The sequence below is a fragment of the Streptomyces griseobrunneus genome (genome assembly GCF_046713465.1).
Lineage (GTDB): Bacteria > Actinomycetota > Actinomycetes > Streptomycetales > Streptomycetaceae > Streptomyces > Streptomyces microflavus.
The window spans coordinates 227,566-453,107 of record NZ_CP177080.1; the positions used below are offsets into that span (position 1 = coordinate 227,566).

A 225,542-nucleotide genomic window follows, 5' to 3' on the forward strand; every position below is an offset into this window, starting at 1 on the left:
CTGTCGAGTACTCCGTCACCTCACTGCCCTTCGCGGGCTGGCTACGATCCGTTCCGAACGCCTGCTATGCGACCGGCTACTCCGGCGACGGGGTGGGGCCCTCGCGCCTGATGGCCCGGGTCCTCGCCTCGTTCGCCCTCGGCGTCACGGACGAGTGGAGCCGCTCGGCCCTGGCCCGCACCCCGGGCGGCTGGATACCACCGGACCCGCTGCGGTCCGCCGGAGCGGGCATCCTGCTGCCCGCGCTCCGCGCCGTCGAGGACCATGAGGACCGGGGCGGGCGGACTCCCACCCTGCTCAAACGGCTCGTCTCGACCGACCCCTCCGCCTTCCGCACCACTCGTGGCGCAAGGCACTGACCCGGGCCGCCGATCAGAGTGCACATGACGGCCCGTCGTCACCATCGTGCCTGCCGTGTGGTTCCCTTCCTCGCTTTGGCCCGGGGTTTGTCGCGTTCAGCGCCTTGACTTGGCCCAACCCGATGGGGTCGCCAAGCGGTCATTTCAGTCCTGTCCCCGCCTGGCGCTCCTCCGACCGCGACAGCTGGAACCGGTAGCGCAGGCCCTCGCCGACCGAGCGGAAGAGGTGGGCCGACCGAGGGTGGAGTGGGTTGGGCAGAAGGTGGATCTTCCGCAGGTCGGCGTCGAGGGCGTGGGAGACGTACAGCACGTGGTAGGTCTCACGCTTCTTCAGGGAGCGCGCCCGGGCGATCTCAGTGGGCGAGAGGACGAACTCCCCCTCGCCTCCGGCCGAGGACTTCACTTCGAAGAGCAGGCTCGACCGTTTCTTCTCGACCACGAGGTCGTAGCCGAGCGTGTCGTCGCCCAGGCCGTCGCCCAAGACCTTGTTGCGGTAGCCCGACACCCAGGCACTGTCGTCTACGGCGTCATACCGATTCATGAGCCAGGCGAGGGCGGCGACCTCCCCCGCGAGTCCGACCGCGAGAGCCTGTGTGTCGGAGAGCTTGCCCCGTCGACCGGCGGAGAATCCGGGGCGTCCGGCACCGGGGGTCCGCTGTGTCTGCCGGCCCAGTTCGACGAGCGGGGCGTCGCCGGTGGAGCCGAGGAACTCGGGGGTGAGGCCGCCCCTTACGGCCGCCACGATCTCGTGGTAGTTGTCCTCCTCCGCCGACATCCTCCTCCGGTCCACCACGATGTGCCTCCGCTCCTCCTGCCGCAGCCGCTGTTCCCTTTTCTCCTGCCGTTCGGCGTCGTCCAGCTGACCGGTTGTCAGGCCGAGCTCCCCCGGGGTCAAGGTGAGCGGGACTGCGGCCGGCCAGCGGTCTCCGGCACGGAGCCAGCGCAGCGTCGTGGCGTCGTCGAGCGGGAGGAAGTCGAGCAGCCCGGTGGCAGTCGCCTCGGCCGCGAGGCTCTCTGGATCCCCCGGGAGGCCGGAGGCGGGTTCGTGGCGCGCGGCCTCCCACGCGCGGATCAGGGTCCGTGCCCCCTTCAGCCCATCCAGGAGGATGGGCCGGTTGGTGAGCCGGAGTTCATCCACGGGCGCCAGCCCCGCGTCCGTGCCGAGCGGCGAGGCTCCCAGTCCCGCGAGCCAGCGGTCGACGTGCGCGCGCATGAGGTCGGTCTCCAGATGGAGGTGCTCGTCCGCCCAAGCGGCGTCCGGCACGAGTCCAGCCAGGTTCCGGTTCTCGGCGTACGAGGTCAGGGGGGCACCGGTCCGGAACGCCTCCAGGAAGCCAGCTCGCAGTGCGTCCAGGATGCTCTGCCGCCGGCTGGCGACGAAGTGGCGGAACTCCTGCTCGATGCCCTCCGCGTTGCGCAGCGGCCGGTAGGGCGGTCCGAGGGCGGAGATCGCGGCGTTGAGCTCGGGAAGCGACAGGGCCATGGCCCTGCGGGCGGCGTCCAGGTCCGGCCGACGGGCCGCGTCCCGGAGCGCCCGGTGGTTCTCCAGCGACAGCCGGGCGGCGAGCCCGCGGTCCAGTTCGGTCTCCGAGGCGGGGGCGCCGTCGTCGGACAGGAGGGCTTGGGCCGCTTCGAGGTCAAGGGTCGCGAGCAGCGGCACCAAGACGTCCAGCAGGGCGTCCAGGGGCTGTCGCAGGGTCGCGGCGATCTCGCGCACTCGGCCCCGGTCCTCGCCCAGGATGTCGGCGATCGCGTCGGCGTCCGGGGTCTGGCCCGGTCCCCAGCCGGCCGCGACCAGGTCGAGGAGGGCCATGCGGAGGGTGTCGGCGAGTTCGGGGTGGTGGAGGAGTTCCATGATCCCTGCGGCGGACCGATGCAGGAGGTCCTCCTCGCTCTGGCCGGCGTCCTCCAGGAGCAGCGTCGGAGACTCCGGGTGCGGGACGACCAGCCACCGTCTGCCGCCGTTACCGGGCCGCTCGGCGATGTCGTCCACGGCGGAAGTCAGTACGCCCGCGTGGACGACGCGGATGCGCTTGGCGATCGTGCAAGCGCGCCGCACGGCCTCCGGGGTGGGACGGCGGAAGCGGCTGGCGCGCAGGTCGATCACAGCCGCGACGAGGGTCAGGAGCCAGTCCTGCTCGGACGTGATCAGGGGGTCGCCAGCGGTGCCGGCGTGGAACGCCCGCCCGTTCGCCTGGACTTCGACCCGTGCCCGGGAGATCCTCCGGACGCGGGAGCCGAAGCGCCGCTCGAGCAGCGCCGCCACTGCGTCTCCGTGCGCGTTGCGCATGCGGAGCAGGGAGGCACCGCGCTGTTCGAGGAGCTGGACGAGCTGGCGTGCGTCGGCGTCCTCCACGTATAGGTGGTCCATGGCAGTCGGGGAGTCCGTGTCGTCGGCGAGCGCGACCGGTTCGAGTCGGCCGCCCCGGCTGACGACCACGGTCGCCCCCAAGCCCTGGGGGTAGGGGTCCTGGCGCGCTTGGGCGCACTCCGCCCAGGCGTCCTCGTACGCCCTGCGGAAGGCTGCCGTCATCGTCTCGGGGACGGCGCCGTCGCAGAACAACTCCGTCAGCTCGCGGACGCGACGCGCGGCGGTGGCCGGGGAGTCCCACCGTTCCAGTCCCCAGCTGCTCGTACGGCGCACCGCCCCGTCGTTCGCCTGAAACACACGGCGCAGCGGAGAGGGCACCAGGGGAACGAACGAGGGGGCGGGCTCATCCCCGTGCGTCCATGCAGCCGCGGGCCGGACGAAGCGCCAGTCGGCTCGCTCGCGCGGGGACGCGAGTGGCATCCACTCGGCCTCGGCGAGGAAGGCGGTCACCGGCGTGGGCAGGGTGAAGGAGTCCCACCGGTCGTTGTAGCGTCGCACGGTGATGTGGAGGGCGTCGGTGGGCCACTCGGCACAACCGGCGGCCACGAGCCGGGCGTACACCCGCTTCGCGCCGTCGGGCAGATGGTTGTGGTCGTCCTGACCGGGCAGCCGGTACAGGGGTGTCCCGCCGACGTACTCGGTGTACGGCCGCAGGTCCGTGGGGAGGTCCCTCCCCACATGGCGCAGCCAGACCTCCGCGGTGGCCGGTGTCAGGGACGTCGTCGGAGGCGCGCCGTCCGCGAAGTACCGGCCGTCCGCCCTCGGGGCGGAGCGGGGCACCGGTTCGGGGCAGAGCCCGTCACCGACCCCCAGACGCCCGAGAAAGTCCCGCCAGTCGTCCCTGCTGCCACCGCGGAAGGCGGCGTGCTCCGGGGGCGCGGTCAAGCGGCCCCGGAGCTCCGCGATCTCCTCCGAGACGTCCTGCGCACGGTCGATCAGCTCTGTGAGCAGCTTCGCCCTCTCTCCACCCCAGTCGGCGCAGAACAGGGCCTTCTTTGCGGGTGTCCACACACCGTCGGCGCCGGGGACGAGCAACCCCATGGCCTGGATGTCGCGCCACGGCGCGGTCTCGCTCGCTGAGAGCCGGAAGGCCCACGCAAGGACTTCCGCCGCGAGCTCCGGGGTGGGCCTGTCCTGCAGCGAGCGAGCGACCAGTGTCAGCAGTTCGTCGGCGCGGTACTCGTTGACCAGGCCGCCGTCCTCCAGCATCCGGCGGCCCGGCTGCTTGCTCGTGACGCTACCGAGGCGGTTCTTCCACGGGATGTTCCGCGACACGAAGAAGACCCGGTGACGCAGCGACCGCGGGAGGCGGGGGCCCTGCCCCGTGCGTGCGGAGCCCGGCTGGTCCTCGCCGTCCGTCTTGGGCGAGAAGAAGGCCGTGGCGCGCCTGGTCCTGCCGTCGGCTGTGTTGCACCGGCGGAGCTTTCCGTCGTCGTCCATGAGGATGCTACGGCCCTGGAGGGAGCTGGGCCGCTCGACGCAGCCAGCGAGCTCGTCGTAGAAGCGGGCCCAGACTTCCGGCCGGAAGGGCGCCCCGGCGAGGCTGCGTGCCAGACTCTCGGCCCAGGTCGCCAGGAGTTCGTCCGGCGGTCGCGCCGAGCGGCCGATGAGCGTGGCCACGGCCTTCTCCAGCCGGACCGCACGGTGCCCGGTGACGGACGGGTGCACGAGTACGGCGTCCGCCTCCCTGGTCAGCCGGCCGGTCGTGAAGAGGGTCCGGTCCTTGTCGTCCCACAGGCAGGTCTCCGCGAGGGAGGCCCACGGCCGCCGGGCGCCAGGGACCAGGGGGACGACCGGGGCCGTGCCGACCTCGTGTCCGAGCCTCGCGAAGGCCCGGGTCAGCCGGTCGGACATGGACGCGTCCCAACTCAGCAGGTCTGCGCAGAGGGTCGGGGAGAGCTCGACGGTACCGGCGGAGCAGGCAAGGAGCGTCTCGGCACCGAGGACGGCCAGCTCGTCTAGGAGGAATTCGTTGAGCGGGACCGTCTTCTCGAGGTCGACGCGGGCGAGCTTGGCGAAGAAGGGCGCGTTCACATGGGCTGGCAGGGGGGCGACTGCCTGCTCGCCCATCGGCAGGTGGGTGTAGAGGCGTCCTTCGGCCGGTCCGTCCCCGACGGGAATCGCGAGGGTGACTCGGGCGTCTCCCTGCCAGTCACGCCATCCCTCACTGATGTGGTCGCCGAGCACACTGCGCTCGATCGCGTCGCCGAACTCGTCCGCCGCCACCTGCCGGTCGAGGAGGACAAACGCATCTCCGTCGCCGACGGTCACCGTGCTGACCGTGAACCGGTCGAGGACGGCGTCCACCCGCTCGGTCCGGACCAGGATGCGCCGAGCGACCTCGCCGTCCTGCCTCTCCTCGATGGTGAGCGACCCGATGCGGCGCAGGAAGAGCAACACCGGCGGGCCGGCGGTCAGCGCGGTTAGCTGCTCGGCCGCCTCGGCCCGGGCCTCCTCGCTCTTGAGTGGCAGGCGCAGCACGGTCACATATCCGTCGGCCGCGAAGCCGTTCACGGCGTCGGGGACGCCGTCGAGGGGCACGGGCAGACAGAGGTGGAAGACGTCGGCGGCCACCTCCGCCGCGAGGGTCTCGTCGCCGCCCAGGAGGTCCTTGAGCGAGATCTCGTCGGCGAAGGTGAACCGATAGCCGTCGAAGACCTGGCTTCCCTCCTCGGCAACCGAGTAGACCTGGGGTGCTCCGGTCAGCTGGAGAACGCTCTTGAAGCCGATCCCCTTGTTGCCGATGCCCTCCTCCGGTCGCTTGTCCGACTGTGCGATGTCGGTCATCGCGTCGAAGTTGCTGCGGCTGACGGGCCGCCCGGTGTTCGCCACGTACACCGCGCCGTGCGGGCCCTCGTCGTGGTCAAGCCTGATCAGGACCCTGCCACCGGGGTCGTCGGCGTCATGCGCGTCGTGGGCGTTCTGAAGGAGCTCCACCAGGGCGCGGTGCTCGTAGTCGCGGACGGCCTGTTCAATGAGGTTCTTGAGGCTCCGGAACAGGTTCCAGCGGTCCTTGGACTCCTGATACGAAGCAATGCGGTCGAGCGTCTTCGCACGCATTTCGGCGCTGCGGTCCGGCAAAGTTGTGTCCCCCTTCAGACGCATTCGAGCGCACTGAACAGTACGGCGGTAGCGACGGCGGGGGCCACATGATGCCGGGTGCGAAGCCAGGGCGCCTGCAAGATGTCCTCGGTACGGGCTGCGGCGCGGCCCGCGGGAAGCACTGTGCTGCCATCCGTCTGGTCACTGGGAGTATGTGTGGGTGATTGCTGATGTGTTGGGGCACTGGGTGCCGGATCGTCCCGAGGATGTGGCCAACGGTCTTCGCCAAGGCAGACTCCTGCGCCTGCTCCTGGCCACCCACCAGGAAGCCGACCTCCGCATCGTCGCCCCCTCCCCCGCCGTCACACGGCTGATCAGCATCGTCGGCGCCCACCAGGTCCTGCACATCCACCCCACCCTGGAAGCCGCCCGCAACGCTGAGCCCGCCCAACAGACACCCCAGCGCGCCGCTCGGACAGCACGGCCACACCCCCGTGCCCGCGGTAGCCGGTACGAAGGTGGAGCCATGGCTGGCCGACGCGCTGGTGCCGTTGGCAGAGCACACGCAAGGCCGGAAGCACGCGAGTGTGGGGGAAGTGGTTCGGGGTACCCACCTGCCGGTATCAGCCGTCAGGGCTGAGGAGCCGTTGTTCTATCGGTCTTGAGTGCGGTGTGATCGAAAACGACTGCCGGATGGGATGAATTCTCTCTTGTCCGTGCATGAGGACAGGGCCTCTCGTGCAGTTCGGGTTGCTGAGACACCGAGCACGACGAACCGCTCCCGGAGCAACTCCGCGTCGCGCAGCTCGGCAAGAACCGGGTCGGTTTCCTGACGCGGCACCTCAACGCGCCTCCGGCACCCCGCTCCCGCTCCTCCAGCAAACCGACCGTCCCCATATCGAGGTTGGGCTTGATCCGCTTTGACGGACATTCGAGATCTGGGGTTCTGCCCCGGGAGGATGTCCATCATGGAGAGCATGGGGAAGAAGAAGCCTCGCCGCCCTCGTCGTTCGTTCACGCCGGAGTTCAAGGCCGAGATCGTCGGTCTGTGCCGACGAGGTGACCGCTCGGTCGGGCAGGTCGCCAGAGACTTCGAACTGACCGAGACGGCGGTGCGGGACTGGGTGAAGCAGGCCGAGGTCGACGCGGGCGAGCGCAACGGGCTGACCAGCAGCGAGCGCGAGGAACTGGCCGCGTTGAGGCGGGAGAACCGCCGGCTGCGTGAGGATGTCGACGTCCTCAAGCGGGCCACAGCTTTCTTCGCGAAGGAGACCCGGTGACGGTGCACCCGTTCATCGAGGCGGAGAAGCGCGCAGGTCACAGCGTCAAACGGGCGTGTGAGCTGATGAAGGTCTCCCGGACCGCCTTCTATGCCCGTCGCTCCGGCCTGCCCGGACCCCGCGCGTTGCGGGATGCCGAGCTGACCGAGCAGATTCTCGAGGCCCATGCGAAGTCCCGCGGAACCTACGGGTCCCCGCGCGTGCATGCCGTGCTCAAGCGCGAGGGTGCCGGGTGTGGCCGTCGTCGTGTCGCACGACTGATGCGGGCCGCCGGGCTGCAGGGCCGGCACTGCAGACGACGGCACGTGACCACGATCCCCGATCCCAGGGCTGCCTTCCGTCCCGACCTCATCGTCCGGGACTTCCAGCCCGACCGCGCCGGGCTCGATGCCCGCTGGTGCGGCGACATCACGTACGTCCCGACGGAGGAGGGCTGGCTCTATCTGGCCACGGTCATCGACATCGCCTCCCGGCGCGTAGTCGGCTGGGCAACCGCAGATCACCTGCGTACCGAACCGGTGGCCGAGTCGCTGACAGCCGCCTGCCGGCAGCGTCGCCCCACCCACCCCGTGATCTTCCATTCGGACAGAGGCTGCCAACTTGCACTCAACCGGTCGTCGCAACACCAGCTTCCTGGAGGGATAGTAGGTGCTCGTTGAGGGCTTCGGCGGGGGTCTTCCAGGCGAGGGTCTTTCGGGGGCGGTTGTTGAGGGTGAAGGCGACGGCCTGCAGCTCGTCGATGCCCCAGCGCGACAGGTCCGTGCCCTTCGGAAAATACTGCCGCAGCAGACCGTTCGTGTTCTCGTTGGTGCCGCGCTGCCAGGGACTGTGAGGGTCGGCGAAGTAGACCTGGAGTCCGGCATCGACGCGGAACTGGGCGTGCTGGGCCAGTTCCGTGCCCCGGTCCCACGTCAGTGACCTGCGCAGTTGCTCGGGCAAGGTCGTGATGGTGGCGGTGATCGCGTCTTTCACGGCCTCGGCGCCGCGGCCGGCCAGCGCGGGCCCGTTCGTGGTACGTGGCTCGGTGCCGAAGCCCCCCATCCGGGGCAGGTGCAGCAGCATGGTGACCGCGTACTGCGCTCGACCAGCGTGCCGATCGCGGACCGGCCGGTGCCGATGATGAGGTCACCTTCCCAGTGGCCTGGAACGGCACGGTCCTCGGCCTCGGCCAGCCGCTCGCTGATCAGCACGTCAGCGGTCACGTGGCCGCGGACGCTCTGCCTGGTGCGCTCCCGCGGGACACGCAGTGACCGTCCGGTGCGCAGGCAGGCGACCAGCTCACGCTTGAGGGCTCCGCGTCCCTGGACGTAAAGGGCCTGGTAGATCGCTTCCGGGGAGATGCGCATGGACTCATCTTCCGGGAAGTCCACCGTGAGCCGCTGTGATATCTGTTCCGGACTCCAGGAGGTCGCCCAGCGGCGGTCCTGACGGCGGGGTTTGTTCCTTCCCTGCCAGGGCGGCACCTGGGGACCCTCGACGACCCGGCCGTCCAGGGCGTGGACGACGTTCCCGGCCAGCCGGTCCTGCACGTACTCGCGCAGTCGCTCGTCGGCCACCAGCTTCGCCGGCTTCGGCCGCTGAGCCCGCCGCTCGGCATGCCATTGCGCCAGCGAGGCCCGGTACTCCAAGTGGTAACTCCGCGTGGAGGCGTTGCGCCGCAGCTCCCGCGAGATCGTGGACGGCGAACGCCCCAGACACCGCGCGATCGCACGGACCCCGAAGTCTCGCGCACGCAGCAGAGCGATTTCCTCCCGCTCGGCGAACGAGAGGTAACGGCCGGAGACAGTCGGGGCGAGGCACGGATTCACCCCGCCAGCATGACGAAACCACCGCGACCCCACCGCAGGCGAGACCTCGATGACGGCTGCGGCGTCCACCGAACTCAGTCCCCGCGCGATCGCCTTCCAGAACCTGGCCCGGTCCTCACGCCAGGCAACGCCCGGCCGCCCTGGCGAGGCCATCTGGCCGCGATACTCCCGCACCGCCCGCTGCCGATTCCCCACACCCATCACAAACCCCCAGTTCACGAAGGTGTTGCGACGACCGATTGAATCCGCCCAATACACCAGCCAGCAATTCGCTTCCCTGGCAACCCAGTTCGGGGTCAGACTCTCGGTCGGCCGCACCGGCCAGTGCTGGGACAACGCGCTCGCCGAGTCGTTCTTCTCGACCATCAAACGCGAACTGCTCGGCACCTCCGCCTGGCCCAGCCGGGCCGCCGCCCGAACCGCGATCTTCGATTTCATCGAGGGCTGGTACAACTTGCACCGACTGCACAGCAGCCTCGGCTACCTCAGCCCCGCCGAGTACGAGACCGCACTCACAGCCTGACCACCACACCAATGGTGTCCGTCAAAGCGGAACAAGCTCACCCCGTGAACGCCCCCCGCTCCGACGCCGTACGTGAACTGGTTGATGTACGGCGGTCGCAGACCGCGGTTGCGGCCGGAGCACGTCCCCGGGCCTGCTTGGATGATCATCAGGGGCTGCTTGCGTACATCAGCCCGGACGAAGAACCGCCTCGACCACCGCCGCGCTGACCGATTCCTTCCGGCGCTTCTTCGCAGTCACCCTCGCCTCCGTCCTCATGTGGGTGTGATGTTTGACGTCGGTCCCTAACCGACCAGGCGACGACGCCAGTCCAGAGGGGTGACGGTGATGGCCCGGCCGGGGGCACGGTCCCACTCGGCGTGGAGGCCGACTGCTTCGAGGGCAGCCACGACCTCGTGGCCGATGGCTGTAGTGGTCTCGGACGAGCCGTCGAAGCTGCCGTAGAGGAGCATCAGTCCGTGGCCGGCTGCGGCGGAATCCGTGCATTGGGTGTGGAAATAGACGAAGCCGCGGGCGTCGGGTTCGCCTTCACCGCCGATCTCGGACTGGCCGCAGCTACGGCAGCAGGTGAAGTTCTCGCGGGTGGTGATACCGGCCTCCTGCAGGACGGTGAACGCGCGAGTGAGCCGCTCAGGGTCGGTCTCGCCCTGCCATGCGGCTTGCTCCGCGACCCGTTCCAGCCGCATCCGGTTGGCCAGAACCTCCGCCTGCTCGCGCGAGACGGGCCGGCGATCCTTGGTGACCAGGTACTCCTCAGCAAGCTCGGCCAGTGCGGCGCGGGAGGCGTAGCCGCCGATCAGCACCTCGCGGACGCGCTTCTCCAACTCCTCGCGCTCGTTTTCGTCGAGGTCGAGCGGCGGCACCTCACGTGCGGGGCCCATGTCCAGCGGCGTCCAAGCCAGACCACTGTCCCAACCGGCATTGTGGCGGGCCCAGCCGGCAATTGCATCAATCACGGCCTCGGGCCCGTCGGCCATCGCTTGGAAGTGCCGGTCAGCGGCACCGTCGCGGTACTCCAGCATGTAGTCACCGCCTGCCTTGTGCCAGACCTGAGCGAAGACATCAGGCAGGTCGGGTATCCGCTGGACCACCAGGAACCGGTCACCGTGACCACCGATTCGCCGGACCAACCCAGCCAGCTCCTCGGCCGACACACGGACGTACCGCTCCCATTTCTCCGTCTTCACCACGATCTCAAGCATGCGCAGACTCTGACACACCCCTCCGACTGCAGACCTCCCGGCACCCGAACCGCCTTGATCCTGGGTGGTCTCCTCCTACACCGAAGGGCTCGACCCGCTCGACCTTGCCGCCCGCGCCGAAGTCGCCCTCCAGCTCGTCGACGGCGAAACCGGCCTGGCCACCGTGGACCTTGTCGAGCCACCTCGTTAGCACTGGGGTCTGTCCCCGCCCAGAGCTCAGGCACCCGAGCCCCTCTCGTCATCCGGTTGACTGGTCCCTGCAGACGACCACGCCGACGTGTTCCTGACAAAGCGGTCTCTGTTCGCGCATCCAATAAGCGACCCTCCGGGCCAGTACGACTGGGAGTCACTCGGCCTGAGCTTCGCCGACCTCATGGAGATAGGCCAGTCCCTGCGCGTGGGGGCAGTTGGCCGCGTCATCGCCGCGCACCTCCCGCCGTTCCTCCTCAGCGGAGTGGTCGAGCTACCTCTCCCCCTGTGCTGCGGTCCGGCAGTCCGCTCCGCAGCCGAGTTCACCGGGTCGTTGAGGCACGTCCGCGAGGCGGGTTATGCGGTCGACCGTGATGGGATCGTGGGATGGGGCGTGATGGCGGCGCCTGTCTGTGGGGCGGCACGGTCTACGGGGCTGTCTGCGTCCTGAAGCCGCCCTCGCTCATGCCCGAGGACTCTGCGCTGCCGGTCAACGCGACCCTCGCGGCCGCCGAGCGGCTCTCTGGGCAGCCTTCGGCCTCGGCGGCGACGACACGACCATCGGCATCGCCGTCGGGTGGGTCGGAGGTGTAGCGCCAGGTGTTCACCGGCAGGTTGACGACGGAGCGCAGCACGAGATCTCGTTGGAGACAGACCTGGCCACCTGTAAGGGTCGGCCCAGCCGTCGCCGACCCGGTCGCACTCGGCGAGGGTGCCGTCGAGAAGGACGGGGTCGGGTTCGTGCTCGCGCAGCGTCTTCAGCAAGCCCGGTGCACGTTCGGCAAGGAGGTCGACGACCGCGCTGGTGTAGGCGTGGGCGGTGGACTCGCTGATCCCGAACCCGGCGGCGATCTTCGCGAGAGTGGTGTGCTCGCGCAGGTACACCAGTGCCACCATCGCGCGCTGGGACGGACGGAGCTTGAAGCGCCGGTCGCCCTCACAGGTGATGATCAGCATGGTGACCCACTCCCCGAGTGCAGGCGGCAGGTCGAGTGCGGCAGGATGGATGGCCAACGAGGCCCCCGAGCAATGTGATGGAGACGTCAGACATCTCGCTCAACAGCCCGGGGGCCTCGCTCGTTGCGTTTCCGGCTCATCACCCAATCGGTGGCCAACTCGAAGAAGTTCAGTCCCTGCGCTGGGAACGCCGCACCGAATTCCACGACGCTTCGTCTTCCTCGCCTGCGGCCTGATCTGCTTCAGACGCCTCAAGAAGACATGATCATGATCATTTTACGAGCTCTTTGGGCCCATACTCACAAGGCCTGTGAGTATGGGCCTTCGCATACCGATGCGCTTATCTACAGGTGCGGGGCTTTTCTGCTTTCGTGCGGGTGCACTCAGAGGCCGAACTGGCTTGCTATGAGGTTCCGTTGTATGTCAGATGTTCCTGAGTACAGCACGGATGCGGCTGAGTTTCTCAGCTGCCGTTCGGATTCGGCTCCCGTGAGGTAGCCTCGACCTCCCTGAATTCTCAGAGCGTCGAGAGAGAACTTCACATAGGCCTCGGATACGAACAACTTCGCGCTGGCCGATGCGAGCGCGATACTCTTTCCTTCATCTTTGAGTTTTCCGACCCTGTGGATGAGTTCACGAGCGGCGTCCAGCGTCACTTTCATATCTGCGATGCGGTGGGAGACTGCCTGGTTTTTTCCGATCGCCCGCCCGAACTGCTTTCTGGTCCGGGCGTGGTTGATGGACTGTTCCAACTGGCGCTGCATGGCTCCCAGTGTGGTGGCTAGGATGCAGCCGCGTTCGTATTCCATCGCACCGTCGAAGACGCTCACGCCACGTCCCGGCTTGCCGAGAACGGCTTCTGCGGGAACGCGACAGTCCGTCAGCGTGATGCGACCCATGAGGGCGGTACGCATTCCCATTTTCTCCACGGGGGCACTCTTGTTCAGTCCAGGGGTTCGGGCGTCTACCAGAAAGGCGGTCACCCCGAGTGCTCCGAGTGCGGGGTCCACGGTCGCGTAGATGACGAACAGGTCCGCAATCGGGGCGTTGGTGATATAGCTCTTCGTGCCGTTCAGGACGTAGCTGTCGCCGTCCTTCTCCGCCCGGGCGCGCATGGCGTAGACGTCCGACCCTGCTTCATCCTCGGTGGATGCGTTCGCTCCGATGGATGACCCCTGCATCAGAGCCGGGAGGTACCGAGCTCGCTGGGCCGGTGTCCCGTGGATGGAAAGAGGCAGGACCACTGTCCACAGGTGGGCGTTGAGGGCGAAGAGGAGCCCCTGGTCGTCCGTCCCGTGCCCCAGCCCTTCCATGACGGTGAGGAGATCGGACAGAGGCTTGCCCGCGCCACCGTGCTCCTGCGGGACGGGCATCTTCAGGAGCCCGAACTCCGCGCACTGCTTCCAGCCGGCGCGGTCGAACTCTCCGCTCACGTCGCGTTCCGCCGTGTCGGCCCGCAGGACTTCACGGGCGAATCGGTCCGCGTCCTGATAGAGAGCGGAGTGGTGATCGTCCCAGCCATTCCACGTGTTCTGCCCCGCGTTCACTGAATCGTTCCCTTTCGCTTGTGGGCGAGGTCTGGTCGACGGGGTGCTTTCGCGGTCATCCGCGGGTTGTCTCGGCAATGCCGCTGCGGCGGCCCAGTTCCTGGTAGTCGGTTTTGCCGGTTGATGTGCGAGGGAGTTCGTCCAGGAACCGGAAATCGTCGGGCACCATGTAGCGGGCCAGCCGGCTGTGGCAGTACTGGCGCAGTTCCACGCTGGTTGGTGCAGCGGCAGGGGCCACGATGAACGCGGTGATGGTGACATCCCCGGGCACGCCGGTGCTGACGACTGCCGCGTCCTTGACTGCGTGGTTGTGGCGGAGGCTGTGCTCGATCTCGTCCAGCTCGATGCGGTGGCCGTGACGTTTGACCATGCGGTCCGCGCGACCGAGGAATTCGTAGCCCTCTGGCGTGGTGCGTACGATGTCGCCTGTGTTGTACCAGCGGCGTCCGTTGAACTGGAATGTGCGCTCCGCCGTGCGGTCGGGCATGTTCCAGTAGGACGGGTAGACCGAGGGTCCGGCCACGCTGAGGAATCCTGGCTGTCCGGTAGGCAGCGGCCTGTGTTGGTCGTCCACGACGATGACGTCGCAGTGGGAGCAGGCATGCCCGATCGTCAGGGGGGCTGTGCGGGAGGCCGGGATCTCTCGGGGAACCGGATGGTAGGTGCATACGTTGGTCTCGGTCGGGCCGTAGAGGTTGTAGTAGCGAGGTGCGGGCCACAGCTGCATGAGGCGCCGCAGCTTGTCGATCGGGAAGACCTCTCCCGCGAACAGGACAAGCCTGAGTCTGTTCTTCGGGAATCTTTCCGGTCTGGGTGACTCAGCGATCATCCCGAGGATCGCGGGAGCCGAATACCAGACGGTGATGTCGGACTTGGCGATGAACTCGGGGAGATGCCGAGGGCTGGCGGCCAGGTCCGTGTCAATCAGGTGGAGACACGCGGCGTGCTTGACGGTCACGAAGAGGTCGAAGACCGACAGGTCGAAGTGGAAGGGTGCGTGACTGGCGACCTCGTCGTCCTCGGTGATCCCGAACGTTTCTGAGGCCCATTCGGCGAAGGAGACGGCGTTCCGGTGCGTGATCATCACGCCTTTGGGGGTCCCGGTCGACCCCGATGTGTAGAGCAGCATCGCCAACCGGTCGGGGTCGTTCTGGGCGCGCGGATAGCTGGGGTCCCCCGAAAGGTCTTTATCCAGCCAGGAGCCGTCGTCGGTGATCAGTGTGCGTGCCGCGAGAGTGGGTGCAGTTTTCCCTAGCCGTCCCGCAGATCCTCCGTCGGCCAGGATGATGCGTGACTGGCAGTTCTCGAAGATGGTCGCGGCTCGCTGGGAGGAACCGTAGGCGTCGACTGGAACGTAGGCCGCTCCGAGCCGCAGCACACCGAAGATCAGGGCCAGGGACTGGACGCCCTTGGGCATGAGGAGCCCGACTCTGTCTCCACGACCGACGCCGCGCTGGTGCAGCAGGGCCGCCACCCGGTCGGCCTGCGTGGAGAGCTCACGGTACGTCTGTGCCTGCCCGTCCGGTCCGACGACAGCGCGGCTGAGCGGTGAACGCACCGCGGCGGTGTCAAGGTATGCCGCGAGGTCGGCGTACTCCACGTTTCTCACGGCGTCACTGCCCATGAATGTGCTCCTGCCGGTCCTTCACGTACTGCGTCAGGTGGGACACGGTCGTGAAGTGCAGCCGAGGGTCCTGAAGCGCCACGTCGATGCCGAACTCGTCCTCCACGAACGACACCAGCTGCATGGTCGTGAGCGAGGTCAGCACCCCGGACTCGCGCAGGTCCAGGTCGTCGGGCAGGTCGTCCTCGCTGCCGCCCTTCAGGATCTCCTTGATGATGAACGAGCGGATCTGGTCGCGTACCTCAGGCATGGTTTCCTCCGTCGGAGTTCAGAGTGGTCCTCGCCCCGGCGTGCGCCGGGCCGAGAAGTACCGAAGGCCAGCGGACGACAGCGGCACCCGCCTCCGCCTGGCCTCCGAAGGTGTAGAGCAGCACCCGGTCACCCGGCTTGATACGGCCTTCGACGGCAGCAAGGTGGGTGTTCACCGGCATGAGGGCGGGCCCGATATTGGCCACGCTGGGGAAGGTGTTCACCACCCGGTCCGGATCCAGGCCCAGGGTGTCCGCGCTGAAACGCGCGTGCCAGGCAGTAGGAGTGTTCGGTACCACCACATCGATTTCATCGATCTTCAGTTGTGCCGCTTCGAGCGCGCCCTCGACGGTGCCCACCAGATAGGGCTTCGCGGTGGCCCGCAGAACATGCGTGATGGTCGGATCGACCCTTAGCCGGATGCGGCGGCCCCCCGCGGTGGTTCCTTCGGGCTCCTCGACGGTGTCCAGCAGCCAGGTTCCGCATGTCTCGCCTGTCTGCAGCGTCTTGGAACCCAGCAGCCCGTACCCCTCCTCAACCGGGCCGACCAAGAAGGCCGCTGCGGCGTCTCCGCAGAGTCGCGCCGTGACATCGTCCGCATCGATCGCGCGCGAGAGCATGGAGACCACCACCACCAGGACCCGTTCCTTGAGCCCGGACTGCACCAGCGAACTGGCTGTCAGCAGGGCCGACATGGAACCGGAGCAGGTTGCCTCCAGACTGAACGCGCCGCCGCCTGTGCCCAGAGCCTGGGCAAGGTAGCCGGCGTCACCCGCCCCTACCCGGTCAGGGAACATGGAGACCGAGATCAGGCCGTCCACTTCTCTAGCCGCGATTCCCGTGGTCTCCAGGACGCTGCGGGCAGCTTTGATGCCCAGCGAAACAGAGCCCTCGCCAGCATCTGCTATTCGGCGCTCGATACTACCGAAGAACGGATCGTCAATGTACGGCTGCATCGCAGCGTCGAACAAATTCCGAGGCTTCGGACCGGACGGCTGCACCGGCGGCGCACTTTCCCTGTCAGTGGAATTTGTGCTCCACCATCCATTGGTTCGCACGGTGTCCGGCAGGTGAACGGATAGGGCCTGTATCCCAACAGAACGCATAACCACCCTCCTAGGCGCTTGATGCCCTCACGCTAACAGCCTCATCGATTCGGCCGGAGTGATAGGCGGGGAATTTTTTAGCCAACCGTATTGCCCTGCGCAGAAGCACATGCGTCACGCGAGTTGACAGGCGCCCCTCGCGGAACCATCGTTAAAATCTCGTGAAATGGCCGCCGAGTGCGGTATGGCTGAAATTCCGCTCAGGCCACCTATTGATCAGAAACGGTTTGGGTTCTGGGTCGTTGGACGGGTGTGAGCGATCTGGTGGGGGACGCGCGGCATCTGTCGCCGTCGGCGCAGGAAGCCCTGCGGCTGCGGGCGGTGGCCGCGCTGGTAGCGGGACGGGACCGCGAGGACGTGGCGGCGGTGTTCGGGGTGTCGCTGAAGGCGGTCGACACGTGGTGGGCGAAGTGGCAGGCCGGCGGGCGGGAGGCGCTGGTCATGCGTCCGCGTGGCAAGCCGGTCGGGGTGCACCAGGTGCTCGGGGAGGCCGAGCAGGCCGCGGTGCGGCAGGCGGTACTCGATCACCGGCCCTGTGACGTGGGGCTTTCCGGTCAGCTGTGGACGCGGCGGTTGGTGGGCGAGCTGATCGCGAAGCTGTACCGGGTGCGGCTGACCGAGGTGGGGGTGGGCAAGTACCTGAAGCGTTGGGGGCTGTCCTTCCAGCGTCCGGACAAGCGGGCCGTCGAGCAGGACCCGGATGCTGTCCGGCGCTGGCATCAGGAGACCTGGCCGGAGATCCGGGCGAAGGTGAAGGCCGACGGTGGGGAGATCCTCTTCGCCGATCAGGTCGGCATCCGCTCGGACCAGGTCACCGGCCGTACCTGGGGTGAGAAGGGTAAGACACCTGTGGTGCGGCGGAGCGGGAACCGGTTCTCGGTGAACGCGATGTCGGCGATCAGCACGAAGGGCCGGATGCACTTCATGGTCTTCGCCGAGAGCTTCACCGCCGAGGTGATGTGCCGCTTCCTGGACCGGCTCGCCGGCCACTTCGACCACAAGGTCCACCTCGTGGTCGACGGGCACCCCGCCCACCGCTCCAAGAAGGTCCGCGACTGGCTCGCCGCCCACTCCGACGACATCGAACTGCACTTCCTGCCCCCGTACTCGCCCGAGCTGAACCCCGACGAGCTGGTCAACGCGGACCTCAAGCACAGCCTGCCCAAGCAGCACCGAGCTCGCGATCAGGCCGAACTCGCCGCCGAGACCCGCCGCTTCTTCCGCAGACGCCAGCGTCAGCCGCACATGGTCCGCGGCTACTTCGGCGGCCCGCACGTCCGCTACGTCCTGGACGAGAACCCCATGAGTTTCTGATCAATACGGAAGTAGCACCTTTGTCGAAAAACCATGCGTGCTGTGACTTGATAATGGATTTCTCGGTGCAGTATCGGCCAAGGGCACCTTCTGGCAAGCACTTCGCCGACGCAGAGAGGAGGTGGCCAGGAAGCGGGCCCTCGGTACATCGCCGACGCGGGGAGGGTTGGCCGTCGGGTGCTCTGGGCGCCCTCCGCCCGGCACAAACCCTGCCTCGACAGACCTGTTTCGCCGTCGGTCATCTATTCCGGCTGCGGAAGTCGCCCGCCGTACCCACGCCTCGCTCTTCGCGCTCTGAGGGTGTGTCCAGTAGACGGCTGATCCAGTTCTTGTAAGGGGTCAGTGGGCGGCCGGGGTGAGCCGGCCTTCGAAGGCGATCTGGAAGGCATTCAACGGTGCCTTCCAGCGCATGGTCCACCGCTTGCGGCCCTTGCTGGTCGGGTCCAGGCTCATCAGCGCCATGTAGACGCACTTGAGGGCCGCGGCCTCGTTGGGGAAGTGCCCGCGGGCCCGGACGGCCTTGCGGATGCGGGCGTTGACGGACTCGATCGCGTTCGTCGAGCAGATGACCTTGCGGATCTCGACGTCGAAGGAGAGGAAGGGAACGAACTCGGCCCAGGCGTTCTCCCAGAGCCGGATGACCGCCGGGTACTTCTTGCCCCAGGCTTCCTGGAACTCGCTGAACCGCTCGGTCGCGGCGGCCTCGTTCGGTGCCGTGTAGACGGGCTTGAGCACCTTGGCGATCTTGTCCCAGTCCTGGCGGGCCGCGTGCCGGAAGCTGTTCCTCAGCAGGTGAACGACACAGGTCTGGACAATCGTTCGAGGCCAGACCGTCTCCACGGCTTCGGGCAGGCCCTTCAGCCCATCGCAGACCAGCATCAGGACATCGTCGACGCCCCGGTTCTTGAGATCCGTGAACACGCTCAGCCAGTACTTCGCGCCCTCGCCGCCGTCACCGGCCCAGATCCCCAGGATGTCGCGATGACCCTCGGCGGTCACGGCCATGACGACGTAGATCGGACGGTTTGCCACCTGTCCGTCCCTGATCTTCACGTTGATCGCGTCCACGAACAGCACCGGATAGACGCGGTCCAGCGGGCGGTTGGACCATTCCGCCATCCCGTCCATCACCTTGTCGGTGATCGTGGAGATGGTCACCTTGGACACGCTCGCGCCGTAGACCTCGGCCAGGTGGGCGGAGATCTCGCCGTGGGTCAACCCCTTCGCCGACAGCGACAGCACCATTTCGTCCACGCCGGACAGGCGCCGCTGCCGCTTCTTGACGATGGCCGGCTCGAACGTGCCCGCCACGTCGCGGGGGACCTTGACCTCGACTGGGCCGACATCGGTCAGCACCGTCTTCGCCCGTTTCCCGTTGCGGGAGTTGCCACTGCCCCGGCCATCGGCGTCATGCTTCTCGTATCCGAGGTGATCGGTGATCTCGCCCTCCAGGGCGGACTCCAGCACCCGCTTTGGTCAGCTGCTGCAGCAGCCCGCCCTCCCCAGCCAGCTGCAGACCCTCCGACCGGGCCCGGTCCACGAGCATCGCGACCAACTGCTCGTCACTCGCCGCCACGGCCCCCGCCGTCGGCTCGCTGCCCGGTATCTGTTCGATGGTGGTGTCGCTCATCTGGCGTCTCCTTGATCATCGGATCCGCCGATCATTGAACACTCCCCCAACTCACGCACGCGTGTTAGGGCTACCTTGTCGTCGGTGAGTTGCCTGCGCGTCACGATCGTCTTCCTACCGGATCCGCCCCCAGGCGGATCCGGATCGGCAAGCTGTCAGGACGGTACGGCGGGGCAGCTGGTGCCCCGGGGCGGGACTGCAAGGTCGATGAGGTAGTTGTCCACGGCGTCCTCCATACACAGGCCGCTGGTGACGCTGCCGTGGCCGTGACCCTCGTAGGTGAGGAGCACGCCGCTGCGGCCGAGCTGCCGGGCCACCGAGACCGCCCACGGGTAGCCGGTGGCGGGGTCGTGCAGCGCGTTGGAGACCAGGATCGGCGGGGCGCCGTGTGCGTCCAGGCGGTGCTGCGGGTTGGCGGTCGGCGCGCCCAGACACGCCGCTGCCATGTGGAGCGGCAGCAGGTAAGGCAGGTCAGGCGCGGTCATGTTCATCATGGTGACGAGCGAGGCGTACTCCTGGTAGTCGCGCACCGGCAGGTGCCAGTCCGAGCAGAAGACCGGGGTGGCCGAAGGCAGCGGCGCTATCGAGGTGGGCGACGCGGGCAGCGGCTTGCTCGCGTCCATCCCCACGATCGCCGTGGCCAGGCCCGCGTAGTCGGCCTGGTAGAACTTCCGGAACGCGATCTTGTTGACCAGGTCCGAAGAAGACAGCGAGGTGCCCGGCTTCGCCGGGTCCTCCAGCTCGCCGCGCCCGGCGCGGGCCAACAGGCCCTGCCAGACGGCGCGGACGTCGCGGGCGTGCAGCGCGCAGTCCGCAGCACCGTCGCACCACTTCACGAACTCCTGGAATGAATCCTCTGCGGTGGCCGCCTCGGACCGCAGGAAGTCACGGGTGGTCGGGACGCTGTGGTCCATGACGCTCTCCAGCACCATCGCGCGCACGCGGCGCGGGTACGTCTCGGCGTACTGTGCCCCGAGCAGCGTGCCGTACGAGCTGCCGTGGAAGGTCAGTTTCCGCTCGCCGAGGGTGGCCCGGAGGGCGTCCAGGTCCCGGACCGTCTGGGCGGTGTCAAGGTGGTCGAACACTGGGCCGGTACGGGCCCGGCAGTCGGCACGGAGCCGCCTGTTATACGCCATGGTGGCGTCGAAGTCCGCCTGGCTCTTCAGCTCCGGTGACGGCCGCTTGGCAAGCAGGTCGCCGGAGCAGGTCACCGGGTTGCTGCCGCCCACGCCGCGCGGGTCGAAGCTGACGATGTCGAAGCTGCGGCGGACCTCGGGGCTGAACCGGCTGATACGGCGCACCACCATCTCCACACCCGAGTCGCCCGGCCCGCCGGGGCCGAACACCATCGAACCGACACGTGCGCCGGGGTCGGTGGCCTTGCGGCGGGCCACGGCCAGGTCGAGTCTCGGCCCGTCCGGGTGGGCCCAGTCGATCGGCACCGAAAGAGTGGCGCACTCGGCTCCCAACTTCGCCGGGTCGTCACACGGTGCCCATCGCAGGGCCCCGGTGGCAGACGGCGACGCGTGGACCGCGGGAGCGGCGGCGAGGCCGGTGATGAGGGCCATGGCGGCTCCCACCACCATGGCCGTGCCCCGCGCGGCGATGCGCCGCAGTGTGGATCTGCCCCTTAACGGCATGGATCCTCCTCATGAAGAGAGCGGTTGTGTCAGACGTGCGGGCCCGGCCGGGGCACCGTCGTCACGTTAGGTGCACTGCCGCCCATGTGGTGCCCCTGTCAGGGGCTTTTCCGGGACGGGTCGGGGACCACTCAGGGGCGATCGGGGCGCAGGGCGAAAACCGGTCAGGGTCGGGTCAGGGGAAGGGATCCGACGCTCTTTCAATCGATCTGTCGGCCACAACGCCGACCTCTGCAAGGAGGGAAACACCGTCGAACCGCTGACCAACAAGCTCAAGGCCGCGGCATCGCCACCCGAAACGACAACACCCCGGACAGCTACTTCGCCGACCTAGTGTGATGCGCCAGAAATCCTGATGGTCATTTCTGCTCTGTTTGCTGGTTGGTGGTTCCGACCTTGGTGAGGTAGTCGGCGAGGGAGTTGAGGATCTCGTCGGCGGTCTTGGTCCAGGTGAAGGGCCGTGGATTCTCGTTCCAGGTGTCGATCCACGCGGCGATGTCGTCCTCCAGGGCCTTCACGGACCGGTGGACACCGCGGCGGATGAGTTTGTCGGTCAGCAGGCCGAACCACCGCTCGACCTGGTTCATCCAGGAGGAACCGGTCGGCGTGAAGTGGACGTGGAAACGCGGGTGCTTGCCGAGCCACGTCTTGATTTCAGCGGTGTTGTGGGTGGCGTAGTTGTCACACACCAGGTGCACCTCGAGCTCGGCGGGCACCGCCTTGTCGATCCGGATCAGAAACTTCTTGAACTCGATCGCCCGGTGGCGGCGGTGCAGCGCCGATATGACAGTGCCGTCAGCGATGTTGAAGGCGGCGAACAGGCTGGTGATGCCGTGCCGGTAGTAGTCGTGGGTCCGGCGTTCGGGCATGCCCGGCATCATCGGCAAGACCGGCTGGGAGCGGTCCAGAGCCTGGATCTGGGACTTTTCGTCCACGCAGAGCACTACCGCCCTCTCGGGCGGGTGATGGTACAGGCCGACGACGTCGACGACCTTGGCGACGAACTGCGGATCGGTGGACAGTTTGAACGAATCCTGCAGGTGGGGCTTGAGGTCGAACTTCTTCCAGATCCGGCCGATGGTCGACTTCGACAGGCCGGTGCGCTGGGCCATCGAGGCTCGTGACCAGTGCGTGTCCCTGCCCGCGGTCGACTCCAGGGTTGCCACGATGACCTCCTCGACCTGGTCGAGGAGGATCGAGGGCGGCCGGCCCGAGCGGGGCTCGTCATGCAAGCCATCGAGGCGTTTGGCAATGAACCGGGCCCGCCACCGGTCCACGGTCGACTGGTCGATGCCGAGGTCGGCCGCGGCCTGCTGATTCGTCCCACCCTCCGCGCAGCGCAGCACGATCTTTGCCCGCAACGCGAGGAACTGGGCGGTCTTCGCCCGCCGCGCCCACTGCGTCAGCTGCCTCCGCTCAGCCTCGTCCAAGACCAGGTCGGCCTTCGGCCGCCCGATCCAGCCGGCGTCCTCAAACCCGGCGATCCGCTCTGCGGCGAAAGCCCGACGCCACTTGCCAACCGTCTTGGCCTGGACGCCGATGATCCGTGCGACACCCGCGTTTGACATGCCATCAGCGCACGCCAGGATGATGCGGGCCCTCTCGGCGGAGCGCCGGTGCGGCACACCCGCCCGGCGCACCAACTCGGCGTGCTCGGCCTCGGACAGCGTGATCTCCACAGCGGAGGGACCCGAATGCGACATGACAACAGGGTAATAAATAATCATCAGGATTTCTGGCGCATCACACTAGCTGATCAGGACCGGTCCGTACCTCCCCCGGGCCCCAGATCACCGATGTCGTGCACAGCGACAGCACGTCCTGGCAGCCGCGGCGTGGCCTGGGTACGTGGGTGGGTTTGACCGCGCAGAGCGCTGAGCCGATGGGGCTCGCACGTGAAGCCGCCCACCAGAACCCCGCCCCGGGCACAGGCCGACCACCATCACAGCCCTGCTGTGACTCGACGTACCGGGCAGGAAGGCTGCGAAAGATGAGCGCTGAAGGCGATCGGACCTCACGCGGCAGCCCCCAGCGTGGAACGCTGGTTTTCTGGCGTTCACCAAGCCCTGTTTCGAGCTGGCCTCCTCGACAAGGGTCGCTGCCGTGGACGGCTTTGGTGCCACCGCCTGCTGCTCATGCAGGGAGCCATCGGGTGCCAGGTCACCGCGCCAACGGCGTCTACCGCTATGAGCCGGGTTACGCCGAGACGGCCACGACCGGGCTGTAGAAGACGGAGCGCCCCTGCTTGGAGCGCTCCAGCAGTCCTTGCGCGACTCCTTGTTCCAGGGTGTTGCGTACGACGGTTACCTGTACCGCGCGCTCAGGATGTGCCTCGGTCAGCGCCGCGGACACCTCCGCAGCCGACCTGGGCTCACTCTGCCCAGTCAGGTGTGCCGTGGCCAGCTCGAGCCAGGTCGGCTCACCGGGCTTCTTGGGTGACGCCGCCTTCTTCGAAGTCTTGCGCCCGGTGGTAGTACCCGTCTTGCCCGCTGCCGCCCTGCCGTTGGACCGGCGGGCTGCAGGAACCGCGGCTGTCTTGCCGCCCTTGCCCTTCTTGGCCGTCTGCTTGGGCGTGGTGCCGAGCACCTCCTGCATCTTGGTCAGAACCTGCTCGCTCTCCTCCAGGCGGACAAGTTCCTCCTGCAGCCGTGCAAGTTCGGCGCGCACGCGCTCCTGCTCGCTCCGGTTCGCCGACAGGTCGTCCGTGACCCGCTGGGCATAGTCTGCCGTGACGCTCGGGGTGGGAGGGTTTTTGGACATGTGGTCCTCGGCTTTCGGCGCGATGGGGGGTGGGTGTAGCGATGATGGTACCCACACCGATCAGGCCAACCCCCCAACGAACACAAAGAAACCGCAGCCACCTGACGTGCACCGCTCTCGAACACACAAGCCTGCTTGCGTCCCTTCACCCAGCCCTCACCTGCCCAGGGAGGCCGAAAATCGCCACCGCTCCATGAGCGTACGAGCGCCACGGTTCCTGGTCGCGGGAGGGGACTTGGACGGGAAGTGAGTGTTGACGGGGGCACGCGTCAGGCCGCCACCGCGATCCGCCAAGGAACCGGAGTCCACGCTTCCTGGGCCGTGACGTCCGCAGTTCTGGAAGGCTGTGGACTGCCGGTGGCGACCTGCCGGGCGGGGTGGAGTCGGTTCCGCCTTCCTGGGCCTGACCACCAGCGGGTGCAGGACGTCTGCGGAGGGGTCTCGGCTTCAGCGGCCCGCTGGTCCCCTGCCCACGCAATGCCAAGCCGGTATCCGGCTCGGTAATCGGGGGGCGTGCCCCCAACGGCCGATCGACGCATCACTCAGTGAGACACTCAGCGGGAACTCGCACCCCGTTTGGCGGGCGCGGGCGGCATGGCGGGCGGAGCGTGGAGGCAGCGGTGGACCGGTAGCGGGTCGGCGTTAGACGCCACCTTGGCCAAGGCCAGCAGAAAGGAGAGGTCTTGGGGACTCACCTCGGGGCTCCGGGACCGAGTGCTGCCAGTTACTCTTTTCGATCATGCGAGCCCTCTTCCCAGGATCCTTCGACCCGGTCACTCAAGGGCACCAGGACATACTCCGGCGCGCTGCCCTTCTGTTCGACGAGGTCGTCGTGTGCGTGATGTTCAACGCGAACAAGACCGGCCGCTTCCCCGTCACGGAACGGCTGGACCAGCTCCGTGCGGCAGCAACAGAGTTGAGCAACGTCACGGTCGACTCCGACACCGGCGGCCTGCTGGTCGACTACTGCAGCCGAGCCGGAATCGACGTCGTCATCCGCGGAGTCCGCGGTGTTCCGGACCTGGAGTACGAAATGCCGATGGCCCGCATGAACCACGAACTGGCTGGAGTCGAAACGGTCTTCATCGCTGCCGACCCTGCCCTGGCTCACATCTCCTCCACCCTCGTCACCGCGATGAGTTGACAGGACCGGCCGGCGGACCGATCGGCTCCCCGCGTCCGGACCGGGGATGTCAGACCCGTGTGCCACGCTCGGCGCATGGGATTCTTCGACAATCTTGTGATGCCCGAGGAACCGGCCGCGGAGCGGACTGCGTTGATCCGGCTGGGGCCGCCCGCGGAGGACGAAGGACGGTACGCACCGCCCCTCGACCGCTTCGCGCCGGCGCTGCTGCCCGGGACCGGGGTAGTGGGCGTAGGCCCAGAGGTCCGGGTTCTGCTCACAGGGTGGTCGGTGTGGCCCCGGTCGGTGACGATGCACCTGGCGGTGTTCCGCAAAACCCGCTGGCAGAGCGGGGATACGAACCGGCAGTCCGGGCTGCGGGTAGGCCTGCGGCTCTCCGACGGCCGCCGGATCACGACGCTGGACATCCCGGAGACCCGCTATGTCCCGGTGACCAGAGGGTCGGGGCCGGAGACGATGGCGATGGCCCGGCAGGCGGTCGGGCTCATACCGCTGGATCCGGGAGCGCGCCCGTCCCACCGGTCCCTGTTCAGGACCGCCGTGGACCTGTACGCGGCGGAGCTGCCGCCTTCCGGGGAAACGCAGCTGGTCGTCGAGTGGCCGGACGAGGGCATGGGCGAGACCCGTACCCCCATCGACGCGGCGGCGATCCGAGCCGCGGCGGAGCAGGCGTTCGAGGTCTGGCCGGGGCTCGAACCGCCGGATCCGGCGGGACAGCCGAGTGGCACCTTCACGGTTCTGGAGATGTCCGGTACCCCCTCCTTTCTGGCACCGCCGTTGAGCACGCGTCAGCTGGAGGAGCGGCGGCGCGAGGAGGAGGCCCGCAGGCGTTACCTGCCTCGGGCCGACTGGACGGTCATGGGGTACCGGGACTGGGGCGACGCGGCCCTGATCAGGGCTCGGCTGGAGGCAGGCGCACCGCCGGATGCCCGTGTCCAGGGGGGCGCCCGCCCGCTGCACCTGGCGGCGAGTCAGGGGCAGGCGGAGGCGGTGGCGGCTCTCCTGGCGCACGGTGCCGAGGTCGACGCGCGCGACGAGGAGGGACGTACACCGCTCTGGTACGCCGCGTGCGGCGTGGACGAGGGCATGGTCCGCGCGCTGATCGAGGCGGGGGCCGATGTGTGGACGCCGCAGGAGGAGCCCTGGTCGCCGGGGCGGCTCCTGCTGACCACACCGCTGGCCCCGCTGGTGACGGAGCTGCCGGGTGCGGTGTCGCTGCCGGCCGAGGAGGCGGCCGCCCTGCGGGCGGCGGACGCGCTCATCGCGGCTTTCAGCGAGCAGGGCCTGTGTACCGAGGGGCTCGGCATCGCCTTCGTGGCGGGAGTGGGTGAGGAAGACGTGGTCCGGCGGCTCGGCGGCGACCCCGCCCTGTGCCCGGCCGTGGACGAGGAGAACATGCCGTTCGATCCCATGGACTACGACGCGTCGCTGCGCTACGTCGGCGTGACAGGCGTGGATGGCTCCCCGGGCGGCTGTGTGATCGTCCAAGACGAGTACATGCCGAGCGACGACGCCCTGCTGCGGGCGGTCTCGGCGGGCACCTCCGCCTACGGGGTGTATTTCAATCCCAAGGGAGGAACGTTCGGCGCCCTGGCGCGAGACGGGGGCATCGTCGCCGGCGAGGAGATCGGCCTCTCACCGCAGGCGTCGGATCCTGCGGCCTACTGGACCTTCCGTTTCTGGCAGCGCGGGTCAGCGTTCGCGTATGGCGCCGACGTTCTCGCCTACGCCTGTGCCGCGGCCGGAATGACGGTCGGCGACGGCCGGGCGGCGATGGGCCGCGGCGCGGCTCGCCGCTGGGTCCCGCTGCCGCCGGCGCTTCAGTGGTGAGCGCTGCGGCTCTTCTCCCGCCCGCGGCGTCGGTTCCCGGTCCAGCAGCAGCGGAACGGCCAGGACCGGGAGCAGCCAGACGAATACGATGAGGCGATGGCCGAGGAGCTGGTCCAGGTTCGGGTGGCCCGCCTGGTTGAGGATTCCTGCGGACGCCGCCGCCAGGGCGACCGGTAGGACCGCCGAGCGCCGCCTCAGCAGCGCCCAGGCCGAGAGCGCGAGCAGGACGGGGAGCACGGGATAGGTGGCCTGGCGGTGGAGCCACGCCGTCCAGAAGACCCTTTCCTGGACGAGGAACTCCGGCCAGGGGTTGGGCAGATCGGGACGCCGGTAGTGGTCGGTCAGCAGATCCTGGGCGTTGTCCCGACCCGTGGGCCAGGACAGCAGGTGCGCGCCCGCGTAGACGGCCACGGCCAGGGCCCCGCACAAGCCCAAAACCTCGTGACCGCCATCCCGGCCACCGGCCACATTTACCAAGTCCTGGACCGCGCGCTGATCGCTATCGGCCAGAATCCGGCCGACCCAATCCCCGGCGGGCATAGGAGGGGCCCGGGGTGAGCGGCTGGCGTGTGGCGTCGACGACGGAACGCCCGCCCCTGACGATCTGCCGACCGGCCGCTGCTGTTCTTCGCCTCGCACGCGGGGGTGTTGTAGGCCCGTCACGTGGTAGGCATCAGCAATGATTGGTCGCCTCCCGCTCGACGAGCAGCTTGCCGCCCTGGAGTCTGCGCTGGCCCGCAACGAAGTGCTGGTGGAGGTGCTGAACCGAACGGCGGGGTTGGGGCTGCCCAACTGGTATGTGACGGCGGGTTGCCTGTTCCAGACCGTCTGGAACGTGGTCACGGACCGGCATCCCACCAGCGGGATCAAGGACTACGACGTCTTCTACTTCGACGACCGTGACCTGTCGTGGGAGGCGGAGGACACGGTGATCAAGGCCGCGCGCGAAGCGTTCGCCGAGCTGTCGGCGGAGGTCGAGGTCCGCAACGAGGCTCGTGTCCACCTCTGGTACGAGCAGAAGTTCGGCGTCGCGTGCGCTCCTCATGCCTCCACGGAGGCAGCCATCGACAGCTTCGCGGCGACCACGTGCTGCCTGGGTGTGCGCCTGGAGCCAGGCGGGCGGTGGCGCGTCTATGCGCCGCACGGCCTCTCCGACGTGTTCAACCTCGTCGTCCGTCCCAACCCGGTACTCGCCCCTCGCGAGGTCTATGAGACCAAGGCGGTCCGCTGGCTGCAGCAGTGGCCTGAGCTGACCGTTCTCGACTGGCCGTCGCAGCCTGCCGACCTTGCGCCTTCCTCATCCTGAGGCACGGAACCGACGCAGCCAGATGGCACTGCACGCGAGTTCGGAGTATCGCTGTCACCGGCCATGCCGTGTCGGAGTCGAGCACAAAAGGCGAATCAACTCATCCTGAAGCGACCGATAAGGCTCTTAGGAACTCACCATGAGGGCCGGAACCTATGGTGAGTGGCGGCGCCTTCCGCGTACATCTGTGGAGCGCAGGAACTGGCAATCGACGCCGTGGGCGGTCAGAACGCGAGGGACCAGGGTAGGCGGAGGCCCGGCCGTCGGCGTCCGGCCCGGGTAGGGGGAGGTAGGGGGTGTCCTCCACCGCGCCGTTGTGGAGGCACCACGGCGGTGGAGGCGAAGTTCCGGGGTGCGGCTGCGGTGTCCAGCAGCGACGGTGGATGAAGGCTGTGTCCCTGCTTCCTCTGGGAGAGTCATGATCGTCAAGATGCTGCACGAGAAGGGTCTGAAGGCCGAGCACGCCTACACCGCGACGTTCGCCTCGATCGGCCTGTCCGTCGTCTCCTGGTGCGGATCGATGAAGGCCGAGTCCGCCGGCACCGCGTCGGCGACAGATGGAGCCTTCTCGTCATCCGTGACGCGATGGACGGTGCAGCCTCGTTCACCGAGTTCCAGCGGCGGACCGGCATCGCGCGCAACATCCTCACCGACCGCCTCCGCAAGCTCCTCGCCCACGGGCCCCTCGCCCAACGCACCACCCCATCGGGCCGCCGCCAGGAGTACGTCCTCACCGACGCCGGCCGCGCCCTGTTCCCCGTCATCCTCACGCTGCGTCAGTGGGGCGAGCGGCACGCCTTCGCGCCGGGCGAGGCGCACTCCGTCCTGGTCGACCGGCACGGCGATCCCGTGCCGGACTTCACTCCGGTCGGCACGGACGGCGCCCCTCTGAGCACCGACACCACCCACGTACAGAAGACCCGACAGACATGAACGAGCTCGTGGCACGGTAAGAGGATCAAGGGCGCGGGCGGGTGACTGAGGGCCAGTCACCCGCGAGGCAGGGGGAGCCTACGGTCGGGAGCCCAGCCGACCCCTTGCCGGAAAGCCACACGGCTCCGTCCGCAGTCGGCGCACTCCGGCGTATCGAGTCCACGACGACTTCCAGGAGAGCATCCCGCTCGTCGGCGTCCACACGGGCCATCATGCCGAGTGCGGCGCCGAGCCGGACGCCGGCGGCAGCGTCGTCGAGGCGGGTCCGCAGCCATGCCATGACAGCTGATCTGATCGGTTCGCCCCTGCGGTGGCCGGCCCCGAGGTCGGCCACAGCCTCGACGGCATCGATCTTCAACGACTCTTCGGTCACCTGACCGAAGAACTGCTGGAGGGCGGGCGAAGGGACTGCGGCGTTCGCTCGTTCGTCCCGGTCGAGCGCATCGTGCGCTAGCACGGATCGGCACCCCTGGGCGCGGGCGGGCGACGTCCCGCGCATCACGTGACCCACCACCATCCACCCCCGTGCGCACACGCGTGCGAACCGGTCAACAAGTGCTGCTCCACTTCGGATTGCTGTTGTCATGCCCCTTGCAAGAAGGGGAGTGCCACGCTCCAATGGACGCGACTCAATGGAAAGGAAACTTTCCTAATAGAGCTGACCTCCCGGCTGAGCTGTGTCCGTACGCCCCTCCACGACGCCCCTGTGCGTTCGGCGTCCGGCATGTCGCAAGAGATCGGAGAACCACGTGCGCATGCGCATGCCCCACCGAATTTCCCGGCGCGTTTCCCGTTTGGAACGACCGTCCCGCCCCGCGCACCGTCGGCGTCGCACCGGCGTGCGGGTCGCCCTGGCCATGGCGCTGGCCGCGATCCCTGCCGTGGTCGCCCTCAACACCGGGCAGGCGGCCGCGGCATCCGGCCTCGACGATCCGGCGAAGAAGGAAATCGCCATGCAGATCGTCTCGACGGCCGAGAACTCCTCGCTCCAGTGGCGCGAGCAGTTCGACTACATCGAGGACATCGGCGACGGGCGCGGCTACACGGCCGGCATCATCGGCTTCTGCTCCGGTACGCACGACATGCTCGAACTCGTCGAGTACTACACGGGTAAGGTGCCGGGCAATCCGCTGGCCAAGTACCTCCCCGCGCTCCGCGCGGTCGACGGGAGCGACTCCCACGAGGGCCTGGACCCCGGCTTCACGACCGCGTGGGAGCAGGCCGCGGCCACCCCCGAGTTCCGGGCGGCCCAGGAACACGAGCGCGACCGTGTCTACTTCGGCCCCTCCGTATCCCGGGCGAAGAGCGACGGACTGCGGGTGCTCGGCCAGTTCGCCTACTACGACGCCATCGTCATGCACGGACAGTCGGGCTTCGACAGCATCCGCGCCGAGGCCCGGAACGACGCCCGTACGCCGGCCGAGGGCGGCGACGAAACCCAGTACCTCGACGCCTTCCTCGACGCCCGTGTCATGGAGATGAAGAAGGAGGCGGCGCACGAGGACACCAGCCGTGTCGACACCGCCCAGCGCGTGTTCCTGAGGAACGGCAACCTCGACCTCGACACCCCGCTGGCCTGGGCCGTCTACGGCGACAACTTCCGTATCGACACCGACACCGACACCGAGCCCGGCCCCGGACCGACGGACCCGCCTGGCACCGAGGCGCTGATATCACGTGGCAAGCCGGCCACCGCCTCGTCGTCCGAGACCTCCTCCTTCACCCCCGGCAAGGCCGTCGACGGCGTCGCGACCACCCGCTGGGCAAGTGCCGAAGGATCGGACCCGCAGTGGCTCCGCATCGACCTCGGCGCAGGGGCGACCGTCTCCCGCGTCGAGCTGACATGGGAGGCCGCGTACGCGAAGCAGTACCGGCTGGAGATCTCGGCCAACGGCACCGACTGGACCCGCCTCGCCGCAGAGACAGCGGGCAACGGCGGGACCGACACCTGGACCGGTCTGACCGGAAAGGGCCGCTACCTGCGCGTGTACGGCACCGCACGCGGCACCACGTGGGGCTACTCCCTGTGGGAGGCCGACGTGTACGGCACCGCCGGGGGTACCACGCCCACCGACCCGCCCCCGAAGGGCGCGTTCACCGTGGTCGGCGCCGGCGACATCGCCGACCAGTGCAATAAGAGCGATCCGGGATGCCAGCACTTCAAGACCGCCGCACGCGCCATGGCGATCGACCCGGCCTTCTACATCACCATGGGCGACAACCAGTACGACGACGCCCACATCGAGGACTTCCGCAACTACTACGACAAGTCCTGGGGCCAGTTCAAGGACAAGACCCACCCCGTGCCCGGCAACCATGAGGCGTACGACGACTGGGACAACCAGGACGAGGTCGCCTACCGACAGTACTTCGGTGACCGCGCCACTCCCCAGGGCAAGATGTGGTACAGCTACGACTACGGCAACTGGCACTTCGTCGCCCTCAATTCCAACCGGTTCGACGAGCGCGAACAGCTCGACTGGCTGAAGGCCGACCTCGCCAAGAACAGCAAGAAGTGCGTCGCCGCGTACTTCCACCACCCGCTGTTCAGCTCCGGAAGCCACGGCAACGACCCCGTGAGCAAGCCGATCTGGTCCATGCTGCAGGCAGCCGGCACCGAGCTGGTGCTGAGCGGCCACGACCACCACTACGAGCGTTTCGCCCCCCAGAGCCCGGACGGCCAGGCAAACCCGAACGGCATCGTCGAGATCCTCGGCGGTATGGGAGGCAAGGACCTGTACGGCCAGGGTGACACCGTGCAGAAGAACAGCCAGAAGCGCATCTGGGACAAGTTCGGCGTGATGCAGCTCGACTTCACCGACACGACCTTCACCTCGAAGTTCGTCGGTACCGACGGAACGGTCCTGGACACCGGCCCGACGTACAGCTGCCACTGATCTCCGCGCCTGTCACCGACCCCCACACCCTTCGTCGTGGTCCGGCCGCCGTGCTCCGGCGGTCGGCCACGCCCGACCGGCGAACCCGCCCGGAGCACCGGTTGTGCTACCGGAGCTCCGGGCTCCGCGTACCGCGTACCAGGAGCGTCTGTATGTACCTTGCCGTCGGCAGAACCCGTCCACCGGACGGCGCCGCCCCCGACCGGACCCCCTCAGCCGTATGGCCCGCCGGCCGAAGGCGCCTCACCGGCACCGTCGTCGCGCTCGGCGCGGTCAGCCTCGTCACCGACATCTCGTCCGAGATGGTCACCGCCGTACTGCCCCTCTACCTCGTCCTGGGCCTGGGACTGAGCCCACTCCAGTTCGGCTTTCTCGACGGCCTCTACAATGGTGTCACCGCCTTCGTCAGACTCGCCGGCGGGCACGCCGCCGACCGCTGGCAGCGGCACAAGCTCGTCGCCGGAAGCGGATACGCGCTGTCCACCGTCTGCAAACTCGGCCTGCTCCTCGCGGGCAGTTCCACCCCCGCCCTCTCCGCCGCGCTCGCTGCCGACCGGGTCGGCAAAGGCGCGCGGACAGCGCCGCGCGACGCCCTGATCTCGCTGAGCTGCGACGAGCGGGACCTCGGCCGTGCCTTCGGCGTGCACCGGGCCATGGACACCACGGGCGCCATGCTCGGACCGCTCGTCGCCTTCGCCGTCCTGTGGGCGGCCGTCGACGCCTACGACGCGGTCTTCGTCGTCAGCTTCTGCTTCGGCCTGCTGGGGGTACTGATCCTCTTCGCGTTCGTCCCCGGCCGCGAGGCCGGGTCGGCACGCCCGCCGGGCAGGGCCGCGGCCACACTGCGGGAAACCCTGCGGCTCTTCCATGTCCCCGCCTTCCGCCGGATCCTCCTCGCGGCTACGGCGCTCGGCCTCGTCGGCGTGGGCGACGGGTTCCTCTACCTGGTCCTGCAGAAGCGGCTCGCCCTCGATGTGGAGTACTTCCCGCTGCTGCCGCTCGGCAGCGCGGCGATCTACCTCCTGCTCGCTGTTCCACTCGGCCGGGCCGCCGACCGGATCGGCCGCCGCATCCCGTACCTTCTCGGGCATGTCGCCCTGCTCGGGGTGTACGTCGCACTCTTCTCACCGGTGGCTGGCTGGCCCCTCACGATTCTGGTGCTCGTCCTGCACGGCACGTTCTACGCGGCGACCGACGGGGTCCTCATGGCGCTCGGCGGCCCGGTCGTGCCGGCGGACCGGCGCGCGGGCGGGATGGCACTGCTGCAGACCGGCCAGAGTCTGGGTCACCTGTTCGCGTCCGTCGGGTTCGGAGCCGTCTGGACGCTGTGGGGCATGGACAGCGCCCTCGTCCTGGCCGCCGCCGCACTCGCAGCCGTACTCATCCTCTCCTGCGTACTCCTGCCGGCCGCACCCACGCCCGCCGCCCCCGCACCCGTCACCGCCCCGGAGCCCTCATGACCCTGCCTCCTATCTCCCTGCGCGCGCGGATCATCGCGCTCACGGCGGCCACCGCCGTACTGGCGACCGTCGCCGTCGGCTACACGGTCACGGCAACCGACGGCGACGGCCGGTGGCCGGAGTCCGTCGCCGCTCCGGGCCTCACACTCGACCATGCGCCCGGTCTTTACCACGCGGCACGGAAGGGCAACGTGCGTTCGGCGCCGTACAGCTCCTCCGGCACGGGAGTGGCCGATGGAGCGCGGAGCAGGAACACCGGGCTTTCGTGCGACCGCTTCTACGCGAGCGGACGGTCGGCCGTCTGTATCGCGAGCCACCCCGGCATCTCGCAGAAGACGAAGGTGAGCGTTCTCGACCGAAAGCTGAACACCCGTAAGACCGTCGTGGTCGGCGGCATCCCCAATCGGGCGCGGGTCTCCCCTTCGGGCCGGATGGTCGCCTGGACGCTGTTCGTCAGCGGCGACTCGTACGCCTCGTCCTCCTTTTCGACGAGAAGCGGCATCCTCGACACCCGGACCGGCTATCTGGTCAAGAACGTGGAGACGCTCCAGCTCTATCTGGAGGGGCGGCGACACCACGCGCCGGACGTGAACTACTGGGGCATCACCTTCGCGGGCGACGACAACCGCTTCTACGCGACGGTGGCCACCGAGGGGAAGACGTACCTCGTCGAGGGCGACATCAAGACGTGGAAGGCCCGCACACTCCGCCGCAACGCCGAATGCCCGTCCCTCTCGCCCGACGGCACCCGGATCGCCTTCAAGAAGCGGGTCCGCGAGGGCGCTCAGAACCCGTGGCGACTGCACGTACTGGACCTGAAGACGATGCGTGAGACTCCCGTCGCCGAGACCCGCAGTGTCGACGACCAGGCGGCGTGGCTGGACGACTCGACCCTCGCGTACGCCCTTCCGGGCCCGGCGAAGGGCACCTCGGACATCTGGACCGTCCCCGTCGACGGCTCGGCCACCGGGCCGAGCCTCCTCCTGAGCGACGCGTCGTCACCGTCCATGGTCGTGGCGGGCAGCTGATCAGCGACAGGCCACGCCACCCGGCCGGCAGCCGAGCGCGAACCGCAACGACCACCCCTCCTGCTGCCCCGCGCCCGCCCAGGGCAGGTGCGGGTAAGCAGGCGTCCGTCGGGCCGCCCGGGCCGGGGGGGCGCCGCGCGTCGGTGCGGTCAGTCCCGGAGCGGCAGCAGCCGAGGCACGGCTCGGATGTAGACAACCATGCCGATGACCTCGACCAGGGTCTGGGGGACCACGACCACGGCGGCGACGGCCAGCGCGTCCGGCAGCGCCAGGGCGAGGGGCAGGACGACCAGGGAGTTGCGGGTCGCGCCCGTGAACACGATCGCCCGACCGGCGAGGGCGTCCAGGCGGAACATGCGGGCTACGCCGAGCCCGGCGAACGCCATCACGATAAGGAAGAACACGTAGAACGGCACGACACGGCCCAGGTCCCCCAGGCTGCCGACGTCGCCGAGCTTCGGTACCTGGGAGGCGACCACGGTGAGCAGGACGGCAGCCATCAGCGGCACCATGGTCGTGCCCATCGCGTCGGCGGCCTTCTGTCCGGCCGGGCGACGTGCGGCCCATGCCTGGGTGAGCCAGGCCAGCGTGAGCGGGATGACGATCAGCACGACGAACGCCTCGACGAACGGTCCGGCCTCCACCACGTCGGCCAGGCCCGGTCCCATGAACAGGAACAGATAGACCGGCAGCAGCACCATCTGGGCGAGGAGCAGCAACGGGGTGGCGGCGAGCAGGCGTTCGCTGCTGCCGCCCGCGAGCCCGCTGAAGACGATCACGTAATCGATGCACGGGGCCAGGAGGACCAGCAGCACGCCGAGGCGGACCGCCCGGTCGTCCGGGAGGAAGGTGAACATCGTGGCGACCACCAGCGGCACCACGACGAAGTTCGCCACCAGCGTCGCGGCCAGGAAGCGGCCCGCCCGCACCGAGCGGAACAACTCCGCCGCCGGCACCTGGAGGAAGGTCACGTACAGGAGGGCGGACAGCACCGGTTTGATCGCGTGTTCCAGGGCCGGATGACAGCGGCCAGTAGATACTCCCCGTAGGCGGCCATTTATCGGCCCACTGATGGCCACGATCTTCCCCATGTATGGCCAGATACCTCCCAGGACCTGGACGGATAACCGGTCGGCGAGGCTGGCTGGTGTGAAGAACAGCAGGGAGATCATGGAAATCCTTGAGGCATACGACCTCACGGGGAGTTACCGCGCTGCGGCAGAGCTGGCCGGGTGTGACCACCACACGGTGGCCCGGTATGTGCAGATGCGTGAAGCCGGCGAGCGACCGGTCGCGAGGCAGCACCGGGCTCGGCCGATCGACGAGTACCTCGCGAAGATCGAGGAACTGGTGACGAACTCCCGCGGCAAGATACGCGCCGACATCGTGCACCGGCGGATCACCGCGATGGGCTTCACCGGCGGAGAACGAACCACCCGCCGCCCCGGTCTCCGATGTCAAGGCCGCTGTTCGGGCTGGCCAGCGCCGGGTCTATCGGCCGTGGATCGCCGAGCCAGGATTGTGGATGCAGTGATTCCTAATGCGGTCGGACCTTGACCCCGGGCAGGCTGGTGTGCTGGCGTGCGGCAGCGTCCAGAGCTGTCTCGGCGAGCCGGTCGGCTCGCAGGACCTTGCGGTTGCGCAGCCAGGTCTCGAGCCGTTTCTTACTCACCCGGCGCAGGGCGGCCGGGGTCTGGTAGCCGGTCAGCAGCACGAGCGGACCAGTGTTGGTGAGGTCCAGGGCCCGCTCCAGACCGGGGAAGATGCCGCTCGGTTGGGCGCGGAGACGGTTTGTGGTGCGAGTGCGATCGGCGACCAGGTCCGCGCGACGCCCTGTGAGGATCTTGAGGTCCGTGACGGTTTCGTCGCCGACACGTAAGGGGTGCAGGTCGCGGCGGATGCGGACCTGGTCGGCGATGACGGCGGCGTCCCTGGCGTCGGTCTTGCCCTCGCCGCGATAGCTCTCGGAGGCGCGGTGGATCGCCCGGCCGGAGATGTAGTGCACCGGCTGGGCGTGGTTGACGAGGACGGCGATGGCCAGCGCGGCGCCGCCGTCGGCCAGGTCGATCCCCCAGGCCACCGTCTCGCCCAGGGCCTGGACGTCGGTGAGGAGCTCGAGGAGATCGGGCTCGTCGTTGGCGACGCGCCGGGACAGCAGCCGGCGGCCGTCCTCGTTGATCGCGACGCAGTGATGATGGGTTTTCCCTGCGTCGATGCCGGCCCAGATCATGGTCATGTGATGCCTCCGTGCGGTGTGGTGCCGGTGCCTGCCACGGACGACCTCGCTGTCGATTCCCTACTCAGCGATCATTCGCAATTCCTAATTGGCAGCCGAGTCGTCGTGGGGCACCGGGCGGCCAATCACTGAGAGCCACAAGCGGCAGAGCCTTTTGAACCACACCCGGCACCCCTGGGCGGGTCAACCATACGAAGGGCTCACCACATCCCGCAGGAAAGCGTAGGGAGCCTTTTCCGACCTCATGTTGAGGCGTGGTGGAGGACGAGGACTGCCTTCACGATGTCGGTGATCCGGTTGGTGCTGCAGCGGAGCTTCTGCAGGAGGCGCCAACCTTTCAGCACGGCCATGGCCTGCTCGCCGACGCAGCGGATCTTGGCGTGGCTGCTGTTGTGCCGTCGCTTCCAGCGCTTGAGCCGGCGGCCCCGGAAGGGGACTCGAATGTGCCGGCCGGCGCGTTGGCAGGCCTTGTCCGCCCAGCACTTCAGTCCCGCGGCCGCGAGCGCGTCGACGATGGCATGGCTTCGGGCCGCGGTCAGGTCGTGAGTGGCTCCGGGCAGAGCCGGGGAAGCCCGGAGCAGTCGGCCGAATGGGTCGGTGAGGACCTGGACGTTCATGCCGTGCCGCTTGTGTTTTCCCGAGTAGTAGGGGGTGTCGGCGGCGATCCGGTCGATCGGCAGCAGAGTGCCGTCCAGGATCACGAACGCTTTCGTCCGGGCCGTCTCCATCGCCTGGGCCAGGGTTGGTGCGCGAGCGGCCAGGACTTCGATGGCCTCGTGTATGTACCGGCAGACGGTCGCGATGCCGATTCCGAAGCCGGCGGCAAGCTGGGCGTAGGTGTCGCCGCACCGCAGGTGGGCCAGGGCGAGCAGGGCCTGGCGGCCGGCGGGCAGGCGTCGCCACCGGGTACCGGTCTCCCGTCGCCGGACTGCAAGCTGCTCGGCCAGGTGCTGCAAGGTGCTGCAAGGTGCTGCTGGAAAGATCGATCGACGACGGGTAGGCAAGCACGCGAAGCTCGTGGCGGACACGGGCGATCTTGGTCGAGGACCCGTCTACCAGGAGCTTCGTCGTTCCGTACAGCCCGCACCGACCAACACCACAGCCCCACGGTCAGGTTGAAAAGGGCTCAATCCCCGGCGAAATACTTCGCCGCTTTGCGCAGGATCTCGCGTTCCTCCTCCGCTCCCGGACCTTCTTCCGCAGAGCCGCGTTCTCAACCTCCAGCGGGGCCGGCGGCTGGGCCGGTTCCTCCATCTGGCGACCCCGGGGAGGGCTTGCTCCGGCTGCCCGGACCCAGTTACGCAGGGTCTCCGGGTTGATCCCCAGATCGGGGGTAACCGACCCGATCGTCCCTTCGGGCCTCGACTCGTACAGCGCGACCGCGTCCGCCTTGAACTCCGGAGGGTAGTTCTTCCCGACCACGAGATGTCCGTCCTCAGATCCTCAGGATGCAGTGTCTCGTGTGTTCAACATCAGGGGTCAAGGCCCCGCCCACCATGACCCCGCCCCCGAGTCCCGGTCCGGCCGTCGACCTGGCGGCGCTGCGGGCCTTGAGAAAATCTCGTACGGATGCAGAAAACCCTGGAGCTCACCGCTGAGCAGCTGCGCCATGTGACGGCCGCCTTCACGAAGGCCGGTGAGGGGGCCCGGTCCACGATGAAGTACACCGGCAGCCCTGTCCTGACCGTCATCGACGCCATGGTTGGGCGCTCAGTATCTTCCCTTAATCCATGGCTACTTGCTCTGTTCTGGCGGCCCAGTGGCCCGTAAGCTACGCGCATAGATTTGACGCGTACATGCCAGTGCGGGGATGCCCTGTCGTGGTCGCCTGCGTTCCACTCAGTTGTCGCTCCTGTCGGCTTGTCAGGCCCCGTTCGTCCAGAAGGGACACCATCCATGCTCTCAAAGCTGTCCGCGAGAACCACCGTCGCCGCCCTCGCCGCCCTCGGCCTGCTCGCCACCGCGCCCTCTGCGACAGCAGCTTTCCGCGACTCGGCCGCAATACCTTCCGGGACCCCCGCAACCACCGCCCAGTTACCTTCCCCCGATGTCACCGTGAAGATGCCATCCACGGTGGCCAACCGCCTCGGCACCGGTCGACAGGCACTGATAGACGCCGTCTCCACAGACGTTCTCTCCCGGTCCCACGACGCCAAAGGTCTCACCCCCAAAGCTGCCGTCAGAAAACTCGCCGATGAGAGCCGCAAGGTGGTCGTCGATGTCCGTACGGTCTCGGCCGACTGGGCTCGTGGCGTCGCGTACGTCGAAGCGCCCCGCACTCACCACGGCGATCCGGAGGGCTGGCTCTACATCGCTCACCGCAAGGACGGGCAATGGATCTCGGGACTTGAGGGCGACCGCGAGTTCGCCCATCACGTGGCCAAGTCTCCGCTGGTCGGCAAGACGGAGCGGCGGACCATGACGGCGTACGCTGAGCGCAAGGCGACTCCGCAGCAGGAGACGCCGTCGGTGGGAACCACGGCTGCCAACATCAACGGATTGCTGCTGCCCTGGATGCCTGACTACTACATGACTCTCACCGGCGGGGCGCACTCCCACACCGGCTCGACGGGGTACTGGAGCAGCCTCGACTTCGCGGGAGGCAACGCCAGCGGGCGAGTCCGCTCGTCCCGAGAGGGAACGGCGACCTCGATGTGCGGTGCCGGAGGCGGCTGGACCAGAGTGATCCACCCTGGCGGCTTCTCGACCGACTACTACCACATGTCGAACACCACCTACTACAACGGAACATCGATCGCCCGCAGTGCCCTGCTCGGCACTATCGGCACTGACACCTGTGCCGGAGGGGCCGCAACCGGAGCTCACGTGCACTGGAGCCTGCGCACGTACGACGCCAACCACAACGGCCAGTACACCTGGCTCAACGGTCGCACCATCGGCGGCTGGGCCTGGTGGAACGGCTCCAGCCAGTACACCGGGTGCGCAACCCGCTCGGGCGTCACCGCCTGCCCCGGCGCGGCGATCTACAACCGCACCAGCTGACCACCGCCCTGTGACTTCGCCCCCGCACGTGAGCTCGGAAGGCGAAGTCACAGGGCTGGACGGACAGTGGGACCGGTCTGGGTGGGAATAGTCTGCCGCCAGACGCCCGGTCCGAGCCACTGCGGACCACTGGGTGGCTGGATGAGGTATCCCTCAGAGGGCGGTATGTGACGTAGTGCCGCGTTTGTTGTCGCTGGAACGTGTGGCACAGGCGTATCGGGGCTGATCAGGGGGTCTTGTCGTGCTGGAGTGTTCTTCGTGAGCGACCGCCAGCCCTACAAGAGCGACCTGTCCGACGAGCGGTGGGCCCTGATCGAGCCCGTCATCGCCTCCTGGAAGGCTCAGCATCCCTCCGTCAGCGGCCACCAGGGCGCCTACGAGATGCGGGAGATCGTCAACGCCCTGCTCTACCAGTCCCGTACCGGCTGCCAGTGGGACTACCTCCCCCACGACCTGCCCCCGGTCGGCGCGGTGAAGTACTACTTCTACAAGTGGCGCGACGACGGCACCGACCAGACCATCCACGACCTGCTGCGCTGGCAGGTCCGCGAGAGCCGGGGGCGCAAGGCCGACCCGAGCTTGGTGGTGCTCGACACCCAGAGCCTGCACGCGGCCGTCGGGGTGCCCGCCGGCACCACCGGAAGGGACGCGGCAAAAAAAGTCCCGGGCCGCAAGCGCGGCCTGGCAGTTGATGTTCTCGGTCTGGTGATCGCGGTGGTGGTGCTGGCCGCGTCCGCGCACGACAACGCCGCTGGCATCGCCTTGCTGGACAAGGTCGCCGCCGACACCGACACGGTACAGAAGGCCCTGGTGGACCAGGGGTTCAAGAACGCTGTCATCGACCACGGGCGGAAGGTCGGCATCGACGTCGAAGTCGTCGAGCGCAACCCAACGACCAGCGGGTTCGTGCCGCAACCGATCCGGTGGCGGGTGGAGCAGGTAAACGGGATCATGATGCTGCACCGCAGACTGGTCCGCGACTACGAACACCGGCCCGCCTCGGCCGAGTCGAGGGTGTACTGGGCCATAAGCGACCGGATGTCCAGGATGGTCACTGCGACCTCCACCCCCACCTGGCGCGGCGCATGAACAACGACGGGCTCACCCTGGGGGCGGTCCTCGCCCGCCTGGAGGAGCAAGAGCGCGAGATCGCCACGCAGGCCGAAGCGACGCGAGCGCGCATCACGGAACTCACCGCGCAACTGGAGGAGTTCGGCCGAGTCGCCGAAGAGGTGCGCATCACCCGCAAGACACTGCTGGCACTGCCCGAGCCGGCCTCGCCGACACCGCCGCCCGCGAAGCTGCCGGACCATCCGGCCTACCAGCAGATCATGGCGGTGTTCGCCGCAGCCGACGCCCCGCTGCGGGCACGGGCGGTCTGCGAGGCGTTGGACCTGGAGATCGCACCCAACAACGTCAACAACGTCCGGCTCAAGCTCAAACGGCTGGCCGAACGCGGAATCCTGATCGAGCCCGAACAGGGCTTGTTCACCAAGCCGCAGTCGTAGCCGCCTGGTCAGGCCACGACCAGCCCGACAGCCCCACCCGAAAGCCCGAAACGGGCATCACGTCACGTACCGCCCTCTCAATGTGCATCCGCTGAACCGCCCCATCGGGGCCTGGGTCCCGATCATGGGGTGGCAGCCGCTGCGCGAGCCCGTCTCCGCGTCGTCACCGTCATCCCGCTGCCCCTGTCCAACCATATGCAGGAGCTTTTGGACTGGGTCACCGCCCATTCGGGCATGCGCTGACGCCACGCGGTGTCCGCCACTGACCCGAAACCGGCCGGAGCCGTTGCTCTACCGAACCCAATGCCGCTTAGTTAGCGTCTGAGGATCTCCAGCGTCGGTGGTCCGGCGTGGGTCAGGGGTTGGTCATCGGGTCTGGTGATTCGGTGTCGGCTTAGGCGGTGGCGTTTCACGGTCCGGGGGCAGGTCCGATGGCGCCGGGGCGGGTTGGGCCTAGCCAGGATCTCTTCCAGTGCCAGGCCGATGGCCCGTTTGAGGTGGTGAGGGGGAAAAAGCTCCTTGATCGGTGGTGTGGCGGCGGACCACCCGCAGGGCCCGGGTGAAGGACAGCCGGTCGGGGTCCATCCTGGCCTGGTCCGCTGCCCGCGCCATCAGTCGGCGGATGCCGTAGTGCGTGGTCAGCAAGGCCCAGATCTCCTGGCGGACCATCTCGGGCGACTTCGATCTCAAGGTCCGTCCGGGACCCCGCTGATAGGTCTCGATCTCCGCCAGGGTCAGTTCGAACTCCCAACGCTCGTGGTAGGCCGCGGCCAGCTCGCGCGCGGAAGCGTCCTGCGGGTCCAGGATCGTCGTGATCAGCCGGTACACCTCGCCGTCACCGTCGCGGTCGGCGACTCGGTACTCCACGACCCGAACCGGGCACCCCTCAAGGACAGCGTCGCCACGGCCGGCCCGGACATGCCGCCGATACCGCTGCCTGGCGATTACATCTCCGAGCACGGACAGATACGAGCCGTCGTCCAGGACCTCGACCACAGGAAGGTCGACCAGGACCGTCACCCGCCACAACAGGTCGGCCCCGGTGCCAGCGGCATTCGACCACAGAGCGTGACTGTAGAAGCCGCGGTCCGCCTCACCAGCATCCCCGGCCCGGCCCCCTGCAGAACCTCGCCGGCCAGTTCCCGCTCGCCCCGGTACAGCGAGCCGATCCGCGCGCCGACGATCACATGCGTCCCGCACTCACCCAGACCCACCACTCTGGCCTGGGGATAGGGGCCCGGCGCCCCGTGATGAGAGTTCTCCCCGAACGCCTCCACGTTCGCCGCCGTGTCGGGGACCTCCAGCTGCACTCCGTCGACAGCCATCAGTCGCCAGGAACACAAGAACGCACCCATCGTGTCGTCCCGCGCAACCGGCACCGCGACCTGCTCGAACAGCAATCTCAGCGGTTCTTCCCCCAGGCGTGCCCGCGCCTACGTGATCGCGCCGGTGGTCGGCACCCGCCAGTCCGACCGCCACACCCGGGACAACCGCAGACCACCCACCAGCTTGCGCATGACCTCTTCGTAGCCGTCACCGAAGAACAAGCACATGGCCAGCACGAAATACACCATCACCCGAGCCGGAAGCAGCCGGACGCGTTTCTCCCGCCGACCGGCCCGGTCAACGACCTCATCAACCAGCTTCCTGGGCACCAGCTCCGTGAGAACCCCGATGGCCACACAGTCAGTCAACTGGCCCTTGTAACTACCAAGTTGACGCCTCAAATCACCCCTCGCCATGGCCACCACGATAGCCCTTCGGGACCGCCCAGGCTCCTGACACCGAGGCGCCTGACCAGCCCGCGCACGAGATCCAGCACAAACCCGGGGACACGGTCCAGGGTCTGCTGGAACTGCCCGTGACCTGGTGAGCGGCATGGGCATCGAGGTCGACAAGGAACGCTGCGTGGGGGCCGGCCTAGGCGCGCTGACCATGCCGCGCCGGACGTGTTCACGCAGGACGACGACGGGTTCAGCGAGATGGTTCCCGGCCGACCGGAGGAGACGGGAGACCACTCGCTGGTGCGGGAGGCCGTACGCGCCTGTCCGGTCGGGGCGGTGTCCTTGACCGACGGATGACGGCTGGGGCCCGGCGGGACGCGACACACGGTCACGCCCGCCGGATTCCTGCCGCTACGGGAATAGCACCGGCCGGATCAGAGGCCGAACTCCTGCGGGGACACCCCGAGCGCCATGCACGCCTCCCGCAGAACCTGCGCCTCGGCCGGGGCGATGTACCCGTCCGCGCCGGCGATCACGAAGCCGGTCTGGACGACCGCCTTGGCCTCCACGGGCTTCTTCGCGGCCTTGGCGATCTCCTGCATAGCCTCGGTCTTGCCCTGCTGGAAGTTGAACATCATCTGATCGACATGCTTGTTGAACCTCTGCCGCAACTGCTCGGGAGGAAAGTTCTGCAGGACGTCATTCTGCAGGATCAGCGCCTCCACGTGGTGCCGCTCGGCAGGGTCGACGGACCCGTCCGCGGCCGCGACCAGAGCGCACATCGCCATACTGGCGTCCCGGTAGGCCCCGCTCTTCAGCTCCGTCTTGAGGGAGCCGAGCTGTGACTTGAGCAGCCCCACCAGCTTTTCCTTCGAGCCGCCCGCGGCTCCCGTACCCGCCTGCCGCTGGCCGACGGGGCCCCTCATGCCCTGCGACTGCTGTTGCTGCAGCCCCTTGGCCTGGTCCTTGATGCGGTCCCACATAGCCATGCGTGCCACCTCTTCGATCGGATCGATGGTCCGCGCAACGTGCGCGGCCTCCTGCAACCATTATTCGTGGAGCGGCCGTTGGCGGCCCTCGCCCGGTGACCGGTAAACCTCCCGGAGCAGGGGATACCGACCGGGTCGGGGGCCGGCGGGGCGCAAAGGGGCCGGGTGCATGCCGCCGCGCAGCGGCCGGCCTCCGCGGCCCGGCGCGTGAGCGCGCACCAGTTGGCTTCGTTCACTTCAAGCAGCAGCGTTTGTCTGCCGGTTTGAGCAGCAGTTTGCGATCTTGAGCCTCGTGGATGCTCACGAGAAAGGTTCTGGCTCACTTTCCGTGGAGGGCTGACTGAGCGTGACGTCAATGGCTCTCCAGGCCGTGAGCAACGGACAGTCGGAGTAACGTGCCCACGGCCTCGCTGCGACGTCTGATCGCCGTTCTCTTGGCGACGTCGCGACGGCAGACTATGAAGGTGGACTCTGACCTTTACCCTGATCTGGCTGCTGCGGGCAGCCTGGCCGCAGCGCTGGAACAGCTGGCGGCCGAACTCGGTGCCGATCTCACAGTGGTACCCGGCGATTGGGGCCCACTCGTTTCGGCGGGCATCGCCTCGTCGGTTCCTGAGCGCAAGCCGCTATCCGTTCACATCGGGGCGGAGAGCCGCTGGTTCGGTGTCTCCGGCTGGAGTCACGGAGTCGAACTCATCACCGGAGCCACGTCCGACCTGGCGGATATCGTCAGGGCCGGAGCGGCATGGGGACAGGGCAGGAGCCTGCGGGAGCTGCGTGCGGAGCTGTCGTTTCTGCGCGCCAGCAAGCGCGCCGAAGCTCACGAACGCGGGCCGGCCGCGGTGGTGGAGCTGCAGTGGCGCATAATGCGGGAGCAGGCGGCCGAGGAACCGGATTTCCCAGGATTCGGCGAACTCGTGGAAGCGGCTCATGCAGAACCACGGCTGCGACAGCTCTATGTATTCTCCAGCCACTGGACGCTCGGCTTCAGCTCCTGCACTGGATACCCGTTCCGCGATGAGGTGGCCATCGTCCCGTCACACAGTGGCAGCCCATTCCGCGTGAAGAGGCATCCGCTCTCCGATGATGTTCTCGGCGAGGCCGCCACAGCCGAAGAGGCCGTCGCCCTGGCAATTCGCCATCTCCCCACCGATCTCGGTCCGGCCGTCGCGGGAACCGCCGAACAAGATGGATGACGAGCGCGAACCAAGTCACTGACCGTCACCGGTCCCGTGTCCAGTTGTTTCCCCATCGGACGGCGGCGGACAGGGAAATCCAATTGGCCGCCCACAACGGTCTGACCTGCGGTTCACGAGTAGAGCAGAACGCGCTTGCGGAGAAGATGAAAGCTGGCACGGCCGAACATCTGGCGTTTGAGCGTGGAGTGATCGGGGACGCCAACGAGATCGACAACCGCGAGCGAGCCACGCTCATCGGGCTCGCCCGGCAGATGCTCGGCCAGCCCTGAAGAACCGTCTGAGCTTGACTTTTCCAGACGAAGGCCGCCCCAGCGCCCAGGTGAGTGGCCCAGTTCGAGGCCCAGTTCGACCTCAGACCATGAAGAACAAGCTCAGAAGCGGGACTTGCTCACCGGAATGAGGACGGAGCGACAACACACCTCAACAACTATAAATGGGCTCTCGGAACCCCGAGCATGGCCCACCGATCACGTCGGCGCACCGGGAAACTCCAAGATCCCCGACAGAATCAAGCTCAGACGGTGGCATCCTGCTGTTCCAGCCATTTTGAAATCACTTGGTTTGTTTCTCCGGGCATTTCCTCCTGGATCCAGTGACCGCAGTCCAGGCCGACCACTTCCACATTGGGCACGAATTCTGTCAGGTTTTCGGACCTCGGGACCGCCCAGTCCTGGTCGCCGTAGATCATGAGGGCGGGCTGTTGGATGATCGGGTCCACGTCCGCCAGCAAGCGCCAGTTGCGGTCGAGGTTCCTGTACCAGTTGATGCTGCCCGTAAATCCCGATGACTCGAACGCGGAGACGAAGACGGCCAGTTCGCCGTCGCTCATGACGGGCTCACCGAGTGGTGTTTGCGCTCTGGCGAGATTGATCATTGCCATGCCCGCCTCAGGAGGCGCGGGGGGCACGTTCTTCCGGTAGAGGTTGCGGAGGAACTGAAATGCGTTCTCGTCGAACACGGCGTCCGCAACGCCCGGCTGTCGATTGAAGTGGACGAAGTAGAAGTCGCCGCCGAGGAATTCTTCCATGACCTCGATCCACGGCTTTTCTCCGCGCACCTGGTAAGGCAAGCTCAGGTTGATCACCCTGTTCACACGGTTGGGGTGCAACAGGGTCAGCCCCCAGACGACGAACGCACCCCAGTCATGGCCGACGAATGTGGCGTCTTCGTATCCGTAGTGGTCGAGAAGCGCGACGAGGTCACCCGACAGGTGCTCGATGTCGTAGTCCGTCACTTCGGTCGGGCGGGATGAGTTGCCGTAACCCCGCTGGTTCGGCGCGATGACGTGGTAGCCGGCTGCGGCGAGGGCGGGCATCAGGTGACGCCAGGAGAAGGCGTGCTCCGGCCAGCCGTGGCAGAGCACGATGGGCTTTCCCTCGTTTTCTCGACCTGCTTCGAAGACTTCGAGTTCCACACCATTGACCGGAATAGTGGTGGGCTTGGGAAAATCAGTTGGATTGAGCATCATGTTTCCTCATTGTCTTTTCGGGAGATTAGGATTAGGCGAAGTTTCCCGAAGATAGCCGGAATGAAGCCTCACACGGAGATCGTCGATATACGACGGGATGGTTACACTTCGTAACCTCAGCTATTGAAGCTCTCTATAAGCCTCCGCGGGCCTTGATGCCCTTGATCTGCGCGTTGGCCGAGCGGTTGATCATGATGGCTGCGCGGGCCTCGCCATCGCCGCCACCATCCGCTCCAGGCGGGCCAGCCGGGTCTTCTCGGTGCGGGCGGTGACCAGGCGGAGGTATAGGGCGAACTGGTCGGACTTGCTGAGCGTCTCGTAGAACGCCCACGCGGCCGGGTTCGCGTCGAGCGCCTCGACGAGATCCGGTGGTGCGGTGGCATTCTTCTGCGAGGCGTATGCCGTCTCCCAGCGGCCGTCCGCCCGCGCCGCCTCGATCTCGGCGAGGCCGCGGGGGCGCATCCGGCCTGCCGCGATCAGGGCCTCGGCCTTGCCGACGTTCACCTGCGACCAGGCGGAGCGGGGGCCGCGGGGTGTCGTGCGCTGCAGGAAGTACGTGTCGTCAAAGCCGCGCCGCAGACCGTCGATCCAGCCGAAGCAGAGCACCGTGTCGACCATCTCTTCCCAGGTGAGCGTCGGGATGCCGGTGTGCTTCTTGGCGATCTTCACCCAGAGCGCGGTCCGTTCCCCGTGATGCGTGTCGAGCCAGGCCTCAAGCTCGGCCGGGCTCGCGGGGACAAGGATCTTGGCGCCGTCCTCGTATTTCTGCATAATCCGCAGGCTAGAGGCCCTATAGGACAGATGCTGACCTACCCGAGCGCACCGCTCAGGTGACCTGCTCAAGCGGCCAACTCAGGCGACCTGACCGGCTCACTACTTGGCGAGCTTCGCCCTGCTGCCAGAGGCCACCCGTCGAGTCGATGAACTGCTTGAGCTGACGGCCGACGTCGAGGTCGCGTACTCGGATGTGCCCGATCTCCCCGCTGTGGCCGCCTGGAGGAACCCGACGAACGGGGCAGCGCGGTCAGCAGGTTGACGCAGGTTGCGGTACAGGTGCACGGGCCGTAGTAGGGCAGGTTAGCGACCACCTCGGCCAGCGGTTCACTCAAAGCACGCAGCAGTTCACGATCTCGGTAGCAAGTGCTCGGAACGACGCCAGTGGGGGTACAGCCCATCTGTTACCACGGCACCGTACATGTCGCAGGCCATGAGAAGCACCAGAGGCTGAAGAACAAGCTGAACGCCGGTGCGTCGTCAGGCAGCTCCGGTCACCAGCGGAACGCGGATGCCCGGCAGGGACGTCGCGCGTACCCCGGGGACCAGCGCCGTCCATGCCGTGCGGACGGCCGGGTTCTCCCTCGATGACGAGAGGTCCGAGCCGATCTGGACCGGTCTTCTTGCCGGCGTCGAGAGCGGACTCCGCCGGTGAAGCGGTGGAGGATCTCGTGAGCGCGGTGGTGGTGGCGACCCCGGTCTCCTGGAGGTCCTAGGGTGCCCGGCTGGCGGCAAATCATCAAGGCGGGTGGAGTCGGCTCACTTCCACCCGCGCGGGGAGCACCTCAGCGAAGCCACCCCCCGAGACGGCGGTGGCCTTCGGCGTTCACGGGTTCAGGGTGCTTCGCGGAGAGCGAGGCAGCCCGGGCACCAACGCTCATCCTTCCTGTCCAGCCGGATCGGCACGTCCTGCTTCGGCCCGGGGGCGGTGATCCCTTCATCGGTGCTGCATGCGATGGGGTGGAGGTCGCAGTTCCCGGTACAGCGGTGCCCGGAGCCGGGCTTGTGCCAGATGGTCTGGTCGGGGGTGCGGCCGTAGCCGGGGACACGTTCCGAGACCGCGAGCATGGTGGCGGCTCCTACCTCTTAGTGGTGGTGATGCCGACTCGCTCGGCGGTGGCGACTGCGAACTCTCATCTGAAGTTACCGGCAATGGCCGGGGACTTGGCCGAGATCTCAGGGCCGCCGCCGTCGGGAAGCATCCGGCCGCGGCCTCCGCCTCGGATGAATTAGGTGCCTACCGCCACACGTCGCCGCACGAGCAGGACTCGCTCACCCTGAACGACGACGGCAGCAGCGACTGCCTTCTTGGCCTCGGTCGCCACGAAAATCCCCTACCGTCGCGCCTGAATCAGCGCGTGCGTACCACTCGTACGCCAGGCAGCCCCGGACCGTTCAAGCGCGTCCAGCGCTTCCTGCTCCAAACCGACGATGACGTCGGACTTCAGAGTCCGGAGCGCCGCGACGGCCCCGGGGAAGTACGCGGTGAGATCTGCGAAGGACGCTGTGACGTCCCACAGCCGGTCACCCACCAGGCGTCGGTAGTTGAGGTCGCCCTTCAGGATGGTGAGCGTAGCTTTCTCGAACTCGCCGCGGAGGTCCTCGGGCATCTCCTCGTACGGCAGCGGAGCACAGAAGAAGGAGTGTGTGCGCACCTCCAGGCTTCCTGCCGCCATGGCCTTCCACAGCCGTCCTCCAATCGCACTGGCTTCGCCGGGTGCCTCGGTGAGGCGACGGAGGCAGTCGACGACGTCGGCCGTCATCGCGTCGGAGACGTAGTAGGGGTACGGCTTGAGGTGAAGCACGACCTGTTCGGCATGCCGCTGTTCGAGGAGGTGGTCGATGAGGATCAGGTCCGGGGTGAGCTCGCGTCCCGCGTTGTCCGCCACCACGGCGACAGTCGAGGAGCCCTCCACAGGCAGCAGTTGCCACAGCACGGTGCTGTCGTCGGCCACCAGCGCGGAGGCGGCGTCACCGTGCGCCGGCTCCCTCGCCGAGACGCGGAAGCCGAGGTCCGCGCGGTTGCCCCAGAGCGACGCGTGGAGCAGGGCTGCAGCCCGCTCGTCCGGCGGAACGCTCGCGAGCGCGTCCAGGGCCCGCAGTTCCTCCTCCACTGCCTCGCCGTGCAGCTCGGCCCGTTTGAACGGCGCGAACGGATCGACTCCTTGCCATGGTCCGGTGCCGAAGTACGCGACCGCACCGAGGAGCCTGCGGTAGAAGTAGCTCTCCGCCCACAGGAACGGAGCGTCGTACCAGGAGCGCCCGAAGTGCTCCTGCCCCCAGTCCGCCCAGCGCTCACTGTCGTGTTCCCCGGGGGCGAGCGGCTCGATGACGCCATTGGTGATCTCGTCCAGCAGGGCGTCGAGAGCCTCGTGCTGTTGGCGGCCGTACGGGAAGACGTCTCGTACCTGCTGGATGAGGGCAGGGTGACGCTTGGCCAGCACGCCCCAGGCGAACGACCCGGGCTCGTTGCTCAAAACGACCGGCGCTCCAGTCGCATCGCCCGAGACGTGGGAGGTCTTCTCTGTCATGGTGTCCAAAACCCTTCGCATGCCGCTCACATATCCGAGCGGCTCTCGGTGCTGGCTGCAGGTCACATGTTCCCGGCACCCCTGGCCGGATAGGAAGTTCAGGGCCCCTCATCGCTGGCCGGTGCGCACATGGCTGGAGAGTCGGGCCTCATCGCGCTGAGGCCAGCGCGCATGGCGGTGGGGTCGGTGCGGCGCCGGGGGGCCGCACCTCACGTTCAGCGTGGGCACACCATGGCGAGCAGACCGGGTCCCGAGGCCGAGTGCCTGCGTGTCCTGCATCGCAGGAGACGTCGCACTTCTCGTCACTCTGACACTAAGCTAGGGGTGGGTCCTCCTCATTGCGTGAAAGGGGTTCTGATGGAACCGCACGTGAATCTCGCCTTCTCCATGCGCTCGACGTCCGGCGGGTACGCCATCCTTCTCGGAGCCGGCGCTTCGATCGCTTCAGGCATGCCGTCGGCCTACGACGTCCAGCAGGAACTCATCACACAGATGGCGGCCGTCGAGGGCGAGACCGAGATCGGCGAACCGCACGCCTGGTACAAAGCGCGGTTCGGTCATGAAGCCACCTACGACGCTCTGCTCGCGGCCCTGACGACCACCCCCTTCGAGCGTCGGGCGCTGCTTCACTCCTTCTTCGAGCCGGACGAGGGCGAACGGGAGCGCGGGATGAAGTAGCCCACACAGGCGCACCAGGCCATCGTGCGGCTGGTGGCCGGCGGGCACGTACGGATCATCCTCACCACGAACTTCGACGGGTTGATCGAGACGGCCCTGCGGCAGGCGGGCATCGAGCCGACGGTCGTCGCCCATCGCGACGACGTGGCCGGCATGGCGCCGCTGCACACCCTCAAGTGCCTTGTCGTCCACGTCCACGGCTACTACCTCAACGCCACCAGCATGCTCAATACCCCCGAGGAGCTCGACGCCTACGACACCGCGACCGACGCCCTGCTCGACCGGATCTTCGACGACTACGGCCTGGTCATCGCGGGCTGGTCCGCGACGTGGGACCCGGCCCTGCGCAACGCGCTCTCCCGCTGCTCCCGTCACGTCTTCGCCTCGTACTGGACCGACCCGTACCCGCTGCCCGATGTCGCCCGGGACGTGCTGGCCGGCGGCGCGCGACCTACGTCCAGACCGATGCGGACACCTTCTTCGGCGAGGTCGCCGACGCGGTCGACGCCCTCGCCGAAACCGAGCGGCGCCACCCAACCAGCATCGCCGTCGAGGTCGCGTCCGCGAAGCGCTCCCTGTCCAGTACACGGCAGGCGATCTCCCTTCACGACGCGCTGCGCCGGGAGTCCAGCCGCATCGCTTCCCTCCCTCTGCGGATCGACGGCCCCTGGGACCACGAGGACGTCGCAGCCGAGCACGGGAGAAGGCTCGGTCTGCTGAAATCGGAGACGGAACTGCTGCTCGTTCTGATCGCTACGGCCAGCTACTGGGGCACGGCGGAGACCGACCGGTGGTGGATGCGCGACCTCGATCAGCTGGGAACTCCCGTCCCTGTCAGTGGCACCACCGGGTTGCTGAACCTGGCGCGCTCCCCCGTCACGATGGCGATCTACGCGGCGGGGGTCGCGGCGTTGGCGGCCGAGCGCTGGAGCACCTTGGTCCGTCTCCTCACCGAGCCCCAGGCAGAGAACCGGTACACGGGGAAGACTCAGGCCGCCGCGGTGCTCCTCAGCCCGGGGAACGTGTTCGGCCACTTCACCCCGGCCAAGCGTCTCCATGACCAGCTGAACCCTGTCTTCACCAGGCACCTCGCCCTGAGCCCGACGGCCTACGTCGACAGCTGGGAGCGCTTCGAGTACCTGCGGGCGATCGCGCAATGGGATGCCGACGAGGGGCTGGATTGGGGGTTCATGCGGAAAGCCGGGACGGTCAGTGCCTACCGTCCCGGACCGTCCGGGTGGATCCAGCAGGAGCTGGACCGGGAAGGGGACGCCCACCCCTTGCTCGCGGCCGGGTTCCTGAACGGCAGTGCCGAGCGGCTCAACACGGCCCGGCGCACCTCGACGAAGAGTTCGACCGCTGGAGTATCCAGGCCCGCTGGGGGATCTGACGGCCGGGGCCGGCGCCCAGGTGCGGCTGGGTGTACGAGGAGCTCGGCCCCGGCCTTACGATCCCGGGCGGGTGAGGTGTCATTGCCCCAGAAGCGCGTCGAACTCGGAACGGACGCGTTCCGGTCCGTAGAGGGCCGCCTGCTGGCGGATGAACTTCTCCACCCGGTTCTTCGAAGACAACCAGGATGTCGCGGTCGCCCGGCTTCCAGCGGCCCATCCCGATGAGGTTGGTGACCACCCGGCGGGCTTGAGTGGCGGTGACCTCGGCGACGTCATCGGCGGGTCCGAGACGGACGGCGTCCAGTAGCTGGCACCACGAGGTCCGGCCGGATTCGAGGGCGGCGACGTACAAGTACGGCCAGCCGGGGACGAACTGGTCCGAGGTTCGTCCGCTGCGGCCGTAGACGTGACAGAAGAGACGGTCTATCCCCGCGGGCGCGGGGACGACACCTCGGACGGTGCGACGTCCCTCGTCTGGGACGGGCTACCCCCCGCGGGCACGGGGACGACGAACAGCGTGAGCGCGAGCGTGGCTACGGCACCGTCGCGTCGCGGCCCTGACCGGCATCAGCGCTTACTGGGCGGCGGCCTGGCTGTTTTCACCGCCACCCCAGCGGCCGCGGCCGGGGTGTGCGACGTGCCCGTCGTGACGGCCACCACCATCACCATTACCTGCACCGCCGGTGGGACCGGCAGCCTGACCGTGCCCGACTACGTCACCAGTGGACAGGTCGTTCTGCTGGGTGCGGGCGGTGGCCCCTCGGCCGACGGCGCGTCCGGTGGCAAGGGGGCCCGGGTCGAGGCGGTTCTGGCCGTGACCCCCGGGGCGACGCTGAATGCAACCGTCGGGTCGAAGGGCCGCACCCTGCCCGTCTACCCGGGGTACGGCGGCACCGGCGGCAGCCTGGTCGCGGTGACCGACTCCGGCGGCAATCCGCTGCTGACCGCCGGTTCCGGCGGCGGCGCGGGCGGCTCGGGTATCGGTACCCCGTCCTTTCCCGGCGTCCCGGGTGGTGACAGCGGGGAAGACGGGACCGCGGGCGGCGGCAACAGCATCGGAGGTGGCGGAGGCGGTGGAGGTGCGGGCCCCGGGGGCCCCGGGGGCCCCGGCGGCGCGGGCGGCGCGGGCCAGAGCACGGGTCCCCTCGCCGGCAATCCCGGCTCCTTCCCGAACGCGCCCGGTGGCACCGCCAGCTTCAACCTCTACAGTCCCGCCGGTGTCGGCGGCTTCGGCGGCGCGGGCTACGGATCCGGCGGCGCGGGCGGCGGGGGCGGCGTGAACTTCGCTCCCGGCGGCGGCACCACCGGCGGCGGGGGCGGAAGCGGCGGCGGTTCGAGCCTGGTGTCCGGTACGGTTCCCGGATCGCCGTCCTCGGTGACCGACGGCGCCAACGCCGGTGACGGGTCGATCGTGTTCACCTTCCCCAATCCGAAGGCCGATATCGACGTCGACGTCACCACGGCTCCGGCCCTGGGCATCCTGGCCCCGTATCTCACCTTCACCCTGACGGCCCGTGACCTCGGTCCCGACACGGCCGCCTCGGTCACCGTCACCGCGACCCTGCCCCCGGGCTCAAGCGCCACGAACCTCTCCCCCGGCTGCACCACCGCGTCCGGCACCGTCACCTGCACGTACGGGCCGATCACCAACGGAGCGGCCGTCAACAAGACGTTCCGCGTCCCACTGAGTCTGCTGGGTCTGGGGACTGTCTCGGTCACCGGCACGCGGGCCGCGTCCGCGCCGGCCGATCCGAACCCGGCCAACGACAGCGCTACCGCCTCGTGCCGGATTGTGTCGGTTTTCCTGGTCACCTGCCCGTAGGACGTCACCCCGGGGTCCGGTGCCCGCCTGTCAGGCCGGGCACCGGACCCCGGAGTGTTCCCCAGACCGCCTGGCCTCCACTCAGTGGCACAAATCGCTGTCCGAGGGAGGCGGTAGACGTGGCACTGCGCCGTGTCCGGAGCCCGGCCGACCGGTTAGTTCTTTCGAGGTTCCATCCATCTCGTCCGGGTGACGTCTCCCTCACCTCGGGACGTGTGAATGTCAATGTGAGCACCGCTTTTCACGGGAACCACCCAGCCAGCTGTCGGTGGGCTGTACTCCGTGATGCACAATCGGCGACCTCTCAGGCCCTTTCGCTGCCGGTGCCCCGTTCAGGGCATCGGAGATTTCGCGTGGGAGGTCTCCGCCGGACCACGGGGCCGCTACGGCATCAGGCCGCGGGCCTACACAAACGAGAAGGTCTCCTTTATGCATCGGACGAAGAGAATGCTGGCCGGCGCGGCCGTCACCGTCGCCGCCGTCCTGACGAGTCTGGCTGCCGGACCCGCTCAGGGAGCCGGAGACCCCCAGGAACCGGCGCGGGCCGTGAGCGCCTCGTCGGCCGCGGACCCCGGCCAGGCGCGCGCACCGCTCCCCGGCGCGGCAGGGGCGCTGGCGAAGATGCAGGCCCGGATCGCCGAGTACGTCGCGAAGAACGGCACGGCGTACTCGTTCGCGAGCTACCTCGACGCGCAGACCGGTGCCCTCGTGCTCGACACCGACGCACCGGCGGCCCTGGTGTCAACGCTCACCGCACTGCCCGGCGCCACCCTCGCGGAGTCCCAAGCGATCGCGGCGCTGCGCCTGCGGTCCACGAAAACGACGGACCTGTTCAGCCGCAGGGACGACACACCGTCCTTCATCGGCGGCGGAGGCATCAAGTCGGGTGGTCGCCTCTGCTCCTCCGGCTACACCGTACGCAACTCCGCCGGAACCAAGTTCATGGTGACGGCGGGCCACTGCTACGCCGACGGGGCATCGGTGACCACCGAGGACAACAACCGCGCCTACGGGACGGTTTCCCAACGGCGTCTGCCCTCGGTCACCGGCCACCCCGCCGACATGGAGCTGATCGGCGGTCAGGCGTACTCGGGCGGGATGTTCACCGGCGGAGTGACCAGCAGTACCTACACGGAGGTCGCCGGCGCGGCCGCCGGCACGGTCGGCAGCGGCTACTGCCACAGCGGCCGCACCAGCGGAGAACAGTGCGGGCACTCGGTGATCGCCGTAAACGGGCAGGTATGCACGGAGAGCGGCTGCAGTACGCCCGTCCTGGTCTTCACCGGAGGCACCATTCCGCTGCAAGGCGACTCGGGCGGCACCCTCTACACCGACGCCACCCCCGGCCGCAGCATCACCGTGCGCGGGCATGTCACCGCCGGCAGCACCACCACCGGCTACGCCCAGTCCTGGGACACGGTGGCCTCCGCGTACGGCGTCAGCATCGTGCCGGGCGTCTGACCCGACGGTCGGCACACAGGTGTCCGCCGACCGGTCTCGGATCGGCCGGCGGATCCTGGCAACGGCAGCATCCACGACCACGCGTCACACGCCCGCAGATATGCCCCGAGCCGTCGCCGTCTGCTGACCACCCCCCTGGCCACTTACCCGCTCCACGTCACCGCCCACTGACAACGGGAACACGCCACCGCTGATCCACCGGACCGCCGGGCGTGGTGAGTGCCCGCCCCCAGCATGGTGAGTCCCCGTGGTGAGTAGCCGGCCGCCATGGTGAGTGGCGTGGTGAGTACCGCGGGCCCCGTGGTGAGTTCCGCGGGACGGGCGCTGTGACCTGCCGTGGTGAGTTCGCGCCGCACTCACCACGCCCGGCCGACGGCCCCCGGCCGCCTCCGGCGTCGGGCCGGACCACCACCAGGAGCACTCGCCCGATCCGCGGTGGGCACGGTCGGCGTGGGAAGCTGCGCGGGCCCGGGGCGGGCGGCCGGCGTGTGGCGCCGGCGACGGAACACCCCGCCCCGGGCGACCCTGCCGCGCGGCCGCTACTGCTCACCGCCCCGCACCCGCATGACACGCGCTCGCGCGCACGGGCGCGCACGCGGCACGCCTGACACGGGCCACGCGCGGCACGCGATGGACTGTGCGGGGTGCCGTAGCGAGAGCGGGTCGTCCGAATCAGACGGTGAACTGCTCAGCGCCCAGGAGCACTCCGTCGAATGTGGTCATGACGGAGACGGATCCGTAGTGCACGTCCTGCGTGGGAGAGCTGGTGAGGCTCCAGGGAACGTTGACCACCCCGGGGCCGCACGGTAAGTTGCCGAAGCCGTTCGGCAGCGCCACGGGCAGGACTTGGATGGCGTTGAAGCTGACCGCCACGGTGGTACCGACAGGTTCGGTGCAGGTGTAGATCCCGCCGACGGTGAGGGTGCCGTGGTAGGGGGGGAAATAGCCGGGTTCGACGCTCGCCCACTGCGTATCGAGCGACTTTACCGACTGCGGCGCGGCGGCGGCGGGGGCTGCGGTACCGAGCGCGGCCAGGGCAGCGGCTGCGAGAGCTGCTGCCCAGCGGATTCTGGTGCTCGAAATCATGACAGTCTCCTCGGAAGTGCGGGCAGGACCGGCCGTCCGGTCAGGGACCCAGGTCTACCCGTGCCCGGGACAGCCTGGCAGTCGCACAGCACGGCGCGCGGGAGCAAAGCCCTCACACACCGACGGACGCAAGGTGCAATGGTCGGCCAGCTCACGATGAACCGCCGCAACGTTGCCCTTCCACAGCCCCGATGTGAGCAGCCGCTCCCACGGCAGCCGATCAACCGCGTGCCAGGCGGCGGACAAAGGCGAACCCGCCCGCCACCAACCCCATGACCAGGCACCCAGCACCCTGCCCCGCTGACACCCACCCAATGCCACAAACGCAGCCACTCGCAGGAAGCTCAGGTTCCAGTGGGCCGCGCTTCTACTACAAGAAGGGCGCGTTCTCCTGACCTGCTGTGATGCTTAGCTAAGTGGTCGGCTCCGGAAGTCCTTCGGGGGTTGCGGGGTCCACGACTTGCTGTGCATCGTCGACACGGGATGCGCAAATCCGGTGTCCTGGCTCCTCCTTGGTGACCAGCGATAGTCCAGGCCAGTGGCTTACTGGTTACCAGGCGGGGCGGATCGGCCCCGGTGGTGTAAGCCGGGTCAGGTCGGCGACAAGTTCGCTGAAGCGCGCCTCGCCCAGCGCCTCTCGCCATGGTGCGACGGCAGCCCGGGCGGCCTGGTCGGCGGCGCGAGTGGCGGCCCAGCCGGTCTCGGTCAGCCCCAAGAGCCGGGCGCGGGCATCGTGGGGGTGCGGATGCCGCGCCACGTACCCCTTGCGGACCAGCTCCTCAACCAGCTGGGCGGCAGCCTGCTTGGTCACCCCCAGGTGCTCGGCCAGGCTGGCCGTAGTGGCGCCGCCCAGGGAGATGCGGGCAAAGGCGAAGCCGTGTGCAGGCCGCAGGTCCTCGAATCCCTGCTGGGACACGCGAGCGTGGATCTCCTGCACCAACTGTCCGGAGAGTGCCAGCACGAGTGCGGAGAAGGCCAGAGCGTCATCCATGGCTTGACTATAACTCGTCAAGCTGCTTGTCTTCATGGACAAGTTTCTTGTCTATAAGGAGGCTGGCATGTCCTTCATCCGCAGTGACGAGGCCGTCGTGCACGAGATCCACGGTGCCCGCTTCGTTTCCTACGTCCGTCCGGGCACGGGCAGCCGGGATCTCGCCGCCTGGCGCGGCGAGATCCCGGCCGGAACGGTGGGTCCGGCCCACATGATCAGTCACGAGGAAACGTTCTACGTTCTGTCCGGCCGCCTCCGGCTTACCATCGGCGGCGAGAGCGCCGAACTCGGCGTCGGTGACGCGGCGGTGGCTCCGGCAGGCTCCGAGCTGGCGGTTGCCAATACCACCGACCAGCCCGCGCACATGTGGGTCACTACACGTGTCGGGCTCAGCGCCAAGCTGGCCGACGGCAGCACCATCACGCCGCCCTGGACTCATTAAGCCCACAGAGGGCCGGTGGCCACGCTTCCCGGATCAGCGGCGCCTCGGTCACAACCGAACGTCCACCCTCTGCTGCTGGGTGAGGGCACGCACTCGGCCGAAGTAGCGCAGACCCACGGGGGCCCCGGCAAGAGACGCCTGCTGGGCCAGAGCAAGGTCATCAAGCATGGCGTGAATGATGCCGCATCAGTCGATCCGGCAGCGTGCAACCCGTCGTGATCCGCTCCTCCCGATCGGCTCGTCTGCCATGCCCGTTGCCCCGGCCCGCCCGATAGCCCCGACCGCCGCCGAACGCGAGCGGTTGAAGAAGATGGCCTACGGCCACAAGACCGAGCACCGGCTGCGGGTCCGCGCGCAGATCGTCCTGCACGCGGCACGTGGGCGCTCCAACGCGCGCATCGCCCACGAGACGGGCCTGCACCTGGACACAGTCCGCGCCTGGCGGGGCCGGTTCGCCCATGGCGGGATGCCGGCCCTGGCCGACCGAAAGCGCTCGGGGCGCCCCGCCCGTTTCACCCCCGTGCAGGTCGCCGGGGCCAAGGCGCTGGCCTGCCAGTTACCCGCCGAGACCGGCGTGCCGCTGTCGCGCTGGTCCTGCCCGGAGCTGGCCGCCGAGCTGACCGCCCGCGGAATCACCGAGACCGTCTCGGCGTCCACGGTGCGCCGCTGGCTGCGCGAGGACGCGCTCAAGCCCTGGCAGTACCGGTCTTGGATCTTCATCCGCGACCCGGACTTCCGCGCCAAGACGCCAGCGTGTCTTGGATCTGTACGCCTGCACGTTCGATGGTGTCCCACTGGGCGAGGACGAGTACGTCCTGTCCAGCGACGAGAAGACTTCCGTCCAGGCCCGCTGCCGCTGCCATCCGACCCTGGCCCCGGGCCGGGCCCGGGCGATGCGTGTCAACCACGAGTACGGCCGTGGCGGCGCGCTGGCCTACCTGGCCGCCGACGACGTCCACCGCGCGAAGGTCTTCGGCCGCTGCGAGCCGAAGACCGCATCGTCCCCTTCATGGCCCTGGTCACCCAGGTCATGACCACCGAGCCCTACGCGCGCGCCAGGCGCGTCTTCTGGATCGTCGACAACGGCTCCTCCCACCGGGGGAAGAAGGCCATCGACCGTCTGACCACGGCGTTTCCGAATGCGGTCATGGTCCACACCCCCATACACGCCTCCTGGACAAACCGGATCGAAATCTTCTTCTCGATCGTTCAGCGCAAGGTCGTCACCCCCAATGACTTCACGGACCTGACGCAGGTCCGGGACCGGCTCCGAGCATTCGAAGACCGCTACAACGCCACGACACAGCCATTCCAGTGGAAGTTCACCACCTCCGACCTGGACGATCTGCTGGCCCGGCTCGACCGTCACACACCCGCCAACCGACAAGAAGAATCCTCCGTCGCCCTGGCAGCCTAATCAACCCCCGAAGGACTTCCAGTGCCGACCACTTAGGTGCCCGCGGTGAGGGCTCGCTGAAGCGGACCCGGGAGCTCACCGAAGGTGTCGCTTGGGTCGCCCTCGCGGGCTCAACGAGCGTCGGCCGATCGCCATACCAGGTGGCAGGCTGAGAGGCTTTCAGCCAGCAGTGATTCGAGATCGTCCATGGATGCGGTGACACAGGTCAAAGCGTCGACGCCTATCTGATGGACGAGGGTCTCATCTCGCTGGGCATCCTTGTTGGATGCCACCATCCTGGTAGTCGATGTCCTGGTCTCCTCGTTGTAGGACCAGATGCCGGAGCGGGGAGATGCGTGCTTGACCGACTGCGGCCGGCGACCGTGATAGTCCAGTCCGCGGCGTTCGTCCAGTGCGTGGAACCGCAGGTCCTGCTGCAGCAACGAGAGACGGGCCGTCGGGGTGTGCGGCCGCCAGGGCGAGCGCGGTGGTCTCCATCGCTTCCACCGCGTCCTCGACGGCGGCCGCGCTCCAGCCGGCCGGACTGCCTGCGGCGTCGTGCAGCTCGCAGGCGGCGTCGGCCAGGGCCTCGGCCCGCTCGGCGACACCTGGCGCCGCAGTGGTGGGCAACAGGTTCATGACCTACTCAGCTAACCAGGGGCGCGCTGGGACAGGCACAACCCGTAGCGCGATGGCCGGACCGCCACGCGCTCCGTCTCGGCTGGCTTCCGGGACGGAGCGTAGTAGCGGTCCGGGGTTAGGCTCAGTGGGTGCTTGCGCGCCGGCGCCGGCGGAGCACGACGGCTCCGCCCGCGAGGACGAGTGCCGCGCTGGAACTGCTGGCAAGAAGCAGGGTGGAGGACGGGGCGTCGTCCTCCGTGCGCTGGAGGCTGTAGCCGCTGGAGTAGCCGGTGGTGTCGTACTCCGAGCCGGGCAGCTTGTCGGCGTAGCGGGCCTTGACCAGCTTCTGGTAGTCGCTGAGCGGCACCGATGCCTGGCCGCCGAGTCCTTGCCGGGCCTGGTCGTTGAGGGGCTCGACGGTGGTGAGTTTGAGCTGGTACCAGCCGCGGATCTGCGGCTCGGTGAAGACCAGTGTGCCCAGGGTGGCTTTGCTGGCGTATGTGGCGTCGTGGTCGCCGTCGCGCACGGCTGCCAGGTGCCAGCCACCGCCCTGGGTGGGGGCGAGCATGACGGTGGCGTTGCGGCCGTTGACGGTGGCGCTGAGCGAGGAGACCAGCTGTGTCAGCTTGATCGCATCGGTGGGCAGTGGCTTTGCGGTGCCCGCGACGAACTCGGGGGTGATCTCGTTCAGTGCCACCGGGTCTTTGATCGTGAAGGATGGGAGGCCCTGGCAGGGCTCGGCCGTTTCGGGGATCGTCTGCACCGGCCCGTCGGCGCCGTCGGTGGGTACCGGAGTGCGCAGGAAGCGGCAGACGGTGTTGCGGACATCGGTTGACTTCACCGCGTCGAGGGCGGCCTGGTAGTCGGGGATGTCGGCCGGGAGAGGGTCCTTGGCGGGGGCTGCGTGTGTCGGACCAACGACGGACAGTAGCGCGGATGCACTCACTGCGATGACGAGGGACAGACGGGAGGAGCGAGAGGCTGCCCGCTTGCTGGACATTTTGGTTCTGCTGGTGTCGCTCATGTCGCCTGCCTTAGCGGGAGATACCGATGCGGGAGTGGGTCCACTTGGACGAGCCGTTGCTCACGTAGTCGTTGTAGTTCCACCACGTGTACGTGGTGGTGTCCGGCCACGGGTCGGCCACGGCGATCGTGTTGTGCGACGTGTCGAAGCCGTAGACCACGTTCATGTGGCCGCCCCCGGATGTCCACCCGATGCGGGCACCGATGGGCCGGGCCGCCTTGACGTCGGTGTACACCTGGTTGAACGTGGCAGCGCTGCTCAGGCCTGAGCCGGTGTGGGTCATGCCGAGGCTGCTCCAGCCCTTGGCCATGTCGTCGAGCGTGGCGGGCTGGTTGTTGCAACCGTAGTAGGGCTGGGCCCGGTTGCAGAAGTCCGTCTGTGTGGAGCCGAAGCCCTGAAACTTGGCGATGGTTAGCCCGGAGGCGACCCAGCACCACTGGGTCTTCTCCTGTTTCAGCATGCTGATGTTGTCCTGGCCCGCTTCCGCGTGAGCTGTGCCTCCCCCGGCCGCGAGCGATCCCAAGGCGGCTAGCGCGATGGCCAACGTCGTGGTCCCGTTCCTGAACCTGCCCATTTTTCTGCCTTCCCCTGATGGGTACAACGAGATGAGCGGGGCAATCTGTCACGAATATGACAGCGCATCACATCTTTTGCGCATAGGGGACTTGCAGGAAATTACTCCCTATTGATTATTTTTCGGCAAATAATCAGAGTCGGCACTTACAGCTCACGCCTCCTTGCCGAAGCGGAGTGTGATGCTCACAACCTGCCAGCCCTCGGAGGGTTCCAGGCGCTCCGTGCGTACCGGAGTGGGGCCTCCGGGGAGCACCTCCTCTTCGTCGAGGGCACGGTCCATCGACATCGCGCGGTTGTCGAGTTCGAGACCGTTCACGGTCTCGACCAGCCGTGCGGCGAGCTCGTTGCCGACCGCGCGCATCCGTAGGCCGGTATTCGCAGATCAGCGGTTCACCGGTTCGTGTGGTCCGGGGCTCCTGCCTGTCACCGGATACGGGGGTGGATACGCGTTGCCGCGTTGCACCTCACAGCCTCACAGGACGACGCGTCTACCTGGGGAAACGGCCTGCGAGCCTCATAGGTGACAGCGGTCCGTGAGGCTTCTGCGCGCCTCTACGATTGAAAGAGGCAGACCCATATGGCCTAAGTAGCCGTTGTTCTATCGATCATGGTGGGTGTGAGTTCGAGTGTGGTTGCCCGGCCGGGTGATCTTCCGGTGGTCTGGGCATGAAGGCAGGGCCTCCCGAACAGCTCGTGGGTGTCGAATCCATCCGAGCGTCAGGAGACCCTGGTGCCGCAGTCTTTCGTGCTGTCCACCGCGTCGTCCAACTCGTCTTCCCGGTCGTGTGACTGCCTCGCCCACGTGTACGGGAACGCGGGCGATCGTCCGAGCCGGGAGCCTCGGTATCCGTCGGACATGACGGACGCGGAATGGGCCGCGGTCCGTGCCGCACTTCCGGTGCCGGCCTGGTTGGAGGGCCGGGGCGGGCAGCCGGAAGGCTACTGCCACCGGCAGATGGTCGACGCGGTCCGCTACCTGGTCGCGGGGGGTATCTCCTGGCGGTCGATGCCCGCGGACTTCCCCGCGTGGGACCGCGTCTACGCCTTCTTCCGACGCTGGCGCGACAAGGGCTGGACGGCCGAGTTCCACGACCGGCTGCGGAACCGGCTCCGTGAAGCGGCCGGCCGCGACCGGGAGCCGACCGCGGGCATCATCGACGCCCAGTCAGTGAAGGCGGCTGCGTCGGTGCCGGCCGCGACCAGGGGCTTCGACGGCGGCAAGAAAGTCAACGGCCGTAAGCGCCACATCGTGGTGGACACCCTCGGCCTGCTCCTGGCCGTCACAGTCACGGCGGCGTCCGTCACCGACCGGGACGCGGGACAGACACTGCTGGCCCGGCTGCGCGAGCGGCACTGGCGCATCACGCTGGTCTGGGCCGACGGCGGCTACACCGGCCAACTCGTCGACTTCGCCCGCAACGTGCTGCGGATCGCGCTGACGGTAGTCAAACGCAGCGACGACACCACAGGCTTCGTCGTCCTGCCGAAAAGATGGCTTGTCGAGCGCACGTTCGCATGGCTGATGCACTCACGCCGCCTGGCCCGCGACTACGAAACCCGCACCGACAGCGCCGAGGCGATGATCAGGTGGTCGATGAGCATGGTCATGAGCCGCCGCATCGCCCGACGACGGCACTGAACACCCCCGGACGTTCCTCCGCCAGCCAGCCCCGCGCGGCCAGGCGTTTCACCTTCGACCGCACGCCCTCCACCTTCGCGGGCACCGGCTCCAGCCCGACCGCCACCGCGAGCTGCCGACAGTCCATGGCCCCGGCACGCGACCCGTTCTCACCAGTCAGAGCGTCCACGAGTTGCTGGTAATCCGGCGCCAGCGCCGCAGCAGCGAGGCCTTCCCGCCACACCGGCACCACCGAGCCGGGCACCGCACCCACAACCCGCGCCGGCCCCTCGCCGACCACCACGACCGGTGACACGTCCTGGCCTCCGCACGGTTCCGCCAGGACCTCGGCCACCGTCTCACGGGCGATTACGAACCGCTCCCACACGGCCTCTGCCTCCCGCAGCTCGGCCTGAAGGGCGTCCACCCGCTGCCGAGCGGCGCGTTCACGCTCCTCCAATAGCCCCATCACCGACGGCATCCGGCACCTCCACCGAAGAGACGACACGACATCTCGTCCCTGCCACCAAAACACCGGCCCCATCCCTGACCAGCGGAAACACACCCATCACGCTCGGAAAGACAACGGCTTCTAAGCCAGGAACTGGCACCTGATCGTTGATCACGATGTGACGAGACTGATCGAAGAACAGCCCGTATCCGAGGTGATCTCGTGGCCTGAGCGCCCCCGCCATAACCCGGCCAAGGCTGCGCGGCTCGTGGAGTCTCTGGTCAGGTACGGGGTGGAGCACCCCATCGCCGTGGTGGCCCGCGACGACTACCTGCAGAGGCTGCCGCGCCAGACCAACTCTGTCCCACGGCGCTTCTCCTACGTGGCGATCAGCGATTACCACTGGCTGGAGGCCGCGCGAGCCCTCGGACTGTCCCACGTCCCCGTATGGGTCCGCTGTATGCCTCCTGACTCCGTCGCGGCATTCGTACTGCGCAGACATGGTCACGATGATCACCTCGGGCCGCTGGATGAGGCACGGCTGTTCCATGCCGCGCTCAACGCGCCGGGACAGACACAAAGCCAGAACGCCCTCGCCCGAAACCTGGGGTGGAGCCGGGCGACGGCCTCTCAGCGCCTTGCGCTTCTGAAACTGACCCCTGGCCAGCAGGCAGCTCTTGAGAACAACACCCTCGGCATCGTGGAGGCCCGGCAGATGGTCACCACTCGCCGCAGCCGCAAGGCGCCCGTTCCGGGCACACTCGGCACACCAGTGTCTGAATGAGAAGAAGTGCGATGCCCAAGAAGACCGCCCCGGATGACGTGCACGACATGAGAGCGACACGGTCCGCGTCGGGCGGCACGACTTGGAGCGGCTACTGCTGGAGTTCCGCTCGCTGGTGAGCCAGCAGGCGTCCGGCAGCTACGAGGACATGAGTGACTACGATTTGTCCTTCGAGCGGCTGGCCGTCGCTGCCGACGCCGCCGCTCAGGCCCGCCAGGGCGCCCGCTGGGAGGGCCCTGACCTCCGGATGCGCTGCACCACCACCGAAGATGTCTACGCCTGGCCGGAGGGCGCTCCCTACGAAGGCGGGACGACGGCCACGCGGAACGTGCCGGGCCACGGTTCCCACGCCACCGATCCCAACGAGGACCTGCCGATGTCGCTGTGCGGCTTCAGTTGGGCGGAGGGGGGAAGGGCGGCGTGTGAGCGGCTTGCCGGACTGCCGCGAGTGCCGGCGGGAGGTCCAGCTCGGTGCCGACCGCCCTCGCGGCATCTGGTGACTCCGGCGCGGATCCGCGGTGCCGTCCGGGTGGATCCGGCCGTGGCTACGATGCGGAACGCCACGACCCCGGCAGTTGCGATGCCGGGGCCGTGGCGTTGTCACCGGGTGGTCATCCGAGCCAGACGATGTTCAGCACGGTCAGCCGGCGCAGCGGCCGGTTCACCCAGTAGGTGAGGGAGGGCTGACCGACGGACGCGTAGCGCACGTCCTCGCCCTCGAGGTCCTCCGCGTTCCACTGCCGGAAACCCCACGGGTCTGCGGCGGCGGTGCCCAGGACGTCCCACACTGTGTCTTCGACGTGCTCGGGCAGTGTGTCGAGGATCTTTGCGGCCGGTGCCGCCGCCATGAAGATCAACGCACATGCAGACACTACCGGCCGGTCAGGGCGGCCGCTTCGCGCAGCAGCACGGCGGCCCGGGCGGCGGCGGCCTCGATGGCTTCGACGAGCGCGGCCAGCAGGGTGATCAGGGTCGGTGCGCCGCCGCCCCGGGCGGCTGCGGGGCGCGTTCCAGCGCGCGGGCGGAGGCCTTGAACCCGGCGCGGGCGGCGCCCTGAAGGGTGCGGGCGCCCGGGGCGCGGGAGGCCTGCTCGAACGCGGCCGCCGCTGCCCGGACCTTCTCCCGTACGGCGGCCGGGGACTGCACGGCGGCCACCACCAGGAGGTCGCCCAGGGCGGGCGACGTCGCCCGCCCCTCCAGTCGTCCGGCGCGGGCGAGGAGGGCGGCGGCCCGGCGGATCCAGTCCCGTACCCGGGTGGCGTTCTCGGGGCGGATCGCAGGTTCGAAGCGCTTCCGTAGGGGCAGGTCGTAGGCCAGGGTCCGGCCGGAGAACCAGGCGGGGCGGGAGCCGTGGTCGGCGCGGTCGCCGGGCAGCGCGACCGCTTATCCGTCCAGGGCGCCGTCCTGGTCGTGGTGTTCGCGTACGCGCAGGCCCGCGTCGCGCAGCCGGTTCAGAAGTCGGTGGTGCGGGCGTCGGCCTCGCGGACGGTGCGCTGCAGGGTCTCGCGGGCGGGTTCGGTGAGGCCGCGGCGGGCGGCTTCCTCGGCCTCGCCGGTGGTCGGGGCCCGGCGTGCGGTGCGGTCCAGCGGTGACATCGTCTCCAGGCCCCAGCGGGCTTCGAAGGCGCGGGCGGCGGTGTGCATCTTGGGGATGTCGCGCCACCGCGAGAAGCCGGATGTGCTGGTTGGGGCTGAGCCAGTCCGCGTCGGAGAGGATGCACGGCACGACGTTCAGGGTGCTCATCGTTCCGGCGTCCATACCGCCGGTGCCCTCGATGAGCCGCCCGTCCGGGCCCATGCGGTCGCATTGCGCCGGGTTCAGGGATCCCATTGCGGTCTCCACCGCGTCGGGCAGCGCCCCGGCGAGCCAGGTGCCGACCGGACGGGGGGTCGGGCGGGGCGGGCAGGGACCGGATCCATGCCGCGGCGCGGCGGCCAGCCTCTGCGGCCTCGGCAAGGACCTCGGACCCCTGCCGGACGCGGACAGTCCGGCCGACGTCGGCGCCACCGCCGCGCTGTCGCTGGCTCTGGATCCGGAGGGGCTGGCCGGGAGCTCGCCCCTGCACGGCCGCCGCGCGGCCTGAACATCTGCCGCAGCACGCGGCGCGGACCCGGCAGACGTTCCCGCCGGGCCCGCGGCTAATCACGGTACGGGACGGCTTCCCCGCTGCGACTCAGTGAGGACGCGCCTGTACCGGTGTGTGAGAGAGAACGCGCTGAGGACGGCGAAGGGGATCAGCGGATCTCGGTGGTGCGCTGCTCCTTCAGTGAGGCGCAGTTGGAGTTGTCCACCGACACGTACACGTTGGCGATGCTCCCGCCCCAGCTCACGCAGTAGCCCTTGCCGTACACGTAGCCCGGGCCCGCGTACGAGGTGAAGCTGCCGTCGTCCCCGGCCCAGTCGTCGGTGGCGGGGACGTAGATGTACGTGGACATGGGCTTCGCCGAGCCCGGGTTGGTACGGATGGTCGCGACGCAGTTCTTGCCGTTGGCCGAGTTGTACGTCAGGTACACGGTGCCCAGCGAGCCGACAGGTACCGAGTTCACGGTCTTGTAGGCGTTGCCGCAGACACCCTGCGGTGTGACGTTCGGCGCGGCGGAGGCGGTCGCTCCGAACGCTACCGTGCCACCCACGGCCAGCGCGGTGACTGCTCCGACAGACGCGACATTACGAACTATTCTCATATTTCCCCCTTGTACCCCTGAGAGCTTTTTGCTCCCACTTGATGTGACAGTCGAAGGGCACGGATGGTTGCACTGAGGTTCCCGCGTTGTCCGGGAGGTGTTGATCAACTAATCAGGGCGAGTTGAGAGGGGTTCAGGTTCGCTTGTCCGGTCGCCGCCCGGTCGGTGTAGCGCTTCTCCTCGAACTCGATGGGGCTGAGTCAGCCGAGCCGTTTTTTGATACGCCGGCTGTTGTATAGGCCGTCGATGTAGTCGAAGCGAGAGGTCAAGACCTCTTGAGGCGGGGTAGAGGCAAAGCGGTAGCGGTGGCCGATGGCGGCGTAGGCGAGAGGAGATGCTCAGCTATCTCGCCGCTGCGCTTCCCCTCCAGATCACCGCCTCCGCCCGCCTGCTGGCCCTGCAGTGCGCCCTGCGTTCCACCACAGCCGGGACGGTGAGCATCCGCACCGGACTGATCCGCGGCATGCACTCGGTCCCGGCACCACGCCGCTCGACGAACTGCGGCAGGCTCAATGGCTCCACACCTTCGCTCCCCCAAAACCCGGGAGCGAAGGCTTCACCGCACAGCTCCTGGATGCCGCCCTGCGAACACAGGCCCCAGCATGAGGAGATCGCGCCCGCGCGGCCGACTGAAGTTTGCGCACCTGCCGGGTAGAAACCCTGCACCAGCTCGGCCCGCTCCCGCGGCTGCTGGCACTCGCACTGGCAGCCCATCCCCCGGTCGGCACCTCCGAGGAGGAGTCCAGCGCCGATCAGGCGCACCTGGCGCGGATGTGTGGCCTGGCCCCGCAGAGCCTCCTCCACACACTCGGACTACTCGTGGACACACGCTTCCTGCGCTCCTGGGCACACGACCTCAACCACGAGGAAGTGCGCTGGAAGCTCGCCTTGCCGAAGCAGCCACCCCCGAGCGCAGACCAGAAACACCCCCACGGAACGCCCACCACCCAGCCGCTGGAGCCGCAGCCCCGTCCAGTCATGGGCCATTAATCTGCCGCAGTCATGAATGAGGTGACCCTCGGAGTGTGGACACAAGGGTTCATGCTGCGAGTTGGAGTTTAGCTGTCTTGTGGTGCTGTTGTTCGAATTCCATCGGAGAGAGGTAGCCCAGCGCGCTGTGGCGTCGGCGGGCGTTGTAGTAGGTGAGCCACTGGAAGATCGCCAGTCTCGCCTGTTGCAAGGTCGAGAACGGCTTCCCGTGCATCGTCTCTCGCTTCAGGCCCTGCCAGAAGCTCTCGGCGAGGGCGTTGTCGTAGCTCGAGCCGACTCTGCCCATGCTCCTGCGGATGCCGTACCGGTCGCAGACCTGCGCGAACGCGGCCGACGTATATTGCGATCCGCGGTCCGCGTGGAAGATCACTCCGGTGACGTTGCCGCCGCGGGCAGCGACCGCGGCCTGGAGCGCGTCGATGACGAGCCCGGCACGCATGTGCGGGGCCATCGAGTAGCCGAGCACGCGGCGGGAGTGGATGTCGATGACGCTGGCGACGTAGAGCCACGAGGCGCCGACCTGCACGTAGGTGATGTCGCCGCACCACTTCTCATCCAGGCGGCGACCTCCCGATACGTTCGCCTGCCGGCCGACGCCCGCCACAACGCGACCGCGTCGGACGGAACTCCGGACTGTACTTCGAGGGCCTTGCCATGGGGCTCTACACCTTCCAGGATTAACAAGATCCATTGTCAGGTGTGTCCACGCCACGGGGATCACCTCAAGGGGCGCCTCGTCGACGCACCCGTTCTGGGAGCAGGTGGATCGGGGCAAGGTCGTCGATGCGCGGAGCACCAGCACCAGGCTCCTGACACCGAGGCGCCTGACCAGCCCGCGCACGAGATCCAGCACAAACCCGGGGACACGGTCCAGGGTCTGCTGGAACTGCCCGTGACCTGGTGAGCGGCATGGGCATCGAGGTCGACGAGGAACGCTGCGTGGGGGCCGGCCTAGGACCTTTCTGATATTTGATCTTGTGGTGGGTCGTGGTGAGCTGACGGATACGGCGTGGGAACGGATGGCACCTATGCTGCCGGGTGTTGATGGTCGTGGGCGGCCGTGGCGAGATCACCGGCAGGTGATCAACGGGGTGTTGTGGCGGTTGCGGACCGGTGCCCCGTGGCGTGACCTGCCGGAACGCTACGGGCCGTGGCAGACGGCTTACGAGCGGTTCGCCCGCTGGGAAGCGGACGGCACCTGGGCCCGTCTGCTCGAACAGGTCCAGGTCCGCGACGACTCCGTCGGAGCTGTGCAATGGACGGTGTCGGTGGACTCCACGATCAACCGGGCGCATCAGCATGCCGTCGGCGCCCGAAAAAAGGGGCGACGGCGGGGGACGAACTGGAAAATCCGGGACGCGCGTCGGCCGGCCAGGCGCTGGGCCGGTCTCGCGGCGGGCTGACCACGAAAGTCCATCTTGCCTGCGACGGCCGGGGTCTGCCCCTGGCCGTCGTCGTCACGCCCGGCAACGTGAACGACTTCACCGTCTTCGACACGGTCATGGACGAGCTGAGGGTGCCCCGGACCGGATCCGGGCGGCCCCGCCGCAGACCCGACGCGGTCATCGCGGACAAGGCGTACTCGTCCCGAGCGATCCGCCAGGTCCTGCGCAGGCGAGGCATCCAGGCCGTGATCCCGGAACGGGCCGATCAGAAGGCCAATCGCCTGCGGCGAGGGAAGGCCGGCGGTAGACCGCCAGCCTTCGACCGTGAGCTTTACAGAGCCCGCAACGTGGTCGAACGCTGCTTCAACCGTCTGAAGCAGTTCCGCGCAATCGCTACCCGGTTCGACAAACTCGCCACCCGCTACCAGGCCGGAGTCCACCTCGCCGCACTCATCCTCTGGCTCCGCGGACCCACTCAGGTTCCTTCGTCAGACAGGTCCGAGTAGCGGCTGCCCGCAGTTCACGTGCTTGCGGATTACCGGGTTCTGAAGCGGCGGAAGAGGTTGCGGGCGACGTGTACGCCCGGGCCGCCGAAACCGACGATGTCGATGCGTCCGTCGCCGGTGATGTCGGCCAGGAAGCGGGAGTGGCGGTCGACCCGCCAGCCGCCTGCGTCCTCGTTGTACCCGAATCCGCGGCATACCAGCTGGGCCTGCTCGAAGCTGCCGTCATCCTTGTTGTGCGATACCCAGACGCCTTCGTTGCCGAAGCCGATGATGTCTGGGTTTCCGTCGCCGGTGACGTCGGCGAGGAGGCGGAGGTGCTTCTCACCCGTCCACCCCTGGGCCTGTCCGTAGTCGTTCAGGACGAGCCGGGAGGGCTCGAACGTGCCGTCGCCGTGCCCGCGGGCGACGACGACACCCTGAGGTCCGAAACCGACGATGTCCGGTACCCCGTCGCCGGTCGTCTTGACCAGGAAACGGGGGTATTCGTCGATTGAGGTCCATCCCTGGTCGGCCCCGAATTCGTCGAGGACGTAGAGAGGTTCGGCGAATGTCCCTTCCTCGTCCTGGAGTGATACCCAGAGGCCGTCGTCGTGGCAGCCGACGATGTCGAGCTTGCCGTCGCCGGTGGTGTCGGCGAGGAATCTGGGGTGCTTGTCGGCGAGCCAACCGCCAGCTTTCTCGCTGTGGCCGAACGCCCGGAGGATCGGTTCGTCGGTAAGCGGTGCGAACTTTCCTTCGTCGTCCTGGAGTGATACCCAGAGGCCGTCGTCGTGGCAGCCGACGATGTCGAGCTTGCCGTCGCCGGTGGTGTCGGCGAGGAATCTGGGGTGCTTGTCGGCGAGCCAACTGCCGGCCTGCGGGCCGTGGCCGAACGCCTTGAGGACCAGTTCGCCGCCCGCCGGCGAGAACGTGCCGCCCTCGTCCTGAGTGGACACCCGGACGCCCTCGGCGGCAAGCACGACGACGCCGGGACGGCTCTCGCCCGTGAGTTCCGCGAGTGTCCACAGATCCTTGGGACTCGCGGAGGACGCGGGCGGGTGCAGAACCCGTTCGTCGTCGAACGTCCCGTCCCCTCGGCTGGAGCAGGTCACCGCACCCTTCGCGGGTTTCAGTCCGACGATGTCAGCGAGCCCCGTTCCGGTGGTGTCGGCGAGGAACCGTTCGCCGAGCCCGGCCCACCAGCCCGCCTGGCCGGCAGGGCGACGGCTGGGCCTGTCGGTCGTCCACCCGCCGGCGTCCTGGTCGTAGCCGAACTTCTCCAGGATCAGCAGTACGTTGCTGAAGGAGGGTGTCGCGTCGGCTGTCGGCCGAAGAGCGCTCTTGTCGTGGGTCAGTCGCCAGGACTGGCGGCTGTTCCAGTGGCTCAGCGGCGACCAGTCCAGGACGATGTCACTGGTACGCACCGGCTCGCCCGGGACGAGGCGCCACCGCTGGCTTTCGGCGCTGTCGTCGTGCTCGCCGAGGACGATCCGGGTGTCTTCCTTCCCGGGGTCGTCGAGGTCGAGCACGGCGCCGTCGCCCGCGCCCTCGATGACATAGAGGCCCGCTTCGCCCTCGACGGGGACGAGGCGCCACTGCTGGGCCTTGTTGTTGGCGGCGGCATCCCACTGGCGGACGCCGCGGTCCGCGGCGGTGGGGTTGTCGAGCACCTTGCCGCTGACCGTGTTGCGGATGACATAAGCCGGATCGCCCTGCGCGCCTGGCACGGGGGTGAACTGCCACTGCTGCGGGCTCGGGCCGTCTTCAGGATGGTCGCGGACGACGAGCGCCCCGTCCGCACCCGGTACGGCCCTGGTGCCAAGGGGCTGACCCGTAGCGGCGTTGACGATCTCCAGCTTCAGTTCTTGCGTGGGCACGGGCATCGTGGTGCCTCTTCCAGGCGGTTGGTGCGACAGGTCGGGACGGGGGTGGCGCGATGGCTGCGGCTCACGTGAAGACGTGGTGGTAAGGGACGTCCCACTCGTTGGGCAGCCGCGGGTAGAACGTGTTGATGACCGTCCCGGTAAAGTCCCCGCCCCAGTTGTAGGTGAGCCGCGCTTCGCTGTCCTTCGCCACCGCGTGGTCCTTGAACCCGAGGATGGCGTCGGGGTGGGTGATCGGCACGAAGGTGATCCCACCCCAGGGCGTCACCGTGACGACCCAGAGTTGGGTGTCCTCCACCGCACCGTTCTTTCCGCGCCATTTGTCGCTCACCTTGCCGGGCAGACCCACCTGCAGTGTGTCGGCAGTGCTCTGGGGAGCGTCCTGGTGGACGGTGACGCGCCTTCGCTGGGGCTTAGGGGTTCCGTCGTCCCCGCGGCCGGCATCGGCGTCGGCCGCGCCGGCGGGCGGGGGCGACACCTGGCCCGCGGCGCTCTCGATGAAGTACAGCGGACGCTGGCCGAAGAAGCCGCCGGGGGTGACGTGCCAGAGGTGGCCCTGCGCGTCCTTGGTGGCCGGGTCGAGCGCGGTGGCCAGCTTGACGCCCTTGTCGTGGCTGCTCGCCGCCAGTTCCATGGGTCGCAGATAGCCACCGTTGAAGGCATGGACGAGCATGACCGGCCGGTTCTCGACGAGTGCGGCCACGATGGCGTTGTCGTAGCTGTTCACCGCCACCGGGCCGCCGACCACCAAATTCGACATCGCCGTGCGCTCTTGGGTATACATCGCGGAAACCTCACCTGTTCTCTATGTGGAAAACAACACCTCAGGCGCTCAGTGAAGTGGTTTATCACGCGCCATTACCGGCAGCCCCATCGCTGGCGATCGATTGAGTCTCATAAGCGAATGTACGATCGAAGTAAATGCGCCCAAAGCGGCAACTTTCGAGGTCAGGGTGCTACCGGGATGTCCTGAGAGGCCATCGATCGGGTGATCAAAGCCGCCTGAAATTCTTGATCACCCGTTTGAGTGCGATACCCGAAGCTGCCTTCATGGGTGATGGAGACCCTGCTAGCTTCGCTTGCCGGAGCGTGTGCAGATTTCCTGTCGCCATTTCACCGAGTGCGGTTTCGGCCAGATCAGTCGAGGATAGAAATTGCCTTCCCATGCGTACAACCTGGCACGGGCCAAGCGTCAGCCGCTGACGAAGAAGAACCTGCGGGAGCTCAACATCGAGCAGACCTGGCAGTCCATCCTGGAGCACCCCAACCTGGTCTACGTCGACGACTACGGGGTGCGGCACAAGCCCGTCGGTTTCTCCGTGAACAAGTCGAGCTTCGGCTCCTTCCCCGGTACGGCGTACGGGCTGGGCTGGCTCGCCTACATGAACCTCGGCGAGCCCTTGATCGAGGAGCGGCGCAACATCACCCAGCCGCCGCCCGACTCGTTCTCCTCGCGCACCTACGTCAACCGCAGCCAGTCCGAGATGACCTTCACCGACTCCGTCGACTTCACCGTGTCCAACGGGGCCACCTGGTCACTCTCGGGAGACTCCAAGCTCACCTTCGGCGGCAGCGTCAGCGCCCAGCTCCAACTGCAGCTGCAGAACAAGCTCGGCCTGAACCTCCAGGGACAGCTGGGCACGCAGCTCAAGAACGAGATGGCGAACAAGAATGCCAACACCGTGACCAACAAGAACAGCAAGGACAGCGTGGGGGTCGACAACGCCAACACCGTCGACACGGCGATCACCAACGGAATGACGAACTCCGCCTCGGCCACGATGACCGGCTCGGTGGATTTCACGACCACGGGCAGCGCGTCCGGCACCGCCGCGCTGAACGCCGCGCTGGCCCTGGGCATCGCGGCCTCCGTCGGCGGTTCCCTGACTACCAGCTGGGCCTCGAAGTCGCAGATCTCCGGCAAGGTCCCGCCGGGCTCCCGCGTGGAGACCATCGTCACGCAGCGCCGTGCCCTCAAGCAGTACACCTACGAGATCCCGGTGACTTTCTCCGGGCTGCTCGCGGTGAAGTACGCGGTTGCGGTGGCCGTCCTGTCCCCCCCTCAGCCGGACGCTTACCCCGGTCTCGACCAGGTGGTCGCCCGCGACATCGCCGACCTCGACCTGGCCGGCGGCGGCTTCCGCATGAAGGGTCTGGCCGAGGTCGTCTCCGCACTGGAGGTCCACCACACGATGTTCGACGGCGAGAGCCTGACCGACAGCGACCGAGACCTGTACAAGCAGCCGTGACCGGCGGGTGCCGCCACAACGACCAAAGGTGACAACCATGGTGTTCAAAAACGTCTTCGACTCCGCGGGAACGGGCGCGTGTCTCTTCTCGGTGACCACCGACCGCGACAAGCCGCAACCGGGAGCGGGCGTCGACTTCGAGGACGCCGACGACGACACCTACGACGACACGACCACGAGCCTGTTCACCAGCGGGATCCACGGCGCTTCCCACCGGGCGAAGACCGTGCAGGAACAGGCGCCCGAAGCACGGGCCATCCTGGGCTTCCTCGCCTCCTTCATCCAGACCACCCAGGCATCCGCCGGCACCCAGGCCGCCTACTCCCAGGACCCCGGATCGGTGTCCACGGCCGCGGCCGCCGGCATGGACAAGTCCAGCGAGACAGTGAAGCAGCACGGCGACCTGCAGAAGGACGAGGGCCTGCAGGCACCGAAGAGGGACGACTTCAAGGCTCCCGACGCCCCGGCGTCGCCCAAGGCCGACCAGCCCCCCAAGGCCACCAAGGCCACCGCCGAGAAGCCATCCGACTCCAAGTAGGTTCCCGGGCCCGAGGGGTCAGGGGCGACCACGCCCCTGACCCCTCGGGCGTTCACACGGGCAGCATCTGCCACTGGCGGTCGCGGTGGTCGCCCTGCGCCCCGTACTGCTTGATCACCGTGGGGGCGTTGGTGTCGACGCGAAGGAGTAGACCGCTGTTGCGGTTCGCGATCTCGTACACCCGCGGAGTGTCGGTCACCGAACCCACCGGGATCAGCCTCCACTGCTGGTGCTCGGCGCCGCTGCCCTCGTAGGCGCGCTGCGCGACCACCGCCCCATCCACCGTCCCTCCACCGACGACCTCCAGGACCTTGCCGCTGCGCAGGTTCTCGATCCGGTACAGGACGTCACCGTCGTCCTGGCCCGACGCGATCAGCCGCCACCGCTGGTGAGCCCTGGGGGAGGAAAGGGACTGGTGGACCTCGGCCCCGTCCATGGTGGACTCACGCAGGACCCCCATCCGCAGCCTGCTGCGCACGTTCGCCCAGGAAACCACCGTGCCCGACTCGGGCAACCCCGCCGTCTTCTCCGAGGTGACCTTCCGGACCCGGTTGTTGAGGTGGTCGGCGATGTAGAGGGTGTCGACGCAGTCCACCGCGAGCCCGAACGGGTTGTTCAGCTGGGCTGCCGTAGCCGGGCCGCCGTCGCCGCCGAAACCCGCGGTGCCCTTGCCCGCGAGCGTAGTGATTCCGCCGTCCGGCGCGACCTTCCGGACGCGGTGGTTGTTGTAATCGGAGATGTAGAGGGTGCCGGCACTGTCCACCACCACCCCCAGGGGCAGGTTCAGCTGTGCGGACGTCGCCGGGCCGCCGTCACCGCTGAATCCCGCGGTGCCCTTACCGGCGACCGTGCTGATGCTCCCGTCGGCCGCGACCTTGCGGACGCGATGGTTGTTCCCGTCGGTGATGAAGAGGAGGTCCGCGTCATTCACCGCCAAGGCGTACGGGCCGTTCAGCTGAGCGGAAGCCGCTGGACCATCGTCTCCCTTGAATCCCGCTACGCCGGTTCCCGCGACCGTACTGATCTTCCCATCAGCGCTGATCTTCCGGACCCGGTGGTTGCCATGGTCGGAGATGTAGAGGGTGCCGGTGCTGTCCACCGCCACGCCCAACGGGTAGTTCAACTGGGCCTTGGCGGCCGGTCCGCCGTCACCGCTGAATCCCGCGGTGCCCGTTCCGGCGACTGTGTTGATCTTCCCATCCGTGGTGATCACCCGGACCCGGTGATTGGCGGCGTCGGTGATGTAGACGCTGCCCGCAGCGTCTACCGCCACCTCGCGCGGGCAGTTCAGCTGGGCCGAGACAGCAGGACCGTTGTCGCCCCGGTAGCCCGCCCCGGCGCCGGCGACCGTGCTGATCTTCCCGTCAGTGCTGATCTTCCGGACCCGGTGGTTGTTGTAGTCGGAGAAGTAGAGGCTGCCGGAACTGTCCAGCGCGATGCCGTACGGACGATTCAACTGCGCCGCGACGGCCAGCTCGTTGTCTCCCTTGAACCCCGCAACCCCGGTCCCCGCGACCGTGCTGATCTCGGGGGCGAAACTCTCGCCACCGGCTTCCGTCTGAGCAGTGCTCATCGTCTTCCCTTCACCGTTCACCGACCGCTCACTACAGCCGGTTGTCGATCGATTCCAACAAGACGTACGGGGGCCCGGTCGGCAAAGTCACCAATGAGTGGCTTCACGCATTGAGTTGACGGAAGCCGGCCCGGATCGGCTGCGGTTCTCGCGGTCGGCACACCGTCCACTCCACGACGACTCGATCGGAGCGGTGGAGTGGACCGTGTCGGTCGACTCCACGGTTGGGCCTTGACCCAAGGCCGGGTAGTTAAGGTATTTCCGCTGGTGGTGAGGGTGTTGGTGACCACTGCGTGGCGGTGTAGAGGCCGGGGCCAAGCTTGTGTGTGAGGCCGTTCGCGGCCCAGCGGTTGAGTTGTCTGTACATGGTCTCGAGGGTGACGTCGCCGAAGCGGGCCGCGATGCCGCGGGGCCGCTATGAACGGCCGGGCTCTTCGTGGAGCAGGTCGAGGATGCGGTGTCTGCGTCGCTGGGAGTGGGTGGCGAGCCGGTCGTCGCGGGAGGCGGCGGGCAGCGCGGGCTGTTCATTCGCGGGCTCGAGGATGGTGACGGTGCGGCGGGTGACGGTGCGGCTGCGGTCGGGACGGCCGTCGTCTTGGCGTTCGGCGTACCGGGAGACCGGCGAGCGGGCTTTGCGCGTGCTGACGCGGGGCCGGCGGGGTGGGAGGAGGCCGGCCAGGACGCGCTGGCCGATGACGCCGATGGTGCTGGCGTCCGGGGCCGTGGTGATGCCGGCGGCCTGGACGACGGGGTCGCGGGCGGCCTGCAGGGCGATGGTGAAGCCGCAGCGGTCCGGGTCGGTGCCCGGCCGGGACTCGGCGGCCTCCGGCATCACCGTGCGAAGCGCCTGGTAGAGGGTGAGCTGGGCCCACGTCTCCTGCTCGACGCCGACCGGATCGCCCGACCGCAGCGGGCGGCCCTGTCCCAGGGTGTGCCGCAGCGCGTAGTAGGCGGACTCGTGCTCCCACCGCTCGTGGCAGAGCGCGGCCAGTACGGTGGCGGAGTATCGGTTCGCGCAGGTCAGCGTGGTGGCAAGTCCGTGGACCCCGGCGAAGGAAGTGCCGTCGTCCAAGGTCACGGTGACCTGTGCCTCGATGATGCGGACCGGGACGGAACCGATGACGGACAGGTAGGAGCCGTCGCCGAGACGGGCCAGGACCGGGGTGCGGCGGTTGGCGCGGATCCGCCCGGGGAACTGGGCGCCGGTGCCGTCAGAGAGGCGAGGAAAGCGTTGGCGTCGAAGCCCTTGTCCCATAACAGCAGCATGTCGGGGCGGAGATGGTGCAGCAGCCGGCAGGCGTAGGCAGTCTCACCGGTGTCGGTGGGACCGAACACCGCGCCGGTCAGGGCGCGGGTGCCAGTCTCCACCAACGTCATCAGCTCCAGCATCGGGCAGCCGCCCCGGCCGCCCGGCCCGAACCACTCCACGTCGCGCTCGGTATCGGCCAGCCTGATCGAGCTGCAGCCGTCGAACGAGACCGTTCGGAAGCGTCCGAACCGCACCCCGGTCGTGGCCGGTTGCGCAAGAGGCCCGGTCAGGACCTCGAACAGGCGGCGGACTGGCGCCGGGCCGACCCGGCGCCGCAGGTCACGCAGGGCCTTCGCGGTCGGCCCGGCGACTTCCAGACCGACACCCGCCAGCGCCGCGGTGAGCTTGTTCCAGACCAGCCGGTAGCCAACCTCCGGGAACAGGCACATCGCCAGCAGAACGTAGACCCCGACCCGCGAGGGCAGGTCACGCAGCCGGCGCTGCACACAGCCGGTCTCCTCCAGGACCGCGTCGACGAGCTCGAACGCCACGACCTTCGTCAGCTCGCCCAGATGGCCGGGCGCGAAGGGGCCCGCGGCGACAGCGAACACGCGGGAGAGCGTCGTCAGACCGGGCGGCGCGACACAATGACGTACGACCAACGGGGCACCTCGGCGATCAGCAGTCTTGGCGGACCATCTGATCAACGCGACCCCGTTGCCCGCGTCACGACCCGGCGCCGAAACCCCTTGCCACCAGCGGAAATACCTTAACCACCCGGCCTTGGGTCAAGGCCCTACCAAGTTGATCGTCAATGCATGCGCCCTGATTCTTCCCTTGCACCCCGGGACCGCGCAGGCCAGACACACATCACAAGGGGCTCTGGACGACCACGCACTACGAGCTGCCCGGCGAGTGAACCTGCTGGTCCCGTGCAACACCGCCAATACAGCCGTTGCCGATTGACCGAGCAGCACGCCGTACGGGCCCGAACGCCGTCCCAGTACACACCGCACGTGGTCTGGCACCGCCTCGGCCACGACATCCTCACCGGCCCCTCAGTGAGTGTTTGACTTCCCTTTATGGCTACCGGTGGCGAAACCCCACACCTCGCGTGCAGCACATCGACCTCTCGCCTCTTCGTGGTAACCGCAGCCTGTGGGGGGTTGCATGCTCGCCGTACGGACCCTGCCGTGGGTGGCTACTGCGGTGGCACGGGGCGGGCCGGGGCTTGCCGCGTGGCCGACGGCGCGGATGAGGCGCAGGGTGGAAGGGGACGGGTATCGAGAGGAGTGGCGTGCGATGACCGCAACGACGCGTAGTGATGCTCCGGTCGCGATCGAGGGGGGCGGCGTGGAGCTGCGTATGAAGGAAATCGGGGGAAACATGACCGCGGCTTTCGCACGGCTCCCCAAGGGAGCGGACCTGGCACCGGTCTGCAAAGGGCTGCCAGACGACCTGTGTCAGTGCCCGCACTGGGGATACCTGCTCAAGGGCAGCCTGAAAATGCGGACCGGGCACGGCGATGAGGTCTACCAGGAGGGACAGGCATTCTACTGGCCCCCGGGCCACGCCCCCGAGGCGCTGGAGGACTGCGAGTACGTGGACTTCTCGCCGACGAAGGAGTTCCACGAGGTCGTCGAACACATCAAGGCCCAGATGAGCTGATCACGGCGGACGCTTCCGAGGCCGACGATGGCCACCCAGCTCCGCCTCCCCTGCCACGAGATCGCTGCGGGCAGGCAAGGAGGTCTGACCCGGCGCTGGCTGACCGGGGAGGGGCGTTATGGCTTCTTCGACCAGCCGGTTTGAGGACCTGGGTCTGCTGCACGGAAGGGTGACACCTGACCTGGCTTGCTGAGAGGCGGCCTGGAAGGATGTTGCAGTGCCCAAGCCGTATCCGAAGGAGTTCCGCGAGGATGTCGTGCGGGTCGCGCGCAATCGCGAGCCCGGCGTCACGCTGGAACAGATCGCCGCCGACTTCGGCGTCCACCCGATCACGCTGTCGAAGTGGCTGCGCCGCACCGACACCGACGAGGGCGGCGCCAAGCCCGCGACGGCGTCGGGTGAGTCGGCCGAGCTGCGCGAGGCCCGCAGGCGCATCCGGCTGCTGGAGCAGGAGAACGAGGTGCTGCGCAGGGCCGCGGCCTATCTGTCGCAGGGAACCTGCCGTCAAAATGATGTACCCCCTCGTCCGCGAGCTGGCCGCCGCTGCCCCTCACCGGGTGCCGGTGGCGGTGACGTGCCGGGTGCTCAATCTGGCCCGCCAGCCCTACTGCCGGTGGCTGAACAATCCGGTTGCTGACGCCGAACTCGCCGAGGCATACCGGGCCAACGCCCTGTTCGACGCGCATCGCGACGACCCGGAGTTCGGCCACTGCTTCCTCCTCGACGAGGCTCGCACGGCCGGCGAGGCGATGGCCGAGCGGACCGCCTGGCGGATCTGTCGCGACAACCGCTGGTGGAGCGTCTTCGGGAAGCGGCGGGGCCGGGGCAGGAATGCCAAAGTCGGCCCGCCGGTCCACGACGACCGGGTCAAGCGCGACTTCACCGCGGCGGGGCCCAACCGGCTGTGGCTCACGGACATCACCGAGCACGCAACCGGCGAGGGCAAGCTGTATCTGTGTGCCGTCAAGGACGTGTACTCCAGCCGCATCGTGGGCTATTCGATCGACGCCCGGATGAAGTCCAGCCTCGCCGTGAGGGCTCTTGAATCCGCGGTGGCCCGTCGGGGCCAGGTCGCTGGATGCATCGTTCATTCCGATCGCGGGTCGCAGTTTCGCTCACGGAAGTTCGTCGCCGTTCTCGCACGTCACAGCATGATCGGATCGATGGGGAGAGTCGGTGCCGCAGGCGGCAACGCGGCCATGGAGAGCTTCTTCGCTCTGCTGCAGAAGAACGTCCTCGACCGCCGTACCTGGGCCACCCGCCAGGATCTGCGGATCGCGATCGTGACCTGGATCGAGCGCACCTACCACCGCCGCCGGCGCCAGAAACGCCTGGCCCGATTGACCCTCGTCGAGTACGAGACCATCATGACCCCACCCGCAGCCCTGGCTGCATAACCCCACTGTCACCTACTCGTGCAGCAGTCCCGTCCGAGGCATCAGCGGCTCACTGGCGGCCACCACCACGGACACCGGAACCACTGCCCTGCAACTCACCGACATCCACGGCGACGTCACCGTTCAACTCCCGCTCAACACACATCCATGGCGCCGATCGCCTTCGCATACGATGAGTTCGGCAATCCCGGGAGCGAGACAGCAGCCACCCGCTACGGCCGGCTCGGCGGCAAGCAACGCTCCAGCGAAACAGTCACCGGCACCATCCTCATGGGCGTGCGCCTCTACGACCCCGTCACCGGACGCTTCCTCAGCCCCGACGCCGTGTAACGAGTTGGTGCGTGATAGCGGGTGAGGCGTCGTTGCTGGCAGGTGGCATGATCCGGCTGTGGCGATCATGGTCAATCGGGCGGTCCTGGCGCATCGGCTGTTCACCGGAATCTCGCGGCATCATCTGGTTTGCTTGATCGAGGAGTTGGCCGTGCCGTGGCAGGCCGGTGTCGAAGGCCGCCGCCGTGCTGCACGAGGCGGGATCAGGAAGCGGGCAGCGGGTGCCGGCGCCCGTCACCAGCTGATGTTCGTCGACCGGCTGGTGGCCACGCTGATCCATCTGCGCCATGATCTGCCGCACTCGGTCCTTGGCCTGTTGTTCGGCGTCGACCGCTCCACCATCACCCGCGCGATCGGGGAGATACGTCACCTCCTGGCCGAGCGGGGGTGCGCGGTCCCCGACCGCCCCGGCCTGCGTCTGCGGACGCTGCCGGACGTGTTCGCCTATGCCCAGGCCGAAGGCATCGAGCTGCGCCTGGACGCCACTGAGATCCAGGTACGCCGTCCACCGGCCGGACGTGGCGGCAGGCGCGCGTTCGTCTCGGGCAAGAAGAAGCAGAACACGATGAAGGCCACCGTCATCGCCGACTGGCGGGGCCGCACGTTGTGGACCGATGCCCTGCGACCTGGACGTATGCACGATGCCACGGCTGCCCGCAACGAGGGCATCGCCGTGTGCTTCGAGCACTTCCCCGATGTCGAGGTCCTCCTGGACGACGGCTATCTCGGCCTGAGCCGCGACCACCGCGGGCAAGCAATCACACCGCCCAGAAAGCCGCGGCCGGGAGCACTGCCCGGCAGAGTTGAACAGTGGGAACGCGACCGCCACTGGCACTCCTCCGACCGCATCACCGTCGAACACGCCCTCGCCGACCACAAACGCTGGAAGCAACTACTGCGCTGGACCCACCGACGCGACCGCCTGCCAGACACCTACCGCGCCATCGCCGGCCTCGTCTCCGACCGCACCACTCAAGCCTGAACAGCGGTCCTCCAACGGACCAGCACGCCTCACCCGCTATCACGTACCAACTCGTAAGAGCTGCGGCAGGCCGAGGAGCGATACCCAGGCCGTCTCCTTGCTTGACGGGCAGAGCAGCGGAGGAGCTGTGGCAGGTGTGTGAAGGGCCGTTTCCAACAGGCGCGCCCGAAGGCGGGTCCGTAGTCACCTTGTCCGTCAGAACCACGTGGAGACCGTCCGTGGAAATGCCCTCGGGGGCCGTGAACCTGTCCGGTGATAAGGCCGATGTCGGTAAAGGGCGCGATCGGCTCGCCACTGGTGGCAAGGAGGCCCAGCATGGGCTCGGTCAGCTCTTGTCGGTGTGCTTTCGGGATGCCTACGAGTCGTTTGATGTAGCCGTAGTCGACGTCTCTGCCCTCGTGGCCAGGAAGGGCAAAGCCGTGCCCACGGCAGTAAGGGAGATATCGCGAAGTGGTTCCTCCCGTGTGCCGGTGTACCGGGCCTGCGAGTGGTGGGTCCCGGCCTCCAACTGCTGGTACTCGTGCCAGGCGTCCCGGATGTCGGAGCAACATGGTGTCGTCGACGATGCGGGGGTCCCCCCGTCCCTGCCCGTTCCCCGACCGGCCCGGGCCACCCTGCTGAAGCTGGCCAGGGACGAGGACCGGGCGGAGCGTGATGAGGCCGGCCGGGCCCTGACCGCGGCCCATAACGGCAGCGCCGGGTCCACGGACGCCATCGTCGCGCTGCTCCGGGATCCGGGCGGCCGATGTGCGGGCCTGCTACGGCTCCTCCCCCGCCGGGACGACCCGCGCACCGGGGAGGCGATCGCACGGGTGGGCCCTCACGTCCGCCCCGGCTACGAGCACGACCACGGCATCGCCGCGTTCGGGAGATGGGAGTGGGACAAGCCGTGAGGACCGCGAGGGCCGTCAAAGAGAAGGCGGGCTCCGCCGAGCGGTGAGCCGCCTCCTGGGGGCCGGCTGACCGGCCGCCCCTGCGTCCGGTCAGCCGGTGGCGAGGAGCTGGAGCGTGTCGATCACGCGGTTGGAGAATCCCCACTCGTTGTCGTACCAGGCGACGACCTTGATGTGACGGCCGTCGACGCGGGTGAGGGCCGAGTCGAAGATCGCCGAGGCCGGGTTGCCCGTGATGTCGGACGACACCAAAGCGTCGTCCGAGTACTCGAGAATGCCCACGAGCGGCCCCTCGGCAGCGGCACGGTACGCCGCCAGCACGTCCTCGCGCGTCACATCGCGGGCGACTGTCGTGTTCAGTTCGACGATCGAGCCCACCGGGACCGGTACGCGGATCGAGTCGCCTGACAGCCTGCCTTCGAGGTTCGGCAGCACGAGGCCGATCGCCTTGGCGGCGCCGGTCGTGGTCGGCACGATGTTGACCCCGGCGGCACGGGCGCGGCGGGCGTCGCGGTGCGGGCCGTCCTGCAGGTTCTGCTCCTGTGTGTAGGCGTGGACCGTCGTCATGAAGCCGTGCTCGATACCGGCGAGATCGTCGAGCACCTTCGCCAGCGGGGCCAGCGCGTTGGTCGTGCACGAGGCGTTCGAGACGATGGTGTGCACCGCCGGGTCGTACGCGTCGGTGTTGACGCCGTACGCGAGGGTGACGTCGGCGCCGGACGCCGGTGCGCTCACGAGCACCTTCTTGGCGCCCGCGTCGAGGTGGGCGCGGGCGGCCTCGGCCGAGGTGAAGCGACCGGTCGCCTCCAGGACGATGTCGACGCCGAGCTCAGCCCAGGGCAGTCGCGCCGGTTCACGCTCGGCGAGCACGGTGATGCGTCGGCCGTGGACGACGAGGGTGTCCCCGTCGGCCTTCACCGGGCGACCGAGCCGGCCCGCCGTGGAGTCGAAGGCGAGCAGCCGGGCGAGAGCTGCGGGCTCCGTGAGGTCGTTGACGGCGACGACCTTGAGGCGGCTCTCGCGTTCGAGCAACGCGCGCAGCACGTTGCGTCCGATGCGGCCGAATCCGTTGATGGCGATGCGAGTCATGAGTGGTGTCCCTTCCGGTTCACCACAAGGCTCGCGCCCGGCGCGTGCCGATGACAGCGGCATGATCGCCACGGTCCGAAAGGATCTCGCCAGGCCACCGCAAGGGCCAGGACCGTGCCGGACGGCGGCCCGAGAACTACGCCGGGCCACGGCGGCGAGACCTACTCGCCCCGGGCGAAGGTCCGCCGGTACTCGCTCGGCGTGGTGCCGAGGATCCGCTGGAAGTGCAGCCGCAGATTCGCCCCGGTGCCCAGACCGGCGTCGGCGGCGATCTGCTCGACGCTCCGCTGCGAAAGCTCCAGCAGCTCGCGGGCGACGTCGATGCGGGCGCGCATGACCCACTGCATCGGCGTGTAGCCGGTCTCGTCCACGAAGCGTCGCGAGAACGTCCGGGGCGAGACCCCGGCCTGCCGTGCCAGTACGTCGAGCGTGAGCACCTCACCGAGCCGGCGCATCGCCCACTCGCGCGTGGCGGCGAACCGCTCCCCCAGCGGCTCGGGCACGCTGCGCGGTACGTACTGCGCCTGACCGCCGCTGCGGTAGGGGGCCGCCACCAGACGCCTGGCGGCATGGTTCGACGCCGCCACCCCGAGATCGCCGCGCAGGATGTGCAGGCACAGGTCGATGCCCGAGGCGGCGCCGGCCGACGTCAGCACGCTGCCCTCGTCGACGAACAGGACGTTCTCGTCGACCTGGACGAGCGGATGCCTCGCCGCGAGCGCCCGTGTGTAGTGCCAGTGCGTCGTGGCCCGTCTGCCGTCGAGCAGACCCGTGGCGGCGAGGGCGAACGCGCCCGTGGAGATGGCGGCCAGCCGCGCGCCCCGCCGGTGGGCGCCGGTCAGCGCGTCGACGACGGCCCGCGGCGGATCCTCGCGGTCCGGGAACCGGTATCCGGGTACGAAGACGATGTCGGCCCACTCCAGTGCGTCGAGCCCGTGGGCGACGGAGTACGAGAGCCCGTCGCCACCGGTCACCAGCCCGGGCCGCGCTCCGCACATCCGCACCTCGTACGGCATGCTCGCGCGGGTCGTGAACACCTGCGCCGGAATGCCGACGTCGAGTGGCTTCGCCCCCTCCAGTACGAGGACGGCGACGCGATGCAGGGACGGTGCGGGCACGGGGAAAGGTTACGCGAGACGCGCGGGAGCACCGGCATCCGTGCCGAGCGCGCTGCCCGGCGGCCTCGGGTTCCGCAGGTGCGGTCGGCCGCGGTGGGGGCGGTGGGCTCCTCCTGAGCGGTGCGGCAGGTGTCGCCGCCCGAACCGGGGCTTGCCCATCCGGTCGGGGCCGTGGACCCAGACCTGGTCCCGGAGGGCGTAACAGCAGGAGGTGTCAGTCTCCTTGAAGATGGCGAGCCCCACCTCCTTGCGGCGACCGGTGGCGGCGGCGACGGTTCCGGTGGAGTCGGCTTCGACCCTGGGGTGGTCCAGGCGGGTGTCCTGGCCGGGATCGCCCCTGCTGAGGACGAGCTTGAGAGGCGGCTCGGGCGCCGCGAAGTCGGCGTATCCGGGGCCGCGCTGCGCCCGCTCGACGCCGAAGAGCTGGAGTGGAAGGTCACCGCGAAAGGGTGCCTGGCGGGCGGCTTGAGTTATGGCCCTCCGGTGCGCAGCAGTGCGCCCGCTTCCGCACACGAGGGATGTTCCATCCGGGCTGATGGCGATGAAAAACGTCCCGTGCGGCGACTCGAACTCCGTGTTGAGTGCTTCGAGCGTCCCCGTCCCCTCCCTCACGTGCAATCCATCCGCTGCCGCGCCCTTCTGACAAACGTGCGGACCAAGGCAAGCGACTCCGCGCCGCCGGACGCGATGCCGTGAGCCGGGGCGTTGAGCCAGTGGGTGGTGGTTTCGGTGTCGCGGCTGCCGATGCCGGAGCGGATGAGGTGGATGCCGGAGCGGCGGTAGCTGCTGTCCCTGCAAACGTGGTCTGTGTGAACTTCCCTGCCCTAGGCGTGGAGTCACGTGGGGGCACCGGCTGCGGGCCTTTCAAAGCACATCCCCGTCTACGGTGTCGTCCATGACACTTCTCGTCGTCGGTGGCAGCGGATTCCTGGGGACCGAGCTGATCCGGCAGGCCGTCTCCGCTGGGCACAACGCCGTCGCCACCTACGCGAACAGGCGGGGCGACTCCAGCTCAGTCCCGTGGAAGAAGCTCGACCTTCGCGATGTGCTGCGAATTGACGCTCTGCTGGCACAGTTGCGCCCCCTGGTCGTGGTGAACGCGTCGAGCGGCGGAGCCGACTGGAAAGCCACAGCCCAAGGCCCCATCCACCTCGCGATGGCCGCGGCGAAGTACGGAGCCCGACTGGTCCACGTCTCCAGCGACGCGGTCTTCTCCGGGATCGGCAAGACCCACTACGACGAGTCCAGCCTCCCCGACCCCCTCACCCCTTACGGCGCGGCCAAAGCCGCGGCGGAAACTGGGATCCTCGCCGTCCTTCCGGGGGCCGTCGTCGCGCGCACGTCGCTGATCATCGGCCACGGACGCTCCGAGCACGAACGCCTCGTGCACGACCTGGCTTCCGGAGCCCACGACGGAGTCCTGTTCACCGACGACTGCAGATGCCCCGTACACGTTTCTGACCTTGGCTCCGCCCTGCTGGAGCTGGCGTCGAGCAGCGTGGCCGGTGTCCATCACCTAGGGCCTGTGTGATGTCGTGATCACGCGGTGGTCTTGAGTAGGTCGTCGATCCAGATCATGGAGGCTCGGAGGTGGAGGCCGGCTAGGTAGCTTTCGGGCGACTTGTCGTAGCGGGTGGCGATGCCTCGCCAGGCTTTCAGCTTGTTGATCAGGCGTTCGACGGTGTTCCGTTCCTTATAGAGGTCGGCGTCGTGGCTGATGGACCGGCCGCCTTGTGAGCCCTTCTTCTTGCGGTTTGCGGCCTGGTCCTTCTTCTCCGGGATGACTGCTTTGATGTTGCGTTTTCGCAGGTAGCGGCGATTTCCGCGCGACGAGTAGGCCTTATCGCCGGCGACGGCGCCGGGCCTGGTGCGGGGACGGCCCACCGGCAGACGGACTCGCACCTTCTCGAGCACGGGGATGAACTGCGGACTGTCCGCGGCCTGCCCGACGGTCAGGACGAACGCGAGCGGACGGCATCTGCGGTCCGCCGCGAGATGAATCTTGCTGGTGAGGCCGCCCCGGGACCGGCCGAGCTGGGCCTGCTTCAGGCGGAGCTTGCGTCGGCGCCGGATACGCCGGCGCTCGTCCTGTCCGTTCTGTTCCTCCGTGCCACCCCTTTTTGCCGGGCTGTCTCCTGCTCCAGCGCGGCTTCCTCCAGGGCCGACATGAGGTGCTTGCTGACGCGGAGCCCGGCGGCGTCGTGGTGGGCGCGGACCGTAGTGGAGTCCACGCTGACCAGCGACAAGTCTGTTTGCTCCGCGCGGGCTGCCTGAGCGACCAGTCCTTCCAGCAGAGCGGTGAACACACCAGCGTCCCGCCAGACGCGGAAACGTCCGTAGACGGTGGCCCACGGGCCGAACTCGGCAGGCATCTCCCGCCACTGACCGCTGGAGCGGAACCGCCAGACCACCCCCTCGAACTGTTCCCGCAAACGCTCCGGATACGGGCCGTACCTACCGATCGGCAGGAACGGCTCGATGAACTTCCACTGGGCATTGGTGAGTTGCCTACGCGTCACGACCACAGTCCTACCGGATTCCACCCCACGAAAAGCACAGAACCCGGCAATTGATCACGACATCACACAGGCCCTAGAGGGCCTGAGGCGCTCAGCCGCTACGACCTCGGCGTACTCATCGCCAGACGCGACGGCATCGATCCCTCCCTGCTGCCCGCCGGCCGCCGGGCCGACACGCATCTCCTGGGTGGCCTGGACGTGCGACTCGACAGCCATGTCACGCAGTGCCGTCTGAGCACGGAGCTCCGCGGCGCCAGCCACTTCCTGCACAAGGGCTGACCACCCGGTACCCGAGGCTCCACGCGACCGCTGGTGGTAGCCGTCGTCCCCCGGCCTTGCAACGTCCCATGGCAGGCGTAGGTCAGGCGCTGCGCTGCGGAGGCCTGTGCTCGATGCCCAACGGTCGCGGGCGGCGTGACTGCAGGACCGTGGGTGGGCCGCGGAGGGGCGTTGACGCTGTGCTGGCGAGGATCAGGACGAGGGTGCCTGAGCGAGCCCGCTTCCCACGGGGCGAGGTGCGGGATGTCCAGCCTGGCTGCCGGCTCGCCTGTGCTTGAGCGGAGAGCACTCTTGCGTGGCGTCGGTCCGGGAGTCGTCGTCCGGGTCGGTCGTCAGTGCGGTCGGCGGCGGCAGCTTGTATTTGTCGCACAGAAACCGGGGCCGGCGTACCGCTGGGCGCCGGCGGCCGCCCTGCCAAGGACCGCGGAGTTCATGGCGGCGTCGATGAGGACACCCACGAACGACACGACCTTGGCGAGGTTCTTGACCGGCACCCGGGAGTCGGCCGGGCCCAGACGCTGCATCAGCTTCTCCAGGTAAGCCAGAAGACGGTGGTCTCCCGGAGCTTCTTTGACCAGTTGATGCGCCCCGCACCGCCTGGGCCGCCTTCGCCGTATCACTTAACGGCTTGGCCTTGGCTCCCGGCGTGCGGTCGCGTCTTTGTGGGGTAGACGAAAGGCATACCCCTCAAGGAGGAACCATGTCCGGACTGATCGCCCGCCTCACGCAATTCACCCGCAGCCCCCAAGGCCGGCGGACAATCGAGTCGGCCCGACGTGCCGCAGCCGACCCGCGTAAACGCGCCCAGGCTCGCAGCCTGTTGGGTCGGCTGCGCGGACGCCGGTGACATCTGCACTTCGGCGGACGACCGGAAGCACCTGCCGGCATCACCCATCGGAATCCGGGGAGAGAGGCGTTGGCTGAAGTCGAGCGCTCTCCTGGGCATCCGGCGTGTTGAAAAGGAGGTACATGGCGCACGAGGGCTGGACAGTGGACCGGCCGCACGTCACCCTTCCCCACTCGGCTTCCCGGCAGCAGCTGCTCCAGGACGTCAACTTCACACCGATCGAGAACCTCCCGGTCGTACTGGAGGGCTGGGCCAGGGCCGCCGAGCAGCTGGGATCCGGGACGTCACGGCGGACATCATCCGTCGTGCTCCTCCTCGGCCACGACACGATGACCATCACCGTCCTCAGCATCGCCTACGCCGAAACCACCTGACATGCAGGCAGTTCAGACCGAAACCGGAGCCGGAGCTGCAGACCGACATCCCGAGACGGCGGGCAGATACCCCCGGCCGCCCCACGGTGCCTGTTCAACAACGTCAATGGTGCTGTGCCGCTGCTCATACGTACGGAATAGTCTCGGCGGCATGGCAGGCACGGCGAAGGGAGGGGGCGGAGCATGACCGGTTTGCCGGAATCGGTGAAAATGCTCAAGAACCACGTCCTCGCCCAGTAGACCTGCAGGCCAAGAAATCTGCTCCCCGCACACCCGGGGTTGGCCCCGGCCTGAACTGATCGCGACAATGCGGGAACTCGCCCTTCCGCCAAGTGCGACGGCTACTGTCTGAGCCATGATTGCCATAAGGAACTTACGTTCGAAGCGGGTGGCGGTGGCGCTGATGAGTGCCACCGCCGTAGGGGTGCTCGGGGTGGGTGGGGCGCTGGCCGCGGGTACGTCGGACGACGGGCCCGTGGGTCCGTCGCCGGTGCCCGGCGAGACCCAGCCCGCCGGATCGGGTGGCACCGATGGCGGATCGGGCGGGGGCACAGTCAGCGGCTCCGGCGGATCGGACGGCGGCGCCACTGGGGGGTCCGAGCCCAGCACGAGCCCCAGCGGGCCGCCGCCCACGGACGGGCCCGACCCCTCGCCGACGGACCCGGCCGATCTCGCGGAGGTCGCCAGGCGCATCGACGACCTGGAGAAGAAGGTCGATCAGCTGCCCACGAAGAAGGAGCTGGCCGACGCACTGCGTGCGTTCGCGGATTCCTTGGAGCAGCAGGGCTGAGGGGACGCCCGGGTCACCGGAGGAGCGATGACGTACCGGACTGCCCGGGCAGTCCGGTACGCCGGACGTGGTCGGCTCCTGGGGCCGGCTTGCTCCAGGTCAGCGCGACGTCTTCTCGGGCCTGGCCTCGCTCGGCCGCACGATGACGAACCCCTCGCCCTGGAGAATCAGCTGGACGGCTTCGCCCGAGCCGCCGCGCACCATCGGGCCGACGCTCTGGGAGCGGTGCAGGGTGCTCGTGAGCTGCTGGCTCCAGCCGAACGACCCGCGTCCGTGTCCACGTACGCCGGCTGCGCGGCCGTCACCGGGATCAAGATGGGACGACTCTCGGGACTGCGGAAAGATCGACCACACGAACCCGGTGAGCGCCACGTGGACCTGGTTCGGTTACGCCTCTCCCCAGGGCGTGGAGTGCCTTCCTGGCGATTCGCCACCACAACTGGGGGCGGGAACGCCTGCGCATCTATCCCGGCTACGGCCACCATGTGCAGGGGAAGTCCGGCACCCCCTTGAAGCTGGTCCTGCAGAACAACTCCCGAAGCCTCAGGGATGCGGTCTGGAGCAACCAGAACTGTGATCTCAAGGAGATCGCCGTCTCCCACGAGTACATCGGGAGTTCGATCAAGCGGAAGGCCGACGGCAGCACCTACAACTTCGCCGACGGCCGGGCGAAGGTCGCCTATGACACCCTCGTCCAGCAGACCGGCGGCTTCGTCTGTGAGGAGAAGCGTGCGCTGCTCACCACGGACTTCACCTACCGGACGGCGCGAGGGATCAGCGTGATCTCCGTCGTCCATTTCGACCCGGGGCCCTCCTCCCGGCCGTCGGCTTCTCCGACCTCGCGAGGAAGTACCGGGGCTGTCTCAACAACGAAGAGGTTCCGAGCGCGTCGCAGATCGAGACCGTGCAGGTGGTGAACAGCGCCAAGGGCGCCGATCTGATGGCAGAGGTCTCGGGGCTGAACGTCACCGTGCGGTAGAGCACCGCACGGTACGGGAGCTGAGGCTCAGCCCCACCCCGTGAGGGCGTCCGCGTGTGCCAATCCGCTCTCCGCAGCGATCGCGTCCATCGTCTGCGCCTCCCCTACCGTCGCGCAGGACGTCAAAGCCGCCTGGTTCTGAAGGTCTAGAACCACACCGGCGCGGTCACCCCCATACCTACGACCAGGCCACCGGGCTGCTCACCGAAGCCGTCCAGGCCCGAGGCAGCGGCAGTGGTGACGGCACCCTGGCCCGCCACCTCCACCACGAGCTCCGCGTGAGCGCCCACAGCGTCGTGGTCGGCACCGCCATCACCGCGCCCACCGCCCTGACTTCACACTGCGGCGCCACACTGGCGCGCAGGCCGAGTGACGGCACGGGCCAGCCACCTCGGGGGTGACCCGGCAGACGGCGGCCCACCGTTGCGCCCCCACCCCGCCGCGGGGGCGCGACCACCGGTCTGAGACGCTGTCCGGCATCTGACCAGGTGCTTTCCAACCCGGTCGGCCGCCCATCGCACGTGATCCACCCGCAAGGAAGACATGCAGGGAGTCCTCACCGGATTCACGGTGATCGCCACCGTCATCGCCGTCGGGTACGTCATAGGGCGCCGCGGTTATCTGGGACAGGACGGCCGCGCCGTGCTGACCCGGCTGGCCTTCAACGTCGCGACCCCCGCCCTGCTCTTCACGATGCTCGCGGGCGCGGACCTGTCCGTCGTCCTGTCGCAACGCCTCCTGGTCACCGCGATAGCCACGGCCGCCACGGCCGGAGTCTTCGTCCTGGTGGCCCGGCAGTTCCTGCGCTGGGAGGCCGGACGGGTCACGATCGGCGCGCTGTGCTCCAGCTACGTAAACGCCGGAAATCTGGGCATCCCCATCGCCGTCTACGTCCTCGGGGACGCCTCGCTCGTCGCCCCGGTGCTGCTCCTCCAGCAGATCCTGGTCACCCCTCTGGCCCTGACCGTCCTCGACCTCAGCCGCCCCGGGGAGCCGGTGTCGGTCGTCCGGCGGCTGACGACGCCCCTGCGCAACCCGATGGCGATCGGATCGCTGGCCGGGGTGGCGGTGGCCGCGTCCGGCTGGCCCCTGCCCGGGCCCCTGCTCGAACCGCTCGTCCTCATAGGCAACATGTCGGTCCCCGCGGTCCTCCTCGCCTTCGGGATATCGCTGCGCGGCGGCGAACGGCCGGGCCGCGGGGAGGACCGGGGCGCGCTGTATCTGTCCGCCGTGCTGAAAACGGTCGCCCAGCCTGTCGTAGCCTGGGCCGTCGGCGCGGGACTGTTCGGTCTGCGGGGCGAGGCGCTGCTGGACGTTGTCGTGATCGCGGCCCTCCCTGCCGCCCAGAACCTCTTCACGTACGCCTCGCACTACCGGGTCGCCGAGCGGTTCGCCAGAGAGTCAATCCTGTTGTCCACCCTGCTCTCGGTCCCGGTGCTGATCACCGTCGCCGCGCTGCTCGGCCGCTGAAGCGTGCTGCAGAAGGCCGAGGTGCGGGTATTTCTCCTGCATAGGTGCGATGTTGCGGGCTGAGGTGTTGTCGGTGGAAACGTTCACCGGGTTGCGGATGCGGCAGTTCGATCAGCTGCTGAGGGTTGTCCGGGAGCCAGGTGGGGAGGGGGCGGCCGCCGCGACTGTGACAGATACGGCTGCACAAGCCGGGCACGGTGATCCGTGATGACGCGGCTTCCCCTCTTGACTAGCGGATTTCCGTCGAGACGGGGGCGAGGAAGAAGAGGCACTGCTTCGATGTGAATTCGTCCACCTCGGCCATGAAGCGGAACTTATCGCCTGCGCGGACGGTGGCGGGGATCTCCGTGCCGGTGAGTTTCAGGTCGAGGATGTTGACGTCCTCGTACTTGAAGGCCGGGCCTATCCCGGTGTTCGGTCCCTTGTCGCCCGGGCCCAGGAGGAAGTCGTAGCGGGTGTCGTAGTCACCGTGAGGTGCCATATGCACGATCGAGCCGTCGAAGGCGACCGTCTTGCCCTTGTACTTGGTCGCGAAGTCCGGGTTCGCGCTGTCGCAGGAGTCCGACGTCTTCAGCAGCGCCGCGAACTCCCGGTTGTTCTGAGGCGTGATCACCTCATCGGCAGCCGACCCGGGCGTGGTCGGAGTCGACGCGGAGGGCTCTACGCTCGCTCTGACCGCCGTCGGCTTGTTCGATTCGTCCTTCTTCCCACCTCCGTCCTCGAGTGCCGTGGCTACGCCGGTGACGATGGCCAGGATCACGAGGCCGCCGACCGCGGTGCCGATCAAGAGCCGCGGCAGGGGCTTTTTCGGCCGACGGAAGTCGAGGGTGGAGCGCAGTAGGCCCTGGACCTGTTCCACCAGTTCCCAGCCGTCCTTCTGCATCTTCGAGATCACCAAGCCGTCCGTGCCGCGAACAGCCTGCACGGTCTTGTACTCGTACTTGATCTCGTCGGCCATGCGGCTCCGCGCCTTCTAGATGCACTGCTCATACCAACTGCCTCGCGAGCATAAGGGGCTTCGCGAGGAGCCAGGGATGGCCTGGGGAGGTCACCGCATTGGAGGCCAGCCTCGTCGGCGCCGAGCAGAAGCCCGCCGCGGTGCGCGATCTCACTGGACGGAAATCGAGTGTCCACCTCGGTTGTCACCGGCGGCGTCCCCGATGGGGACCATGCCTTCGACCTGGTCCCTGCCGGATCCGATGCTCGCCACCCCCACCTCCGATACCACCCTCCCCCTGATCATGCGGCGAAGCCCAAGTGGGACGGATGGCAAGCGCTGCTCTCCCGCAGGGTCACGGACTTCGCCCTCTCCCTATATCGAGGTGCGCTCCGATGCCGCGCAATTGCCGGACACGACCGCGCTGGACGGGGATATGTGACCTGTGGGGGCGTCTCAGGCCCAAGGTGTCTCAGGCGGCGCAGCTCCCATAGGCCTGACGTGTCGGGCGTCGCGGCCATGTGCCGCAGCGGCCGTTCAGAGGTGGTCGTCCAGGAACTTCCGTACCTCCGTGGTGGTCATGGGCCCCGTGCCGTGCGCCACCGCTTCTCCCTCCTTCAGCAGGACGTAGGACGGGGCTTCGGTGATTCCGTATCGCTGGGTGGCCGCCGGACAACGCGTGATGTCGGTGCGGACGGCCATCAGGCGGCCTGTGTAGTCGTCGGCGATGCCATCCACGACGAAGTCCATCACCCGGCAGGGTTCGATTGCCTTGGGCCATGTCCCGGTGAAGTATGCGAGGACCGGAACTCTGCTCATCCCGAGGATGAAGTCGAACTCCGCGTCCTCACGGGGTCGGTGAACTTGCTTTGCCATGGAAGCTTCTGACCTCTCATTCCGTGATTCCCTCCCATCATCCCTCGCACGGTGTGCCAGGCCGGCCCGGTCGGTCGTTCGGCTGACCTGGCGGAGGGGAGGCACCGGGCCGTCGCAGAACCACGACGCGAGCGGCCCGGCCCCTCGCCCCTGGTGTTCTGGCCCGGCCGCCCCGTCGGTTGCCCAGCTGCAGCTCGACCAGATGCTTGACGAGCGGGCCGGTGCGCAGCGTCCACCGGATGCAGTCGAGCCGTATCCACCACCGTGCTTCTCAGAGACAGGGCCCTGACGGGCTTCCCGAAGCCTGTCGGGTCTGCAACATCAACCCCCGCTCATACCGCTCTTCCTCTGGCTGCATGAGCCGGCGGACGGCCCCGAGAACGAGGCACGATCGCCGGACCGCTCGCGGACGCGGTCGCGGACGGTCGAACTGCGCTTCAGCTGCCCCGAATACCGACCGCCAGCGTCAGTTCAAGGACCCGGTGCGGCGATGCGAGGTCCGGAAACAGCTCCCGTACCTGCGACATCCGGTACCGGACTGTCTGTGGATGGACGAACAATGCCGCCGCCACCTCGTCGCGTCTGCCCTGGTGCAGCAGCCACGCCCGCAGCGTCTCCTCCAGCCGCCGTGCGGTCGCGACAGGCAAGGGCCGCAACGGTGCGAGGGCTCGGGCACGCAGGTCCGCGAACGCGTCCACGTCGGCGCTCAGCACCAGCTCGGGCAGATGGTCCTCGGTGTCGCGAATATCAGAGGAGAGGGCGCGTGCTCGTACGGCTCGTGCGTACGAGGCGGACGCACGGGTCCATGGCCGGGCCGGGCCGACCACGGCGGCGCGGTCGGTCAGCTGCCGCAAGAGATGTGGCCGGTCGGCATCGGGGACGAGCAGCACACCGGTGGCATCCGGCAGATCGTCGAGGACGAGGGTGCTCGGGTCGAGCGCGCGGTAGACAGGTCGGGCCTGGGCGGCTGGCAGCAGGACCGCGGTCAGCGAAACCGGAGGCTGCCACCCCGCCCGTTGGCCGGAGGCCAGCAGCACGTCCGGGCTCGCGCCGGCGAGGAGCTCGCGGGCCAGGTGTTCCAGGTGGCGCTCGTGGGCTCTGCCCCGGGCGGCCAGTTCGTCGGCGTGGCCCGCGGCGCTCGCGGCGGAGAGCTCGTCGATGTAGGCGAAGGTCAGCTCGGCGAACTTGGCGACCTCGGCGGCGGGCAGCCCAGCGGGGACGGCACCCGCTGCCAGGCATCGCCAGGCCACGCGGGCTCCGACGCGGTAGGCGCTGAGCAGGGCGTCCATCGAGCGCCCGTCACGCACCTCGCCACGGCCCAGCTCGTAGGCTGCGTCATCGCCGTCGCCGCCTGTGGCGTTCCCGCTCGCGAGGTCCAGGTAGTGCCCCAGGGCGGTACGGACGGCTCGGCGGATGGTGCCGCCCATGCGGCCCGAAAGGGCGTTGGCGTAGGAAGGGACCTCGTCGATGATCGCCTGGACGACCTCGTCGGCGGTGGTCTTCAGCGCGGCCCGAAGTGCGGTGACCGTCGTCTCATCCAGGGCCAGTTCGCTGGCCCTCCGGACTGCATGACTCACTTTTTGTTCCTTGCGAACAATTCAGCCGACCAGATTCACGTCTTACGGTCAGGACTTTACACCTTGACGCGCAGCAAGCTGGAGCCATGACGAGTACAGCCCTCCGCAGTAGGGCGTGGAAACTGCTGGAGATGGTCACGACGCCGCTGCTGCCGTCGGACTACCTCGACCTGGTCAGCCCGCTGCGTGCGGGCGCTGACCTGCGTGGGCGCATCGAGGCCGTGCACCCCGAGACGGGTGACGCCGCGACTGTCGTGATCAGGCCGGGACGGGGCTGGCGCGGCCACACAGCCGGTCAGTACGTGCGGATCGGGGTCGACGTCGACGGGGTGCGCCTGTGGCGTGCCTACTCCATCACCTCGCCGACGAATCGCCTGGACGGCCGCGTCACGATCACCGTGAAGGCGATCCCCGACGGCAAGGTCAGCAACCACCTGGTCCGCAAGGCGAAACCGGGCACGCTGATCCAGATCGACCAGCCGACCGGTGACTTCGTCCTGCCGCAGGCCAAGCCCGCCAAGGTGCTCTACCTGACGGCGGGCAGCGGGATCACGCCCGTGATGGGCATGCTGCGCGACACCGAGTTCGACGATGTCGTCATGGTCCACTGCGCGCCACAGCCGCAAGACGTGATCTTCCGCAACGAACTGCACGACCTGGTCGCGGACAAGAAGCTGCGGCTCACCGAGGTTCACACCGACACGGACGGCATGCTCGACATCGCCCGTCTCGACGAACTCGTACCCGACTGGGCCGAGCGCGAGACCTGGGCGTGCGGGCCCGCGGGCCTGCTCGACGCCACCGAGAAGCACTGGACCGAGCACGGCGTCCCTGAGCGCCTGCACACCGAACGCTTCCGCCCCAGCCTCGTCGTCGCCGGCGACGGCGGCGAAGTCACGTTCAGTGCCACCGGCAAGACCGTCGACGCGGACGGCGCCACGCCGCTGCTGGACATCGGCGAGGAAGCTGGCGTACTCATGCCCTCCGGGTGCCGCATGGGCATCTGCTTCGGCTGCGTCACTCCGCTCAAGGCGGGCGCCGTCCGCGACCTGCGCACCGGCGAGATCACCGAGGCCGAGCCGGGCGTCCTCATCCAGACCTGTGTGTCCGCCGCGGCGGGCCCCTGCGACATCGAACGGTAGGAGCACCTTGACCGCCATCGACCCCACCGCCCACCTGACCACGGAGCAGATCGAGGAGCTGGGCCGCGAGCTGGACGCGATCCGCGACGAGGTGATCGCCGACCGCGGTGAGAAGGACGCCGCCTACATCCGTAAGGTCATCTCGGCGCAGCGCAAGCTCGAGCTGGTCAGCAGGGGCGTGCTGCTGTTCTCGATCTTCCCGCCCGCGTGGCTGCTCGGCACCGCCGGGCTCTCCGTGGCGAAGATCATGGACAACATGGAGATCGGCCACAACGTCCTGCACGGCCAGTGGGACTGGATGCGGGACCCGAAGATTCACTCCACCACCTGGGAGTGGGATCACGTCTCGCCGTCCGATCAGTGGAAGCACTCGCACAACGAGCTGCACCACACGTACACCAACGTGATCGGCAAGGACAACGACCTCGGCTACGGCATCATGCGCGTCGACGAGGACCAGAAGTGGCACCCCTTCCACCTCGGTCAGCCGCTGTGGAACTTCCTGAACGCCTGCTTCTTCGAGTACGGCATCGCAGCGTACGACCTGGAGCTCGGCAAGAACCTCCACAAGCGCCGCCGCAAGAACCCGGAGTTCCGCGCGCGAGCCAAGGCTGTGGGCCGCAAGATCCGCAAGCAGGTACTCAAGGACTACGTGATCCACCCGCTGCTGTCGGGCCCGTCGTTCCTCACCACCCTCGCCGCCACGTTCACCGCGAACCTGGTCCGTAACATCTGGACCCACTCGGTGATCATGTGCGGGCACTTCCCCGAGGGCGTACAGGTCTTCGAGCGCCGGTCGATCAGGGGCGAGACGCGCGGCCAGTGGTACCTGCGCCAGATGATGGGCTCGGCGAACATCAGCGGCAGCAAGGCCATGCACTTCATGACCGGCAACCTGTCGCACCAGATCGAGCACCACCTGTTCCCGGACCTGCCGAGCAACCGGTACGCCGAGGTCGCGGTGAAGGTGCGCGCGCTGTTCGAAAAGTACGAGCTGGAGTACGTCACCGGCCCGCTGCCCAAGCAGGTGTTCTCCGCGTGGCACAAGGTCTTCCGGCTCTCGCTGCCGAACAAGAAGCCCAAGGTCGAAGGGCCGGACCGCGAGCAGAAGCTCGTCGCCGCCTGATTCCCGGTATCGGTTCAGATCTCCCGGCTGTACCGGCGGGCATCACAGGGTTCGGTGAGATGCGTTGCGGACGGTGGGCAGCCACGACGTCAGACCGTACGACACGGGATCCGGGGCAGACCAGCTTCGCGGCTTCTGCGGAGTGCTTTGCGTAGGGCCATGTGATGGGGGACCTCGGTTCGTGTCACTGGTCGGGACGGACTGATGGCCTCAGGGCGGCGTCCGGCGGGTGGACCAGTCGCAACCGCTCGTCGCTGGCTGCTGCTCCCTCCTTCGATGGTGCGCCCGTACCGGTGCGCCGCCACCTGCCTTCCCGAGTCCTTCGCCGGGTTCTGCACGGTCGTCGAGGCGAACAGCTCGGCGTACAGGCCCATCACGACGGCGTCGCCGCGGTCCGGGGAGCGGCTGAGCCGTGCGATCGGGTCGCCCTTCGGCTCGATCTGGATCTTCGGCGGTACGCAGATCGTGACCTTCCACGTCGGGGCGGTCAGGTCGGCGAGCAGGAGGTCATCCTGCGGGGGCACCCGTGTCGAGCTGAACGCCGGGTCGAGGAGCTCCCTGATGCTCCAGAAGGCGGCGGAGCGGGTGCTGTTGAAGCCCCATTTGCCGTCGCAGGTACGTATCTTGCTCTTGGCCGGTCCCGGTGTGCGCGAGGATCTGGCGCTCGATCTTCTGGGCGGCGGCAGATCATTTCGGTTGCCGACACCTCGCCCTGCGACTGATCCTGAGAACCAGGCAAGCAAAGGAGGAGACACGGTGGGGCTCATGCTTCTCCCGGGTGGCGGTGACGTGACCAGCCCTGACGTCTCCTGGTCCTACACCGGCTTCCACATGTTCAGGCAGTGGCTGGCTGACACAGAGGGGTTCACCCTTACTGAGATGCGCGGGTTCGGTGGGGACCGCGCGTGGAGCAGTGTCTCCACCCCGCTGACACCACTGCTCGACCATGTGGACGATGACGGATTCCTCACGACCGCTCAATGCGCAGCCATGTTGCCCAGACTGGAGGCGATCATCGATCAGCTCCGCCCTGAGGACAGCGACCTCGTTCTCCTGCGACGTGTCGACGACACCCGCCAACTGGTCACCGTCATGCAGTACTGCCTGGACACGGGCGTTGAGCTCCACTTCGGCTGACCGCCGCGGGTGGTCTCCTGCCGGAGAAGATCTGCAGTTACGGGACAGCCCCAGGTAAGTCGGTGTCCGTTGCCGGAGCAGAGTGATGGACATCCGGCGTGGAGAAGACGTCAGGGATTCCCGTTCTGCTGCAGTTGATCGACAATCCCACCCGGCGCACCCCGCGGACGAAATGGCCACTGTTTCGGACCAGGCCGGCGCTCTCACGCGAACGCGTCAGGGCCGGCGGCGGTTGAGCACACCGATGAGAGCGGCAAGGTCAGCGGCACCTGCCGGGTCATCCGCGTAGCGAGTGGTTTGGAGAGGTCCGACCTCTGGAAGAACGATGTCTTCCCGGGCCAGCACATGGACCAAGGTCAACAGCGCGGCTCGGGCATTGCCATCAGTGAACGGGTGGAAGAACGCCACGTCGAGGTAGGCGCGGGCCGCGCGGGCCGCCAGCGGGATGGTCAGGTCGGTCGTCTCGTGCAGGCAGGAAGCGAAGTCGGCCTGCGTGCGAGGGGTCAGACCGTAGCGCTCGTGGCCGGCTTTCGCATAGGCGTCGCTGAAGCGGAACGGTGCCCTTGGTGAAGCCAGGACTTCGCGCTGCCAACCGGACAGTAGGGCGAAGTTCAGCGGGGAACGCCGTGCGGCATCTTCGCAGGCCAAGTTGTGTGCGGTGAGCAGACGCCCGGCGCGGATCGGGTCGCGTCGGCGCACCGGACCCTCGCACCAGGATCGGAACCCGTCGTGGTCGGTCGGGATCCGTTGCAGGGCCGGTGCGCTGTGCCAGTCGGTCTCACGGCGCACGCGGAGCCAGACCGAAAGGCTGTCAGTCGCAGTCATGGAGATCCTCCAGCCTCTCCCTCTCACGGTGGTCCTGGTAGGGGGCGTGGCCGGTGAGACCGACAGCCAGGTCCTCGCCGACGGATTCGATCAGCGTTCGTTTCGGGGTGACCCAGCTCTTGAACCGGCCGCCGATCGCGCTCTCGACCGCACGCGCGGCTTCGGTTCGGTCCATGCCGCTGCTGGTGAGGAACCAGCTCAGGACGATCGAGGCCTGGCCATACCAGCCGCCCTCCGCGCCCGAGTCCAGTGTGTGGGTCACGAGTCGAACGCAGGCCCGTTCCAGGTGCCAGCTGCGGTCTTCGGGTGAGGCGTCCGGCGGGGGCGCCAGTGCGGTGAAGCGCTGGGCCGTTCGTTCCAACCACTCCCGCCACTCCAGCAGTGCGGCTACGACGCGTTCTGCGGTCTCGTCGGGGGTCGTCACGGAGCTCGGCCCGCTGACCCAGTTGCCGATGGGCCCGCCGTGGCGATAGCACCAGCTCCATCCCCAGGACCAGGTTCCGTATCGCTCCCGGATGATCGCGGCTATCTGGCGTTCGCACCAGTTTTCGCCCTGCCAGGAGCCGGCTATGCCGGAGAGCACGGGTGGCACCCATTCTCGGACCAGCGAGCGGAGGTGGGCTTCCTCGTCCTCGTCCCAGGCGAACAAGTGACAGGAAGGATCGAACTCAGCCCAGTTCCCAATGTCCTCGTAGGGGGTAGCGGGTACGCGGTTCTCGGGGAACGGCAGGGTGTCACGGTTGTACGTCAGCGCTGGGCCACTCTTCCTGTCCGATGTGGTGGCCGATCAGTCTCGGCTCCATACGCCTGGGACTGCGAACCATTTTCCGGACAGCACCCCGCACTGGCGTCCGCAGGATGCGGGAGACGGCCTCTGCACGAGCCACGGGGCTGCCGTGCCCGCGGCGGGGATGGGCCGGCGCGAACCCATCAGCACGAAGACTGTTCACGCCCGCACTCTGGCTTGGTCTAGACCAAGAGGGGTACGCTTCCCTAGCCATCCGCGGCCGCCCCACGGCCACACATGGCACTGCTTGTCATGCACATGCTTGTCCTTCTGTACGGGCAAGCACCAACCCCCACAGAGGAGTTGTCATGAAGAGCAAGAAGATGCTGGCCGTCGCCATCGGCGCGGGGATCGCCCCGCTCCTGGCCGTGAGCCTGCCTGCCGGCAGCGCGAGCGCGCACGGCTACATATCCTCACCCCCCAGTCGACAGGCCCAGTGCGCCGCCGGTACGGTCTCCTGCGGTTCCATCAAGTACGAGCCGCAGAGCGTCGAGGGCCCCAAGGGCTTAACGAGCTGCAGCGGAGGGAACGCCGCCTTCGCCGAGCTCAACAACGACAGCAAGGGCTGGAAGGTCACCCCGGTCAGCCGGACAACCAGCTTCAACTGGCGGCTGACCGCACGTCACGCCACCAGCACCTGGCAGTACTACGCGGGTGGCCGCAAGATCGCTGAGTTCAACGACGGTGGCGCGCGGCCCGGCGAGACCGTCACACACCAGGTGAACTTCGGCAGCCTGACCGGCAAGCAGAAGGTCTTGGCCGTGTGGAACATCGCCGACACCACCAACGCCTTCTACGCCTGCGTGGACGTGAACGTGAGCTGACACGCGACCGCACCTCAGCACCACGGCACCGCCCGACTCTGCCGGTACGCGCCAGAACCTGAACGAACCGGACCGGCCGATGCCCAGCCGGCGCCCGGAGCGGGCGGTGCACCGCCCGCTCCGGGCGCCGGGCGGCACCTCGCTTTTACCCAGGCGATCACGCCGGGCGCCACCGCGCTCTTACGCAGGCGAGCACGCCGCCTGGCCGGCCCACCGGCCACCCCATCGAGATGAGGCCCCATGAACCGCCACCGAGTCACCGCCCGCGCAGCCGTCGTGGCCCTGCTCGCCACCGGCCTCGCCGCGTCCCCGGCCGTCGCGGCTCCCGCCGCCACCGGGGCCAAGGCCCGTATCGGCGCCGACTGGGCGAAGCAGTCGATCAACTTCACCGCCGCCCCGGGGCAGGTCAACGACCTCCATGTGGTCCCGATGGACCAGGGCGACGGGGTCCGGCGCATCGGCTTCCGCGACGCGGTCCCGCTCCAGCCCGGCGACCACTGCACGTACTTGGAACCGGGGGTCGAGACGTACGTCGTCTGCGAACTGCCCACCGGCAGCCCCCGGCCGGACCGGATCGACGTCTTCCTCGGTGACGGCGACGACGAGATCGCCACCAGTGACCTCGGGGTGGCCACCGTCAGCGGCGGAGCCGGTGACGACACCCTGCACGCCCACACCGCGCACACGGTACGGGGTGACGGGGGCAACGACATGGTCATGGGGCGTGTCGTCCTGGACGGCGGCGACGGTATGGACCACTTGATGGGCGACGACGGCGACCAGCGGATGTGGGGCGGCCGGGGCGACGACATGGTCGAGGGGTACGGCGGCACGGACCTCGTGTACGCGGGCTCGGGCAACGACCACGTCATGGGCGGGGACGGCAACGACGTCCTCCTGGGCGGCTCCGGCGACGACATGCTGCACGGCGAGGCCGGTGACGACCTGGCCGTCGGCGGCTCGGGGAAAGACATGATCGAAGGCGGTCCTGGCCGGAACATCGTTCTCCCGTAGGCGACGCCGGGCCCCGCCCCACAAGATGCTGCCGCCGGCCCCGATCCGCCGGACACCAGCCACGGGGCACGCTCGACCGACAGGCGGCGGGACACCAGCGATCCTCTTGCGGGCGGGTCTGGAATGCCTGGGGCCCGCCTTGTGCCCGTCGCGGGACTCGCGGACCTGCAGGAGCTCGTCGCTCCACCCGTCGGAATCGCTCTGAGGGAGTCCACGAGCTCCTGCCGCCCTCAGCCATTCACGTCCGTGATTCCGCGCTCGCGCAGTTGGGCAACTCCCATCATGGCCGGACATCCCCTTCTTCTGCGCTGTGCCAGACGACCGGTAAGGGCGCGGAGTTGCGTTGCTCTGATCGGCGTGGTGGTCACCCCTGATTCCTTGAGCCGGGCGTCCCGGGGCCGGCTGAGGCTTGGTCAAGGCAACGGTGTCCTGATGGTCCGGTCAGTGAGGGAGGCCGCTGAGCGTGAGACCTGGGGTGATGGGCCCAGCAGGGCGCAGGACGGGGGGGCAGGATGAGGCGGCGCTGCTGGTCCCTGTGGTCCAGCGCGTCGCCGGTGTTGGCGTAGCCGCTCGTCGGCAGTGCCTCGACGAGCGTGCCGACCGTCAGGATCCATGCACGTGCCAAGTCCCGGAGGTGTTCGCGTTCGTAGCCGCGGATCTGCGCCTGGACGCTCTGGCTGATCTCGACGCACAGTTGATGCGCCTCGAGGCCGGAGCCCGGCTCTTCGTTCCAGTTGATCGGGGGATTTCCGTTGAGCAGGTAGGCGCCGTCTGCGCCCCAGGCTCCCTTGACCGGAGTGACCACGGTGACCGGGTGAATACCGACTTTGACTACCTGCTGGTGAATTTCGCGCGATCGAGCTGCTGGCCGTGGGCCACAAGTCGCCGTTCGCGAACTCCGGGGCGAGGCGGCCTGCGGCCCACCTGTAGCCGGTGCGGCCGAGCACAAGCCGTCGGCCGTGCACGTTGAAGTCGGAGGGCGAAAACCTGCTGAACGCCGGGGTGTTGACCGTGTAGCGCGGCCATAACGCTTCGAGTGACAAGGGTTGCTCTGTTATGCGCTGTCCCACCCTGATGTCTGAACGCTGCGAATAGGACGCCGCCACCGAGGCACCGGACGCGGAAAGCTGTTGTGCGGCGGCGTCCATCATCAGGCGCTCTGCGTCTCTGCACCAAGCCCTTGGGAAGCATGGGAAGTCGTCTTCCCGGAGCGATTCGACGAGAGAGCGTTCCGGCTCGGGTATGGGCCGGGCGCACTGTCCTGGTGCCTGCGTCGGAGGGGGCGGCGGGCAGTGCAGGCTGCTTTCTGCGGTACGGGTTCTCCGGGGGCGGTGGGGTGCCACGAGAAAGGTCTGGGCGAGGTAGGGCCGTGACCTGCGATGCCCAGACATACGAGGCACTCGGCGCACGCGACCGTTGGCCAGGATCGTCGAGCTGGCAGGCACCAAGGCCAGAACCGTCCGAGCGAGGACTCCCCGGGACGGTGAAGGCCGGCCCCCGACGACACCGGACGTCCGGCGAACCGCCGGCGCGGGGCGATCGCTGATGCGGCCCACGCGGGGCGGCAGGTCTGCCGGCGCGGGTGGCACCTTCCTGCTGCCCACTCTCCGAAGACGATCTGGATACGCAACGGGGAGGCTTACACCGCGTCAGGGCCCATCCCACGAAGGAAGCGAGAGCGCAGTACAGGCCTTCACAAGGCTTGAACGAGGCTCCCTCGAAACCCACATGATCCTGTTCAGTGAGTCGGTACCCCCCAAGAACTCCCTGGGAGAAATCATGCGAACGCTCTTCAGAAGCACGGGAGTGGCGGCTGCCACAGCGGCCGTTCTGATGACCGCGACAGGAACGGCGACGGCTGCGCCGGTTGGGTGGAGTATGCCCGGAGGACAGGGCAGCACCTACGGAACTGCCGACTTCTGCAATCTCTCCGTCGGAATATCCGGTCGCGTGAAATCGCATTGGAGCGGCGGTGTTCAAGCCGTCTTCCAGACGGACCCGGGCAGCGCATTCGAGACGTGAACTGCCTGCAACAACCACACCACGACTTTTGGTTTCACTATTCCCACCGACTTTCCCGGTGGAGCCAACAAGGTATTTGTGACACTGGCCAAAATCAATCCAAACGGCACGCTGGAATGGCTCGGGGCCAGGACGCTCAACCGTCCCTGACGCCCAACGTCATCAGCAGGACCCGGCAGGTCCCAACTCGTCGCAGGGCTCCGGCGGTGCCCTCTCAGGCGGTGAACTGCTCGGCGGGCAGGGTCACTCCGTTGAAACTGGTCAGGACGGACACGTACCCGTAGTGCACGTCCTGCGTGGGAGCGCTGGTGAGGCTCCAGGGGGCGTCGACCACTCCGGGGCCGCACGACAGGTTACCGGCGCCCGACGGGAGCGCCACGGGCATGATCTGGATGGCGGTGAAGCTGACCGACACGGTGGTACCGGCGGGTTCGGTGCAGGTGTAGGTCCCGCCGATGGTAAGAGTGCCGAAGAAGAGGGGGAGATGGCCGGGATCGGCGCTCGCCCACTCCACGTCCAGCGACGTGACCGACTGCGGCGAGGCGGCGGCGGGGACGGCGGCGGTGCCCAGCGCGACCAGGGCGGCCGCGGCGAGAGCTGCTGCCCAGCGAATTCTGTTGGTCGGACCCATGACAGCCTCCTGGGAGTGCGAGCCGGACCGGCCATCCGGTCTCATGAATCCAGATCTATCCGCGCCCGCAGCTGTCCGGCAGTCGCACGGCCCGGCGCGTGGGAGCAGGGCCTCGCTGGCCGGCGGGCGGCGTGAGCGCCGCACTCAGGGTGGTCGTCCAAACCGGGAGCGCGCCGTGGCAGCGCAGGGCGAGACTGCGGCGAGCCCCGGTGATGAGGTGACGGGGCCGGAATCACCCCGCGACTCTTGCCCGAGCCGGACAGCGGGCCGCCGGCTGCGCTCGCCGCATCGGTCGGCAGGGGCCTCCATCCACCTCGCGGGACGCATGGGGCAGGATGACGCCATGCCACAGCAGGTCTTGCCCCCGCCGGAGTCCTGGCGCCTCATCGACGCCTGGCTGGCCACTCACGTAGCCTCCGATTTCGCGCTCCTCAATCCGCCGGCGCCCCTGGACGAGATTCGAAAAGCGGAACGGATCCTCGGGGCCCGACTGCCCGACGATCTCGCCGAATCTCTGCAGTGCCACAACGGCGTGAGCGCCTGGACAACGATCCTGCCGGAGCAGTCCCCTCTCCCAGTGAGCGGCATCGTGGACCATTGGCAGACCTGTATGGGCGTCGCGGCGGAGAACAAGGGCCTGTCCGTTCGCCCCTGGGAAGAGGAGCCCTGGTGGCACCGCCGCTGGGTTCCCTGGGCCGAGAGCGCCGACGGCGTGGCGCAGGTCATCGACCAACGTCCTGGTCCTGACACGGGGCGTCTCGGCTGGGCGGGCCACAGCGGTGGCGGTGACTTCACCGAATCCTGGCCTGATCTGGCGAGCCTTCTTCACGCGGTCGCGCAAGCACTTCATGAAGGAGGAGATGTCCACGGGCTACGCCCCTACCTCACCACGCAAGGCGGGATTTGGTGGGACGAGGAGGGCTGCAGCGAGCTGAACGGTTACCCGCTGAGGTCCGCACCGATCGGGCTGCCCTGACCACCAGCCGACGCAGACCGCCGCCGAGCCCAGGCGAACCCTCGGTGTTGTGGGCGCAGTTCACCCTGTGCGAAGCGGTGCTTGGGGCTGGTGCTGCGGAACTCAGATTGTCGGGCTCCTGCAGGATGTCGACGCCCCGCTCACGAGTGCAGGGACAAGTAGTAGTCGCCGACCTCGGACAGATAGACGGGGTCGGCTGTCTCGCTGTCGGTGGTGAAGCGGGGAGCGGCCTTGATCTCCTCCCGGGATACTGCGACTTCCACCTTCTGTGCCGCAGCGTCGATGGAGGTGACAGCACCGGCCGGGATCAGCACGCTCCTGCCGAACTTCCACACGCCGGTGTCGACCACCAAGTGCTGCATGCCGGGCTGGTCCTGCTGCCGGTCCACGTGCCCGATGACTCCGTCAGCGGCCTCCACGGTGAAGCCCACTATCGACTGCCGGGCCCCGTACCCGCTGTCCGGTGCGTACATCCACACACTTCCCACCTGTCCCTCTTCTCGTCCCTTGCAACGTGTGCTGGAGCCCTTGTCGGCCCCAGTCATCTGCCTCTTGCCCCGCCCCCTGCCGGACAACCAGGAACTGCCGGTGAACACAGGACGCGTAGCGCTTCACGTCGCGGCAAGCGGGTTCATCCGGCAGGTGCGGTGATATTCGGCGTTGATGCACCTGACTTCCTCAAGTTGGTCCTCCGCGCGGAGGCGGCCGCTACGTCAAGGCCGGCCTGCATTGACGTAAGCACACAAGCCGCTTGGTCAGCTCCGCCCCTTCGGGGGCTGGCTCAACCGCCGCGCGGGCCTGGGGGCGTCCGGGCGGCGACGCAGCCTTGCCGCCATCGGCCGCCGCAACGTCGGTGTCGGGACAACGCCGGGACGGGCACCGTTTGTAGGGGGGTTGGACATTCCGCGTCCACGGCCGGCCCTCCCGTTGGGCGAGCGACTGCCGCATGCCTTGGCCCGGGGGCCAGAAAGCAGGAAGGGTTACCGAATCCTGTGTAGTGCTCCGGAGACTGGCGTGTCGATGGCCCATCAGTCCGTCCAATCGAAGGCGCTCAACCGATGGTGTCGTGGCCCGCGAATCGGGGAGCTGTTCTGCAGAGGTGGGATCTCTGCTTCCGGTAGACGGTGGGGCATGAGGTACGCAGGTGGGGGCGAGGACGAAGGTACGCCCGCGCCGCAAGAGGCTGTAGGTAGAGGCGGCCGGGGCTATTCACCGGCGCGGGGTCGGACGGCGCGGTACTTTACTCAGATCTTCTATCAAGGGAGTCTCCATGCGCTCGTTCTTACTTCGTGGGGCCATCGCCCTTTCCGTGATTCCCCTCGCAGCGTGCAGCGACGGCTCGGCCGCCAGCGGTCCGGATTCATCCGCGAGTGCGCCACCGGTCGCCAGCACACCTCCTTCTGTCAATGCCCCGACGCTTTCCGCGGATGACCAGGTCAAGCTCGTCGCGTGGTTCGAGCAGAGTCGTCACAAGCAGGGAATGGGTGTCCTTGACCGCGACCTCGGCAGGTTCAAGCAGAGCGTGGCCATTGACCCCGGCACGCCTGCAGACTTCAGGAATGTCCATTCAGCCTGCAGAGACCTTGACCATGATCTCAATATCATCAAGGACTTCGAGCCCATTCCCGATCCGCCCGCCCAGGTGCTGTGGTCCTCGGCGCTCATGAACCTGCGGCAGGGCGCGGCCGAGTGCATCACCGGTTCCACCGCCAACGATGCCGCTCAGGTCGCCAAGGCCAAGACCGCCCTCATGAAGGGTGACACCGACTACTCGGCTGTCGTAGCCAGACTGGGTGGGGCCCTCGGCGTTGCCCCCACCCCCACATCCAGCTGAAACCCCCTGGTGGATGCGGGGAGTTCCGGGTCGGCGACGTGCTGTCGGATTTCTTGTCCCTTCCTTCGCGGCAACCACGGTCAGGCGAGGCCTCACGCGGGATGAAGTGGTTGTGCGCTGGCCATGGTGGGAGATCTGCACCAACGGCCAGTTCGGGCACCTGAACGGGATCGTCGCGCTCGGTGCAGGCAGCGGCGGGCGCGTCTCGCCTGACGGAGAGGCCGAGCTGTTTCGCACCGACCCTCCGCCCGGATGGAGAGTCCGTCGACGCGGGCCCGGAGCAGCCCCTTGTCCCGCTCGCCCGAGCAGGGAGCCGTGCTCTGCCGAGGACGCGAAGGCAGCGGCTACGAGCAGAGCGAGGGCCCGCCGCCTTGGCCGGGGCCCACAGGGACCTCACCGGGGAAGGCCGTGCATCGCCGTCACGTGGCCGCCTCAAGCGCCAGACTTCTCAGCTACCGGCTGTGCAGGTCAGGCGAAGCACGAACGATGTCGTCCGTGCTGTTCCCCTTGCCCACCTCGGGAAGGAGCCGAGTACCGGCGTCACAGGGCAATCGGCCGGTACGCCAGGGCCTGGCCGACCACTTCCTCGGCCGACAACTCCCGTTCCGACGGCCAGAACACCAGATCGCTGACGAGACCGGACGGGCAGCCCAGAGCTCTGCCGAGCTGCTCCAGCAAGTCGTTCACCTCGTCCTCGGAGGCGTAGTCCGCCTCCATGATCCGCTGCACAAGCGCGATCGCCTCCGCCCGACTCACGGGCACGACTCGATCTTGCCGGAATGCGGACCACGAGCACCGACATCAGCCCTCTTCCGACTCGGACCACTGCTGTCTGCCGGATGGAGCACGCAATTCCTCGGGGCCGATGGCTCGACAACAGATCGTCTGCCAGGTCCAGCGCAGGTTCGCTCCTCGGAAGGGGCCCTCGGGGGATACGGCACCGTGATCACCGACGCCTCGGAATCCGAGCAGGTATGCAAGCTCAACGTACGATCGTCGACCTGCCCGAAGGCGACAGATCAACCATCACGGATCGTGCTCGCGCCGCCTGGTGGATCATGGAGATGGAGGAAGAGCTGGGCCCGCCCGCTGTATCGGGAGGCCGCTCGGGCCCGTGGATGCTGTGGCGGCGTCCCGGAACCGGGCTGCCCACTCTCCTCGTACACGCGCACGACAACGGCGAGATGAGCCTCGAACTCCTGCCTTCCGACGCGGACGCCGACGCCGTCGGACGGGCCCGCTCCCGGGCCGCTGGCACACCTCCCAGCCAGCCGGGGACCCATAGAAGCCACCGGCTACGTGCACCACACGGACGCGGCGAGCCCCGCCCGCCTGATGTGGAGCGGCTGGGACTTCTCCCGCACGATCTGGCAACGTCGCTTCCACACACCCTCGGCGATCGCGCACACGCTGCGACAGTCGCCCGCATGCTCATCAAAGAGCTGCGGCATCTGAGTGTGGACCTGGCCGACCTCTCCTACGACGGCACCATGAGCGGTCGCGGAAACGGCTTCCACCTCGCCCTGCCGGAACTGGGAATCCCCCGCGTCCGTCAATCCGCCGCCTGATCTGACGGTCCTCGCCAGCCGTACGACTACGCGGCGCCCGCTGCTGCCAGCGCCGCGACAGGCAGGAGCAGAATCCACTGCGGCAGGCGGAGCAGCGGTCTGGGCCAGCCGACCGACAGGGTGACAAGCAGGAAGGCTGCCGCGTACGCGATGAAGTGTGCGGCCACGAACCATGCCACCAGGCCGGTCCCCGATGTGCTGTCCGTCAGAGAGAGATGGAGCAGAGCGAGCCCGGAGAGCACCAGGTCGATGCTCACCATGTGCCACAGGGCGTGCAGGACATGCTTCGGTTCGTCCGCGAGACCGCAGGACAGCAGCGGGCGCACGACATCGCGGTGCCCGGCGACGATATGCACTGCGGCCACGCCGAGCGCGGTGATTCCTGCCGCGAGAAGCCAGCCGTTCATCGGACCTCAATTCCCTTGGCCACGACAGTGGCCAGCAGTGCGGCCAGCTGATGGTCAGGGTGCTCCCCAACCAGTCCTACGTGGAAGAAAACGGCTCCTGCCAGCGTGTCCAGAACCAGGTCCACCGGCGTTTCGACCGCGATCTCACCGCGCAGCACGGCGCGTTCGAAGACGACCAGCAGCCGTTCCTTCGACGGAGCCAGGAAGTCGCCGCGGATGCGCGCCTTCAGTTCCGGATCAGCGGCGAAGTCAGCGAGCAGCCCCGGGAGTGCCGCTGCGGCGGCAGGCGCGTGGAACTCGTTGATCAGGCCCTGCAGCAGTACGGTCAGATCTCCGGCCAGGGTTCCGGTGTCGGGGGCCGGAGCATCATCCGTGGTCGTGAAGACGGCCTCGAAGACCAGCTCCGCCTTGCCCGGCCACCGTCGGTAGATCGTGTCCTTGCCGACGCCTGCCCGCGCGGCCACTGCCCCGATCGATGTTGCGGCGTAGCCGACCTCCACCACCATCTCTGCCGTCGCGTCAATGATCGCCTCGTGCGATCGAGGATCCCTGGGGCGCCCCCTGGAGGGCGGAGAGGAGCTCATGGCATTTACTTTACGGGTCGACCCGTAAGGTAATCAAGAGAGCGGCCTCCTTTCAGACACACCGCAGCGAGCGGGCATCTCCGTGGTGTTCCGCTCCAGCGGGCAGAACCTCACCACTGCCGGCACCTACATCGAGATGATCTCCCGCCTCCTCGAACCCGCCCTCCTCGCCCTGGGCGTCCTCGCCATCCGTGGACGCATCGAACGCTGGCCCGCCGTACGCGCTTGCACCGCCAGTCGCGCTCCCGAGCTGCACAACAACCCCCGTCCCCCGTGAATGACGGCGCATTCCTGATCGCTTCAACGGGACTGACGAGGAAGGCGGTTGGGAATACTGAGCTGCATGCGGATCATGGACAGCGCTGAGCCTCTTCACCGCGAAGCACTGTGGCTGCGAGATCGCGGCACGGAGCCGTCGGTATACCGCGGCGCTCCCCGGTCTCGACGACGAAGAACTCCGCGCCGCCCGGAAGGCCGTGCTGCACGCCTGGATCCGTTACCGCTACCCGATCAGCCTTCAGTTCGTGACCAACTATGTCGCCATCGCCACCACCGCGATGGGGATGGCGGTGGCCTCTTCCGCGGCCGCGGTGTCGCCGTGTCTTTGCCATGGTCATCCCGTTGCTGCCCGGAGTGGACAGCGCCACCGGTGATGGCGTGCGCGTGCTCCTGCTCATGACAGCTGCGCCGGCTCTGACCCCGGCCAGTGATCTCGCTTCCAGCTCCGTCCGATCCGCGCTCGAACGATCACTCTTCGCCGAGAGCACCAACTGACGCCCGCAGTAAGGGATAGGTGCGCCTTTGGCGCACCGGTCCACAGCAGCCGTATCGCATCAGCCATCCGCGGAGCGGCTCGGGCTCCCGTGCGTTCGACCGTCCAACGAACGGCGGCCGACCCCGCTCCCCCGTCCGGGCACCGCATCATTCGGTCAAGACGCCTCACCAGGGCAATTCGCACATCCGAACTCGCTTATGGCGTAGGCCCGTTAGCCTGATCGGCGACCCTGCGGTCCGTCCCTCCGGGCCACTGGGGAGCGCCAATCACCATCCCAGCGAACGAAGGCACTCCCTTGCTCCTGAGACGAAGATCGACCTCCAAGATCGCCTTGGTCATCGCCGCGGTACTCGCCCCCACGCTCCTCGGCACCACAGCCATGGCCGCGCCCACGGCCGGCCCCGGTTCGTCGGTAGCCGCCCAGACCACCGCCGCCCCCTCCATGACCTGGCAGGCCTGCGGCGGCGACATCCCCCCGACCGTCGAGTGCGCCACCCTCAAGGTGCCCCTCGACCACCGCAGGCCGGACGGCAAGAAAATCGACGTTTCGCTGTCGCGGATCAAGGCCGCCGACCCGGGGAAGCGGCGCGGCGCCCCGCTCTTCAACCCGGGCGGCCCCAGCGGGTCCGGGCTCTTCTATCCCCTCGCGCTCAGCGGTCTTCTGCCGCAGTCCGTGAAGGACCGGTACGACCTGATCGGTTTCGATCCGCGCGGGGTCGGCGCCAGCAGCCCTCTCACCTGCGGCACGACCACCGCCGACGAACGGCTGACGTACCGGCCCTACAAGCGTGCGACGTTCGCCAAGGACGTCGCCTGGGCGCGCGACATCGCGGACCGGTGCCGGAACCGCAACAGGGAAACGCTCCGGCACGTCACCACCCGCAACACGGCACGCGACATGGACATCATGCGCGCGGCCCTCGGAGAACAGAGGATCTCGTACTTCGGACTGTCGCACGGGACCTATCTCGGTTCTGTCTACACCCAGTTGTTCCCGCAGCGGGTCGACCGGTTCGTCCGCCCGTCATGCGGCGCAGTACGGACTCGGTGACACGCCCGCCGAGGTCGAGAAGCTGTTCTGGGACATCGTCGCGCGCGCCGACCGGGAGCCGCTCGACCTAGGCGGGACCAGATTCGACGGTGCCGAGATCCGCGAGTACGTACGCTGGGAGATCACCCACCCGTCGGTCGCCGCCAGGACCCTGGGGCTGCTTCGGGACGCCGCCGCGGGCAAGCCCGCCCCGACCTTCCCGACCTTCGTGCCGACCGACAACGAGCTGGCGAGCTACCTCGCGATCGTGTGCGGTGACACCTGCTGGCCCACCGACCCGGCCGTCTATCGAGCCGACTCCCGGCGCGACAGCGTCCGCTACCCCCTCTACGGCGACTCCGTCTCGAACATCTTCCCGTGCGCCTACTGGGACCGCCCGATCGAAGCGGCCACCAAGGTCGACAACAAGGTCCCCGCGCTCATCGTCCAGAACGAATGGGACTCGCAGACCCCGCTGGCCACTGCCCTCGGCCTGCGGCGGGCACTGAAGGGCTCGCGGCTCGTCACCGTGGACGAGGGGCAGGGCCACGGCGTGTACTCGCTCGGCATCAGTGCCTGTGCGGACGACGTCACCACGACGTATCTGACCACCGGCCGGCTTCCGGCCCGGGACGTCACCTGCGCGGCCGACCCGCTCTCCACGGCAGACTCCCGTTCCATCTCGCCGAACCCGAACCCGAACCCTGTCCCAGCACCGGCCCGCTTCCCCTTCCCCGGCCGCTGATCCCCGGCAGACAAGTCACCCAGTAGAGAAGGCTGGTGAATATTTCGCTGTGCCGCGGTGCTGTCAGCCCTGCGCCGCGGCCGGCCCTCCCGCGGGAGGCCGAGAGGGGCGGAGTCGGGTCCTGTTCGGTGACCTCTGCCGCCTGGGTCACCCCGACAAGCGGACGATGACCGGGACCCGTCCCTGCGGGGCACCGCCCCGACCCCGGCCTGGGACCGGCGCCGTCCGAGACTGCCCCTTCGGCCTGGACGGCCCAGCCGGGTGGCCTACCGGTGGTCTACCGGTGGTCTAGGGCGCGGTGATCCGCTTGCAGGTCGAAGTACCTGCCCAGCCGGTGAACGGCTGTCGCAGATCACCGCGTACCGGACAGGCCGCAAGCCCGTCGGTCCATCGTGCAGTCATTCACACCTGCGGGGGGTGACCGCCGTCACCGTCAACTATGAGCCGATCGGTGCCAGGCTCCTCGGCGCCCTCCACCACCGTCACGTCGATCTGCCCATCACCGGTGGTGTCGAACTGGTAGAGATCCGCCTTGCCGTCGCCGGTCGTGTCGGTCATCCACACATCAGGCTTCCCATCGCCATTGGTGTCGGCGCTGAGGACGACATGATGCTCGTCCCCCTGGGTCGCGACTGCTTCTTCAGTACCCTCGTTGGTCTCCATGACCAGCCGGTTGCCCGCACGGGATGGTTCGAAACGGTGTCGCAGGGCCTCCACGAGGGGCGTGGGAGGGAAAGTCCTCGCCGTACCCTGCGGTCGGGCTGGACAGCCTGCCGCTGAAAGTCGGTCTGCCCCTGCCTCATCGCTGTCGTCAGCCCCGCGGCCTTCTCCTCAACCGACGTCCGGGCCCGAAACGCCCCCATGAGGCACTTCAACGCCAGGGTGCTGCCTTGGCATGAAAGGTCAGGCCCGGCCACGCCTGGACCGGGGTAGGTGAGTACACGATCCGGCCCGCACACAGACCCCGCTCGGCAAGCCCCTGAATGATCTTCGGGATGGCCGCGCGCGTCGTCTGCAGTCCGTCGTGGAGCAGGATGATGCCGCCCGGCTTGACGGTGAGCGCGTTCGCCACGATCGTCTCGGTGGGAATACCGCTCCAGTCGACGGTGTCGGCCGTCCAGATCACCTCGGTCATCCCCAACACGGCCGCATCCCGCCGGGTCCGTGCGTCGGTGCTCCCGAAGGGCGGCCGGAACAGAGTGGGAGCGCGCCCCGTCTGTGTTCGGATGACGCGGCTGGTGTCGCGCAGTTCAGCGAACGCGGTGGCCGCGTCGAGCTCCACGAGATTCGCGTGGGTGTAGGAGTGGTTCCCGATCTGGTGGCCCTCGGCGACGATCCGCCGTGTCCCGTCGCGGTGCCCTTCGGCCAGCGTGCCGGTCACGAAGAACGTCGCCCTCACGCGTCCGGCATCCCGCAGCGCCTTCAGGTACTTGGCGGTGACGTCCGTCGGACCGTCGTCGAAGGTGATGGCCACGTAGCCCCCGGAACAACGTCTCGCGGAGCCGGCCTCCTGCGCGACCGCCGGTGGTAACGCGAACGACGTCATCAGCATCGCCACGGCCGCGCCGAGCCATATGCGCGTTCTGCCTCGCCTGCTCATTCCGGGATCCTCTCGAGTGACGAACTGGTGAACCAGAGAGGCACCGGAGCGGCAGCGGAGCACCGGCTCGCTGACCGATATCCGCCCTGGGTACGGCTGCAGTGGGACGTCGTACGCACGTTGCGCAGGACTGTCCTGTCCCACGGAAGGACTCGGCAAACGCGGGCAGGCGAAGTGCGGGTTCCCGACAGGACCCAGCAGGTCGAGGACGGGACCGGCGGCGTTTCCGGCAGTGCCTCCGCGTAGCGGCAGTGCCCGGTCCCCGATCCGGGGACCGGTCCCTACGCGCTCCAGGTGTGTGCGCGGATACGTCAGATCTGAACGACGGCCTCGACGCGCATCCAGCCCCGGCCGTCGGCTGCCGCGTCGGTGGCGACCAGCACATAGCCGTACTCGTTGTAGCCGGCGCCCTCACAGGTCGAGGCGCCGACTATGTCACCCGCGTGCTTGGTCTTGACGACGACGCTGTTCGGGTTCGGGTTCTCGTACACACCGGCGGTCGGTCACAGCACCTTGTACTGGCACCCGAAGGGGGCGGAAGCGCCGGCAGCCGAACCGACGGCGAGCACCCCGGAGCAACCGAGCACGGCGGCCAGGACGGTGGTGGTGAGACGAGTCATGCGCATGAGAAGTGACGTCCTTCAGGAATCGGCGATCTGTCAGGGCACAGAATGGCAGGCGGTGTCGTGGGATCGCCGTGTGCTCTCAAGATCTTCACCGCCCCGGGCGATCTCGCGCCGCAGAACGGATCATGGGCGTCCGCCAGGCTCTTGACGAGTCGGAGGGGACGTCTGCTGCCGCCGTACGACGCTACAGCCCGGTTGCGGACACGAACGGGACGCGACGCCGACCACCCCGGATACGAGGGTCGGCGCCGCCGCACACGGTGTTACGGGTTCACACAGCTGATGGAGCCGACCGGCAGATCATTGCCGGCCGACGTGGCCGTGAAGCCGAACGTCACGCTGCCGTCCGGCGGGATGGTGCGGTTGTGATCGACGTGCCTGACCGTGACCGTGCCGTCGGAGCCGGTGCTGTGGATGCCGTTCCAGAGCTGGCTGATCGCGGTGCCGGCGCCTGGCTGCCAACGTACGGCCCAGTTGTCGCGGGCGGTGGTGCTGTGGTTCATCACCTCGACGGAGCCCTGGAAGCCGCCGTTCCAGGAGTTGGTCACCGTGTAGAGGGCCATGCACCCACTGTGCGGATCGGTGGGAGTCGGCGTGGGGGTCGGTGTGGGGGTCGGAGTGCTGCCGGAGCCACGTATGCCGGTCACCTCGCCGTTGCCGCCGTCGAAGACGATGTCGGAGCAGGAGAAGAAGTTCTCCTGACTGTCCGACCGCACCCACTGGATGAACATCAGGGCGTCACCGGAACGGCCCGAAGGCAACGCCAGATCCCAGTAGTAGTGGCCGGATTCGCTGCCCACCGAGCCGGACTGCGGGGGGTTGGTGACGGTCTGGATGAGCTCGATGTCATCCCAACCCAGCGGCTCCGTGGGCGCGTAGCCGGGCTTGGACATGTACACCCGGAAGTCGCCGGGGTGAGCGGCCCAGTTGCTGTGCTTGATCCTGATCGTCGATCCGGAGGTGAGATGTGTCCGGGGCCAGTCGGCGCGGGGCGCATTGTAGCCGGTGAAGTTGTACGGGGAGCGGTCGCCGGCGCTGCAGAGCTTGCCGTCCGGAACGTATCCCGGCCCGCGGCCAGCCGCGTTGGAATCGAGCACGGCGAACCAGTTGTAGAGCGCGTTCGAGCCGCTCTCCGCGAGCGCCGCCTTGCACGCGGCGTTCGTCGGGTCGAGCGCGCCCGTGCTGGTCCTGGCGTCCAGATAGCAGAGGTAGGTCCGCGACCCGGGTGTCATCGTCACCCCGTGCGCCTGTGCGCTGTTCTGGCCGATGAGGGCGAGACCGAGCCCGCTGAGCAAAGTGGCCAGCACCGCCAGTAAGGACAGCAGTCGTTTCTTACCCGGAGTCATGGTGTCTCTCCTTTGTCGGAGGTCGGGCCTGTCTCTCAACAGGCCGACGGGTACGGCTTGGGGGCACTGCCGGAGGCACCGAGCCACCGGCCCAGGCGGCCCGGATACCGGAGCCTGCGGCTGCGACGCGCCGGGTGCCGACCGAGTCACTGGCTCGTGGGCCCCGGCAGACCGGACGTCGGTGAGTGGGAGCGCTCCCATCCGTGCGGTTGCTGGCGACTGTAGAGTCAGGGCATGGCCATGACAAGTCCTTCTGCGAGTATTCGGAAGGGGACGCACGGGTGTGGTCGTGCGTCCCGGTCGTCCACGCCTTCCTCAGTTCCGCATGCCGCTGCACTCCGTGCGAGCGACGCTCCGGCGGTGTGATCAGGCGCCCACCCTGCCGGAGCGCCCCCTCAGACGGCGGTCGTGCGGTCCGGGTCGTCCAGGGGGGTGTTGACGCGCAGCCAGCGATAGCCGTACGGCTCCAGCTCGGTGCGGACGAGACCGCCGGCGGCGGACTTCACGGTGTCGCCGGTGAAGATGTCGGTGAGCAGGCGCCCGCCTTTCAGGCCGGGGACGCTCGTGGTCGCGGTGACCTCGCGGCCGGAGAAGTTGTGCAGCGCCAGCACCGCCCCTTCCGGAAGCGAGCTGATGTGGGCCAGCACGCCCGGATCGTCCGCGTCGAGCACCTCGTACGCCCCCCAGGCCAGTTCGGGTGTCTCGCGATACCGCTCGATCAGTGTCCGCATGCGCCGGAGCAGGGAATCCGGGTCGTGTGCCTGGTCGTGCACGTTGACCTGCCTCGGGCCGAACGCGCCCTGCACGACCGGGTTGGGCAGAGCGTCCGCGTCGGCGGTGGAGAAGCCGCCCCCCTTGTCAGGGGTCCACTGCATCGGGGTTCGTACGGCCTGCCGGCCCTCGGCGGTGAGGTTCTCCCCCATCCCGATCTCCTCGCCGTAGAAGAGCACGGGAGTGCCGGGCAGGGCGAAGAGCAGACTGTAGGCCAGCTCGACCCGGCGCCGGTCGCCCTCCACCATCGGCGGCAGCCTGCGGCGCAGGCCACGGCCGTAGAGCTGCATGTCCTCGTCGGGGCCGAATGCTGCGAACACCTCGGCGCGCTCGTCGTCGTCGAGTTTGTCGAGGGTCAGCTCGTCGTGGTTGCGGACGAAGGTCGCCCAGTGCGCGTCGCGGGGTGCGCCGGGGCGCTCGCGCAGGGCGGCGGCCAGCGGCCCTGCCTCACCTCGCGCCATCGACAGGTACATCCGCTGCATGCCGATGAAGTCGAAGCACATGGTGAGCTCGTCGCCCCGGCCGGACTCCGGTTCGCCGAAGAACCTGGCCGTGTCGGGGTAGGGCAGGTTGACCTCGCCCAGCAGGACGGCTTCACCGTTGCGGCGCCCGAGGAATGCCCGCAGGTCGGCCAGGTACTCGTGCGGGTCGGGCAGTTGGTCCGCGTCCTCCTGGCCGTCGGTCTCCAGCAGGAAGGGAACCGCGTCGACACGGAAGCCGGACAGCCCCAGCTGCGTCCAGAAACCCATGATGCGGGCTATCTCGTCGCGTACCGCGGGGTTGGCGACATTGAGGTCGGGCTGCTCCTTGAAGAAGCGGTGCAGGTAGTACTGGCCGGTGGTCTCGTCCAGCTGCCACACACTGCGCTCGGCGTCGGGGAAGACCACGCCCTCAGGGCCGTCGTCGGGCGGTGTGTCGCACCAGACGTACCAGTCGCGGTGGGCGGACGTGCGGCTGGAACGGGCGTCCTGGAACCACGGGTGGTGGTCGGAGGTGTGGTTGACCACCAGGTCGGCGATGACCCGGATACCCCGGTCGCGGGCGGTCCGTACGAACTCGGTGAAGTCGCCGAGCGTGCCCAGCCGCGGATCGACGGCGTAGAAGTCGGTGATGTCGTAGCCGTCGTCGCGCTCCCGGGTCGGATAGAACGGCATCAGCCACACACAGGTGACGCCCAGGCGCACCAAGTGGTCGATCCGCTGGGTCAGACCGGCGAAATCGCCGGTCCCGTCGCCGTCACCGTCCTGGTACGTCTCGACGTCCAGGCAGTACACGACGGCGTTCTTCCACCACAGGTCGGAGGTCCGGGTCAGCCTCATCGGGCACTCTCCGCGCGGTAGGGCTCGGGTTGGGTCACGTCGAGCTGCGGCAGCACCTCGGTGCCGAACGCGTCGATGAAGGCGCTCTGTTCCCGGCCGACGTGGTGGAGCATGACCGCGTCGAAGCCGAGGTCGGCGTACTCCTGGAGCCAGGCCGCATGCCGCCCGAGGTCCGCGGAGATGTTGACGGACTCGGCGACCCGCTCGGGCGTGACGTGCTCACTGACGCTGTCGAACAGCTCCGCCGAGTCCAGGTCCCAGCTCACCGGTGGGCCATGGACGTTGGTGCGCCACTGGTCGTGGGCGAGGGCACGTGCGGTCTCCGGGTCGGGGTCCCAGCTGAGGTGGACCTGGATGTGCAGGGGGCCGGCGCCACCGGCGGTGCGGTACGCGTCCACGATCCGGCGCAGCTTCTCGTGCGGCGCGTTGACGGTGATCAGGCCGTCGGCCCACTCCGCGCACCAGCGGGCGGTGGCCTCGCTGCACGCGGCGCCCACCAGCGGCGGAACGGTCCCGGGGCGGGTCCACAGCCGGGCCCGGTCCACGACCACCAGCCCGTCGTGGCTCACCTCCTCGCCGTTCAGCAGCGCCCGGATGATGTCGACACACTCGCGCAGCCGCGCGTTGCGGACGTCCTTGCGCGGCCAGCGCGCGCCGGTGATGTGCTCGTTGGACGCCTCCCCGCTGCCCAGTGCCGCCCAGAAGCGGCCGGGATACATGGCGGCGAGGCTGCCGATGGCCTGGGCGATGATCGCCGGGTGGTAGCGCTGGCCCGGCGCGTTGACGACTCCGAATGGGACATGGTCGGTGGCCTGGAGCGCGGCGCCGAGCCAGGACCACGCGAAGCCCGACTCGCCCTGCCGGACACTCCAGGGTGAGAAGTGGTCGGAGCACATCACGGCGGTGAAGCCGGCGCTCTCGGCGCGGACGGCCGCGGCCAGCAGGTCGGCGGGAGGCACCTGTTCGTGCGAGGCGTGGAATCCGTAGACGGTCATGGGGTGCGGGTACCCGTCGCCGCCGGGTTCATCGGCCGGGGGTCACACCGTCCGCCGGTGCACCCTCGCCTCCCAGGGTGCGAGCACCAGCCGGCCGGGGGCCGCGGAAGCGGAGGGGCCGTTGCCCAGGACGAGTTCGGCGCCCTCCCAGCCGTCGGGCATGTCCACGGCGACCGTCTCGCCGGTGAAGTTTCCGGCGGCGAGCAGTTCCGTCGATCCGTGGCGGCGGGTGAAAGCGTAGATCCGCTCGTCGTCCGGCAGGAGCATGGTGAAGTCCCCGTGCACGACGGCTGGTTCGTCGTGCCGCAGCGCGATCAGCCGCCGGTAGTGGTGGTAGACGGAGCCGGGATCCGCGCGGGCGGCGGTGGCGTTGACCTCGGTGTGGTCGGGGTTGACCGGCAGCCAGGGCGTACCCGTGGTGAAGCCGGCCTGCGGCGAGGCGTCCCACTGCATGGGGGTACGGGCGTTGTCCCGGCCCATGGCCCGAAGGCCGGGCAGGATGTCCTCGGGCCTCGTTCCGGCGCGCAGCTCCTGCGCGTAGTGGTTCAGGGACTCGATGTCGCGGAAGTCCTCGATGGTACGCAGGGGTGCGTTGGCCATGCCCAGCTCTTCGCCCTGGTAGATGTACGGCGTGCCGCGGTGCAGGTGGAGGATGGTGGCGAGCATGGTCGCGGACCGGGTCCGGTGGCGAGGTCCGTCGTCGCCGAACCGGGAGACCACGCGAGGCTGGTCGTGGTTGTTCCAGTACAGGCTGTTCCACCCGACGTCGGCGAGGCCCGTCTGCCAGCGGCCCAAGGACGCCTTGAGGTCGGTCAACCGCAGCGGTCGTGGATCGAACTTGCCGTGGCCGTGGTCGAGTCCGACGTGCTCGAACTGGAACACCATGTCCAGTTCGGCGCGTCGCGGGTCGGTGAACAGCCTGGCCTGTTCGACGGTCACCCCGGGCATCTCTCCGACGGTGAGCAGCCGGCCTGGATACCGGGCGATCACCTCCCGGTGGATTTCCCGGAGGTAGTCGTGGATGCGCGGGCCGCAGACGTAGTGGGGTGAGCCGTCACCGTACGGGCCGTCGCCGTGCGGCACACCGTCGGGCAGCTCCGGATTCTTGGAGATGAGATTGATGACGTCCATCCGGAAGCCGTCGACGCCGCGCTCCAGCCACCAGCGCATCATGGCGTACACGGCTTGCCGCAGGTCGGGGTTGTCCCAGTTGAGGTCCGGTTGCTTCGGCGAGAAGAGGTGCAGGTAGTACGCGTCGGTCGTGGCGTCGTGCGCCCAGGCCGAGCCGGAGAAGAACGAGCCCCAGTTGTTGGGTTCGCCGCCGTCGCGCGCCGGGCGCCACCAGTACCAGTCGCGTTTCGGGCTGTCCGGATCGCGTGATTCCTGGAACCAGGGGTGCTCGTCGGAGGTGTGATTGACGACCAGGTCCATGACCAGTTTCATCCCGCGCTCGTGCACGGCGGCCAGCAGCCGGTCGAAGGCCGCCAGATCGCCGAAGACGGGATCGACGTCCTGGTAGTCGCTGATGTCGTAGCCGTTGTCGTCCTGCGGCGACGGATAGATGGGAGACAGCCACAGCACGTCGACGCCCAGCTCCGCGATGTGGTCCAGCCGACCGGTGAGGCCCTCCAGGTCGCCGACGCCGTCACCGTTCGCATCGGCGAAACTGCGGGGATAGACCTGATAGACGACCGCGGATTTCCACCAGGGGCCGCCGCCTTGCGCCTCGGTGCCGTCCACCATAGGAGGTCTCCCTCTCGCCTCGGACATCATGGGACGTCGATTCCCTTCCCCGGGCACGGCGGTTGTACCGGACGGCCGAGCAGGAGAATGTCCGGTGCGGAACGTGACGCGCGTGCCTGACCCCGTCCAGCCCCGGACCACGGCACTGACGGGCTCGTTTCGGCTGTCAGCCCGACAGACGTGCCAAGGCCTCGGGGACCTCTGTCACCGAGTCGACCAACGCGATGCGGGTCTCCATCGGGCGCTCCTGCGCCAGCGCCTTGAGCAGGGGCCATGCCGGCAGTCGCTCCGTCCAGTGCGTCCGGTCGACCAGGACCATGGGCGTCGGTTCGCCTCGGGACTCGTAGTAGTTCGGAGTGGCGTTGTCGAAGACTTCCTGGACGGTGCCAGCGGCGCCCGGCAGGAAGATGACGCCGGCGTTGCAGCGAGCCAGCAGGCCGTCCTCCCGTGTCGCGTTGGCGAAGTACTTCGCGATGTGGGCGGCGAAGGCGTTCGGCGGTTCGTGGCCGTAGAACCAGGTGGGGATACCCACCGAGGCGTCGCCTCCGGGCCAGCGGTCCCGTACCTCCAGCGCGGCACGCACCCAATCGGATACCGACGGGCTGAACGACGGAGTCTTCGCGAGGAGTTCGAGGGCCTCGTCGAGCATCTCGTCGCGATGTGGCGCGGCGTAGGCGCCGAGGTTGGCGGCCTCCATGGCGCCGGGGCCTCCCCCGGTCGCGACGGTCAGCCCCGTGCGAGCCAGTTCGCGGCCCAGGCGCGCGGCTCCGGCGTACGCGTCGGTGTCCCGTGCCATGGCATGGCCGCCCATCACGCCGACGACCCGTGCGTCGACGAGGAGTTCGTCCAGGGCATCCGAGATCGCGTCGTCGTGGATCGAGCGCAGCATCGAGGCGAGTATGTCCCCGTCGGCCTTGGTCCGCTGGAACCACTCGTAGGCGTGCGCGTCCGGCGTCGTCTCGTATCCGCCGACGTCCAGCCCCGCGAAGAGCTGGTCGGGCGAGTACAGCAGGCCTCGATAGGGGTCGAAGGGGAGGTGGGGTGCGGGAGGGAAGACCAGGGCACCGTCCGCCTGTATCTTCGCCCGGGCTTCCGCCGCCATCGGGCAGCCGAGGAACACGGACCTGGAAGTGTCGGTGGACAGCAGGACGGCTGTACGTTCCGTCAGATCGACCGACTGAATCCTGAAGCCGCTCAGCGTCCCGCTCAGAATCACGTGATCGAACTCGTCCAGACTCTCGATCTCCCGGTCCGAGCGGTCCCGGCCGCCGAAGGTCGTCCGGCCGCCGTGCGGTGCGGCCCGTCGTACCGTCTGATCGTCGTGTCCCTCGCCGTACATCATGCGGACACGATAGGGCCCTGGCCTGCCGCGTGGCCGACCACCTCGCGAGCGGCTCCGCGGCCATCACCTCGTTCCCCTGAGCGGGCCGCTTCATCCCCGGGGGCCGGCCGACTCGACCGGCTCCGCGGCCGTGCGGTCGGGCGTCCCCCAGCGCACGGAGTTAGTTCCCCCGGATGGTCAGCGACACCAGCGCCGCGACCGCACAGGCTGCGCCGAGCACGAGCCAGACCGGGTCGTAGGTGCCGAAGGCGTCGCGGGCGATACCGCCGAGAAAGGCGGCCAGGGCCGCGCCCACCTGATGGGCCGCGTCGACCCAGCCGAAGACGATGGCGCTGTCGTCGCCGTAGAACGTACGGCACAGCGCGATCACCGGCGGGACGGTGGCCAGATCGAGAAGGCCGAAGGCGACCACGAAGATCATCATCGCCGGATTGACCTTAGCGGCCATCATCAGCGGGAGCAGCACGAGCAGCACCCCGCGCAGGGCGAAGAAGACGGCGAGAAGCCGGCGGGCGTCCTTGCGGTCGGTGAGCCATCCGGAGGCGATCGTGCCGGCGACGTTGAAGACGCCGATGGGAGCCAGCAGCGTCGAAGCGGTGGTCACGGTCATGCCGCGGTCGTGGGCGGCCGGGGTGAAGTGCGTCCACCCGATGGAGCTGGGCATCGTCCACCGGCTGTTCGGCACGGCGCTCGACGACGACGGCAGGCCGCTGTACTCGGTGGTGACCTGCGCGGCGGAAGCAGGTGAGCTGACCACGGACGCCGACTTCACGGTGAACATCGCCCACGGCCCGGAGGCTCTGGAGAGCGCCGACACCGTACTCGTACCGGCGGCGGTGGAGGACTACGGGCCCCAGCGGCGCGACCAAGTGCCGAACCGGTGCGCCGGGCGCTCGCCCACGTCCCGGCGGACGCCCGGGTGGCCTCGATCTGCACGGGCACGTTCGTTCTGGCGGCCATCGGGCTGCTGAAGGGGCGGCGGGCGACCACCCACGGGAAGTCGTGCGACGAGCTGCGCCGGCTGTACCCGGAAGTCGATGTGGACCCGGACGTGCTCTACACCGACGACCGGAACGTGCTCACCTCGGCGGGGGTCGCCGCAGGAATCGACCTCTGCCTGCACATGATCCGCAGCGACCACGGCAGCGAGGTGGCCAACACCGTCGCCCGGCGCACCGTCGTTCCCCCGCACCGGGACGGTGGACAGGCCCAGTACATCGAGCAGCCCGTCCCCGAAGGGGGAGCCAACCACGACGGCCGCCGCCCGGACCTTCACCCTGCGCCACCTGGGCGAGCTGCTGACGCTGGAAGACCTGGCCCGGGAGGCGTCGGTGAGCGTACGGACCCTGAGCCGCCGCTTCCTCCAGGAAACCGGGCAGACGCCGATGCGCTGGCTGGCGGCCCAGCGGCTGCACCACGCGCGCCGGCTCCTGGAGCGGACCGACGAGCAGGTGGACCGCATCGCCGCCGAAGCCGGCTTCGGCACCGGGACGGCCATGCGCCAGCACTTCCGGGAGGCCCTGGGGGTGTCGCCGCGCGCGTACCGCACCACCTTCCGCGGGACGGAGTGACGCGGGAGGTGGTGCGGTGGGGTGCGGTGGGGTCAATGCGGTACGCGCGGAGGCGTGGTGCGGTGCGCGGGGCTCCGGTGTCCAAGGGCCCCGCGCGCCCGGGGAGTGTCAGTCCGCCCGTGGGGCGAGCGGCCCGGTGCGGTACAGCACCTCGTCGTGGTGTTCCCCGGGGAAGATGTCGCCGGGGAACAGCACCCGGGTGTCGACCTCGGCCGCGTACCGCTTCGCGACCTTCTTCAGGACCATGATGATGGCCTCGTTGTCGGCGGACACGGTGGCCTCGATGAAGGCGGCCCCCCGCTCCACCGCCCGGTCGGCGGCCCGCTCGAAGAGCTGGACACCGAGCATCGGAATGCCGTGCCGGGGCCTGACCGCCTCCTGCGTACGGCGGCGGAGCTCGGGCCCTCGCCGGTGGCGGCGATCACCTTGCGGGCCTTCAGTTCCACGAACCGGCGCAGCTTGCTGGAGCGGACGTGCCGCGCCGTGGCCTCCACGTAGTCGCCGGGGTGGACCGGCGCGGTGAAGCGGATGCAGGCGTACTCGCTGAGCAGCCCTTCGTCTCCGTCGCTCCGGATGGTGATCTCGGTGACGAGGTCGCCGAACAGTCGCAGAATGCGGGCTCCGTCGACGAGCTGGCCACCGTAGTGCGCGTCCTCATGGCCGATCCTGACGCGCAGACTGACGGTCAGCGGTTCCTGATCCGTGGTGGGCGTCATACGGCCCTCCTTTCCTCACATGTCCCGGCGGCCGTCCCGCATCCGGTGCGCTCCGGTGCGTCACGTGAGCCGAGGGGGATGGTGAGCGCCACGGCCGCGACCGCGTCGCCCTTGTGCGTGATCGAGACGAGGACCGACACCCCGGGGGCGGCGGCCGCCGCCGATCCGTGCAGTTCGACGCTCGGTGCGCCGTCGGGGGTTCGGCCGACGAGGATGTCGTACGGGGCGATGCCCTGGAACAGGCCCCGTCCGAGCGCCTTGAGCACTGCCTCCTTGGCGGCGAACCGCCCGGCGAGATACTCCTGGCGGCGTCTCCCGGTCAGCTCCCGGGCCCGCTCGATCTCCTCGGACGCGTAGCAGTACCGCAGGAACCAGCGGCGGGTGAACAGCCGGTCGAGTTGCGTACGTTCGAGCAGGTCCAGGCCCACGCCCATCGGGCACGGCGACCCGGTCACATGCGGCGACCGGGTCGAATTCGATCAGGTGCTGGCGCGCGATCAGGTCTTCGGGAGTGTCCCGCTCGCGTACGAGTCGGGCTCGGCCTTCGTGGACGAGGATCTCGGCCGGATAGCCGTGGCTCAGGAAGAGGCCGGGCGAGGCGGTGGGCCCGTAGGCACCTGACCGCTCGACGCCGAGGAGGTCGCCCGGCGCGACCTCGGGCAACGAAGCCCGTTTCACCAAGGTGTCGTTGGAGGTGCACAACGGGCCGGTGACCGTGTACGAGCGGTCCGCCCGGGCTTGTGGACGTCCGAGATGGCGCTCGTAGACTCGCCCGCATGACCTCGCAGCAGATAGCTCCGGCCCTCGTTCCCGCGTTCGCGCCCAGTGGCACGCTGCGCGCGTCGATCAACCTCGGCAATCCGATCCTGGCCGACCGGGCCCCGGCGGGCGGCGACCCTGTCGGTGTGTCGATCGACCTCGCGTACGAGTTCGCCCGGCGGCTCGGGGTGCCCGTCGAGCTCGTGGTCTTCGAGAAGGCGGCCGCCTCGGTGGACGCGGTGAGGGCGGAGAAGGCGGACATCGGCTTCTTCGCCGTCGACCCGGCGCGGAGCGAAGGGCTGCTGTTCACCGCTCCCTATGTGCTGATCGAGGGCAGTTACCTCGTGCCCGAGTCGTCCGCGCTGGCCGAGAACGGGCAGGTGGACCGTGAGGGGACCCGTATCTCGGTCGGTTCGGGCAGCGCCTACGACCTTTTCCTCACCCGCGCGATCCAGCACGCCGGAATCGTCCGGCTGCAGGGCGCCCCCGCCGCGCTCGCGGCGCTGCGGGTGGGAGAGGTGGAAGTGGCCGCCGGGATCCGCCAGTTGCTGGAGGGCGAGGCCGGGCGTGCGCCCGGTGTACGGGTGCTGCCGGGGCGCTTCATGGTGATCCAGCAGGCCATGGGCATCCCCGCCGCCCGCGGTGCGGCGGCCCAGGAGGTGCTGGCGTCCTTCGTGGAGGAGATGAAGGCGAGCGGGTTCGTCGCGGACGCGCTGGAGCGGCACCGGATCGAGGGTGCGCTCGTGGCACCGGCCGCTCAGCCCTCCTCCTCCTGACCTCCGCCGGTCAGTTCCTCCTCCGGCCGCCGGTCAGCTCGCCTTCCGGCTTCCGCCGGTCAGGTCCCCTCCTGGCCCTCCAGCTCCTCGCCGAGCAGGCGCCGGGCCTTCTCCCGCAGGCGCTGCCGGTGCTCGGGGTCGGTGGCCCGGTCGGCGGCGCGGCCCAGCTCCTCGGCACGTTCACGGGTGCGGCGGCTTCGCTCCAGGGGGGTGTCGGGCAGGTTCATGGGAACGTCCTTCGTCGTGGTTCCTCCGTCGGCAACAGCTGTGGCGTGCGCGACCGGAGCCCCAGCGTCACCGGAGACCGGCCGGATCGCATCTCGTGCGGTCACGTACGGTGACACCCGCCGCTCAGCCCGGTTGGCCGCGCAGCGCTGTGGAGTTGCTCCGCCAGGTGGCGAGGAGGCGGGCGGCGAGGCGGTCCTCCAGCAGCCCGGTGGCCCCGATACCGAAGGCGATGTCGGACTCCAGGTGCGGTTCGTCGGCGAGCAGCCCGCCGATGACGTCCCGGCGTACCACCTGTTCGTGCACCGCGTCGGCTTCCACGTGCTCGTCGTAGAACCGTTGGGCGGCCTGTCCCGCCCCGACGCGCTTCAGTGCCGAGGCGAGCCGGCGCGAACCCGGTGACGAGGTGACCTCGACCGCGGCGAAGTGGCCGACGAGCGCGCCCCTGAGGGAGCGGTGCAGCCCGAACAGGGACATCAGGTTGACGGTGGCGAGTACGTCGGCGGGCGCGGCGTCGAGGTAGTGCCCGTACGCCGTCTCCAGGGACAGATCCGTCATCAGGTCCGCGTACAGGCGGGCGTGGATGTCCGCTTCCCGCCCGGCGCCGAACTCGTCGAACTCCACCGCCACCATCGCGGCCTTGGCCCGTCCGTACAGCCGGGGGATCACCCAGGCGTGCGGATCGGCTTCCTTGAGGTGGTAGAGCGAGCGCAGGGCGGCGTACTCGCGCAGGTGCCACAGCTCGCCGTGGTCCTGCAGGAAGTGGCTGACGCTGTGGCCGTCGTCGCCGATGGGCTCGACCAGCAGGCCGCTCATGGCGCCCTCCACGTCCCCGTCCGTACCCGCGCCCGCGCGGAGGGCGGCGAGGAAGGGTTCTTCGAGGGAGCGGCGCAGTGCGAGCAGGCCGGGGCTCCACTCGTGCTCGTCGTCCACACCCTCGAAGCCCTGGTAGTGCAGTTCGTACAGGACGTAGAGGGCGAGCTGGAGGTCGTCGCCGAAGGGGTCCGCGTCACCGACCGCGGGGGCCCGGTGGTCCGCGCCGGTGCGCAGGGCGGCGATGACCGCGCCCGACAGCGGTCCGCGCGGGGCGGGCAGCGGGGGGCTCCGGCGCCTCGGCTCACGGTAGGCGGGCATCAGGCGGCTCCGTCGGTGTTGTTGTCCGTCGTCCCGGGCTCGTCCGTCTTCTTCCCGGACTCGTCGCCGGCCGCCGGCTCCGGCTTCACGCGGCGGCGGTGGCTGGTGTCGCACCATGGGTACGTGCGGGTTCTGCGGCAGGTGCAGATGGCGGCGGTGAAGCGGCGCGAGGTGTACAGGGTGCCGTCGTCGCCGACCACCTCGACGGGCCCCTCCACCAGGAGCGGCCCCTCGGCCCCGAGGGTGACGCGGGCGGGTCGGTCAGGGCTGCTCGGCACGGATGACCACCAGATTCTCCTCGTCGGCGTGCTCGCCCAGGAGCCCCCGGCCCCGCAGCCACGGGAGCCGGGAGAGCAGGACGGGCCCGAACGGCACGCTTGCCGTGTCGCTCACCTCGGCCCGCAGCCCGCCACGGGACAGGCGCCGCAGGGTCGTCTCCGTACCGGTGAGGTCGGAGTGGACCATGAGCAGGACGCCTCCCCCGCGCAGGAGGTACGGGGCCGCGTCGCAGATGCGGTCCACCACCGCCCGCCCGTCGTGCCCCGCGTCCCAGGCGCGGGCGCTCCCGCGCCTGGGTGGCGGGCCCAGCGGCGAGGGGACGTAGGGCGGGTTGCTGAGCACCAGGTCGTACGTCTGGCCGGGCACCGGGTCCGCCAGGTCACCCCGGTGGACGGTCACCCGCTGCCGGGCGAGCAGCGCGTTCAGGCGGGCGGTGAGCACGGCCCGGCGGCCGACGTCGACAGCGGTCACGTGCGCTCCCCGGCGTGCGGCCGCCACCGCGAGGAGGCCGCTGCCGGTCCCGAGGTCGATCACTTCGGAGCCGGGGCGGACGGTCTCGCGGGCCAGGGCCCTCAGCAGGAGGTGCGTATCGTGCTGAGGTGCGTAGACCCCGGGCAGGGTGCGCACGCCCAGCCGCTGGGAAGCGGTCGTCGTGGGAACGGCAGCGGTCACAGGGGCCTCCTGCACGCGGCGGGCGCGTGGATCGTGGGTCGTGCCACCCATCAAGGCTCCGCTCGTTCGGCCGGGGGCGCCATTCGTGAGTTCGCACAGCGTGACCGGTCGTCCGGTCCGCACGTCGCGCAGGTCGCGTGCGTCAGCGCCTGCGCGACGAACCGGTGCGCAGGCCGGAGCCGACCCCTGCCACGTGCAGGGCGAGCAGCGCGAGGCCGATGAGCATGACGTTCGTCGAAGCGAACACGTCGTTCGTCGAGATGTCCGCCGCGTTGATCAGGAAGGCGATGAAGAACAGGACTGCCGCCGCTATACCGAGCATGGGGTGATTTCCTTCCGAGTGTGTGAGTGAAGTGACAGCCGTGTGCCCGTGAATCGCGGAGTTAGACAGGCGGCCGACGCGTTTCGGGGGCGTGAGCGCGTCGGGGCAGTGCCCCGTTCGCCATCCCGCGCGCCCTGCCGGGGGCCATGGGCCGCAGCCAGGATGAGCCGACCGCACAAGATCCCGGCGAATCCGCGCACCTGCCCTCGGGCGGGTGGACATGCGGTGGAAGGAATCCACGTTGCTGCTTCTCATCTCCCCGGACGGTGTCGAAGAGGCCCTCGAGTGCGCGAAGGCGGCGGAACACCTTGACATCGTCGATGTCAAGAAGCCCGACGAGGGCTCGCTCGGCGCGAACTTCCCGTGGGTCATCAGGGAGATCCGCGGCGCGGTCCCGGCGGACAAGCCGGTCTCCGCCACCGTGGGGGACGTACCGTTCAAGCCCGGCACGGTGGCCCAGGCGGCGCTCGGTGCGGCGGTCTCCGGCGCCACGTACATCAAGGTCGGCCTCTACGGATGCACGACGCCCGACCAGGCCATCGAGGTCATGCGCGGGGTCGTGCGGGCCGTGAAGGACTACCGGCCGGACGCGTTCGTCGTCGCCTCGGGCTACGCCGACGCCCACCGGATCGGCTGCGTCAACCCGCTCGCACTGCCCGACATCGCCCGCCGCTCCGGCTCCGACGCGGCCATGCTCGACACCGCGATCAAGGACGGAACCCGGCTGTTCGACCACGTGGATCCCGAGGCCTGCGGGGAGTTCGTCCGGCTGGCCCACGAGGCCGGCCTGCTCGCCGCCCTCGCGGGCAGCGTCAAGCCGGCGGACCTCGCCACGCTCACCCGCATCGGGACGGACATCGTGGGCGTGCGCGGGGCGGTGTGCGAGGGGGGCGACCGCAATACGGGGAGGATCCAGCCGAGGCTGGTGGCCGACTTCCGCGCGGAGATGGACCGGCACGCCCGGGAACACGCGGCCACCCTCGCCGCGAGCTGACCGCCCGTATGGACCCGGATCAGCCCGGCGTCACGTTGGACCCACATCAGCAGCCCGGCGTCGCCATGGACCCACATCGGCCCCGCGCCGACAGGGCTCCTCGTCCTTCCCTCCCCGGACCAGGGCTTCGAGGCGAGCACTTCACCGTCCTCGACCCGGCGACGGGCGAGACCTTCGACGAGGCTCCAGACCAGCGGCCTCAGGAGCTGGACGCCGTCGTCGGCCGGGCCCACGAAGCCTGGCTCGGCTGGCGGACCGACCCCGTCGCCCGCACCACCGCGTTGCTCGCGTCGGCCGACGCCGTGGAGGCGGCCGGAGCCGACCTCGCCCCACTCCTCACCCGCGAACAGGGCAAACCCCTGTCCGAGTCGTACGCGGAGGTCGCCCGTACTGCGGCCCGCCTGCGCTACTTCGCCGAGTCGTCCCCCGAGTCACGGACGATCTCGGACGGCCGGCCGGTGCACAGCGAGATCCGCTGGCGCCCGCTCGGGCCCGTCGCCGCCATCGTCCCGTGGAACTTTCCCCTCCAGCTCGCGTCGGCGAAGTTCGCGCCCGCGCTCGCCGCGGGGAACACGGTGGTGCTCAAGCCCTCACCCTTCACGCCGCTCGCCACCCGGCTGCTGGGATCCGTCGTGTCGGCCGCCCTCCCCGAGGGCGTGCTGACGATCGTCACCGGTCGCGAACCGCTCGGCGCCCGCCTCGCGTCACACCCGGGGATCCGCCATGTGACCTTCACCGGTTCCGTTCCGACCGGGCGGGCCGTCGCCGCGGGCGCGGCGCCCGGCCTCGCCAGGGTCACCCTGGAGCTGGGCGGCAACGACGCCGCCATCCTGCTGGACGACGTGGATGTGGAGCGGATCGCGGACCGGCTGTTCTGGGCCGCGTTCCGCAACTGCGGGCAGGTCTGCATGGCGGTCAAGCGGGTCTACGCCCCGGCACGGCTCCACTCCCAGGTGGTCGAGGCCCTCGCGGAGCGTGCGAAGACCGTCGTCGTCGGATCCGGTCTCGACCCGGGTACGGAGCTGGGGCCGGTCAACAACGCCGCCCAGCTGGCCCGGGTGGAGCGCTGCACGGCCCGGGCCCTGGCGGACGGGGCCCGGGCCGTGGCCGGGGGCCACCGGCTGGACCGGCCGGGCTACTTCTACGCCCCGACCGTCCTGGCCGATGTCCCGCCCGACAGCCCGGTGGTGACGGAGGAACAGTTCGGTCCGGTGCTGCCGGTGCTGCCGTACGGGAGCCTCGACGAAGCAGTCGGGGCGGCCAATGCCACCCGCTACGGGCTGGGCGGCTCGGTATGGGGGACCGACCTGGACCGGGCCGAGGCGGTGGCCGACCGGCTGGAGTGCGGGACGGCGTGGATCAACCACCACGCCGAACTGTCCCTCGCCCAGCCCTTCGCCGGGATCAAGGAGAGCGGCGTCGGCGTCGCGGGCGGGCCGTGGGGGCTCTACGGGAACCTCAGGCCGTTCGTCGTACACCGTCCGCAGGAGGCGGGAGCGTGAGGTTCGGTGCGGCGGTGCTGCGCTCGTACGAGGACCCGTTCGCCGTCGAGGAGGTGATGCTGAAGTCGGGACCCGCCGACGGCGAGATCCTGGTCCGGATCGCGGGCTGCGGGATGTGCCGGACCGACCTCGCCGTCCGGCGCTCGGCGGGCCTCTCGCCGCTGCCTGCGGTGCTCGGCCACGAGGGGGCCGGGGTGGTGGTGCAGACGGGCGGCCCGGACACCGGGCTGAGCCCGGGCGACCATGTCGTGCTGAGCTTCGACTCCTGCGGACACTGCCGGAGCTGTCTGGGCGCGGCCCCCGCCTACTGCGACAGGTTCGCCGCGCTCAACCTCTTCGGGGGGCGTACCGAGAACGCGGAGCGGTTCACCGACGCGGCCGGGGGCGCGCTCGCACCCCGGTGGTTCGGCCAGTCCTCTTTCGCCGAGTACGCGATGGTCCCGGCCCGCAACGCCGTGCGGGTCGCCCCCTCGCTCCCCCTCGAACTGCTCGGACCGCTCGGCTGCGGGTTCCTGACCGGCGCCGGGGCGGTGTTCAACTCCTTCGGCGTCGGCCCCGGGGACACCGTCGCAGTCTTCGGCGCGGGAGCGGTGGGCCTGGCCGCGGTCATGGCGGCCACCGCCGCCGGGGCCTTCACCGTGGCGGTCGACCGGCGCCCCGAGCGGCTGGCCCAAGCCGAGAGGTTCCGGGCGATCCCGCTGCATGCCGCCTCGGCCGACCTGCCCGGCCGCATCCAGCGGCTGACCGACGGCGGCGCGCAGTACGCACTGGACACCACGGGTTCCGGCGAGCTGATCAACGACGCGCTCCGGGCGTTGCGCCCGGCCGGCCACCTCGGCCTGGTGGCACGGCTCCACACCGCGCTCCCGCTCGAACCGGGGACGCTGGACCGGGGCCGGAAGATTTCCCACATCTGCGAGGGGGACGCGGTGCCGGGACTGCTGATTCCCCGGCTGACCGGGCTGTGGCAGGCCGGCCTGTTCCCCTTCGATCAGCTCATCCGCACGTACCCCCTGGCCGACATCGACGAAGCCGAACGCGACTGCGAGGCGGGCCGCGTGGTCAAACCGGTCCTGATCCCGGAGCACCGGACGTGATCTCTATTCGCACCGAAGGAGTGCACATGGTCGACACAGCGCACCGGAACACCGGTGTGGAGGGTGTGGCAGGAGGGGTCGGCGTGACGGCCCTTCTGGTCGCCGCGGCGCGGGCGATCGAGACCCACCGCCCCGACAGTCTGGCCAGGGACGTCTTCGCGGAGCACTTCGTGCTCGCCGCACCGGCGTCCGCGGGCTGGCCGGTCCATCCGCGACAGGTCCCGGACGGGGACGCGGACCCGCTGTGGGGACGGTTCGCACGCTACTTCGGGCTGCGGACGCGGGTCCTTGACGACTTTCTCCTCCAGTCGGTGCACGCGGGGGGCGCCCGCCAAGTGGTCCTTCTCGGTGCGGGGCTGGATTCGCGGGCGTTCCGGCTCGACTGGCCCCCCGGCTGCGTGATCTTCGAGATCGACAGGGAGGAGGTGCTGGCGTTCAAGCACCAGGTCCTCGACGGTCTTTCGGCCACCCCGAAGGCGGCCCGGGTGCCGGTCCCGATGGATCTGCGCGCCGACTGGGCCGGCGCCCTGCCCGGCGCCGGCTTCGACCCGGCCGCGCCGAGCGTCTGGCTGGTCGAGGGGCTGCTGTTCTATCTGCCGCCCGCCGCCGAGACCTACCTCATCGATACGGTGGACCGGCTGAGCACGGCGGGAAGCGCGCTGGCCTTCGAGGTCAAGCTCGACAAGGACCTGCTGGAGTACCGCGACAGCCCGCTCTACACGGCGACCAAACACCGGATCGGCATCGACCTGCTGGACCTGTTCGACCGGGAACCCCGGCCCGACTCTGCGGGAAACCTGACGGACAAGGGCTGGTCCACCTCGGTCCACACGCCCTTCGACTTCACCCGCCGGCACAGGCGCGGCCCGCTGCCCGAGCAGAACGACGCGCTGGCGGGCAACCGATGGGTGTTCGCGGACAAGCCGCGGCCGTAGACGCGGGCCGGGTACGGGCGTCCGGGGGGATCCGTCAACGTCCGGCGCGTGGCCGGAGGGGATAGGTCACCGCCCGGCGCGTAACCGTAAGGAGGTACGTCACCGCCCGGCGCGCAGCTGAAGGAGGTACGTGGCGGTCAGCGCGACGGCTCGCTCAGCGTCGTTCGACAGCTCCACGAGGGCGCGTGATGCCGTCGTCCCCGGTACGCCCGCCAGCGCCTGGGTCAGCCGCCCCCGGGCCGGCGCTCCGGTGGTGTCGTGGGCGAGGCGGTCCACCAGCCGGGCCGCGATCCGGTCGGCCGTCGCGGTGTCGCTCGCCAGCACGCTCAGGGCGTCGGCCGCTTCGGTGTCGTTCCTCCCCTCCGCGATCATGTCGATGAGCGTCGGTACGGCATCGGCGTCGCCGCGTGCACCGAGCTCCAGCGCCGCGTATCCGCCGACCACGGCATCGGGGTGCGCGAGGGCCCCCAGATGCCTGGTGGCCTCGTCGCCGGGCATCTCGGTGAGGGACCGGACGGCGCGTTCACGCACTGCGGCCACCGGTGAGCCGATGCCCTCCGCCAGCAGGGCCGGGCCGCCGTCGCCCGATCGTGCCAGCGCCCATCGGAGGGCGCCGGCGACGTGGGGATCCGTCTCACCGAGTACCGCCTCGAACAGGGCTTCCACCGGCAGCGGTGCCTCGTCGGCCGAGGAGAGGGCCGCGCGCTGGCGGGCGTCGGCGCTCGGCGATCCCAGTGCCTGGAGGAGGGTGACGACCTGGAGGGCGTCCTCCCAGCCGGCGGGATCCGCGGCATGGATCCGGCTCAGCCGTGTGAGCAGCTCGGTCTCCGCCGCGATACGTTCGCGCGTCCGGCCGATGAGGTCGCCGACGAGCGCCGACGGTGTGAAGCCGGGATCGTCGAGCGCGCGTCCGACCTCGCGCAGCGACAGCCCCAGCGCCCGCAGGCTCTCGATGTGGAAGATCCGCCGGATGTCCTGCGCGGAGTACTCCCGGTAGCCGGAGCCGCCGAGTGCCACGACGCGCTTCGCCTCCTCGATGGCGTACGTGAATCCGGCGTCCGGGTCGCGCAGCAGCCTCTGGGTGGCGAGCGCGTGCGCGCGGATGTGCCTGTCCGGGGCGGTCGTGGCACGGCGCAGGGCCGGCACCATCACCTCCCCCAGTGCGACCAGCGCCTGGCTGAGGCTCAGCTGTGTCTCCCGCCCCCGCGCCCGAGCTGCGTCACCAGCACCGTGGCCAGCGCGGGCTCCTCGCCCTGCGGCACGAGGGCGACGGCGGCCCGCCAGGCGCTCCGCGCCACCTGGTCGTCGGCGTCGGTCAGGAGCTCCGAGGTGATCGCAGGCCACGCCTGCCGGTCCCCGGTCTTGGACAGCGTGTGCAGTGCCTGGCTCCGTGCCTGCGCCCGCTCCGACCGGAGTTCGCGGAGCAGGGCGGGGAGCGTCAGGGAGACCGGGTGGCGGGTGAGCGCCCAGGTCAGCATGTCCCTGACGAAGAACTCGGGCTCGGTCGCACACCGTTCGACGAGCCGGTCGACATAGCGCGGGCCGGGCGTCGCTCCGATGGCCAGAGCGGCCCGCAGCCGTACGGGGGAGCGGTCGTCCTCCAGCGCCTTGAGTGCTCGCACCACTTCCGTGTCCTGTCCTGCGACCGTCATCACGATCCCTGTCACGGCCAAGCGGGCGCGGGAGACCCGACGGTGACATTTAGGTAAGCCTCACCTAATATGACGATGTCGTCTTCGGGTCCCCACACAAGAAGCCGGTATCCCCCTTCTTTGTCATTCGTCCAGGCACGGCTTCCCCCACCGGCTGTGCCGTGCCCTCGCCCGAAGGAGACATGCAGCGCATGTCCATGCCCCGCCGCGGCCGCCTGGCCGCCCTCGCCGCCCTGACCGTCGTCTCCATGGGCACCGGCGTCCTCGCCGTTCCCGCCTCCGCCGCCCCGAGCACCCTCGTCGCCGCACAGGCCCAGCAGGCCGGGACCACGTCGGCGGCCGCCCCGATCCTGGTGGCCGGCGGGTCCTCCTGGGGCTTCAAGGAGTCCTGGGTCCGCTATGTGACGTCCATGGGCGGCTCGGTGAACGTGGCCGGCGGCGCCACCAAGGACGCGGCCGGGCTGATCGGTTACCCCGTCAAGCACGGGTCGGTGGACCCCGCCAAGCGCAACGCCGATGTCCGCTTCGGCGGCTCGGTCACGTACGCGGTGCCCAGCCACGGCATCACCGCCATCACCCTCGCCAACCCCCGGATCGTCCTCAAGAACGGTCAGGGCACGCTCTACGTGGACGTGACCACGGACCTGGAGGCCGGCCAGGCCCCGGTCACCACGGCCGGAGTGGAGCTCGCCGAGCTGCAGGCGTCGGCGGGCGCCCTGAACGGAGCCGCGCTCGACTGGACCGGGATCACGTCGAAGCTCACCGGCAAGGGCTCGGAGATCTTCGCCTACCAGGGCCGGCCCATGTACGAGCCCGGCTCCGCGCTGGACCCCGTCGCCATCGCCGGCACCGCCAGCGTCCCCACCCTGACCGTCGGTCAGGTCACCAAGCTCGGCGCGGAGACCCAGGTCACGGTCGAGGGCAAGGGCTACCAGCCCGGCCGCGGTGTCTACCTGGCGCAGTCCATCGCCCTGCCCGGCGCCACTTACCCCAGCGTCTACGGCAACGCGGCCTGGGTCCGCCAGGTCGGCGCCGACGGTACCTTCACCGTGACGGCGAAGCTCACCGAGACGTTCACCTCCGGCGGCACCACCGTCGACTGCCGTACGACCGCCTGCTTCGTCACCACCTTCAACTCGCACGACGGCAGCGACCCGACCTGGATGCCCTCGCGCGCCCAGGACGTCGCCCAGCCGCTCGGTTTCGGCGATGCCGTCCCGGCCGCCGTCGTGACCCAGCAGCCCACCGCTCGTACCGCCCGCTCGGGCGCCGACGCCGTCTTCACCGCAGCCGCGACCGGCTACGACTCGGTGCGCTGGGAGCGCAGCACCGACGCCGGCAAGACCTGGAGTGCCGTCTCCGGAGCCACGTCCACCACTCTGACGGTGAAGGCGAGCGCCGCGCTCAATGCCCACCGCTACCGCGCCGTGTTCGTCAACGCGTCCGGCGAGACCGCGACCTCGGCCGCCACGGTCACCGTCTCCGCCGTGCCCGCCCGGATCGTCTCCTTCAACGCCTCCCCCGAGCCCGTCGGCAAGGGCAGCAAGCTGAAGGCGGCCGGTACGCTCCAGACCGTCGGAGCCACGGACAACACCTGGCGTCCGCCGGCCAAGACGTCCGTCGTGATCGAGTTCCAGGCGAAGGGCAGCAAGACCTGGAGCCGGGCTGCCGCGGTCACCACCAGCAGCAAGGGCGTCTTCTCGGCCTCGGTCACCGCCGCCAAGGACGGCACCTGGCGCGCCCGTTACGCGGGCACCGCCGACCGGGCCGCCGCTGTCAGCGGCGCCGACTACGTGGACGTCAAGCTGCGGACCGCCGTCTCCGGCTTCAACGCCTCCCCCGAGCCGGTCCGCAAGGGCCGCACCATCACGGCCAAGGGCACCCTGCGCAGCCTGGACGGGAGCTGGAAGAACACCTCCGGCCAGTCCGTGAACATCCTGTTCCAGGCCAAGGGCTCCGAGAAGTGGACCAAGCTGGCCACCGTGCGCACCAACGGCATGGGCGTCTTCAGCAAGGGCTTCACCGCCAAGAAGGACGGCACCTGGAAGGCCGAGTTCAAGGCCACCTCCGCACGTCTCGGCACGACCGGCTCCGGCGACCACGTCGACGTACGCTGACCCTCATAGGCCCGTACACCTTCACCGGACGGCCGGTCACCGCGGGCAACTCGCCCGCAGGTGACCGGCCGTCCGGCCGTGTACCCGCTCCCCCCGCGCCCGTAGGCCGAACGGGCGGGCCGAACGTTCCCGGGACGCCGCTCCGGGTGTTTCTGCGCCGGGAGCACGCCGCTGTCGTGATCGTCTCTGACCACCGCCTCCTTCCCTGTGCGGCCCGCCCACCCGATGGGTCCTGACGAACCGCATCCGTACTGGGTACGAGTCCGGAAGGAGTGACGAATGATTCGCCCCCTGAGCGGAAGGACGTGAGATGGCCCGTATCCAGGCCGTGGAACACTCCTTCGCCGCCTGCCCGCTCCCGGTGGGCCCCGGCCCGTCGGGAACGGGAGCCGGTGCCGTCGACGCGGACGTGGCCGGCGCCGTCCTGCGTACCGCACGTGCGGTCCTCGCGGAGCGGGTCGCCCAGGCGGCGGAGATCGACGCCTCGTTCGCCGGGGACCTGGCCGGGCGGGTCGCCGACTTCACGCTGGACGGGGGCAAGCGCATGCGTCCCCGGCTCCTGTGGTGGGGGATGCGCGCCTGCGGTGCGGCGGATGCCGGGTCCACCGCCGCCGCGCTGCGGCTGGGGGTGGCGCTGGAGCTCATCCAGACGTGCGCGCTGATCCACGACGACGTGATGGACCGCTCGCGGCTGCGCCGGGGGAAGCCCGCCGTGCACATCGGCCTCGCCACCCGGGCCGGCCTCTCCCCGGACTCGGAACGGGGCTCCGCGTTCGGTACGTCCGCCGCCGTGCTGGCCGGGGACCTCGCCCTGGTCTGGGCCGACGACACCGTTACGGAGACCGCGCTGCCCGCCCACGTACGACACCGGATCCGGACCATCTGGCGCTCCATGCGGACCGAGATGGTCGCCGGGCAGTACCTGGACCTGCACGGCCAGGCCACCGGAGGCTCCTCGGCGGCGCGGGCGATACGGACCGCCTGCCTCAAGAGCGCCCTGTACTCCGTCGAACGGCCCCTGGCGATCGGGGCCGCACTGGCCGACGCCGACGAGCGCACCACCGCCGCGCTGCGCTCGGCCGGTCGGTGCGCGGGCATCGCCTTCCAGCTCCGGGACGACCTGCTCGGGGTCTTCGGCGACCCGGCGAAGACCGGAAAGCCGTCCTGCGACGACATCCGCGAGGGCAAGCCCACCTATCTCCTCGCCGTCGCCCGTACGCGGGCCGAAGCGGCAGGTGACGACGGGGCGCTGGCCGTCCTCGGCCACGCCGTGGGCAACGCCGACGTCACCGAGGAGGACCTCGCAGACGTACGCGGTGTCTTCGAGACGACGGGGGCGCGCGCCCATGTGGAGCGGAAGGCGGAGCGCCTCCGCGACCATGCCGTACGCCGTCTGGGTGAGGCCGTCGATGTGGACGCGCATGGCGGCCGGCAGTTGCTCGGCCTGCTGCGCGCGGTCTCCGGAGACGGCTCCGCGAACTCCCCCGACGACACCCGCGGGCACGAGCGCCGGGCGGCGGCCCGGGACCTGACCGCGGCCGAAGGAGGACCTGTCCGGTGATCACGGTGAAGGGGCCCGTCGACCATGTGGTGGTGGTCGGTGCCGGTCTTGCGGGGCTGGCCGCGACGCTCCATCTGCTCGGCGCGGGCCGCCGGGTCACGGTCGTCGAGCGGGACTCCGGGCCCGGGGGCCGGGCCGGACTGCGGGAGTCTGGCGGCTACCGCATCGACACCGGTCCGACCGTGCTGACCATGCCGGATCTGGTGGAGGAGGCCTTCGCCGCGGTCGGGGACCGGCTGGCCGACCGGCTGGAGCTGATCCCGCTGGACCCGGCCTACCGGGCCAGGTTCGCCGACGGGACCCAGCTCGACGTGCACACCGACGGGGCCGCGATGGAGGCCGCGATCGAGCAGTTCGCGGGGGCCCGGCAGGCGGTGGGCTACCGGCGGCTGCGGCGCTGGCTGGAGCGCCTGTACCAGGTGCAGATGCGCCGTTTCATCGACGCCAACTTCGACTCGCCGCTCCAGCTCGCCCACCCCGATCTCGCGCGGCTCGCCGCCCTCGGCGGTTTCGGCCGGCTCGACGCGCGGATCGGCCACTTCGTCTCGGACGAACGGCTGCGCAGGGTCTTCTCGTTCCAGGCGCTGTACGCGGGCGTCCCGCCGGCCCGGGCGCTCGCCGCGTACGCCGTCATCGCCTACATGGACACGATCGCCGGGGTGTACTTCCCCAAGGGCGGCATGCACGCGCTGCCCCGAGCGATGGCGGACTCGGCCGCCGGGGCGGGCGCCGCCTTCCGGTACGGGCAGACCGTGACCCGGCTGGAGCGGTCGGGTGAACGCGTCACCGCCGTCGTCACCGGCCAGGAACGCATCCCCTGCGACGCGGTGGTCCTGACCCCCGATCTGCCCGTCGCCTACCGGCTGCTCGGCCGCAGCCCGCACCGGCCGCTCCCGCTGCGGCACTCGCCGTCCGCGGTGATCCTGCACGCGGGCACGGACCGCACCTGGCAGGATCTGGCGCACCACACCATCTCGTTCGGCGCGGCCTGGAAGAGCACCTTCCGCGAACTCACCCGCACCGGGGAGCTGATGTCGGACCCTTCGCTCCTCATCACCCGGCCCACCGCGACCGACCCCACGCTCGCCCCGCCCGGCAAGCACCTCCACTACGTGCTGGCGCCCTGCCCGAACACCGAGGTCGGGCCGGGCGTACGGGAGTGGCGGGAGCTGGGGCCCCGCTACCGGGACGAGCTGCTGGCCGAGCTGGAGCGCCGCGAGATGCCCGGCCTAGGCGCGGCGATCGAGGAGGAGGGGCTGGTCACACCGGTCGACTGGACCGCCCAGGGGCATGCGGCGGGCACCCCCTTCTCCGTGGCCCACACATTCCCCCAGACCGGGCCCTTCCGCCCGCGCAACCTGGTTCGCGGCACGGTCAACGCCGTCCTCGCGGGGTGCGGCACCACGCCCGGCGTCGGCGTGCCGACCGTCCTGATCTCCGGGAAGCTGGCGGCGGAGAGGATCACCGGCCCCCGTACCGTCCCTCGCCCCGTCCGGAGAGGCACCACCGCATGACCGTCCGTGAACTCGACGCCGCAGGCATCCACGAACCCGCCCTCCGCGCGGCGTACACCCACTGCCGGGGGCTCAACGCGCGCCACGGCAAGACGTACTTCCTCGCGACCCGGCTGCTTCCCGTCGACCGGCGCCCGGCCGTCCACGCCCTGTACGGCTTCGCCCGGTGGGCCGACGACATCGTGGACGATCTCGACTCCACGGCCACCCCCGGTGAGCGGGCCCACGCGCTGCTCGCCCTGGAGGCCCAGCTGGAGGCGGGGCTGCGGCGGGACCGGGCCACCGAGCCGGTGATCCGGGCGCTCGCCGACACGGCACGGCGGTACGGCATCGGCCACCGGCACTTCACCGACTTCCTGGCCTCCATGCGCAGCGATCTGACGGTCGGCGGGTACGCCTCGTACGACGAGCTCGGCCGGTACATGCACGGGTCGGCCGCGGTGATCGGCCTCCAGATGCTGCCGGTGCTCGGGACGGTGGGACCGTGTGAGGAGGCCGCTCCGCACGCGGCAGCGCTCGGCGTCGCCTTCCAGCTCACCAACTTCCTGCGGGACGTGGGTGAGGACCTGGACCGGGGCCGGCTGTATCTGCCGGCCGAGTTGCTGGCCGCGCACGGGGTGGACCGGGAACGGTTCGAGTGGAGCCGGAAAACGGGGGCGCGGGACGCACGGATCACCGATGTCCTGCGGGCCGCCGCGGCCCACAACCGGGCCGTCTACCGGGACGCCCTGCCGGGGATCGCGATGCTCGCCCCGGTGTCGCGGCCATGCATCCGTACGGCGTTCGTGCTGTACAGCGGCATTCTCGACGCGATCGAGGACGACGGGTACGCCGTCCTGCACCGCCGGGCGGTCGTGCCGCGCCGGCGGCGGGCCGCCGTGGCGCTGGACGGGCTGGTACGGGCGGTCGCCGTGCGCGCGGTGAGGCGGCGTGGCGGGGAGGAGCCGGTTGCGGGGCCCTGTGACGCCTCCCCGTCGTCCCGGCCCCGGATGGCCGGCGCCCCCGCCCCCGTACGGGAGGAGGCCGTATGAGTCCGGCACCGGGACGGACCGGCCGTGTTCCTCTGCGGCTCCGGCGCACGCCCGTCCCCTGGGAGCGGCAGGCGTCGACGTGGCGGGAGGCGAAACCGGGGCTGATCGCGGAGGCCCTGAAGCGTGCGCAGAGCCGGCCGTCCGGCAACTGGTACGTCATCGGGGCCGCCCGGGACCTTCCTCCCGGGCGGACGCTCGGGGTCACGGTCGGCTCCACCGAGGTGGTGGCGTGGCGGGACGCCGAGGGGAGGCTCCGCACCGGCCCGGGGGCCTGCCCGCACCTCGGGGCGCCGCTGCGCGACAGCCCCGTCCGCTGCGGCACCCTGGTCTGCCACTGGCACGGACTTGCCCTGGACGGGAAGCCGTTCGCCGGGTGGGAGCCCTACCCGGCCTTCGACGACGGGGTCCTCCTCTGGGTGCGGCTCGACCGGATGGGGGGCGAGACCCCTTCGGAGCGGCCCCACGTTCCGGCCCGGCCCCGCGTCCGGGACGCAGTGGAGGCCGTCTACTCGGGCGTCGGCCGCTGCGAGCCGGAGGACGTGGTGGCCAACCGCCTCGATCCGTGGCACGGGGCGTGGTTCCACCCGTACTCCTTCGTGGACCTGACCGTGACCGGAACGCCCGCCGATCCCACGGCGGACGGCCCGGCGGAGGACGACGGGTTCACCGTCGACGTGTCGTTCAAGGTGGCCGGGAGGCTGGTGGTGCCGGTCCGGGCGCGGTTCACGGCGCCCGAGCCCCGCACGGTCGTCATGCACATCATCGGGGGCGACGGTGCGGGGTCCGTGGTGGAGACGCACGCCACCCCCCTCGCTCCGGACGAGCGGGGGCGGCCCCGCACCGCCGTGACGGAGGCGCTGGTCGCCGCGTCGGACCGCCGCGGATTCGCCGTGGCCCGGGCGGCCGCGCCGCTGCTGCGCCCGCTGATGCGCGCCTCGGCGGGCCGGTTGTGGCGGGACGACCTGGCGTACGCGGAGCGGCGCTGGGAGCTCCGCGACAGCGGGCGGTTCCCGGGCTGAGAGGGGGTGGGCCACCGCACCCCGCCCCCTCTCGGCCGTCCGTCAGCCGTCCCCCAGCGCGGCCAGCCGGCGCAGAACGGCGGAGCGGCCCGCGCGTGGCACGGTCCAGAGCGTCTGCCCACGTACGCCCCACCGCTCCAGCAGCGCGTTCGCTGCGAGGAATCCGCTGGTGGCGGCGCGTTCCATCAGCGCCACCGGCAGCCCGGTGCGGACCATGTCCCCGGCGACCGTGACGGCGGGATCGGGGGTGCGCACGCCCGGCCGGTCCCGGTAGCCGCCCACGGGGAACATCGGGCAGTCCGCCCGCCATTCGTGGCGTTCGTCGACGATGCGGGCGCTGAGCGTCTCCGGGTAGATCCGGTGCAGTTGGCGCAGCACCTCGGCCTGTACGGCTCCCCGGTCCGCTTCCGGTGCGACGGCGTACGCGTGCAGCTCGACGACCGAGCCCCTGGTGCGCCGGGCCCAGCGCGCGGCCTCGCCCTCCCAGCGGTCCAGGACGCTCACGTTGTCCAGGGGCCCGTAGCCGCTGGTGCCCAGGAAGCCGGGACGGTCGTACGCCACCGGCCGGTCGAGCCAGAGCCGGGAGACCAGGAACGGCGGGGCGGTGCGCAGCCGGTCGATGCGGGAGCGCCAGTCGGCGTCGCCCAGCTCCGGGGAGGCGGCGACGACCCGGCGCAGGCCGCCGCTGTCCAGGGCGAGGACGAGGGCGTCGTACCGGGTGGTGCGGTCGTCGGTGGTGAGGTCGAGCCCGCCGTCGGGCCGGGGCCGCACCTGCCGGACCGGTGTCCGTGTCCGTACGTCGGCGCCGTGGCCTTCCAGGTAGGCGAGGAGGGGGTCCCACAGGACGGTGGGGAACGGCTCGTCGGGGACGTCGAAGAGCAGGCCCTCGCTGGAGCCGAGGAAGTAGATGTGGAACATCAGCACCAGTTCCGCCGCCGACAGTTCGCGCGGATCGGCGAAGAAGCTGCGCGAGAACACCTCGAAGGCCAGGTGGTGGGCGGCTTCGGGGAAGCGGATGCGGGCGAGGAAGTCATGGGCGCTGATGGAGTCGAGCCGGTCGTAGACCTCGGGCACGCGCACGTCCAGCAGCGGCAGGGCGGCTCGCGGGTTCATCCGGGCCAGGTCCCGCAGGCCGAACGTGGGGCTGAGTGCGACGAATCCCATGGCGCTGAGGGGCGGGATGCGCGGCACCCGGGCGAAGCTGTCGTGGAGGCCGGAGCTGTGCCGCAGGGGGTAGTCGGGCAGCCGGGTCAGCGAGTCGAGTCCCGGGTCGACCCGGCGCAGCAGGCCGCGCAGGTTGTAGTACTGCCGGAAGAAGGCGTGGAAGCCCCGGCTCATGGTGACGGTGGTGCCGTCGGCGAGCTCGGTGGGCCAGCCCGAAAGCCGTCCACCCAGGCTCGGTTCGCTCTCGTGGAGGGTGACGCGTACCCCGCGCTCGGCCAGCAGGGTGGCCGCCGCGAGCCCGGCGATGCCGCCTCCGACGACCGCCGCGGTGGGGGCGGCCGGTCCGGTGAACCGGGCGCGGCCGGCCGGGGCGGGCACCACGGCCGCCTTCCGGTCCCGGCCGTGCCGGTGGCCCGTGCCCGGGGAGTGGAGGAACGTCATGACCGCTCCCCCACGCCGACGAAGGTGTGGGTGATCCCGGTCTGCCAGCCGGGCAGCGGGAGGACGCGTACGTCGCGGAAGCCGGCCCGGCGCAGACGGCCGGCGAACGCGGGGGCCGCGTCGAACTCGACGACACTGCGCCGGAGATGGCGGTAGAGCCCGGCGTCCCCGGCGAGCCGTCCGGCGGGCTGGATGACCGTGGCGCAGACCATGTTCCACACGGCCCGGTGCACGGGGGATCCGCCGAGCGTGTACTCGTGCACGGCGAGGCGGCCACCCGGGACGAGGAGACCGCGTACCAGGTCGAGGGCCTTGTCGGGGTCGGCGAGGTTGCGGAAGAGGTAACCGGCGAACACCGCGTCGAAGGAGCCCGGCTCCAGCCGCCCGGCCAACTCCTCGACCGGGGCGTGCACGAAGTCGACGCCCTCCGGCCAGCTCTTGGCCGCCACGCGGTCCAGCATGCCCGCGGAGGCGTCGACGCCGGTGATCCGGGCGTGGGGAGCGGCGGCGAGGAGCGCGGCCGTGGAGGCGCCCGTACCGCATCCCAGGTCGAGTACGCGCAGTCCGCGTCCGCCGTCCGGCAGACCCAGCCGGCGGGCGCTGCGGCGCAGATGGGCGTGGTAGCCGGGGCTCGCCGCGACGAGGCGGTCGTAGGCGGCGGAGCCGTGGTCGAAGGCTGCGGACAGTGCGTCGCCGCGCAACAGGGTCATGGGGTGCTCTCTTGGTGGCCGGTCGGTGGGAGTGGGAACGGGGGCGGTTCACGTCTCGCCGTGAAGGGGAGTTCGGCAACGGTCCGCAGCATGGGGACGACCGGTGTCCGCAGACCGATCAGCAGGTCCTCGTGGATCTGCGAGCTGCCGTCCAGGAAGCGGAGCAGCCGCTCGGCGGGGACACCGCGGAAGAGGCGGGTGAAGAAGTCGGCGCCGTCCACCCGGCCGCTGTCCAGCGCCCGCAGCATGACCGCGTCCATCGCGCGCGCACGTGCTCCGTACGGTGGCGGCATGCGCGGCGCCCGTCCGGCGCGCAGCCGGGCGGCGACGGTCCGGCTCTGCCGCTGCACGGCCGCGAAGGTGTAGCCGGTGGAGGGGCGGGTCGCGCCTCCGGCCGTGCCGATGCGGTACACCGAACGCCCTGCGCGGCGCGGGAAGCGGCCGTCCGTCATGGGGATGATGCCGCGTTCCTGTGCGGTGACCCGGAACTCCCCGAGTTTCAGGACCTCTTGGGTGTAGTGGTGCAGGGCGTTCAGATAGCCCTCGGTCTCCAGCGGGGCGGGCGAGAACTCGGTGTACTCGACCAGGGCGGTGTGCGGGTCGAGCGGCAGGACGTAGCCGAACGAGAGTCCGCGCGCGGGCTGCGGTGTACGGAAGTCCATCAGGTCCGCGGTCGCCGGGTCGAAGACCGGGCGCTCGGTGCGGACGAACCAGCCCATGAAGTGCTGGAGCAGGGTGGTGCGGGCGGACGGCAGGCGGCGGGGCGGGCGGGAGTCGAAGACATGGCGGCCGCGTACGACGACGCGTTCGCCCCTGGCGTCATGGCCGAGGACTTCGCCGCCGCCGTCCGGCGCGTCCCGTACGGCGGTCACCGTCGCCTCGATACGGCGGAAGGCCCTCGCGGCGGACAGCCGTCGGCCGGCCAGGGCTTCGAAGGCGTCCGACCGCAGCATCTTGTAGCGGAAGGGGTGCGGGCGGGCCACCGTGGCCGCCCCGTCGGCCGCCCGCACTCGCAGCTGCGACCAGGAGGCGGCAAGGGCCGAGTCGTAGGGGCCACCCGGCGGCTCCCAGAAGCACCATGTGCGCGGCGGCGCCCTCAAGGGCCCCGGCGGGGCATCGACGAGAACGACCGACAGCGGTACGGCGCCGCCCGGCGCGCACAGGTGGTACGCCAGGCTCAGGCCGGCCGCTCCGGCGCCCACGATGACGACGTCGGGGTCGGGCACGGCTTCCCTCTCGGTTGTACGGGTACGGATCCTTCCGGCTGGACCGGTACCGAATCCTTCCGCACCGAGGGGCCGGACGGATGCGTGCGACGCGCCCGTGTCCCGCCGCAACCGGCTAGTCCGCGGTGTGGTCGGGATGGCCCCGGGTGCGCCGGGCTTCCTTCATCTCGGCCTCGTACAGGTGGTCACGGCCCTCGGCGAGTCGGCCCCGGATCTCCTGCTCGGCCGTCCGGAACACCTCGTAGTACGTGGAGTTGTACTCCTCGACGATCTGGAAGGTCCAGTGACCGGGGATGACGTTGCGGCCGAGGATCTCCCGCTCGACCCGGTCGGCCTGGGCACCGTGGCCGGCCTCGCGGAGCAGCCGTACCGCGTCGTCGAGGGCGAGGTCGGCGCTGCCGGTGAGCTGGTGGAACGTGTAGAGGGCTCCACGGGCCCGTTCGGTGGTCTCCAGCGCCTTCGAAAGCGCGCCGAGCGCCTCGACGGTCGTGTCGGTGACGCCTTCCGGGCGCTGGTGCCGTGGGTCGGGAGGCCGGTTCTCCGCGTTCATGGATCTCCTGGTCGACTTCGACGTCCGGGCGGCGGGTTCACCCCCACCTTCCTCGCCCGGGGCTCATCACACCTTCCGTGAGCTCCACACGGACGAAGAGGCACCGCAACCTTCATAATCACTCCCTATCACTCCCTATCACTCCCCATCAAGACCTCTATGGGTATTTTGAGGTAAGGTCCATTCCCATGGAGAGTGGGGAACGTGAGCTGTATTCGATCGGCGAGGTGGCCGAACGGCTGGGTCTGCATGTGCGGACCGTCCGGAACTATGTGCGCGACGGGCGGCTCAAGGCAGTCCGGATCGGCAAGCAGTACCGGATCAGCCGGGCGGACTTCGAGGCGCTGACCAGCCGCTCGGCCGCCGGCGCACCTTCCGTCGCCGATGCGGGGCGAGGGCATGTGGAGGTGTCGAGCATCGTGCAGATCGACGGGATCGGCCCCGACGCCGCGCACCGGCTGAGCACCTTCGTCACCGCGAGCGCGCAGTCTCCCCGGGACACGCCGGAACCCCTGCGCGTCCAGACGGTCCATGACAGGGAGAGAGCTCGGATGAAGATCGTGATTCTCGGCGGTGCTGCGGCCACCGCCGAGCTGCTGCAGCTGATCGACGGTGTGCTCGGCCCGGAGAACGGCATGCTCGACGGCGGGCAAGAGGCCCACCGTGCCTGATCTGCTGGTGGAACACCATGGCGTATCCGTGCTGGCCTGCTCCGGCGAAGGCCCCGCGATCGCCACCGTGCAGGACGCGCTCGACCATCTGATCGGGCCCGCCTTCCAGGGCGCCGAGGTGGTCGCGGTCCCGGCGGAACGACTGGACGACCGCTTCTTCGACCTGAGCACCGGGATCGCCGGTGAGATCCTCCAGAAGTTCTCCAACTACCGGCTCCGGCTGGTCGTCGTCGGGGACATCGCACGCCATCTGGCGGCGAGCGCGGCCCTGCCCGACCTGGTCCGCGAGGCCAACCGGGGCCGGGACATCTGGTTCGTGGCCGATCTGGACCACCTGGCCGCCCGCCTCGCCTAGGCGGGGCCGTTCATGGCGCGAAGGCGGGCCCGCTATGGCGCGAAGGCGCGCCGCCCCGCGCGGGCGAGTGCCGTGCGGCGCCGGTCGTGTTCGACCTCCGCCTCGTCCTTGCTCGCGGTGACCATGACGCCGGCCGGGGACCAGGTCATCGACATGGCGGTGACGAGGGACAGCACCTCGGCCGCCGGGACCTCCGGGTCGACAAGGCCCTTCGCCTGGGCGTCGGTGATCGACCGCCCGCCGCCTCGGGCACAGCAAACCGCACGGGCTCCCGCAACCTCGCCACGCGAGCCGGCCCGGCGCGGCCGGCGTCCGTGAGGAACCGTCCGCGCCGGGCCGCGCCGGGGTTCACTCCCCCTCGTCGCCCTCCCCGGCGTCGTCGTCGCCCTCGAAGGCATCGCCGATCTCGTCGATCACCTCGGCTGCGACCATTCCTCCGACGACACCGACGGCGGCTCCTGCGGCGACTCCCGCCACCACCGCCCCGGTCCCGGAACCCGAGCGGTGGTGCTCGTCGTGGTGGCCGCCCCGCGCGTACGGATACGGCGCGGCGTGGGCGGCGTGGACGCCGATCACCTGCTCCAGCCAGGAGTCCACCTCGGTGTTGCGCTCGGCCTGCGCCACGGTGTGGTGCGAGGTGGTGAAGCGGTGCACGGTGTCGTGGCTCCCGGAGAAGAGCCCGGCCCGCTTGTCCGCCTCGATCACGACCTCCAGGCCACCGGGCGAGGCGAGGAACGTCACCTCGATCTCGTTGACCGCGTGCGCGTGCTCGGCGGGCGGCCCGATCTCGATCTCCTGGTAGCAGGGCAGCCGCTGACCGGTCCCCCGGATGTGGCCGAGCTCCAGATCGGCCGACTTGAAGCCGTATCCGAGCTGCCCGAACGCCTCCAGGATCGCTTCCTGGGCGGGCAGGGGAGCCACCGCGAGGACGTCTAGGTCACCCTTGTCCCGCGCCCCGGCCACCGCCAGCTCCGTCCGGATCCCGAGAACGGGCCCGAGGGGCTGGCCGTGGAGCTCCGTGACCGGTGTCTCCCAGGGCAGGGTGACGGTGAACGGCAGGGTGTGCTCGGCTTCCTCCGCGAGGCGGAACCCGCCGCCGACGGTGAACCGTTCGAGGACGACCGTCCCTTCGTGCTCCTCGTCCTGCCCTTCCGCCTCGACCCGGGCGACCAGGAGGAGGGTGACCTGTTCGACCGTCACCTCGCTCCCGCCGCCGCGCAGCCGGACCTCACCGGAGAGCGGGCCGCCGGGGAGGGCGGGGGCGGGCTGCAGAACGGTGTCGACCGATGGGCCGCCGACCCCGAGGGCTCCGAGCAACTTCTTGAACACCATGTCCGGCGTCCACTCCTTCTTCGTTTTCTTCGATCAATGCAAACATCTCTCTACCCAGCCGACCCGCGCTGTGATGCGCACCACTCCCCATTGCTTTGCGGTCCCTTTACTATCAACAGGGCGGGTTTCCACCCGCCGTCAACGTCGAGCCCGACGACCCGAACAGAGAAGGAGCTGCGGTACCGCAATGGGTGAGCCTCCCAGTACGAACCGTGTCATCCCTGCCCCGGCACACCAGGGGACGGAGGTGACACGGTGAGCGAAGTACTCCTGCTCCTTCTCGCCCTCGGTCTGACTCTGGCGTGCGCGGTGTTCGTCGCGGCCGAGTTCTCGCTGACCACCATCGAGCGCAGCGAGCTCGAACGGGCCGCGCAGGCCGGTGAGCGCGGAGCCGAAAGCGCGCTCAAGGCCGCCAAGCGGCTGACGTTCCAGCTGTCCGGCGCCCAGCTCGGCATCACCGTGACCTCACTGGTCATCGGCATGCTGGCCGAGCCGTCCCTCGCCGTGCTGCTGCGCTCCCCGCTGGAGGCCGTCGGCCTCCCGGCAGGCGCGGTGTCCACGGTCGCGACCCTGCTCGGGGTGGCGCTGTCCACCGTCGTCCTCATGGTCATCGGCGAACTCGTCCCGAAGAACTGGGCGATCTCCAGCCCGCTCGCCGTCGCCAAGGTCGTGTCCGGCCCGCAGCGCGCGTTCACGGCCTGCTTCGCCCCGCTGATCCGCCACCTCAACAACACGGCGAACCGTGCCGTGCGCCGGTTCGGCCTGGAACCGGCCGAGGAGCTGGCCTCGGCCCGTACGCCTCAGGAGCTCATCGCCCTCGCCCAGCACTCGGCCCGCGAGGGCGCCATCGAGCAGGACTCGGCGGAGCTCTTCGTCCGCACCCTGCACCTGGCGGAGCTGTCCGCCGAGAACGTGATGACGCCCCGGGTGGACGTGCGGGCCCTGGAGGCCCACGCCACCGCGGCCGATGCCGCCAACCTCACGCTGGCCACCGGGCTGTCCCGGTTCCCGGTCTACCGCGACAGCCTGGACCAGGTCATCGGTACGGTCCACATCCGCGACGTCCTGGCCCTGGACGAGTCCGAGCGCGCCCGGACCCCGGTCACCTCGCTGGCCACCGAGCCCCTCCTCGTACCGGATTCGCTGCCCGTGGACCGGCTGCTCGCACAGATGCGCCGGCACCGGACCATGGCGGTCGTCATCGACGAGTACGGCGGTACGGCTGGGGTCGCCACCGTCGAGGACATCGTCGAGGAGGTCGTCGGAGAGGTCCGCGACGAGCACGACCCGCACGAGCGCCCCGACCTGGCACCGGCCGAACCGCTCGGCGACGGCCGCCCTGTCTGGGAGGCCGAGGGCAGCATCCGGCTGGACCAGCTCGACCGGATCGGGTTCCCCGCGCCGGAGGGTCCGTACGAGACGCTCGCCGGTCTCCTCGCCAACCAGCTCGCCCGCATCCCCGTCCGCACGGACCGGGTCGACATCGGCGGCTGGCAGTTCGACGTGCTCGACATCGAGCACCACCGGGCCGACCGGGTGCGGATCACCGCGCCGGTCCCGGCCCTGACCCTCGTGGAGGAGGACGCCCGATGACCACCGTTCAGCTTCTCATCGGCGCGCTCACGCTCCTCACGAACGCGTTCTTCGTCGGCGCGGAGTTCGCCCTGATCTCGGTGCGCCGCAGCCAGATCGAGCCGCAGGCCAGGAGCGGCAGCCGCCGGGCGAAGAGCACCCTGTGGGGCATCGAGCACCTGTCGGCCGCCATGGCCACGGCCCAGCTCGGCATCACGATCTCCTCGCTGGTGCTGGGCGCCGTCGCCGAACCGGCCATCGCGCATCTGCTGGAGCCGCCGTTCGACGCGATCGGTGTCCCCGAGGCGCTGGTCCACCCGATCGCCTTCGTCATCGCGCTGACCCTGGCGACCTATCTCCACATGCTCATCGGCGAGATGATCCCGAAGAACGTCGCGCTCGCCGCGCCCGTCGCGACGGCTCTGGCGCTGGGCCCGTCCCTGGTGGCCCTGACCCGGGCGCTGCGCCCGGTCATCTTCGGTATCAACGCGTTCGCCAACATGCTGCTGCGGCTGCTGAAGGTCGATCCCAAGGACGAGATCGCCTCGGTCTTCACCGACGACCAACTGGTCCGCCTGGTGAAGGACTCCAGCGATGCCGGTCTCCTGGCCCCGGCCGACGGCGAGCGGCTGCAGGACGCCCTGGAGCTGGGTACCCGCCCGGTCGGCGAGGTGATGGTTCCGCTGAACCGGACCGTCACCGTCGACCTCGGCATCACCCCGCAGCAGCTGGAGCGGGCGGCGGTCGCCTCGGGCTTCTCCCGGCTCCCGGTGACCGGTCCGGACGACGGGCTGCTGGGCTATCTGCACATCAAGGACGCCCTCGGGGTCGCGGAGCGCACCAAGCCGCTGCCCACGAGCGCGATCCACCCCGTCATCCGGGTCGAGATCGACACCCCGCTCGACGACACCCTCACCGCGATGCGCGCCGCCGGTACGCACCTCGCCGCCGTCGCCGGCGGCAAGGGGACGGTCATCGGCTTCGTGACGATGGAGGACGTCCTGGAGGAGCTGGTCGGACCCGCCGTGGTCTGACGGGCCCCGAAGCGGTTTCACAGCGCGGGAGGAGGGCGGTCCGCCACGTGCCGGGCCGCCCTCCTCCTCGTGGCACCCGCTGTCCGGACGGGCCGCCTCCGAGCACGTAAGCTCGGCGGATGGCCAAGTACTTCGACGTGCACCCCGAGAATCCCCAGCCGCGCACCATCAGCACGGTGGTCGACAGCATCCGTTCCGGTGCGCTCGTCGCGTATCCGACCGACTCCTGTTACGCGCTGGGCTGTCAACTGGGCAACCGCGACGGCATCGCCCGGATCCGGTCGATCCGCAATCTCGACGACCGCCACCACTTCACACTGGTGTGCCACGACTTCGCGCAGCTGGCGCAGTTCGTCCGTGTCGACAACGACGTGTTCCGCGCGGTCAAGGCGGCCACGCCCGGCAGCTACACCTTCATCCTCCCGGCGACGAAGGAAGTGCCCCGCCAGTTGCTGCACCCGAAGAAGAAGACGGTCGGCGTGCGCATCCCGGGCCATGTGGTGACCCAGGCGCTCGTCGCCGAGCTGGGCGAACCGCTGCTCTCCAGCACCTTGCTGCTCCCGGACGAGGCGGAGCCGCTGACGCAGGGCTGGGAGATCAAGGAACGGCTCGACCACGAGGTGGACGCCGTCATCGACTCGGGCGACTGCGGCACCGAGCCGACCACGGTCATCGACTTCTCAGGCGACGAGCCCGAAATCGTACGCCGTGGAGCCGGGGACCCGTCCCGCTTCGAGTAGGCCGTACGGCGTCGGGGGCGCGGCGGAGAGCCCGGAGCTGGTCCTTCCGGGTGATCCTGACGGAATGTCAGGAATGATCCGGACAACGGATTGTCCTACCGGCATGACTGCATCCACAACGCCCCGGACCTCCGTACAGACCTCCCGCAGGACAGCCTGCGATCTGCCCTCCCCCGCCGAACGCAGAAGAGTGCGCGAGGCCTGGGGCCTGACCACCGGTCAGCTCGCGGCCGCCTTCGGCATCACCCCGGCGACCGTCAGGTCCTGGGAGAACGGCCGCACCTCCCCGACCGGACGGCGCCGGGTGGCGTACGCACGCTTCCTGCTGGGCCTCTCCCTCTCCCAGCAGCTGCCGGACGCCGGCGGCCGGGACGGCACACGGGCAGCCGGGCGGGCCCTCGGGCAGGGCCCGGCTGTGCCCGAGCCGCGCGGGAGCCGAGGCCCCGCCGTGCCGGTCTCCCCGCCGCATGCGCCCGAGCCCGTCCGGCCCGCCACCCCGGCTGCCGGACGTGCGGCGCACACCGCCCCGCCTCGGGTGCGCCGGACCGCCGACCGGGTGTCCGCCGGGCGGCGCAGACGACTTCGGTACGCGGTCTGCGCCTGGGGGGCCTGGGCGCTCACCCTGTACGTGCTGTTCACCATGCCCGCCGCCGGCTGAGCACGACGCGCCGGTCGCCGGTTTCCGCTCCCCCGCCCCCCATCGCCCGCGGTGGGGGAGACTGGCGGATGTGACAGGTGAGCGACTGCGGTTCGACGGCTGGATCGCCGGTGTGGGGACCTCCTCGGGCACCCGGCTGGTGGTCGGGCACTGGCCGCGTTCGCCGTTCGGGGCGTTCAGCGATGTCATGGTCGAGCATCCCGACGGCGAGCGGGTCCTGCTGGCGCCCTCCCGCCGGATCGCGGATTTCGTCGCCGCCACGTACCGCTTCGACCGGATCGAGGTGGTCCCGGTGGCCGTCACCGTCTCCGGGGCCACCTGGCTCGTCGAGGCGGGGCCGCTGCGCCTGCGGCTGCGGGCCGGACGCAGGTCCGCCCTCGGTCTGCTGCTGTCCGCCGTACCGGCCCCGCTGGCCCGCAGCCCCCTCTGGGCCGCGCTGTGCGATGTTCCGGCCCGGTTGCTGATGCCCGGCGTACGCACCCTGGGCCGCGCGGGGCCGGGGCGGCGGGAGTGGTACGGGGCACGGGATCTGCGGCCGGTCCTGGCCGCCGATGCCGTACTGGACGGGGTGAGTCTGGGCCGGCTCGCCCCGCTCGATCCGCCGGTCGCCTTCGGGTTCGGGTCGGCCCCGCGCACCCCCTCCCTGGTGCGCGTCACCACAACGGTGGAAATCGCGCCCGCCGGGCGGTGAGGGGCTCCCCCGGCCCCCCGGCGGGGCCCGGCCGTTCCCGAACCGTTTCCGGCCTGCCTGCGGGGCGGGCCGGCCGGGGATGCGCGGGGGCGGGGCGCGTCGCAGGGTGGACCCATGGCAAATCCCCCGATCGTCATCCACCGGCCGACCCCCTCGGGCGGCCGCCGGGTGACCGTTCACTACGAAGGCCGGGACGAGATACTCGGGCTGGCCCACAGCGACCACGACGTGATCGTGTTCCTGAGCGAGGCCGGCCTCGAAGAGCCGGACCGGATCCTCGACAACCCGGTCTGGGTGGAGTGGCGGGGCGGGCGGGCCCACCGCTACGAAGCGGCCTGAGAGGCCGCCTCCCCCGCACGCCGCGTCATTCGCGCAGGCCGGCGGGGATGGCAGCGACCGTCTCCTCGGGTGTCTGACCGGACGTGTCCAGCCACAGGCCGATACGAGGTGTCCCGCTCCGCGGATCCGCGTCGAACGCCTCGACGGTCCACCCCCCGTACCCCGTCTTCCCGCGCGCTTCCTCCCGCTCGCGCACGGTCTCCGACGCGGGGGCGAGCACGACGACATGGAGCGGGCGGGTGCGGATTCTGCCGACGTAACGGGGCAGGTCCTCGCCGAGGACGATGTCCTGGACGACGGCCGTCCATCCGTCGTCCGCGTAGGCGTCGGCCACCTGTGCGGAGATCCGTTGCCGCAGGTCGAGCTGGCTCCGCGCCTCCTCCGGCCCGTCGGGGGTCATCTCCGCCCGGCCCGAGACGATCATGCGGCGGAAGACGTCTCCGCGTATATGGACCGCTCGCGGCAGGCTCTCCGCCAGGAGCTGGGCGACGGTGGACTTCCCCGCGGCCATCACCCCGGTGATCAGTACGACACAGGGGCCGAGGTCAGCGCCCGTACCTATCTCCTCCTTCTTCCTCACAGCTCCGGCGCGTGTTCCGCCCGGCGAGTGTCCGCCCCGGCGCCCGCGAAATCGCGTTGCCGGGGCGGAGCGCCCTGGCTGATGATCGGCGGATGGCTTCCCCTCCCCCCGACGGCCGCGCCGGTATCGACGCGGCTCTCGTCAAGCGGCTGATCGCCGCCCAGTTCCCGCAGTGGGGCGCCCTGCCCGTCACTCCGGTGGAGGTCGACGGCTGGGACAACCGCACCTACCGCCTGGGCGACACAATGACCGCCCGGCTGCCCACGGCGGCCGGGTACGTGCCAGCCGTGGCCAAGGAGAACGTCTGGCTCCCCAGGCTCGCGCCCTCGCTGCCGGTACCTGTCCCCGTGATCCTGGGCGAAGGAGAGCCGGGCGAGGGGTACCCGTACCCCTGGTCGGTGCGCGGCTGGCTGCCGGGGGCGGCGGCCGGACCGGCCCGCATCGACGGCCTGGACCGGTTCGCGGTCGCGGTCGCCGGATTCCTCAGGGCCCTCCAGCGGTGCGACACCGCCGGCGGACCCCTGGCCGGTGAGCACAGCTGGTACCGGGGCGCCCCGCCCGCCCACTACGACGAGCAGACGCGGCGCTGCCTCTCCCTGCTTCAGGGCCACATCGACACCGGCCGGGCCGCCGCCGTGTGGGATGCCGCGCTGGCCGCCGATTGGCACGGCACGCCGGTGTGGTTCCACGGTGACATCGCCGCCGGCAACCTCCTGGTCGGGAACGGCGAGCTGAGCGCGGTCATCGACTTCGGCACCTCGGGCGTCGGCGACCCCTCCTGTGATCTGGTGATCGCCTGGGGCATGTTCTCCGGCAGCAGCCGATCGGCGTTCCGGGAGGCCGTCGACGCCGACGACGCCACCTGGGCGCGGGCGCGGGGGTGGGCGCTGTGGAAGGCGATGCTCGTGCTGTCCGATTCCCTGGACACCGACCGGGACCGGGCGGGGGTGAACCGGCATGTGATCGATGAGGTGCTCGCCGACCACGACCGGTACGCGTAGGGCCCTCGCACGCGTCATGACGTGCCCGCCGACGTGGACTCCGGGCTGCCGAACAGTTCACGGACCTCCTCGGCGTCGCTCTCCCGCAGCTCGTCGTCGAGCAGGATCCAGCGGTTGATACCCACCGATGCCAGGAACGGCAGGTCGTGGCTGGCGATGACGAGGGCGCCCACGTAGGGCTCCAGAGCGCTCGTCAGCTGCCGCACACCGGCCAGGTCGAGGTTGTTCGTCGGCTCGTCCAGCAGGAGCAGCTGCGGGGCGGGCGCGGCGAGCATCGTCGCCGCGAGCGCGGCCCGGAAGCGTTCGCCGCCGGAGAGGGTGCCCGCCGGCTGCTGCGCGCGGGCGCCCTCGAAGAGGAACCGGGCGAGCTGGGAGCGGATCTGGTTGTCGGTGGTGCCGGGAGCCGTGCGGGCGACGTTCGCGGCGACGCTCAAGGTGTCGTCGAGGACGTCGTGCCGCTGCGGAAGGAACTTCAGCGGCACGGAAGCCGTGGCCTCGCCGGAGCTCGGTGCGAGCTCCCAGGTGAGCGTGCGCAGCAAGGTCGTCTTGCCCGCGCCGTTGCGGCCGACCAGAGCGATGCGTTCGGGCCCCCTCACCTGGCGGCTGCCCTCGCGCAGCCGCCCGTAGGGCAGGCTCAGCTCCCGTACGGTCAGGACGGTCCGGCCGGCGGGTACGGCGGTGTGGGGCAGGCTCACCTTGATCTCGGCGTCCCTGCGGACGGCTTCGGCGGCTTCCTCCCGGCGCTCGCGGGCCTCGTCGAGGCGGTCCTCGTGCAGCCCGCGCAACCGGTCCCCGGACTCCTGGGCCGAGCGCTTGCGTTCCCCCGCGACGATGCGCGGGGCGCGCCGCTGGGCGTCCAGCTCCTTGTCGTGGCGCTGGCGGCGGGCCACCTTGGTCCGGGTCTCCTCCAGCTCGCGCTGCTGGCGCCGTACGTCGGCCTCGGCGGAGCGCAGCATCCGCCCGGCGGCCTCCTGCTGGGTGGCGACGGCCTCCTGGTAGGCGGACCAGCCGCCCCCGTACCAGCTCACCGAACCCGATCGCAGCTCGGCGATGCGGTCGACCCGCTCCAGCAGGTCCCGGTCGTGGCTGACAGTCGTCGCCGACCGTCTCGAAGTGCTCCTCCCGTACGTCTCCGGACTCGATGGCGCGCAGGGCGGCCCGCCGCTCGGCGATGCCGAGGGCCCCGTCGACGCGCAGGGCGGTGTCCAGGGTGATGTTCTGGGGCAGGTAGGCAAGGTTCCCGCCCACGGTGACGGATCCCTCCAAGGGGCGCAGATGTCCGGCGAGCAGACGCAGCAGGGTCGACTTGCCGGTGCCGTTGGCGCCGACCAGACCGGTGCGGCCGTGGGGGACGGTGAGGGGGAGTCCGTCGAAGAGGCTGGTGCCGTCGGGCCACCGGAGGGTGAGGTGGGAGGCGGCCACGGAGGCGCTGGGCGCGGTGGGATGGCTGATGGTGGGTTCTCGCAGTCGGAAGCGGGGGGAAACAGGGGGGCTTCGTATGCGAACAGCACGCGGCGACCCGGCCGTGGGGCCGCAGAATGGTGGGGAGAACAGTCCTGCGAAGGTGAGGGACGGCTCAGCACCGAGGTCGCATCCACGCGGAAGCCACGGGCGGCAGACATGCCGACAACGTCGTGACCGTGTACGGGCCAGGGCCGTACCGCGCGATGATCGCGGACCTCAGATGCGCAACGTCCACCTCTATCGGAGACAACAGGACGTGATCAGCGTAGCGGTGCGTCGAGCGGTTATCTAGGCGGTGCCCTGCGGGGCTTCCGCGCTCAGCGGTTCGGGAGCGGGTCCTGCGGTACGGGGTCCGGGCACGGGGGCATGGGCGGCTTCCGCGACGAGCGGGGTGCGGCGGACGACGAGGGTGGCGACGAGCGCCGTGATCGCGGCGAGGGCGAACCCGTAGGGCGGGGTGGCTCCCGTGGGGTGCGTCTCGTAGACGAGCGCCGCCGACAGCACGACCAGGAAGGTGGCGACCCGGCCGTACTGCTGGGTGGCGGCCACGACCACCAGCCCCCACAGGAGGTACCAGGGCTGCACCATCGGCGAGAGCGCGACCAGCACCAACAGGCCAAGGCCCAGGGCGTGGACCGGTGGCAGGTGCCCGTTCATCGACCTCCGGGCCAGGACGAAGATCAGGACGACCGCCGCCGCCAGGCCGAGGGTCTGCACGGCGGACTTGACCGGTTCGGGGTCGGTGCCCAGGAGCAGGCGGCCCAGCTCGCCCAGGCCCAGACCCAGGTCGCTGACGACGGAGAGCGCGGTGTGGATGTTGCCCGCGACGCCCTGGGTCCTGAGCCAGCCGAAGCCGGTGCCGCTGATCAGTGTGGCCGAACCGGCGACGGCACACGCGACGAGGCCGGGCGCGAGGAGTCCCTTGGCCCAACGCCGTAGCCGGGGTCCGGTCGCCGAGGCGTGCACGGCGACGCCGATGAACAGCAGCGCCACCGCTGCCGGCGACTTGACCATCATGGCGAGCCCGACGAGTGCGCTTCCGGCCACCCATCTGCCGCGCAGCGCGAGCGCGAGCCCGGCCAGCATGAGGCCGATCATCAGGCCGTCGTTGTGCATGCCTGCGACCACGTGCATCAGCAGGAGCGGGTTGAGCGCCCCGAGCCACAGGGCGCGGCTCTCGCAGGTGCCGTGCTCCCGGGCCAGTCGGCGCAGGGCCCAGACGATGAGGACGAGCGAGGCGAGCGCGATGAGCCGCATCGCCAGGACGGCGGGAACGATCGTCCCGCCGGTCGTCTTCGCCACGGCGGCGGAGAGCAGGAGGAAGAGCGGTCCGTACGGGGCCGGGGTGTCGCGCCAGTGGCTGCCGACGCTCGCCGCCGCGTCGCCGCCGATTCCGGCGGGGTCCAGGCTGGAGGGGCCGACGGTGTAGACGTCGTGGCCCTCGATGACCATCGCGCCCTGGGCGATGTAGCTGTAGACGTCGGCGCTGTAGAGCGGGGGCGTGAGCAGGAACGGCGCTGTCCACCAGGCGAGGGTGGTGAGTGTTTCGCGTACGGAGGAGGCGGTCCTGCCGTACTGCCACCAGGCGACGACCAGCACGGTCAGTCCGGTGTAGGCGAGGACGGCCGCGGCCGTCCGCACGGTGGAGCCGTGGTCGGTCCAGAGGCCCCAGGGGTCGTGGGCCGGCAGTTTTCCGGAGATCCAGCCGCCCGCAGCGGTCGCCAGGGCGCCTGCCGCACCCAGCCGACGGTATCCGGCAGCACTCAAAGCCCACATGACCCGAGAACCTATCGGACGGCGTGACGCCTCCGTTCCCCTCCCCGCCCAACGGGGCCGGGGCGCTGCCGGGCACCCGGAGCCGGTTCCGGGTGCCCGTGGCGTTCAGCCGGTGAGCGACTGCTCCAGGGCGGCGAGGCCGTCGGCGTATATCCCCTGGAAGAGGTCCGTGGCCTCGTCGTCGCCGATCCCGTCCGGGGTGAAGGTGCCGGACCACTCCACCCGGGCGCTCCCGGGGTCCTCGCCCGCGTGCACGGCGATGGTGGAGAGGTAGCCGGTGACCGGGAACGGGGCCCGGAGGATGGAGTAGCTGTAGCTGCGTGCGGCGTTGTCGAAGGCTTCGAGGCGCTCGACGATGACGCCCCCGTCCTCGTTGGTGAGGGTACGGACGCGGCCGCCCTCGCTCGCCTCACTGGTGGGGATGTAGGGGAGCCAGTCGGGCAGGGAGCCGAAGCCGCCGATGAGCTGCCAGACACGGTCGGCGGGGACGGGGAGTTCGATGGTCGCGGTGGTGGTGGCCATGGGGGTGAGGTCCTTACGGTGCGGGCACTCGGTGCCGGGGGTGGTTCAGGCGGTGGGGACGGGGGCGTCGGCGGAGATCAGCTTCTCCTCGCGCAGGGCCGTCCAGAAGGCCGCGGGGATCTTCTCGTCGAGGGCGGCGAGGTCCTCGGCGATGCGGCTCGGGCGGGTGGCGCCGGGGATCGCCGCCGCGGTGGCCGGGTGGGCCAGGGCGAACTGGAGCGCGGCGGCCTTGATGCCGATGGAGTGCTGCTGGGCGAGCGTCTTGATGCGCTCCACCTTGGTGACGATCTCCGCGGGGGCCTTCTGGTACTCGAAGTGCGCGCCGCCCGCGAGGATGCCCGAGCTGTACGGTCCGCCGACGACGAGGTCGACGTCGCGCTCGGCGGCGGCCGGGAGGAGGCGCTGGAGGGCGCGGTCGTGGTCCAGGAGGGTGTAGCGGCCGGCGAGGAGGAACGCGTCGGGGCGCGGCTCGTCGAGGTCGAGGGTGAGTTCGAGCGGCTCGACGCGGTTGACGCCGAGGCCCCACGCCTTGATGACGCCTTCCTCGCGGAGCCGGGTGAGGACCCGGAAGGCTCCGGTGCGGGCGCTCTCGTAGGCAGCGAGCCACTCGTCGCCGTAGAAGTCCTGGGCGACGTCGTGGACCCAGACGATGTCCAGGCGGTCGGTGCGCAGCCGCTTCAGGCTGTCCTCGATGGAGCGGAGGGTGGCGTCGGCGGTGTAGTCGTTGACCATCTTGTTGGGGCGGCCGTGTTCGAAGAGGCCGCCCTTCTCGCCGAGGTCGCGGGCGGCCGGGTCCTCGGTCTCGTCCAGGACGACCCGGCCGACCTTGGTGCTGAGGACGTAGTCGTCACGCGGGTGCTCGGCGAGGACGTCGCCGAGCCGGATCTCGGAGAGGCCCGCCCCGTAGAAGGGGGCGGTGTCGAAGTAGCGGATGCCCTGGTCCCAGGCGGCGGCGACGGTGGCGGCGGCCTCCTCGTCGGGGATGGCGCGGAACATGTTGCCGAGCGGGGCGGTGCCGAAGCCGAGGCGGCCGGGGAGGAGGTGGGTGATGCTCACGAGTGCGTCCTTCACGGGAGGAAGTCGCCGACATTTCGTGGGGATAAATCCCTTTACTCACGCTCTGTCGGCCTTACGCATCCGAGGTTAGGATCGACACCTTGAGACTGTCCAAGACTTGTTCGGGCTCACTTAAGTCTCTGAAGGTCTGACTAGGACGTGACATGCTCGATCTCCGCCAGCTCCGCTACTTCGTCGCCGTCGCCGAGACGGAACACGTCGGCCGCGCCGCCGAGCAGCTCCACATCTCGCAGTCGCCGCTGAGCCGGCAGATCGCGCAGCTGGAGAAGGATCTCGGCCTCACCCTGTTCGAGCGCGACCGGCAGCGGATCCGGCTGACCTCCGACGGCCGGGTCTTCCTTGGCGAGACCAGGGCGCTGCTGACCCACGCGGGGCGGCTGGAGAACCTGGGACGCCGCCTCGGGCGCGGCGAGGAGGGCGGGCTCTGCATCGGGTACGTGCCCGACGCGATGCACACCGGCCTTCTGCCGGCCGCCCTGCGCACCCTGCGTTCGGAGCGGCCGGGCATCCATGTCGCGCTGTACGGGCAGCAGAGCGCCGAGCAGTTCGAGGGGCTGCGCCGGCGCAGCCTGGACATCGCCCTGGTGCAGGAACCGCCGGCCGAGGACGATCCGGACCTGTGCTCGGCGCTGCTGCTGGAGGATCCGCTGCTGCTGGTGCTGCCCGAGGGGCATCCGCTCGCTCAGCAGCCGGACCTCGCACCCGCCGACCTGGACGGGCAGCCGTGGATCGCGGTGGAGAGCAGCCGCGACCCGGCCTGGCGCGACACGTTCGTCGCCTCGTGCGTGGCGCTGGGCTTCACGCCGGACATCACCCTGGACGCCGCCGAACCTCTCACCGCGCTCGGGCTCGTCGCGTCCGGTTTCGGCCTGGCCCTGGTCCAGCGGAGCATGGTGCGCGGCACGGCGCCCGGGGTCGCCGTACGCGAACTCCCCTGGCACGACGGGTCCGCGCGGCTGTGGGCGGCCTGGCACCGCACCGATCTCCGGCCGGTCGTCGGGGAGTTCCGCGCGACGGTGCTCGACGCGGCGCCCGCGTAACCCCGTTGCCTACGCTCCTAGCGCATGTCGCCGCGCCAGTCCCACTGGTGGCCGTCGATCGAGCGGGGACCGTATTCGGCGCGGCCGCCCGGTCCGTAGGCGCCTATCTCCGTGACCAGTCCGACGCCCTCGCGCAGGGCCTCGTCGCTCCAGCCCGTGACGTCGAGGAGGAGCCCGTCGAGCGGTCCGCCGACCAGCTCCCGGTAGTCGTGGCCCGGCCTCGGGCCGGGGTGCGGGTCGTCGTGGTCGGTGCCGTACACCCGTCGCTGCCTCATCAGCTCGTCCATGCAGGCAGCATCCCACCGGCCACTGACAACGGCCCGGTGTGCGGGGCCATCCGGCCACCGGGCGTCCCCCGCGGCCCCGCCGGAAAGCGGATGCGGCCGGCGGGCCGGTGTGGAAGGGTCCCCGGCGAACCGTCCCCGCCGGACGGCCGGCACACGACGCACACGCCCGGGAGCGAACCCACCGATGGCCACACCACCACGCCTCGTCCCGCTGCTTGAGCAGTTCGACTTCGCCCGGGAGCGGCTCACCGGCCGTCTCGCGGGTCCGCTCATGGACAGCGGCAACGGTGTCGGGATCGGTGTCACGCCGCTCGGCGACGACGAGTACTTCTGGGAGCCCGTACCCGGCTGCTGGTCCGTCCGCCGCCGCGAGGCGGGACCCGGGCCCCGCGCCACGGTGCTCGAAGGGAGCGGCGACTGGGGCCGGGACTCGGCGCGGTCACCGCACCCCTTTCCGCCGCCGTTCACCACCATCGCCTGGCGGCTCAGCCACCTGAGCGAGATGCTGGCGCTCCGCGCGGACCACACGAACGGCAGCCGCTCCCTGACCCGGGCCGGTCTCGCCGTCCCCGGCGACGCCGCCGGGGCGGTGGCGGCGTTCGTCTCCGCGGCCGAGGCATGGCACGCGACCCTGCTCGCCGCCGACGACGCCGCCCTGGACACCGTGGGGTACAGCGCCTATCCCTACGGCAGCGACGCCGAGGACCTGTTCGTCGACATCGTCTGGTGGGTCAACCAGGAGATCCTGCATCACGGCGCCGAGATCGCCCTGATCCGCGATCTGTACCGGGCGCGGCAGCCCTGAGCCGCGGCCTCCGCCGGGCACGGGATCGGTGGGGTCCCGTCGTCGGCGAAGTCGCCGCCGTGGGGTGCGCACCATATGATTCAGGGACTCACGCACCGCGGAGCAGCCAATGAACCGGCGTCGGACTCCCCGCTCGGTAAGCGCCGAGGACCTGCTGACCACGTTGCAGAGCCTCACCGCCCGCGCTCGGCGGGAGGTGGAATTCCACCAGGCCAGAGTGGAACTCGCGCAGGCCCTTCAGCGCGACATGCTTCCGGCGACCCTTCCCGCCCTCCCCGGCCTCCAGTCCGCGGCACGGTACGCGCCGGCCCGGGACGGCCTGGACATCGGCGGCGACTGGTACGACGGCTTCGCGCTGGCGGACGGCGCCCTCGGGTTCGCGATCGGTGACGTCCAGGGCCACGACGTGGAGGCGGCGGCCTTCATGGGTCAGGTCCGCATCGCGATGCGGGCGATCGCGGGTACGGTCTCCGACCCGGGTGAGGTCATGGGCCGGACCAACGACCTCCTGCTGTCCGTGGACTCCGGTCTCTTCGCGACCTGTACGTTCCTGCGCCTGGACCCGCAGACCTGGGAGCTGCACAGTGCGCGGGCCGGGCATGTGGCGTGTGTGTGGGCCTCCGTGGACGGGCGGTCGGGCATCACGGAGGACCCGGGGGGCCTGCCGCTGGGGATCCAGACGGGCGAGCGGTATCCCGTCACCCGGCGGACCCTGGACACGGACGGTGCGATCGTGCTGCTCACCGACGGCGTCGTCGAGGGCCCGTCGCTGCTGATCGAGGACGGTCTGGACCGGGTCCGGAGGCTGGTCGCCGCACATGCCGGGGCGAGCGCGGACGAGCTGGCCGACGGTGTCCTCCGGGCGGCCGAGCTGACGGGCCACGAGGACGACGCGGCCGTACTCGTCCTGCGGCACGCCCCGGCCCGGGCGCGTTGACGCCGGGACGGCAGGGCGCGTGTCACCGCAGCCTCCTCCACGAGGTCGGTGTCTGATGAGTGCTGTGATCCGCAGCAAGCAAGCCAGACGTCGGGCCGTGTACGTGGCGCAGATCCTGGGCGTGGCCGGCGCCTACTACCTGTCGGGACGGCTCGGGCTGACGCGCCAGGTGGTGGTGGACGGCGCCGTGGTCACCCCGCTCTGGCCGCCCACCGGGATCTCGCTCGCCGCCCTGCTGTACCTCGGTGCCCGGATCTGGCCGGGCATCGCCCTGGGCGCGTTCTTCACGGTCACCGCCATCGGTGACGCGTTCACCGTGTCCCGTCTGGGCATCATCCTCGGCAACACCCTCGCGCCGCTCGCCGCCTACGCGCTGCTGCGCCGGGTGGACTTCCGCAGCGAACTGGCCCGGTTGCGGGACGGGATCTGCCTGGTCTTCCTCGGCGCGTTCGCCGGGATGCTGATCAGCGCCACCGCCGGCAGCGTGACGCTGATGCTCGACGACAAGGTTCCCCCGGGACGGTTCTGGCTGGTCTGGTCGTCCTGGTGGGCCGGGGACGCGATGGGGATCCTCGTGGTCACCCCCGTACTGCTGGTGCTGAGCCGGGTGCGGCGGCCCCGGCTGTCCGACCGGTGGCCGGAGGCCTGCCTCCTCGCGCTCTGCGTGGTCGCGGCGGGGCTCATCTCCACGAGGAGCTCGCTCTCCATGCTCTACCTGGTGTTCCCGGTGATCATCTGGGCGGCGCTCCGGTTCCAACTGCTCGGCAGCGCGCCGTGCGCCCTGGTGGTGTCGGTGCTGGCGATCATCGCCGGGACGGATGGCCTTGGCCCGTTCGCGGGCCACACGCTCATGGAGATCATGGCCAACCTCACCGTGCTCAACGGATGCGTGGCGCTCACGGCCCTGCTGCTCGGGGCGATCGTGGCCGAGCACCAGAACATCCGCCGTGAGACGGAACACGCAGTCGTGGAGCTGGAGGCGCTGGTCGAACAGCTCGCCCCGCTGCCGGGACGGCCCGCTGCGCGGTACGACGACGAGCCGCCGCACTCCGGTCAGTAGGGCAGCGGCCGGCCGGAGGGGGTCCGCAGGTCGAGCGGGGGCGGCCCGGACGGGGGCGGGGGTCGACGGACAACGATGCGGATGCGGCCCATGGCCACCACCTCCTCCAGGTGAACGGTATCTGCCCAGTCGGCGCGGCTTCACACTTCCGGCCCGCCGCGCGGCTCTCCTTGGGGCCCACACGGCCGGGCTCCGGGCAGGGGCCGCGCGGCGTGGGGATGCGGGCCGGGCCCGGTGCGGTGACCCTTGATGGGTGGGGGCGCAGAGGCTAGGAGGACCAGGCATGTCCGCAATGGACAAGATCAAGAAGATGCTCAAGGGCCACGAGGACCAGGCGGGCAAGGGCGTCGACAAGGCGGGAGACAGAGTCGACGACCGGACCAAGGGCCAGCACAGCGGCCACGTCGACACCGCTCAGGACAAGCTGAGGCAGCAGTTCGGCACCGAGCGCGACCAGGACGGGCGGCCGCGCTCCTGACCGTAGCCGTCGGCGCCCGGCACCGGGCCCCGTCCGCGCGAACCCGTCCGCCCGCAACCCGGTCCGTGCCACGGATCGCATCCCGTGGCTCGGACCGCGTGCGCCGCCAGGGCCCGGTGCCGGGCGCCCGGGTGACGGGAGGCACCGGAAGAAATCCGGGATGCTCATCGGATTCTTGTTATCGTCCGGCCCGCACCGCATCTCCCGAGTGTGGGAAGTGACAGCACCGGACCCCGGAAGAGTGAGCACAGCATGGGCAAGGATCACGGGACGGCCTTGATCGCGGCGGCGCGGAACGGCGACCAGGAGGCCAAGGACCGGCTCGTCGCGTCGTATCTGCCGTTGCTGTACAACGTCGTCGGCCGGGCGTTGAACGGGCACGCGGACGTGGACGACGTGGTGCAGGAGACGGTGCTGCGCATGCTGCGCAGCCTGCCCGAGCTCCGTGATCCGGAGAGATTCCGGTCCTGGCTGGTGGCGATAGCCATGAACGAGATACGCCGGCACTGGCGCGAGAGCCAGTCGGGGGCGATATCCGCCGACCGGCTGGACGACGCGTTCGACCTGGCCGATCCGCGCGCCGACTTCGTCGAGCTGACCATTCTGCGGCTCGGGCTGACCGGGCAGCGGCGCCAGGTGGCGGAGGCGACGCGGTGGCTGGACGAGGACGACCGCGCGCTGCTGTCGCTGTGGTGGCTGGAGACGGCGGGCCAGTTGTCGCGGACCGAGGTCGCGGCGGCCCTGGAACTCTCCCAGCAGCACACGGCCGTCCGCGTCCAGCGGATGAAGGCGCAGCTGGAGGCGGCCAGGGTCGTGGTGGGCGCACTGGCCGCCGACCCGCCGTGCGTGCTGCTGGAGGACATCCTGGCCGGCTGGGACGGCGTCCCGTCCGCCCTGTGGCGCAAGCGGCTGGCCCGGCACGCCCGCGAGTGCACCGTCTGCTCCGGCCACGGCTCGGGCCTGGTGCCCGCCGAGGGCCTGCTGGTGGGTCTGGCGCTGGTGCCGGTGGCCGCGGCCGCCGGAGGAGCGATGGCTCCGGATCTGCTGACGACGGCCGCGCACCTCACCGCGGCCCCTGCGGCCGGAGCGGGCCGGGCCGGGCGCCGGCGTGGTCAGGTACGGCGGCGGCGCCGCAACTCGGCCATCGCCGCGGTGGTCGCCGTCGCGGCGCTGGGTTCCGGCGGCGCGGCCGTGCACCTCTACACCGATGGCGACGACCGGGACGCGACGACGCTGAGCGCAGGGGCTCCGACCGGGAGCGCGACCCAGCCCACGTCGTCCGCCCCCTCCGCCACGCCGACGACCGCGTCGCCGTCCGCCTCGGCCTCGTCCGCTTCCCCCTCGGCCAGCGCCTCCGCGTCGCCGAGCCCTTCGCGCAAGCCCAAGCCCTCGCCGACGAAGAGCACCCGGCCCCCGGCGCCGAGCTCGGCCGCCCCGGCCCCCAAGCCCCCGCCGCCCGCGCCCGCACCCCCGGCGTCGGTGGGCGGACAGGTCCTCCAGATCGTCAACGCCGAGCGGGCGAAGGAGGGCTGCGGACCGGTGACCTCCAACAACCTGCTGGCGACGGCGGCGCAGCGGCACTCCGCCGACATGGCGTCCCGGGACTACTTCTCGCACACCTCCCCGGACGGCACCGACCCGGGCGACCGGATCACCGCCGCCGGGTACCGGTGGAGCACCTACGGCGAGAACATCGCCAAGGGACAGCGGACCCCGGCCGATGTGATGAAGTCGTGGATGGACAGCCCGGGGCACCGCGCGAACATCCTGAACTGCTCCTTCAAGGAGATGGGCATCGGGAAGCAGGACTCCGGCGGCGGACCGGTGTGGACGCAGAAGTTCGGAGCCCGCTGAGCGGCACGCCGTGACCTCCCTCCGCATTCGGTGATCTTTCATCTGGCGGAAACGCGGCGGAAGCACCCCCTCCACCTCGGTGTTCCAGACTGGCGGCAGCGCCCAGGCCGACGGTGTCCCCCGGCGGAATCCCCCTCCCCCTGTGGACTGGAGCCCGGTGGTGTCGCCCGCTTTCCCCTTCGCCCTCCGGCCGTTGCCGCTCTGGCTCGGCCATGTACTGCGTACGCAGCGCGGGCCCGTCCGCGTCGGTGCGGTGGTGCGCGGGGCGCTCGCCATGCTTCCGCTGCTCGTCGCGGTGGTCGCCGACCGGCCGACGGCGGGTGTGCCGGCGGCGCTGGGGGCGATGTTCGCCGGGATCAACGACCGCCCGGGCGGTCGCCGCTCCTCAGTGTCGCGGGTGGGGGTCCCCGCGCTCGCGGGCGCGGCCGGTCTGCTGGTCGGCTCGCTGCTTCCGGCGGTCGGTCCGCCCCGGGCCGCGATGTTCGTGCTGCCGGTGCTGCTCGGTGTGCTGGGGCTCCTCGCGGGGGCGCTCAGCTCGACCGGGCCCGTCGCTTCGGCCTGCGGTACGCAGGTGCTGGTCGCGGCCGTGATCGGGGCCGGTATGCCGCTGCCGGAGTCCGGCGGGGAGCGGTCGCTGCTGTTCCTGGCGGGCGCGGGGTGGGCGTTGTTCCTGCTGCTGGTGCTGCCGTCGCAGCGGCGGAGCAGCGGTGGCCCGTACCGGTACGACGGCGAGCGCGAGGCGGTCGCCGGGGTGTACGCGGCGGTGGCCGGGCTGCTGCGCGCGGCGGGCAGCACGCGGGCCCCGGCCCGGCGGGCGGCGCTCACGGCCGCGCTCGACCAGGCGCAGGACGCCCTGTCCGGCCCTCGGTTGCGGCGGTACGCGAGCTCCGCGGCGGAGCGGCGGCTGCACGCCCAGTACGCGGCGGCGCTGCCGCTGGCCGAGGCGGCGACGGCGCTGGCCTGGGCGGGCGAGCCCCTGCCCGGCCGGGTCGCGGAGGGGCCGCGGCGGCTGGCCAACGCGGTGCGTACGGGAAGCGCCTGCGGGCCGCTGCCCGCACCGGTGCGGTCGGGTGCGGGGCTCCGCGCCCTGGACGACGCCCTGTTGGCGGCCGCGGAGGCGTTCGACCACCGGGCCGGGCAGTCGTTGCGGACCGTGCGCGGGCGGCCGGATCTCGTTCCGCTGCTGCGCAGGGCGTTCGGCCCGGCGGGGCGCGAGTACGGGTTCCGGGTGGCACTGTGCTGCGGGATCAGTGCGGCGGTGGCGCTCGGTCTGGACCATGAGCACTGGTACTGGATGCCCGCCACAGCGGTGTTCCTGGTGAAGCCTGATCTGGGGCCGCTGGTCTCCAGGGTGCTGAGCCGGGCCGCCGGGACGGTCGGGGGCGCCGCGGTCTTCGCCGGGCTCTTCGCGCTGGTGTCCGGCCCGCTGCCCGCGGTCGCGGCGGTCGCGGTGTGCGGGGCGCTGATCCCCGTCGCCACCCGGCACTTCGCGGCCCAGACGGCGGTCGTCACGGTGCTCGTACTCTCCCTCGTCGTGCTGGCGGGCGAGCCGCAGGCCGCGTGGGGCCGGGTCGTGGAATCGCTGACGGCCTGCGCGATCGTGCTGCTGGTGGGACATCTGCCGCTGCCCGGACAGCGGGGTCACCGGGTGCGGGACGCGGTGGACACGGCGGTGGCGGCGGCGCACCGGTATCTGCGGCACGTGCTGGCCCACCCTCAGGACGGCGCGGGGCGCGGGGTGCTGCGCCGCGACGCCTACCGCTCGCTCGCCGCGGCCCGGGCCGCGCTGGATCTCTCGGCGGCCGAACTCCCGCCGGTCGCGGGGCGCACGGCTGGGTTCGAGGAGGTGGCCGGTGCTCTGGAGCGTCTCGTGGACACGACGACGGCCTGCGCGGTCCAGCTCCACGACCGGAGCGCCGTACTGCCCCCGCCGCACGCCGAACGGATCGCGGAACAGCTGGCCGCCCTCGACGCGGCGCACCGGGCGTCCGCGCTTTCCGGCGTGCTGGTCTGACGGCCCGTCCGGCCGGGCATCCGTTCTCTCTCATACAGCACTGATCGTCTCGTACGGCATGGGCTGAGCCGGCCGGGATCCGGTGCGGCCGCGGCCGGGCCGCACCGGATCCCGGCCGGCTCAGCGCAGGAGCAGCGTCGACACCGTACCGACGCAGGCGACCGCGCCCACCGCCACGACCGAGAGGGCGACGCAGCGGGCCCTGAGCCGGTCGTAGCGCGCGGTGTACTCACCGCGCAGTTCGGCCGCCCGGTCGCGGACACGGGTGAGTGACTCGCGGGAGACGGCGACCCGGTCGGTGAGGTAGACGCGCTCCACGTCCTCGCGCTGGGCGGTGGTGAGCCAGGGCAGTTCGTCGGTGAAGCGGCGTGCCTGCGCTCGCGCCCTCTCGACCTCGGCGTTCCACAGCAGATAGCCCTCCAGCTGGGCCAGGCCACGGGCGCTGTCCTTGTCGGGTTTCACGCGTCCTCCTCTCGTCGGGCTCTCCTGGTCGGGTCGGGCCGCGCTCACTCCTGGTTGTCCCCCGGGGCCACGGTGAGGGAGGCGTCGTGCCGGTTGGCGGCCTCGTCGATCGACCGCACCGAGGGGTGGTGCAGGTCGAACGCCGGGGATTCGGAGCGGATCCGCGGCAGGGTGACGAAGTTGTGGCGCGGCGGCGGGCAGGAGGTCGCCCACTCCAGGGAACGGCCGTAGCCCCACGGGTCGTCCTCGACGATCTGCTTGCCGTACTTGGCGGTCTTCCAGACGTTGTAGAAGAACGGCAGGATGGAGAGGCCGAGCACGAACGAGGCAATGGTGGAGACCGTGTTGAGCGCGGTGAATCCGTCCACCGCGAGATAGTCCGCGTAGCGGCGCGGCATTCCTTCGGCACCGAGCCAGTGCTGCACCAGGAACGTGCCGTGGAAGCCCACGAACAGCGTCCAGAACGTGACCTTGCCGAGCCGCTCGTCCAGCATCTTGCCGGTGAACTTCGGCCACCAGAAGTGGAATCCGGCGAACATCGCGAAGACCACGGTGCCGAAGACCACGTAATGGAAGTGCGCGACGACGAAGTACGAGTCCGAGACGTGGAAGTCCATCGGCGGCGAGGCGAGAATGATTCCGGTCAGACCGCCGAAGAGGAAGGTGACCAGGAATCCGATCGACCAGAGCATGGGGGTTTCGAGGGAGATCGACCCCTTCCACATGGTGCCGATCCAGTTGAAGAACTTCACCCCGGTCGGCACCGCGATGAGGAACGTCATGAAGGAGAAGAACGGCAGCAGCACCGCACCCGTGACGAACATGTGGTGCGCCCACACGGTCGCGGAGAGTCCCGCGATGGCGATGGTGGCGGCGACCAGCCCGATGTAGCCGAAGACCGGCTTGCGGCTGAAGACCGGGAAGATCTCGGTGACGATGCCGAAGAACGGCAGGGCGATGATGTACACCTCTGGGTGGCCGAAGAACCAGAAGAGGTGCTGCCACAGCAGCGCGCCGCCGTTGGCCGCGTCGAAGACGTGGGCGCCGAACTTGCGGTCCGCCTCCAGGGCCAGCAGGGCTGCGGCCAGGACCGGGAAGGCGAGCAGGACCAGGACACCGGTCAGCAGGACGTTCCAGGTGAAGATCGGCATGCGGAACATCGTCATGCCGGGGGCGCGCATGCAGATGATCGTGGTGATGAAGTTGACCGAGCCGAGGATCGTGCCGAAGCCGGAGAAGGCCAGACCCATGATCCACATGTCGGCGCCGATGCCCGGCGAGCGGACCGCGTCGTTCAGCGGCGCGTAGGCGAACCAGCCGAAGTCGGCGGCGCCCTGCGGCGTGAGGAAGCCGGCCACCGCGATGAGCGAGCCGAAGAGGTACAGCCAGTACGCGAACATGTTCAGCCGCGGGAACGCCACATCGGGCGCCCCGATCTGCAGCGGCATGATCCAGTTCGCGAACCCGGCGAACAGCGGCGTCGCGAACATCAGCAGCATGATCGTGCCGTGCATCGTGAACGCCTGATTAAATTGTTCGTTCGAAATCAACTGGGTACCGGGGCGTGCCAGTTCGGCGCGCATCACCAGGGCCAGCAGTCCTCCCACGCAGAAGAAGGCGAAGGAGGTGACCAGGTAGAGCGTGCCGATCGTCTTGTGGTCCGTGGTGGTCATCCACTTGATGACGACGTTGCCCGGCTCCTTGAGCCGTACCGGCAGTTCGTCCTGGTCGGCGGCATCGGTCTCCACCGGTTGTGAGATGCCCCTCGTCGTCACTGCGACGCTCCTTCGGTCAACGGCCCGTATGGACTCGGCGACCAGGATGGACCCGCGGCGATCGGTCCGGTGGGACATCCTTCCCCGTCCCGCGCGAGCGACCGGGAAGGACACTCAAATGGCCCAACCGGCCCGGAATAGCTCACCGGGCAGCGGAGTTGGTGAAGCCACAGAACCACTTCTTCCCCACTCAGCAGGTATCGGAAGGTCGGATCCATGAAGATCGGCATTATCGGCGCGGGCAACATCGGCGGCAATCTCACAAGGCGCCTGACCGCACTGGGACATGAGGTGTCGGTCGCCAATTCCCGTGGTCCCGAGACCCTGACCGCCCTGGCCGAGGAGACCGGAGCCACTCCGGTGGCCGCGTCGGAGGCGGCCCGGGACGCCCGGATCGTGGTCGTGACCGTCCCGCTGAAGGCCGTACCCGACCTGCCCTCGGGGCTTCTGGACGGGGCGGCGGACGGCGTCGCGGTCATCGACACCGGGAACTACTACCCGCAGCAGCGCGACGGCCGGATCGCCGCCATCGAGGACGGGCTGACGGAGAGCCGGTGGACCGAGCAGCAGATCGGTCACCCCGTGATCAAGGCGTTCAACGGGACGTACGCGCAGGACATCCTGGACCGGGGCCGACCGCAGGGCAGCCCCGGCCGCCAGGCGCTGCCGGTGGCCGGGGACGACGCGGCGGCCAAGCAGGCCGTCCGCGACCTCATCGACGAGCTCGGCTTCGACACGGTGGACGCCGGTGGCCTGCACGAGTCGTGGCGTCAGCAGCCCGGAACACCGGTGTACGGCAACCAGGGCGATGCCGACGCCATCGTGAAGGCGCTGGCGGAGGCGTCGCCGAAGCGCACCGCGGAGTGGCGCGCCTGACACGCGCCGTGGAGGAGGCCGTGCTGCCCGGGAGCGTCGTCCCGGGCAGCACGGGGCCCGGGCCGGCCCTTCAGACCACCCCCGTCACCGTCACCCGCACCGAGACCGACGGCTCGGTGCGGACCGCGGCCAGCGTGGCGGCGTGTACGGCCCGGGTGACATCGAGGGCACGGTGGCCGCGGTGCAGGACGAGGCGGATGTCGATGTGCCAGGCACCGGTGGCCTCGTCGCGGCTCACCCGCACCCCCTGCGGTCGCGCACCGGTCCCGGTGGCCGGACGTGGGGCCCGGCCGGCGACCCGCGTGCGCAGCAGGTCCACGACACCTGGGCGCAGGAAGGCGACGCCGGGGACGTCCTGAGCGGCCCCGGCCGCCGCTTCGGCGAGCCGTTCCCGGAGTGTGTCGGCGGTCATCGCGCTGCTCCTCCCGTGCCGTAACGGTCGTACTCATCGCCTTCGCCGCGTTCGCCGCCGGTATCGCCTTCGTCGCCTGCGTCGCCTTCGTCGTCGAGGATGTCCACGACCAGGACGTCGGACGCGCCGAGGCGGATCCCGATGTCCCGGTCGGCGACCTCGGCGATCCGTGCGCGTACGGCATCGGCCAGGTCCGGCAACGACCGGTCCAGGGCCGCCGCGACCTCGACGCGTACATGCACCGGGCCCGTCGGGTCGGCCGGGTCGAGGGCCTCGATCCGGCAGCTCCCGGCCCGTACCCCCGGCAGCGCGTCGACCGCCGCCCGCAGCAGCCGTGCGGCCGCGGCCTCGACGATCCAGTGGTCCTCCTCCGGTCCCCCGAGGGGAAGCGGGCGCCCGGGGCGCAGTTCCAGGCGGACCAGATCCATCACACGGGCCGTGATGGCCGCCGTGGTCGCCTCGGGCACTCCGGGCTCCTCGGCGCAGGTACGGCGTACGGCATCGCCCAGGCCGGTGAGTTCGGCCAGGGCCGCCGAGCAGTGCGGGCACACCGACAGGTGCGGGTCGTCGGCTGTCCGGCCGGTGTCCCCGGCGTCCCAGACGTCGCTCAGCAGGCGCCCGCAGGCGAGCCGCTCCTCCTCTTCGTACCGGCTCTCTTCCGGCCGGTCGGGGTTGGCGCTCATCGCCATGCGCTCATCGCCTCCGTCAGGTAGCGGCGGGCACGGAAGACCCGGCCGCGGACCGCCTGCAGACTGATTCCGACCGTGTCCGCGATGCTCTCGTACGACAGTCCCTGCATCTCGCGGAGCACCCAGCAGACACGTTGTTCGGGCGACAGGCCCGCCATCGCCCCGGCCAGCGCGTCGGCCGCGGCCCGCGACTCGACGGCGCGGGCGGGGGACGCCTGGTGCTCGGGGGCTGCCTGTTCGGGCACCGAATCGAGGTCCGCCGCCGGTCTGCGTGATCGGAGCCGGTTGAGGCAGCGGTTGGTGACGATGCGGTAGAGCCATGTGTGGAAGGAGGCGTCCCGGCGGAACTCGGGAAGCTTGCGCCAGGCGCTGACGAAGGCGTCCTGAACGGCGTCCTCCGCGTCCGCCCGGTCCCCCAGGAGCCGCACCGCCAACTGCAGCATGGCGGGGCTGTGCCGCCGTACGAGCACCTCGAACGCCTCCTCGTCGCCCTCCCCGGCCCGCACGACCAGCAGCGCCTCGTCGGCCCGGACGCCCTCCGGCACCCGTTCCGTCATCTGATTCCCGTCGCCGGGCACGGACCAGCCCCTCCCTCAGTCGGTTGCACGACACCTTCTCGTTGTTGTCGGTCCTACTCGCCGGACAGGCGTCTTCCGTCTTCCGTTCTCCGTTGGACACCTGGCGCGGCAGAACGTCACGCACGAGGGGTCCGCGGAAAGTTTCCGGGAACCCGCGTGACGAATGGTCGGACAGCGTGTCCAACGAGAAGTCAGGCGATACGAGCCGAGCGATACGCGAGGAGTTCTCATGACCACCACCCAGACAGCCGCAGCCGTTCCCGCCGCGGGGACGGGGCCGGGCGCGGGCGGACAGAAGCAGAGCGGCGGAGTCAGCGGTACGACGACCCTCGGGAGCGGAGCCACCGGCGCGTCCGAGCCCGCGGCGACGCGGGGCCGCACGTCGATCGCCGACACCGTCGTCGTGAAGATCGCGGGGATGGCGGCCCGGGAGATCCCGGGCGTGCACGACATGGGCGGCGGCCTCTCCCGCACGCTCGGCGCGGTGCGCGACCGGGTGCCCGGCGGCCGGCCGAACGTCGGAAGGGGGGTCAAGGTCGAGGTGGGCGAGCGTCAGACGGCCATCGACCTGGACCTCGTCGTCGAGTACGGCGTCGCGATCACCGATGTGGCGCACGATGTGCGCGAGAACGTCATCGCGGCGGTGGAGCGTACGACGGGCCTGGAGGTCGTCGAGGTCAACGTGACCGTGAACGACGTGCACCTGCCCGAGGACGACGACGAGGCCGCTCCGGCCGAGACCCGCGTGGCGTGACGGCATGACACGGAGGGTGGACGGGCCCGGCCCGGTGGACGGTGTGCCGGGCCGGGGCGTGCTCGGGGCCGCGGCTGGCATGGCGCTGGGGTTCGCGGGCTGGTTCGGCGGGTTCGGGGCGTTCCTCGTGGTGGCCGCGCTCGGCGCGCTGGGCTGGTTCGCCGGTCATCTCGTGGACCGGGGCACGGGTCTGCGGGAGTTCCTGGACTCACTGGTGGGGAGGCGGCAGTGACGGTCCCCGCCGCCGGGCGCGGTACGACGACAGTGGCCCCCCGGGCGGTCCGGCGGATCGCCGAGCGGGCCGCCGCGGAGGCGCTGCCCGACGGCGGGTCGGTGATCCGGGGGTCGGCCGCGGTGCGCGGCGCCTCCGCGCGGATCGCGGTCGGCGTGCGGCTGCCCTATCCGGTGCGGGCCGACGAGGCCGCCCAGCGGATCCGGGAGCGGGCGGAGACCCGGACGGCGGCCCTGACGGGTCTGTCCGTGCCGCGCGCCGAGGTCCACGTCGACGCGCTGTCGGTCGTTGCTGCCCCGCAGGTCCCGGAGGCCGAGCCGCGCCCGCCCAGCGACAAGGCCGGCTCCGGCCCACGGATCAGGGCGCAACGGCGTGTCCCCGCGGCGGTCCTGGCTGTCGTGGGAGCCGCGGCGTGCGGGTTGCTGCTGGTGGACGTGATCGCGGTCCGGTTCGGCGGCTCCCCCGCCGGGTGGCGGACGGCAGTGGTCGACTGGGCGGCGGCCCATGGTCCGGCGGACACCGCGGTACGGCTCGGAGGCGTGGGCGCGGCGCTCGTGGGCGCCTGGCTGCTGGGCTGTGCGCTCCTGCCGGGGCTGCGGCGAAGGCTGCGGATGGCGGCGCCCGCGCCGGAGGTACGGGCGGCGCTGGACCGTACGGCGGCGGCCCGGATCCTGCGGGAGCGGGCGCTCGGCGTACCCGGGGTGGTACGGGCTCGGGTGAGCGTGCGTCGGCGGCGGGCGAGGCTACGGGCCGGTGTGGGGTACGGCCGTCCGGAGGAGGTACGCGCCGAGGTGGTCCGGGTGCTGGGCGCGAGCCTGCTGGAGCTGGGGCTGGTCCGTACGCCCGCCCTGCGGGTCCGGGTGCGGCGCGAGCCGGGCTGGCGGGCCCCGGAGTCGGGGGAGCCGGAGGGACCGGAGATGCCGGAAGGGCCGACCGCGGCGGGGCCGCAGGGCGGGCATCACGGAGGGGATCAGGACGAGGATCTGAAGGGGGATTTGGACGGGCCGCAGGACGGGTCTCGGGGCGGGCTTCGGAGCGGGCCTCAGAACAGCGGGGAGGCGTGAGCGGCGTGACGGACGGCGGTGTGAGGGTGTGGGGAGCATGGCGGTGATCAGGCGTGGCGCGGTGAACCGGGCGCTGCTCGGGACGGTCGGTCTTGCCCTGCTGGCCGGTGGAACTCTGCTCGCCGTCGGGGACGGTGCGGGGCTGGGCCGGGTGGGTCGTGAGGTTCCGGGCTGGTGGTCCGGCCGCGCGGCCGACGGGGTGCTGCTGGATCGCGGCGGACTGGCCCGGCTGCGGGAGAACGGCTGGTGGACGCCTGCCGTGATCGTGGCGCTCACCCTCGTACTGGCGCTGCTCGTCCGGTGGTTCGCCGCCCAGGTGTCGGCGTCCGGTCCCCGGTGGGTGGGCCTGCGGGGCGCCGGTCTCACGCTGCGACGGCGGGCGTGGGAGCGGGCGATGACCTCGCAGGCGGGCGCGGTCGACGGCGTGGCCCATGCCCGGGTGCGCCTGGCGGGCCGGCCGCTGCGGGCGTCGGTGACGCTGGTCGTCGAGCCCGAGGCCCGGCCCGTGGAGGTGGTGCGCCGGGTCGCCGCCGGGGTGGTCGCGGACGCGCGTCGCTGCGCGGGCGTACGCGGTCTGCCGACCGATGTACGGGTACGGGTGGCGAACCGGCGGGAGCGGCGCGCGCGGTGAGCCTCGGCGTGGAGGGCCCAGGTGGCAATGCACAGGGACCGCTCCCCGGCTCAACCCGTTGACTACTCGTGAGTAAGGTGTGGGCCCGGGACGCGGCGCCACGGTCCGTCCGGTCCCGGAAACGTCCCGACGACGACCGTGGACAAGGAGTTGCGTCATGCCCCGCACCATGTCCGTAGCGGACAGCACCGTCATCGCCGCCCCTCCGGCGCAGGTCTACGAACAGCTCAGCGACCCCACCGCCATGGGCCGTTGGAGCCCCGAGAACCGCGGGGCGTCCGTGCGGGGAGAGCGGCGCGCCACCTACGTCGGCATGGTCTTCGAGGGGCGGAACAAGCGCGGCGCGGTGAGCTGGACGACCCGGTGCACCGTGACGGCGGCCGATCCGGGCGAGCGCTTCGCCTTCCGGGTCCATGCCATCGGCGTCCGGCGGCCGCGGCTTCCCGGGCCCATCGCGACCTGGGAGTACCGCTTCGAAGCGGTGGACGGCGGGACCCGCGTGACCGAGACGTGGACCGACGACCGGCGCTCCTGGCCGGACTTCGTGGCCAACACCTTCGATCGCGTCGCGACAGGCGGGAAGACCTTCGCCCAGTTCCAGCGCGGCAACATCCGGACCACGCTCAAGCGCCTCAAGGCCGCCGTGGAGAAGGACGCCCGGGGAGCCGCGTAAGGGCCCTCGCTTGCTGCGGGGGTCCTCCCTTGTTGCGGGGGCGGAGTTCGTCTCCCGGGACGTGTCACTCCCCCGGTGCACACTGGGCGCGTACGTGTGGTCCGAGCGCAGGGGGACGAATGGGCAGCGAGGAGGGCGCCGGGTTCGAGCCTGCGACCGGCGACGGGCCGCCGCCAGGTGGGAGCGCGCAGGCGCGCGCCTCTTCGGTGCGGACGGCCTTCGAGGGGCTGATGCAGATCCGCAGCCTGACCGGAGAGCGGCAGGACGATCCGGAGGGCGCCCCGGCCCCGTGGGAGCTTCACCGGCCGGTCCGGGCCGTGGCGTTGGCCCTGGAGAGCTCCGGAGCCGCTCCGTCCGCCGTCGACGCGTCGGGCCACCGGGTGGCCGCCGGGTACCGGGTGCGTACCGGCGAGTCGGCCGGGTCGGTACGGGTCGACTGGGCCGGGCCGCCCGGCAGCGGCGCCGCGCACCACGAGGAGGAGGCGCTGGCCGCATGCGCCGAGGTGCTGCGGCGGCTGGGCTGGACCGTGCTGCTCTACCGGGGTCCTCGCAGGCGGCGGTATCTGGAGGTTGAGCCGCCGGCGGGAGTTCCCGGGGTGCGGTAGCGGGCGTGAAGGGGCGTTGTCAGACCCATGGGAGATGCTTGACGGTCCGACACATCTGACCAGGAGACGCTGAGATGGACAAAGACGAGCTCGCCGCGGCGCAGGCGTATGTCCGCCTGCTGGAGGCCACCCGGGCCGCGCTCTCGGACCCGGAAGACGCACCCCTGTACCTGCCGCTGCTCACCTCACCGATGCGGGAGGCCGACCGCGCCCTGCGCGGTGCGGGGCTGACGGGGAACGAGGACAGGCTGTTCGCCCTGGTGCGGGAGTTGCAGCCGAGCCTGTCCGGCAGCGACAGGTAATCAGGAGCGACAGGCAGGCAGGGGGAAGCGCCGGCCGGGGGCTCGGTCTCAGGCCGTTACGCCGGCGGTGGCGCCGGGGGCGAGACCGAGCTCCTGCTCACCCGGCCCGAGGAGGGCGAAGAAGCGGGCGACCGCGCTGTCGTCCACCTCGGCGAGGGTGGCCGGTTTCCACTGCGGGCTGCCGTCCTTGTCGATGATCCGGGCGCGAACGCCCTCCACGAAGTCGGGCTCCTCACGGATCCGGCCGGAGACGCGGAACTCCTGGTCGAGGGCGGCTTCCAGGCTGCCGAGCCGGGCGGCACGCCGTACGGCGGCGAGCGTGACCTTGAGCGCCAGGGGCGACCGGGCCGCGAGCTCCGCCGCCGTATCCACCGCTGCGGGGGTGGCGCTGTCCTGGAGCCGTCGGACGATCTCCTCGACGGTGTCCGCGGCGTAGCAGGCGTCGATCCAGTCGCGCTGCGTGGCGAGCTCACCGGCGGGCGGCTCCTCGGCGAACCTCTGCACCGTCCGCGCCACATCGTGGGCGGTCGCCGACGCGTCCAGGGCCTCGGTCAGCTCCGGCAGGCTCCGCGCGGGTACGTAATGGTCGGCGAGGCCGCACAGCAGGGCGTCGGCGGCCCCGACGGAGCGGCCGGTGAGTGCCAGGTGGTTGCCCAGTTCGCCGGGTGCGGCGGCCAGCAGGTGGGTGCCGCCGACATCGGGCACGAATCCGATACCGGTCTCGGGCATGGCCACGCGTGAGCGTTCCGTGACGATCCGGAGGGAGGCGTGGGCCGAGACCCCGACTCCCCCACCCATCACGATGCCGTCCATGAGGGCGACGTACGGCTTGGGGAAGCGGGCGATGCGGGCGTTGAGGCGGTATTCGTCGCGCCAGAACTCCAGCGATGCGCGGCCTCCGGCGCGGGTGTCGTCGTGGAGGGCGCGGATGTCACCGCCCGCGCACAGGCCGCGGTCGCCCGCTCCGGTCAGTACCACCGATGTCACCGTCTCGTCCTGCTCGGCCCCGGCGAGCGCCCCGTCGAGAAGGCGGACCATGGCGTGGGTGAGCGCGTTGATGGCGCGGGGCCGGTTCAGGGTGATGTGCAGGGAGTGACCGCGGGTCTCCAGCAGGACGGGCCGGTCGTCGTTCATGTATGCGCTCCGCTCACTGGGGACGGTGGGGGCCTGAGGGCGGACCGTCCGCCACGGTCGGCCGGCCCGTTCCTGCCATTCTGCGACTCCGCGGCCGTGCTCCGGACAGGGGGGCGGCGGGGCGGGCCCGGAGGCGGTGCGCAGGGGCCGGGTTACGGCGGCTGGTCCGGGAGGGAAGTTCGGTGGTGCTCCGCTGTGGCACTCCGGTGCGTGCGGCTCGACAATTGAGGCCTACGGGGCGCGTCGCCGCGCGCCCCGCCGGACGATCTCCGGAGCATGCATGACCGACCACGAACGGCGGCAGGACACCGACTCCGCTCCGCTGCGCCGGATCGACCGGAGGACAAACGGTGAGATCGGGCCGACGGAGCGTCTCGCCATGAACCGGACCGGCAGCTTCGACTGGGATCTCGACGCCCGGACCCTGGACATCGACGACGCGGGTCTGGCTGTCTTCGGTGTGGACCCTGCCTCGTTCGACTCACGTCCCGGCGCGCTGGTGGAGCGGCTGGAGCCGGCGGAACGGGCTCGGCTGGACGTCACGATCGACGAGGCCATCACCGGCGGCAGCAATTCCTACAACGTCCACTTCCGGGTTCCGCTGGACGACGGGACGACCCAGTGGACCCATGTCCAGGCCCGCATCCTGCGGTCGAAGGACGGGAAGGCGCACCGGATCGTGGGGGTCGTCCGTGACGCGACGGCGGAAGTCACCCATTCGGCCTTCGTGCTCGATCTGGAAAAGCGCCGGCAGCGGCAGACCAACATCGTCGAGCGGACCACCAGCGCCATGTCACGTGCGGTGACCGTCGACGATGTGACAGCCGCGCTCACCGGTCCGGGCGGGCTGGCGAGACTGGGGGCGGACGGGCTGGCCCTGGGGCTGGTGGAGAACTCCGCGCTGAACATCGTGGCGCTGAGCGGCGAGTCGCTGGAGGCGCTCGACGGGCTCGGCTCCGGGGACCTGGAGCGCAACCTTCCGCTGGCCGACGCCATCCGCAGCGGACGGCCGCGGTTCATCACATCCCTCGCGGCACTGGCGCGGCGGTATCCGGTGCTGGAGCCGCATCTGGGCAGGCTCGGGTTCCGGGCCGCGGCCTATCTGCCGCTGGTGGCCCAGGCCCGGTCGCTCGGCGGACTCGCCCTCTTCTACCGGGAGCGCACGGTCTTCAACGCCGATGAGCGGATCCTGTGCCTGGGCCTCGCGGCCATCGTGGCACAGTCGCTGCAGCGGGCGATGCTCTTCGACGAGGAGCGGGAGTTCGCCACCCAGCTCCAGTCCGCGATGCTCCCGCCCCGCATACAGGACATCGAGGGCGGCGAGATCGCGGTGCGGTACCACGCCGCGTGGAGCGGGCGGCAGGTCGGCGGCGACTGGTACGACGTGATCGCCCTGCCCAAGAACCGTTACGGGCTGGTCGTCGGGGACGTCCAGGGGCACGACACCCATGCCGCCGCGATCATGGGCCAGTTGCGTATCGCCCTGCGTGCGTACGCCGCCGAGGGGCACCCCCCGGCGACCGTGCTGGCGCGGGCCTCCCGCTTCCTCTCCGAACTGGACACAGACCGCTTCGCGACCTGCACCTATGCCCAGGTCGACCTGGCGACGGGCGCGGCACGTGTGGTCCGCGCCGGGCACCTCGGGCCGCTGATCCGGCATGCCGACGGGCGGGTCGGCAGTCCGCAGGTGCGCGGCGGTCTGCCGCTGGGCATCTCCACGGATTTCGGGGACGAGGAGTATCCGGAGACCCGGCTCGATCTGGTGCCCGGGGAGACGTTCGTCCTGTACACGGACGGTCTGGTGGAGGAGCCGGGCGCCGACCTGGACACCGGGGTGGATGCGCTGCGGAACGAGGTGAGCGCGGGTCCCGCGGGGGCCGAGGCGCTGGCCGACCATCTCTCGGACCGGCTCTGGGAACGGTGGGGGTCGGGGGACGACGTGGCGCTGCTGGTCCTGCGGCGCAGCCCCGATGTGGGCTCCTCGCAGGCGCCCCGGCTGCACCAGTACATCCACCAGGCGGATCCGGAGGGGCTGTCCGACGCGCGTGCGATCGTGCGCCAGGCGCTCGCCGACTGGGGCATGGCCGAGTTCGCCGACGACGCCGAACTGGTCACCGGTGAGCTGCTGGTGAACGTGCTGCTGCACACGGAAGGCGGGGCGGTCCTGAGTCTGGAGGTGCTGCCGGAGCCGGTGCGGCGGATCCGGCTCTCGGTGCAGGACCGGTCGAGTGCCTGGCCCCGGCGGCGTACCCCGGGAGAGACCTCGACGTCGGGCCGGGGGCTGCTCCTGCTCGACGCGGTCGCCACCCGCTGGGGCATCGAACCCCGCGGCGAGGGCAAGGCCGTCTGGTGCGAGATCGGTCCCGCTCCCCCGCCCGCCACCGCTCCTGCTCCGGCCGCCGTGGAGCAGGTGCCGCCCGCCGGGCAGCGATGAGGGGCGTGCCGCATCACCTTCAGCGATGCGGCACGCCCCTCGACCGGCGGCTCCGACACATCGGGCGGCCCGGCGCCGCTCACCGCCTCGGGCGGGAGCGACGCCGGATGCCCTGGCGTCAGCTCTGGGTGGTACGCCGCTTGCGAACGGCCCACAGGATCCCGCCACCGGCGAGCAGCACCGCGAGAGCGGCACCACCGATGACCGGCGTCGCGGACGACGAACCGGTCTCGGCCAGGTCCGGCGAGCTGGGGCTCGGGGCGGGCACGGCGGGCGCGGACTCCGAAGGCTCACCGCTGGGGGTGGCGCTCGGCTCGGGCGTCTGCGTGCCCGGGGTCTCCGACGGCGTCGACTCGGTCGGAGTCGGCTCGGTGGGGGTGGGCTCGGTCGGAGTCGGCGTGGGAGTCGGCTCCTCCTCGCACGCCTCGACCGACTTCTCGTCCTTGAACGAGTGCTTGCCGCCCTCGCTGGCGTCCTTGACGTCCAGTCGGACGGTCACCGGACCGGAGTGCTCGGGAAGAGTCAGCTTCGTGCTGAACTCACGGCCGAACTCCTTGGTGGGCAGCAGGTCCTTGCCGTCCACGGTGACAGTCACCGTGTTGGGGACGTTCGGCGAGTAGTTCTTGAGGTCAACGGTCACCTCGGAGCAGGTCACGGCCCAGGTGGGGGTGTGAGCCGCGGCCGGACCGGCGGAGATGACGCCTCCGGTCAGACCGACGACCGCAGCGGCCACGATTGCTCCCGCGCCACGCCACGATCTCCTGGGTATGGTCATGGATACTTCCTCCAGCTGAATCTCATCGCCCGAATGGCGGTGGGGCGCACAGTACTGCCATCGCCACGTGAGGACGCACCCACCCCGTGTGTCACCCCCCGAACGAACTCCGGCCATACCTCCGCCACTTCACCCAAGACGGACAGCTACTTCGCGCCACTGTCCGCCGCCGATGGCTCATGTGACAGCCGGTGCCGTCGGCCGGGAGCGCCGCACGGAAAGCCGCGGAGGGCTCAGAGGGCCTTGTGCATGATGTGCAGGCCCACATAGCCCTCGGTCGGGTGGCGGAACCCCTCCGGGAAGGTGCCGATCACCTCGAAGCCGATGGACTCGTACAGCTTGACGGCGTGGACGTTCGTCTCGACCACCGCGTTGAACTGCATTGCCCGGAAACCCGACGTGCGGGCCCACTCGACCGAGTACTCGCACAGGGCTCGCCCCACCCCCTTGCCGGAATGGGCGGGGTCGACCATGTACGTGGCGCTGGCCACGTGCGAGCCGTTGCCCATGTGGTTCCGGTTCATCTTCGCCGTGCCGAGAACCTCTCCCGCATCGTCGACGGCGACGACCACGCGGTTCGGGGCGGCGACGTACCACCAGCCCTGTGCGTCCTCCTCGCCGAGGTCGAGCGGGTAGGTAAGAGTCTCGCCCGCGGCGACGATCGTGTGGAAGAACGGCCAGATGGCGGGCCAGTCCTCGGTGGTGGCTTCCCTGATCAACATGCGGACATGATGCCCGACTCGAACACCCGTCCGCGAATGGCTATCCGTCGCTCCGCCGGCGCCATCCCAGCCTGGCCAGCAGCCGTTTCCGGCCCGGCTCACGTACTCCGGACGGCAGGTCCCCGGCAGGAGGCGACGGCAGCGTTGCCGACTCCACGACGGGCAGGGGCCGTGGTGGAGCCGCGCGCGGGGCGGGCGAGAGGGCGGGTGAAGGGGCGGGAGCCGTCCGCGCCTCGTGGTCCTCGCCCGGGTGTGGGGCCGGTCGCGCCTCACGGGCGCCGTCCAGACCGAGGGTCAGATTGATCCGCCGCCACAGGATCTCATCGGGATCGTCCGCCAGCATCAGCTGCCCCATCGTCTCCCTGGCCGCCACGGAGCCCGGCCGCCCGAAGACGGGCTCCGGCCTGACCCGTGCGAGATAGGCGCGTTCATAGGGGTCCTCCACCACCTCCGCCAGGTGGGCGGGGTCCAGTGCGGTCGCCTCGACCGCCGCCCGCGCCCAGGGGTCCCCGGTGCGGTCCAGCAGCCGCTCGATCCGCTGGGTACGCCAGTTCCGTGCCCTCCAGTCGCCGCCCGCCTCCAGCATCGTGCGCATCCCAAGAGGCGTACGGCCGGCGAGCAGCTCGGGCTCCCGCACCGCGAACGAGGCCAGCTCGTCGGCGAGATAGAGCCAGACCACCGCGCGATACCGGTTCAGATAGAACGTGACCGGTGAGACGCAGCCCGCTCTGGCCAGCCGGGTGAACCGCGCGGCGGCGATGCCCAGCAGAGCGGCGCCGTCCGCGGTGCCGACGGTGCGTACCCGCTCCGCCAACCCGTCGGGAAGTCCCGGGTCTTCACGCAGCCGCGCGACCTCCCCTTCGGGCACCCGCGGCCGCCCGCCGCCGGGCCCGGCGGTGACGGCGATCAGCCCGAGGTGCACGGCGAGCTCGAATTCGCTGCGCCGCAGCCCCAGTTCCTGCGCCGCACGGCCGGCGGCCACCGTGGCCGCCGGTGCGTCGGGCGAGGTGTGCGCGGCCTCGTCCCGGATCTCGTCCATACCTCGGATCTGCTGGGCGTCCTCGGCCTGCGCGCGGATCGCTTCCTTGACCGTCATGACCGTCCTCCCCGTGGACCTCGAATACTCTCCGTGATCACGGTAGCCCGGCGGGGTCACATTCGGTCAGGCCTGTGGATAACTCCTTCCGGCCAGGGAAAGCCGCAGGTCGGACGGGTGCCGGAAGATTTTCAGAAAGGTTCGGCACCCTCCGGCCCGCCCTGGCGGACGGAGACACCGAGGTGCTCGCCGACCCGGTTGACGAGCAGGGTCATCTCGTAGGCCACCTGCCCCACATCGGCTTCGGCCGCGGTCAGCACGGACAGGCAGCTGCCGTCGCCGGCGGCGGTCACGAAGAGCAATGCCTCATCGAATTCGACCATGGTCTGGCGGGCCCGCCCGGCCCGGAAGTGCCGCCCCGAACCACGCGCCAGGCTGTGCAGACCGGACGAGACCGCGGCCAGGTGTTCGGCGTCCTCGCGGGCCAGTCCGGTGCTGGCTCCGGTGACCAGGCCGTCGTTCGACAGCACCAGGGCGTGTCGTATGTACTGCACCCTGCTGGTGAGATCGTCCAGGAGCCAATCGAGTCCCCGGTCAAGCGCCATCTGCTCGTCCTCCCCGTGCCTTCGTTCCCCGTACCCCGTACCCTGCTACGCGCGTAAGCCTTGCGCACCGCCTCCGTCCGGGCAAGCGCCCCCCGCCGCCCGGGGCGCCGCTTCGCGCCACACGGGCATCGGGCCCAGGATGAGCGCATGGCACATCACATGACCGATGAAGAATGGCGGGCCTTCCTCTCCGAGGGCACCCGCACCGCGAAGGTTTCGACCGTGCGGGCCGACGGCAGTCCGCACATCGCGCCCGTCTGGTTCCTGCTCGACGGCGACTCACTGGTCTTCAACACCGGCAAGAAAAGTGTGAAAGGCCGCAATCTGGAGCGCGACGGACGGGTCTCCCTCTGCGTCGACGACGACCGGCCGCCGTACGCGTTCGCCGTGGTGCAGGGGCATGCGGAGCTGAGCGAGGACCCCGAGGAACTGCTGCGGTGGGCGACGCGGATCGCCGGGCGCTACGTGGCGCCGGAGGCCGCCGAGGAGTTCGGCCGCCGCAACGGCGTGGCCGGTGAACTGGTGGTGCGGGTACGGATCGACAAGGTGATCGCCCTGGCCGACATGGCCGACTGACCGGCCGCGTAACGGCGCCGGGCGGTCAGCCGACGGAGTCGAGAAGCCGGGCGGTGTGCATCCGTCCGGCGTACTCGACCGTACGGATCAGGACGTCCTTCCCGGAGTCCCGGTCGCGGGCGTCGCACAGCACGACGGGCGTTCCCCGGTCCAGGTCAAGGGCGTGCGACACGTCGTGCGCCGCATAGGTGCGCGCCCCGGGGAAGCAGTTGACGGCGACGACGAACGGGATGCGCCGGCGCTCGAAGTAGTCGACGGCCGCGAAGCAGTCCTCGAGCCGCCGGGTGTCGGCGAGGACGACCGCTGCCAGGGCACCTTCGGACAGCTCGTCCCACAGGAACCAGAACCGGTCCTGCCCCGGTGTGCCGAACAGATACAGGGACAGACCGGCGTGGATGGTAATACGGCCGAAATCCATCGCTACGGTCGAGGTGGCCTTCCGTGCCACCCCTGCCGTGTCGTCCACCCCCTGTCCGGCCTCGCTGAGCGTTTCCTCGGTCCGCAGCGGCCGGATGTCGCTGACCGCGCCGACCAGGGTCGTTTTCCCGGCGCCGAAGCCGCCCGCCACCAGGATCTTCAAGGCCATCGCGGTGTCGTCGTCCCGGTGGGTGTTCGGAGCGCTGTGGGTGCTGTGAGCGTTCTCGGCGTGCTCAGAGGACATCGACCACTTCTCCCGCGAGTGAGCCGCACACCTTGGCGGAGCTCGGTTCAGCTGTTCGGACATCGCTTCGGCACAGCATGGCAACCGGCTGTGCGGCCCGAGCGGGTTGATCGTTCTTGATCGATGCGGATCCGGCCCGCCCACTCATGCCGCATCTCGTCCCCCTGCCGTCCCTCTTCTGGCCTCTTATGGCCCGCATTGCGCGCGGTGTGCCCCGATCACAGCCCCGAGCGATTTCGGCATGGCCTCTACACTGGTTTTTTCGGTCGCGGCAACGGACGTGGTGACGGGTCTGGGCGGGCGGCCCACGGACGGGAGAGACAAGAGTGTCAACAGGTACCGGCGGCGGTTTCCAGGATCCGCCCGCCGAGGTGCTGGCCGAGGCCGCGGCCGCGTTCGGACTCCTGGCGACACCGGCGAGGCTGCACATCGTGTGGGCGCTGGCCCAGGGTGAGAGCGATGTGACGGGCCTCGCCGAGCGGGTGGGCGGCACGCTCCCCTCGGTCAGCCAGCATTTGACCAAGCTCAAACTGGCCGGTCTCGTGCGTTCGCGACGCGAGGGCCGCCGGCAGGTCTACCTGGTCGACGATCCCGATGTGGTGACGGTCGTCCGGCTCATGGTGGGCCAGCTCGCCGAGCGGGCCGGGTACCCGGCCCAGGGGCTCGTCCGCCTGCGTGAGCTCGGTGCCTGAGGGCAGCGCAGCCGCGGGACCCGGCCGTACCAGCCCCGGAACTTCGGCCTCCGTGACACCGTTCCCGGCCGTCGGCACATCGGCGCCGGAGCCCGTACCCGAGATCGTCGGCACGGAGCTCGGTACCACCGCCCCGACTCCCGGCACCGGACCGGTACTCCCCGCAGGTGAAGACCTCCCTGCAGACTGCGCTCGCTGGACAGCGGACCGCGCGGGCTGGTGGAGGCGCGGGCCGAGGAGTGGCTCGCGCGGTTCGGGGAGAACGTGCTGCCCGCCTGGCGCCCGGTCTCCCGGCCCCGGCGCTTCGTCCGCAGTCTCCGGGACCCCTTCACCTCTGTACTGCTCTGTCTGGGGCTGGTCTCCGCCGTCGTCTCCGCCTGGGGCACGGCCTGCGTGATCCTGGCGCTCGTCGGGGTCAGCTGCCTGCTGCGTTCGACCGAGGAGCACCGCGCCGACCGTTCGGCGGCGGCGCTCAGGGAGCTGGTGGCGACCACGGCGACGGTGGTGCGCCGGGCCTCGGCGGACGCGGCGCCCCGGGAGCGGGAAGTACCGGTGGCCGACCTGGTGCCCGGCGATGTGATCCGCCTGGGTCCGGGCGATCTCGTACCGGCCGATGTGCAGGTGCTCCGGGCGGGTGGGCTCACGGTGCATCAGTCGGCGCTGACCGGGGAATCGGCACCGGTGGCGAAGTACCCCCTCGACGCACCGGACCCCGCGCTCGCCGGGGCCGGGCCCTTCGCACGGCCGCAGCTGTGCTTCCAGGGCAGCAGTGTGACGTCCGGCAGCGGTACGGCGGTGATCGTGGCCACCGGAGGGGAGACCCGGTTCGCCGCCGCGCACGACGGCCGGGCCCGGCAACGGGGTGCCAGCGCCTTCGACCGGTCGGTGCAGGGCATCTCCTGGACGCTGATCCGCTTCATGCTGCTGACCCCGCCGCTGGTGCTGATGGCCAATGCGGCGCTGCGCGGCCGGGGTCTGGAGACACTGCCGTTCGCGGTGGCCGTGGCGGTGGGGCTCACCCCGGAGATGCTGCCCGTCATCGTCACGACGGCGCTCGCACGGGGTGCGGCCCGGCTCGCCCGTACCAGCGGAGTGATCGTCAAACGGCTGCCCGCCCTGCACGACCTGGGTGCCGTCGATGTGCTGTGCCTGGACAAGACGGGGACGCTGACCGAGGACCGGCCCTTCGTCGAAGAGGCCGTCGACGGCTCGGATCTGCCCGATCCCGACGTACTGGGATGGGCCGCTCTCAGCGCGCTGTGGACCCTCCAGCTGGCGGAGCTGCCCGCGCCGGACACCCTCGACGAGGCGGTGCTGGACGCCGCCGACGAGGCCGGTGGGTGGGGGCCGTCCGCCGCGTACGAAGGTGTGGCCGCGCTGCCCTTCGATCCGGTGCGGCGGGTCGCGACCGCGGTGCTCCGGCGGCCCGGCCGGGTCGGCGCCCACACGCTGGTGACCAAGGGTGCAGTGGAGGCGGTGCTCGGACGGTGCGCCCTGGACGGGGACGAGCGGGAGCGGCTGCTCGCCCTCGCCGACCGGAAGGCTGAATCGGGGCTGCGCCTGCTGGCCGTGGCACACGCCCATCGGCCTGCCCGGCCGGGCGCCTACACCCCGGCGGACGAGCGCGGTCTGACGTTCGTGGGCCTGGTCGCTCTGCGGGACGTCCCCACGCCGAGCGCTGCCGACGCCCTCGGCGTGCTGGCCCGGCGGGGAGTGACCGTCAAGGTGCTGACCGGCGACCATCCGGGCACGGCGGCCCGCGTGTGCCAGGACCTGGGCCTGCGTACGGACGCGACGGGCGGGGGCGACGGCATCGTGACGGCCGAGCTGGTGGACACGCTGTCGGACGCGGAGTTGGCGCGGGTCGCGGACCGGGCGACGGTGTTCGCGCGCTGTACCCCCGAGCACAAGGCCCGGATCGTCTCGGCGCTGCGCGCCGCCGGGCACACGACAGGGTTCCTCGGCGACGGCGTCAAAGATCTGCCCGCCCTGCACGCGGCCGATGTCGGTATCTGTCCGCGCAACGCGGTCGATGTGGCGCGCGAGGCGGCCGACGTCGTGCTGGCGGAGAAGGACCTCACCGCGATCGACCGGGCCGTGCTGGAGGGCCGGCACAGCAGCGGGAACATCGCGACCTTTCTGCGCATCACCCTCTCCTCCAACCTGGGCAACGTCATCGCCATGCTGACGGCCGGACTGATGCTGCCCTTCCTCCCCATGCTTCCCGCGCAGGTGCTGGTGCAGAACCTCTGCTTCGACGCCGCGCAGCTCGCCTTCGCGTTCGACCGCCCGGCGGCTTCCGCCCTGCGGCGGCCCACCGTGCTGCGGTCGCGCGACTTCCTGCGCTTCATCACCGGCTTCGGCCTGCTCAACGCCGCCGCCGACCTCGCCACCTTCGGTGTGCTGGCCCTCGCACTCCACAACGCGGCCGGGACGGACGGCGAGGCGGCGTTCCACGCCGGATGGTTCACCGAGAACCTGCTGACCCAGGCCCTCGTACTGGTCCTGCTGCGGACCGGCCGCAGCGCCGCCGAGCGCCGGGCCGGGGGTCCTCTGCGGGGCGCCGCGGCCGGACTCGCGGTGGTCGGTGTCCTGCTCCCGGTGACCCCGCTGGGGCCGTTGCTCGGAATGAGCGCCCTGCCCCCTCTCTACTACCTGTTGCTCGGCTCGGTCCTGGGCCTGTACGCGGTGGGGCTCACGGCGGCACGGAGGCGTTACGAGCGGCGCCATCCGGCCGGCGTCGAGCAGGAGCGGAGCGTACGGAAAGCCGGCGCGGAGCTCTGAGGGGGGCGGTCGTCCCGGCCTAACCGCACAGTTGTGCAGTTGCGCAATGCGGCAACTGTTGCCGCGCAGACGGAGAGAAGGGCGGGGCCAGAGTGTTGCGCAACGGCCTGGAGCCCTGGCACCTGTTGATCCTGGCCGTCGTGGTGGTCGTGCTCTTCGGTTCGAAGAAGCTGCCGGACACCGCCCGCGCCCTGGGGAAGTCGATGCGCATCCCCAAGAGCGAGGCGAGGCCATGAAGGACGAGGAAGCCCGCTGACCCCCCGAGGGCCCGGCACCCCGGACCGGGCACTCGGCCGCCGTTCATTTCACGGCTTGCGCAATCCGGGAACCCAGAAGGCCGCATGGGGCGTTCCTACAAGTAGCGGCCACATGAGTGACAGCAACGCAGCACGGATGACGGATCGAGGGGTCTGCCGATCCGGCGATTACCGATCAGACGTGCGGACCGACGGAACACTGGAGGAAATTCATGGGTGTGAGCCTGGCGAAGGGCGGCAACGTCTCCCTGTCGAAGGAGGCCCCCGGCCTGACGGCCGTGACGGTCGGCCTCGGTTGGGACGTACGGACCACGACCGGAGCCGATCACGACCTGGACGCCAGTGCGCTGCTGTGCTCCGAGGCGGGCAAGGTTCTCTCCGACGGCCACTTCGTCTTCTACAACAACCTCACCAGCCCCGACGGTTCGGTCCGCCACACCGGGGACAACCTGACGGGTGAGGGCGAGGGGGACGACGAGTCGGTCGAGGTCGACCTGGCCTCGGTCCCCGCGGAGATCGCGAAGATAGTGTTCCCGGTCTCGATCCATGACGCCCAGAGCCGGGGCCAGAGCTTCGGCCAGGTGCGCAACGCGTTCATCCGCGTGGTGAACCGGGCGAACGGTGTCGAGCTGGCCCGCTACGACCTGAGTGAGGACGCCTCCACCGAGACCGCGATGGTCTTCGGTGAGCTCTACCGACACGGCGTCGAGTGGAAGTTCCGGGCCGTCGGCCAGGGGTACGCATCGGGGCTGGCCGGCATCGCGTCCGACTACGGCGTCAACGTCTGACCGGGACGGGCCCCGGGCGCCCGGACGACACCACGAGTCGGGCGCCCGGCGGCCCCGCCGGGGCTCCTGGGCCCGGACCCGTGCTCCGTGGCGTTCCGTTCGGGCGTCGGCTGCGCGATCATGTCCGCATGGCCGATCACCACACCCATGTCCTGGACTTCTTCACCCCGCGCGCGGCCGGCTGGGACAGCCGCTTCCCCGACGACGGCCCGGCCTATGCAGCCGCGGCCGGTCTGCTCGGGCTGCGGCCCGGGGACGCCGTGCTCGACGCGGGCTGCGGTACCGGTCGCGCGCTCCCGGCCCTGCGCGCGGTCGTCGGTCCGCGAGGGACCGTGCTGGGCGCCGACCTCACCCCCGCGATGCTGGAGGAAGCGGCACGGGCTGGGCGTGGGGAGAGCGGCACGCTGCTCCGCGCCGACGTCGCACGGCTGCCGCTGCGCGACGGGGCGCTGGACGCGGTGTTCGGGGCGGGGCTGATCTCGCATCTGGCCCGGCCGGAGGCCGATACGGCCGAGCTCGCCCGAGTGGTGCGGCCGGGTGGGGTGCTGGCCCTGTTCCACCCGATCGGCCGGGCCGCCCTGGCCGCGCGGCACGGGCGTAGCCTCACCGACGACGATCTGCGGGCCGAGCCCGTCCTGCGGGCCCTGCTGGCCGGTTCGGGGTGGCGGCTGGACTCCTACACCGACGAGGACGACCGCTTCCTCGCCCTCGCCGTACGCCGACCCTGACGGACCACCAACCCGGCCCCGGCCCCGTACACCCGCTCTCGCGGCGCTACGGGGGCGACCCCCCGCAGCCCCACACGACGCTGCCCGCGACGGCTGCCGCCAGCACATCGGGGCAGTCGAACATGACGTTGTGCCCGGCCCCGGGCGCCTCGATCACCTGCACGCCCGAGGCGACCAGCTCGGCGGCGCCGGGGAGTTCGCCGCTCAGCGCCCCCTGGAGGTAGCTCCGCTCCACCGGCGACTCCAGCAGCATCCGCCGGACGGCCGGGTCGGTCCCCCGCACCAGTCCGGTGGCCGAGCGGTGCAGGGCCAGCGGGTCCGCCAGGCGCATGGTCGCCGCCCAGGTGGGGCCGGACCGCCGCAGGACCTCGGCGAAGCCGCCGCCCTGGACGAACTCCGCCTCCGTGTACGCGGCGATGGAGCTGCTGCCGGCGGTCGGCGACGGGGCCGGATCGAGGTTCGCCTCCGTGAGGACCAGGCCCGAGACGAGATCGGGGCGCCGGTGGGCGAGTACGACGGACACCGAGCCGCCCATGCTGTGCCCGACGATCCGGGCACCACGGACACCCGCCGCGTCCAGGACCGCGGCGAGCGCGTCGGCGTGGTCCTCCAGCGTGTAGCCGAAGTCGGCGGGACGGTCGCTGATGCCGTGTCCGGGAAGGTCGACGAAGAGCGACCGGCGACCGGACAGAGCCGGGTGGGCCGCCACATGGGCGTGATAGACGGCCGCCATCGCGCCCAGCCCGTGCACATAGACCGTGGCCGCCCCCGCGACGCCGCCGTCCCCTCCCCCGCTCCCGGCCGCCTCGGTCCACCTGACCAGACCGCCACGCCCGTCGAACTCGACCTCGTACACCGTGCTCTCCTTTCGTCGCCCGGCTCCGGGCACACCGTGTGGCACCGGCCCGGCTCCACCGTCCGGCCGTGAAAATACCTCGACACCGATGTACTACGTCAACGATGTACTACATCGGCGATGCATCGGCGATAGGATGCGGGAATGCTGGAGCTGGCCATCCTCGGATTCCTCTACGACACCCCACTGCACGGCTACGAGCTGCGCAAACGCCTCATGGCGCTGATCGGGCACGTGCGCCCCGTACCGGAGAGCACGCTCTACCCGGCGATCAAACGGCTGGAGAGGGCGGGGCTGCTGGCCCGGGAGACGCAACCGGGCGCCATAGCGGCACCGCGTCAGGTACTGACCCTCACCGGGACGGGCCGGGCGCAGCTGCTCGACCGGCTGGTGTCCCCGGAGCGTGCGGACATCACCGACGAGAACCGGTGGTTCGTCCTGCTGGCCTTCCTCCGGCATCTTCCGGAGCCCTCGGCGCAGGCGGATGTGCTGCGGCGGCGACTGGTGTTCCTGGAGGAACCCGCGAGCTTCTTCTACGAGGGTGACCGGCCGCTGCGCGCCGAGGAGATGGAGGACCCCTTCCGCAGAGGCGTCCTCACCATCGCGCGGGCGACCGGCGAAGCGGAACTCGGATGGCTGCGGACCACCCTGGAGTCACTCGACGGGCACGTCTGACGGCCGCCGGTGGCCGGGAACCGGGCAGCCACCGACGCCCGGGGTGGGGAACGTACCGAGCGCGGCGATCTCGTAGCCGTCCGGGTAGCCCTTGATCTCGGGGTTCTGGCGTGCGTAGTGCGGCTTGCGACGGGGCGGCAGGAGCCGCACGGCACGGGCGCGCAGGCGTAGGGCGGCCCGGGTCAGCCCGCGGGCCACGGGTCCCGGGCGCTCGTAGCGGAATGCCCTCAGCAGTGAGTCGTCCAGGAGAGCGAGGCTGGCGCCCCGGACCACCGGGGTGAGCGGTGCCGGGTACCAGGAGGCCATGAGCGCCAGGGTGGCGTCGGAGACCCGGCGGGCCCCTTCGTCCCAGCCGAAGTGCTCGCGCTCGTAGGTGTCGAGGGTGCGCTCGAAGTCCTCGTAGGTCTGCGGGAGGTCTTTGATCCCCATCCGGGCACCCAGGGTGCGGTAGTAGGCGGCGAAGGCCCGCAGCTCGTGGTCGGAGAGCCGACGCCAGCCGAAGTCGTCCAGCCAGCGCTTCGGGGTGACGACGAAGGTGCACAGGACGTAGCGCATGTCGTCGTCGCTGATGTCGTAGCTGCGGTGCATCTGGTTGATCCGGCGGACGGCGGTGCGGCCCTCCTCGGTGTCGAATCCGTGCTCCACCACGGTGTCGAGGAGCAGGGCGGTGTCGTCGTACCGTTTCTGCGAACGCCCCGTCAACTCTGCTGTCTCATCGAGGAGTCGGCCGATGCTGGGCACGGCATAGGTGCGGTAGAGGGCCAGTTCGAGGGCGCGGGTGATGTCCCAGGGGAACTCGTAGGTGACGGTGAGGCGGTAGATCTCCAGGAAGTCCCGTTCCGGGTCGAGTCGCTGAATGTCCTTCAGCCGGTCGTAGCGCTGAACCATGCTCTTCCCCTCGCTCGTCCGAAGGTTCAACCTTACGCGGATCGTCCCGTACGTCCCGGTCCTTCCCGGCCACAGTCACCCGGCCGGGGCGTCGGCGGTATCCGGCTCCCGCCTCCTGTCAGGGCCTCGACGGCGGGGTTACCCACTGGTTAAGGTGCGCCGACGGACGACGTGAGGGGAGCCCGGGCGACGGGTGGCCCCGCGATCAGGGATCGGGAATGAGGGGAACGCTGTGGCCGGTGCGGACGCCGACGACGCGCTGCTTGTGCTGACTGCGATGCTGCTGACCCCTGCCCGGTTCCCGAGTGTGCTGGGCGACGACTATGTGGCCGCGTGCGCCGCGCTCGCCCTCGAACCGTACGAGGAGGGTTACGGTCTCGTCCTCGGGCAGGACGACGAAGGGGCGCGCTGGACCGTGGTCGTGGAGGACGTCTCGCTGGTGGCCGTGGCCATCGCCGCGTGGGACTGCGGTATGGAGCACGACCTCTCACCCGACGAGCGCTCCGTGGTGTGCGCGCTGCCCGGCTGGCCACTGGCCCTGGCTGTCGCCGCGCCCGGTGTGCCCGCCCCGCACGACCCGGAGACGGACGGGCTGGGCCCTGCGCCGCTGGCTCCTCCGGACCCGGAGTCCTGGGGTCCCGCGCAACGGCGGCTCGGGGCCGACGAGGTCGCGGAGCGGTGGGCGTTGTGGCGGGAGCAGATCGACGACGCGGCGTTCGTCCGGCCGGACGGTGAGCGGCACGGGGAGGCGGCCGAGGGCGCCGGGCCGGTGAGCGATAGCGGCGGCGGGCCGGGAAACGAAAGCGGCGACGGGCCGGGCAGCGAGAGCACGGTCGGCGGCGGGGGCGCGGAGTCCGGTGCTCCTGCCGCCGGTCGGCACCCCGGCGTACGGCGGGCCCTGTCCGAGGCCCTCGCCTATACGAGGACTCCGCCGCCACCCGGCCGGATCCGCTCCGTCTTCGCCTCCGCCGACACACGCACCCTGCGCGTCGACGGCCCGGGATGGTCGATGGTCGCCAGGACCGACGACATAGCGCTGATCCTGCTGGACGAGGAACCGGGCGCGGTCCTGCCCGTCGGCCGCGGGCCCGCTCTGCCGGGCCTGCTGGGGGCCCTGGACGCGCTGGCTCCGCATCCGGCGTGACCGCGTCCGGCGTGGCGCGCGATCCGGTGTTGGGGCCCCGCTACGAGCGGCCCCTCGGCTCAGCGGCCGATCTCCTTGCGGTTGATCCTGCGGAGCCGGCGTCGCTGGGACGGGTCCAGCAGCAGATAGCCCACGGCGGGAACGCCGATCACCACCAGAAGCGCCCACCAGAATCCGATCAGGGGCCACAGGACGGCCGCAGCCACCACCCCCGCGACAGCGACCTTCGCACCGTTCGACATGGTCCACGCCTCCTTCGCGGCCGGCGCCGCTTCTGTTCTGTCAACGCGTCCGTGCGTGCTTACGTTCCCCCCACTGTCCCCCGTGACGCCCGTCATCGCAGCGGCTCACCGACCTCGTGCATGTGAGCCAGCGCCTGCCGGTAGGACTCGACGAGTCCGGTTTCCGCGTACGGCATGCCGATGCTCCTGCAGTGCGCCTTGACCAGGGGCTGGGCCAGCCGCAGGTGGGGACGGGGCATGCTCGGGAACAGGTGGTGCTCGATCTGGTAGTTCAGGCCGCCGAGGAACCAGTCGGTGAGGATCGCGCCGCGCACATTGCGTGAGGTCAGGACCTGGCGCTGGAGGTGGCCCCAGCGGTCCCCGTCCGGGTCGGGCATCTCCATGCCCTTGTGGTTGGGGGCGAAGGCCATGCCCAGGTGGAGACCGAACAGCGCGTGCAGCAGCAGGGCGAAGACGACGGCCTTGCCCGGGGAGAGGGTGGTCAGCAGCAGGGTCGTGTACAGCGCAAGATGCGCGGTCATCAGCACGGCCGACACGGTCCGCTCCCCCGCCGGCTGACGGCGCAGGTACTGGAACCCGTAGATCTTCAGCGCGATGCCTTCGAGCAGCAGCATCGGGAAGAACAGCCGGGCCTGGTTGCGGGTCAGCCAGCGGGCGAATCCTTCGCGCTGCGCCGCCTGCTTCTGGGTCCAGACCAGGGCGCCGACGCCGACGTCCGGGTCCTTGTCGACGTGGTTGGGGTTGGCGTGGTGGCGTACGTGCTTGTCGTTCCACCACGCCTCGTTCATACCGAGGAGCAGGTTGCCGTGCACCAGGCCGATCAGCCTGTTGGTCTTACGGCCACCGGATATCTGGGAGTGGCCCGCGTCATGGGCGACGAACGCCGTCCGGGTCCACAGGACCGCCAGCGGAAGGGCGAGGAACAGGCTCCACCATGTGTCGCCCAGCAGGACGAACGCCGTGATCACCCCGCCCAGGGCCACCAGGTTGGCCGCGATGCTGATCGCATAGCGGCCGGTGCTCCGTTCGAGAAGGCCCTGCCCCTTCACGGCACGCAGCAGAGGGGCGAAATCGCTGCCGGCACCGGAGGGCCCGGTCCGGTCCGAACTGCTGTCACCGGCGGGATCCGCAACGGTGGCTGTCGCCTGGGGCATGACGTCTCCGGTCTCTGGAACATATGCGCTGACCTCATAAAACGTACGGACCGGAGGCTCGCGACAGCCATGGCGCCACCACCCCGTTCTCCCTGGGGCAGACCCCCGTGCCCCAGGGTGGTGCTGGCTGCACCTACTCCATCGGAGAGAAGAACAAGTGAGGCAGATCACAGGATGGAACGGCACGCCGCGAAGTGGGGTGGAGTACCCTCGGCGACCCCGACCCACTAGTCAAATTTGAGGAATCTGACATCGCTGTGCACCGGCACCCCGCGGCAACGCCTTCCGAGATTTCCGAGCTGTCCCGCTGCTCCGCGGTCTTCATCCCCGCGGATCCGTCCCGTACCGGCCTGATCGCCTTCTGGAACCCGGACGGTAGCACCCCTCCCGACGCGCCCGGGATCTCGTCGGAGCTCATCGTGGTCGGGGCCGACCTCCGGCGCCGTGCCGTGCCCGCCCTGCACCTTCCCGTACCGGAGGCCCTGCCGGTGCTGACACGGGCGCGGGCCGACAGCCGGGCCTCCCCCGCGACCGCCTTCTGGGGCGCCGCCGCGCTGCTGGGCCTGCAGTTCGTCGCCCGCGGTCTTCTGCTGCCGGGACTGAGCCCCACCGACCAGGACGCCTGGCGGGTCGGGCCGCTGGGCGCCGGGGACCTGGAGCGGATCCGAGAGCTCGCGGCGTCGATGCCGCCCGCCGCTCACGCGACCCCGCTGGATACCGGTGCGACGACGGACGGGCTGCTGCTGCCCGAACCGGAGCGGCTGCTGCGGGCGTTCCTGGACGCGGTGGCGGACGGGCTGCCCCGGACGCCCGCCGCCGGGTTCGCCGCGGCGGGCCCCGCGTTCGCCGCGCGGGAGCCGCAGCACCTGCCCGAGGGGCGGGCCTGGGCGGCCGATGTGGCGGCCGGTCACGACGCGGGCGTACGGCTCTCGTTGCGTATCGAGGTCACCGGAGCGGCCTCGCCGAGCACCGAAGTCACCGGAGCGGCCTCGCCGATGACCCAGGTCGCTGGAGCAGCCGCGCCGAGTACCGTAGCCCCTCTTCATGACGGTGCGGAGCCTTCGTTCCGCGCCGTGCTGCAGATCCACAGCGTCAGCGACCCCTCTCTGGTGGCCGACGCGGCCGAGGTCTGGGCGGGCGGCACGCGGAGCGCCAAGGCGTTCGGGCCGCGGGCCCGGATGGACGCCCTCCTCGCCCTGCGCCGCGCCGCCCGCGCCTGGCCGCCGCTGGCGCCGCTGCTGTCGGCCGCGGTGCCGGACGCGGTGGAGCCGGCCGACGAGGAGATCGCCGAGCTGCTGGGGCCCGCCTCGCGCGCTCTGGCCGCCACGGGTGTGCAGGTGCACTGGCCCAAGGAACTGGCGAGGAAGCTGACCGCACGCGCGGTGATCGGCCCGGCCGACGGACAGGACGCCGGCGGCGAAGAGGGGGACGGACAGCGGGGGCGGACCGTCGCGGACACCCCGTCGTTCCTGTCCGCCGACGCCCTCCTCGCGTTCGACTGGCGGTTCGCCCTGGGCGACCAGCAGCTGAGCCGCGAGGAGCTGGACCGGCTCGCGGAGTCGAGCAGGCCGATCGTTCGGCTGCGCGACCAGTGGGTCCTCATCGACCCGGAGGAGGCGCGGCGGGCCCGGGAGACCCAGGACCGCAAGATCACGCCCATGGACGCGCTGGGCGCGGCGCTGACCGGCTCCACCGAGGTGGACGGGCGCCGGGTGGAGGTCGCGGCGACCGGCCGGCTGGAGCAGTTGCGCAAGCGCCTGGCCGATCCGGAGTCCGCCTCCCAGCAGTCGGTCGGTCAGCCCGAGGCGCTGACCGCGACACTGCGCGACTATCAGTTGCGCGGCCTGAACTGGCTGAACACCATGACCTCGCTCGGCCTCGGCGCCTGCCTCGCCGACGACATGGGCCTGGGCAAGACGATCACCCTCATCGCCCTGCATCTGCACCGCCAGAGCGACCGGGACGCGGCCGGTCCGACGCTGGTGGTGTGCCCGACCTCGCTGATGGGCAACTGGCAGCGGGAGATCGAGCGGTTCGCCCCGGGCACCCCCGTACGCCGCTTCCACGGCGCGTCGCGTTCCCTGGAAGGGCTGGTGGACGGCGAGTTCGTCCTGACGACGTACGGCACGATGCGTCTCGACGCGCCCCGGCTGGCCGCCGCGTCCTGGGGCATGGTCGTCACCGACGAGGCCCAGCACGTCAAGAACCCGCACTCGGCGACGGCCAAGCAGCTGCGCACCATCGGCGCCCGGGCCCGTGTGGCCCTCACCGGCACCCCGGTGGAGAACAACCTGTCCGAGCTGTGGGCGATCCTCGACTGGACGACACCGGGGCTGCTGGGCCGGCTGGGCACATTCCGTACCCGGTACGCGGCCGCCGTCGAGGGCGGCAACGACCCGGGGGCCGCCGAGCGGCTCGCGACCCTGGTGCGCCCGTTCCTGCTGCGCCGCCGCAAGTCGGATCCGGGGATCGCCCCGGAGCTGCCGCCGAAGACGGAGACCGACCGGGCGGTGTCGCTGACGGCCGAACAGACCGGCCTGTACGAGGCGGTGGTCCGCGAGACGCTGGCCGAGATCTCCGGCGCGGACGGGTTCGAGCGGCGGGGGCTCGTGGTGAAGCTGCTGACGGCGCTGAAGCAGATCTGCAACCATCCGGCGCAGTACCTGAAGGAGGAGCGGCCCCGGATCGCGGACCGCTCGGGGAAGGTCGAGCTGCTGGACGAGCTCCTGGACACGATCCTGGCCGAGCAGGGCTCCGTACTGGTGTTCACGCAGTACGTACAGATGGCCCGGCTGCTGGAGGAGCATCTGGCCGCGCGCGGGGTGCGTACGCAGTTCCTGCACGGCGGTACGCCGGTGGCGCGCCGCGAGGAGATGGTGAACCGCTTCCAGGCGGGCGAGGCTCCGGTGTTCCTGCTCTCCCTGAAGGCGGCGGGGACCGGGCTCAACCTCACCCGGGCCGGTCATGTCGTGCACTTCGACCGCTGGTGGAATCCGGCGGTGGAGGCACAGGCGACGGACCGGGCCTACCGGATCGGGCAGACCCAGCCCGTCCAGGTGCACCGGCTGATCGCGGAGGGCACGATCGAGGACCGCATCGCCGAGATGCTCGCCCGCAAGCAGGGGCTCGCGGACGCGGTGCTCGGCTCCGGGGAGTCGGCGCTGACCGAACTGACGGATGCGGAACTGGCCGATCTGGTCGAGCTGCGAGGGGGCGCACGATGAGCGACGACTACGAGATGGACGCTGCCGACGGTGGCAGTGGAGCGGACCGTGCCGAGGTCACGTTCGCGCCGCTGCCGCCCGCACGGGGCAAGGGTTTCGCGACGTCCTGGTGGGGCCGGGAGTGGCTGAAGGCGCTGGAGGACACGGCTCTGGACGGTGAGCAGCTCAAGAAGGGGCGGCGGCTGGCCAGGGAGGGCTGCGTCGGGGCGGTCTCCGTGCGCCCCGGCCGGATCACGTCCGTCGTACGGGACCGGGACGGGACGGGCTACCGGAGCGATGTGCTGCTCCAGGAGTTGAGCGACGAGGCGTGGGACCGCTTCCTGGACATGGCGGTGGACCGGGCCGGGCACATCGCGGCGCTGCTGGACCGTGAGATGGAGCCGCACCTGGTGGAGGACGCGGCGGGTGCCGGGGTGGATCTGCTGCCCGGTATCGGTGATCTGGAGCCGGAGTGCAGCTGCGGGACCTGGGACCACTGCCCGCATTCGGGTGCCCTGTGCTACCAGGTGGCGCGGCTGCTGGACGCGGACCCGTTCGTCCTGCTGCTCATGCGGGGGCGCGGCGAGCGGCGGCTGCTTGACGAGCTCCAGGTCCGCAGTACCGCCCGTGCGGTGCGGGGTGGGGAGGGCGACGCGCCGGAGGGCGTGGACCGGGAGGCATACGGGGTTCCGGCCGGTGAGGCGTACGCGGCGGGCTCCATACTGCCGCCGCTGCCCGGCCCGCCGCCGGTCCCCGACGAGCCGGGGGTGCCGCCGTCACTGGACACGGAGGCGGGCCCCGCGCCCGGTCTCGACCCGGCGGCGCTGGAGGTCCTGGCCACCGACAGCGCCGTACGGGCCCACCGGATGCTGCTGGAGGCGCTGGCTCCGGGGCACGAACGGCAACCGGTCGCGGCGGAGCTGACGCCGGAGCAGGACGCGGTACGGCTGGCCGCCGACGCCCGGCCGGAGCCGTGGATCGCGACGCGGCTGGCCAGGGGGTCCGGCCGGCCGCGCGCCGAGCTGGAGTCGGCGGTGCGCGCCTGGCGCTACGGAGGGGCCGCCGCACTGGCGGTGCTGGACGAGGAGTGGGACCCGGACCCGGACTCCCTCGCACGGGCCCGTGCCCGGCTCGCCACGGCCTGGGAGGAGGGCGAGCGGCCGCAGTTGCGGGCGGTGCGGGCCCGCTGGACGGTGGCGGGCGCCGACCTCCAGCTCCGGTACGACCGCGACGGCCGGTGGTGGCCGTACCTCAAGGAGGGCGGCCGCTGGGTGCCCGCGGGCCCGGCGGACGACGACCCGGCGAGTGCGCTGGCGGGGGCTTCGGCCGGGGGCTGAGGCTGGTCGGCGGGCGTGGGGAGCGGGAACCTTCTCACGTACACAACCCGGAACCGGCGCCTTCTGCGTGACGTCATCAGCCTGAGACGGCTTCGGCCTCCTCTTTCCCTCACGCGTCAGCCATGAAGCGACCCCGGCCTCCACAGGAGTGCGATGCACCGCAGAAGTCTCCTGCAGGGAGCCGCCGTCACCGCGGCGGCGGCCCTGGTTCCGGCGTCGGCACGGGCCGTGGCGGCCCGGGCCGCCGCCGCGGACTACCCGACGGCTCTCTGGGCACCGGCCCACGCGGCGAACTACACCGTCCCCTCGCACCCTTCCGAGCGCCGGATCGACCGTGTCGTCATCCACGTCGCCCAGCAGATGTTCACACCGACGATCGGCATCTTCCGCGATCCGTCCAAGCAGGTCTCGGCCCACTACGTGGTGCGTTCCGGTGACGGTCATGTCGCGCAGTGCGTGAGGGAACAGAACATCGCCTGGCATGCGGGCAACTGGGACGTCAACACCCGCAGCATCGGCATCGAGCACGAGGGGTGGGTGGACCGGCCGGAGTACTTCACCCCCGTCATGTATCTGCGCTCGGCACGGCTCACCGCGGACATCTGCGAACGGCACGGCATACCCAAGGACCGGGCGCACATCATCGGCCACCACGAGGTGCCGGGCAGCGACCACACCGACCCCGGTGTCCTCTGGGACTGGGAGCGCTACCTCCGGCTCGTCAGCCTCTCCTGAGCCCTCGCCGATTACCCACCGCAGCCAGGTTGTCGCGGAGACCGGTGGCGACGACGATGGGGAGGCGGGACGGCCGGACGGCCCCGGACGGAGGGTGAGTTGACGGACCCCTGGGTGGCTCTGGCCGCTGATACGGACCCCGGTGAGCAGGTGGGTGCGCTGCGCCGCGCGCACGAGGTGTTCACGTCGGCGGGCCGGCTGGAGCGGCGGGTCCGTACGGTGGTCGGCGAGTCCTGGCTCCGCTCGGCACGGGCCCGCGTCAGCCCGGACGGCGCGCCCGTGGTGGAGTTCGGTGCGGACGAGCTGGGGCCCTACCGCGAGGCGCACCCGCTGGCGCGGGCGATGCCCGTGATCCGTGAACTCATGGGCGCGCACGCGACGGACGGGGAGCATCTGCTGGCGGTCTGCGACGCCCACGGCAGGCTGTTGTGGGTCGAGGGCCATGCGGCGGCCCGCCGCCGGGCGGGCGCGATGAACTTCGTGGAGGGCGCCCGCTGGGCGGAGAGCGTGGCCGGGACCAACGCGCCGGGCACGGCCATCGCGATCGACCGCCCGGTGCAGGTCTTCGCCGCCGAGCACTTCCTGCGCCCGGTGCAGCAGTGGACGTGCGCGGCGGCCCCGCTGCACGACCCGCACACCGGCCGGGTGCTGGGGGCGGTGGACATCACGGGCGGCGACCGGCTGGCGCACCCGCACAGTCTGGCCTTCGTGCAGGCGGTGGCGCGGGCTGCCGAGTCGCAGCTGGCGCTGCTGGCACCGGCGGCGGACCGGGGATCGGTCCGGCTGAGTGCGCTGGGCCGGGACGAGGCGCTGCTGGTGGCCGGGGACCGCAGCATCCGGCTCAGCAGGCGGCACAGCGAGATCCTCGTCGCCCTGGCCCGCCGCCCGGAGGGGCTGAGCGGGGAGGAGCTGCTGATCGATCTGTACGAGGACGAGTCGGCGCCCCCGGTGACGTTGCGGGCCGAACTCTCCCGACTCAGGCGGCTGCTGGGCCCGGACCTGCTGCACTCGCGCCCGTACCGGCTCGCCGCGCCGGTGGACGCCGACTTCGACACCGTGGCGCGCCGGCTGGGTTCCGGGGCGGTGGCGGCGGCGCTGGATGCGTACGCGGGCCCGCTGCTGCCGGGTTCGCGCGCCCCTGCCGTCGTACGGCTGCGCCACCGCATCGCGGACCAGTTGCGGGCCGCGCTGATCGCCCGGGGCGATCCGGGGCTCCTGGCCGACTGGGCATACAGCCCGTGGGGCGAGGACGACCTGGCGGTGTGGCGGGCGCTGGCGGGTGCGGTGCCGCCGGGGCAGCGGCCCGCGCTGCTGGCGAGGGTGCGGGGGCTGGACGCGGAGCAGGGCGGCTGAGGCCGGGCCGCCGCGGGCCGCGTGGGCGGCGCCCCGTACCGCAACGGTGTTGCAACGTCTCTCCTCCTAGCCTCGCGCCGAGGGCCGTCCAAGGGCGGGCGGCACCGGATCCGGGAGGCCACAGAGATGACCCGTTACGCTGCGCCGGGCACCGAAGGCGCGATCGTCACGTACGCGTCCCGCTACGACCACTGGATCGGCGGCGCGTACGTCCCGCCGGTCCGGGGCCAGTACTTCGAGAACCCGAGCCCCGTCAACGGCCGCCCCTTCACCGAGATCGCCCGCGGCACCGCCGAGGACGTCGAACTGGCCCTGGACGCGGCGCACTCGGCCGCACCCGCCTGGGGAGCGACCTCCGCGGGCGACCGGGCGGCCGTCCTGAACCGGGTCGCTGACCGCATGGAGGCGCATCTGGAGGAGCTGGCGGTCGCCGAGAGCTGGGAGAACGGAAAGCCGGTACGCGAGACGCTGGCCGCCGACATCCCGCTGGCCATCGACCACTTCCGCTACTTCGCGGGGGTCCTCCGGGCCCAGGAGGGCTCGCTCAGCGAGCTGGACGAGGACACCGTCGCGTACCACTTCCACGAGCCGCTGGGCGTGGTCGGCCAGATCATCCCGTGGAACTTCCCGATCCTCATGGCCACCTGGAAGCTGGCCCCCGCGCTGGCCGCGGGCAACGCGGTAGTGCTGAAGCCGGCCGAACAGACTCCGGCGTCGATCCACTTCTGGATGAGTCTGGTGGCCGATCTGCTGCCGCCGGGGGTCATCAACATCGTCAACGGCTTCGGCGAGGAGGCCGGCAAGCCGCTGGCCTCCAGCCCGCGCGTCGCGAAGATCGCGTTCACCGGTGAGACCACGACGGGGCGGCTGATCATGCGGTACGCCTCCGAGAACCTCAAGCCGGTCACGCTGGAGCTGGGCGGCAAGTCGCCGAACATCTTCTTCGACGACGTCTCCCGCAGCGACGACGACTTCCTCGACAAGGCCCTCGAAGGGTTCACGATGTTCGCCCTCAACCAGGGTGAGGTGTGCACCTGTCCGTCGCGCGCCCTCATCCAGCGGGGGCACTACGGCGCGTTCCTGGAGGCCGGGATCGCCCGCACCGAGAAGATCGTGCCGGGCAACCCCCTGGACACCGAAACGATGATCGGCGCGCAGGCGTCCGACGCCCAGCTCCGGAAGATCCTCTCCTACCTGGAGATCGGCCAGCAGGAGGGCGCGAAGATCCTCACGGGCGGTCGGCGCATCGAGCACGGCGGCGAACTGGCGGGCGGCTACTACGTCCAGCCGACGGTCTTCGAGGGCGACAACCGGATGCGGGTCTTCCAGGAGGAGATCTTCGGCCCGGTCGTGGCGGTGGCCTCCTTCACCGACTTCGACGACGCCATCACAACGGCCAACGACACCCTGTACGGGCTCGGGGCCGGCGTGTGGACCCGCGACACCAACACGGCCTACCGGGCGGGCCGCGCGATCAAAGCGGGCCGGGTCTGGACGAACTGCTACCACGCCTATCCGGCGCACGCTGCGTTCGGAGGCTACAAGGAGTCGGGCATCGGCCGGGAGAACCACAAGATGATGCTGGAGCACTACCAGCAGACGAAGAACCTTCTGGTGTCGTACTCGGCGAAGAAGCTGGGCTTCTTCTAGGCACATTAAAAGGGCGCCTGACCAGGGGATTTCCCTGGCAGGCGCCCTTCGTTGCGCACATTGGACCCGTGGGTCGAATTACGAGGCTACTCCCGATATCTCCCACCGCTGTCCCACCTCTGACCAGCTGTTCCGGGGCATTTCCGGGCCAAGGTCCGACCCGGGCGCCCTACGCACCGCTCTCCGGCTCCCACTGCCGCATCGACTCCTCTATCAACGTGTTGGCGTGGTTGCGCGCCTCGGCCAGGAACTTGGCGTAATAGCGGAAGAGGACCTGGATGCTCTGCCCTGCTCTGCGCGCACACTCCGCAGGGTCGACGCCGGAGGCGAGCCAGAACGAGATTCCCGCGTGGCGCAGGTCGTAGGGGCGCTTCGCCAGCGCAAGAGCGTGCTCGTCGAGGGTGAGTGTGGCCTCACGTGCCCGTCCCCATGTGATGCCGTACGCCGCAGCCTCGATGTAGATTCCCGCCGCGTTGCGAAACAGACGTCCGTCAGGCGCGACACCGAAGCGTTCTATGTGCTCGCGCAGCATGCGGACAAGCACGGGCGGGATGGGCACCGGACGCGTGGCTTTGGCGGCCCGTCGTTTCAGTAAGTGGATCTCGTGGACGGCGCCGTCGTTCGTCCACGCCTTGCCGGCCGCCACGACACCGCCCTTGAGGTTGAGAAGACCCCACCCGCTGGCCGGCAGGCGGCACTGGGACTGCTGCAGGTGCATGACCTCAGCGGGGCGCATGGCGGCGTAGTACATGCAGCCGAAGAATGCATAGAGGTGCGGGCCGCGACCGGGCAGAGCCTTGACCGCGGACAGCAGACGGGCCACCTGAGCCGGGTTGGGCACACAGTCTGGATCGACCTCGTTGGCGACCGTCGGAGCAGACCACCGAAGGCCGGTGAGTGGATTCGCGTTGAAGTACCCGCGTTCCACCGCAGTACCGAACACCTCGTTGACCGCAGCCTTCTTACGCTTGACCGTCTTCGCAGCAGCAGCACTCCCATCGACCTTGCGGCACAGAGCATCGAGACCCCGGCGCAGCACTTCGGGCTCCTCCGACTCGCTGACCGGCAGCGAGTGACGCTGCAGCCAGTCGAGCGCGGCCTGCCACTCCTCGGGAGGGTCCGCCTTCCAGGCGTGCTTGTTGAACGCCCACGAGTACAGTGCCCGCCGCAGTTCGCGAGGGGCGCGGGACATCAGCTCGGGCTCAACGAAGGCCGGGGTGATGGTCGCAAGGGCGTCAGCGAGTGTGCGACGCGTGGTTCCCGGCGTGCGATCCCACCGCTGCTCGATGTACTCCCTCGCCAGGACATACCAAGTGGTGCGCTGCTTCAGGGTCCCGAGTTCGGAGGCCGGAGGGCCAGTCCGGACATCAAACGGCTCGCCGTCACGCGCGGCGGTCATGAGCTTGGATCGTCGACTATCCGCGAGTCCCTTGGTGAGGAAAGACTCGGATTTCTCCCTTCCGTTGACTGTCCAGCGAACCTCGAAGCCCTTGCGGCGATCCGCACGCTCGCGGAGCTCCCAGAACCGCACTTTGTAACTCATCGTCATTCAGACGTATCCCTTTCGCACGCCGCCCACCACGCATCGAGATCGGCGCGACGGCAGCGCAGTTCACCATTCGGAAGTTTGAGCATCCGGGGGGGGCCAGACCGCGAGCACGCAAGCGGTATTGATCAGAAACTCATGGGGTTCTCGTCCAGGACGTAGCGAACATGAGGGCCACCGAAGTAGCCACGGACGATGTGCGGCTGTCGTTGTCGCCTGCGGAAGAACCGGCGGGTCTCGGCGGCGAGTTCGGCCTGGCCGCGAGCTCGGTGCTGCCTGGGCAGGCTGTGTTTCAGGTCTGCGTTGACCAGCTCGTCGGGGTTCAGCTCGGGCGAGTACGGGGGCAGGAAGTGCAGCTCGATGGCGCCGGGGTGGGCGGTCAGCCAGGCCCGGACCTTCTTCGAGCGGTGGGCGGAGTGCCCGTCGACCACGAGGTGGATCTTGTGGTCGAAGTGGCCGGCGAGCCGGTCCAGGAAGCGGCACATCACCTCGGCGGTGAAGCTCTCGGTAAAGACCATGAAGTGCATCCGCCCCTTGGTACTGATCGCCGACATCGCGTTCACCGAAAACCGGTTGCCGCTCCTGCGCACGATCGGCGTCTTCCCCTTCTCGCCCCAGGTCCGGCCTGTGACCTGGTCGGAACGGATGCCGACCTGATCGGCGAAGAGGACCTCGCCACCCTCGGCCTTCGCCTTCGCACGGATCTGGGGCCAGGTCTCGGCATGCCAGCGCGCAACGGCCTGCGGGTCCTGCTCGACAGCCCGCTTGTCCGGGCGCTGGAAGGACAGCCCCCAGCGCTTGAGGTACTTGCCCACACCGGGCTCGGTCAGCTTCACCCGGTACAGCTTCGCGATCAGCTCACCGATCAGCCGGCGCGTCCACAGCTGCCCACAAAGACCCACCTCGCTGGGTCGGTGGTCCAGAACGGCCTGCCGCACCGCGGCCTGCTCGGCCTCCCCGAGCACCTGATGCACCCCGGCCGGCTTGCCCCGAGGTTGCCTCACCAACGCGTCCCGGCCACCGGCCTGCCACTTCGCCCACCACTTGTCGACGGCCTTCAGCGAGACCCCGAACACCTCAGCCACGTCCTCACGGTCACGGCCTGCCACCAACGCAGCCACCGCACGCAACCGCAGGGCCTCCTGCGCCGACGGCGACAGATGCCGCGCGTCCCCTACCAGATCGCTCACGCCCCTCCAACGACCCAGAACTCAAACCGTTTCGGATCAATACAACCGGCGCCGTCGCCACTCCGCACTCGGCTACCGCACACCGGCCGAGTTCGAACAACAACTCAACACGACACGTACGCTGTCGCTCGTCGCATGAAACCCGGTGTCCACTCCCCGGGATCAACCTCAGGGTGCTCCTCTCCCGGCGGCACGGCCGTCGGCCACGGCTTCCCGTCGTCCTCGGCGGCGGGTTCCTGGTCCTCGTTGTTCGCCGCGGGTGGCCATGACTTCCCGTTGAGGTAGGCGCGGACCTGTTCCTTGTCGTACAGGCGCAGCGCTCGCCCGGGTTGACCACGGATACGCGGGCGCGGAGGGCGGCACTGTGGCGGCGGCGCCAGGTGTGGACCGGCAGGCCGGCGCCGATGGCGATGTCGTCCTCGGACCGACACTTCCGCCTGGTCTGCGGGTATCCATGCCCACGCCGTGGCCGCTGCGCTCACCACCGCCTCGGGGGAAAGGGCCAGGAGCGCGGCCCGGCCGAAGAGCCTGACAGGACGTCCGCAAGTTCCCCAAGGAGAGCGTCCTGCTCGGCCTGCGGACCCAGTCCATCAGCAGGTGGCCGCGGCGGTGTGCGACCGGGTCGTGGAAGTCGCAGGCGCGGCAGCTCGGCCGAGGTGAGCGACGTGCTGTCGAGCCCGGGGATGTGCCCGTCACCCTCGGGGCCGTAGTTGCGCGCAGCCTCCTGCCTCAACGTCTGCTGAAGTCGGCGAGCCGGAGTCCCTGTGCGGTCCGGGCGGTCCCGCTGCGGCGCCCAGTACGTCGGAACACCCCCGCGTTTGTGGGAGCCCCTCACTCAACCCCGTTGCGCGCGGATGAGGTCGCGATACCAGGCGAAGGATGCCTTCGGGGTGCGGACCTGCGTCTTGTGGTCCACGTGGACCAGGCCGAAGCGCTGGTGGTAGCCCTCGGCCCATTCGAAGTTGTCAAGGAGGGTCCAGGTGAAGTAGCCGCGTATGTCCACACCCTGGGCGACCGCCGCGTCGACGGCCTGGAGGTGGGTTTCCAGGTAGTCGATGCGGTCCGGGTCGAGTACCTTTCCGTCCGGGGTGAGGACGTCTTCGGCTGAGCAGCCGTTCTCTGTGATGTAGAGGGGTGGGAGGGCGGTCGGGTAGCGGTCCTTGAGGGTGACGAGGAGTTCTCGTAGGCCGTCGGGGACCACCGGCCAGTCGAAGGCTGTGCGGCGGTAGCCCTCGATGGGGGCCTCCTCGAAGGGGAGGCCGTCAGGAGTCGCCGGAGCCTGGATGCGGGTGGGGTTGTAGTAGTTGATGCCCAGGGCGTCCAGGGGAGCCGCGATGAGGTCCAGGTCGCCGTCCTGGATACAGCCGTCGAGGGTGGTGTCCGCGCCGAAGGCCGTCAGGTCGGGGTACGTGCCTTTGAGGATCGGGTCGTTGAAGAGGCGGTTGTGCAGGTTGTCGTAGGCCTGCGCGGCGGCGTGGTCGGCAGGGGTGCTGGAGGCGGGCCAGACCGGGGTGCAGTTGTTGGAGATCATCACCTGCAGGCCGCGGCTGCGCAGCTCCCGTAGCGCCAGGCCGTGGCCGAGCAGCTGGTGGTGGGCGACAGGCAGGCAGTCCAGGAACAGGGTGCGGCCCGGCGCGTGGGTGCCCAGGCCGTAGCCCCAGACCATATGGATGAACGGTTCGTTGAGCGTGATCCAGGTACGGACGCGGTCGCCGAGCCGGTCGGCCGCGATCGCGGCGTACTCGGCGAAGCGGTGCGCCGTGTCGCGGTTCAGCCAGCCTCCCTCGTCCTCGAGGGCTTGCGGGAGGTCCCAGTGGAAGAGGGTGGGGACGGGTTCGATGCCGCGGGACAGCAGGCCGTCGACCAGGCGGTCGTAGAAGTCCAGGCCCTTGATGTTGGCCTCGCCCCTGCCGGTGGGCTGGATGCGCGGCCAGGCGATGGAGAAGCGGTAGCCGGTGAGGCCCGCCTCGGCCATCAGGTCGAGGTCCTGCTCGTACCGGTGGTAGTGATCGCAGGCCACCTCGCCGGTGTGCCCGTCGCGGATCGTGCCCGGGCGGGCGGTAAAGGTGTCCCAGACCGATGGCCCACGGCCGTCTTCCTGGGTGGCGCCCTCGACCTGGTACGACGCCGTCGACGCGCCCCAGACGAAGTCCGCGGGCAGATGGTTCAGTGTCACGTAGAACCCCCCTCAAACATGAGTAGTGCTCATGTTAGTTGGTTCGATGGGATGATGGAAGCGTGAATCAAGACCGCACTACAGGGACGCCGCGTCGGCTGCCGGTCCAGAAGCGCAGCCTTGAACGCTTCGAGCGGCTCCTTGACGCCTGCGCCGAACTCCTCGACGAGGTCGGCTACTCCGCGCTGACCACCAAGGAGGTGGCGCGCCGGGCCGAAGTGCCGATCGGCACGCTCTACCAGTTCTTCTCCGACCGGGAGGGGCTGGTCGGCGCGCTCGCCGCCCGCAACCTGGAGTCCTTCCTGGGGCGGGTCACCGAGCGCCTTGAGCGCGAGGTGCCCGACGGGGTCGCGGGCATGGTGGAGGTGACCGTCGACGAGTTCGTGGCCATGCGGCGCACGATCACCGGGTTCGGCGTGGTCGACTTCGGCGCGGCGGGCCAGGACCACACCCTGGAGCCGGGCCGGGACAACAACTCCGCGGTCGCCGGACAGCTGCGCGCACTGACCGCCTCCCTGACCGGCGTCGAGGACGACGCCGAACTGGAGCTCGCCCTGCGGGTGGCCCTGGAGTGCGCGGACGGCGTGCTGCAACTGGCCTTCCGCACCCACCCGCAGGGCGACCCCCAGCTGATTGCCGAGTGCAAGCACGTCCTCAACAGCTACTTGAACGACCGACTCCGGATTCTGATTCTCCGTCAGCAGAGGTGTTAGCGGATGGACTTGACTTTCCAGACCAGTACCGCGCCGAGTGCCGACATGGCCGCCGAGCACAGGAACAGCGAGCTGTAGCCGCCCGGGCCTTCGAGCACGAGCGAGGCGATCGGGGGGACGAGCACGTACGGCAGGGACGTCATCAGGTTGGCGAGGGCCATGTCCTTGCCGCGGTCCGCCGACGTCGGGAGCACCTCGGTGACCAGGGCGGTGTCGACGGCCAGGTACACGCCGTAGCCGAGGCCAAGGATGACGGCCGCGACCAGCGTCATGGTCCACGTGGGCGACAGGGCGAGCGGAACCGCGGCGACGGCCATCGTCAGGCCGCCGAGGAAGACCAGCATGCGTCGCCTGCCGAGCCGGTCGGAGAGCCAGCCGCTGAGGACGACCGTGGAGATCGTGGCCAGGCTGTTGATGCCGATCACGATGAGCAGGCCGTCCTCGGTGGACCGACCGGGGAACAGGCGCTCGTAGTGCAGGACGTCGTCCAGGAAGTACGGCAGGTAGAGGGTGCCCATGCCGTAGCCGAGACCCATGATGAAGCGGGAGCTCATCGCCCAGACGAAGTCGGGGTGGGCGCGCGGGCTGATCCGGTAACCGTCCAGGAAGGCGCGCGGCGAGAACGGCTCGCGGTGCGCGTGGGGCAGCGGCAGGTCCTTCATCGTGAACGCGAACAGCAGGATGAGCAGCGGCAGTCCGGCCATCAGCACGTACTGGGCGGGAAAGCCCGTGACCAGGCCGATCAGCAGGCCGCCCGCGATCAGGGCACCGGCCTGCGGGACCATCGCCCAGCCAAGGACCGCGCCGCGCTGCGTGACCGGGACCTGGTCGGGCACCACCGGGGAGAGCCCGGCGCCGATGATCATGAATGAGGCGGACAGGACGAGGGAGCCGAGCGCGAGCCCGGCGACCGTCGTCTGGAGGCCGGTGAAGACCAGCGTCACCACGCAGACCAGCGAGCCCGCGAGGAGCCACGGGCGGCGGCGGCCGAACCGGCCGGTGGTGCGGTCGCTGAGCGCGCCGGCCAGGGGTGCGATGACGATGCCCGAGATCGCGCCCATCATGCTGACCCAGGCATAGCTGCCGACTTTGCCCGCCGGGTCGATCTGTGCGATCTGCTCGGGCATCAGGAACGTGGTCGGCACATGCATCGGGATGAACACCCCGACGTTGGCCAGGACATACAGGGCGACCCAGCCAGGGCCGACCCGGCGGACCGGCTCGGCGAGGGCATCGGAGCGCTCCGGCGACTCGGCGGGCTCGCGCTGCTCGGGGGCCGGGCTCATCGGGGCAGTCTCCTGAGGTGGACGAGCTCGCTCGTCCAGTCGAAGGGCAGCAGCGGCGGAAGACCGTGGCTCAGCAGGACGGCGCCCTCGTGGACGGCGCCGGTGTCCTCGTCCTGGTAGCGGGCGTCGGGGTCGAGGCCCTTCAGCCGGGTCCGGGCAGTGGTGCGGGTCAGCGCGGACGGCTGGAACTGGAGGACGGCGACCTCGTCCCGGGTGACGTACTGCACGGCGTCGTGATCGAGGCGGTACTGGACGCCGCCGTGCACCACGGGCCGGATCCGCTTGTACTGCCCCACAAGCATTCGGGCCCACGCCAGGTCCTCCTCGCTCCAGTTCCGCAGGTCGCCGCCGATGCCGAGGGCCCCGGCCATCGAGACGTGGAAGCGGTAGCGGATCGAGGTCGCGCGGGCGGTGTGGCTGTTCGGGCTGTCGGTGACCCAGGCGCCCATGGTCCGGGCGGGCAGCAGCTGTCCATGGCCGTGCTGGATCGCGACCCGGTCGGCAGCGTCCGTGTTGTCCGACGCCCAGATCTGGTCGGCGCGGGAAAGGACACCGAGGTCGGCCCGGCCGCCACCGCCCGCGCAGGACTCCAGATACAGGCCGGGGCGGGCGGCGCGCAGCCGGTCCATCACCTCGTAGACCCCACGCGTGTGCTCGATCCACACACGATCGGGGTCGGTGGCGCCGGGCTGTCCCGCCTCGCTGAAGGGCCGGTTCATGTCCCATTTCAGGAAGGCCACGTCCAGCTCGGTGACGGTCCTGACCAGCCATTCGACCGCCCACTCACGGACGTCGCGCCGGGCGAAGTTCAGCACGTGCTGGTTGCGGCGCTGCGTGCGGGTGCGGCCGTCCTGGCTCAGGATCCAGTCGGGGTGGCTGCGGAAGAGGTCGCTGTCGGGGTTGACCGCCTCGGGCTCGACCCACAGGCCGAAGCCCATGCCCAGGGCGCGTACGTGGTCGGCGAGCGGGCCGAGGCCCTTGGGGAACCGGTCGGGGTTGGGCCACCAGTCGCCGAGCCCGGCCGCATCGCTGGTACGAGCGCCGAACCAGGCGTCGTCCACGACGAACACCTCGACGCCGAGGCCCGCCGCCAGGCCGGCCAGTTGTCTCTGCTGCTTCTCACTGATGTCGAACTCGGTCGCCTCCCACGAGTTGAAGATCAGCGGGCGTTCGGCCGGGCGGGCGGGCAGCACCTCCTCTTCGACATAGGCGTGCCAGCGGCGGCTGGTGCCGCCGAAGCCGTCGGGGGCGTAGAGACCGGTGAAGACAGGGGTCTCCAGGTGCTCGCCGGCAGCCAGCTTCCAGACCAGACCCTCGTGGCCGAACCCGCCGGTCCAGGAGGCACGGCCGTACGGATCGCGGCGCACAGTGATACGGCGACTGCCGCTCCAGGCGAGAGCCGCGCTCCACACCTCGCCGTGTTCCTCGGCGGCATCTCGCGCGTCGAGCATCAGCCAGGGCCCCGCGTGCTGGCCCGTGATCCCCAGGCGGCTGGTGAACACGCTCTCCCCGACGGGCACATGGTCGCGCCGGAGCTGGAACTCCCGGCCCCACTCCCCCACCACGTGACTGACCCGGTAGTCCTCGCGGGCGGGCAGCGTCCAGGCGGCGGAGTCAAGTCGCAGGACGTCCACCTGCTCGCCCGCGGTGAGAACGGCCCAACGCTCGATCTGGTCGTGGCCGTCCCGGATCCGGTAGTTCAGGTCGAGGGAGAGGCAGCGGACGCGGTCGGTGAAGGACAGCGTGAGCCGGCCGCCCTCGACCGAGTACGAGACGAACCGCCACGCGAAGCCGCGGACCCCGTCGGCGAACCGGACGGTCAGCGACGGCGCCCCGAAGCGCAGGCCGCCCTCGACCGCGTACTCCTCTCCCCCCGGGTCGTCGCCGCCGGGGTCCTCGGCCGGCAGGTCGGCCGCGACGGCGACGGCCTGCTCCAGGCTCAGCGGCCGGCCCCAGTGCACGTGCCGGGGGACGTCGTCGGCGTCAAGACGGAAGGCATAGGAGGTGCCGGGCGTGCACAGCAGCCAGAGGCGGGCTGTGGAGTGGTGAGTGATCACGCGCATCCTTGAAGGTGAGTGAGACCGGCTGGTCCTCGAAGGCGAGTCGGCACCGGGCGGATCAGGCAGAAGTCGCCGGAACCGGCCGGATCAGGCAGGAGCGCTGATCCGGCCGGCCTGTGCTGTACCGCCTCAGCCGGCGGCGTGGACGCCGACCTCGCGCAGCGAGTAGCCCCACTGGGTACCGCGCGTCAGCCCTTTCACGCGTACGTAGCGCGCCTCGGCCGTGGCGAAGCGGGCCGTGTCCAGACCGCCGTCACCGGCGTTGGTGGACCACACCGTCTTCCAGCTGGAGCCGTCGTCCGACAGTTCGACGCGGTACGACTTCGCATACGCCCCCTCCCAGTCGACGGTGACGCGCCCGACCGGCTTCGCCGATCCGAGATCGATCCGCAGCCACTGGTCGTCCTTCCACTCGCTGGCCCAGCGGGTGCCCGTGTCGCCGTCCACCGCCCTGTCGGGCTTGAAGTTCTCGAAGGGGTTCCACCACTGCGAGGAGGACGCCGTGGCAGATGCCCCCTCGGCGAGGTTCTCCCCGGGCTTGTACATCTCGGAACCGGCCCAGGTACGCAGATAGGACTCGGCGCCCGTGAACAGCTCGTCGACTATCTTCTGGCCGCCGACCCTCCCGATGTCCTCTATCCAGTCCGGGACCATGCCGTAGTGCGCGCCACCGGCGGTGTTGAAGTCCCACGTGCGCGATCCGGTGGTCAGCCTGTCGACGACCGAGCCGCCGTCCGTACTGCGGAAGGGGTACTTCACCGGGTTCGGGGCGTCCGCGCCGCGCGGGGCCGGCCAGCCGCCGACGCCGTTCATGTCGGTGCCGTAGCCGTAGCCCACCTTGTACTTCTCACGCAGCGCCCGTGTGCGCTCGGCCTCCTTGATGAACCCCTCGGAGGCGCCCATGTACTGCGCGGCGAACCCGCCGAGCTTGTACAGGCGTTCGGTCCAGCCCAGGTCCATCCAGCTGTGCGAGGAGATGACGCCCGGGTACGACTCGGACTCCAGGATGTCGAAGGCCTGGCCTGCGGCCTTGACGCTCATGTGGTCGAGCTCCAGCATCATGCCGCGCTTCATCATGCCGCGCACCGCGTACGCGCCCAGATCGGTCAGCCCGCGGGTGTTGCACTGCGCGTCCGAGTCGTACGAGGGGACGTCTACGCCCTGTGGGAGCTGCTTCTCCGCCTGTGGCGCGGCCGCGTTGCCGATGGGGTTGTCGTGCTGCGGTCCGCGGCAGGTCTCCGTCTTCCAGAACGTGCCCGTCGACAGGAACTGGCCCACGTTGATGGCCGTGCCGAGCGCACCGGAGTCGTAGCGCACGCCGCACAGGGCGTTGTCGAACTTGTGGCACAGGAACATGCTGCTGACGCCCAGTTCCTTCAGCTCGTCCAGGCCCTTGTCGATGTCCTCCTTGCTGCACTGCGCGACGTCCAGGATCTGCTTGCAGCCGAACGGCTCGGAGGTCTCCACGCCCAGGACGACGGCCAACTTGCCCTGCTCGACGACCTGCCGGGCCTGCGCGCTGCTGGTGACGATGCGGAAGAAGCCCTTGCCCGGGCCGCCGTACATCTTGTCGATGTGGTCCTGCATCTCGTACGTCTTCTTCGCCTCGAGGCGGATGGCATCCATCTCGTCGCAGCCACGGTCCTTGAAGAAGTACACCGAGCAGATCACGCCGTTGGTGACCAGGTCGTTGACCAACACGCGCTGGCCGCCGCGCCAGGCCCGCTCGATCCAGGCGTAGTAGTTCTGCTGGTGGGTCAGCGAGTCGTGGGCGGGCCAGTCCTTGAACGTGGGCCATCCGACGGGGTCGTGCCTGCCGTCACCGCCCTTGGTGATCATGTCGAAGACGGCGAGGGAGCCGTCGGGGTAGTGCTCGGGGCAGTCCTTGAGCGCGTCGGCCACGCCCTGCTCCGAGTACGGCTTGCCGCAGATCAGCCGGCCGCCGAAGCCCTCGTTGGACATGACGTGGTCGTGGGCGTCGACGAAGCCCCGGACGCGGCCCTGGGCGTCGGTGCCCTTGAAGGGCTCGCCCGTGACACCGATCTGCGAGTCGGGGGCGGGCCGCGCCGACGGCTCCCACCAGTTGGACTGCGCCGCGGAGCTGGGCACCGGCCCGAGCACCAGGGCCAGCACGGCGAGCAGCAGCGACACGGCCGTGACGGAACCGAGTCTGCGCCGCAAGGGTTGAACGATGACCATCGCGTGATCCTTAAATGTGAGCCGGGCTCATATTCCGCTCTCAAGGTAGGGACGCGAGGACGCGACGCCAAGACCCTGGCGGGAGAACACCGAAGATCCCGGCATCGAGGTGCGGCCACAACGGGACGAAGCGGGGCACGGCCACAGGTCCGCCGCGGCACGACGCGGAGCAACCTGGGCAGTACCGAGAACATTTCGCACGCGACGTGTTGCAGATTCCCGGCTGTGGCTCTCCTCATCCTTGGAAGTCAGGGAACGACCCGTTAGCTCGTCGACCACGACAACGCCGGCCTATTCGGCCGGCTGCCAGGCGGATACTCGGCCAGCACCACCGTCCACTCTGCTGCCATCGCCATCGGCGCGGTTGTCCCGAGCTGGGCGCACGGCCAAGCCAAGGCGCTCGGGCGCAGGAGCTGACACGGTGAGGGGAACGCCCACGCGGTCGCCGGTGAGGACAACGCCCACGAGGTGGCCGCCAAGTATCCGCCGCTCCAGGCACCCCTGCCGCTGGACGACGTGCCCGCGACCTGTCGGCAGCTCGCCGCACAGGGGTACGTAACCATCGTCCGGCTGCCCCTGTTGAACGAGGCCGCCCGGGCAGAGGTCCAGCTGCGGATGGGCGAACTCGGGGAGGCGAAGGTTCCCATGATGCTGTTCCTCGACCGGCTCGCCGGCCTGACGCTGGAACGGCAGGCCGACGATAGCGAGGCAGGCGAGCTGGACGGCCGCCACGAGGCTTACGAGCGGCACGAGCTGACCCGCTCCGAGGAGCGCTTCGCGGTGGCGCAGGACGGCGCCAGGCACGGATCCGCCGTTTCCTTCGCGACCGTGGACCTGGGGCCGTCCGGCACTTTTCTCGTGGCCCGGGGCACCGTGGAGAAGGAACGGCTGAACAGCACGCTCGCAAAGGCCGTGGGTTCCGGTCTCCTCGACGACACGTGGCAGGAGTGGAAGCGGTCCGCCGTCGTCGAGGTCGCGCTCCCGCTGCCCGCCCTGCGCCGACCGCGGCGCGGGCAGACCTACACCTTCCTGCCGATGGGCGAGAACCTGGCCGCGCCGTTCCCGGGGCACATGAACGCCCCGTTCTTCACCAAGTCCGCCGATCAGAGGATGCCCTTCCACGACCATGGCCGCGGACCGGATCGACCGCGCAGACAGTCGATCCGGTACTGTGCCTGGCTCCTCCACTCCGAATTGCTGGCTGCGTGCTGCGCCGCGTACGTCACCATCCGCAGCTCACGGGTACGCGCGAGGATGGAGTAGCCCTCCCACGCCGTCACGTCGTGTCCGTAGACCGCACAGAACTGGTCGTACTCGCGGCTGCTGACGGCTCCGGTGGTCTTCGCGCGCACGGCAGTTGACACGAGATCCCACTCCGGAGGCCCCACCGAGAAGCGCTCCAGGTCCATCATCAGCACCCCGTCGGCCGTACGGACGATATTGCCGGGCCAGGCGTCGCCGTGCACAGCGCGGTCGGGAAGACCTGCCGGCCGATCGGCCCAGGCCGCTGCTAGGTCGTGATGAAGGGCGTGCAGCCACTCCTTGTCGTCGTCCCGGATCGTGGTGGCCGCTTGCAACCGTTCATGAACCCGGACGAAGGGGTCGAGGTCCCCCAGCTCGATCGCCGGAGTGGGCAACGAGTGCAGTTGCAACAGGAGTTGAGCTACGTCCTCCACGGAGCCATGGTCCTGGGGTGGAAGTTCCTCCCAGAAGGTCACCGGTCGACCGTCCGCGTCGACCGGCTGCTCAACGTCGACCAGTCGCACGGCCGGAACGTTCTCCTTCGCGAGCCAACGCGCCACGCGTACCTCGCGGGCCGCCGCATCGCTCTGCCCCTCCCGTGCGATTCGCACGATCACCCGCTGATGAGGCAACCGCCAAATCTGGTTCTCGGCCAGACGCAACGGTTCCGCCCCCTCGGAGTCCAGACCGATCGTGGAGCACGCCTGCTCCAGAACATGGCTCGCGGGCGCGGCCGCCGAAGAAGTCATGCGGAAACCGTAGCGGCGATTCGATCCCGCAGCGCCGAAGCCTCCTGAACAGTCCGATGCTTCGATGCGAAGTGACCGAGCTGCCGCAGATCGTCGGCCGCTCGCCGGGAGGTGAGTCGGCCGACCTCGTTCAGGGCATCGTGGCCGAGCACCGCCGCCTGGTGAGGATCGCCCTTGGCCATCAGCAGGGAGGCGAGTTTTGTCCGCGAGATCGCACGAGACCGTTTGTAGGCATCCGTGTGTCCCTTCACCGCCGTGTCGAATCGGCGGGCCGCCCGGCCCGGGTCCTGTCCGGCAAGGATCGCCAGATCAAACAGGGCGTGAGCCGTGTCCCCGGCGTGCTGCGCCTCGTCGTAGTAGGCCATCCAGGGCGAATCCTCGGCGGGGCGGGCGCGGGTGAACGCTTCATCCGATGCACCGACGGCCGCCATCGTGTCGCGGATGTTGCCCATCTTCCCGAAGGCTCTGGCCCTTGCTGTGTGAAGCATTGCCTGCTCGGTCGCCGTCAAGCGGTCGGAACGTACAAGCCCCTTTTCAGCGTAGGTGAGACCGTCGTCGGGGGCTCCGATCCACACGGCTTGCCGCGCAAGGAACGAGTACGTCTTGGCCCGCAGGTGCCAATCGCCAGCTTCCTCCGCGCAGTCCGCTGCGAACCGGAAGGTCTGTGTGGCTTCGTCGTGGTGGTAGGCGTCGAAGGCCGAAGCGCCGACCACAATCCCGAGTCGCGATACAGCGGCAAACAGGTCGGTTCGCATGTGCTCAGGAAACTGGGCTTGCAGCAGGCCGGCTGACCACTGCATCGCTCGGGCGGCTACGTCACGCACCACGCCACCGCCGCCCAACTCGTTGTCCATGCCACTGATGGAGGTGGCGACGGCCAAGACCTGGTCGACGTGGCTCGGGTTGACATGTGCCGGGAGGGACAGTTCCGCGGAGGCGAAGACATCGGTGAAGTTGAGAGGGGCTATGGCGGCGAGACCGCCGATTTGGAGGAACGAGCGTCGAATCACGGGCTCCTGGCTCCCAGGGCGAAGAGTTGGTTCGTCTCTTCCCAGGATGCGGCCTGCCGACGCCTGCACGGCTCCCTCCCCTCGGCGCGTGGAAGCCTTATCGGCATCAGCCCGCTTTTTATCGGCATCGCGGCTGCCGAAGACCATCGGCCATGCCCGGTCAAGGAGCCCTCCCGTACCGACGGTGTCATCGAGCCGCTGAACGACATCGCGGCGACAACTCGGGTACTTGCCCTTCTCGATCGCCAAGATCATATCGTCGCTGACCTGCACTAACCGCCCCAACGCCTTGGCTGACAGCCCTTGTTCCAGGCGAAGTCGGCGCAGCTCGGTGCCGAACCACTCCTGAGGGGACGCCCCTGGATCGAGCTGCTTCATTGGCTGCGGCATGTTCTGTCCCCGAAGTCGTTGATGCCGAACTCTTCACCTCTCGGCATCAGGCTCTGCACGTTCTCGGTGCACTCTGCCTAAGAGGATGTCTCACGTGGCGAGCTTCGCGAGTCTCTTGTAGCAGGTGAGGGCTGCGGCGAGGCCGAGAAAGGCGAGGAAGTGGCTGCCTTTTCGTTCGTACCGGACGGTGAGGCGTCGGTATCCGAAGAGCCAGGAGATCGACCGCTCGATCTTCCAGCGGTGCCGGCCGAGCCGCTCGCCGGACTCGATACCGGGGCGGGCGATCCGTGCGATGAGGTTGCGGCCGCGGAGCCAGCGGAGGTGCTCGGCGGAGTAGTACGCCTTGTCCGCACGGACCTTCACCGGCTTCCTCCGACGTGGTCCGCGCCGGGACCGGACGGCGGGGATGCCGAGAATCAACGCCTTGAACGCCTGGCTGTCGTGCAGGTTGGCGCCGGACACCGCCACGGCCAGCGGCAGGCCATGGGCCTCGGACAGCACGTGGAGTTTGCTGCCCTTCTTGCCGCGATCGACCGGATTCGGCCCGGTCAGCGAGCCCCCCTTTTTGCCCGGACCGACGCGGCATCGACGATCGCGGCCGACCAGTCCAGCTCACCCCGGGCGCCGAGTTCGTCCAGCACCGCCCGGTGCAGCCTGCGCCACAACCCGGCCTCGGTCCACACCGTGAACCGGCGGTGCGCGGTGGCCGGTGAGACACCGAACGACTCCGGTAGATACCGCCACGCACACCCACTCGTCAGCACGTACACCACGGCCGTGAACACCGCCCGCTCGTCCACCGGAGCCGTACCACCACCCTGCGGACGGGACGTGAACCTCGGCAACAACGGAGCGGTCAGCTCCCACAGTTCGTCCGGCACCAGCCGACGCGACAGATCAGCACCCACGATCCAACATCATGCCGCATCAGCGGAGCAGCCACGTGAGACATCCTCTCAGTCTATGAATTCCACTACCTCGGTGAACTGGGCTATGTAGAGCCTCTGTCGGCCAAGCCAGGTCGCTTGGCGCTCCGTGAGTGAGCGCCTTTCAGCGAAGGACGCGGTGCGCCTGGACGGCCCCTGGGCAGCGTCGTCGCGTTCGGAGGGGCGGGGCGCAGCATCGCCAGCGTGGCTTCGACCGGCCTGGTCAGCCCGGGAGTTCCTGGGATGACTGCTGGATGTGGTCGATGAGCCCAGCGATGGCCCACCGCCATGGCCTTCGCGCTGGCCACAACTTCCTCCACACCCACATCGCACCACTGCTCGACGGCACCGCCCTGGCCAACCGGGTCGACACCGTGCTCCTCGTCTTCGGCATCGTCTCCCTCGCCAGTATCTGGATCACCGGCGGCCTTACCGACCGCCATCGGCCTCCACCACGGCCACTTGCGCGACGTCGCCCTCGTCGAACGCCGCCGCCCCACCATCGGCTGAGCCCGACTACGGCCGCCCGGGGCAACACCAGCCACTGACAGTTCTCATGTCTCGTCGACTGACAATCCGCCGCAGCCCGACAGATAGCCCCCGACCTTCCGGGACTTGCGGACGGAGGCGAGCTCACGCCCTAGGCGTTCGAGGGGTGTCTGGCCGGTGATCGGGTTCCGTGAACCGCCGAGTGACGCTCAAGTAGGAGCAAATGGGGCCGTCGTATTCTCGGTGCGCCTGCGTACTCCTGTGCGCCGGTGGTACGCCCTGGCGGTGCTCACGCTTCGATTCACTGCCGTTACTCCTCACGAGCCCCCGGTTGCCCGTTGCCCGGCGCCCTGCCCAAGGTGCATCGTCGTTTTCGGACGGCTGCACCCTTCAGGGGCCGAGCCGGAGTACGCCGGACATGTGTCGTACGGCAGTGTCGAAGAATGCCTCGTATCTCGTATGAGGACACCTGGACCTGCACGGACGTTTCCGCAGTTCGCCTGCCGACAGCCCGAGTCGGGATGTGATGTCGCCAGACGGTCAGTCTCGACACCATGCAGCGGAGAGACGCTCTCACCTGGTGCTATGCATCTGACCGCGCAACTCCGTCGCATTCCGGCCGCCTCCCCTTCAGGGGCTTTGCCCACAGCGAACACTGGTACGAGGCGTAAGAGGGAAGAGATGCGGGCTGTAATTCGTGGTGATGCGAGCGGGGTCCGGGTCGCCTGGGTGTCCGACCCCAGGGTCGAGGTTTCCACCGATGCGGTGGTCCGTGTTGTGCTGGCCTCTGTGTGCGGGACCGATCTGTGGGCGTACCGCGGAGAGGGAGGCATTCCGCCGGGACGTCGGGCCGGTCATGAGTTCCTCGGCGTGGTGCAGGACGTGGGAGCTGACGTCCAAGGGCTCCGTGAGGGAGACATGGTCCTGGCTCCCTTCCTGTGGGCGGACGGGACGTGCCGACCGTGCCGTTCGGGCCTGTCGTCGTCGTGCGCGCGGGGCGGGATGTGGGGTGGTGACCACGACGGCGGGCAGGGCGAGGCGGTCCGTGTGCCGTTCGCGGAGGCGACGTTGGTCCGGATCGGGCTCGGTTCGGACGACGAACGACTGCCCGCCGTCCTGACACTGGCCGACGTGATGGCGACGGGGGCTCACGCGGTACGCGGAGCCCGGGTGACCGAGGGATCTGTCGTAGCCGTGGTCGGTGACGGCGCGGTAGGGCTGTGTGCCGTGTTGGCCGCGCACCGGGCCGGCGCGGAGCGGATCCTTCTGCTCGGTCGCCATCCGGCGCGCACCCGCGTCGGTGTCTCCTTTGGCGCCACGGACGTGGTGGCCGAGCGAGGAGACGAGGGCTTGGCCCGGGTGCGTGAACTCACCGACGGGCTGGGGGCGGACGCGGTGCTGGAGTGCGTCGGCACCCAGCCCGCCGTCGATACGGCCCTGTCGGTGGCGCGCGACGGTGGGGCGGTGGCTCTGGTGGGTGCGCCGCACGGAGGGATCGGCGATCTCGGTCCGCTGTTCCTGCGCAACCTCACGGTGTCGGGCGGGCTGGCGCCGGCGCGTGCGCTCATACCGCCGCTGCTGGACGAGGTGCTCGCCGGGCGTCTGGATCCATCCCCGGTGTTCGACCTGACGACGGACCTGGACGGCGTTCCGGCCGCGTACCGGGCGATGGCCGACCGTACGGCCCTGAAGGCGCTCGTCCGCCTATGACCGCGCGGGCCCCCTGAGAGCCGGCCCTCCCGGCAGCCGGCGGGTGCAGGTCTTCTCCGCGTCCTACAAGTTGCTCGGCACGCACGCATTCCAAGGTCAGCGAAAGCAGGTGCATCATGTCCGTCCTGATCACGGGGGCCTCCGGGACCCTTGGCCGCACCGTTGCCCGCAGGTTCACCGCCTCCGGGCATGCGGCAGTGCTCGGTACGAGAACCCCCGAGACCCTCGCGGCACGAGGCGTTGAGGATGCCGATGTCCGCCGTCTCGACTTCGCCGACCCCTCCAGCTTCGGCGGCGCCCTGCACGGCATCACCGAAGTCCTGCTGATCGCGCCCCTGGCGGACGCTCACTCCGACCAGAAGCTGAAGCCCTTCGTCGAGGCCGCTCTGGCTCATGGGGTGGAGCACTTCGTCGTCAACTCGGCGCATATGGCGACGCTCTCGGAAACCTTCGTTCTGCGCCGCCTGGAGAGACTGGTGGAGGCGAGCGGGCGAGGCTGGACCCATCTGCGTTCCCAGTGGTACATGAGCACTCTGACCCGAGGACTGTTCACTCCCATGCTGCGGCAGGGAGAGTACCTGCTGCCGGTGGGCCCGAAAGACAAGATCGCCTATGTCGCCGTCCAGGACGTGGCCGAGGTGGCCGCCCTGGTGCTTACGGCCCCTGAACAACACTCTTGCAAAATCTACGAGTTGACCGGTCCCGCGTCCTTGGACGGTCCGACGGTCGCCTCGTTGTGTTCCGACGCCTGGGCGAGACCGGTGGTGTTCCGCTCCCTCAGTGAGGACGCGTACGCCCATGCGTGCGGTGCCGCGGGCCTGCACGAGGACGCGGTCTCGCTGCTCCTGGAGCTGTTCACCGCCGTCCGCGGCGGCGACGCCGCCCGGACCACGACGACCGTGCGCGATCTGACCGGACACGCACCCCTCGACCTCCGGCGAATCCTCGCCGAGGACCCCTGATGCTGGAGGTACTGCTGTGTCCACGACGATGCCGCGTCCCCTCACGATCGACATCGACGCACCGCTCGTCCTGACCGAAGTGGAGCGCGCCGCCACCGGCCCGGTGGAGGTTGTTCTCGGACCCGGTGTCCACGAACGGGTCGCCGCCTGTCACGCGTTCGCTCTGCGGCGCATGCAGGACGGCCGTCCGGTCTATGGGGCCACCACGGGTTTCGGTCCGCTGGTCGGCTTCCGCGGCCGGGAGGATCCGGCCGATCAGTGCGAGAACGCTCTGGCCCACCTGGGTGCCGGGCAGGGACCCGACCTGGCCCCCGCTGCGGTACGGGCCGCGATGCTGATCCGGCTGAGCTCACTGTGCCGGGGGTATTCCGGGGTGTCCGTCGCGGTGGTGGACACGCTGTCCGCGGCCTTGGGAAGCACGTTCGCTCCGGCCGTGCCGCGTCTGGGCTCGCTGGGCGCGAGCGGAGACCTGGTCCCGCTGTCCTATGTGGCTCGGGCCCTGTGCGGGGACGGCCACGCCTACGTCGACGGGCGGCGGTTCCCCGCGGCCGAGGCCCTGTCCCTGGCCGGGCTCACCACGTTGGAGCTGGGTGGCCGGGACGCCCTGGCTCTGGTGAACGGCACCTCGCTGACCGCGGCCGCGGCGGGCCTCGCTACGGCCTCACTGATCCGCTCCCGCACCAGCGCCGTTCTGCTCTCGGCCGTCCTCACCGACGTCCTCGGCGCCGAGCCGGCCTTCCTCGCCCCCGAACTCCTGGCCGCCTTCGGACATCCGGAAGCCGCCCGGGTCGGTGGCGAACTGCGAGAGCACCTCGACGGCCTTGTCCCCTCCGGGACGCGCCTGTTGCAGGAGCCGTACAGCGTGCGGTGCACCCCGCAGTTGATCGGCGCGGCCACCTCGGCACTCGCGTACGGCCGGAAGGTCGTCGACCACGACCTGAACTCCGTCAGCGACAACCCGCTCTTCTTCCCCGACCAGGACATCGTGGCGCACGGCGGCAACTTCTTCGGCCAGCCCGCCGCCTTCGCCTGCGACCTGCTCACTCTGGCCGCCACCCAGCTGGGCAACCTCGCCGAACGGCAACTCGACCTGCTCGTCGACCCGCACCGCAACGGCGGCCTGCCGCCGATGCTGTCCAATGATCCCGGGCGCCAGCACGCGCTGCAGGGGGTGCAACTGGCCGCTACCGCCATCGTGGCCACGATGCGCAGAAACGCCCACCCCGCCTCGGTCCAGAGCCTGCCCACCAACCTGCACAACCAGGACGTGATCCCCTTCGGCACCCAGGCTGCCCTCAACGCCCTTGACGCGGCCCACCACCTGAGACTCCTTCAAGGTTCTCTCGCCCTGGCCCTGCGGCAAGCGGCACACCTCGGCCATCGCACATTGACACCCGACTCGATCGCTCTGATCGACCAACTGGCCAGTATCTGTGCGCCCATCGTGCAGGACCGGCCCCTGGACGAGGAGATCCGCCACGCCGCCGACCTCCTCGACCGACTGGCCCAGCCCTCCTGACCCCCGCGCGCCTGCCCGCAGACCCGCGCGCGGGAAACCCACTCCGTCGCGCACAGCGCACCGCGGGCCCCACCCCGCACCCCCGCCCCGTATCCCACCGGAGAGCGCAGATGACACAGGCTGCAGATGTCCTCCCCTGCCACATCCTGGCGCCACCCGACGTATTCGCCGCGGTGGAACCACTGTTCCTGCCCGAGCCTGGAACTCGGCCCCCTGCGTGTCCGCACACCGGCGGCAGATGCCACCAGCAGCTCGACACCGACCTGGACCTGCTACGACAGGCCGCGACGGGCATGCACCCCCGGGCACTGCGGGCCCCGGAGGACACCCGCCGACGCACGCGCTATCGCTGGGTGGTGGGGCACCACGCCGCTTTCGCCGTGTGGCAGTGCCTGCGACGGTCCCTGGAGGAGGCGGAGGACGGGCCCGGACCGCCCGAGCCCGCGATCCACACGGCGGCCCGGCTGTACGACGTGTACTCCGTGCTGTTCCTCTACACCGGCGGCTGCCCGCCGCGGCGTTACGCGGAGACCGTCCGCGCCGACATGATGGCCCGGCACCCGGCCTTCAGCGGGGAGTGGGCCCGCGACTACCAAGCGATTCCGGAGCTGACCAAGCGCGTACGCGCCCTCCATCCGGAGGCGACGACCGCGCCCCTGGCCGAAGCCGCCAGACTGAACCACCGGGTCCACATGGCGGTGGCCAGGAAGCTGGTGCCCGACGGCGCCTCGCTGCTCCAGGAAGCCGGACGCCGCCCCGGGAAGGCGCCGTCCGAAGCCGAGCGGGAGCTCTACGACGACTACTTCGCGGTGCACCGCGAGGTGGTGTGCGAGTCGGCGTTCGCCGCCCAGCTGGTGCGCAGACTGGCGCAGGTGCTGTGCGACGTCTGCGTGTACGGCCTGACCGAAGCCGACTCCCCGCCGGCCGGGTTCGGCCCCCCGCACACCGGCTCCGTCGAAGCCTTCGAGTACAAGGCCGGCGCCCTATTGCGTGCCCTGGCCGAAGACCTCGCCGCCACAGCCCGCCCATCCGCCGCACACCCGAACGTGCCGGTCCGGGCCGGCACCGTTCCACTCCAGCAAGGAGCTTCTCGATGCCCCCAGTGAGCATCTCCGACGACGACAAGACCGTCTCCATGACGCCCGAGCTGTACCGCTACCTGGTCGCACAGGCCGAGCCGCCCACAGAGGTCCAACAACGGCTCGTCGAGCACACCCATGCTCTCGGCCAGGTGGCGGAGATGCGGATCCCGCACGAGCAGAGCACCTTTCTGACCCTGCTCACCCAGATTACGGGAGCCACGCTCGTCGTGGAGGTGGGCACTTTCACCGGTTACT

The 225,542-nt window shown here is 69.8% G+C and carries 201 protein-coding genes and 26 pseudogenes (2 of these 227 only partly in view); 112 read left to right on the plus strand and 115 right to left on the minus strand.

The window, feature by feature from the left end:
• On the plus strand, positions 1-359 hold the end of the coding sequence (locus ACK8N7_RS01095) for an NAD(P)/FAD-dependent oxidoreductase (RefSeq protein WP_500440397.1). It extends 1,099 nt beyond the left edge of the window; 359 of the gene's 1,458 nt are visible here — the last part of the coding sequence; the start codon falls outside the window, past its left edge; the stop codon is at positions 357-359.
• Positions 360-498: 139 nt separating this feature from the next.
• On the opposite strand, the gene ACK8N7_RS01100 is transcribed toward ACK8N7_RS01095, so the two are convergent.
• Positions 499-5,811, minus strand: coding sequence for a sacsin N-terminal ATP-binding-like domain-containing protein (locus tag ACK8N7_RS01100; RefSeq protein WP_500440398.1), 5,313 nt, complete (start codon positions 5,809-5,811; stop codon positions 499-501).
• Positions 5,812-6,740: 929 nt separating this feature from the next.
• On the opposite strand from ACK8N7_RS01100, the gene ACK8N7_RS01105 reads away from it, so the two are divergent.
• On the plus strand, positions 6,741-7,052 hold the full coding sequence (locus tag ACK8N7_RS01105; protein WP_032774357.1) for an IS3 family transposase: 312 nt from the start codon (positions 6,741-6,743) through the stop codon (positions 7,050-7,052).
• Positions 7,049-7,711, plus strand: a complete 663-nt coding sequence (locus ACK8N7_RS01110) for an IS3 family transposase (protein ID WP_500440399.1) — start codon at positions 7,049-7,051, stop codon at positions 7,709-7,711. The genes ACK8N7_RS01105 and ACK8N7_RS01110 overlap by 4 nt, the downstream gene beginning before the upstream one ends.
• On the opposite strand, the pseudogene ACK8N7_RS01115 reads toward ACK8N7_RS01110, so the two are convergent.
• Positions 7,659-9,061 (minus strand): annotated as a pseudogene (locus ACK8N7_RS01115) (IS30 family transposase). The gene ACK8N7_RS01110 and the pseudogene ACK8N7_RS01115 overlap by 53 nt on opposite strands.
• A 25-nt stretch (positions 9,062-9,086) precedes the next feature.
• Between ACK8N7_RS01115 and ACK8N7_RS01120 the strand changes: the two are divergent.
• Positions 9,087-9,383, plus strand: a complete 297-nt coding sequence (locus ACK8N7_RS01120) for a transposase (protein ID WP_500440400.1) — start codon at positions 9,087-9,089, stop codon at positions 9,381-9,383.
• Positions 9,384-9,667: 284 nt separating this feature from the next.
• Here ACK8N7_RS01120 and ACK8N7_RS01125 read toward each other — a convergent pair whose 3' ends face one another.
• A complete protein-coding gene (locus tag ACK8N7_RS01125) occupies positions 9,668-10,585 on the minus strand; it encodes a DUF6891 domain-containing protein (protein ID WP_500440401.1) in 918 nt (305 codons plus the stop codon).
• Positions 10,586-10,649: 64 nt separating this feature from the next.
• Between ACK8N7_RS01125 and ACK8N7_RS01130 the strand changes: the two genes are divergently transcribed.
• On the plus strand, positions 10,650-10,775 hold the full coding sequence (locus ACK8N7_RS01130; protein ID WP_500440402.1) for a hypothetical protein: 126 nt from the start codon (positions 10,650-10,652) through the stop codon (positions 10,773-10,775).
• Positions 10,776-11,202: 427 nt separating this feature from the next.
• Here ACK8N7_RS01130 and ACK8N7_RS01135 read toward each other — a convergent pair whose 3' ends face one another.
• From ACK8N7_RS01135 to ACK8N7_RS01160, 6 genes and pseudogenes are all read right to left on the minus strand, one after another.
• Complete coding sequence (locus ACK8N7_RS01135; protein WP_500445950.1) at positions 11,203-11,409, minus strand: hypothetical protein; 207 nt, start codon at positions 11,407-11,409, stop codon at positions 11,203-11,205.
• Positions 11,410-11,446: 37 nt separating this feature from the next.
• Positions 11,447-11,788 (minus strand): annotated as a pseudogene (locus ACK8N7_RS01140) (helix-turn-helix domain-containing protein); the annotation flags it as partial.
• A 326-nt stretch (positions 11,789-12,114) separates the two neighbouring features.
• On the minus strand, positions 12,115-13,278 hold the full coding sequence (locus tag ACK8N7_RS01145) for an acyl-CoA dehydrogenase family protein (RefSeq protein WP_500440403.1): 1,164 nt from the start codon (positions 13,276-13,278) through the stop codon (positions 12,115-12,117).
• A 55-nt stretch (positions 13,279-13,333) separates the two neighbouring features.
• Positions 13,334-14,902, minus strand: coding sequence for an amino acid adenylation domain-containing protein (locus ACK8N7_RS01150; RefSeq protein ID WP_500440404.1), 1,569 nt, complete (start codon positions 14,900-14,902; stop codon positions 13,334-13,336).
• Positions 14,892-15,152 carry an acyl carrier protein gene (locus tag ACK8N7_RS01155; protein ID WP_094211028.1) on the minus strand — a complete coding sequence of 87 codons (261 nt, stop codon included), beginning with the start codon at positions 15,150-15,152 and terminating at the stop codon, positions 14,892-14,894. Before ACK8N7_RS01155 ends, ACK8N7_RS01150 begins: the two co-directional genes overlap by 11 nt.
• Positions 15,145-16,122, minus strand: coding sequence for a 3-oxoacyl-ACP synthase III family protein (locus tag ACK8N7_RS01160; RefSeq protein WP_500440405.1), 978 nt, complete (start codon positions 16,120-16,122; stop codon positions 15,145-15,147). The genes ACK8N7_RS01155 and ACK8N7_RS01160 overlap by 8 nt, the downstream gene beginning before the upstream one ends.
• A gap of 387 nt (positions 16,123-16,509) precedes the next feature.
• Here ACK8N7_RS01160 and ACK8N7_RS01165 point away from each other — a divergent pair, with 387 nt between their 5' ends.
• Positions 16,510-17,571: an IS630 family transposase gene (locus ACK8N7_RS01165; protein ID WP_500440406.1), complete on the plus strand. Its 1,062-nt coding sequence runs from the start codon at positions 16,510-16,512 to the stop codon at positions 17,569-17,571.
• Positions 17,572-17,910: 339 nt separating this feature from the next.
• Here the strand turns inward: ACK8N7_RS01165 and ACK8N7_RS01170 are convergent.
• The 4 genes and pseudogenes from ACK8N7_RS01170 to ACK8N7_RS01185 all read right to left on the minus strand — a co-directional run bounded on the left by ACK8N7_RS01170 (position 17,911) and on the right by ACK8N7_RS01185 (position 23,601).
• A pseudogene (locus tag ACK8N7_RS01170) lies at positions 17,911-19,201 on the minus strand (IS256 family transposase).
• Positions 19,202-19,356: 155 nt separating this feature from the next.
• Positions 19,357-20,841 carry an alpha/beta hydrolase gene (locus ACK8N7_RS01175; protein ID WP_403218467.1) on the minus strand — a complete coding sequence of 495 codons (1,485 nt, stop codon included), beginning with the start codon at positions 20,839-20,841 and terminating at the stop codon, positions 19,357-19,359.
• A gap of 359 nt (positions 20,842-21,200) precedes the next feature.
• Positions 21,201-22,544: an IS630 family transposase gene (locus ACK8N7_RS01180; protein ID WP_500440407.1), complete on the minus strand. Its 1,344-nt coding sequence runs from the start codon at positions 22,542-22,544 to the stop codon at positions 21,201-21,203.
• 493 nt (positions 22,545-23,037) lie between these two features.
• Entirely contained in the window at positions 23,038-23,601 is a 564-nt protein-coding gene (locus tag ACK8N7_RS01185) for a hypothetical protein (protein WP_403218463.1), read from the minus strand.
• A 739-nt stretch (positions 23,602-24,340) separates the two neighbouring features.
• On the opposite strand from ACK8N7_RS01185, the gene coaD reads away from it, so the two are divergent.
• Both coaD and ACK8N7_RS01195 read left to right on the plus strand, forming a co-directional pair.
• The gene (gene coaD / locus ACK8N7_RS01190; RefSeq protein ID WP_403218462.1) at positions 24,341-24,745 is read left to right on the plus strand and encodes a pantetheine-phosphate adenylyltransferase; all 405 of its coding nucleotides are present in this window, start codon (positions 24,341-24,343) and stop codon (positions 24,743-24,745) included.
• 75 nt (positions 24,746-24,820) lie between these two features.
• The gene (locus ACK8N7_RS01195; protein ID WP_500440408.1) at positions 24,821-26,575 is read left to right on the plus strand and encodes an ankyrin repeat domain-containing protein; all 1,755 of its coding nucleotides are present in this window, start codon (positions 24,821-24,823) and stop codon (positions 26,573-26,575) included.
• A 24-nt stretch (positions 26,576-26,599) separates the two neighbouring features.
• Here ACK8N7_RS01195 and ACK8N7_RS01200 read toward each other — a convergent pair.
• A pseudogene (locus tag ACK8N7_RS01200) lies at positions 26,600-27,004 on the minus strand (hypothetical protein); the annotation flags it as partial.
• Positions 27,005-27,254: 250 nt separating this feature from the next.
• On the opposite strand from ACK8N7_RS01200, the gene ACK8N7_RS01205 reads away from it, so the two are divergent.
• The 7 genes and pseudogenes from ACK8N7_RS01205 to ACK8N7_RS01235 all read left to right on the plus strand — a co-directional run bounded on the left by ACK8N7_RS01205 (position 27,255) and on the right by ACK8N7_RS01235 (position 34,199).
• Positions 27,255-27,881: a nucleotidyltransferase family protein gene (locus ACK8N7_RS01205; RefSeq protein WP_500440409.1), complete on the plus strand. Its 627-nt coding sequence runs from the start codon at positions 27,255-27,257 to the stop codon at positions 27,879-27,881.
• A gap of 546 nt (positions 27,882-28,427) precedes the next feature.
• Positions 28,428-28,814: pseudogene (locus ACK8N7_RS01210) on the plus strand (winged helix-turn-helix transcriptional regulator); the annotation flags it as partial.
• Positions 28,815-29,124: 310 nt separating this feature from the next.
• Entirely contained in the window at positions 29,125-29,268 is a 144-nt protein-coding gene (locus ACK8N7_RS01215; RefSeq protein ID WP_500440410.1) for a hypothetical protein, read from the plus strand.
• Between the two features lie 301 nt (positions 29,269-29,569).
• A pseudogene (locus ACK8N7_RS01220) lies at positions 29,570-30,421 on the plus strand (chitosanase); the annotation flags it as partial.
• A 63-nt stretch (positions 30,422-30,484) separates the two neighbouring features.
• Positions 30,485-31,711, plus strand: coding sequence for a discoidin domain-containing protein (locus tag ACK8N7_RS01225; RefSeq protein WP_500445643.1), 1,227 nt, complete (start codon positions 30,485-30,487; stop codon positions 31,709-31,711).
• 152 nt (positions 31,712-31,863) lie between these two features.
• Positions 31,864-33,171, plus strand: coding sequence for an MFS transporter (locus ACK8N7_RS01230; RefSeq protein ID WP_500440411.1), 1,308 nt, complete (start codon positions 31,864-31,866; stop codon positions 33,169-33,171).
• Complete coding sequence (locus tag ACK8N7_RS01235; RefSeq protein ID WP_500440412.1) at positions 33,168-34,199, plus strand: TolB family protein; 1,032 nt, start codon at positions 33,168-33,170, stop codon at positions 34,197-34,199. The genes ACK8N7_RS01230 and ACK8N7_RS01235 overlap by 4 nt, the downstream gene beginning before the upstream one ends.
• Positions 34,200-34,348: 149 nt before the next feature.
• On the opposite strand, the gene ACK8N7_RS01240 is transcribed toward ACK8N7_RS01235, so the two are convergent.
• Positions 34,349-35,290 carry an arsenic resistance protein gene (locus ACK8N7_RS01240; protein ID WP_500445644.1) on the minus strand — a complete coding sequence of 314 codons (942 nt, stop codon included), beginning with the start codon at positions 35,288-35,290 and terminating at the stop codon, positions 34,349-34,351.
• A 58-nt stretch (positions 35,291-35,348) separates the two neighbouring features.
• Here ACK8N7_RS01240 and ACK8N7_RS01245 point away from each other — a divergent pair.
• Positions 35,349-35,730 (plus strand): annotated as a pseudogene (locus tag ACK8N7_RS01245) (IS21 family transposase); the annotation flags it as partial.
• 18 nt (positions 35,731-35,748) lie between these two features.
• Here the strand turns inward: ACK8N7_RS01245 and ACK8N7_RS01250 are convergent.
• The 3 genes and pseudogenes from ACK8N7_RS01250 to ACK8N7_RS01260 form a co-directional block, all read right to left on the minus strand.
• Positions 35,749-36,435: pseudogene (locus ACK8N7_RS01250) on the minus strand (IS110 family transposase); the annotation flags it as partial.
• 242 nt (positions 36,436-36,677) lie between these two features.
• Positions 36,678-37,443, minus strand: a pseudogene (locus ACK8N7_RS01255) (transposase family protein).
• Positions 37,444-37,545: 102 nt separating this feature from the next.
• Positions 37,546-37,857: a transposase gene (locus ACK8N7_RS01260; RefSeq protein ID WP_500440413.1), complete on the minus strand. Its 312-nt coding sequence runs from the start codon at positions 37,855-37,857 to the stop codon at positions 37,546-37,548.
• Between the two features lie 474 nt (positions 37,858-38,331).
• On the opposite strand from ACK8N7_RS01260, the gene ACK8N7_RS01265 reads away from it, so the two are divergent.
• The 3 genes from ACK8N7_RS01265 (at position 38,332) to ACK8N7_RS01275 (ending at position 40,946) form a co-directional block, all read left to right on the plus strand.
• Positions 38,332-39,438, plus strand: a complete 1,107-nt coding sequence (locus tag ACK8N7_RS01265; protein ID WP_403219066.1) for a M23 family metallopeptidase — start codon at positions 38,332-38,334, stop codon at positions 39,436-39,438.
• Between the two features lie 258 nt (positions 39,439-39,696).
• Entirely contained in the window at positions 39,697-40,527 is an 831-nt protein-coding gene (locus tag ACK8N7_RS01270) for an IS5 family transposase (protein ID WP_500440301.1), read from the plus strand.
• A complete protein-coding gene (locus ACK8N7_RS01275; RefSeq protein ID WP_500440300.1) occupies positions 40,524-40,946 on the plus strand; it encodes a hypothetical protein in 423 nt (140 codons plus the stop codon). The genes ACK8N7_RS01270 and ACK8N7_RS01275 overlap by 4 nt, the downstream gene beginning before the upstream one ends.
• A 453-nt stretch (positions 40,947-41,399) precedes the next feature.
• On the opposite strand, the pseudogene ACK8N7_RS01280 reads toward ACK8N7_RS01275, so the two are convergent.
• A pseudogene (locus tag ACK8N7_RS01280) lies at positions 41,400-42,688 on the minus strand (IS4 family transposase).
• A gap of 136 nt (positions 42,689-42,824) precedes the next feature.
• Here ACK8N7_RS01280 and ACK8N7_RS01285 point away from each other — a divergent pair.
• Positions 42,825-43,027 (plus strand): annotated as a pseudogene (locus ACK8N7_RS01285) (ferredoxin).
• Positions 43,028-43,104: 77 nt separating this feature from the next.
• On the opposite strand, the gene ACK8N7_RS01290 reads toward ACK8N7_RS01285, so the two are convergent.
• Positions 43,105-43,659, minus strand: a complete 555-nt coding sequence (locus ACK8N7_RS01290) for a tellurite resistance TerB family protein (RefSeq protein WP_500440414.1) — start codon at positions 43,657-43,659, stop codon at positions 43,105-43,107.
• Positions 43,660-44,123: 464 nt separating this feature from the next.
• Here ACK8N7_RS01290 and ACK8N7_RS01295 point away from each other — a divergent pair, with 464 nt between their 5' ends.
• Together ACK8N7_RS01295 and ACK8N7_RS01300 are read left to right on the plus strand one after the other, a co-directional pair.
• Entirely contained in the window at positions 44,124-44,855 is a 732-nt protein-coding gene (locus ACK8N7_RS01295) for a DUF6193 family natural product biosynthesis protein (protein WP_500440415.1), read from the plus strand.
• An 83-nt stretch (positions 44,856-44,938) separates the two neighbouring features.
• On the plus strand, positions 44,939-45,127 hold the full coding sequence (locus tag ACK8N7_RS01300; RefSeq protein WP_403219070.1) for a hypothetical protein: 189 nt from the start codon (positions 44,939-44,941) through the stop codon (positions 45,125-45,127).
• 245 nt (positions 45,128-45,372) lie between these two features.
• On the opposite strand, the gene ACK8N7_RS01305 is transcribed toward ACK8N7_RS01300, so the two are convergent.
• The 3 genes from ACK8N7_RS01305 to ACK8N7_RS01315 all read right to left on the minus strand — a co-directional run bounded on the left by ACK8N7_RS01305 (position 45,373) and on the right by ACK8N7_RS01315 (position 49,631).
• Positions 45,373-46,323 (minus strand): alpha/beta fold hydrolase, encoded by a 951-nt coding sequence (locus ACK8N7_RS01305; protein WP_403219131.1) that lies wholly within the window; start codon positions 46,321-46,323, stop codon positions 45,373-45,375.
• 192 nt (positions 46,324-46,515) lie between these two features.
• Entirely contained in the window at positions 46,516-47,097 is a 582-nt protein-coding gene (locus ACK8N7_RS01310; protein WP_500440416.1) for a YdeI/OmpD-associated family protein, read from the minus strand.
• A gap of 1,337 nt (positions 47,098-48,434) precedes the next feature.
• Positions 48,435-49,631 (minus strand): damage-control phosphatase ARMT1 family protein, encoded by a 1,197-nt coding sequence (locus ACK8N7_RS01315; protein WP_500440417.1) that lies wholly within the window; start codon positions 49,629-49,631, stop codon positions 48,435-48,437.
• 357 nt (positions 49,632-49,988) lie between these two features.
• Between ACK8N7_RS01315 and ACK8N7_RS01320 the strand changes: the two genes are divergently transcribed.
• A complete protein-coding gene (locus ACK8N7_RS01320) occupies positions 49,989-50,309 on the plus strand; it encodes a hypothetical protein (RefSeq protein ID WP_403219076.1) in 321 nt (106 codons plus the stop codon).
• A gap of 33 nt (positions 50,310-50,342) precedes the next feature.
• Complete coding sequence (locus ACK8N7_RS01325) at positions 50,343-51,029, plus strand: SIR2 family protein (RefSeq protein ID WP_403219078.1); 687 nt, start codon at positions 50,343-50,345, stop codon at positions 51,027-51,029.
• Positions 51,030-51,869: 840 nt separating this feature from the next.
• Here the strand turns inward: ACK8N7_RS01325 and ACK8N7_RS01330 are convergent.
• Positions 51,870-52,139 (minus strand): annotated as a pseudogene (locus ACK8N7_RS01330) (transposase); the annotation flags it as partial.
• 198 nt (positions 52,140-52,337) lie between these two features.
• Between ACK8N7_RS01330 and ACK8N7_RS01335 the strand changes: the two are divergent.
• Together ACK8N7_RS01335 and ACK8N7_RS01340 are read left to right on the plus strand one after the other, a co-directional pair.
• Positions 52,338-53,522: a hypothetical protein gene (locus tag ACK8N7_RS01335; RefSeq protein WP_500440418.1), complete on the plus strand. Its 1,185-nt coding sequence runs from the start codon at positions 52,338-52,340 to the stop codon at positions 53,520-53,522.
• A 429-nt stretch (positions 53,523-53,951) separates the two neighbouring features.
• Complete coding sequence (locus ACK8N7_RS01340) at positions 53,952-54,983, plus strand: chymotrypsin family serine protease (RefSeq protein WP_403219086.1); 1,032 nt, start codon at positions 53,952-53,954, stop codon at positions 54,981-54,983.
• 672 nt (positions 54,984-55,655) lie between these two features.
• Here ACK8N7_RS01340 and ACK8N7_RS01345 read toward each other — a convergent pair.
• Complete coding sequence (locus tag ACK8N7_RS01345) at positions 55,656-56,069, minus strand: hypothetical protein (RefSeq protein ID WP_403219089.1); 414 nt, start codon at positions 56,067-56,069, stop codon at positions 55,656-55,658.
• A gap of 550 nt (positions 56,070-56,619) precedes the next feature.
• A complete protein-coding gene (locus tag ACK8N7_RS01350) occupies positions 56,620-57,060 on the minus strand; it encodes a MarR family winged helix-turn-helix transcriptional regulator (RefSeq protein WP_403219091.1) in 441 nt (146 codons plus the stop codon).
• A 67-nt stretch (positions 57,061-57,127) separates the two neighbouring features.
• On the opposite strand from ACK8N7_RS01350, the gene ACK8N7_RS01355 reads away from it, so the two are divergent.
• Together ACK8N7_RS01355 and ACK8N7_RS01360 are read left to right on the plus strand one after the other, a co-directional pair.
• Positions 57,128-57,502 (plus strand): cupin domain-containing protein, encoded by a 375-nt coding sequence (locus ACK8N7_RS01355; RefSeq protein ID WP_403219093.1) that lies wholly within the window; start codon positions 57,128-57,130, stop codon positions 57,500-57,502.
• A gap of 175 nt (positions 57,503-57,677) precedes the next feature.
• Positions 57,678-58,919, plus strand: coding sequence for a helix-turn-helix domain-containing protein (locus ACK8N7_RS01360; RefSeq protein ID WP_500440419.1), 1,242 nt, complete (start codon positions 57,678-57,680; stop codon positions 58,917-58,919).
• A 110-nt stretch (positions 58,920-59,029) separates the two neighbouring features.
• Here ACK8N7_RS01360 and ACK8N7_RS01365 read toward each other — a convergent pair whose 3' ends face one another.
• The 4 genes from ACK8N7_RS01365 to ACK8N7_RS01380 form a co-directional block, all read right to left on the minus strand.
• Positions 59,030-59,341, minus strand: a complete 312-nt coding sequence (locus tag ACK8N7_RS01365) for a hypothetical protein (protein WP_500440420.1) — start codon at positions 59,339-59,341, stop codon at positions 59,030-59,032.
• 320 nt (positions 59,342-59,661) lie between these two features.
• Positions 59,662-60,360, minus strand: a complete 699-nt coding sequence (locus ACK8N7_RS01370; protein WP_500440421.1) for a hypothetical protein — start codon at positions 60,358-60,360, stop codon at positions 59,662-59,664.
• A 193-nt stretch (positions 60,361-60,553) separates the two neighbouring features.
• Positions 60,554-61,117: a papain-like cysteine protease family protein gene (locus tag ACK8N7_RS01375; RefSeq protein ID WP_403219099.1), complete on the minus strand. Its 564-nt coding sequence runs from the start codon at positions 61,115-61,117 to the stop codon at positions 60,554-60,556.
• Between the two features lie 153 nt (positions 61,118-61,270).
• A complete protein-coding gene (locus ACK8N7_RS01380) occupies positions 61,271-61,480 on the minus strand; it encodes a hypothetical protein (protein WP_403219101.1) in 210 nt (69 codons plus the stop codon).
• A gap of 495 nt (positions 61,481-61,975) precedes the next feature.
• On the opposite strand from ACK8N7_RS01380, the gene ACK8N7_RS01385 reads away from it, so the two are divergent.
• Positions 61,976-62,758: an IS5 family transposase gene (locus ACK8N7_RS01385; protein WP_500440422.1), complete on the plus strand. Its 783-nt coding sequence runs from the start codon at positions 61,976-61,978 to the stop codon at positions 62,756-62,758.
• Here the strand turns inward: ACK8N7_RS01385 and ACK8N7_RS01390 are convergent.
• Positions 62,724-63,218 (minus strand): hypothetical protein, encoded by a 495-nt coding sequence (locus ACK8N7_RS01390; protein WP_500440424.1) that lies wholly within the window; start codon positions 63,216-63,218, stop codon positions 62,724-62,726. The genes ACK8N7_RS01385 and ACK8N7_RS01390 overlap by 35 nt on opposite strands.
• Positions 63,219-63,366: 148 nt before the next feature.
• Between ACK8N7_RS01390 and ACK8N7_RS01395 the strand changes: the two genes are divergently transcribed.
• Positions 63,367-63,972, plus strand: a complete 606-nt coding sequence (locus ACK8N7_RS01395; protein ID WP_500440426.1) for a ParB/RepB/Spo0J family partition protein — start codon at positions 63,367-63,369, stop codon at positions 63,970-63,972.
• Between the two features lie 611 nt (positions 63,973-64,583).
• Here ACK8N7_RS01395 and ACK8N7_RS01400 read toward each other — a convergent pair.
• The 3 genes from ACK8N7_RS01400 to ACK8N7_RS01410 all read right to left on the minus strand — a co-directional run bounded on the left by ACK8N7_RS01400 (position 64,584) and on the right by ACK8N7_RS01410 (position 65,615).
• Positions 64,584-64,820, minus strand: coding sequence for a hypothetical protein (locus ACK8N7_RS01400; RefSeq protein WP_500440428.1), 237 nt, complete (start codon positions 64,818-64,820; stop codon positions 64,584-64,586).
• A gap of 118 nt (positions 64,821-64,938) precedes the next feature.
• Entirely contained in the window at positions 64,939-65,127 is a 189-nt protein-coding gene (locus tag ACK8N7_RS01405; RefSeq protein WP_403219109.1) for a hypothetical protein, read from the minus strand.
• Positions 65,128-65,423: 296 nt separating this feature from the next.
• Positions 65,424-65,615: a hypothetical protein gene (locus tag ACK8N7_RS01410; RefSeq protein ID WP_500440430.1), complete on the minus strand. Its 192-nt coding sequence runs from the start codon at positions 65,613-65,615 to the stop codon at positions 65,424-65,426.
• A gap of 227 nt (positions 65,616-65,842) precedes the next feature.
• Here ACK8N7_RS01410 and ACK8N7_RS01415 point away from each other — a divergent pair, with 227 nt between their 5' ends.
• Positions 65,843-66,055 carry a hypothetical protein gene (locus ACK8N7_RS01415; RefSeq protein ID WP_500440432.1) on the plus strand — a complete coding sequence of 71 codons (213 nt, stop codon included), beginning with the start codon at positions 65,843-65,845 and terminating at the stop codon, positions 66,053-66,055.
• 151 nt (positions 66,056-66,206) lie between these two features.
• Here ACK8N7_RS01415 and ACK8N7_RS01420 read toward each other — a convergent pair whose 3' ends face one another.
• Positions 66,207-66,656 (minus strand): spore-associated protein, encoded by a 450-nt coding sequence (locus ACK8N7_RS01420; protein WP_500440434.1) that lies wholly within the window; start codon positions 66,654-66,656, stop codon positions 66,207-66,209.
• A 1,039-nt stretch (positions 66,657-67,695) separates the two neighbouring features.
• Positions 67,696-68,205 (minus strand): annotated as a pseudogene (locus ACK8N7_RS01425) (IS3 family transposase); the annotation flags it as partial.
• Positions 68,206-68,626: 421 nt separating this feature from the next.
• Between ACK8N7_RS01425 and ACK8N7_RS01430 the strand changes: the two are divergent.
• Positions 68,627-69,537 (plus strand): IS5 family transposase gene (locus ACK8N7_RS01430; protein ID WP_500440436.1). Its coding sequence is split into 2 segments (ribosomal slippage): positions 68,627-68,972 and positions 68,972-69,537, totalling 912 coding nucleotides; the frame shifts between segments, so codons are not numbered across the junction.
• A gap of 29 nt (positions 69,538-69,566) precedes the next feature.
• On the opposite strand, the gene ACK8N7_RS01435 is transcribed toward ACK8N7_RS01430, so the two are convergent.
• Positions 69,567-71,399 (minus strand): RICIN domain-containing protein, encoded by a 1,833-nt coding sequence (locus ACK8N7_RS01435; RefSeq protein WP_500440438.1) that lies wholly within the window; start codon positions 71,397-71,399, stop codon positions 69,567-69,569.
• Between the two features lie 64 nt (positions 71,400-71,463).
• Positions 71,464-72,183 (minus strand): hypothetical protein, encoded by a 720-nt coding sequence (locus ACK8N7_RS01440; RefSeq protein ID WP_500440440.1) that lies wholly within the window; start codon positions 72,181-72,183, stop codon positions 71,464-71,466.
• Positions 72,184-72,553: 370 nt separating this feature from the next.
• Here ACK8N7_RS01440 and ACK8N7_RS01445 point away from each other — a divergent pair, with 370 nt between their 5' ends.
• Positions 72,554-73,648 (plus strand): hypothetical protein, encoded by a 1,095-nt coding sequence (locus ACK8N7_RS01445; RefSeq protein ID WP_403219125.1) that lies wholly within the window; start codon positions 72,554-72,556, stop codon positions 73,646-73,648.
• 37 nt (positions 73,649-73,685) lie between these two features.
• Positions 73,686-74,186, plus strand: coding sequence for a hypothetical protein (locus tag ACK8N7_RS01450; protein ID WP_500440442.1), 501 nt, complete (start codon positions 73,686-73,688; stop codon positions 74,184-74,186).
• A 52-nt stretch (positions 74,187-74,238) separates the two neighbouring features.
• Here ACK8N7_RS01450 and ACK8N7_RS01455 read toward each other — a convergent pair whose 3' ends face one another.
• From ACK8N7_RS01455 to ACK8N7_RS01465, 3 genes are all read right to left on the minus strand, one after another.
• Positions 74,239-75,759 (minus strand): NHL domain-containing protein, encoded by a 1,521-nt coding sequence (locus ACK8N7_RS01455; RefSeq protein ID WP_403219129.1) that lies wholly within the window; start codon positions 75,757-75,759, stop codon positions 74,239-74,241.
• A 415-nt stretch (positions 75,760-76,174) separates the two neighbouring features.
• Positions 76,175-76,837 carry a hypothetical protein gene (locus tag ACK8N7_RS01460; protein WP_500440444.1) on the minus strand — a complete coding sequence of 221 codons (663 nt, stop codon included), beginning with the start codon at positions 76,835-76,837 and terminating at the stop codon, positions 76,175-76,177.
• On the minus strand, positions 76,834-77,619 hold the full coding sequence (locus ACK8N7_RS01465) for a transposase domain-containing protein (protein ID WP_500440445.1): 786 nt from the start codon (positions 77,617-77,619) through the stop codon (positions 76,834-76,836). Before ACK8N7_RS01465 ends, ACK8N7_RS01460 begins: the two co-directional genes overlap by 4 nt.
• Positions 77,620-78,310: 691 nt before the next feature.
• On the opposite strand from ACK8N7_RS01465, the gene ACK8N7_RS01470 reads away from it, so the two are divergent.
• From ACK8N7_RS01470 to ACK8N7_RS01490, 5 genes and pseudogenes are all read left to right on the plus strand, one after another.
• A complete protein-coding gene (locus ACK8N7_RS01470) occupies positions 78,311-78,676 on the plus strand; it encodes a cupin domain-containing protein (RefSeq protein WP_164251725.1) in 366 nt (121 codons plus the stop codon).
• Between the two features lie 217 nt (positions 78,677-78,893).
• A protein-coding gene (locus ACK8N7_RS01475) for an IS3 family transposase (RefSeq protein ID WP_500440447.1) occupies positions 78,894-80,073 on the plus strand; the annotation gives its coding sequence in 2 pieces (ribosomal slippage) (positions 78,894-79,166 and positions 79,168-80,073; 1,179 coding nt in all).
• 37 nt (positions 80,074-80,110) lie between these two features.
• A pseudogene (locus ACK8N7_RS01480) lies at positions 80,111-80,400 on the plus strand (RHS repeat-associated core domain-containing protein); the annotation flags it as partial.
• A gap of 70 nt (positions 80,401-80,470) precedes the next feature.
• The gene (locus tag ACK8N7_RS01485; protein WP_500445646.1) at positions 80,471-81,385 is read left to right on the plus strand and encodes a transposase; all 915 of its coding nucleotides are present in this window, start codon (positions 80,471-80,473) and stop codon (positions 81,383-81,385) included.
• Between the two features lie 536 nt (positions 81,386-81,921).
• On the plus strand, positions 81,922-82,278 hold the full coding sequence (locus tag ACK8N7_RS01490) for a hypothetical protein (protein ID WP_500440449.1): 357 nt from the start codon (positions 81,922-81,924) through the stop codon (positions 82,276-82,278).
• A gap of 90 nt (positions 82,279-82,368) precedes the next feature.
• Here ACK8N7_RS01490 and gap read toward each other — a convergent pair whose 3' ends face one another.
• The 3 genes from gap to ACK8N7_RS01505 form a co-directional block, all read right to left on the minus strand.
• A complete protein-coding gene (gene gap, locus ACK8N7_RS01495) occupies positions 82,369-83,367 on the minus strand; it encodes a type I glyceraldehyde-3-phosphate dehydrogenase (protein ID WP_500440451.1) in 999 nt (332 codons plus the stop codon).
• A gap of 161 nt (positions 83,368-83,528) precedes the next feature.
• Positions 83,529-84,485: a GlxA family transcriptional regulator gene (locus ACK8N7_RS01500; RefSeq protein WP_403219396.1), complete on the minus strand. Its 957-nt coding sequence runs from the start codon at positions 84,483-84,485 to the stop codon at positions 83,529-83,531.
• 9 nt (positions 84,486-84,494) lie between these two features.
• Positions 84,495-85,097 carry a hypothetical protein gene (locus ACK8N7_RS01505; RefSeq protein WP_500440454.1) on the minus strand — a complete coding sequence of 201 codons (603 nt, stop codon included), beginning with the start codon at positions 85,095-85,097 and terminating at the stop codon, positions 84,495-84,497.
• 283 nt (positions 85,098-85,380) lie between these two features.
• Here ACK8N7_RS01505 and ACK8N7_RS01510 point away from each other — a divergent pair, with 283 nt between their 5' ends.
• A complete protein-coding gene (locus tag ACK8N7_RS01510; protein WP_500440456.1) occupies positions 85,381-86,016 on the plus strand; it encodes an SDR family oxidoreductase in 636 nt (211 codons plus the stop codon).
• Between the two features lie 8 nt (positions 86,017-86,024).
• Here the strand turns inward: ACK8N7_RS01510 and ACK8N7_RS01515 are convergent.
• Positions 86,025-87,004, minus strand: a pseudogene (locus ACK8N7_RS01515) (IS5 family transposase).
• Positions 87,005-87,615: 611 nt separating this feature from the next.
• Positions 87,616-87,807: a hypothetical protein gene (locus ACK8N7_RS01520; RefSeq protein ID WP_500440458.1), complete on the minus strand. Its 192-nt coding sequence runs from the start codon at positions 87,805-87,807 to the stop codon at positions 87,616-87,618.
• Between the two features lie 445 nt (positions 87,808-88,252).
• On the opposite strand from ACK8N7_RS01520, the gene ACK8N7_RS01525 reads away from it, so the two are divergent.
• Together ACK8N7_RS01525 and ACK8N7_RS01530 are read left to right on the plus strand one after the other, a co-directional pair.
• Positions 88,253-88,504 carry a hypothetical protein gene (locus ACK8N7_RS01525; protein WP_500440459.1) on the plus strand — a complete coding sequence of 84 codons (252 nt, stop codon included), beginning with the start codon at positions 88,253-88,255 and terminating at the stop codon, positions 88,502-88,504.
• 355 nt (positions 88,505-88,859) lie between these two features.
• The gene (locus ACK8N7_RS01530; protein WP_500440461.1) at positions 88,860-89,294 is read left to right on the plus strand and encodes a hypothetical protein; all 435 of its coding nucleotides are present in this window, start codon (positions 88,860-88,862) and stop codon (positions 89,292-89,294) included.
• A gap of 99 nt (positions 89,295-89,393) precedes the next feature.
• On the opposite strand, the pseudogene ACK8N7_RS01535 reads toward ACK8N7_RS01530, so the two are convergent.
• Positions 89,394-89,623: pseudogene (locus ACK8N7_RS01535) on the minus strand (AIM24 family protein); the annotation flags it as partial.
• 180 nt (positions 89,624-89,803) lie between these two features.
• Between ACK8N7_RS01535 and ACK8N7_RS01540 the strand changes: the two are divergent.
• A complete protein-coding gene (locus ACK8N7_RS01540; RefSeq protein ID WP_500440463.1) occupies positions 89,804-90,211 on the plus strand; it encodes a hypothetical protein in 408 nt (135 codons plus the stop codon).
• Between the two features lie 208 nt (positions 90,212-90,419).
• Here ACK8N7_RS01540 and ACK8N7_RS01545 read toward each other — a convergent pair whose 3' ends face one another.
• Entirely contained in the window at positions 90,420-90,563 is a 144-nt protein-coding gene (locus ACK8N7_RS01545; protein WP_403219381.1) for a hypothetical protein, read from the minus strand.
• Here ACK8N7_RS01545 and ACK8N7_RS01550 point away from each other — a divergent pair.
• Both ACK8N7_RS01550 and ACK8N7_RS01555 read left to right on the plus strand, forming a co-directional pair.
• A pseudogene (locus ACK8N7_RS01550) lies at positions 90,558-90,674 on the plus strand (N-acetylmannosamine-6-phosphate 2-epimerase); the annotation flags it as partial. The gene ACK8N7_RS01545 and the pseudogene ACK8N7_RS01550 overlap by 6 nt on opposite strands.
• Positions 90,675-90,816: 142 nt before the next feature.
• Positions 90,817-91,743: an AEC family transporter gene (locus tag ACK8N7_RS01555; RefSeq protein WP_500440465.1), complete on the plus strand. Its 927-nt coding sequence runs from the start codon at positions 90,817-90,819 to the stop codon at positions 91,741-91,743.
• A 229-nt stretch (positions 91,744-91,972) separates the two neighbouring features.
• On the opposite strand, the gene ACK8N7_RS01560 is transcribed toward ACK8N7_RS01555, so the two are convergent.
• The 3 genes from ACK8N7_RS01560 to ACK8N7_RS01570 form a co-directional block, all read right to left on the minus strand.
• On the minus strand, positions 91,973-92,701 hold the full coding sequence (locus tag ACK8N7_RS01560; protein WP_500440467.1) for a DUF4839 domain-containing protein: 729 nt from the start codon (positions 92,699-92,701) through the stop codon (positions 91,973-91,975).
• Positions 92,702-93,217: 516 nt separating this feature from the next.
• Positions 93,218-93,556 (minus strand): thioredoxin family protein, encoded by a 339-nt coding sequence (locus ACK8N7_RS01565; RefSeq protein ID WP_500440469.1) that lies wholly within the window; start codon positions 93,554-93,556, stop codon positions 93,218-93,220.
• A 437-nt stretch (positions 93,557-93,993) separates the two neighbouring features.
• The gene (locus ACK8N7_RS01570) at positions 93,994-95,133 is read right to left on the minus strand and encodes a PucR family transcriptional regulator (protein ID WP_403219369.1); all 1,140 of its coding nucleotides are present in this window, start codon (positions 95,131-95,133) and stop codon (positions 93,994-93,996) included.
• Between the two features lie 86 nt (positions 95,134-95,219).
• On the opposite strand from ACK8N7_RS01570, the gene ACK8N7_RS01575 reads away from it, so the two are divergent.
• From ACK8N7_RS01575 to ACK8N7_RS01585, 3 genes are all read left to right on the plus strand, one after another.
• Positions 95,220-96,275, plus strand: coding sequence for a ferredoxin reductase (locus ACK8N7_RS01575; protein WP_403219366.1), 1,056 nt, complete (start codon positions 95,220-95,222; stop codon positions 96,273-96,275).
• Positions 96,276-96,282: 7 nt separating this feature from the next.
• On the plus strand, positions 96,283-97,401 hold the full coding sequence (locus ACK8N7_RS01580; protein WP_500440472.1) for a fatty acid desaturase family protein: 1,119 nt from the start codon (positions 96,283-96,285) through the stop codon (positions 97,399-97,401).
• Between the two features lie 276 nt (positions 97,402-97,677).
• A complete protein-coding gene (locus ACK8N7_RS01585; RefSeq protein WP_500440474.1) occupies positions 97,678-98,538 on the plus strand; it encodes a hypothetical protein in 861 nt (286 codons plus the stop codon).
• Positions 98,539-98,754: 216 nt separating this feature from the next.
• Here ACK8N7_RS01585 and ACK8N7_RS01590 read toward each other — a convergent pair whose 3' ends face one another.
• Together ACK8N7_RS01590 and ACK8N7_RS01595 are read right to left on the minus strand one after the other, a co-directional pair.
• Positions 98,755-99,363, minus strand: a complete 609-nt coding sequence (locus tag ACK8N7_RS01590; protein ID WP_403219353.1) for a Fic family protein — start codon at positions 99,361-99,363, stop codon at positions 98,755-98,757.
• Complete coding sequence (locus tag ACK8N7_RS01595) at positions 99,350-100,012, minus strand: hypothetical protein (protein WP_403219350.1); 663 nt, start codon at positions 100,010-100,012, stop codon at positions 99,350-99,352. Before ACK8N7_RS01595 ends, ACK8N7_RS01590 begins: the two co-directional genes overlap by 14 nt.
• A 446-nt stretch (positions 100,013-100,458) precedes the next feature.
• Here ACK8N7_RS01595 and ACK8N7_RS01600 point away from each other — a divergent pair, with 446 nt between their 5' ends.
• Entirely contained in the window at positions 100,459-100,974 is a 516-nt protein-coding gene (locus tag ACK8N7_RS01600; protein ID WP_015606536.1) for a lytic polysaccharide monooxygenase auxiliary activity family 9 protein, read from the plus strand.
• A 240-nt stretch (positions 100,975-101,214) separates the two neighbouring features.
• A complete protein-coding gene (locus tag ACK8N7_RS01605; RefSeq protein WP_500440477.1) occupies positions 101,215-101,988 on the plus strand; it encodes a calcium-binding protein in 774 nt (257 codons plus the stop codon).
• 2,236 nt (positions 101,989-104,224) lie between these two features.
• On the opposite strand, the gene ACK8N7_RS01610 is transcribed toward ACK8N7_RS01605, so the two are convergent.
• Entirely contained in the window at positions 104,225-104,641 is a 417-nt protein-coding gene (locus ACK8N7_RS01610) for a hypothetical protein (RefSeq protein ID WP_500440479.1), read from the minus strand.
• A gap of 343 nt (positions 104,642-104,984) precedes the next feature.
• Between ACK8N7_RS01610 and ACK8N7_RS01615 the strand changes: the two genes are divergently transcribed.
• A complete protein-coding gene (locus ACK8N7_RS01615; protein ID WP_500440481.1) occupies positions 104,985-105,617 on the plus strand; it encodes an SMI1/KNR4 family protein in 633 nt (210 codons plus the stop codon).
• 140 nt (positions 105,618-105,757) lie between these two features.
• Here the strand turns inward: ACK8N7_RS01615 and ACK8N7_RS01620 are convergent, their stop codons facing one another.
• Positions 105,758-106,090, minus strand: coding sequence for a PRC-barrel domain containing protein (locus ACK8N7_RS01620; protein ID WP_403217817.1), 333 nt, complete (start codon positions 106,088-106,090; stop codon positions 105,758-105,760).
• A 797-nt stretch (positions 106,091-106,887) separates the two neighbouring features.
• Here ACK8N7_RS01620 and ACK8N7_RS01625 point away from each other — a divergent pair.
• A complete protein-coding gene (locus tag ACK8N7_RS01625; protein ID WP_500440483.1) occupies positions 106,888-107,451 on the plus strand; it encodes a hypothetical protein in 564 nt (187 codons plus the stop codon).
• A 540-nt stretch (positions 107,452-107,991) separates the two neighbouring features.
• Here the strand turns inward: ACK8N7_RS01625 and ACK8N7_RS01630 are convergent.
• Positions 107,992-108,213: a bacteriocin immunity protein gene (locus ACK8N7_RS01630; protein WP_403217819.1), complete on the minus strand. Its 222-nt coding sequence runs from the start codon at positions 108,211-108,213 to the stop codon at positions 107,992-107,994.
• A gap of 665 nt (positions 108,214-108,878) precedes the next feature.
• Between ACK8N7_RS01630 and ACK8N7_RS01635 the strand changes: the two genes are divergently transcribed.
• Positions 108,879-109,019, plus strand: a complete 141-nt coding sequence (locus ACK8N7_RS01635; protein ID WP_403217821.1) for a hypothetical protein — start codon at positions 108,879-108,881, stop codon at positions 109,017-109,019.
• Between the two features lie 26 nt (positions 109,020-109,045).
• Here the strand turns inward: ACK8N7_RS01635 and ACK8N7_RS01640 are convergent, their stop codons facing one another.
• Positions 109,046-109,426: a hypothetical protein gene (locus tag ACK8N7_RS01640; RefSeq protein ID WP_500440485.1), complete on the minus strand. Its 381-nt coding sequence runs from the start codon at positions 109,424-109,426 to the stop codon at positions 109,046-109,048.
• Positions 109,423-110,010 (minus strand): TetR/AcrR family transcriptional regulator, encoded by a 588-nt coding sequence (locus ACK8N7_RS01645; protein WP_403217823.1) that lies wholly within the window; start codon positions 110,008-110,010, stop codon positions 109,423-109,425. Before ACK8N7_RS01645 ends, ACK8N7_RS01640 begins: the two co-directional genes overlap by 4 nt.
• 82 nt (positions 110,011-110,092) lie before the next feature.
• Here ACK8N7_RS01645 and ACK8N7_RS01650 point away from each other — a divergent pair, with 82 nt between their 5' ends.
• Both ACK8N7_RS01650 and ACK8N7_RS01655 read left to right on the plus strand, forming a co-directional pair.
• Positions 110,093-110,287, plus strand: a complete 195-nt coding sequence (locus ACK8N7_RS01650; RefSeq protein ID WP_500440487.1) for a hypothetical protein — start codon at positions 110,093-110,095, stop codon at positions 110,285-110,287.
• 793 nt (positions 110,288-111,080) lie between these two features.
• Positions 111,081-112,560, plus strand: a pseudogene (locus ACK8N7_RS01655) (alpha/beta hydrolase).
• Between the two features lie 402 nt (positions 112,561-112,962).
• Here ACK8N7_RS01655 and ACK8N7_RS01660 read toward each other — a convergent pair.
• The 10 genes and pseudogenes from ACK8N7_RS01660 to ACK8N7_RS01705 form a co-directional block, all read right to left on the minus strand.
• A complete protein-coding gene (locus ACK8N7_RS01660; RefSeq protein ID WP_355085915.1) occupies positions 112,963-113,223 on the minus strand; it encodes a hypothetical protein in 261 nt (86 codons plus the stop codon).
• Positions 113,224-113,431: 208 nt separating this feature from the next.
• The gene (locus tag ACK8N7_RS01665; RefSeq protein ID WP_500445648.1) at positions 113,432-114,112 is read right to left on the minus strand and encodes a polysaccharide deacetylase family protein; all 681 of its coding nucleotides are present in this window, start codon (positions 114,110-114,112) and stop codon (positions 113,432-113,434) included.
• Positions 114,113-114,471: 359 nt separating this feature from the next.
• The gene (locus tag ACK8N7_RS01670) at positions 114,472-114,651 is read right to left on the minus strand and encodes a hypothetical protein (RefSeq protein ID WP_500440489.1); all 180 of its coding nucleotides are present in this window, start codon (positions 114,649-114,651) and stop codon (positions 114,472-114,474) included.
• Between the two features lie 12 nt (positions 114,652-114,663).
• Positions 114,664-114,786: a hypothetical protein gene (locus tag ACK8N7_RS01675; protein WP_500440491.1), complete on the minus strand. Its 123-nt coding sequence runs from the start codon at positions 114,784-114,786 to the stop codon at positions 114,664-114,666.
• Between the two features lie 263 nt (positions 114,787-115,049).
• Positions 115,050-116,132: a lytic polysaccharide monooxygenase gene (locus tag ACK8N7_RS01680; protein WP_500440493.1), complete on the minus strand. Its 1,083-nt coding sequence runs from the start codon at positions 116,130-116,132 to the stop codon at positions 115,050-115,052.
• Positions 116,133-116,527: 395 nt separating this feature from the next.
• Complete coding sequence (locus ACK8N7_RS01685) at positions 116,528-118,222, minus strand: alpha-amylase family protein (RefSeq protein WP_500440495.1); 1,695 nt, start codon at positions 118,220-118,222, stop codon at positions 116,528-116,530.
• Entirely contained in the window at positions 118,219-119,217 is a 999-nt protein-coding gene (locus tag ACK8N7_RS01690) for a TIGR03885 family FMN-dependent LLM class oxidoreductase (protein WP_500440497.1), read from the minus strand. Before ACK8N7_RS01690 ends, ACK8N7_RS01685 begins: the two co-directional genes overlap by 4 nt.
• 42 nt (positions 119,218-119,259) lie before the next feature.
• A complete protein-coding gene (locus tag ACK8N7_RS01695; RefSeq protein ID WP_403217833.1) occupies positions 119,260-120,960 on the minus strand; it encodes a glycoside hydrolase family 13 protein in 1,701 nt (566 codons plus the stop codon).
• A 166-nt stretch (positions 120,961-121,126) separates the two neighbouring features.
• The gene (locus ACK8N7_RS01700) at positions 121,127-122,302 is read right to left on the minus strand and encodes an LOG family protein (RefSeq protein WP_500440499.1); all 1,176 of its coding nucleotides are present in this window, start codon (positions 122,300-122,302) and stop codon (positions 121,127-121,129) included.
• Between the two features lie 160 nt (positions 122,303-122,462).
• Positions 122,463-122,948, minus strand: a pseudogene (locus tag ACK8N7_RS01705) (MFS transporter); the annotation flags it as partial.
• On the opposite strand from ACK8N7_RS01705, the gene ACK8N7_RS01710 reads away from it, so the two are divergent.
• The 3 genes and pseudogenes from ACK8N7_RS01710 to ACK8N7_RS01720 all read left to right on the plus strand — a co-directional run bounded on the left by ACK8N7_RS01710 (position 122,911) and on the right by ACK8N7_RS01720 (position 123,873).
• The gene (locus tag ACK8N7_RS01710) at positions 122,911-123,273 is read left to right on the plus strand and encodes a type 1 glutamine amidotransferase family protein (RefSeq protein WP_500445951.1); all 363 of its coding nucleotides are present in this window, start codon (positions 122,911-122,913) and stop codon (positions 123,271-123,273) included. The pseudogene ACK8N7_RS01705 and the gene ACK8N7_RS01710 sit on opposite strands and share 38 nt — an antisense overlap.
• Positions 123,222-123,371 (plus strand): annotated as a pseudogene (locus tag ACK8N7_RS01715) (DJ-1/PfpI family protein); the annotation flags it as partial. The gene ACK8N7_RS01710 and the pseudogene ACK8N7_RS01715, both read left to right, overlap by 52 nt.
• A 130-nt stretch (positions 123,372-123,501) precedes the next feature.
• Entirely contained in the window at positions 123,502-123,873 is a 372-nt protein-coding gene (locus ACK8N7_RS01720; RefSeq protein ID WP_500440501.1) for a helix-turn-helix domain-containing protein, read from the plus strand.
• A 108-nt stretch (positions 123,874-123,981) separates the two neighbouring features.
• Here the strand turns inward: ACK8N7_RS01720 and ACK8N7_RS01725 are convergent, their stop codons facing one another.
• The 3 genes and pseudogenes from ACK8N7_RS01725 to ACK8N7_RS01735 form a co-directional block, all read right to left on the minus strand.
• Entirely contained in the window at positions 123,982-124,221 is a 240-nt protein-coding gene (locus ACK8N7_RS01725; RefSeq protein ID WP_500440503.1) for a GNAT family protein, read from the minus strand.
• 364 nt (positions 124,222-124,585) lie between these two features.
• Entirely contained in the window at positions 124,586-125,044 is a 459-nt protein-coding gene (locus ACK8N7_RS01730) for a holo-ACP synthase (RefSeq protein ID WP_500440505.1), read from the minus strand.
• Positions 125,045-125,060: 16 nt separating this feature from the next.
• Positions 125,061-125,348 (minus strand): annotated as a pseudogene (locus ACK8N7_RS01735) (diaminopimelate decarboxylase); the annotation flags it as partial.
• Positions 125,349-125,365: 17 nt separating this feature from the next.
• Between ACK8N7_RS01735 and ACK8N7_RS01740 the strand changes: the two are divergent.
• Positions 125,366-126,124, plus strand: coding sequence for a transporter substrate-binding domain-containing protein (locus tag ACK8N7_RS01740; RefSeq protein ID WP_500440507.1), 759 nt, complete (start codon positions 125,366-125,368; stop codon positions 126,122-126,124).
• Between the two features lie 59 nt (positions 126,125-126,183).
• Here the strand turns inward: ACK8N7_RS01740 and ACK8N7_RS01745 are convergent, their stop codons facing one another.
• The 5 genes from ACK8N7_RS01745 to ACK8N7_RS01765 form a co-directional block, all read right to left on the minus strand.
• On the minus strand, positions 126,184-126,351 hold the full coding sequence (locus tag ACK8N7_RS01745; protein WP_403217839.1) for a DUF6381 family protein: 168 nt from the start codon (positions 126,349-126,351) through the stop codon (positions 126,184-126,186).
• 124 nt (positions 126,352-126,475) lie between these two features.
• Positions 126,476-127,483, minus strand: a complete 1,008-nt coding sequence (locus tag ACK8N7_RS01750) for an iron-containing redox enzyme family protein (RefSeq protein WP_403217840.1) — start codon at positions 127,481-127,483, stop codon at positions 126,476-126,478.
• Positions 127,483-127,761: a CDGSH iron-sulfur domain-containing protein gene (locus ACK8N7_RS01755; protein WP_403217841.1), complete on the minus strand. Its 279-nt coding sequence runs from the start codon at positions 127,759-127,761 to the stop codon at positions 127,483-127,485. The genes ACK8N7_RS01750 and ACK8N7_RS01755 overlap by 1 nt, the downstream gene beginning before the upstream one ends.
• Positions 127,745-128,434, minus strand: a complete 690-nt coding sequence (locus ACK8N7_RS01760) for a HemK2/MTQ2 family protein methyltransferase (protein WP_403217842.1) — start codon at positions 128,432-128,434, stop codon at positions 127,745-127,747. Before ACK8N7_RS01760 ends, ACK8N7_RS01755 begins: the two co-directional genes overlap by 17 nt.
• 142 nt (positions 128,435-128,576) lie before the next feature.
• Positions 128,577-128,756: a hypothetical protein gene (locus ACK8N7_RS01765; protein ID WP_119827943.1), complete on the minus strand. Its 180-nt coding sequence runs from the start codon at positions 128,754-128,756 to the stop codon at positions 128,577-128,579.
• 241 nt (positions 128,757-128,997) lie between these two features.
• Here ACK8N7_RS01765 and ACK8N7_RS01770 point away from each other — a divergent pair, with 241 nt between their 5' ends.
• From ACK8N7_RS01770 to ACK8N7_RS01785, 4 genes are all read left to right on the plus strand, one after another.
• Positions 128,998-129,750: a (5-formylfuran-3-yl)methyl phosphate synthase gene (locus ACK8N7_RS01770; protein ID WP_403217843.1), complete on the plus strand. Its 753-nt coding sequence runs from the start codon at positions 128,998-129,000 to the stop codon at positions 129,748-129,750.
• Between the two features lie 65 nt (positions 129,751-129,815).
• Positions 129,816-131,252 carry an aldehyde dehydrogenase family protein gene (locus ACK8N7_RS01775; protein WP_500440512.1) on the plus strand — a complete coding sequence of 479 codons (1,437 nt, stop codon included), beginning with the start codon at positions 129,816-129,818 and terminating at the stop codon, positions 131,250-131,252.
• On the plus strand, positions 131,249-132,349 hold the full coding sequence (locus ACK8N7_RS01780) for an NAD(P)-dependent alcohol dehydrogenase (RefSeq protein WP_500440514.1): 1,101 nt from the start codon (positions 131,249-131,251) through the stop codon (positions 132,347-132,349). Before ACK8N7_RS01775 ends, ACK8N7_RS01780 begins: the two co-directional genes overlap by 4 nt.
• A 26-nt stretch (positions 132,350-132,375) precedes the next feature.
• Complete coding sequence (locus ACK8N7_RS01785) at positions 132,376-133,284, plus strand: class I SAM-dependent methyltransferase (protein ID WP_403217845.1); 909 nt, start codon at positions 132,376-132,378, stop codon at positions 133,282-133,284.
• 99 nt (positions 133,285-133,383) lie between these two features.
• Here the strand turns inward: ACK8N7_RS01785 and ACK8N7_RS01790 are convergent, their stop codons facing one another.
• Both ACK8N7_RS01790 and ACK8N7_RS01795 read right to left on the minus strand, forming a co-directional pair.
• Complete coding sequence (locus tag ACK8N7_RS01790; RefSeq protein WP_500440516.1) at positions 133,384-134,433, minus strand: HEAT repeat domain-containing protein; 1,050 nt, start codon at positions 134,431-134,433, stop codon at positions 133,384-133,386.
• A 35-nt stretch (positions 134,434-134,468) separates the two neighbouring features.
• A complete protein-coding gene (locus tag ACK8N7_RS01795) occupies positions 134,469-134,936 on the minus strand; it encodes a HEAT repeat domain-containing protein (protein WP_500440518.1) in 468 nt (155 codons plus the stop codon).
• Between the two features lie 191 nt (positions 134,937-135,127).
• Here ACK8N7_RS01795 and ACK8N7_RS01800 point away from each other — a divergent pair, with 191 nt between their 5' ends.
• From ACK8N7_RS01800 to ACK8N7_RS01820, 5 genes are all read left to right on the plus strand, one after another.
• Positions 135,128-137,053 (plus strand): HtaA domain-containing protein, encoded by a 1,926-nt coding sequence (locus tag ACK8N7_RS01800; protein ID WP_500440520.1) that lies wholly within the window; start codon positions 135,128-135,130, stop codon positions 137,051-137,053.
• A 310-nt stretch (positions 137,054-137,363) separates the two neighbouring features.
• Positions 137,364-138,614: a polyprenyl synthetase family protein gene (locus ACK8N7_RS01805; RefSeq protein WP_403217849.1), complete on the plus strand. Its 1,251-nt coding sequence runs from the start codon at positions 137,364-137,366 to the stop codon at positions 138,612-138,614.
• The gene (locus ACK8N7_RS01810; protein ID WP_500440522.1) at positions 138,611-140,128 is read left to right on the plus strand and encodes a phytoene desaturase; all 1,518 of its coding nucleotides are present in this window, start codon (positions 138,611-138,613) and stop codon (positions 140,126-140,128) included. Before ACK8N7_RS01805 ends, ACK8N7_RS01810 begins: the two co-directional genes overlap by 4 nt.
• The gene (locus ACK8N7_RS01815) at positions 140,125-141,159 is read left to right on the plus strand and encodes a phytoene/squalene synthase family protein (RefSeq protein ID WP_500440524.1); all 1,035 of its coding nucleotides are present in this window, start codon (positions 140,125-140,127) and stop codon (positions 141,157-141,159) included. Before ACK8N7_RS01810 ends, ACK8N7_RS01815 begins: the two co-directional genes overlap by 4 nt.
• Positions 141,156-142,178: a Rieske (2Fe-2S) protein gene (locus tag ACK8N7_RS01820; RefSeq protein WP_403217852.1), complete on the plus strand. Its 1,023-nt coding sequence runs from the start codon at positions 141,156-141,158 to the stop codon at positions 142,176-142,178. The genes ACK8N7_RS01815 and ACK8N7_RS01820 overlap by 4 nt, the downstream gene beginning before the upstream one ends.
• A 42-nt stretch (positions 142,179-142,220) precedes the next feature.
• Here ACK8N7_RS01820 and ACK8N7_RS01825 read toward each other — a convergent pair whose 3' ends face one another.
• The 4 genes from ACK8N7_RS01825 to ACK8N7_RS01840 all read right to left on the minus strand — a co-directional run bounded on the left by ACK8N7_RS01825 (position 142,221) and on the right by ACK8N7_RS01840 (position 146,269).
• Entirely contained in the window at positions 142,221-143,783 is a 1,563-nt protein-coding gene (locus tag ACK8N7_RS01825; protein ID WP_500440527.1) for an FAD-dependent oxidoreductase, read from the minus strand.
• Positions 143,780-144,493: a class I SAM-dependent methyltransferase gene (locus tag ACK8N7_RS01830; protein ID WP_403217854.1), complete on the minus strand. Its 714-nt coding sequence runs from the start codon at positions 144,491-144,493 to the stop codon at positions 143,780-143,782. Before ACK8N7_RS01830 ends, ACK8N7_RS01825 begins: the two co-directional genes overlap by 4 nt.
• Positions 144,490-145,719, minus strand: a complete 1,230-nt coding sequence (locus ACK8N7_RS01835; RefSeq protein WP_500440528.1) for a lycopene cyclase family protein — start codon at positions 145,717-145,719, stop codon at positions 144,490-144,492. Before ACK8N7_RS01835 ends, ACK8N7_RS01830 begins: the two co-directional genes overlap by 4 nt.
• A gap of 115 nt (positions 145,720-145,834) precedes the next feature.
• Positions 145,835-146,269: a hypothetical protein gene (locus tag ACK8N7_RS01840; protein WP_031125321.1), complete on the minus strand. Its 435-nt coding sequence runs from the start codon at positions 146,267-146,269 to the stop codon at positions 145,835-145,837.
• Positions 146,270-146,457: 188 nt separating this feature from the next.
• Here ACK8N7_RS01840 and ACK8N7_RS01845 point away from each other — a divergent pair, with 188 nt between their 5' ends.
• Complete coding sequence (locus ACK8N7_RS01845) at positions 146,458-146,940, plus strand: helix-turn-helix domain-containing protein (RefSeq protein WP_500440530.1); 483 nt, start codon at positions 146,458-146,460, stop codon at positions 146,938-146,940.
• A complete protein-coding gene (locus ACK8N7_RS01850; protein WP_403217857.1) occupies positions 146,933-147,295 on the plus strand; it encodes a DUF4180 domain-containing protein in 363 nt (120 codons plus the stop codon). Before ACK8N7_RS01845 ends, ACK8N7_RS01850 begins: the two co-directional genes overlap by 8 nt.
• 32 nt (positions 147,296-147,327) lie before the next feature.
• Here the strand turns inward: ACK8N7_RS01850 and ACK8N7_RS01855 are convergent, their stop codons facing one another.
• On the minus strand, positions 147,328-147,693 hold the full coding sequence (locus ACK8N7_RS01855; protein WP_403217858.1) for a hypothetical protein: 366 nt from the start codon (positions 147,691-147,693) through the stop codon (positions 147,328-147,330).
• Positions 147,644-148,627, minus strand: a complete 984-nt coding sequence (locus ACK8N7_RS01860; protein ID WP_500440532.1) for a sporulation protein — start codon at positions 148,625-148,627, stop codon at positions 147,644-147,646. Before ACK8N7_RS01860 ends, ACK8N7_RS01855 begins: the two co-directional genes overlap by 50 nt.
• Before the next feature lie 255 nt (positions 148,628-148,882).
• On the opposite strand from ACK8N7_RS01860, the gene ACK8N7_RS01865 reads away from it, so the two are divergent.
• The 6 genes from ACK8N7_RS01865 to ACK8N7_RS01890 all read left to right on the plus strand — a co-directional run bounded on the left by ACK8N7_RS01865 (position 148,883) and on the right by ACK8N7_RS01890 (position 153,661).
• A complete protein-coding gene (locus tag ACK8N7_RS01865) occupies positions 148,883-150,220 on the plus strand; it encodes a hemolysin family protein (RefSeq protein ID WP_500440534.1) in 1,338 nt (445 codons plus the stop codon).
• Positions 150,217-151,233: a hemolysin family protein gene (locus ACK8N7_RS01870; protein ID WP_015606414.1), complete on the plus strand. Its 1,017-nt coding sequence runs from the start codon at positions 150,217-150,219 to the stop codon at positions 151,231-151,233. Before ACK8N7_RS01865 ends, ACK8N7_RS01870 begins: the two co-directional genes overlap by 4 nt.
• A 119-nt stretch (positions 151,234-151,352) precedes the next feature.
• On the plus strand, positions 151,353-151,973 hold the full coding sequence (locus ACK8N7_RS01875) for an L-threonylcarbamoyladenylate synthase (protein ID WP_032759588.1): 621 nt from the start codon (positions 151,353-151,355) through the stop codon (positions 151,971-151,973).
• Between the two features lie 103 nt (positions 151,974-152,076).
• A complete protein-coding gene (locus tag ACK8N7_RS01880; protein ID WP_500440537.1) occupies positions 152,077-152,631 on the plus strand; it encodes a helix-turn-helix domain-containing protein in 555 nt (184 codons plus the stop codon).
• 70 nt (positions 152,632-152,701) lie between these two features.
• Positions 152,702-153,322: a hypothetical protein gene (locus ACK8N7_RS01885; protein ID WP_403217862.1), complete on the plus strand. Its 621-nt coding sequence runs from the start codon at positions 152,702-152,704 to the stop codon at positions 153,320-153,322.
• Positions 153,323-153,436: 114 nt separating this feature from the next.
• Positions 153,437-153,661, plus strand: coding sequence for a hypothetical protein (locus ACK8N7_RS01890; RefSeq protein ID WP_015606418.1), 225 nt, complete (start codon positions 153,437-153,439; stop codon positions 153,659-153,661).
• 25 nt (positions 153,662-153,686) lie between these two features.
• Here ACK8N7_RS01890 and ACK8N7_RS01895 read toward each other — a convergent pair whose 3' ends face one another.
• Positions 153,687-154,172, minus strand: coding sequence for an AAA family ATPase (locus ACK8N7_RS01895; protein WP_500445650.1), 486 nt, complete (start codon positions 154,170-154,172; stop codon positions 153,687-153,689).
• Positions 154,173-154,333: 161 nt separating this feature from the next.
• Between ACK8N7_RS01895 and ACK8N7_RS01900 the strand changes: the two genes are divergently transcribed.
• Positions 154,334-155,242: an aminoglycoside phosphotransferase family protein gene (locus ACK8N7_RS01900; RefSeq protein WP_500440539.1), complete on the plus strand. Its 909-nt coding sequence runs from the start codon at positions 154,334-154,336 to the stop codon at positions 155,240-155,242.
• 14 nt (positions 155,243-155,256) lie between these two features.
• On the opposite strand, the pseudogene ACK8N7_RS01905 reads toward ACK8N7_RS01900, so the two are convergent.
• The 4 genes and pseudogenes from ACK8N7_RS01905 to ACK8N7_RS01920 form a co-directional block, all read right to left on the minus strand.
• Positions 155,257-156,694, minus strand: a pseudogene (locus ACK8N7_RS01905) (ATP-binding cassette domain-containing protein).
• A 300-nt stretch (positions 156,695-156,994) separates the two neighbouring features.
• Entirely contained in the window at positions 156,995-158,482 is a 1,488-nt protein-coding gene (gene mptB / locus ACK8N7_RS01910) for a polyprenol phosphomannose-dependent alpha 1,6 mannosyltransferase MptB (RefSeq protein WP_500440541.1), read from the minus strand.
• A 105-nt stretch (positions 158,483-158,587) separates the two neighbouring features.
• A complete protein-coding gene (locus tag ACK8N7_RS01915) occupies positions 158,588-159,004 on the minus strand; it encodes an SRPBCC family protein (RefSeq protein ID WP_500440543.1) in 417 nt (138 codons plus the stop codon).
• 45 nt (positions 159,005-159,049) lie between these two features.
• Positions 159,050-160,060, minus strand: a complete 1,011-nt coding sequence (locus ACK8N7_RS01920) for an aldo/keto reductase (RefSeq protein WP_500440545.1) — start codon at positions 160,058-160,060, stop codon at positions 159,050-159,052.
• Positions 160,061-160,224: 164 nt separating this feature from the next.
• Between ACK8N7_RS01920 and ACK8N7_RS01925 the strand changes: the two genes are divergently transcribed.
• Positions 160,225-161,121 carry a LysR substrate-binding domain-containing protein gene (locus tag ACK8N7_RS01925; protein ID WP_500440547.1) on the plus strand — a complete coding sequence of 299 codons (897 nt, stop codon included), beginning with the start codon at positions 160,225-160,227 and terminating at the stop codon, positions 161,119-161,121.
• 17 nt (positions 161,122-161,138) lie between these two features.
• On the opposite strand, the gene ACK8N7_RS01930 is transcribed toward ACK8N7_RS01925, so the two are convergent.
• Positions 161,139-161,408, minus strand: coding sequence for a hypothetical protein (locus ACK8N7_RS01930; RefSeq protein ID WP_015606425.1), 270 nt, complete (start codon positions 161,406-161,408; stop codon positions 161,139-161,141).
• A 184-nt stretch (positions 161,409-161,592) separates the two neighbouring features.
• Between ACK8N7_RS01930 and ACK8N7_RS01935 the strand changes: the two genes are divergently transcribed.
• From ACK8N7_RS01935 to ACK8N7_RS01960, 6 genes are all read left to right on the plus strand, one after another.
• Entirely contained in the window at positions 161,593-162,213 is a 621-nt protein-coding gene (locus ACK8N7_RS01935) for a DinB family protein (protein WP_500440549.1), read from the plus strand.
• 109 nt (positions 162,214-162,322) lie between these two features.
• Complete coding sequence (locus ACK8N7_RS01940; protein ID WP_500440551.1) at positions 162,323-163,150, plus strand: PP2C family protein-serine/threonine phosphatase; 828 nt, start codon at positions 162,323-162,325, stop codon at positions 163,148-163,150.
• 64 nt (positions 163,151-163,214) lie between these two features.
• Positions 163,215-164,210, plus strand: a complete 996-nt coding sequence (locus ACK8N7_RS01945; RefSeq protein ID WP_500445652.1) for an MASE1 domain-containing protein — start codon at positions 163,215-163,217, stop codon at positions 164,208-164,210.
• Positions 164,211-164,493: 283 nt separating this feature from the next.
• A complete protein-coding gene (locus ACK8N7_RS01950; RefSeq protein ID WP_403217868.1) occupies positions 164,494-164,688 on the plus strand; it encodes an antitoxin in 195 nt (64 codons plus the stop codon).
• Positions 164,689-164,940: 252 nt separating this feature from the next.
• Positions 164,941-166,542 carry a sigma-70 family RNA polymerase sigma factor gene (locus ACK8N7_RS01955; protein ID WP_500440553.1) on the plus strand — a complete coding sequence of 534 codons (1,602 nt, stop codon included), beginning with the start codon at positions 164,941-164,943 and terminating at the stop codon, positions 166,540-166,542.
• 274 nt (positions 166,543-166,816) lie between these two features.
• Positions 166,817-168,556: an FUSC family protein gene (locus ACK8N7_RS01960; RefSeq protein WP_500445654.1), complete on the plus strand. Its 1,740-nt coding sequence runs from the start codon at positions 166,817-166,819 to the stop codon at positions 168,554-168,556.
• 120 nt (positions 168,557-168,676) lie between these two features.
• On the opposite strand, the gene ACK8N7_RS01965 is transcribed toward ACK8N7_RS01960, so the two are convergent.
• The gene (locus ACK8N7_RS01965) at positions 168,677-169,018 is read right to left on the minus strand and encodes a hypothetical protein (RefSeq protein ID WP_403217870.1); all 342 of its coding nucleotides are present in this window, start codon (positions 169,016-169,018) and stop codon (positions 168,677-168,679) included.
• Positions 169,019-169,062: 44 nt separating this feature from the next.
• A complete protein-coding gene (gene ctaD / locus ACK8N7_RS01970; protein ID WP_399581225.1) occupies positions 169,063-170,793 on the minus strand; it encodes an aa3-type cytochrome oxidase subunit I in 1,731 nt (576 codons plus the stop codon).
• A gap of 207 nt (positions 170,794-171,000) precedes the next feature.
• Here ctaD and ACK8N7_RS01975 point away from each other — a divergent pair.
• Positions 171,001-171,669, plus strand: a pseudogene (locus ACK8N7_RS01975) (NADPH-dependent F420 reductase); the annotation flags it as partial.
• A gap of 70 nt (positions 171,670-171,739) precedes the next feature.
• On the opposite strand, the gene ACK8N7_RS01980 reads toward ACK8N7_RS01975, so the two are convergent.
• From ACK8N7_RS01980 to ACK8N7_RS01990, 3 genes are read right to left on the minus strand one after another with little or no spacing between them, the layout of a single operon-like run.
• A complete protein-coding gene (locus ACK8N7_RS01980) occupies positions 171,740-172,081 on the minus strand; it encodes an Asp23/Gls24 family envelope stress response protein (protein WP_500440556.1) in 342 nt (113 codons plus the stop codon).
• Positions 172,078-172,770 carry a hypothetical protein gene (locus ACK8N7_RS01985; RefSeq protein WP_500440558.1) on the minus strand — a complete coding sequence of 231 codons (693 nt, stop codon included), beginning with the start codon at positions 172,768-172,770 and terminating at the stop codon, positions 172,078-172,080. Before ACK8N7_RS01985 ends, ACK8N7_RS01980 begins: the two co-directional genes overlap by 4 nt.
• Positions 172,761-173,327: an RNA polymerase sigma factor gene (locus ACK8N7_RS01990; RefSeq protein ID WP_500440560.1), complete on the minus strand. Its 567-nt coding sequence runs from the start codon at positions 173,325-173,327 to the stop codon at positions 172,761-172,763. The genes ACK8N7_RS01985 and ACK8N7_RS01990 overlap by 10 nt, the downstream gene beginning before the upstream one ends.
• Before the next feature lie 250 nt (positions 173,328-173,577).
• Here ACK8N7_RS01990 and ACK8N7_RS01995 point away from each other — a divergent pair, with 250 nt between their 5' ends.
• From ACK8N7_RS01995 to ACK8N7_RS02025, 7 genes are all read left to right on the plus strand, one after another.
• Positions 173,578-174,102, plus strand: coding sequence for an Asp23/Gls24 family envelope stress response protein (locus ACK8N7_RS01995; RefSeq protein ID WP_403217874.1), 525 nt, complete (start codon positions 173,578-173,580; stop codon positions 174,100-174,102).
• Between the two features lie 4 nt (positions 174,103-174,106).
• A complete protein-coding gene (locus ACK8N7_RS02000) occupies positions 174,107-174,334 on the plus strand; it encodes a hypothetical protein (RefSeq protein WP_031125296.1) in 228 nt (75 codons plus the stop codon).
• Entirely contained in the window at positions 174,331-175,398 is a 1,068-nt protein-coding gene (locus ACK8N7_RS02005) for a DUF6286 domain-containing protein (protein WP_500440563.1), read from the plus strand. The genes ACK8N7_RS02000 and ACK8N7_RS02005 overlap by 4 nt, the downstream gene beginning before the upstream one ends.
• Positions 175,399-175,435: 37 nt before the next feature.
• Positions 175,436-176,029: a hypothetical protein gene (locus tag ACK8N7_RS02010; protein WP_500440564.1), complete on the plus strand. Its 594-nt coding sequence runs from the start codon at positions 175,436-175,438 to the stop codon at positions 176,027-176,029.
• A 157-nt stretch (positions 176,030-176,186) separates the two neighbouring features.
• Positions 176,187-176,702 (plus strand): SRPBCC family protein, encoded by a 516-nt coding sequence (locus ACK8N7_RS02015; protein ID WP_403217877.1) that lies wholly within the window; start codon positions 176,187-176,189, stop codon positions 176,700-176,702.
• A gap of 119 nt (positions 176,703-176,821) precedes the next feature.
• A complete protein-coding gene (locus ACK8N7_RS02020) occupies positions 176,822-177,307 on the plus strand; it encodes a hypothetical protein (protein ID WP_500440566.1) in 486 nt (161 codons plus the stop codon).
• Positions 177,308-177,381: 74 nt separating this feature from the next.
• Positions 177,382-177,609 (plus strand): hypothetical protein, encoded by a 228-nt coding sequence (locus ACK8N7_RS02025; protein WP_015606445.1) that lies wholly within the window; start codon positions 177,382-177,384, stop codon positions 177,607-177,609.
• Between the two features lie 48 nt (positions 177,610-177,657).
• On the opposite strand, the gene ACK8N7_RS02030 is transcribed toward ACK8N7_RS02025, so the two are convergent.
• A complete protein-coding gene (locus tag ACK8N7_RS02030; RefSeq protein ID WP_500440567.1) occupies positions 177,658-178,743 on the minus strand; it encodes an enoyl-CoA hydratase/isomerase family protein in 1,086 nt (361 codons plus the stop codon).
• 280 nt (positions 178,744-179,023) lie between these two features.
• On the opposite strand from ACK8N7_RS02030, the gene ACK8N7_RS02035 reads away from it, so the two are divergent.
• Positions 179,024-181,177: a SpoIIE family protein phosphatase gene (locus tag ACK8N7_RS02035; RefSeq protein ID WP_403217880.1), complete on the plus strand. Its 2,154-nt coding sequence runs from the start codon at positions 179,024-179,026 to the stop codon at positions 181,175-181,177.
• 118 nt (positions 181,178-181,295) lie between these two features.
• Here ACK8N7_RS02035 and ACK8N7_RS02040 read toward each other — a convergent pair whose 3' ends face one another.
• From ACK8N7_RS02040 to ACK8N7_RS02055, 4 genes are all read right to left on the minus strand, one after another.
• The gene (locus ACK8N7_RS02040) at positions 181,296-181,952 is read right to left on the minus strand and encodes an LAETG motif-containing sortase-dependent surface protein (protein ID WP_403217881.1); all 657 of its coding nucleotides are present in this window, start codon (positions 181,950-181,952) and stop codon (positions 181,296-181,298) included.
• 233 nt (positions 181,953-182,185) lie between these two features.
• Positions 182,186-182,674, minus strand: coding sequence for a GNAT family N-acetyltransferase (locus tag ACK8N7_RS02045; RefSeq protein ID WP_500440570.1), 489 nt, complete (start codon positions 182,672-182,674; stop codon positions 182,186-182,188).
• A 40-nt stretch (positions 182,675-182,714) separates the two neighbouring features.
• Positions 182,715-183,770 carry a DUF6397 family protein gene (locus ACK8N7_RS02050; protein WP_500440572.1) on the minus strand — a complete coding sequence of 352 codons (1,056 nt, stop codon included), beginning with the start codon at positions 183,768-183,770 and terminating at the stop codon, positions 182,715-182,717.
• A gap of 131 nt (positions 183,771-183,901) precedes the next feature.
• Complete coding sequence (locus tag ACK8N7_RS02055) at positions 183,902-184,315, minus strand: roadblock/LC7 domain-containing protein (protein WP_015606451.1); 414 nt, start codon at positions 184,313-184,315, stop codon at positions 183,902-183,904.
• 147 nt (positions 184,316-184,462) lie between these two features.
• On the opposite strand from ACK8N7_RS02055, the gene ACK8N7_RS02060 reads away from it, so the two are divergent.
• Complete coding sequence (locus tag ACK8N7_RS02060) at positions 184,463-184,891, plus strand: PPOX class F420-dependent oxidoreductase (RefSeq protein WP_355122885.1); 429 nt, start codon at positions 184,463-184,465, stop codon at positions 184,889-184,891.
• Between the two features lie 25 nt (positions 184,892-184,916).
• On the opposite strand, the gene ACK8N7_RS02065 is transcribed toward ACK8N7_RS02060, so the two are convergent.
• Positions 184,917-185,552 carry a GTP-binding protein gene (locus ACK8N7_RS02065; protein ID WP_500440575.1) on the minus strand — a complete coding sequence of 212 codons (636 nt, stop codon included), beginning with the start codon at positions 185,550-185,552 and terminating at the stop codon, positions 184,917-184,919.
• 326 nt (positions 185,553-185,878) lie between these two features.
• On the opposite strand from ACK8N7_RS02065, the gene ACK8N7_RS02070 reads away from it, so the two are divergent.
• The 5 genes and pseudogenes from ACK8N7_RS02070 to ACK8N7_RS02090 all read left to right on the plus strand — a co-directional run bounded on the left by ACK8N7_RS02070 (position 185,879) and on the right by ACK8N7_RS02090 (position 190,801).
• Positions 185,879-186,244, plus strand: coding sequence for an ArsR/SmtB family transcription factor (locus ACK8N7_RS02070; protein ID WP_403217885.1), 366 nt, complete (start codon positions 185,879-185,881; stop codon positions 186,242-186,244).
• Positions 186,237-189,028, plus strand: a pseudogene (gene mgtA, locus ACK8N7_RS02075) (magnesium-translocating P-type ATPase). Before ACK8N7_RS02070 ends, mgtA begins: the two are co-directional and overlap by 8 nt.
• 92 nt (positions 189,029-189,120) lie before the next feature.
• Positions 189,121-189,284 (plus strand): annotated as a pseudogene (gene tatA / locus ACK8N7_RS02080) (Sec-independent protein translocase subunit TatA).
• 213 nt (positions 189,285-189,497) lie between these two features.
• Positions 189,498-190,073, plus strand: coding sequence for a TerD family protein (locus ACK8N7_RS02085; protein ID WP_403217888.1), 576 nt, complete (start codon positions 189,498-189,500; stop codon positions 190,071-190,073).
• Between the two features lie 128 nt (positions 190,074-190,201).
• A complete protein-coding gene (locus tag ACK8N7_RS02090; protein ID WP_500440580.1) occupies positions 190,202-190,801 on the plus strand; it encodes a class I SAM-dependent methyltransferase in 600 nt (199 codons plus the stop codon).
• Between the two features lie 46 nt (positions 190,802-190,847).
• On the opposite strand, the gene ACK8N7_RS02095 is transcribed toward ACK8N7_RS02090, so the two are convergent.
• Positions 190,848-191,657 (minus strand): alpha/beta fold hydrolase, encoded by an 810-nt coding sequence (locus tag ACK8N7_RS02095; protein ID WP_403217890.1) that lies wholly within the window; start codon positions 191,655-191,657, stop codon positions 190,848-190,850.
• A gap of 144 nt (positions 191,658-191,801) precedes the next feature.
• On the opposite strand from ACK8N7_RS02095, the gene ACK8N7_RS02100 reads away from it, so the two are divergent.
• Positions 191,802-192,332: a PadR family transcriptional regulator gene (locus tag ACK8N7_RS02100; RefSeq protein ID WP_500440582.1), complete on the plus strand. Its 531-nt coding sequence runs from the start codon at positions 191,802-191,804 to the stop codon at positions 192,330-192,332.
• Here ACK8N7_RS02100 and ACK8N7_RS02105 read toward each other — a convergent pair.
• Entirely contained in the window at positions 192,312-193,220 is a 909-nt protein-coding gene (locus ACK8N7_RS02105; RefSeq protein ID WP_500440584.1) for an oxygenase MpaB family protein, read from the minus strand. The two genes, ACK8N7_RS02100 and ACK8N7_RS02105, sit on opposite strands and share 21 nt — an antisense overlap.
• A 232-nt stretch (positions 193,221-193,452) precedes the next feature.
• On the opposite strand from ACK8N7_RS02105, the gene ACK8N7_RS02110 reads away from it, so the two are divergent.
• Positions 193,453-194,364 (plus strand): hypothetical protein, encoded by a 912-nt coding sequence (locus ACK8N7_RS02110; RefSeq protein WP_500440586.1) that lies wholly within the window; start codon positions 193,453-193,455, stop codon positions 194,362-194,364.
• A gap of 59 nt (positions 194,365-194,423) precedes the next feature.
• Here ACK8N7_RS02110 and ACK8N7_RS02115 read toward each other — a convergent pair whose 3' ends face one another.
• The gene (locus ACK8N7_RS02115) at positions 194,424-194,606 is read right to left on the minus strand and encodes a tail-anchor membrane protein (protein WP_403217894.1); all 183 of its coding nucleotides are present in this window, start codon (positions 194,604-194,606) and stop codon (positions 194,424-194,426) included.
• Positions 194,607-194,698: 92 nt separating this feature from the next.
• Entirely contained in the window at positions 194,699-195,760 is a 1,062-nt protein-coding gene (locus ACK8N7_RS02120; RefSeq protein ID WP_500440588.1) for a fatty acid desaturase family protein, read from the minus strand.
• A gap of 257 nt (positions 195,761-196,017) precedes the next feature.
• Here ACK8N7_RS02120 and ACK8N7_RS02125 point away from each other — a divergent pair, with 257 nt between their 5' ends.
• The 5 genes from ACK8N7_RS02125 (at position 196,018) to exaC (ending at position 204,038) form a co-directional block, all read left to right on the plus strand.
• Positions 196,018-198,984, plus strand: coding sequence for an SCO1167/SCO6262 family helicase (locus ACK8N7_RS02125; RefSeq protein ID WP_500440590.1), 2,967 nt, complete (start codon positions 196,018-196,020; stop codon positions 198,982-198,984).
• The gene (locus ACK8N7_RS02130) at positions 198,981-200,300 is read left to right on the plus strand and encodes an SWIM zinc finger family protein (RefSeq protein WP_500440592.1); all 1,320 of its coding nucleotides are present in this window, start codon (positions 198,981-198,983) and stop codon (positions 200,298-200,300) included. Before ACK8N7_RS02125 ends, ACK8N7_RS02130 begins: the two co-directional genes overlap by 4 nt.
• Positions 200,301-200,453: 153 nt before the next feature.
• A complete protein-coding gene (locus tag ACK8N7_RS02135) occupies positions 200,454-201,035 on the plus strand; it encodes an N-acetylmuramoyl-L-alanine amidase (RefSeq protein ID WP_500440594.1) in 582 nt (193 codons plus the stop codon).
• A 99-nt stretch (positions 201,036-201,134) separates the two neighbouring features.
• Positions 201,135-202,388 carry a GAF domain-containing protein gene (locus ACK8N7_RS02140; RefSeq protein ID WP_500440596.1) on the plus strand — a complete coding sequence of 418 codons (1,254 nt, stop codon included), beginning with the start codon at positions 201,135-201,137 and terminating at the stop codon, positions 202,386-202,388.
• Positions 202,389-202,514: 126 nt separating this feature from the next.
• Positions 202,515-204,038, plus strand: coding sequence for an acetaldehyde dehydrogenase ExaC (exaC, locus tag ACK8N7_RS02145; protein WP_500440598.1), 1,524 nt, complete (start codon positions 202,515-202,517; stop codon positions 204,036-204,038).
• Positions 204,039-204,207: 169 nt separating this feature from the next.
• On the opposite strand, the gene ACK8N7_RS02150 is transcribed toward exaC, so the two are convergent.
• The 4 genes and pseudogenes from ACK8N7_RS02150 to ACK8N7_RS02165 all read right to left on the minus strand — a co-directional run bounded on the left by ACK8N7_RS02150 (position 204,208) and on the right by ACK8N7_RS02165 (position 208,950).
• Entirely contained in the window at positions 204,208-205,587 is a 1,380-nt protein-coding gene (locus ACK8N7_RS02150) for a tyrosine-type recombinase/integrase (protein ID WP_500440599.1), read from the minus strand.
• Positions 205,584-205,708 (minus strand): annotated as a pseudogene (locus ACK8N7_RS02155) (helix-turn-helix transcriptional regulator); the annotation flags it as partial. The gene ACK8N7_RS02150 and the pseudogene ACK8N7_RS02155, both read right to left, overlap by 4 nt.
• A 4-nt stretch (positions 205,709-205,712) precedes the next feature.
• On the minus strand, positions 205,713-206,774 hold the full coding sequence (locus tag ACK8N7_RS02160) for an IS630 family transposase (protein WP_500440601.1): 1,062 nt from the start codon (positions 206,772-206,774) through the stop codon (positions 205,713-205,715).
• Between the two features lie 835 nt (positions 206,775-207,609).
• Positions 207,610-208,950 carry a GH1 family beta-glucosidase gene (locus tag ACK8N7_RS02165; protein ID WP_500440603.1) on the minus strand — a complete coding sequence of 447 codons (1,341 nt, stop codon included), beginning with the start codon at positions 208,948-208,950 and terminating at the stop codon, positions 207,610-207,612.
• Positions 208,951-209,012: 62 nt separating this feature from the next.
• Between ACK8N7_RS02165 and ACK8N7_RS02170 the strand changes: the two genes are divergently transcribed.
• Positions 209,013-209,663, plus strand: a complete 651-nt coding sequence (locus ACK8N7_RS02170; protein ID WP_403219798.1) for a TetR/AcrR family transcriptional regulator — start codon at positions 209,013-209,015, stop codon at positions 209,661-209,663.
• Here ACK8N7_RS02170 and ACK8N7_RS02175 read toward each other — a convergent pair.
• The 6 genes from ACK8N7_RS02175 to ACK8N7_RS02200 all read right to left on the minus strand — a co-directional run bounded on the left by ACK8N7_RS02175 (position 209,660) and on the right by ACK8N7_RS02200 (position 219,507).
• Positions 209,660-210,949, minus strand: coding sequence for an MFS transporter (locus ACK8N7_RS02175; RefSeq protein ID WP_500440605.1), 1,290 nt, complete (start codon positions 210,947-210,949; stop codon positions 209,660-209,662). The two genes, ACK8N7_RS02170 and ACK8N7_RS02175, sit on opposite strands and share 4 nt — an antisense overlap.
• Complete coding sequence (locus tag ACK8N7_RS02180) at positions 210,946-213,012, minus strand: alpha-galactosidase (RefSeq protein ID WP_403219794.1); 2,067 nt, start codon at positions 213,010-213,012, stop codon at positions 210,946-210,948. Before ACK8N7_RS02180 ends, ACK8N7_RS02175 begins: the two co-directional genes overlap by 4 nt.
• 126 nt (positions 213,013-213,138) lie before the next feature.
• Positions 213,139-215,208, minus strand: coding sequence for a galactose-binding domain-containing protein (locus tag ACK8N7_RS02185; RefSeq protein ID WP_500440607.1), 2,070 nt, complete (start codon positions 215,206-215,208; stop codon positions 213,139-213,141).
• A 1,103-nt stretch (positions 215,209-216,311) separates the two neighbouring features.
• Complete coding sequence (locus ACK8N7_RS02190; RefSeq protein WP_500440608.1) at positions 216,312-217,199, minus strand: aminoglycoside phosphotransferase family protein; 888 nt, start codon at positions 217,197-217,199, stop codon at positions 216,312-216,314.
• The gene (locus ACK8N7_RS02195) at positions 217,196-218,587 is read right to left on the minus strand and encodes a helix-turn-helix domain-containing protein (RefSeq protein WP_500440610.1); all 1,392 of its coding nucleotides are present in this window, start codon (positions 218,585-218,587) and stop codon (positions 217,196-217,198) included. The genes ACK8N7_RS02190 and ACK8N7_RS02195 overlap by 4 nt, the downstream gene beginning before the upstream one ends.
• Before the next feature lie 102 nt (positions 218,588-218,689).
• Positions 218,690-219,507 (minus strand): IS5 family transposase gene (locus tag ACK8N7_RS02200; RefSeq protein ID WP_185300792.1). Its coding sequence is split into 2 segments (ribosomal slippage): positions 218,690-219,168 and positions 219,168-219,507, totalling 819 coding nucleotides; the frame shifts between segments, so codons are not numbered across the junction.
• 1,188 nt (positions 219,508-220,695) lie between these two features.
• Here ACK8N7_RS02200 and ACK8N7_RS02205 point away from each other — a divergent pair.
• The 5 genes from ACK8N7_RS02205 to ACK8N7_RS02225 form a co-directional block, all read left to right on the plus strand.
• Entirely contained in the window at positions 220,696-221,724 is a 1,029-nt protein-coding gene (locus ACK8N7_RS02205; RefSeq protein WP_500440612.1) for a zinc-binding dehydrogenase, read from the plus strand.
• A 116-nt stretch (positions 221,725-221,840) separates the two neighbouring features.
• Positions 221,841-222,686, plus strand: a complete 846-nt coding sequence (locus ACK8N7_RS02210; protein ID WP_500440614.1) for an NAD(P)H-binding protein — start codon at positions 221,841-221,843, stop codon at positions 222,684-222,686.
• Positions 222,687-222,702: 16 nt separating this feature from the next.
• Positions 222,703-224,205, plus strand: a complete 1,503-nt coding sequence (locus ACK8N7_RS02215; RefSeq protein ID WP_500440615.1) for an HAL/PAL/TAL family ammonia-lyase — start codon at positions 222,703-222,705, stop codon at positions 224,203-224,205.
• A gap of 110 nt (positions 224,206-224,315) precedes the next feature.
• Positions 224,316-225,311, plus strand: coding sequence for a 3-methyl-L-tyrosine peroxygenase-related protein (locus ACK8N7_RS02220; protein ID WP_500440617.1), 996 nt, complete (start codon positions 224,316-224,318; stop codon positions 225,309-225,311).
• On the plus strand, positions 225,299-225,542 hold the 5' end (the start) of the coding sequence (locus tag ACK8N7_RS02225; RefSeq protein ID WP_500440618.1) for an O-methyltransferase. 470 nt of this gene lie beyond the right edge of the window; the window shows 244 of its 714 coding nt (coding positions 1-244); the start codon lies at positions 225,299-225,301; the stop codon falls past the right edge of the window. The genes ACK8N7_RS02220 and ACK8N7_RS02225 overlap by 13 nt, the downstream gene beginning before the upstream one ends.

Excerpts from the sequence above, each read along its gene's own strand:
- ACK8N7_RS01105 (WP_032774357.1), top strand. The coding sequence starts at position 6,741 with ATGGAGAGCATGGGGAAGAAGAAGCCTCGCCGCCCTCGTCGTTCGTTC.
- ACK8N7_RS01125 (WP_500440401.1), bottom strand. The coding sequence starts at position 10,585 with ATGCTTGAGATCGTGGTGAAGACGGAGAAATGGGAGCGGTACGTCCGT.
- ACK8N7_RS01150 (WP_500440404.1), bottom strand. The coding sequence starts at position 14,902 with ATGGGCAGTGACGCCGTGAGAAACGTGGAGTACGCCGACCTCGCGGCA.
- ACK8N7_RS01155 (WP_094211028.1), bottom strand. The coding sequence starts at position 15,152 with ATGCCTGAGGTACGCGACCAGATCCGCTCGTTCATCATCAAGGAGATC.
- ACK8N7_RS01175 (WP_403218467.1), bottom strand. The coding sequence starts at position 20,841 with ATGCCGTTAAGGGGCAGATCCACACTGCGGCGCATCGCCGCGCGGGGC.
- ACK8N7_RS01180 (WP_500440407.1), bottom strand. The coding sequence starts at position 22,544 with ATGTCGCATTCGGGTCCCTCCGCTGTGGAGATCACGCTGTCCGAGGCC.
- ACK8N7_RS01185 (WP_403218463.1), bottom strand. The coding sequence starts at position 23,601 with ATGTCCAAAAACCCTCCCACCCCGAGCGTCACGGCAGACTATGCCCAG.
- coaD (WP_403218462.1), top strand. The coding sequence starts at position 24,341 with ATGCGAGCCCTCTTCCCAGGATCCTTCGACCCGGTCACTCAAGGGCAC.
- ACK8N7_RS01195 (WP_500440408.1), top strand. The coding sequence starts at position 24,821 with ATGGGATTCTTCGACAATCTTGTGATGCCCGAGGAACCGGCCGCGGAG.
- ACK8N7_RS01205 (WP_500440409.1), top strand. The coding sequence starts at position 27,255 with ATGATTGGTCGCCTCCCGCTCGACGAGCAGCTTGCCGCCCTGGAGTCT.
- ACK8N7_RS01230 (WP_500440411.1), top strand. The coding sequence starts at position 31,864 with ATGTACCTTGCCGTCGGCAGAACCCGTCCACCGGACGGCGCCGCCCCC.
- ACK8N7_RS01235 (WP_500440412.1), top strand. The coding sequence starts at position 33,168 with ATGACCCTGCCTCCTATCTCCCTGCGCGCGCGGATCATCGCGCTCACG.
- ACK8N7_RS01240 (WP_500445644.1), bottom strand. The coding sequence starts at position 35,290 with ATGGGGAAGATCGTGGCCATCAGTGGGCCGATAAATGGCCGCCTACGG.
- ACK8N7_RS01265 (WP_403219066.1), top strand. The coding sequence starts at position 38,332 with ATGCTCTCAAAGCTGTCCGCGAGAACCACCGTCGCCGCCCTCGCCGCC.
- ACK8N7_RS01275 (WP_500440300.1), top strand. The coding sequence starts at position 40,524 with ATGAACAACGACGGGCTCACCCTGGGGGCGGTCCTCGCCCGCCTGGAG.
- ACK8N7_RS01290 (WP_500440414.1), bottom strand. The coding sequence starts at position 43,659 with ATGGCTATGTGGGACCGCATCAAGGACCAGGCCAAGGGGCTGCAGCAA.
- ACK8N7_RS01305 (WP_403219131.1), bottom strand. The coding sequence starts at position 46,323 with ATGCTCAATCCAACTGATTTTCCCAAGCCCACCACTATTCCGGTCAAT.
- ACK8N7_RS01310 (WP_500440416.1), bottom strand. The coding sequence starts at position 47,097 with ATGCAGAAATACGAGGACGGCGCCAAGATCCTTGTCCCCGCGAGCCCG.
- ACK8N7_RS01315 (WP_500440417.1), bottom strand. The coding sequence starts at position 49,631 with ATGACAGAGAAGACCTCCCACGTCTCGGGCGATGCGACTGGAGCGCCG.
- ACK8N7_RS01320 (WP_403219076.1), top strand. The coding sequence starts at position 49,989 with ATGGAACCGCACGTGAATCTCGCCTTCTCCATGCGCTCGACGTCCGGC.
- ACK8N7_RS01340 (WP_403219086.1), top strand. The coding sequence starts at position 53,952 with ATGCATCGGACGAAGAGAATGCTGGCCGGCGCGGCCGTCACCGTCGCC.
- ACK8N7_RS01345 (WP_403219089.1), bottom strand. The coding sequence starts at position 56,069 with ATGATTTCGAGCACCAGAATCCGCTGGGCAGCAGCTCTCGCAGCCGCT.
- ACK8N7_RS01350 (WP_403219091.1), bottom strand. The coding sequence starts at position 57,060 with ATGGATGACGCTCTGGCCTTCTCCGCACTCGTGCTGGCACTCTCCGGA.
- ACK8N7_RS01355 (WP_403219093.1), top strand. The coding sequence starts at position 57,128 with ATGTCCTTCATCCGCAGTGACGAGGCCGTCGTGCACGAGATCCACGGT.
- ACK8N7_RS01360 (WP_500440419.1), top strand. The coding sequence starts at position 57,678 with ATGATGCCGCATCAGTCGATCCGGCAGCGTGCAACCCGTCGTGATCCG.
- ACK8N7_RS01375 (WP_403219099.1), bottom strand. The coding sequence starts at position 61,117 with ATGGGCAGGTTCAGGAACGGGACCACGACGTTGGCCATCGCGCTAGCC.
- ACK8N7_RS01380 (WP_403219101.1), bottom strand. The coding sequence starts at position 61,480 with ATGCGCGCGGTCGGCAACGAGCTCGCCGCACGGCTGGTCGAGACCGTG.
- ACK8N7_RS01385 (WP_500440422.1), top strand. The coding sequence starts at position 61,976 with ATGACGGACGCGGAATGGGCCGCGGTCCGTGCCGCACTTCCGGTGCCG.
- ACK8N7_RS01390 (WP_500440424.1), bottom strand. The coding sequence starts at position 63,218 with ATGCCGTCGGTGATGGGGCTATTGGAGGAGCGTGAACGCGCCGCTCGG.
- ACK8N7_RS01400 (WP_500440428.1), bottom strand. The coding sequence starts at position 64,820 with ATGGCGGCGGCACCGGCCGCAAAGATCCTCGACACACTGCCCGAGCAC.
- ACK8N7_RS01410 (WP_500440430.1), bottom strand. The coding sequence starts at position 65,615 with ATGCACACCGCCGCCCGCGCCTTCGAAGCCCGCTGGGGCCTGGAGACG.
- ACK8N7_RS01420 (WP_500440434.1), bottom strand. The coding sequence starts at position 66,656 with ATGAGAATAGTTCGTAATGTCGCGTCTGTCGGAGCAGTCACCGCGCTG.
- ACK8N7_RS01435 (WP_500440438.1), bottom strand. The coding sequence starts at position 71,399 with ATGCCCGTGCCCACGCAAGAACTGAAGCTGGAGATCGTCAACGCCGCT.
- ACK8N7_RS01440 (WP_500440440.1), bottom strand. The coding sequence starts at position 72,183 with ATGTATACCCAAGAGCGCACGGCGATGTCGAATTTGGTGGTCGGCGGC.
- ACK8N7_RS01450 (WP_500440442.1), top strand. The coding sequence starts at position 73,686 with ATGGTGTTCAAAAACGTCTTCGACTCCGCGGGAACGGGCGCGTGTCTC.
- ACK8N7_RS01455 (WP_403219129.1), bottom strand. The coding sequence starts at position 75,759 with ATGAGCACTGCTCAGACGGAAGCCGGTGGCGAGAGTTTCGCCCCCGAG.
- ACK8N7_RS01470 (WP_164251725.1), top strand. The coding sequence starts at position 78,311 with ATGACCGCAACGACGCGTAGTGATGCTCCGGTCGCGATCGAGGGGGGC.
- ACK8N7_RS01485 (WP_500445646.1), top strand. The coding sequence starts at position 80,471 with ATGGTCAATCGGGCGGTCCTGGCGCATCGGCTGTTCACCGGAATCTCG.
- ACK8N7_RS01490 (WP_500440449.1), top strand. The coding sequence starts at position 81,922 with ATGTCGGAGCAACATGGTGTCGTCGACGATGCGGGGGTCCCCCCGTCC.
- gap (WP_500440451.1), bottom strand. The coding sequence starts at position 83,367 with ATGACTCGCATCGCCATCAACGGATTCGGCCGCATCGGACGCAACGTG.
- ACK8N7_RS01510 (WP_500440456.1), top strand. The coding sequence starts at position 85,381 with ATGACACTTCTCGTCGTCGGTGGCAGCGGATTCCTGGGGACCGAGCTG.
- ACK8N7_RS01520 (WP_500440458.1), bottom strand. The coding sequence starts at position 87,807 with ATGCAGCGTCTGGGCCCGGCCGACTCCCGGGTGCCGGTCAAGAACCTC.
- ACK8N7_RS01525 (WP_500440459.1), top strand. The coding sequence starts at position 88,253 with ATGGCGCACGAGGGCTGGACAGTGGACCGGCCGCACGTCACCCTTCCC.
- ACK8N7_RS01530 (WP_500440461.1), top strand. The coding sequence starts at position 88,860 with ATGATTGCCATAAGGAACTTACGTTCGAAGCGGGTGGCGGTGGCGCTG.
- ACK8N7_RS01555 (WP_500440465.1), top strand. The coding sequence starts at position 90,817 with ATGCAGGGAGTCCTCACCGGATTCACGGTGATCGCCACCGTCATCGCC.
- ACK8N7_RS01560 (WP_500440467.1), bottom strand. The coding sequence starts at position 92,701 with ATGGCCGACGAGATCAAGTACGAGTACAAGACCGTGCAGGCTGTTCGC.
- ACK8N7_RS01565 (WP_500440469.1), bottom strand. The coding sequence starts at position 93,556 with ATGGCAAAGCAAGTTCACCGACCCCGTGAGGACGCGGAGTTCGACTTC.
- ACK8N7_RS01575 (WP_403219366.1), top strand. The coding sequence starts at position 95,220 with ATGACGAGTACAGCCCTCCGCAGTAGGGCGTGGAAACTGCTGGAGATG.
- ACK8N7_RS01585 (WP_500440474.1), top strand. The coding sequence starts at position 97,678 with ATGGTGCGCCCGTACCGGTGCGCCGCCACCTGCCTTCCCGAGTCCTTC.
- ACK8N7_RS01590 (WP_403219353.1), bottom strand. The coding sequence starts at position 99,363 with ATGACTGCGACTGACAGCCTTTCGGTCTGGCTCCGCGTGCGCCGTGAG.
- ACK8N7_RS01600 (WP_015606536.1), top strand. The coding sequence starts at position 100,459 with ATGAAGAGCAAGAAGATGCTGGCCGTCGCCATCGGCGCGGGGATCGCC.
- ACK8N7_RS01605 (WP_500440477.1), top strand. The coding sequence starts at position 101,215 with ATGAACCGCCACCGAGTCACCGCCCGCGCAGCCGTCGTGGCCCTGCTC.
- ACK8N7_RS01610 (WP_500440479.1), bottom strand. The coding sequence starts at position 104,641 with ATGGGTCCGACCAACAGAATTCGCTGGGCAGCAGCTCTCGCCGCGGCC.
- ACK8N7_RS01615 (WP_500440481.1), top strand. The coding sequence starts at position 104,985 with ATGCCACAGCAGGTCTTGCCCCCGCCGGAGTCCTGGCGCCTCATCGAC.
- ACK8N7_RS01620 (WP_403217817.1), bottom strand. The coding sequence starts at position 106,090 with ATGTACGCACCGGACAGCGGGTACGGGGCCCGGCAGTCGATAGTGGGC.
- ACK8N7_RS01625 (WP_500440483.1), top strand. The coding sequence starts at position 106,888 with ATGCGCTCGTTCTTACTTCGTGGGGCCATCGCCCTTTCCGTGATTCCC.
- ACK8N7_RS01635 (WP_403217821.1), top strand. The coding sequence starts at position 108,879 with ATGCTCATCAAAGAGCTGCGGCATCTGAGTGTGGACCTGGCCGACCTC.
- ACK8N7_RS01640 (WP_500440485.1), bottom strand. The coding sequence starts at position 109,426 with ATGAACGGCTGGCTTCTCGCGGCAGGAATCACCGCGCTCGGCGTGGCC.
- ACK8N7_RS01645 (WP_403217823.1), bottom strand. The coding sequence starts at position 110,010 with ATGAGCTCCTCTCCGCCCTCCAGGGGGCGCCCCAGGGATCCTCGATCG.
- ACK8N7_RS01660 (WP_355085915.1), bottom strand. The coding sequence starts at position 113,223 with ATGGAGACCAACGAGGGTACTGAAGAAGCAGTCGCGACCCAGGGGGAC.
- ACK8N7_RS01665 (WP_500445648.1), bottom strand. The coding sequence starts at position 114,112 with ATGCTGATGACGTCGTTCGCGTTACCACCGGCGGTCGCGCAGGAGGCC.
- ACK8N7_RS01675 (WP_500440491.1), bottom strand. The coding sequence starts at position 114,786 with ATGCGCATGACTCGTCTCACCACCACCGTCCTGGCCGCCGTGCTCGGT.
- ACK8N7_RS01680 (WP_500440493.1), bottom strand. The coding sequence starts at position 116,132 with ATGACTCCGGGTAAGAAACGACTGCTGTCCTTACTGGCGGTGCTGGCC.
- ACK8N7_RS01685 (WP_500440495.1), bottom strand. The coding sequence starts at position 118,222 with ATGAGGCTGACCCGGACCTCCGACCTGTGGTGGAAGAACGCCGTCGTG.
- ACK8N7_RS01690 (WP_500440497.1), bottom strand. The coding sequence starts at position 119,217 with ATGACCGTCTACGGATTCCACGCCTCGCACGAACAGGTGCCTCCCGCC.
- ACK8N7_RS01695 (WP_403217833.1), bottom strand. The coding sequence starts at position 120,960 with ATGGTGGACGGCACCGAGGCGCAAGGCGGCGGCCCCTGGTGGAAATCC.
- ACK8N7_RS01700 (WP_500440499.1), bottom strand. The coding sequence starts at position 122,302 with ATGATGTACGGCGAGGGACACGACGATCAGACGGTACGACGGGCCGCA.
- ACK8N7_RS01710 (WP_500445951.1), top strand. The coding sequence starts at position 122,911 with ATGCCGCGGTCGTGGGCGGCCGGGGTGAAGTGCGTCCACCCGATGGAG.
- ACK8N7_RS01725 (WP_500440503.1), bottom strand. The coding sequence starts at position 124,221 with ATGCTCGGTGTCCAGCTCTTCGAGCGGGCCGCCGACCGGGCGGTGGAG.
- ACK8N7_RS01740 (WP_500440507.1), top strand. The coding sequence starts at position 125,366 with ATGACCTCGCAGCAGATAGCTCCGGCCCTCGTTCCCGCGTTCGCGCCC.
- ACK8N7_RS01745 (WP_403217839.1), bottom strand. The coding sequence starts at position 126,351 with ATGAACCTGCCCGACACCCCCCTGGAGCGAAGCCGCCGCACCCGTGAA.
- ACK8N7_RS01750 (WP_403217840.1), bottom strand. The coding sequence starts at position 127,483 with ATGCCCGCCTACCGTGAGCCGAGGCGCCGGAGCCCCCCGCTGCCCGCC.
- ACK8N7_RS01765 (WP_119827943.1), bottom strand. The coding sequence starts at position 128,756 with ATGCTCGGTATAGCGGCGGCAGTCCTGTTCTTCATCGCCTTCCTGATC.
- ACK8N7_RS01775 (WP_500440512.1), top strand. The coding sequence starts at position 129,816 with ATGGACCCACATCGGCCCCGCGCCGACAGGGCTCCTCGTCCTTCCCTC.
- ACK8N7_RS01785 (WP_403217845.1), top strand. The coding sequence starts at position 132,376 with ATGGTCGACACAGCGCACCGGAACACCGGTGTGGAGGGTGTGGCAGGA.
- ACK8N7_RS01790 (WP_500440516.1), bottom strand. The coding sequence starts at position 134,433 with ATGGTGCCGGCCCTGCGCCGTGCCACGACCGCCCCGGACAGGCACATC.
- ACK8N7_RS01795 (WP_500440518.1), bottom strand. The coding sequence starts at position 134,936 with ATGACGGTCGCAGGACAGGACACGGAAGTGGTGCGAGCACTCAAGGCG.
- ACK8N7_RS01800 (WP_500440520.1), top strand. The coding sequence starts at position 135,128 with ATGTCCATGCCCCGCCGCGGCCGCCTGGCCGCCCTCGCCGCCCTGACC.
- ACK8N7_RS01805 (WP_403217849.1), top strand. The coding sequence starts at position 137,364 with ATGGCCCGTATCCAGGCCGTGGAACACTCCTTCGCCGCCTGCCCGCTC.
- ACK8N7_RS01815 (WP_500440524.1), top strand. The coding sequence starts at position 140,125 with ATGACCGTCCGTGAACTCGACGCCGCAGGCATCCACGAACCCGCCCTC.
- ACK8N7_RS01820 (WP_403217852.1), top strand. The coding sequence starts at position 141,156 with ATGAGTCCGGCACCGGGACGGACCGGCCGTGTTCCTCTGCGGCTCCGG.
- ACK8N7_RS01825 (WP_500440527.1), bottom strand. The coding sequence starts at position 143,783 with ATGACGTTCCTCCACTCCCCGGGCACGGGCCACCGGCACGGCCGGGAC.
- ACK8N7_RS01830 (WP_403217854.1), bottom strand. The coding sequence starts at position 144,493 with ATGACCCTGTTGCGCGGCGACGCACTGTCCGCAGCCTTCGACCACGGC.
- ACK8N7_RS01840 (WP_031125321.1), bottom strand. The coding sequence starts at position 146,269 with ATGAACGCGGAGAACCGGCCTCCCGACCCACGGCACCAGCGCCCGGAA.
- ACK8N7_RS01845 (WP_500440530.1), top strand. The coding sequence starts at position 146,458 with ATGGAGAGTGGGGAACGTGAGCTGTATTCGATCGGCGAGGTGGCCGAA.
- ACK8N7_RS01855 (WP_403217858.1), bottom strand. The coding sequence starts at position 147,693 with ATGCCTTCGAGGGCGACGACGACGCCGGGGAGGGCGACGAGGGGGAGT.
- ACK8N7_RS01860 (WP_500440532.1), bottom strand. The coding sequence starts at position 148,627 with ATGGTGTTCAAGAAGTTGCTCGGAGCCCTCGGGGTCGGCGGCCCATCG.
- ACK8N7_RS01870 (WP_015606414.1), top strand. The coding sequence starts at position 150,217 with ATGACCACCGTTCAGCTTCTCATCGGCGCGCTCACGCTCCTCACGAAC.
- ACK8N7_RS01875 (WP_032759588.1), top strand. The coding sequence starts at position 151,353 with ATGGCCAAGTACTTCGACGTGCACCCCGAGAATCCCCAGCCGCGCACC.
- ACK8N7_RS01880 (WP_500440537.1), top strand. The coding sequence starts at position 152,077 with ATGACTGCATCCACAACGCCCCGGACCTCCGTACAGACCTCCCGCAGG.
- ACK8N7_RS01890 (WP_015606418.1), top strand. The coding sequence starts at position 153,437 with ATGGCAAATCCCCCGATCGTCATCCACCGGCCGACCCCCTCGGGCGGC.
- ACK8N7_RS01895 (WP_500445650.1), bottom strand. The coding sequence starts at position 154,172 with ATGGCCGCGGGGAAGTCCACCGTCGCCCAGCTCCTGGCGGAGAGCCTG.
- ACK8N7_RS01900 (WP_500440539.1), top strand. The coding sequence starts at position 154,334 with ATGGCTTCCCCTCCCCCCGACGGCCGCGCCGGTATCGACGCGGCTCTC.
- mptB (WP_500440541.1), bottom strand. The coding sequence starts at position 158,482 with ATGTGGGCTTTGAGTGCTGCCGGATACCGTCGGCTGGGTGCGGCAGGC.
- ACK8N7_RS01915 (WP_500440543.1), bottom strand. The coding sequence starts at position 159,004 with ATGGCCACCACCACCGCGACCATCGAACTCCCCGTCCCCGCCGACCGT.
- ACK8N7_RS01925 (WP_500440547.1), top strand. The coding sequence starts at position 160,225 with ATGCTCGATCTCCGCCAGCTCCGCTACTTCGTCGCCGTCGCCGAGACG.
- ACK8N7_RS01930 (WP_015606425.1), bottom strand. The coding sequence starts at position 161,408 with ATGGACGAGCTGATGAGGCAGCGACGGGTGTACGGCACCGACCACGAC.
- ACK8N7_RS01935 (WP_500440549.1), top strand. The coding sequence starts at position 161,593 with ATGGCCACACCACCACGCCTCGTCCCGCTGCTTGAGCAGTTCGACTTC.
- ACK8N7_RS01940 (WP_500440551.1), top strand. The coding sequence starts at position 162,323 with ATGAACCGGCGTCGGACTCCCCGCTCGGTAAGCGCCGAGGACCTGCTG.
- ACK8N7_RS01950 (WP_403217868.1), top strand. The coding sequence starts at position 164,494 with ATGTCCGCAATGGACAAGATCAAGAAGATGCTCAAGGGCCACGAGGAC.
- ACK8N7_RS01955 (WP_500440553.1), top strand. The coding sequence starts at position 164,941 with ATGGGCAAGGATCACGGGACGGCCTTGATCGCGGCGGCGCGGAACGGC.
- ACK8N7_RS01960 (WP_500445654.1), top strand. The coding sequence starts at position 166,817 with ATGCTTCCGCTGCTCGTCGCGGTGGTCGCCGACCGGCCGACGGCGGGT.
- ACK8N7_RS01980 (WP_500440556.1), bottom strand. The coding sequence starts at position 172,081 with ATGACCGCCGACACACTCCGGGAACGGCTCGCCGAAGCGGCGGCCGGG.
- ACK8N7_RS01985 (WP_500440558.1), bottom strand. The coding sequence starts at position 172,770 with ATGGCGATGAGCGCCAACCCCGACCGGCCGGAAGAGAGCCGGTACGAA.
- ACK8N7_RS01990 (WP_500440560.1), bottom strand. The coding sequence starts at position 173,327 with ATGACGGAACGGGTGCCGGAGGGCGTCCGGGCCGACGAGGCGCTGCTG.
- ACK8N7_RS01995 (WP_403217874.1), top strand. The coding sequence starts at position 173,578 with ATGACCACCACCCAGACAGCCGCAGCCGTTCCCGCCGCGGGGACGGGG.
- ACK8N7_RS02000 (WP_031125296.1), top strand. The coding sequence starts at position 174,107 with ATGACACGGAGGGTGGACGGGCCCGGCCCGGTGGACGGTGTGCCGGGC.
- ACK8N7_RS02010 (WP_500440564.1), top strand. The coding sequence starts at position 175,436 with ATGGCGGTGATCAGGCGTGGCGCGGTGAACCGGGCGCTGCTCGGGACG.
- ACK8N7_RS02015 (WP_403217877.1), top strand. The coding sequence starts at position 176,187 with ATGCCCCGCACCATGTCCGTAGCGGACAGCACCGTCATCGCCGCCCCT.
- ACK8N7_RS02020 (WP_500440566.1), top strand. The coding sequence starts at position 176,822 with ATGGGCAGCGAGGAGGGCGCCGGGTTCGAGCCTGCGACCGGCGACGGG.
- ACK8N7_RS02025 (WP_015606445.1), top strand. The coding sequence starts at position 177,382 with ATGGACAAAGACGAGCTCGCCGCGGCGCAGGCGTATGTCCGCCTGCTG.
- ACK8N7_RS02030 (WP_500440567.1), bottom strand. The coding sequence starts at position 178,743 with ATGAACGACGACCGGCCCGTCCTGCTGGAGACCCGCGGTCACTCCCTG.
- ACK8N7_RS02035 (WP_403217880.1), top strand. The coding sequence starts at position 179,024 with ATGACCGACCACGAACGGCGGCAGGACACCGACTCCGCTCCGCTGCGC.
- ACK8N7_RS02040 (WP_403217881.1), bottom strand. The coding sequence starts at position 181,952 with ATGACCATACCCAGGAGATCGTGGCGTGGCGCGGGAGCAATCGTGGCC.
- ACK8N7_RS02045 (WP_500440570.1), bottom strand. The coding sequence starts at position 182,674 with ATGTTGATCAGGGAAGCCACCACCGAGGACTGGCCCGCCATCTGGCCG.
- ACK8N7_RS02050 (WP_500440572.1), bottom strand. The coding sequence starts at position 183,770 with ATGACGGTCAAGGAAGCGATCCGCGCGCAGGCCGAGGACGCCCAGCAG.
- ACK8N7_RS02055 (WP_015606451.1), bottom strand. The coding sequence starts at position 184,315 with ATGGCGCTTGACCGGGGACTCGATTGGCTCCTGGACGATCTCACCAGC.
- ACK8N7_RS02060 (WP_355122885.1), top strand. The coding sequence starts at position 184,463 with ATGGCACATCACATGACCGATGAAGAATGGCGGGCCTTCCTCTCCGAG.
- ACK8N7_RS02065 (WP_500440575.1), bottom strand. The coding sequence starts at position 185,552 with ATGTCCTCTGAGCACGCCGAGAACGCTCACAGCACCCACAGCGCTCCG.
- ACK8N7_RS02085 (WP_403217888.1), top strand. The coding sequence starts at position 189,498 with ATGGGTGTGAGCCTGGCGAAGGGCGGCAACGTCTCCCTGTCGAAGGAG.
- ACK8N7_RS02090 (WP_500440580.1), top strand. The coding sequence starts at position 190,202 with ATGGCCGATCACCACACCCATGTCCTGGACTTCTTCACCCCGCGCGCG.
- ACK8N7_RS02100 (WP_500440582.1), top strand. The coding sequence starts at position 191,802 with ATGCTGGAGCTGGCCATCCTCGGATTCCTCTACGACACCCCACTGCAC.
- ACK8N7_RS02105 (WP_500440584.1), bottom strand. The coding sequence starts at position 193,220 with ATGGTTCAGCGCTACGACCGGCTGAAGGACATTCAGCGACTCGACCCG.
- ACK8N7_RS02115 (WP_403217894.1), bottom strand. The coding sequence starts at position 194,606 with ATGTCGAACGGTGCGAAGGTCGCTGTCGCGGGGGTGGTGGCTGCGGCC.
- ACK8N7_RS02120 (WP_500440588.1), bottom strand. The coding sequence starts at position 195,760 with ATGCCCCAGGCGACAGCCACCGTTGCGGATCCCGCCGGTGACAGCAGT.
- ACK8N7_RS02130 (WP_500440592.1), top strand. The coding sequence starts at position 198,981 with ATGAGCGACGACTACGAGATGGACGCTGCCGACGGTGGCAGTGGAGCG.
- ACK8N7_RS02135 (WP_500440594.1), top strand. The coding sequence starts at position 200,454 with ATGCACCGCAGAAGTCTCCTGCAGGGAGCCGCCGTCACCGCGGCGGCG.
- exaC (WP_500440598.1), top strand. The coding sequence starts at position 202,515 with ATGACCCGTTACGCTGCGCCGGGCACCGAAGGCGCGATCGTCACGTAC.
- ACK8N7_RS02150 (WP_500440599.1), bottom strand. The coding sequence starts at position 205,587 with ATGACGATGAGTTACAAAGTGCGGTTCTGGGAGCTCCGCGAGCGTGCG.
- ACK8N7_RS02175 (WP_500440605.1), bottom strand. The coding sequence starts at position 210,949 with ATGAGCCCGGCCCCCGAGCAGCGCGAGCCCGCCGAGTCGCCGGAGCGC.
- ACK8N7_RS02180 (WP_403219794.1), bottom strand. The coding sequence starts at position 213,012 with ATGCGCGTGATCACTCACCACTCCACAGCCCGCCTCTGGCTGCTGTGC.
- ACK8N7_RS02185 (WP_500440607.1), bottom strand. The coding sequence starts at position 215,208 with ATGGTCATCGTTCAACCCTTGCGGCGCAGACTCGGTTCCGTCACGGCC.
- ACK8N7_RS02190 (WP_500440608.1), bottom strand. The coding sequence starts at position 217,199 with ATGACTTCTTCGGCGGCCGCGCCCGCGAGCCATGTTCTGGAGCAGGCG.
- ACK8N7_RS02195 (WP_500440610.1), bottom strand. The coding sequence starts at position 218,587 with ATGAAGCAGCTCGATCCAGGGGCGTCCCCTCAGGAGTGGTTCGGCACC.
- ACK8N7_RS02205 (WP_500440612.1), top strand. The coding sequence starts at position 220,696 with ATGCGGGCTGTAATTCGTGGTGATGCGAGCGGGGTCCGGGTCGCCTGG.
- ACK8N7_RS02210 (WP_500440614.1), top strand. The coding sequence starts at position 221,841 with ATGTCCGTCCTGATCACGGGGGCCTCCGGGACCCTTGGCCGCACCGTT.
- ACK8N7_RS02220 (WP_500440617.1), top strand. The coding sequence starts at position 224,316 with ATGACACAGGCTGCAGATGTCCTCCCCTGCCACATCCTGGCGCCACCC.